177 protein-coding genes, 3 pseudogenes and 1 other annotated feature (2 of these 181 cut by a window edge) are annotated in these 230,686 nt (G+C 45.9%); of the genes and pseudogenes, 139 read left to right on the top strand and 41 right to left on the bottom strand.

Annotated features, from left to right (window positions below; all coding sequences use genetic code 11):
- On the bottom strand, nt 1–1,447 hold the 5' portion of the coding sequence (locus tag MKY42_RS13825; protein ID WP_090896880.1) for an ABC transporter substrate-binding protein. It extends 332 nt beyond the left edge of the window; the window shows 1,447 of its 1,779 coding nt (coding positions 1–1,447); its start codon is at nt 1,445–1,447; the stop codon falls past the left edge of the window.
- 133 nt (nt 1,448–1,580) lie between these two features.
- Between MKY42_RS13825 and MKY42_RS13830 the strand changes: the two genes are divergently transcribed.
- The 3 genes from MKY42_RS13830 to yidC all read left to right on the top strand — a co-directional run bounded on the left by MKY42_RS13830 (nt 1,581) and on the right by yidC (nt 4,473).
- Nucleotides 1,581–3,227 (top strand): DUF4173 domain-containing protein, encoded by a 1,647-nt coding sequence (locus MKY42_RS13830; RefSeq protein WP_179265043.1) that lies wholly within the window; start codon nt 1,581–1,583, stop codon nt 3,225–3,227.
- A 92-nt stretch (nt 3,228–3,319) separates the two neighbouring features.
- Nucleotides 3,320–3,670, top strand: coding sequence for a hypothetical protein (locus MKY42_RS13835; protein ID WP_177185688.1), 351 nt, complete (start codon nt 3,320–3,322; stop codon nt 3,668–3,670).
- Nucleotides 3,607–4,473, top strand: coding sequence for a membrane protein insertase YidC (gene yidC / locus MKY42_RS13840; protein ID WP_090896888.1), 867 nt, complete (start codon nt 3,607–3,609; stop codon nt 4,471–4,473). Before MKY42_RS13835 ends, yidC begins: the two co-directional genes overlap by 64 nt.
- A 144-nt stretch (nt 4,474–4,617) precedes the next feature.
- Here yidC and MKY42_RS13845 read toward each other — a convergent pair whose 3' ends face one another.
- Nucleotides 4,618–5,733 carry a helix-turn-helix transcriptional regulator gene (locus tag MKY42_RS13845; RefSeq protein WP_090896891.1) on the bottom strand — a complete coding sequence of 372 codons (1,116 nt, stop codon included), beginning with the start codon at nt 5,731–5,733 and terminating at the stop codon, nt 4,618–4,620.
- Nucleotides 5,734–5,864: 131 nt separating this feature from the next.
- Between MKY42_RS13845 and MKY42_RS13850 the strand changes: the two genes are divergently transcribed.
- The 11 genes from MKY42_RS13850 to MKY42_RS13900 all read left to right on the top strand — a co-directional run bounded on the left by MKY42_RS13850 (nt 5,865) and on the right by MKY42_RS13900 (nt 17,898).
- Complete coding sequence (locus MKY42_RS13850; protein WP_090896894.1) at nt 5,865–6,572, top strand: class I SAM-dependent methyltransferase; 708 nt, start codon at nt 5,865–5,867, stop codon at nt 6,570–6,572.
- The gene (locus tag MKY42_RS13855; RefSeq protein WP_339851799.1) at nt 6,556–7,653 is read left to right on the top strand and encodes a saccharopine dehydrogenase NADP-binding domain-containing protein; all 1,098 of its coding nucleotides are present in this window, start codon (nt 6,556–6,558) and stop codon (nt 7,651–7,653) included. The genes MKY42_RS13850 and MKY42_RS13855 overlap by 17 nt, the downstream gene beginning before the upstream one ends.
- An 87-nt stretch (nt 7,654–7,740) precedes the next feature.
- On the top strand, nt 7,741–8,034 hold the full coding sequence (locus MKY42_RS13860) for a hypothetical protein (protein WP_090896901.1): 294 nt from the start codon (nt 7,741–7,743) through the stop codon (nt 8,032–8,034).
- A gap of 80 nt (nt 8,035–8,114) precedes the next feature.
- Nucleotides 8,115–9,407, top strand: coding sequence for an amidohydrolase (locus MKY42_RS13865; RefSeq protein ID WP_179265042.1), 1,293 nt, complete (start codon nt 8,115–8,117; stop codon nt 9,405–9,407).
- Nucleotides 9,408–9,580: 173 nt separating this feature from the next.
- Nucleotides 9,581–11,545 carry an ABC transporter ATP-binding protein/permease gene (locus MKY42_RS13870; RefSeq protein ID WP_090896907.1) on the top strand — a complete coding sequence of 655 codons (1,965 nt, stop codon included), beginning with the start codon at nt 9,581–9,583 and terminating at the stop codon, nt 11,543–11,545.
- 45 nt (nt 11,546–11,590) lie between these two features.
- Nucleotides 11,591–12,259 carry a response regulator transcription factor gene (locus tag MKY42_RS13875; protein ID WP_090896909.1) on the top strand — a complete coding sequence of 223 codons (669 nt, stop codon included), beginning with the start codon at nt 11,591–11,593 and terminating at the stop codon, nt 12,257–12,259.
- Entirely contained in the window at nt 12,256–13,593 is a 1,338-nt protein-coding gene (locus MKY42_RS13880) for a HAMP domain-containing sensor histidine kinase (protein ID WP_090896912.1), read from the top strand. Before MKY42_RS13875 ends, MKY42_RS13880 begins: the two co-directional genes overlap by 4 nt.
- A 278-nt stretch (nt 13,594–13,871) precedes the next feature.
- A complete protein-coding gene (locus MKY42_RS13885; protein ID WP_339851804.1) occupies nt 13,872–15,707 on the top strand; it encodes a UbiD family decarboxylase in 1,836 nt (611 codons plus the stop codon).
- Nucleotides 15,708–15,984: 277 nt separating this feature from the next.
- Nucleotides 15,985–17,076, top strand: a complete 1,092-nt coding sequence (locus MKY42_RS13890) for an HD domain-containing phosphohydrolase (protein WP_090896920.1) — start codon at nt 15,985–15,987, stop codon at nt 17,074–17,076.
- Between the two features lie 174 nt (nt 17,077–17,250).
- Nucleotides 17,251–17,709 (top strand): SRPBCC family protein, encoded by a 459-nt coding sequence (locus tag MKY42_RS13895; RefSeq protein WP_339851807.1) that lies wholly within the window; start codon nt 17,251–17,253, stop codon nt 17,707–17,709.
- 30 nt (nt 17,710–17,739) lie between these two features.
- Nucleotides 17,740–17,898, top strand: coding sequence for a hypothetical protein (locus MKY42_RS13900; protein WP_175382611.1), 159 nt, complete (start codon nt 17,740–17,742; stop codon nt 17,896–17,898).
- A gap of 6 nt (nt 17,899–17,904) precedes the next feature.
- Here MKY42_RS13900 and MKY42_RS13905 read toward each other — a convergent pair whose 3' ends face one another.
- Nucleotides 17,905–19,125 (bottom strand): MFS transporter, encoded by a 1,221-nt coding sequence (locus tag MKY42_RS13905; RefSeq protein ID WP_339851812.1) that lies wholly within the window; start codon nt 19,123–19,125, stop codon nt 17,905–17,907.
- Nucleotides 19,126–19,368: 243 nt separating this feature from the next.
- Between MKY42_RS13905 and MKY42_RS13910 the strand changes: the two genes are divergently transcribed.
- The 3 genes from MKY42_RS13910 to MKY42_RS13920 all read left to right on the top strand — a co-directional run bounded on the left by MKY42_RS13910 (nt 19,369) and on the right by MKY42_RS13920 (nt 21,401).
- Nucleotides 19,369–19,953 carry a TetR/AcrR family transcriptional regulator gene (locus MKY42_RS13910; protein ID WP_179265038.1) on the top strand — a complete coding sequence of 195 codons (585 nt, stop codon included), beginning with the start codon at nt 19,369–19,371 and terminating at the stop codon, nt 19,951–19,953.
- A 33-nt stretch (nt 19,954–19,986) separates the two neighbouring features.
- Nucleotides 19,987–20,238 (top strand): hypothetical protein, encoded by a 252-nt coding sequence (locus tag MKY42_RS13915; RefSeq protein WP_179265037.1) that lies wholly within the window; start codon nt 19,987–19,989, stop codon nt 20,236–20,238.
- Nucleotides 20,239–20,426: 188 nt separating this feature from the next.
- Nucleotides 20,427–21,401 carry a D-2-hydroxyacid dehydrogenase family protein gene (locus MKY42_RS13920; protein WP_090896937.1) on the top strand — a complete coding sequence of 325 codons (975 nt, stop codon included), beginning with the start codon at nt 20,427–20,429 and terminating at the stop codon, nt 21,399–21,401.
- A gap of 149 nt (nt 21,402–21,550) precedes the next feature.
- Here MKY42_RS13920 and MKY42_RS13925 read toward each other — a convergent pair whose 3' ends face one another.
- Nucleotides 21,551–22,588, bottom strand: coding sequence for a LacI family DNA-binding transcriptional regulator (locus MKY42_RS13925; protein ID WP_090896941.1), 1,038 nt, complete (start codon nt 22,586–22,588; stop codon nt 21,551–21,553).
- A 419-nt stretch (nt 22,589–23,007) separates the two neighbouring features.
- Here MKY42_RS13925 and MKY42_RS13930 point away from each other — a divergent pair, with 419 nt between their 5' ends.
- The 13 genes from MKY42_RS13930 (at nt 23,008) to MKY42_RS13990 (ending at nt 39,019) form a co-directional block, all read left to right on the top strand.
- The gene (locus MKY42_RS13930; protein WP_090896944.1) at nt 23,008–24,057 is read left to right on the top strand and encodes a 2,3-butanediol dehydrogenase; all 1,050 of its coding nucleotides are present in this window, start codon (nt 23,008–23,010) and stop codon (nt 24,055–24,057) included.
- 284 nt (nt 24,058–24,341) lie between these two features.
- The gene (locus tag MKY42_RS13935; RefSeq protein ID WP_179265036.1) at nt 24,342–25,655 is read left to right on the top strand and encodes a hypothetical protein; all 1,314 of its coding nucleotides are present in this window, start codon (nt 24,342–24,344) and stop codon (nt 25,653–25,655) included.
- 196 nt (nt 25,656–25,851) lie between these two features.
- Nucleotides 25,852–26,955, top strand: a complete 1,104-nt coding sequence (locus MKY42_RS13940) for an NADH:flavin oxidoreductase (RefSeq protein ID WP_339851820.1) — start codon at nt 25,852–25,854, stop codon at nt 26,953–26,955.
- A 397-nt stretch (nt 26,956–27,352) separates the two neighbouring features.
- Nucleotides 27,353–28,690 (top strand): beta-N-acetylhexosaminidase, encoded by a 1,338-nt coding sequence (gene nagZ / locus MKY42_RS13945; protein ID WP_339851823.1) that lies wholly within the window; start codon nt 27,353–27,355, stop codon nt 28,688–28,690.
- A 73-nt stretch (nt 28,691–28,763) separates the two neighbouring features.
- Nucleotides 28,764–29,468 (top strand): response regulator transcription factor, encoded by a 705-nt coding sequence (locus tag MKY42_RS13950; RefSeq protein WP_053782085.1) that lies wholly within the window; start codon nt 28,764–28,766, stop codon nt 29,466–29,468.
- Nucleotides 29,465–30,451 (top strand): sensor histidine kinase, encoded by a 987-nt coding sequence (locus MKY42_RS13955; RefSeq protein ID WP_090896955.1) that lies wholly within the window; start codon nt 29,465–29,467, stop codon nt 30,449–30,451. The genes MKY42_RS13950 and MKY42_RS13955 overlap by 4 nt, the downstream gene beginning before the upstream one ends.
- 277 nt (nt 30,452–30,728) lie before the next feature.
- A complete protein-coding gene (locus MKY42_RS13960) occupies nt 30,729–31,499 on the top strand; it encodes an ABC transporter ATP-binding protein (RefSeq protein WP_090896962.1) in 771 nt (256 codons plus the stop codon).
- A complete protein-coding gene (locus MKY42_RS13965; protein ID WP_339851832.1) occupies nt 31,474–33,426 on the top strand; it encodes an ABC transporter permease in 1,953 nt (650 codons plus the stop codon). Before MKY42_RS13960 ends, MKY42_RS13965 begins: the two co-directional genes overlap by 26 nt.
- Before the next feature lie 197 nt (nt 33,427–33,623).
- Nucleotides 33,624–35,051 (top strand): 4-hydroxyphenylacetate 3-hydroxylase N-terminal domain-containing protein, encoded by a 1,428-nt coding sequence (locus MKY42_RS13970; protein WP_339852897.1) that lies wholly within the window; start codon nt 33,624–33,626, stop codon nt 35,049–35,051.
- 219 nt (nt 35,052–35,270) lie between these two features.
- On the top strand, nt 35,271–35,978 hold the full coding sequence (locus MKY42_RS13975; protein WP_090896968.1) for a response regulator transcription factor: 708 nt from the start codon (nt 35,271–35,273) through the stop codon (nt 35,976–35,978).
- On the top strand, nt 35,956–37,407 hold the full coding sequence (locus tag MKY42_RS13980) for a HAMP domain-containing sensor histidine kinase (RefSeq protein ID WP_076291047.1): 1,452 nt from the start codon (nt 35,956–35,958) through the stop codon (nt 37,405–37,407). Before MKY42_RS13975 ends, MKY42_RS13980 begins: the two co-directional genes overlap by 23 nt.
- Nucleotides 37,408–37,507: 100 nt before the next feature.
- A complete protein-coding gene (locus tag MKY42_RS13985; protein WP_090896971.1) occupies nt 37,508–38,587 on the top strand; it encodes an AI-2E family transporter in 1,080 nt (359 codons plus the stop codon).
- Between the two features lie 33 nt (nt 38,588–38,620).
- Entirely contained in the window at nt 38,621–39,019 is a 399-nt protein-coding gene (locus MKY42_RS13990; RefSeq protein WP_053782092.1) for an Asp23/Gls24 family envelope stress response protein, read from the top strand.
- 87 nt (nt 39,020–39,106) lie between these two features.
- Here MKY42_RS13990 and MKY42_RS13995 read toward each other — a convergent pair whose 3' ends face one another.
- On the bottom strand, nt 39,107–39,940 hold the full coding sequence (locus MKY42_RS13995) for an AraC family transcriptional regulator (RefSeq protein ID WP_339851842.1): 834 nt from the start codon (nt 39,938–39,940) through the stop codon (nt 39,107–39,109).
- A 215-nt stretch (nt 39,941–40,155) separates the two neighbouring features.
- On the opposite strand from MKY42_RS13995, the gene MKY42_RS14000 reads away from it, so the two are divergent.
- From MKY42_RS14000 to MKY42_RS14010, 3 genes are all read left to right on the top strand, one after another.
- A complete protein-coding gene (locus tag MKY42_RS14000) occupies nt 40,156–41,160 on the top strand; it encodes an aldo/keto reductase (RefSeq protein WP_179265032.1) in 1,005 nt (334 codons plus the stop codon).
- Between the two features lie 346 nt (nt 41,161–41,506).
- Nucleotides 41,507–43,048, top strand: a complete 1,542-nt coding sequence (locus MKY42_RS14005; protein WP_339852900.1) for an acyl--CoA ligase — start codon at nt 41,507–41,509, stop codon at nt 43,046–43,048.
- A gap of 101 nt (nt 43,049–43,149) precedes the next feature.
- On the top strand, nt 43,150–44,394 hold the full coding sequence (locus MKY42_RS14010) for an aminopeptidase (protein ID WP_090896985.1): 1,245 nt from the start codon (nt 43,150–43,152) through the stop codon (nt 44,392–44,394).
- 91 nt (nt 44,395–44,485) lie between these two features.
- Here the strand turns inward: MKY42_RS14010 and MKY42_RS14015 are convergent, their stop codons facing one another.
- Both MKY42_RS14015 and MKY42_RS14020 read right to left on the bottom strand, forming a co-directional pair.
- Complete coding sequence (locus tag MKY42_RS14015) at nt 44,486–44,950, bottom strand: GyrI-like domain-containing protein (RefSeq protein WP_090896988.1); 465 nt, start codon at nt 44,948–44,950, stop codon at nt 44,486–44,488.
- Between the two features lie 210 nt (nt 44,951–45,160).
- Nucleotides 45,161–45,793 carry a nitroreductase family protein gene (locus MKY42_RS14020; protein ID WP_179265029.1) on the bottom strand — a complete coding sequence of 211 codons (633 nt, stop codon included), beginning with the start codon at nt 45,791–45,793 and terminating at the stop codon, nt 45,161–45,163.
- A gap of 130 nt (nt 45,794–45,923) precedes the next feature.
- Here MKY42_RS14020 and MKY42_RS14025 point away from each other — a divergent pair, with 130 nt between their 5' ends.
- A complete protein-coding gene (locus tag MKY42_RS14025) occupies nt 45,924–46,199 on the top strand; it encodes a hypothetical protein (RefSeq protein ID WP_110001016.1) in 276 nt (91 codons plus the stop codon).
- A 258-nt stretch (nt 46,200–46,457) separates the two neighbouring features.
- Here MKY42_RS14025 and MKY42_RS14030 read toward each other — a convergent pair whose 3' ends face one another.
- Nucleotides 46,458–47,078, bottom strand: coding sequence for a TetR/AcrR family transcriptional regulator (locus MKY42_RS14030; protein ID WP_256222023.1), 621 nt, complete (start codon nt 47,076–47,078; stop codon nt 46,458–46,460).
- 149 nt (nt 47,079–47,227) lie between these two features.
- Between MKY42_RS14030 and MKY42_RS14035 the strand changes: the two genes are divergently transcribed.
- Nucleotides 47,228–47,998 (top strand): alpha/beta hydrolase, encoded by a 771-nt coding sequence (locus tag MKY42_RS14035; protein ID WP_257031428.1) that lies wholly within the window; start codon nt 47,228–47,230, stop codon nt 47,996–47,998.
- Nucleotides 47,999–48,209: 211 nt separating this feature from the next.
- Here MKY42_RS14035 and MKY42_RS14040 read toward each other — a convergent pair whose 3' ends face one another.
- The 3 genes from MKY42_RS14040 to MKY42_RS14050 all read right to left on the bottom strand — a co-directional run bounded on the left by MKY42_RS14040 (nt 48,210) and on the right by MKY42_RS14050 (nt 49,918).
- Nucleotides 48,210–48,986 (bottom strand): M15 family metallopeptidase, encoded by a 777-nt coding sequence (locus tag MKY42_RS14040; RefSeq protein ID WP_339851851.1) that lies wholly within the window; start codon nt 48,984–48,986, stop codon nt 48,210–48,212.
- A gap of 245 nt (nt 48,987–49,231) precedes the next feature.
- Nucleotides 49,232–49,594, bottom strand: a complete 363-nt coding sequence (locus tag MKY42_RS14045; RefSeq protein ID WP_090897004.1) for an iron-sulfur cluster biosynthesis family protein — start codon at nt 49,592–49,594, stop codon at nt 49,232–49,234.
- Nucleotides 49,595–49,735: 141 nt separating this feature from the next.
- A complete protein-coding gene (locus MKY42_RS14050) occupies nt 49,736–49,918 on the bottom strand; it encodes a hypothetical protein (RefSeq protein WP_339851854.1) in 183 nt (60 codons plus the stop codon).
- Nucleotides 49,919–50,210: 292 nt separating this feature from the next.
- Here MKY42_RS14050 and MKY42_RS14055 point away from each other — a divergent pair, with 292 nt between their 5' ends.
- The 4 genes from MKY42_RS14055 to MKY42_RS14070 all read left to right on the top strand — a co-directional run bounded on the left by MKY42_RS14055 (nt 50,211) and on the right by MKY42_RS14070 (nt 55,014).
- Nucleotides 50,211–51,254 (top strand): ABC transporter ATP-binding protein, encoded by a 1,044-nt coding sequence (locus tag MKY42_RS14055; RefSeq protein WP_179265028.1) that lies wholly within the window; start codon nt 50,211–50,213, stop codon nt 51,252–51,254.
- Nucleotides 51,247–52,761: an osmoprotectant update ABC transporter permease/substrate-binding subunit OpuFB gene (gene opuFB / locus MKY42_RS14060; RefSeq protein ID WP_090897011.1), complete on the top strand. Its 1,515-nt coding sequence runs from the start codon at nt 51,247–51,249 to the stop codon at nt 52,759–52,761. Before MKY42_RS14055 ends, opuFB begins: the two co-directional genes overlap by 8 nt.
- Before the next feature lie 39 nt (nt 52,762–52,800).
- Nucleotides 52,801–54,144 carry an NAD(P)/FAD-dependent oxidoreductase gene (locus MKY42_RS14065; RefSeq protein ID WP_090897015.1) on the top strand — a complete coding sequence of 448 codons (1,344 nt, stop codon included), beginning with the start codon at nt 52,801–52,803 and terminating at the stop codon, nt 54,142–54,144.
- Between the two features lie 261 nt (nt 54,145–54,405).
- Nucleotides 54,406–55,014, top strand: coding sequence for a DUF1349 domain-containing protein (locus MKY42_RS14070; protein WP_090897019.1), 609 nt, complete (start codon nt 54,406–54,408; stop codon nt 55,012–55,014).
- 205 nt (nt 55,015–55,219) lie between these two features.
- Here the strand turns inward: MKY42_RS14070 and MKY42_RS14075 are convergent, their stop codons facing one another.
- Entirely contained in the window at nt 55,220–55,693 is a 474-nt protein-coding gene (locus MKY42_RS14075; RefSeq protein WP_090902226.1) for an SET domain-containing protein, read from the bottom strand.
- A gap of 245 nt (nt 55,694–55,938) precedes the next feature.
- Between MKY42_RS14075 and MKY42_RS14080 the strand changes: the two genes are divergently transcribed.
- Nucleotides 55,939–57,495 carry an ABC-F family ATP-binding cassette domain-containing protein gene (locus tag MKY42_RS14080; protein ID WP_063563476.1) on the top strand — a complete coding sequence of 519 codons (1,557 nt, stop codon included), beginning with the start codon at nt 55,939–55,941 and terminating at the stop codon, nt 57,493–57,495.
- Between the two features lie 425 nt (nt 57,496–57,920).
- On the top strand, nt 57,921–63,134 hold the full coding sequence (locus MKY42_RS14085) for an S-layer homology domain-containing protein (RefSeq protein WP_179265027.1): 5,214 nt from the start codon (nt 57,921–57,923) through the stop codon (nt 63,132–63,134).
- A gap of 192 nt (nt 63,135–63,326) precedes the next feature.
- Here MKY42_RS14085 and MKY42_RS14090 read toward each other — a convergent pair whose 3' ends face one another.
- Nucleotides 63,327–63,887, bottom strand: a complete 561-nt coding sequence (locus MKY42_RS14090) for an NAD(P)H oxidoreductase (RefSeq protein ID WP_090897025.1) — start codon at nt 63,885–63,887, stop codon at nt 63,327–63,329.
- A gap of 177 nt (nt 63,888–64,064) precedes the next feature.
- On the opposite strand from MKY42_RS14090, the gene MKY42_RS14095 reads away from it, so the two are divergent.
- From MKY42_RS14095 to MKY42_RS14110, 4 genes are all read left to right on the top strand, one after another.
- Nucleotides 64,065–64,454, top strand: coding sequence for a winged helix-turn-helix transcriptional regulator (locus MKY42_RS14095; protein ID WP_256222027.1), 390 nt, complete (start codon nt 64,065–64,067; stop codon nt 64,452–64,454).
- A 211-nt stretch (nt 64,455–64,665) separates the two neighbouring features.
- Entirely contained in the window at nt 64,666–66,507 is a 1,842-nt protein-coding gene (locus MKY42_RS14100) for an assimilatory sulfite reductase (NADPH) flavoprotein subunit (RefSeq protein WP_179265909.1), read from the top strand.
- A gap of 54 nt (nt 66,508–66,561) precedes the next feature.
- The gene (gene cysI, locus MKY42_RS14105; RefSeq protein ID WP_090897035.1) at nt 66,562–68,283 is read left to right on the top strand and encodes an assimilatory sulfite reductase (NADPH) hemoprotein subunit; all 1,722 of its coding nucleotides are present in this window, start codon (nt 66,562–66,564) and stop codon (nt 68,281–68,283) included.
- 210 nt (nt 68,284–68,493) lie between these two features.
- Nucleotides 68,494–69,210, top strand: coding sequence for a YebC/PmpR family DNA-binding transcriptional regulator (locus MKY42_RS14110; protein ID WP_064640900.1), 717 nt, complete (start codon nt 68,494–68,496; stop codon nt 69,208–69,210).
- 85 nt (nt 69,211–69,295) lie between these two features.
- Here MKY42_RS14110 and MKY42_RS14115 read toward each other — a convergent pair whose 3' ends face one another.
- The 4 genes from MKY42_RS14115 to MKY42_RS14130 all read right to left on the bottom strand — a co-directional run bounded on the left by MKY42_RS14115 (nt 69,296) and on the right by MKY42_RS14130 (nt 71,925).
- Nucleotides 69,296–69,781, bottom strand: a complete 486-nt coding sequence (locus MKY42_RS14115) for a DMT family transporter (protein ID WP_076291148.1) — start codon at nt 69,779–69,781, stop codon at nt 69,296–69,298.
- An 18-nt stretch (nt 69,782–69,799) separates the two neighbouring features.
- Nucleotides 69,800–70,498, bottom strand: a complete 699-nt coding sequence (locus tag MKY42_RS14120) for a cyclic nucleotide-binding domain-containing protein (protein WP_339851864.1) — start codon at nt 70,496–70,498, stop codon at nt 69,800–69,802.
- A 35-nt stretch (nt 70,499–70,533) separates the two neighbouring features.
- Nucleotides 70,534–70,959, bottom strand: a complete 426-nt coding sequence (locus tag MKY42_RS14125; RefSeq protein WP_179265025.1) for a DMT family transporter — start codon at nt 70,957–70,959, stop codon at nt 70,534–70,536.
- Between the two features lie 168 nt (nt 70,960–71,127).
- Entirely contained in the window at nt 71,128–71,925 is a 798-nt protein-coding gene (locus tag MKY42_RS14130) for a Nif3-like dinuclear metal center hexameric protein (RefSeq protein WP_339851869.1), read from the bottom strand.
- Between the two features lie 330 nt (nt 71,926–72,255).
- Here MKY42_RS14130 and MKY42_RS14135 point away from each other — a divergent pair, with 330 nt between their 5' ends.
- The 15 genes from MKY42_RS14135 to MKY42_RS14205 all read left to right on the top strand — a co-directional run bounded on the left by MKY42_RS14135 (nt 72,256) and on the right by MKY42_RS14205 (nt 99,816).
- Complete coding sequence (locus MKY42_RS14135; RefSeq protein WP_339851872.1) at nt 72,256–72,861, top strand: biliverdin-producing heme oxygenase; 606 nt, start codon at nt 72,256–72,258, stop codon at nt 72,859–72,861.
- A 46-nt stretch (nt 72,862–72,907) separates the two neighbouring features.
- On the top strand, nt 72,908–75,448 hold the full coding sequence (locus MKY42_RS14140; protein ID WP_339851875.1) for a diguanylate cyclase: 2,541 nt from the start codon (nt 72,908–72,910) through the stop codon (nt 75,446–75,448).
- A gap of 154 nt (nt 75,449–75,602) precedes the next feature.
- On the top strand, nt 75,603–77,243 hold the full coding sequence (locus MKY42_RS14145; RefSeq protein WP_339851877.1) for a TerB N-terminal domain-containing protein: 1,641 nt from the start codon (nt 75,603–75,605) through the stop codon (nt 77,241–77,243).
- A gap of 7 nt (nt 77,244–77,250) precedes the next feature.
- Nucleotides 77,251–78,591, top strand: a complete 1,341-nt coding sequence (locus tag MKY42_RS14150) for an ATP-binding protein (RefSeq protein WP_179265020.1) — start codon at nt 77,251–77,253, stop codon at nt 78,589–78,591.
- Nucleotides 78,588–80,801 (top strand): DEAD/DEAH box helicase, encoded by a 2,214-nt coding sequence (locus tag MKY42_RS14155; protein ID WP_339851880.1) that lies wholly within the window; start codon nt 78,588–78,590, stop codon nt 80,799–80,801. The genes MKY42_RS14150 and MKY42_RS14155 overlap by 4 nt, the downstream gene beginning before the upstream one ends.
- 337 nt (nt 80,802–81,138) lie before the next feature.
- Nucleotides 81,139–82,092: a DMT family transporter gene (locus MKY42_RS14160; protein WP_090897067.1), complete on the top strand. Its 954-nt coding sequence runs from the start codon at nt 81,139–81,141 to the stop codon at nt 82,090–82,092.
- Nucleotides 82,093–82,295: 203 nt separating this feature from the next.
- Nucleotides 82,296–82,721 carry a cupredoxin domain-containing protein gene (locus MKY42_RS14165; RefSeq protein ID WP_090897070.1) on the top strand — a complete coding sequence of 142 codons (426 nt, stop codon included), beginning with the start codon at nt 82,296–82,298 and terminating at the stop codon, nt 82,719–82,721.
- Between the two features lie 96 nt (nt 82,722–82,817).
- Nucleotides 82,818–83,840, top strand: a complete 1,023-nt coding sequence (locus MKY42_RS14170; RefSeq protein WP_090897073.1) for an SDR family oxidoreductase — start codon at nt 82,818–82,820, stop codon at nt 83,838–83,840.
- Between the two features lie 9 nt (nt 83,841–83,849).
- Entirely contained in the window at nt 83,850–84,506 is a 657-nt protein-coding gene (locus MKY42_RS14175) for a prolyl oligopeptidase family serine peptidase (protein ID WP_090897077.1), read from the top strand.
- Between the two features lie 172 nt (nt 84,507–84,678).
- Complete coding sequence (locus tag MKY42_RS14180; RefSeq protein WP_179265018.1) at nt 84,679–92,238, top strand: fibronectin type III domain-containing protein; 7,560 nt, start codon at nt 84,679–84,681, stop codon at nt 92,236–92,238.
- Nucleotides 92,239–92,359: 121 nt separating this feature from the next.
- Nucleotides 92,360–93,070: a trehalose operon repressor gene (gene treR, locus MKY42_RS14185; RefSeq protein WP_090897085.1), complete on the top strand. Its 711-nt coding sequence runs from the start codon at nt 92,360–92,362 to the stop codon at nt 93,068–93,070.
- A gap of 320 nt (nt 93,071–93,390) precedes the next feature.
- The gene (locus MKY42_RS14190) at nt 93,391–94,371 is read left to right on the top strand and encodes a glycoside hydrolase family 5 protein (protein ID WP_339851892.1); all 981 of its coding nucleotides are present in this window, start codon (nt 93,391–93,393) and stop codon (nt 94,369–94,371) included.
- A 250-nt stretch (nt 94,372–94,621) separates the two neighbouring features.
- Nucleotides 94,622–96,691, top strand: a complete 2,070-nt coding sequence (locus MKY42_RS14195) for a bifunctional aldolase/short-chain dehydrogenase (protein WP_090897093.1) — start codon at nt 94,622–94,624, stop codon at nt 96,689–96,691.
- 18 nt (nt 96,692–96,709) lie between these two features.
- Complete coding sequence (gene rhaA / locus MKY42_RS14200) at nt 96,710–97,981, top strand: L-rhamnose isomerase (protein WP_090897095.1); 1,272 nt, start codon at nt 96,710–96,712, stop codon at nt 97,979–97,981.
- A gap of 161 nt (nt 97,982–98,142) precedes the next feature.
- Complete coding sequence (locus MKY42_RS14205; protein ID WP_179265016.1) at nt 98,143–99,816, top strand: ribonuclease J; 1,674 nt, start codon at nt 98,143–98,145, stop codon at nt 99,814–99,816.
- Between the two features lie 170 nt (nt 99,817–99,986).
- Here MKY42_RS14205 and MKY42_RS14210 read toward each other — a convergent pair whose 3' ends face one another.
- Nucleotides 99,987–101,069, bottom strand: a complete 1,083-nt coding sequence (locus MKY42_RS14210) for a bifunctional 3-deoxy-7-phosphoheptulonate synthase/chorismate mutase (RefSeq protein WP_090897101.1) — start codon at nt 101,067–101,069, stop codon at nt 99,987–99,989.
- A 579-nt stretch (nt 101,070–101,648) separates the two neighbouring features.
- Here MKY42_RS14210 and MKY42_RS14215 point away from each other — a divergent pair.
- From MKY42_RS14215 to MKY42_RS14225, 3 genes are all read left to right on the top strand, one after another.
- The gene (locus MKY42_RS14215; RefSeq protein ID WP_090897103.1) at nt 101,649–102,632 is read left to right on the top strand and encodes a LacI family DNA-binding transcriptional regulator; all 984 of its coding nucleotides are present in this window, start codon (nt 101,649–101,651) and stop codon (nt 102,630–102,632) included.
- A 358-nt stretch (nt 102,633–102,990) separates the two neighbouring features.
- Nucleotides 102,991–104,466 carry a sucrose-6-phosphate hydrolase gene (locus tag MKY42_RS14220; RefSeq protein ID WP_090897107.1) on the top strand — a complete coding sequence of 492 codons (1,476 nt, stop codon included), beginning with the start codon at nt 102,991–102,993 and terminating at the stop codon, nt 104,464–104,466.
- Nucleotides 104,467–104,492: 26 nt separating this feature from the next.
- Nucleotides 104,493–106,460 (top strand): sucrose-specific PTS transporter subunit IIBC, encoded by a 1,968-nt coding sequence (locus MKY42_RS14225; RefSeq protein ID WP_090897112.1) that lies wholly within the window; start codon nt 104,493–104,495, stop codon nt 106,458–106,460.
- 107 nt (nt 106,461–106,567) lie between these two features.
- On the opposite strand, the gene MKY42_RS14230 is transcribed toward MKY42_RS14225, so the two are convergent.
- Complete coding sequence (locus tag MKY42_RS14230; RefSeq protein WP_339851900.1) at nt 106,568–106,996, bottom strand: hypothetical protein; 429 nt, start codon at nt 106,994–106,996, stop codon at nt 106,568–106,570.
- A gap of 438 nt (nt 106,997–107,434) precedes the next feature.
- Between MKY42_RS14230 and MKY42_RS14235 the strand changes: the two genes are divergently transcribed.
- On the top strand, nt 107,435–107,830 hold the full coding sequence (locus tag MKY42_RS14235) for a hypothetical protein (protein WP_339851902.1): 396 nt from the start codon (nt 107,435–107,437) through the stop codon (nt 107,828–107,830).
- A 149-nt stretch (nt 107,831–107,979) separates the two neighbouring features.
- On the opposite strand, the gene MKY42_RS14240 is transcribed toward MKY42_RS14235, so the two are convergent.
- Nucleotides 107,980–109,704: a cellulase family glycosylhydrolase gene (locus MKY42_RS14240; protein ID WP_179265012.1), complete on the bottom strand. Its 1,725-nt coding sequence runs from the start codon at nt 109,702–109,704 to the stop codon at nt 107,980–107,982.
- Between the two features lie 311 nt (nt 109,705–110,015).
- Between MKY42_RS14240 and MKY42_RS14245 the strand changes: the two genes are divergently transcribed.
- The 4 genes from MKY42_RS14245 (at nt 110,016) to MKY42_RS14260 (ending at nt 115,976) form a co-directional block, all read left to right on the top strand.
- The gene (locus MKY42_RS14245) at nt 110,016–110,846 is read left to right on the top strand and encodes an amidohydrolase family protein (protein WP_339851905.1); all 831 of its coding nucleotides are present in this window, start codon (nt 110,016–110,018) and stop codon (nt 110,844–110,846) included.
- A gap of 466 nt (nt 110,847–111,312) precedes the next feature.
- Nucleotides 111,313–112,755 carry a 6-phospho-beta-glucosidase gene (locus MKY42_RS14250; protein ID WP_339851908.1) on the top strand — a complete coding sequence of 481 codons (1,443 nt, stop codon included), beginning with the start codon at nt 111,313–111,315 and terminating at the stop codon, nt 112,753–112,755.
- 286 nt (nt 112,756–113,041) lie between these two features.
- Complete coding sequence (locus tag MKY42_RS14255; RefSeq protein ID WP_090902232.1) at nt 113,042–113,872, top strand: PRD domain-containing protein; 831 nt, start codon at nt 113,042–113,044, stop codon at nt 113,870–113,872.
- Between the two features lie 214 nt (nt 113,873–114,086).
- The gene (locus MKY42_RS14260; protein ID WP_090897128.1) at nt 114,087–115,976 is read left to right on the top strand and encodes a beta-glucoside-specific PTS transporter subunit IIABC; all 1,890 of its coding nucleotides are present in this window, start codon (nt 114,087–114,089) and stop codon (nt 115,974–115,976) included.
- A 102-nt stretch (nt 115,977–116,078) separates the two neighbouring features.
- Here MKY42_RS14260 and MKY42_RS14265 read toward each other — a convergent pair whose 3' ends face one another.
- Nucleotides 116,079–116,669 (bottom strand): biotin transporter BioY, encoded by a 591-nt coding sequence (locus tag MKY42_RS14265; protein WP_090897131.1) that lies wholly within the window; start codon nt 116,667–116,669, stop codon nt 116,079–116,081.
- A 112-nt stretch (nt 116,670–116,781) separates the two neighbouring features.
- On the opposite strand from MKY42_RS14265, the gene MKY42_RS14270 reads away from it, so the two are divergent.
- From MKY42_RS14270 to MKY42_RS14305, 8 genes are all read left to right on the top strand, one after another.
- Nucleotides 116,782–117,645 carry an ATP-binding cassette domain-containing protein gene (locus tag MKY42_RS14270; protein ID WP_339851913.1) on the top strand — a complete coding sequence of 288 codons (864 nt, stop codon included), beginning with the start codon at nt 116,782–116,784 and terminating at the stop codon, nt 117,643–117,645.
- On the top strand, nt 117,630–119,384 hold the full coding sequence (locus MKY42_RS14275) for an ATP-binding cassette domain-containing protein (RefSeq protein WP_090897137.1): 1,755 nt from the start codon (nt 117,630–117,632) through the stop codon (nt 119,382–119,384). Before MKY42_RS14270 ends, MKY42_RS14275 begins: the two co-directional genes overlap by 16 nt.
- A gap of 98 nt (nt 119,385–119,482) precedes the next feature.
- Entirely contained in the window at nt 119,483–119,788 is a 306-nt protein-coding gene (locus tag MKY42_RS14280; RefSeq protein WP_064638752.1) for a hypothetical protein, read from the top strand.
- A 173-nt stretch (nt 119,789–119,961) separates the two neighbouring features.
- Nucleotides 119,962–120,537 carry a GNAT family protein gene (locus tag MKY42_RS14285; RefSeq protein WP_090897140.1) on the top strand — a complete coding sequence of 192 codons (576 nt, stop codon included), beginning with the start codon at nt 119,962–119,964 and terminating at the stop codon, nt 120,535–120,537.
- On the top strand, nt 120,534–120,884 hold the full coding sequence (locus tag MKY42_RS14290; RefSeq protein ID WP_090897142.1) for a VOC family protein: 351 nt from the start codon (nt 120,534–120,536) through the stop codon (nt 120,882–120,884). The genes MKY42_RS14285 and MKY42_RS14290 overlap by 4 nt, the downstream gene beginning before the upstream one ends.
- Nucleotides 120,885–120,949: 65 nt before the next feature.
- Nucleotides 120,950–122,416 (top strand): S8 family serine peptidase, encoded by a 1,467-nt coding sequence (locus MKY42_RS14295; RefSeq protein ID WP_339851923.1) that lies wholly within the window; start codon nt 120,950–120,952, stop codon nt 122,414–122,416.
- 40 nt (nt 122,417–122,456) lie between these two features.
- Complete coding sequence (locus MKY42_RS14300) at nt 122,457–123,032, top strand: GNAT family N-acetyltransferase (protein WP_179265006.1); 576 nt, start codon at nt 122,457–122,459, stop codon at nt 123,030–123,032.
- 42 nt (nt 123,033–123,074) lie between these two features.
- Nucleotides 123,075–123,665 carry a haloacid dehalogenase gene (locus MKY42_RS14305; RefSeq protein WP_090897153.1) on the top strand — a complete coding sequence of 197 codons (591 nt, stop codon included), beginning with the start codon at nt 123,075–123,077 and terminating at the stop codon, nt 123,663–123,665.
- A 148-nt stretch (nt 123,666–123,813) separates the two neighbouring features.
- On the opposite strand, the gene MKY42_RS14310 is transcribed toward MKY42_RS14305, so the two are convergent.
- Both MKY42_RS14310 and MKY42_RS14315 read right to left on the bottom strand, forming a co-directional pair.
- A complete protein-coding gene (locus tag MKY42_RS14310; RefSeq protein WP_090897156.1) occupies nt 123,814–125,340 on the bottom strand; it encodes a HAMP domain-containing sensor histidine kinase in 1,527 nt (508 codons plus the stop codon).
- Entirely contained in the window at nt 125,340–126,023 is a 684-nt protein-coding gene (locus tag MKY42_RS14315; RefSeq protein ID WP_090897159.1) for a response regulator transcription factor, read from the bottom strand. Before MKY42_RS14315 ends, MKY42_RS14310 begins: the two co-directional genes overlap by 1 nt.
- A gap of 203 nt (nt 126,024–126,226) precedes the next feature.
- On the opposite strand from MKY42_RS14315, the gene MKY42_RS14320 reads away from it, so the two are divergent.
- The 11 genes from MKY42_RS14320 (at nt 126,227) to MKY42_RS14370 (ending at nt 138,272) form a co-directional block, all read left to right on the top strand.
- Nucleotides 126,227–128,494, top strand: a complete 2,268-nt coding sequence (locus MKY42_RS14320; protein WP_179265004.1) for a glycosyltransferase family 39 protein — start codon at nt 126,227–126,229, stop codon at nt 128,492–128,494.
- Between the two features lie 33 nt (nt 128,495–128,527).
- On the top strand, nt 128,528–129,514 hold the full coding sequence (locus tag MKY42_RS14325; protein WP_179265003.1) for a glycosyltransferase family 2 protein: 987 nt from the start codon (nt 128,528–128,530) through the stop codon (nt 129,512–129,514).
- Entirely contained in the window at nt 129,507–129,944 is a 438-nt protein-coding gene (locus tag MKY42_RS14330; RefSeq protein ID WP_090897167.1) for a GtrA family protein, read from the top strand. Before MKY42_RS14325 ends, MKY42_RS14330 begins: the two co-directional genes overlap by 8 nt.
- Before the next feature lies 1 nt (nt 129,945).
- Nucleotides 129,946–130,818, top strand: coding sequence for a UTP--glucose-1-phosphate uridylyltransferase GalU (gene galU / locus MKY42_RS14335; RefSeq protein WP_179265002.1), 873 nt, complete (start codon nt 129,946–129,948; stop codon nt 130,816–130,818).
- A gap of 146 nt (nt 130,819–130,964) precedes the next feature.
- Nucleotides 130,965–131,810 (top strand): class I SAM-dependent methyltransferase, encoded by an 846-nt coding sequence (locus MKY42_RS14340; protein WP_179265001.1) that lies wholly within the window; start codon nt 130,965–130,967, stop codon nt 131,808–131,810.
- A 191-nt stretch (nt 131,811–132,001) separates the two neighbouring features.
- Nucleotides 132,002–132,283, top strand: a binding site (T-box leader).
- A 117-nt stretch (nt 132,284–132,400) separates the two neighbouring features.
- Complete coding sequence (gene asd, locus MKY42_RS14345; RefSeq protein ID WP_063563527.1) at nt 132,401–133,486, top strand: aspartate-semialdehyde dehydrogenase; 1,086 nt, start codon at nt 132,401–132,403, stop codon at nt 133,484–133,486.
- 186 nt (nt 133,487–133,672) lie between these two features.
- Nucleotides 133,673–134,773, top strand: a complete 1,101-nt coding sequence (locus tag MKY42_RS14350; protein WP_179265000.1) for an amidohydrolase/deacetylase family metallohydrolase — start codon at nt 133,673–133,675, stop codon at nt 134,771–134,773.
- Nucleotides 134,751–135,863 carry a DgaE family pyridoxal phosphate-dependent ammonia lyase gene (locus MKY42_RS14355; RefSeq protein WP_339851931.1) on the top strand — a complete coding sequence of 371 codons (1,113 nt, stop codon included), beginning with the start codon at nt 134,751–134,753 and terminating at the stop codon, nt 135,861–135,863. Before MKY42_RS14350 ends, MKY42_RS14355 begins: the two co-directional genes overlap by 23 nt.
- Nucleotides 135,856–136,608, top strand: a complete 753-nt coding sequence (locus tag MKY42_RS14360; protein ID WP_090897182.1) for a KDGP aldolase family protein — start codon at nt 135,856–135,858, stop codon at nt 136,606–136,608. Before MKY42_RS14355 ends, MKY42_RS14360 begins: the two co-directional genes overlap by 8 nt.
- On the top strand, nt 136,601–137,617 hold the full coding sequence (locus MKY42_RS14365) for a sugar kinase (protein WP_179264998.1): 1,017 nt from the start codon (nt 136,601–136,603) through the stop codon (nt 137,615–137,617). The genes MKY42_RS14360 and MKY42_RS14365 overlap by 8 nt, the downstream gene beginning before the upstream one ends.
- Nucleotides 137,618–138,011: 394 nt before the next feature.
- Complete coding sequence (locus tag MKY42_RS14370) at nt 138,012–138,272, top strand: hypothetical protein (protein ID WP_256222030.1); 261 nt, start codon at nt 138,012–138,014, stop codon at nt 138,270–138,272.
- Between the two features lie 89 nt (nt 138,273–138,361).
- Here MKY42_RS14370 and MKY42_RS14375 read toward each other — a convergent pair whose 3' ends face one another.
- Nucleotides 138,362–139,330 carry a bile acid:sodium symporter family protein gene (locus tag MKY42_RS14375; protein WP_090897187.1) on the bottom strand — a complete coding sequence of 323 codons (969 nt, stop codon included), beginning with the start codon at nt 139,328–139,330 and terminating at the stop codon, nt 138,362–138,364.
- 171 nt (nt 139,331–139,501) lie between these two features.
- Here MKY42_RS14375 and MKY42_RS14380 point away from each other — a divergent pair, with 171 nt between their 5' ends.
- Nucleotides 139,502–139,948, top strand: a complete 447-nt coding sequence (locus MKY42_RS14380) for a DUF6376 family protein (protein ID WP_339851936.1) — start codon at nt 139,502–139,504, stop codon at nt 139,946–139,948.
- 90 nt (nt 139,949–140,038) lie between these two features.
- On the opposite strand, the gene MKY42_RS14385 is transcribed toward MKY42_RS14380, so the two are convergent.
- Nucleotides 140,039–140,257 (bottom strand): hypothetical protein, encoded by a 219-nt coding sequence (locus MKY42_RS14385; RefSeq protein WP_339851939.1) that lies wholly within the window; start codon nt 140,255–140,257, stop codon nt 140,039–140,041.
- A gap of 279 nt (nt 140,258–140,536) precedes the next feature.
- On the opposite strand from MKY42_RS14385, the gene MKY42_RS14390 reads away from it, so the two are divergent.
- The 4 genes from MKY42_RS14390 (at nt 140,537) to MKY42_RS14405 (ending at nt 148,267) form a co-directional block, all read left to right on the top strand.
- Entirely contained in the window at nt 140,537–141,292 is a 756-nt protein-coding gene (locus MKY42_RS14390; RefSeq protein WP_111618935.1) for an SDR family NAD(P)-dependent oxidoreductase, read from the top strand.
- Nucleotides 141,293–142,024: 732 nt separating this feature from the next.
- Nucleotides 142,025–142,822, top strand: a complete 798-nt coding sequence (locus MKY42_RS14395; RefSeq protein ID WP_090897196.1) for a sulfite exporter TauE/SafE family protein — start codon at nt 142,025–142,027, stop codon at nt 142,820–142,822.
- Nucleotides 142,823–143,011: 189 nt separating this feature from the next.
- Nucleotides 143,012–145,396 carry a polyprenyl synthetase family protein gene (locus MKY42_RS14400; RefSeq protein WP_090897200.1) on the top strand — a complete coding sequence of 795 codons (2,385 nt, stop codon included), beginning with the start codon at nt 143,012–143,014 and terminating at the stop codon, nt 145,394–145,396.
- Nucleotides 145,397–145,597: 201 nt separating this feature from the next.
- A complete protein-coding gene (locus MKY42_RS14405; RefSeq protein WP_090897205.1) occupies nt 145,598–148,267 on the top strand; it encodes a PAS domain S-box protein in 2,670 nt (889 codons plus the stop codon).
- 78 nt (nt 148,268–148,345) lie between these two features.
- Here the strand turns inward: MKY42_RS14405 and MKY42_RS14410 are convergent, their stop codons facing one another.
- Nucleotides 148,346–150,112, bottom strand: coding sequence for an ABC transporter substrate-binding protein (locus MKY42_RS14410; RefSeq protein ID WP_339851946.1), 1,767 nt, complete (start codon nt 150,110–150,112; stop codon nt 148,346–148,348).
- A gap of 148 nt (nt 150,113–150,260) precedes the next feature.
- On the opposite strand from MKY42_RS14410, the gene MKY42_RS14415 reads away from it, so the two are divergent.
- The 5 genes from MKY42_RS14415 to MKY42_RS14435 all read left to right on the top strand — a co-directional run bounded on the left by MKY42_RS14415 (nt 150,261) and on the right by MKY42_RS14435 (nt 157,269).
- Nucleotides 150,261–151,496, top strand: a complete 1,236-nt coding sequence (locus MKY42_RS14415) for an MFS transporter (protein WP_090897210.1) — start codon at nt 150,261–150,263, stop codon at nt 151,494–151,496.
- Between the two features lie 121 nt (nt 151,497–151,617).
- Complete coding sequence (locus MKY42_RS14420) at nt 151,618–152,442, top strand: stalk domain-containing protein (protein WP_090897214.1); 825 nt, start codon at nt 151,618–151,620, stop codon at nt 152,440–152,442.
- Between the two features lie 447 nt (nt 152,443–152,889).
- Nucleotides 152,890–153,621 (top strand): Stf0 family sulfotransferase, encoded by a 732-nt coding sequence (locus MKY42_RS14425; RefSeq protein ID WP_090897219.1) that lies wholly within the window; start codon nt 152,890–152,892, stop codon nt 153,619–153,621.
- Nucleotides 153,622–153,757: 136 nt separating this feature from the next.
- Nucleotides 153,758–155,503, top strand: coding sequence for an ABC transporter ATP-binding protein (locus MKY42_RS14430; RefSeq protein WP_179264993.1), 1,746 nt, complete (start codon nt 153,758–153,760; stop codon nt 155,501–155,503).
- Nucleotides 155,500–157,269: an ABC transporter ATP-binding protein gene (locus MKY42_RS14435; protein ID WP_179264992.1), complete on the top strand. Its 1,770-nt coding sequence runs from the start codon at nt 155,500–155,502 to the stop codon at nt 157,267–157,269. The genes MKY42_RS14430 and MKY42_RS14435 overlap by 4 nt, the downstream gene beginning before the upstream one ends.
- A 101-nt stretch (nt 157,270–157,370) precedes the next feature.
- On the opposite strand, the gene cyoE is transcribed toward MKY42_RS14435, so the two are convergent.
- Nucleotides 157,371–158,303, bottom strand: a complete 933-nt coding sequence (cyoE, locus tag MKY42_RS14440; RefSeq protein WP_179264991.1) for a heme o synthase — start codon at nt 158,301–158,303, stop codon at nt 157,371–157,373.
- Nucleotides 158,304–158,690: 387 nt separating this feature from the next.
- Between cyoE and MKY42_RS14445 the strand changes: the two genes are divergently transcribed.
- Both MKY42_RS14445 and MKY42_RS14450 read left to right on the top strand, forming a co-directional pair.
- Nucleotides 158,691–159,620 (top strand): NAD(P)/FAD-dependent oxidoreductase, encoded by a 930-nt coding sequence (locus MKY42_RS14445; RefSeq protein WP_179264990.1) that lies wholly within the window; start codon nt 158,691–158,693, stop codon nt 159,618–159,620.
- A gap of 322 nt (nt 159,621–159,942) precedes the next feature.
- On the top strand, nt 159,943–161,160 hold the full coding sequence (locus tag MKY42_RS14450) for an MFS transporter (RefSeq protein ID WP_179264989.1): 1,218 nt from the start codon (nt 159,943–159,945) through the stop codon (nt 161,158–161,160).
- 361 nt (nt 161,161–161,521) lie between these two features.
- On the opposite strand, the pseudogene MKY42_RS14455 reads toward MKY42_RS14450, so the two are convergent.
- A pseudogene (locus MKY42_RS14455) lies at nt 161,522–162,979 on the bottom strand (collagen-like triple helix repeat-containing protein); the annotation flags it as partial.
- Nucleotides 162,980–163,609: 630 nt separating this feature from the next.
- Here MKY42_RS14455 and MKY42_RS14460 point away from each other — a divergent pair.
- From MKY42_RS14460 to MKY42_RS14470, 3 genes are all read left to right on the top strand, one after another.
- Nucleotides 163,610–164,197 carry a TetR/AcrR family transcriptional regulator gene (locus MKY42_RS14460; RefSeq protein WP_090897234.1) on the top strand — a complete coding sequence of 196 codons (588 nt, stop codon included), beginning with the start codon at nt 163,610–163,612 and terminating at the stop codon, nt 164,195–164,197.
- Between the two features lie 63 nt (nt 164,198–164,260).
- On the top strand, nt 164,261–165,742 hold the full coding sequence (locus MKY42_RS14465) for a DHA2 family efflux MFS transporter permease subunit (protein WP_090902243.1): 1,482 nt from the start codon (nt 164,261–164,263) through the stop codon (nt 165,740–165,742).
- Nucleotides 165,743–166,016: 274 nt separating this feature from the next.
- Nucleotides 166,017–166,670: a hypothetical protein gene (locus MKY42_RS14470; RefSeq protein WP_090897237.1), complete on the top strand. Its 654-nt coding sequence runs from the start codon at nt 166,017–166,019 to the stop codon at nt 166,668–166,670.
- A gap of 120 nt (nt 166,671–166,790) precedes the next feature.
- Here the strand turns inward: MKY42_RS14470 and MKY42_RS14475 are convergent, their stop codons facing one another.
- Nucleotides 166,791–167,720 carry an alpha/beta hydrolase gene (locus tag MKY42_RS14475; RefSeq protein ID WP_339851953.1) on the bottom strand — a complete coding sequence of 310 codons (930 nt, stop codon included), beginning with the start codon at nt 167,718–167,720 and terminating at the stop codon, nt 166,791–166,793.
- 337 nt (nt 167,721–168,057) lie between these two features.
- Here MKY42_RS14475 and MKY42_RS14480 point away from each other — a divergent pair, with 337 nt between their 5' ends.
- Nucleotides 168,058–169,029 carry an MBL fold metallo-hydrolase gene (locus MKY42_RS14480; protein ID WP_090897245.1) on the top strand — a complete coding sequence of 324 codons (972 nt, stop codon included), beginning with the start codon at nt 168,058–168,060 and terminating at the stop codon, nt 169,027–169,029.
- Nucleotides 169,030–169,093: 64 nt separating this feature from the next.
- On the opposite strand, the gene MKY42_RS14485 is transcribed toward MKY42_RS14480, so the two are convergent.
- The gene (locus MKY42_RS14485) at nt 169,094–169,675 is read right to left on the bottom strand and encodes a LysE family transporter (protein WP_179264987.1); all 582 of its coding nucleotides are present in this window, start codon (nt 169,673–169,675) and stop codon (nt 169,094–169,096) included.
- Between the two features lie 133 nt (nt 169,676–169,808).
- Between MKY42_RS14485 and MKY42_RS14490 the strand changes: the two genes are divergently transcribed.
- Nucleotides 169,809–170,363: an XRE family transcriptional regulator gene (locus MKY42_RS14490; RefSeq protein WP_076288336.1), complete on the top strand. Its 555-nt coding sequence runs from the start codon at nt 169,809–169,811 to the stop codon at nt 170,361–170,363.
- A gap of 98 nt (nt 170,364–170,461) precedes the next feature.
- Here the strand turns inward: MKY42_RS14490 and MKY42_RS14495 are convergent, their stop codons facing one another.
- Complete coding sequence (locus tag MKY42_RS14495; protein ID WP_339851960.1) at nt 170,462–172,876, bottom strand: family 43 glycosylhydrolase; 2,415 nt, start codon at nt 172,874–172,876, stop codon at nt 170,462–170,464.
- Nucleotides 172,877–173,263: 387 nt separating this feature from the next.
- On the opposite strand from MKY42_RS14495, the gene MKY42_RS14500 reads away from it, so the two are divergent.
- From MKY42_RS14500 to MKY42_RS14525, 6 genes are all read left to right on the top strand, one after another.
- Nucleotides 173,264–177,121, top strand: a complete 3,858-nt coding sequence (locus MKY42_RS14500) for an alpha-L-arabinofuranosidase C-terminal domain-containing protein (RefSeq protein WP_339851963.1) — start codon at nt 173,264–173,266, stop codon at nt 177,119–177,121.
- Between the two features lie 357 nt (nt 177,122–177,478).
- Complete coding sequence (locus MKY42_RS14505) at nt 177,479–178,384, top strand: ABC transporter permease subunit (protein WP_339851966.1); 906 nt, start codon at nt 177,479–177,481, stop codon at nt 178,382–178,384.
- Nucleotides 178,385–178,399: 15 nt separating this feature from the next.
- Nucleotides 178,400–179,290 (top strand): carbohydrate ABC transporter permease, encoded by an 891-nt coding sequence (locus MKY42_RS14510; protein WP_090897262.1) that lies wholly within the window; start codon nt 178,400–178,402, stop codon nt 179,288–179,290.
- Nucleotides 179,291–179,366: 76 nt separating this feature from the next.
- Entirely contained in the window at nt 179,367–181,118 is a 1,752-nt protein-coding gene (locus MKY42_RS14515) for a histidine kinase (protein WP_339851970.1), read from the top strand.
- A gap of 4 nt (nt 181,119–181,122) precedes the next feature.
- Complete coding sequence (locus MKY42_RS14520) at nt 181,123–182,793, top strand: response regulator (protein ID WP_339851973.1); 1,671 nt, start codon at nt 181,123–181,125, stop codon at nt 182,791–182,793.
- Between the two features lie 108 nt (nt 182,794–182,901).
- Nucleotides 182,902–184,545 (top strand): extracellular solute-binding protein, encoded by a 1,644-nt coding sequence (locus MKY42_RS14525; RefSeq protein WP_090897272.1) that lies wholly within the window; start codon nt 182,902–182,904, stop codon nt 184,543–184,545.
- Nucleotides 184,546–184,635: 90 nt separating this feature from the next.
- Here the strand turns inward: MKY42_RS14525 and MKY42_RS14530 are convergent, their stop codons facing one another.
- Together MKY42_RS14530 and MKY42_RS14535 are read right to left on the bottom strand one after the other, a co-directional pair.
- The gene (locus tag MKY42_RS14530; RefSeq protein WP_339851976.1) at nt 184,636–186,246 is read right to left on the bottom strand and encodes a response regulator; all 1,611 of its coding nucleotides are present in this window, start codon (nt 186,244–186,246) and stop codon (nt 184,636–184,638) included.
- A complete protein-coding gene (locus tag MKY42_RS14535) occupies nt 186,227–187,978 on the bottom strand; it encodes a histidine kinase (protein ID WP_339851979.1) in 1,752 nt (583 codons plus the stop codon). Before MKY42_RS14535 ends, MKY42_RS14530 begins: the two co-directional genes overlap by 20 nt.
- A 335-nt stretch (nt 187,979–188,313) precedes the next feature.
- Between MKY42_RS14535 and MKY42_RS14540 the strand changes: the two genes are divergently transcribed.
- From MKY42_RS14540 to MKY42_RS14550, 3 genes are read left to right on the top strand one after another with little or no spacing between them, the layout of a single operon-like run.
- Nucleotides 188,314–189,237: an ABC transporter permease subunit gene (locus tag MKY42_RS14540; RefSeq protein WP_090897279.1), complete on the top strand. Its 924-nt coding sequence runs from the start codon at nt 188,314–188,316 to the stop codon at nt 189,235–189,237.
- Nucleotides 189,238–189,277: 40 nt separating this feature from the next.
- Nucleotides 189,278–190,174 (top strand): carbohydrate ABC transporter permease, encoded by an 897-nt coding sequence (locus MKY42_RS14545; RefSeq protein WP_256222206.1) that lies wholly within the window; start codon nt 189,278–189,280, stop codon nt 190,172–190,174.
- A gap of 39 nt (nt 190,175–190,213) precedes the next feature.
- Nucleotides 190,214–191,827: an extracellular solute-binding protein gene (locus MKY42_RS14550; protein ID WP_090897285.1), complete on the top strand. Its 1,614-nt coding sequence runs from the start codon at nt 190,214–190,216 to the stop codon at nt 191,825–191,827.
- 82 nt (nt 191,828–191,909) lie between these two features.
- Here the strand turns inward: MKY42_RS14550 and MKY42_RS14555 are convergent, their stop codons facing one another.
- Nucleotides 191,910–192,173 (bottom strand): hypothetical protein, encoded by a 264-nt coding sequence (locus MKY42_RS14555; RefSeq protein ID WP_090897288.1) that lies wholly within the window; start codon nt 192,171–192,173, stop codon nt 191,910–191,912.
- 248 nt (nt 192,174–192,421) lie between these two features.
- On the opposite strand from MKY42_RS14555, the gene MKY42_RS14560 reads away from it, so the two are divergent.
- Nucleotides 192,422–194,443 (top strand): catalase, encoded by a 2,022-nt coding sequence (locus tag MKY42_RS14560; RefSeq protein ID WP_339852909.1) that lies wholly within the window; start codon nt 192,422–192,424, stop codon nt 194,441–194,443.
- Nucleotides 194,444–194,581: 138 nt separating this feature from the next.
- Here the strand turns inward: MKY42_RS14560 and MKY42_RS14565 are convergent, their stop codons facing one another.
- Nucleotides 194,582–194,710, bottom strand: coding sequence for a DUF4023 family protein (locus MKY42_RS14565; RefSeq protein WP_036664828.1), 129 nt, complete (start codon nt 194,708–194,710; stop codon nt 194,582–194,584).
- Nucleotides 194,711–194,881: 171 nt separating this feature from the next.
- On the opposite strand from MKY42_RS14565, the gene MKY42_RS14570 reads away from it, so the two are divergent.
- From MKY42_RS14570 to MKY42_RS14585, 4 genes are all read left to right on the top strand, one after another.
- Nucleotides 194,882–195,640 carry a helix-turn-helix domain-containing protein gene (locus tag MKY42_RS14570; protein WP_339851989.1) on the top strand — a complete coding sequence of 253 codons (759 nt, stop codon included), beginning with the start codon at nt 194,882–194,884 and terminating at the stop codon, nt 195,638–195,640.
- 105 nt (nt 195,641–195,745) lie between these two features.
- A complete protein-coding gene (locus tag MKY42_RS14575; protein ID WP_339851992.1) occupies nt 195,746–196,912 on the top strand; it encodes an MFS transporter in 1,167 nt (388 codons plus the stop codon).
- Between the two features lie 78 nt (nt 196,913–196,990).
- The gene (locus MKY42_RS14580) at nt 196,991–197,578 is read left to right on the top strand and encodes a sugar O-acetyltransferase (RefSeq protein WP_339851995.1); all 588 of its coding nucleotides are present in this window, start codon (nt 196,991–196,993) and stop codon (nt 197,576–197,578) included.
- 118 nt (nt 197,579–197,696) lie between these two features.
- Entirely contained in the window at nt 197,697–198,701 is a 1,005-nt protein-coding gene (locus tag MKY42_RS14585) for an ROK family protein (protein WP_339851998.1), read from the top strand.
- 124 nt (nt 198,702–198,825) lie between these two features.
- Here MKY42_RS14585 and MKY42_RS14590 read toward each other — a convergent pair whose 3' ends face one another.
- Nucleotides 198,826–200,259 (bottom strand): glycoside hydrolase family 1 protein, encoded by a 1,434-nt coding sequence (locus MKY42_RS14590; RefSeq protein WP_339852000.1) that lies wholly within the window; start codon nt 200,257–200,259, stop codon nt 198,826–198,828.
- A 166-nt stretch (nt 200,260–200,425) separates the two neighbouring features.
- Here MKY42_RS14590 and MKY42_RS14595 point away from each other — a divergent pair, with 166 nt between their 5' ends.
- From MKY42_RS14595 to MKY42_RS14605, 3 genes are all read left to right on the top strand, one after another.
- On the top strand, nt 200,426–201,394 hold the full coding sequence (locus tag MKY42_RS14595; RefSeq protein ID WP_179264975.1) for a LacI family DNA-binding transcriptional regulator: 969 nt from the start codon (nt 200,426–200,428) through the stop codon (nt 201,392–201,394).
- A gap of 84 nt (nt 201,395–201,478) precedes the next feature.
- On the top strand, nt 201,479–202,687 hold the full coding sequence (locus MKY42_RS14600) for a macrolide family glycosyltransferase (RefSeq protein ID WP_179264974.1): 1,209 nt from the start codon (nt 201,479–201,481) through the stop codon (nt 202,685–202,687).
- A gap of 176 nt (nt 202,688–202,863) precedes the next feature.
- A complete protein-coding gene (locus MKY42_RS14605) occupies nt 202,864–203,157 on the top strand; it encodes a DUF3817 domain-containing protein (protein ID WP_090897315.1) in 294 nt (97 codons plus the stop codon).
- 115 nt (nt 203,158–203,272) lie between these two features.
- Here the strand turns inward: MKY42_RS14605 and MKY42_RS14610 are convergent, their stop codons facing one another.
- Entirely contained in the window at nt 203,273–203,410 is a 138-nt protein-coding gene (locus MKY42_RS14610; protein ID WP_177185693.1) for a hypothetical protein, read from the bottom strand.
- Between the two features lie 165 nt (nt 203,411–203,575).
- Here MKY42_RS14610 and MKY42_RS14615 point away from each other — a divergent pair, with 165 nt between their 5' ends.
- From MKY42_RS14615 to MKY42_RS14640, 6 genes are all read left to right on the top strand, one after another.
- Nucleotides 203,576–203,929, top strand: coding sequence for a thioredoxin family protein (locus MKY42_RS14615; protein ID WP_090897318.1), 354 nt, complete (start codon nt 203,576–203,578; stop codon nt 203,927–203,929).
- A 187-nt stretch (nt 203,930–204,116) separates the two neighbouring features.
- A complete protein-coding gene (locus tag MKY42_RS14620; RefSeq protein ID WP_111618905.1) occupies nt 204,117–205,139 on the top strand; it encodes a LacI family DNA-binding transcriptional regulator in 1,023 nt (340 codons plus the stop codon).
- 117 nt (nt 205,140–205,256) lie between these two features.
- The gene (locus MKY42_RS14625; protein WP_179264973.1) at nt 205,257–206,249 is read left to right on the top strand and encodes an ABC transporter permease subunit; all 993 of its coding nucleotides are present in this window, start codon (nt 205,257–205,259) and stop codon (nt 206,247–206,249) included.
- A 15-nt stretch (nt 206,250–206,264) separates the two neighbouring features.
- Nucleotides 206,265–207,152: a carbohydrate ABC transporter permease gene (locus tag MKY42_RS14630; RefSeq protein WP_090897325.1), complete on the top strand. Its 888-nt coding sequence runs from the start codon at nt 206,265–206,267 to the stop codon at nt 207,150–207,152.
- 70 nt (nt 207,153–207,222) lie between these two features.
- Complete coding sequence (locus MKY42_RS14635; RefSeq protein WP_339852010.1) at nt 207,223–208,866, top strand: sugar ABC transporter substrate-binding protein; 1,644 nt, start codon at nt 207,223–207,225, stop codon at nt 208,864–208,866.
- 22 nt (nt 208,867–208,888) lie between these two features.
- Nucleotides 208,889–210,238 carry a glycoside hydrolase family 30 beta sandwich domain-containing protein gene (locus MKY42_RS14640; RefSeq protein WP_339852013.1) on the top strand — a complete coding sequence of 450 codons (1,350 nt, stop codon included), beginning with the start codon at nt 208,889–208,891 and terminating at the stop codon, nt 210,236–210,238.
- A gap of 301 nt (nt 210,239–210,539) precedes the next feature.
- On the opposite strand, the gene MKY42_RS14645 is transcribed toward MKY42_RS14640, so the two are convergent.
- Entirely contained in the window at nt 210,540–210,938 is a 399-nt protein-coding gene (locus tag MKY42_RS14645) for a hypothetical protein (protein WP_090897333.1), read from the bottom strand.
- A gap of 222 nt (nt 210,939–211,160) precedes the next feature.
- On the opposite strand from MKY42_RS14645, the gene MKY42_RS14650 reads away from it, so the two are divergent.
- Together MKY42_RS14650 and MKY42_RS14655 are read left to right on the top strand one after the other, a co-directional pair.
- The gene (locus MKY42_RS14650) at nt 211,161–212,270 is read left to right on the top strand and encodes a glycosyltransferase (RefSeq protein WP_339852017.1); all 1,110 of its coding nucleotides are present in this window, start codon (nt 211,161–211,163) and stop codon (nt 212,268–212,270) included.
- Between the two features lie 28 nt (nt 212,271–212,298).
- Nucleotides 212,299–213,369 carry a glycoside hydrolase family 99-like domain-containing protein gene (locus MKY42_RS14655; RefSeq protein ID WP_090897338.1) on the top strand — a complete coding sequence of 357 codons (1,071 nt, stop codon included), beginning with the start codon at nt 212,299–212,301 and terminating at the stop codon, nt 213,367–213,369.
- 69 nt (nt 213,370–213,438) lie between these two features.
- Here the strand turns inward: MKY42_RS14655 and MKY42_RS14660 are convergent, their stop codons facing one another.
- Entirely contained in the window at nt 213,439–214,263 is an 825-nt protein-coding gene (locus tag MKY42_RS14660; RefSeq protein WP_339852020.1) for an AraC family transcriptional regulator, read from the bottom strand.
- Nucleotides 214,264–214,384: 121 nt separating this feature from the next.
- On the opposite strand from MKY42_RS14660, the gene MKY42_RS14665 reads away from it, so the two are divergent.
- Nucleotides 214,385–215,854: an alpha-L-fucosidase gene (locus MKY42_RS14665; RefSeq protein WP_339852023.1), complete on the top strand. Its 1,470-nt coding sequence runs from the start codon at nt 214,385–214,387 to the stop codon at nt 215,852–215,854.
- A 78-nt stretch (nt 215,855–215,932) separates the two neighbouring features.
- Here MKY42_RS14665 and MKY42_RS14670 read toward each other — a convergent pair whose 3' ends face one another.
- Nucleotides 215,933–216,868, bottom strand: coding sequence for a ChbG/HpnK family deacetylase (locus tag MKY42_RS14670; protein WP_339852026.1), 936 nt, complete (start codon nt 216,866–216,868; stop codon nt 215,933–215,935).
- A 258-nt stretch (nt 216,869–217,126) separates the two neighbouring features.
- On the opposite strand from MKY42_RS14670, the gene MKY42_RS14675 reads away from it, so the two are divergent.
- From MKY42_RS14675 to MKY42_RS14695, 5 genes and pseudogenes are all read left to right on the top strand, one after another.
- Nucleotides 217,127–218,365 (top strand): RICIN domain-containing protein, encoded by a 1,239-nt coding sequence (locus tag MKY42_RS14675; protein WP_090897347.1) that lies wholly within the window; start codon nt 217,127–217,129, stop codon nt 218,363–218,365.
- Between the two features lie 129 nt (nt 218,366–218,494).
- A complete protein-coding gene (locus MKY42_RS14680) occupies nt 218,495–220,030 on the top strand; it encodes an exosporium glycoprotein BclB-related protein (RefSeq protein WP_339852030.1) in 1,536 nt (511 codons plus the stop codon).
- A 143-nt stretch (nt 220,031–220,173) separates the two neighbouring features.
- The gene (locus MKY42_RS14685; protein ID WP_090897351.1) at nt 220,174–221,004 is read left to right on the top strand and encodes an AraC family transcriptional regulator; all 831 of its coding nucleotides are present in this window, start codon (nt 220,174–220,176) and stop codon (nt 221,002–221,004) included.
- A gap of 52 nt (nt 221,005–221,056) precedes the next feature.
- Nucleotides 221,057–222,226 (top strand): annotated as a pseudogene (locus MKY42_RS14690) (multidrug efflux MFS transporter); the annotation flags it as partial.
- Nucleotides 222,198–222,791 (top strand): hydrolase, encoded by a 594-nt coding sequence (locus MKY42_RS14695; RefSeq protein WP_090897359.1) that lies wholly within the window; start codon nt 222,198–222,200, stop codon nt 222,789–222,791. The pseudogene MKY42_RS14690 and the gene MKY42_RS14695, both read left to right, overlap by 29 nt.
- 120 nt (nt 222,792–222,911) lie before the next feature.
- Here the strand turns inward: MKY42_RS14695 and MKY42_RS14700 are convergent, their stop codons facing one another.
- Nucleotides 222,912–223,061: a hypothetical protein gene (locus tag MKY42_RS14700; RefSeq protein WP_339852033.1), complete on the bottom strand. Its 150-nt coding sequence runs from the start codon at nt 223,059–223,061 to the stop codon at nt 222,912–222,914.
- 16 nt (nt 223,062–223,077) lie between these two features.
- On the opposite strand from MKY42_RS14700, the pseudogene MKY42_RS14705 reads away from it, so the two are divergent.
- The 4 genes and pseudogenes from MKY42_RS14705 to MKY42_RS14720 all read left to right on the top strand — a co-directional run.
- Nucleotides 223,078–223,248: pseudogene (locus MKY42_RS14705) on the top strand (DUF1232 domain-containing protein); the annotation flags it as partial.
- A 658-nt stretch (nt 223,249–223,906) separates the two neighbouring features.
- Entirely contained in the window at nt 223,907–229,105 is a 5,199-nt protein-coding gene (locus MKY42_RS14710; protein ID WP_339852036.1) for a S8 family serine peptidase, read from the top strand.
- A 388-nt stretch (nt 229,106–229,493) separates the two neighbouring features.
- Complete coding sequence (locus MKY42_RS14715; protein ID WP_339852039.1) at nt 229,494–229,646, top strand: YheC/YheD family protein; 153 nt, start codon at nt 229,494–229,496, stop codon at nt 229,644–229,646.
- Nucleotides 229,647–229,885: 239 nt separating this feature from the next.
- Nucleotides 229,886–230,686 carry the 5' portion of a Gfo/Idh/MocA family oxidoreductase gene (locus tag MKY42_RS14720; protein ID WP_256222034.1) on the top strand. The gene runs 204 nt beyond the window's last position, so only the first 801 of its 1,005 coding nucleotides appear in the window; it begins with the start codon at nt 229,886–229,888; its stop codon lies off the right edge, out of view.

Genomic DNA, 230,686 nt, shown 5'->3' on the forward strand with positions numbered 1-230,686 from the left:
TCCCTTTGAATTGCTCCATCGTGCCAATGCGGACAGTACATGTGAAGCCGTATATTTCCAATGACGATGCCAAACGTCTAGCATCCATCCGATACTGAGGAATGGTTGTGATGTGCAAGGGTATAGGTAGATCAAAAGTAGGGTGCTGAGACAAATAAGTCAATTCTTCTGCATTCATCAACAGTTTATCAGCATCTCCTGGATCACCTTCATTACTTTCATTTATGTCATTCACATACAATTTAGTAATACACGCCTGAACATGTGCTCTTACACCCGGATCGCTTAGCGGTCCGGTTTTTTGCGTATTACAAGTAACTAATTTGCGTACCATCACACCTGCACTAATCTGTGTCCAGTCCCTACCCTCAGACGAGGATGGATTATGAACAAGGTGGAAGAAGGGAGATTCGATATCTTGCTTTTCATCCAAATGTTCAGGGGCACTCCACGGAATTTGTAGAATATCTACCCGGTCCAGATGGGCTCTGCCTTGAAAATACATCGGAAAAACTTCAAGTCTGCACAGGTGATTATCCCAGGTTGTGACCTTGAAAGGGCCTGTTCCTACAGGCTTTGGCATGGTAATCGGTAGATCAGGTTCATTGTCTCCATCTTTATGTTGCCCGAACGTGGCTTGTGAAACAATCGCCGCACGGCTTGTCGAAAGAAAGGGCAAAAACAATTCGTGATGGGCTTTAAGCTTGAAACAAACGGTCAAGGGATCTGCTGCTTCAATCGATAGAATCTGTTTGCTCACATCGCGGTATAATGTCCGTCGTTCTGAGGATTGCAGTCGTTCAAATGTATACACCACATCTGAGGCTGTCAGCAGATGTCCATTGTGAAAAGTAATCCCTTTACGCAAATAAAAAAACCATGTCTTCCGATCTGAACTGACATCCCAGGTGTGGGACAGACAGGGAACAATCTCTCCATGTTCATTACGTTGAACCAGCCCGTCGAACACATGACTGGTGACAAAAGATTCAGCCAGCAAATTGATATAAAGCGGATCAAGGGCATGCAGCTGTTGGCGGATCGGTAACCTGAGCGTATCAATTCGCTCATTATGGCTGCCAGCTTCTGTATGGTGTCCAGAATATCCAAGCAGCCACTTGTTCAGGTGATCCTGCATTGTTGTAGAACTGGAGAAAGCACCAACCTGTTCAGCAGCTTGCTGCAACTCGCGGCGATTCATGGCCTGCATCATGTATGCAGCTGCAATTTGATCAGCCGGAACAAGCAGGGTCAGCGTAGAACGCCGTCCACGTCCGCGCTGGGACACCCACCGAATCCATTCGTGGGCAACCATTTTTTTGACGATCGTTAACGTGTTACGGTGTGTACAATCGAGCAGTTCGGCGAGGTCAGAGAGCGTTACTTCATGTTCTAACATGTGACCAAACCGGCTATGAAGCAGCAAATATTGCTGATGTAATTTCAAGGTTTTGATCCCTCCTGGAGGTTGTAGCTGACACAATATAATAAAATAAGAAGTTTTATCGTTTTTAATTTCTATTTATATTCTTATTTTATCATCTAGAATGAAGTCTAGAAAGTTAATGGAGGTTTTTCCCATGATTGATAAAATAATGGCTTCACCCAACCGCGCTTTAATTACGCTACTATCCGCATTAATGTTAGCTATCATTCATCAGTATTTGTTCTATGGCAAGGAGGTTGGCGTTTCTTATCCCATCTTTGTTATCCTTTTTTATGGCTTTATGTTCTTATTTGCCAGGGACCGCTTGCGGCCATTGTCCATCATTGATGCTTTTATGGCTGGAGTGGTGCTGATGCTGGCGCTGACGTTTCTGTTATACGACAATGAACCGCTGCGTATCCTTAATTTTCTGGTCATACCGGGCCTTATTATCTTACATATGACTTATCTGGTTGGCAGAAAACAGAGACAATGGTGGGACATTGGATTGATCGGTACCGCTATGGACCATTTGCTGCCACAATCCATCCGTCATTGGGGAACGGTCGCCAGCATTGTTATGAAAACAGGAGGACGAGGGTTAGGTAAAACGCAGAAAACGGTTGCCTTCAAAGTACTCATTGGCCTTATAGCATCCGTTCCCATTCTCATCGTGGTCGTAGCACTGCTCTCCTCAGCAGATGGGATTTTTAATCAGTATTTATCCGGTTTTCCGGTATGGTTAAATCAACTGACACTAACACCAGGTTTTCCGAGAGTGATCTGGATTCTCATCGCGGGCGTTTTATTGTTCAGTTACGTATGGGGATTCGTACAGCCGATGCAATATGAAGCGGAGAAAAGAGAAAATGCACATTGGAAAAATGGAAAAGCAATTACGGTTGCTTCAGAAATCGAAGAGCGAGAAGACGTTTCCGTGAATTCCATACATGAGAATCCTTCCTCGAACTCAATGATAGAGGGTCAGACAGCAAATAAGATCTCACCTGAGACGATCTCTACTCAAGTTCATCGTGAACCTATAAGATTGGACCCCATCATTGTGGGCACGATGCTGTTGGTTATCAACTGTTTATATGTTCTGTTTGTGCTTGTACAATTTTCTTATCTTTTTGGGGCGGGTGAGGGGCATCTTCCGTCAGACTTGTCCTACGCGGAGTATGCAAGAAGTGGATTTGTGGAGCTGATACTGGTAACAGGCATTAATTTTTTCATCCTGATCATCTCCCTTCAGTTCACGCGTTCAAGCGGCAAAATAGGTTCTGTTGTGCATCAGGTGCTGCTCTTTGTCCTGGTGAGTTGTTCCGCAATCATGCTGTACTCGGCGTTTATACGCCTCAACCTGTATGAACAGGCTTATGGTTATACCTACATTCGATTTCTCGTACATGCATTTATGATTTTTTTGGCTCTGCTTCTGCTTATTGCCGCTCTTCGAATTCGTTATACGTCTATGCCGTTGATCCGCTGCTATATCGTACTATCCCTTGCAGCCTATGTGATTGTCAACTATGTGGGTATGGATAATCGGATTGCAGAGCTTAATATTAAACGATATCATCAGACAGGCCATATTGATGCATCCTACTTGGCGAGTTTATCTGCTGATGCCGTTCCGCTACTGCGAGAGTTTGCTGAGAGAGAGTACCCGGATTTGAAAGGGGAAATGCTGGAGCGTCAAGCGAGCTTCGTCCTGGATGAAACAGACAGTTCGTGGGCTTCTTTTAATACGGCGAGACATAGAGCACAGCTAGAATTGTCCAAATTGAGAAGGGAATGAATCCATCTACCTGTTTTCCAGCAATGAATTTATGCAAAATCAATATGTAAGTGTTATACTATAAAAACTAACCTATAAAGGGGGTGAATCCCTTGTTTGAACTTCAGGAATTGATACCGTATATATTTTCACTCGGACTCATTTTCACAGTCAGTTACGCGTATATTGCCCATCTGCATTGCGGCATTACAGAGTACTGGATGGAAGGTGGCGCCGGAGGTGGTCTGGAACCTGGATTGCCAACCTTGTCTTTGGACGGACAACACAGACCTGAAGCTTTAAGTCGAATCGTCAGACGAAGAGAATCCCCGGATGAAGATGAACCAGATTGCCATTCCTCGTTGAATGTACGTTCTACAAATCAACGAGGAGGATATATATGGAACATAAGACAAGCAAGGGGTTCACTTTTACATCTGGCAAGGGACGGATCTATGGCCTGATTGCAATTCTATTTGCAGTTATGCTACTGGCTGGATGCAGTAACAACGTCTCAGAGATTAATTCATCAACACCAGGGTTCTTTAACCATTATGTTGTATTTCCACTGTCGTATCTCATTCAGCACATCGCAACGATATTTAATGGAAGTTATGGGGTAGCTATTATTGTGATCACCCTCGTTATCCGTCTTGCGTTGTTGCCATTGATGATGCGACAAGCAAAATCTCAGCAGGGTACCCGAGTGATCATGAATGCTATGAAGCCGGAGATGGATGCGCTCAAGAAAAAGTATGAGGGCAAAAACGACCCAGCTGATAAGCAGAAGCTTTCACAGGAAACGATGGAGCTGTACAAGAAGCACAAGTTCAATCCGCTGAATATCGGATGCTTACCACTGCTGATTCAATTGCCCATTCTGTCAGGTATCTACACGGCTATCCGGCTTACGCCGGAGTTGTCATCCCACTCCTTTCTGTGGTTCAAATTAGGAGCGCCGGACTATGTGCTTGCAGTCGTGGTAGCTATTATTTATCTGATTCAAGCCAAAGTTTCACAAGCCAATATGGCGCCGGAACAGCGAAAACAATTCGCAATCATGGGATATATCTCTCCATTGATGATGGCCTTTTTCTCGCTTTCCGCACCTGCAGCGATGCCGCTGTATTGGACGATCGGCGGTTCATTCCTGGTCTTGCAGACATTATTGTTCCGCAAATTGTATCCGGTAGAACATCCGCAAGAGCCCGTGGCTGTAGAGGTAAAGAACAAAAACATCAAACCTGCGAAGCCCGCTAAGTCCTAAGTTTTCACTCATGAGATTGGTGCACTAGAATCATATAAATTTAAAGTATGTGTTGATATAACGGATGTTCTTCACCATCATGCAGCGCAAAGATGCCTTGTCCCATGGGACAAGGCATCTTTTTGTATGTCCAGGTTATAACATTCAAATTGCCGGCTCATCAGACAACTGGAAACGGGATACAAAATACCAGATTAACTCACGGCGGGAGGATACGTTTGTTTTGGCAAAAATGGATTTTAAATGATCCTGTACCGTGTAGGCTGATATATGCATTGCTTCAGCAATTTCTTTGGAAGAATAGCTGCGCAGCACGTAACCTAACAACTCCCGTTCCCGAATGGACAACCCATGACTCTCGGCGAGTAAAGGCAGCAAGTCCTGTGGCATAGCCTGTTCAAGCCTGATCGCAATCTGATCTGGACCTGAAAGCTGTTGCATACGGCTGGCATGAAGCACAAGGTAACGACCATCCAGGAGTTGAATGCAGACTTTGGAAGGCGAATGAAGGATAGGTTCTTGCACAACCATCAAATCGGAATCTGTACGAATCTGACGCTGTAAATGCGAACTTACAGCACGGACTGGACGTGGCAATACATCTGGTCCCACATGCTCCAGTAAACGTAATTGCGATAGCCAATATTGAGCGGGAGCGTTCACGGATAACAGCTCGAAAGCGTCCGATGTGATCATAATACCTGGGTCCGAGGGACTTCCGCTCTTCATCTCGTCCAGAAGAGTCAGACTTGTGGATCGTAACATCAATGCAATAGAAGGTGTCCAAGCCTGAATGCTCAGTCGCTCCTCCTCCGTGAATACGGGTTCTTCCGTCCTGCGATATAAGGTTAGATACCCCCAACAGGCTCCGGCACTGACCAGTACAGCTCGAAGTTCATCACCGAAACCTGCTGGTTGAAGGATGTTATGATATCGAACGCTTGATACAGGGTTTTCGCTTATCGATGCATGAAGGATCGCTGTATAGTCGCCGCTGTGAATCAAATCAGCATACTTATGTATGTCTTCTTCCATGTATTCATTAACGAACAGCCGGTCATGAACGGCTTCAATGCCGTCTTCCGTCACGGCACCTGTTGAGAGAAGAGTCTGTGGATCAACTGTTGTGAAGCAATACGCGTCATAGGGAACGATATTCTGAATTTGTTTCAGTACAGCTTCCCGGTAGGTGCGAGAGGTCCAGGTTCCTTTTTCGAGAGAAGTAATGAGTCGCTGGTTCCGTTCCATACGTGATGTCATAAAGCTCTCTCTCCTCTCCTCATGCAGATATCCCATTGTTCTGGGATTGTACGCTCTGCGTATCCTTTTATAATGAAATTAGACGAACGAAGAGTCAAGTCTAACTTGAATTCACGAGGAGTGTAGTATCAATGGACCACAATCAACCACCTATGAGCTGGGATACGGCGGATGAAAACCGTTATGAACAATCGATAGCCCTGAAAATTCCGGGTTATTCTCATATGCATGATCTGATGGAGCGGCTGCTTGCCGCTTCTATCACGGATAACAACGAAGCTAAAATACTAATTGTCGGAGCCGGTGGAGGTAAGGAAATAGCTCTGCTTGGTTCTCGCCATAAGAGATGGACGTTTACCGGAGTAGATCCTTCTCAGCCAATGCTTCAGTTAACAGAGAGAAGAGTCCAGAAAGCGGGAGTCGATGCCAGAGTGCAACTTAAATCCATGACGCTTGAAGCGTTGCCGGAAGAGGCTGTATACGACGGGGCGACAAGCATGCTAATGCTGCATTTTATTCAGGGGATCGAGTCCAAAAGACGGTTCCTGTCCAACCTTGCGGCCAGACTTAAGCCTGGAGCGCCACTCATTATTGCGGCAGTGAATGCCGATCTTCATTCGCCTGTATATCCAACCATGATGCAAGCCTGGCAGGATCACATGTTAAGTAGTGGCATTCAGCCTGATGAATGGGAGCGGTTTGCAGCTTCCCTAGGCCGAGAGTCGGATCCCATCTCATCTGAACAAATGGTAGAGCTGATGAAAGAATGCGGATTCTCGCACATTACATGTTATTTCGGAGCATTCTGGGTGGAGGGATATTATGCGAAACGAAACTAAAATAGAGTCTGTGAAAGACCAGATTTGGGTTGTTGGCGGATATGGTCAGGTGGGGCAAATGATATGTACGCAATTGGGACGCTCGTTTCCCGGCAAGGTATGGGCGGCAGGTACACGGATGAACCGGGCTGAGGAATTCAGCCGATCTACGGGTGGTATAGCCCAGCCGCTTCAATTGGATGTACGAAAAGCCATTAATCCTGGTATGCTTCAATCAGTCAAGCTGGTGATCATGTGTGTGGACCAGACAGATACCCGATTTGTCGAGGCTTGTGCGAAAGCAGGGACAGATTATATCGATATTTCGGCCAATTATGATTTTCTGGGTCAGGTCGAACGGCTGCATTCCAAAATGCAGCGTTCCAAAGCAACAGCGATGCTCAGTGTGGGACTGTCGCCTGGTATGACCAATCTGCTTGTGCGTGAAGCAGGTACCCATATGGACCAAGTGGACGAAGCGGACATCACTGTCATGTTGGGACTGGGTGAGAAACACGGAAAAGCCGCGGTGGAGTGGACTGTGGATCAGATGAATGCTGCCTATCAGGTTATGAAAAAGGGCAAGCCAGCCGAAGTGGTAAGTTTTCACGATGGTAAATGGATTGATTTTGGCGCAGACCTGGGCCGCAGGAAAGCGTATCGGTTTAACTTTTCGGATCAACACGTCGTTGCTCGTACACTTCGTATTCCAACGGTGTCCACCAGGTTATGTCTCGATTCCCGTTGGATGACCAGATCCATGGCCATCTTCAAACGTATTGGTCTGTTCTCACTATTGCGTATTCCCTCCCTTCGTAAGGGTATGGTCAAGGCATTTGGGGTTATTCCCGGAGGGGAGCCGATGTTTGCAGTTAAGGTAGATGCAATGGGATGGAAAAAGGGCAAACCAGTCCATGTCGAGCAGCTGCTGATTGGCGAACGTGAAGCAGATGCAACAGCAGCAGTTGCGGCGGCGGTAGCGGAGCGAATGTATCGGACGGAACTGCCGCACGGTGTTTTCCACATTGAACAATGCCTGTCCTTGCAGAACATTCAGGAAGCACTTCGTTTTCCATTGAGAGTAACAACGAAGATCACGTAAATCATCTATGTGGTTGGATCATTTTTTGCTCAGGCTCTCCGATCTGATATGATGGAACCAATAATCATGCTAGAACGGAGGGAGATCATGAACTGCATTGCTGTATTGCCATATTACAAAGTACAGAGAGAAGTGACGGGTCTCGCACAGGAAATACTGCAGAGCGATCGGTCCATGATCCTGTACTCGGACAAGATTGTAACGAAATACCGTGAGTTTAATATTACGGAAGTGTTCGACATGTCCTTTCGGAGAATGGGGAATGAAGGTGGTTTTTTCTATCTACATACCAGCACCGGAGTCTATCCTTATATGGTCAACATAGATCCCAAACCTTTTATCCAAAGTTTCAGAACAATGACGACTCAAAAATTAACTTAATCTTGACCTTGCCGTTACGTGAAGGCTTATCCTCGGATTTGGAAGTAAGGCAATCCAAACCTAGAGGAGTTGTGAAACGAATGAGTATATTAATCCAGCAAGCCACAATCTTAACGATGAAAGACACCGATTCCCCCTTCAAGGGGGATATTCGCATTGTAGGCGACCGTATCGCAGAGATTGCTCCCCACATTCAGGCTCAACCGGGTGATGACATTATGGATGGTCAACATAAACTGGCAATGCCGGGCCTGATCAATGCTCACCAGCATACACCGATGAGTCTGTTACGAGCATTCTCGGATGATCTGAAGCTGATGGACTGGCTTGATCGTAAGATGCTGCCTGCAGAAGCCCGGATGACACCCGAAGATATATACTGGGGAGCACAATTATCCATCGCCGAGATGATCCGTTCAGGAACTACAGCTTACGCTGATATGTACATTCACATGAATGAAATCGCAGAAGCGGTGACGGAAACCGGCATTCGGGCATCGCTCACACGCGGAATGGTATTCGTGGAGGATGACGGAGGGCGCAGATTACAGGAAGCGGTCGATTTGGTACAACGTTGGTCGGGGAAGGCGGAGGGTCGAATTACGACGATGTATGGCCCGCATTCTCCTTATACTTGCCCAGTAGAACCTTTGCGGGAAGTCATTGCGATGGCGGAACAGGAGAATGTGCCTATCCACATTCATCTGGCTGAGACGAAAGAGGAAGTTGTGAAGATTCGTGAACGCTATGGCATGACGCCAACGGAGTATTTGGAAGAGGCAGGTATGTTCGAAAAACTACACGTACTGCTTGCCCATGGCGTACACCTGAATCGTAGAGATATTGGCAGACTGAAAGGCATGCGTGGTGGAGTAGCACACAATCCGGTCAGCAATCTGAAGCTTGGCTGCGGAATTGCCCCAATTACGGAGATGATTGCACAGGGAATTAACGTGGGTCTTGGAACCGACGGGGCAGGAAGTGCGACAAACGTCGATATGTTTGAAGAGATCAAGGCTGCGACCTGGCTGCAAAAGCTGGATTATGGTGACCCTACCCGGTTGTCGGCAAGAGAGGTACTATACATGTCTACACGGGGAAGTGCAGGTCTGTTGAACCTTCAGGATGAAGTGGGTGTGCTGGAAATTGGGCGCAAGGCCGACCTGATTCTGATTGATCTGAAGAAACCGCATTTGCAGCCGGTTCACGAGCTGGAATCATTACTTGCATACAGCGTGAACGGCGCCGATGTAGATACCACCATTGTGAATGGTCGGGTGTTGATGAGAGGCAGGCAGCTGCTAACGATAGATGAGGAAGAACTTTTCCGTCAGGTAGAGGTTCGGGCGAAGCGTATTGTTGAAGGGATTTAATTTTTGACACCTGCAGTGACTTGATATGGTTCAACTCAAGTCATTGCAGGTGTATTTTCTTTTGCCAGGCAGACACGACTTGTCCAGTTCATTATCAGTTCACACAAATTTGTTAGAATGTGAAATGTTCAATAGATAGACAGGGTGTATGACTTGGAGAGGAAGAGATCAAGATGACTATATTAGAAGTTAAACATGTGAAGAAATCATACACGCTGTATGGTAAGGAAAAGGTACCCGTGCTCCACGATGTGAATTTGAGCTTTGAGACAGGAGAGTTCGTCTCGATCCTTGGTGAATCGGGTTGCGGAAAGTCAACCCTTATGAATATTATTGGTGGAATGGACTCCGATTTTGAAGGGGAGATCCTTGTTCGTGGTAAGAACTTAAGTACCATGACGGAAAAGGAAATGGATGATTATCGCAAGAATAATATCGGCTTTGTGTTTCAAAATTTCAATCTGATCCCACATCTGTCTGTACTGGAAAATGTTACGATTGCTATGCAAATGACGGATACTAGTGAAAAGGAACGCAACAAGCGTGCTATAGATATTTTGACCGAGGTCGGACTGAAGGATCATCTGAATAAACGGCCCAACCAGCTGTCGGGTGGACAGAAGCAACGGGTTTCCATTGCTCGTGCATTATCGAACAATCCAGACATTATTTTGGCGGATGAACCAACGGGTGCTCTGGATAAGGAAAACGGGGATCAAATTCTGGCTTTGCTGGACAGTATTGCGCAAAAAGGGATGCTGGTCATTGCGGTAACTCACTCGCAGAAAGTGGCCGATTCCGGTACACGTATAGTCAAGGTTGAGGAGGGGCGGATTAAGGATGATATCCATTTAAAAGATCGTTCCTTGACTACCTATGAGGGTAGTCGTGGTGCTTCGAGAAACCTGGGCTTACTGGCTTCTTTCCAAATGGCTCTCAAAAACATGAAACTCAACGGCAAGCGAAATATACTGGTAGCATTAGGTGGGTCGATAGGAATTTTAAGCGTACTCCTGATGCTCTCCTTGGGTAATGGAATAACGACATATATGAACGACGAAATCAATTCAAGCATGGACCCGTTACTCGTGGATATAACGAAGCCCAGTGCAGATGCCAAAGATATGCAAGGCCCGGAAGCCTTGATGGCAACAGGTGAACCGTTCACAGCAGCTGATATTGAGACCATTCGCAAATTCCCTAATGTGGATCATGTAGCGACGATCACTACCATTACAGGCAAATCGACTATGGTTCATGCAAAGCAAAGTGTGGCACTCACGCAGTTAACGACGTTAACGGATGCTTTTGATCCAGCAATGATAACAAAGGGTACGCTTCCGGTAGAAAATGAGATGTTGTTACCCCTCGATACGGCGAATAAATTAAGCGGAAATGACCAAGCTGAATCGATGATCGGCAAGTCTGTGTTTCTATATATCAATGAGATGGATGGCAATAATAAACCGGTAACTTTGGGGAAAGAAATAACCATATCAGGTATATATCAAGCGTCAGATCAAAGATCACCCATGCAGCAATCACCGGGTTACATTTCATCACAGACGTTGGAGCAAATGTATACGGACAATGGAATAACGATTGGGCCAATTCAGGTTAATGCATATGCAACCGATATGAAATATGTCAATGATATTAATGCTGCTGCTGTAGATGCGGGCTTCTCAGGCTCCCAGACGGCAAAAATCATGGAAAATATCACGACATATGTGAACATGGCCACGATCGTTCTGTCTGGTATTGCAGGCATTTCGTTGATTGTATCCGGTATTATGATATTGGTTGTGCTTTATATTAGTGTCGTGGAACGAACAAAGGAAATCGGAATCCTTCGTGCGATTGGAGCAAGAAAGAAGGATATCAAGCGAATTTTCTTTTCTGAATCTGCTCTATTGGGGGTATTCAGTGGTATCATTGCGGTAGTATTTGCGATAATTATTAGTTATGTATTAAATATTCTTTTGGACAATGCGTTTGGAGCAAAACTGATTCATCTCTCGGGATATTATATCTTGTTCGGAATCGTTGTAAGTACAGTGATTAGTATCATCGCTGGTTTGATGCCTTCATCCAAAGCAGCCAAGCTCGACCCGATGGAATCCTTACGATATGAATAAAACCAAGTAGTGAATATTGAAAATTGCGGAAAGGATAATGCATAAATGAACACGATTCTTGTGGTTGATGATGATTCGCATATCCGCAAATTAATCCGAATTTATCTCGAAAAAAATCAGTTTTCAGTTGTGGAAGCGCCGGATGGCCAAGAAGCACTGAACATCTTGTCTCATACCAAAATTGATTTAGCAATTGTAGATGTGATGATGCCCCATGTAGATGGTATTGAACTGACCGAAGATATTCGATCTTATATGGATATTCCGATTCTGATGGTGACTGCCAAGGGAGAATCCAAGGATAAGGTCAGAGGATTTAATGCAGGCTCAGACGATTATTTAGTAAAGCCTTTTGATCCTGTAGAGTTAATCTTGCGTGTGAAATCCTTAATGAAGAGATACAACAAGATTTCATCAAATGTTATTCATATAGGCGGTGCAACGATTGATCTGAGCAATTTGACAGTGGATGCAGGAGCCCAAACGGTTGAATTGAAAAAGAAGGAATGTGAATTGTTGTTTGCTCTGGCGAGTTTGCCAGGGCAAATATTTACACGTACACAGCTTATAGAAGATATATGGGGAATCGATTATGAAGGTGATGAGCGTACCGTTGATGTGCATATCAAAAGGTTAAGAGAACGGCTTGAACCGATCCCCGAGCTGATCATTTCGACGATAAGAGGACTTGGATATCGTCTGGAGAGTGTATGAAAATCGTGAGGAAAAGCCTGCGTTTACGAATCGTAGTTACCTTTTTTGGCATTGTGATCGTCAGTTTAATTCTCTCCTTTATCTTAAATATGCGGTCTCAGGAAAACACACCGAATCATTCCATGATTACGATTGCCGAGGATATCGCTACGATAATAAACCTGATTGATGATCCGGAAAAAGTGAAAACAAGCTTGGATATCTTTGCACGATACGGCTTGGACATCAACTCCGTGAACGAACAAAGTGAAGTACTTGCTTCCTTTCCGGATGATAAGGTTCATGAATTATTCGATGAAAGTTCGACGAAAGCGTTTATGATGTCCAAAAAAGATGAAACGGCCATCGTCGGTGTTCCCAGGATGAATGAAGAGAAAGATGCGCTCCTGATCAAAATTAATTTTTCATCGATTTTTCATAATGTGAAACGTACATTATTTATATCGCTACTCACTGTCTTAGTCATAGGAAGCTTATTAATCATGTTCATGTCTGGGTACATTGTGAAACCGATCAAAAAGTTAACTGCTGCAGCTAAGAAAATGGCATCAGGCGATCTATCCGTCCGGTTGAAGCATAACAATCCAGATGAGTTTGGTGAGCTGATGGAGAGCTTTAATCATATGGCCCGTGAGCTGCAAAAAATAGACTCGGTGCGTGACGATTTTGTCAGCAATGTCTCTCATGAAATGCAGTCTCCACTAACATCAATCAGGGGATTCACACGAGCGCTGCAAGATGGTGTTATCCCATTGGAAGAGCAGAAAGAGCATCTGGATATCATATATGAGGAAACATTACGCCTGTCCAGGCTGAGCGATAATTTACTTCGGTTAGCCTCACTGGATTCCGAGCACCATCCGTTTAATCTCACGACCTTCCAATTAGATGAACAGTTAAGAAGAGCGATCGTATTAGCTGAACCCCAGTGGGCGCACAAAAATATCAGGATTGAATTGGATTTATTGCCTTGCGAAATTACCGTTGATAAAGATCTGTTTGAGCAGGTCTGGCAGAATTTAATCAACAATGCGATAAAATATACAGGTTCCGATGGGGTCATTCACATCGCAATCGAGATGTCCACGTCATCTGTGAAGGTATCCATTAGAGATTCAGGACAAGGAATACCCGAGGAAGACCTTCCGTATATTTTCGATCGATTTTATATGGTAGACAAAGCGCGGAGCAGTGCTCTTAGAGGCAATGGACTAGGGCTTTCCATCGTGATTAAAATTTTGAAATTACATGAGTGTGCAATTAATGTGGAGAGCAGGGTTGGAGAAGGAACGCAGTTTACAGTTACGATCCCCAGACCTTCGGCTACGTCTTAAAAAAGCCCAAAAAGCAATATTTAAGCAATCGTGGTCCGCATGATACAGGACTCCTATTGCCTGAATATTGCTTTTTGGTGAGTGCTGCGTGATCGATTTCATATATTGTTTTGTTTAGTGGCAGATGATTTGATAAGATAGAGGAGATGCGAGCATCAATCCAATAGTAGTGTGACGAGAGTGAAGTAGATTCAACGTTTTATTCTATCCGCTACCCTTACACATCTATGTGAATATATGAACATAACAATTTATTATATACAGAATGGAGCCATCCAATGAAATATCGCAATATGGAAGATTGCATTAATGATCTGGAGCAGCACGGACATTTGATTCGCGTGAAGGAAGAAGTGGACCCTCATTTGGAGATGGCAGCGATACATATGAAAGTGCATGAGGCGAAAGGCCCAGCTCTGCTTTTCGAAAATGTGAAAGGCTCGAAGTTCCAGGCAGTTTCGAACCTGTTCGGTACACTGGAACGAAGCAAATTCATGTTCCGTGGAACGCTTGAAGGTGTACAGCGTGTCATGGCTGTCCGGGATGATCCAATGAAGGCACTTAAGACGCCATTTCAGCATATCAGCACAGGTCTTGCCGCCTGGCAGGCTCTCCCTAAGCAGAAGTCCATCAGTTTGCCTGTAACCGCGCAAGAGATTCAGATCTCGGATCTGCCGTTGATCAAGCATTGGCCCATGGATGGTGGAGCATTCGTTACGCTGCCTCAGGTCTATTCGGAGGACCCGGACAAGCCAGGCATTATGAACTCCAATCTGGGCATGTACCGGGTACAGCTAAGTGGTAATGATTATGAACTGAATAAGGAAATTGGACTTCATTATCAGATCCATCGCGGCATTGGTATTCATCAGGCCAAAGCGGTCAAAAAGGGAGAACCTCTGAAAGTGAGCATCTTCATTGGGGGGCCGCCGGCACATACACTTTCTGCAGTGATGCCTTTGCCGGAAGGCCTCAGTGAGATGACTTTCGCAGGGCTACTTGCCGGCCGTCGTTTCCGCTACAGCTATAAGGACGGATATTGCATCAGCAATGACGCCGATTTTGTCATCACCGGTGATATTTACCCGGACGAGACAAAGCCTGAAGGACCGTTTGGTGATCATCTTGGATATTACAGTCTGTCCCATCCGTTCCCACTAATGAGAGTGCATAAAGTGTACGCCAAGCCAAATGCGATCTGGCCATTTACCGTGGTGGGTCGTCCTCCGCAAGAGGATACCGCATTTGGGGATCTGATTCACGAAATTACGGGTGATGCCATTAAACAGGAGATTCCGGGCGTAAAAGAAGTCCACGCAGTTGATGCAGCAGGAGTACATCCACTTCTTTTTGCGATTGGAAGTGAGCGTTATACGCCCTACCAGACGGTAAAACAGCCAACAGAGCTGCTGACCATTGCGAGTCGTATTCTGGGCACAGGCCAGCTCAGTCTGGCGAAGTACTTGTTTATCACAGCAGAAGATCAGCAACCGCTGGATACGCACCGTGAAGTGGAATTCCTGACGTACATCCTGGAACGAATGGATCTGCAGCGGGACATTCATTTCCATACCAATACAACGATCGATACGCTGGATTACTCGGGAACCGGGTTGAACAGCGGCAGCAAGGTTGTATTTGCAGCCTATGGGGAGAAGAAACGGGAGTTGTGCCTTGGAGTGCCGGAGACATTGAAGGATATTCGGGGATATAACAATCCACAGTTCGTGATGCCAGGAATTATAGCTATTCAGAGTGCGCCGTTCACCAGTTATGCGGATACAGAACAAGAAATGAAGGCATTTACGGACATGCTGAAGGAAAAGGGAGATCTGTCTTCTTGTCCAATGATTGTTTTATGTGATGATAGTTCTTTCCTGAGTGCGAATCTCAGCAACTTCTTGTGGGCGACATTTACCCGCAGTAATCCGTCTCATGATATGTACGGTGTGAACAGCAGTTACAACTATAAACATTGGGGCTGTGACCAGATCATTATCGATGCCAGAGTGAAGCCGCATCAGGCGCCACCGTTAATTCCGGACCCATCTGTTGAGAAAGGGATTGAACGCTTTTTCGTACAGGGAGCGAGTCTGAGCTCGATCAAAATATAGTTGAATTCAATAAAAGCCCAAAGATTTTTTTGGGCTTTTTGGTTATATATGTGTAAAGCAAGATGTCCGTTATCAAAATGCAAAATCAAACCGGGACTTTTTTGAAAATGGGACTGAGAATAAAGTCTTATACGTTCGTATTTCCTTTTACGATTAAGGTCGTTTGGACTATGGAGAAAAAGAATGTATTTATCGATATAAAGTAGTATAGGGATTTTTGGGACCCGATCTAACGGGTGCTGTTGACTATAAATGATTGTTCAGGGGGAATACCGATTTGAGAATCCATATTATGAACCTGCAAGATGGAGACCGTCTAACTGCGGATACATTCAGCGAAGCGGGATTACACGTTCTGGGTCAGGGTACTGTGATCAAAAGTGAAGATATCACCTTGCTGATGCAGCACCGCGTAGACTATGTGGATATTGAACCACGCGAGGAAGAGATCACGGAAGCGGAATTCTTTGCTGCTGCAGCAAAATTTGCATCTGGAGCAAGCACAAGCACCAAGGAAGAACCGCCTGAAGAAGAAATGAAATCTCAATTTATACAAACTGTACATAACTATCAATCTGCGTTTCTCGAAGCACTGACGGTGGGTAAGTTCAACGCAACCATGGTGGACGATGCGCTTCAACCGATGGTAGAGGGATTGGACGAGCAAAAGGATGTCGTACATCTCCTGATGATGCTGGAACGGGATGATGTCAATAACTACACGCATTCCATTCAGGTTGGGCTGTTATCATTTTACCTGGCCAACTGGCTTGGTTATTCCCAAAAAGAAAGTTATCAGATCAGTCGTGGTGGCTATCTTCATGATATCGGCAAATGCAAGGTATCCCATCGGATACGCAACAAGATGGAACCGTTAACCGCAGATGAACAGCTCGAATTGCAGCGTCACACGATCTATGGACATGATATTATCAAAAGTTCCATGACGGATGAAGCTACAGCGCTGGTAGCTCTTCAGCATCATGAACTGGAGGATGGTACCGGATATCCGATGCAACTGAAGAAAGGCGAAATCCATCCATACACACAGATCGTATCTGTCGCTGACATATACATCGGGATGAGATCGGGCAGTCACGGAAGCAGCAATCCGAACCTGATCAACAACTTGCGCGATATTTATGCGATGGGATTCGGCAAATTGAATGAGAAGCCGGTTCAGGCCTTGATGCAGCATCTGCTTCCTAATTTTATTGGCAAACAAGTACTGCTGAGCAACGGCGAGCGGGGTGTTATTGTCATGAACAATACTTCCGATATTTTCAAACCACTGATCAAGGTGGAATCGGAACAATATCGTGATCTGTCCAAAGAACGCACACTTGCCATTAATGAATTAATTATCTAAGTTTGAATAACGAATGAATTCATACCGAAAACGGGCCTCCTGTACGATGACAGGGGACCCGTTTTTCATTTATATGACGCACTGCGTTGTTCTTCATGGTGACCAGGAGTATACTTTTGCAAAGACCTTAATCTTCCTTTTTAGGAAACAGAAGCGGAAAAGGAGAGATCGTCCTTGATTGAAGTGGTAACCGAGATTACAATTCATGCCCCGATTGAGCGGTGTTTTGACTATGCGCGGGATATTGATATTCATACCCGGACGGTCTGGAAACATACCCGTGAGCAGGCTGTAGCGGGTGTGACAACGGGCAGAATTGGTGAAGGCGATACGGTAACTTTTGAAGCAAGCCATTTCGGGATAAGGCAGAAGCTGACTTCCCGGATCGCCGAGTACAATCGGCCATATCTTTTTGTGGATCAGATGGAGAAAGGTGCTTTCAAGAGCATGAGACATGAACACAGCTTCAGCAAGCTTGGCGAGCAGACCACTTGTATGAGAGACACACTGAGATTTGAAGCTCCCCTTGGTGTTCTGGGTTGGGTTGCAGAGCGAATGGTACTCAAGAGGTATATGCTGGCTTTCCTGGAGAGCCGTAACTTGAAGCTAAAGACGTTACTAGAGAATAGATAGAGCTGATCTGTCAGGAGGAGATGATGTTTGATGGAAAACGAATATTTTGTAGGTTGGGGTACACTTGCTCTTATTAATGCCGGACTTGCTCAGGGAAAAAACAGAAGTGGTCGTAACTGGTTTCTGATTTCCCTGTTATTTGGTCCGTTAGCCACGCTGTTTATCGTGGTATGGAATAAGCTGGATTAAGTTTATTTATTGATCCGAATTCCGATGAATATACCGGTCAATGGTCCAGAACAGAAGCGCAGCGGCACTCACGCCTGCACCCAGCCAGCAAACGCCAGTCCAACCTGCCCATGCGTACACTTGAGTAGAAGCAATGGAGCCGGTAGCACTTCCAATTGAATAAAAGATCATGTAAGCGCCTGTCAAACGGCTCTGCGCCTCAGGACGGACTTCATAGATCAGACTCTGGTTGGTGACATGTACGGCCTGCACGGCAAGGTCCAGCATAATTACTCCAGCTACAAACAGCCATACAGAGTGGTGAACATAGCCTATGGGCAGCCAGGAAAGAAGCAATATGATAAGAGCAACGCCCGTCGTCTTTTGACCCAATCCCCGATCAGCCAGTCTTCCAGCACGTGCAGCAGCCAGCGCACCAGCAGCTCCCGCAAGACCAAAGGCTCCGATAGCAGTATGTGACAGGGAAAGGGGTGGAGCGCTAAGCGGCAGCACCATGGAAGTCCACAGGATGCTGAAGGCTGTGAAGATCAACGTGGCGAGAACGCCGCGTGTTCGCAGAATAGGCAGCTCCCGGTATAGTTGCAGGACAGAAACGATTAATTGGGTATAGGTGAGTTTCTCTCGCTTGGGTTCGTGTTTGGGCAGTACAAGAAACAGGGCGATAATCCCCAGTAATGTCAGACTGGCAGAGAAGAGATAGACCGATCTCCAGCCAATCCAATCGTTTAAGGTGCCTGCTATGGTTCGCGCCAGTAATATACCGATGACGATTCCGCTTGTGACCAGACCGACGATACGCCCTCGTTCAGATGGTGCAGCCAGGGAGGCGGCAAAGGCAACGAGTGTTTGTGTAATCACGGCAAGCAACCCGATCGCAGCCATTCCAATAAATAGAACCTGGCTGGATGATGAGGTACCGACAGCAATCAGGGCGATTACCGATAAAAGCATCTGGATCATGATCAGCTTGCGCCGATTCAATAGATCACCAAGAGGGACGAGTAATAACAATCCGAGGGCGTAACAAATCTGCGTTACGGTAATAACGATGCCAATGGATGAATGCGCGATATTGAACTCGTCCGCAATGGAGTCGAGCAAAGGCTGGGCATAATAAATGTTGGCTACCGCCAGTCCGCTGCACAGGGCAAATAACAGCGCCACAAGGCGGGACATACTCGTTCGTCCTTCGCTTAAGGGATGTGCTTGATGAGATGCATTTTGCATGAATGATTCACCTTTCTGTATTCGAATGTGGGAAGTAGGGAAGCAGAAAGAACACTGTTGAATATAAATATACCGATCAGTACATTATAATTCGGAATAAACATACTTCACGCTTTCACACGATGTCAAGAGTTGAAGTGGAATGTTTAATTTTCTTTTTATAAATTGAGATGAAATTGACATGGGAATGGGATGTAGATTAAAATAGTTATATACTGATCGATACACAAAGGGGGTGAATACATGGTTAGACAACGGGAATTTGATACGGATCAGGCACTGGAAGCGGCAATGCAGATTTTTTGGGATAAGGGATTTGAAGCGACATCCCTAAGTGATTTGACAACAGTCATGGGGATTCAGCGCCCCAGTCTATATGCGGCTTTTGGTGACAAAAAGGAATTGTTTGAAACGGCACTTCGCAGATATACGACTTTGCATGCTGCTCAGGTCAGATTCAGGCTTCAACATACATCCTCTGTAAAAGAAGCCTTCCATGCTTTATTTGAACATATCGGAGCAGAAGGGGATGTGACAGATGCTCGTCACGGCTGTTTTTGCATCAATACGATGGTTGAACTGGCTCCGCATGACCCCAAATTCGCTGTTCTGACACGCGAGCACCAGATGTATCTGGCGGCGATTTTCAAGGAGACGATTGAACGGGGGCAGGAAACAGGGGAATTGTCTAACGACCTTGACGCAAATGATCTCTCAAAATCTCTGGTGGTATCGATGATTGGATTGACCGTAATGATGAAATCGGAGCCGGATCGCTCATTTGTGCAGCAGAGTATTAAGGTTACGTTATCGTTGTTAGAAGGATGAGGGAGCAATTTCATTTTTAGAAAGGGTGTTCATATGGAGCGTTATATTCATAGGATCTACCTTGTCGTTTTATACATTATAGGTGTGCTGCTAACAACGTACGGTGGGATGGGGATCATCGAGTTCAGTTTGATTGTAATTGCCGTGCTTGCTTTTATTGCTATTGTGGGTTCCCTGACAGAGAATAATCAATCGAAATTGGATACGATTTTTGCGAAAATACGGTCCTTGTTTCTAGTAGCGATGGCCATTTTGATCACGGCGTTGCTTTTCAAACTGTTTTGATGTGAAAGAGAGAAGCGGGAGCGTGTTCCTGCTCTTTTTTGTGTCTGAGGACATTGGGCAGATCGGGTCTGAGTTGATACAATACAGATAGGGTATAGATAAAATTAGGATGTATCATATGATTTACATATGCGAGAAACATGTTAAACCTTGTTCGATGATGCACATATTGAGGAGGAGATTCAACCATGCAGACGAAGTTGCGTTGTGCCATATTGGATGATTATCAGAATGTAGCCCTTTCTTCAGCAGATTGGACTCCTATCCTGGATCGGGTTGAAGTTCAGACGTTCAATAATTACATGGGATCAGAAGAGAAGGTCGTTCAGGAACTGCAGGATTTTGAGATTATTGTCTTGATGCGTGAGCGTACACCTTTTCCTGAATCTGTGATAACTCAATTACCCAATCTTAAGCTTCTTGTTACAAGCGGCATGCGCAATGCCTCCATTGACCTCCAGGCTGCGGAAGAAAGCGGTGTAATCGTGTGCGGCACGGAAGGCAGCTCGAACCCTCCGACTGAACTCACATGGGCGCTGATACTGGGTCTGTCCAGACAACTGGTAACTGAAAATAACGCACTGCGTTCCAATCGGAATTGGCAGAGTACAGTTGGCATGGATTTGTACGGAAAGACATTGGGATTGCTCGGACTAGGCAAGATTGGCAGCCGGATGGCAGAGATTGCCCATGCCTTTGGCATGGACGTGATCGCCTGGAGTGAGAATTTGACACAGGAACGAGCGGAGGAACAGGGCGTCCAATGGGCAGAGACCAAGGAACAGCTGCTGGAACAAAGCGATATTGTTTCCATCCATCTAGTGCTTAGTGATCGGACACGTAATCTGATCGGACGAGCCGAGCTGCAACGGATGAAAAATACCGCTTTATTGATCAATACGTCCCGTGCAGGCATTGTGGATCAAGAGGCGATGGTCGAAGCTTTACAGAAGGAGTGGATTGCCGGGGCGGGCCTGGACGTATATGAACAGGAGCCTCTTCCTGTGAATCATACGTTGCGTACACTGCCCAATCTGCTGGCAACACCGCACCTGGGTTATGTGACTCAAGGCAACTATGCCATTTATTTTAACCATACCGTAGAGGATATTGAGATGTTTATGAAAGGAACACCGATCAGACAATTGCATTCGAAGAAGTAATTGCTCGGAGGTGGGTTTGAGATAAAAAGGTGTGAATGAAGATAAAAAAAAGGTGTTTCTCAGGACGGAATTTATTCCTGGTGAACACCTTTTTTGTGTTTATCGATGGTTGGGACTGTCCATTACATCCGGTGTTTTCGCAATGATTCTTATGCGCGTGGTCCTTGTGAAGATGAGCGGATCATGGCTACGCTGGACTCGCGCACAATTAACCGTGGTTCAAATTGAATATGCTCGTAATCCGTGGTGCTCATCTCTCGAATCCGTTTTAACAGCAATTCCGTTGCAAGTCTGGCCACTTCTTCGCCCATGATCGAGACTGAACTGATCTGCGGAGACGTAACGGTAGTCCATTGGTTGTTATCAACACCCACAACAGCGATATCTTCAGGGACACGAACGCCGAGTTCTTTAAACCGATTTACCAGTCCGATGGCGACCATATCGTTAATCGCGTATACGGCATCTGGCATGTGAGTCAGCCCATAGAAATAATCCGCTGCATTAGCCCCCGTATTCAATGAAAAATCTTCTCCGAAGTAAACAAGCGAGATGTCTACATGTCCGAGCGCCTGCTCATAAGCCCGATAACGCTCTTCGATAATATCTTTCGGAGCACCAGCGTATGCAATGCGGGTCCGGCCAATCTTAATCAGATGTTCCATCACCAGTTTCCCTTCAGGCTGTGAAAGAGAAACAACATCTGCTTTCATGCCGGGGTCCAGCTTTTTACCGTAATTGATCATGGAAATGGGAAGAGGAGCTTTATCAATTAAGCCAGGCAACGTTTTGGGATAAGCCAGAGGCATGAAAACAAGTCCGTCCACGTGCAATTTTTTGATCGTACGAATGGTTTCCAGTTCCGTTCGTGCATTACCCGCCGTATTGATTTGAACCACATGATACCCGTGCTGCTTCGCCGTTTGTTCAACAGACCAAGAGATCTCGGGAATGATGGCATTGCGTATGTCAGGTACAACCAGTGCGATCTGATGCGTCTGGCGTATTTTCAAACTCTGGGCAGAGGTATTGGGGACAAATCCAAGCTCCTCAATGGCCTGCAAGACTTTATCCCGTGTTTTGTTGCTAATGCCTTCGGAATTGTTAATGGCTCGGGAGACGGTAGCGATACCTACACCTGCAAGTTCTGCAACGTCCTTGATCGTAACCTTCTGATCTTTACTCACGTTTAGTTAACCTCACTTCATCGGAAACGATTCCGAATTTTGAAAATATGTACGAATGGAATGTCAATCCTATACCTTGATTATAACATTTGAGCCAACAAGTATCTCGTGAATACGATTGAAAGTTCAGAGATGTCTGTTGGGTTTCCCAAAAGAACCTAAGGGGAGTTGAGATAAATAGCGTATTATTCTATATCCATTGAATTAAACATTTACACGAGAACGGAGAGGAAGCCACAGAGCAAAAACTTTAGATATATTGAAAACGCTGACATTTCACCAGAATTATCGACGTAAAATTCATAAGATAGACATATGTGTGACAAATTATGTTTGACAGCCTATTTAAAATGTGACATATTTAACTTACGGAAACGTTTCCGATTATATCAAAAATTATGATCTGGGAGATGAAACAAATGAAAGCATTGCGTTGGCATGGAGTAAAAGATTTGCGTCTCGAAAATATTGATGAACCCCGCCCTGAACAGGGGAAGGTTAAAATAAAAGTGGAGTGGTGTGGGATCTGTGGCAGTGACTTGCACGAGTATACTGCTGGCCCAATCTTCATTCCGGCTCAAGCGCCGCATCCGCTAACAGGGGAACAAGCACCTGTTGTGATGGGGCATGAATTTTCAGGACAAGTCGTTGAAGTAGGAGAAGGTGTGACACGTTTTCAGGCAGGTGACCGCGTAGTGGTCGAACCGATTTATGCATGTGGTCATTGTGAAGCCTGTAAACAGGGGAAATACAATTTGTGCGATCAGATGGGTTTCTTGGGCCTGGCTGGTGGAGGAGGAGGTTTCTCAGAGTATGTAACAGCTGAGGAATATATGGTGCACGCCATTCCTGATTCCATCTCGTACGAGCAAGGAGCGTTGGTGGAGCCTTCCGCAGTAGCTCTTCATGCGGTTCGTCAAAGCAAGCTGAAAGTCGGCGACACTGCCGCTGTTTTTGGTGCGGGTCCTATCGGGTTGCTGGTTATTGAAGCGTTGAAAGCTTCTGGCGCATCGGATATTTATGTCGTGGAATTATCCAAGGAACGTAAAGCCAAAGCGGAAGAACTTGGTGCCATTGTTATTGACCCTACACAATACAATGTGGTGGACGAAATTCATGCACGTACGCAAGGCGGCGTAAATGTAGCTTATGAAGTAACGGGTGTACCGCGCGTACTGCAACAAGCGATTGATTCAACGCGTATTGGCGGTGAATTGATGATCGTCAGCATTTTTGAACAGGAAGCACCGATTGTGCCAAACTCCATTGTCATGAAGGAGCGTACGGTCAATGGCATTATCGGTTACCGTGACGTATTCCCGGCTGTGATTAGCCTGATGGCTAAAGGTTTCTTCCCAGCTGACAAGCTGGTAACCAAACGAATCAGCCTGGACGAAGTGGTGGAGCATGGATTTGAAGCACTGCTGAAAGAGAAAAACCAGGTTAAAATTCTGGTAAAAGCAGAGTAAATTTACCAAGCCATACAACAAGACAATTTAATAGGGTGGAAGTCAACGAATGGCAACAGTCACCCAGTTGAAGTTCAACTTGAGCTGTTGCGTAAGTGGTAGGCGCCACAACGAATGAATGACAAATAGACAACGCATCTTCGGATGCGATTGTCTATTTTTTTTGCACAGAGCGGGCGGAATTTGTTGCAAGTACATTCCATTTTACATAATATAAAAAGATACAATTTGTATCATTTTGATATAAAGGTGTTATCTCATAAAAAATGAAGGAGGAAGCGGACATGCAGAGGAATACGAAGTGGGCAGCCGTGATTTTGACGATTGTTGCAGGCATGGGCTGGCTGCTTATGGGGAATTCGAAACCCAAAAACAATGTTTCAACCGATCAGCAGCCGACTGCCGAACGGGCACTTGCCAAGGTGTCTAGCACGCCTATCACATCAGCCGATGTGACGTCCAAGATCGAGTTGCTTGGAAAACCTTTTAAGAAAGCACCGTATGCCAATAATGTCTGGGACTTGCAGCTGTACAGAGGGAAAATATATATGGGTCATGGGAACAGCAGTAATTTGGGTGTTTCACCTAATGCGGGTCCTATTCCAGTCATTTATTACGATACAGCCCATCCCAAATTTATAACCCAGTCCGTCACCAGTAGTAATCCGAGCATCGTTCCTTCGACCAAATTGTACGTGGATGAGGAACAGATTGACATTTATAAAGTGCTGAACGACAAATTATATATTCCCGGAAATGATTCGGATGGTGAGCAGTGGGATATGGGAAACTTCTACCGGTTAGATGGAGATGTATGGACAAAGTATCGCAATCTGCCGCTAGGTGTACACGTATATGATTTGGCGTCCTATCAGGGCAAACTGTTCGCAGCGCTGGGCACCGAGCAGAAACCTACTGTATTAATCTCTCATGATCAAGGCGAAACATGGCAAAAATTCGCGACCATCAACACGTTTGGCTTCAGGGCATATACGTTATTTGAAATCAAGGGCAAATTATATGCATCAGGCATGATGTATCCTGCCAATAAAATTTGGGGTGATAAAACCAATATATTAGAGATTAATGAGAAGTTTGAAAAGAAAGATGTCGTCATCTATGGTAGCAAAATGCTCCCAGGCTTATCCTACCAAACCGGCACAGTGCCGTATAATAAAATAGGGAAAAACATTAATTTCAACAATAAGCTGCTTTATATTGCCGGAGGGGTATTCAATGATGGGCAGCTATTACCCAAATCCTTGAATGTCATGACCGACATTAATCAGGCAGTACGCGTCATTTTGCCAGATACTCAAGCTCTTCCTACGGATCTACTGCTTCGGGACGGGAAAGTCTATGTGCTTACCTACACACGCAAAAGTGCGAATCTCTATATAAACCGGGTGTATCAATCGACAGATCTGAACACATGGAATGAAATTCTCCGTTTTAACCAAGACACGTACGCCAGGTCTTTTGAAGAACACGAAGGTGATTTCTACTTTGGGCTGGGCACAGACCCGGATGTTCTATCCACTTCATCAGGCAAACTGCTCAGAGTTAATCGCAATGATATTCCTGTTAATTCTAATTAATTTGAAGGAAGATTATGGATTATATACTATGCTTCATCCACATTTTTGGTTACAGAGAGGGCGGTTTTGGGTTAAAAGTAGGGCAGGCTGAAATCGTAGAACTTCTTAGAAGAAGCTACATTGAACTTGCTCTATTTTTTTGTGCAAGAAAGTTTACATGTTTTCTTCCAATCTGATCGTAAAGGAGCAATACACAATGAATGTACCGTCAGCTTTGTTTAAACCATTCACCTCGGACAAGCTTAACCTGTCCAACCGGATCGTCATGGCGCCTATGACTCGTGGATTTTCACCCGAAGGAGTACCCGGACCAGAGGTCGTGGAATACTATCGTCGCAGAGCAGCCGGAGGTGTAGGGCTGATCATTACGGAAGGAACGGGCATTAACCACCCCTCATCCATTAGTGGCGCAAGCATTCCGTTGTTCCATGGCGAAGAATCACTGCAGGGTTGGGCGAATGTAGTCAAGGCTGTCCATGAGGCAGGTGGCAAAATCATGCCACAATTATGGCATGTGGGTACTGCCCGCCGTTCAGGTGATCTGCCCAATGCAGAAGCTGAGCCGGTAGGCCCATCGGGAATAAGCATGGCAGGTGAACCTGAGAGAGAACATTTGTCAGAGGACGAGATCAAGGGTATTATCCAGGCGTATGCCCAAGCTGCAGCTGATGCGCAGCGTATCGGTTTCGATGGTATTGAGCTTCACGGGGCTCATGGCTACCTGATTGATCAATTTTTCTGGGAGCAGACCAATCGTCGTACGGATAAATACGGAGGCGATCTGGCACAACGCACGCGTTTTGCAGTTGAAGTTATTGAAGCATGCCGTGCTGCAGTAGGTCCTGACTTCCCGATCGTACTTCGTTTCTCCCAATGGAAAATGGGGAACTACGATGCACGGCTGGTGGAAACGCCAGAACAACTGGAGCAATTCCTTGCACCCCTCACGGCGGCAGGTGTAGATATTTTCCACTGCTCCACCCGTCGATTCTGGCTGCCGGAATTTGATGGTTCAGAGCTGAATCTTGCAGGCTGGACACAGAAAATAAGTGGCAAGCCGGCGATCTCCGTTGGATCAGTAGGGCTTGAAGCGGAATTCGTGGACAGAGCGAACGAAAACCAGGGAACGGGTGACGCTCATCTGGATCAGTTGAACGCGAAAATGGAGAATAATGAATTTGACTTGATCGCGTTGGGGCGTGTACTGCTTAGTGATCCGGAATGGCCAAACAAAGTTCGCGAAGGACGCCAGTCCGAAATCGTTCCGTTTACAACAGAAGTGTTGAAAACACTCTATTAAAAGAGTAATCTTTAAGGCTTCGTAAAGAACAAATGCCAACAGCAACGAAAACCAACGACTACAACAACGAAAATAAAACATATTGCCGCCGAAAGGCGGCTTTTTCACCTCACTATAATAATAATTTCAACATATGAAAAATTCACAACAGTAAACCGTTTTTCGCACCGCTGATACCTTATCTCATCCCCCCCAATCACACACGCCCAAGGAATAACACCATGAGATACCACACTTTAACCCCACAAGGGGAAAATTTTTTTGCGTCATTCAGGCTGCATCTTAAGAATTTGTACTTGGGCTGTCTCCATTTTGAAAATGAACCACCTTATGATAAGGTTATGCCTGAACCACACTCAGCCTGAATGACAACAACTCTTAAGGAGGATGACTATCCTTGTATTACCATAATCGCAAGTTAAAAAACAAACACATAAACATGCTTCAAATGTTGTTCCTGCTATTCGGAATAGTCCTGCTCTTATCCGCATGTGGGCAGTCACAGAAGCCTTCCTCGTCAGAGCAAAATAACAATAATGCCGGAACGGAGACGAATGCGAATTCAAACGCAGGTGCAGAAGATCAGAATGGTCAGGATGATCAACAGAATACAGTGCCTACGCAGGAAGAGAAAGATCCGGTACAAGAGCAGCTCGACCAATTGTCTTTGGATGAGAAGATCGGACAAATGATTCTGGCGGGTGTTCAGGGAACCACTTTGGATGCTCAAGCGAAACAGATGATCACGGATCAGAAGGTGGGAGGGATTATTTTCTATGCCAATAATGTCTCAACCGTGCCAGGAACAGCAAACTTCGTACAATCCATCAAGGATGCCAATCGTTCCAATCCGGTTCCAATTTTCATGAGTGTGGATCAGGAGGGTGGCAAAGTTAGTCGTATGCCGGAAACGGTTGAGACTATACCCTCCAATGGGAAAGTGGGCAAGACGAAGGATGCTGATTTGGCTGAAACGATGGGCAAATTGTTAGCAAGACAAATTCAACTGGTAGGTTTTAACGTCGATTTTGCTCCAGTGCTGGATGTAAACAGTAATCCGAATAACCCGGTGATAGGGGATCGTTCATTTGGAAGTTCAGCCAGTCTGGTCTCCCAAATGGGTATAGCCGAAATGAAAGGGGTGCGCAGCGAAGGGATTATTCCGGTGGTGAAGCATTTTCCCGGTCACGGAGACACGTCAGTGGACTCCCACTTGGATCTGCCTGTCGTGAACAAAACGGAACAGCAACTTGCCCAGCTGGAGTGGATTCCGTTTGAGGCAGCGGTGAAGGAACAGGTGGAGGCGGTTATGGTAGCCCATATTCTGTTTCCGAAGCTGGATCCCGACCATCCGGCCTCCTTGTCGGACGTCATTATTGGTCAGCAGTTGCGTGGCAAATTCAAGTATGACGGTGTGGTCATCACTGATGATCTGAGCATGGGCGCGATCGCGAAAAATTATAAGCTGAACGATGCTGCCGTGGCGACGGTTCAGGCAGGGAGCGATATTCTGCTGGTAGCTCACAGTTATGAGAGTGCCAAGACTATTTTTGATACGCTGAAGAGTGCGGTGAAGTCAGGAAAAATTTCAGAATCTCGAATTAATGAAAGTGTATATCGAATTCTGGCTTTGAAACAGAAGTATAACTTGTCCGATGAGCAGCAGCCATCTGGAGATTTGAAGCAGCTGAACGCTGACATTGTGGATTGGCGCAAGAAGGTCGATGCCCGATAGTACCCACCTGTGTTATGATTTTGGAAAGAGAATTGCATATTCCATTATGACAGGTTAGAGGTGAGACCTTTTTATGTATACGATAATGATTATTGAAGATGATCCGAAGATTGCGGGTTTACTTCAATCCCATATCGAGAGATATGGTGACAGGGCCGTTGCGGTTGAGGATTTTGAGCAGGTCGTCCAGCAGTTTGAACAGATTAAGCCGCATGTCGTGCTGCTGGATATCAACTTGCCGAGTTACGATGGGTTCTATTGGTGTCGCCAAATTCGCTCCATCTCCACTTGTCCGATTATTTTCATCTCGGCCCGTAGTGGCAAGATGGATCAGGTCATGGCGCTGGAGAATGGTGCGGACGATTATATTACGAAGCCGTTTGAGCATGAGATTGTCATGGCCAAAATTCGAAGTCAGCTGCGCCGGGTGTATGGCGATTACGCTGCGCGTCATGAAGAGCGAAAGGTGGAGCTGGATGGATTAACTGTTTATCTGGAAAGATTGGAGATGGAGCTCGGTGACCGCAAGATACAGCTGACCAAGAAAGAAACCATTTTGCTGGAGACGTTGCTGCGTCGGAGTCCCAAACTGGTTAGCCGTGAAACCATCTTGGAAAAGCTGTGGGATGATTCCTTTGTGGATGATAATACACTTAGCGTGAATGTGACCCGAGTTCGTAAACGGTTGACTGAGCTGGGAATTACAGATGCGCTGGAGACGGTACGAGGTTCGGGTTATCGACTCAACAGTAATTGGAAGGCATCGTCACCCTCATGAAGTTGTTTATCAAAGAACATATTGTACTGACTTGTTGGGTAATCGTTATGCTGTTCACCGTGGTTGCGGTCTTCTGGTACGACGGCTATGACCACTGGTTAACGGCCGCGTATGCGGTATCTCTGGGGTTAGTCCTATATGCAGCCTATCTCATTTATCGGTATCTGTCCCATCGCATGTTTTATTCCCGGATGTCCCATCGAATGAATGATCTGAAAGAATTTGTTCCACTGAATGAGCCCGCGCCCTTGCCGCAGGCATTGTCAGAACTGCTGGACTCACAGTACGGTCATTATCATGCGCATCTGCATCGTCTGGAACAGCGTCAACAGGAATACCTGACTTTTATGAATCAATGGGTTCATCAGATGAAGACACCGTTGTCCGTCATTGAACTGACGGTTGAGGATCAGGAGGATGAGGACGCCCGTTTCATCAGCATTCGAGAGGAAGCAGACCAGATGAGACGAGGGCTGGAAACCGTGCTATACATGGCGCGGCTGGAGACATTTGAACAGGATTTCAGTGTGGAACCGATATCCCTCAAGGCCGCCGGAGAAGAAGCCATCCATGAGCTGAAACGGTTCTTCATTCGCAATCACGTATATCCCGAGATGAAAATTGATTCTGCGTTAATGGTCCAGTCGGATGCGAAGTGGATTCGGTTTGTCCTCGTACAGCTGTTATCCAATGCCATCAAGTACTCTTCCGGGGGAAAAGCGCAAAAGGTAACCATTCAGGCTTACGAATCCAGACGATCCATCATTCTTGAAGTGAAGGATCAGGGAGTGGGTATTCCCAAGTCGGATCTTAACCGAGTGTACCAGCCTTTTTTCACCGGAGAGAATGGGCGACATTTTAAAGAATCCACGGGGATGGGACTGTATATTGTGAAGGATGTCCTGACACGAATGAATCATCAGATTGACCTTACATCCGTTCAGGGAGAAGGGACAACGGTAACCATTACATTTGAAACCTAAATATAAAGCGCATAATGCGGAATGAAATGAGAAGACGTCTGGTGCCCTGATAGGGATCGGCGTCTTTCTCGTTTTCTACATATGAGAGGATGATTGTCGGATAGTGAGACTGTATAACCTTACAATAATGTCATGAAGATGAAAGGTTAATCCATAGGAGAATGGTCGAAACTTCGATAGACTGAAGTCAGAAAGTAGAGAACGACCTCGAATGGCGAAGAAGTTCAGTTCAACGTGGTTTAATTCAAATTCGAAATCTAAAAGGAGCCATTAACCTATGGAGATATGTTCAGTGAAACAGATTAGCAAAATTTATAAAGGGATCGTGTCATACGAAGCCTTGTCAGGAATTGATCTCAGTATTCAGGAGGGTGAATTCGTCGGCATCATGGGTCCATCAGGCAGCGGTAAAACAACGTTGCTAAACATGATTTCAACCATTGACCACCCGACTTCAGGGGAATTGCAGATTGCAGGAAAGAACCCGTTTGAACTGGATCACGATGAACTTGCTCTGTTCAGACGCCGAGAGCTGGGATTCGTATTTCAGTCGTTTAACCTGCTCAACACACTCACGGTAAAAGAAAATATTGTCCTGCCGCTTACGCTCGACGGAGTATCGGTTGAGGAGATGAATGAACGTGTCGATCGACTCGCAGAGAAACTTGGCATTGCCTCTCTGCTGAACAAACGCACGTATGAAATTTCCGGAGGTCAGGCCCAGCGGACAGCAATCGCACGAGCCCTGATCCATTCTCCCAAGCTGGTGCTGGCTGATGAGCCTACAGGAAATCTCGATTCGAAGGCAGCGCGTGATGTAATGGAGATGCTGGAGCGTCGCAACCAGGAAGATCGGGCCACTATGCTGCTGGTCACGCATGACGCTGTTGCGGCAAGTTATTGCAGCCGGGTTGTATTTATTAAGGATGGACGACTGTACAACGAAATTCACTATGGAGATAACCGATCAACGTTTTATCAGCGAATCATCAACGTATTATCCCTGATGGGAGGCTCAGGACATGAATTTTCGCCAGTTCGCCATTAATAATGTTGTTCGGAACAAACGAATTTATCTGGCTCATTTCCTGAGCAGTACGTTTTCCGTCATGATCTTTTTTACGTATGCGCTGCTTTTGTTTCACCCGGATCTGAAGGATGGACTGAAGGGTTCAAGTGGGACAGTGACCATGCTTGCGAATCAGGGATTTTTGATTGCTGAAATCGTTATTTTCATCTTTTCGTTTCTGTTTCTACTCTATTCCGTAGGTTCATTTCTCAAGACGCGCAAAAAAGAATTCGGCATATTTCAAATCATTGGCATGACACGTAAACAGATGAACCGACTGTTATTCATGGAGAACTTGTGCATTGGACTCGCTGCCATTGTGGCAGGCGTTGGATTAGGAATGATCTTTGCCAAGCTGATCCTGTTGATCTGCGGTTCGATGCTGGCTGTGGAGGAAAGTCTTCGATTCTATTTTCCATTAAAAGCAATCGCACTTACTGTCGGAGCATTTCTGCTGCTGTTTGTTGTGATTGCGCTGAGCTCGTCTCTGCTAATGCGAAAAGGGTCATTGATTGACCTTGTAAAATCAGAGGAAAAACCAAAACCCGAGCCAAAGGCCTCTCGTCTTTTAGCACTTCTCTCCGTCATACTCATTGGGGGTGGATATGCAGGTGTATTTGCCTTTGTATGGATCACATACTCCTTCCCTTTGCTGTTTGGCAGTGTGGTTTTGGTTATTGCAGGCACGTATCTGTTATTCACCCAACTTAGTGTGTATGCCATTCGGGCGCTTAAAGGCAATAAGCGTTTGTTTTTCCGCAAAACGAATTTGCTGTTTCTGTCCGAACTTACCTATCGAATGAAAGATAATGCCGTCATGTTTTTTATGGTAAGTGTGATCTCGGCTTCTGCCTTTACAGGCATTGGCACGATGCTGGCGATCGGCGATCCGGGATTGTCATCGATGTCAAATCCATATGCGTTTACCTACCAAAATTCATGGGATACACCTGGCGCAGAACGGCACATCAGGAAGATCGAGGAGACATTGATCGATAATGAGGTTCCGTACCAGAAAGGTAGTTATACTCCGCTGTTTGATGACGAGGGGAACTATATCATCAAACTAAGTGAATATAATCATCTTGCCAAGGCGCTCGGTTACCAAGAGCGAACTCTCGAGAATGTGAACGATTCCTTTATGACTCCAGGCAATCTTACGAGTCGCAAGACATTACGAGCAGAAGCCGGGCAGGGTTCAACTGAGAAAAATATCAGTATGTGGGAAGTTCAGGAAAAGGTCAGATTAACAACACCTGCAACCGATATCGTCATCCCTGTTGAATTCAAAAGGGAAGTTTATGTGGTATCCAATGAGCTGTACGACAAGATGAATAGGGAATTTAATATTCAAATCGAGGCTGATGAAAATTATTATCCCGATAGAAAGACGCAATTTGTTGTGACAGATTGGATGGGGACGCGGAAGTTTGCGCCGGATCTGATTGAATCCATTCAAAATGACTCAAGTAATCGGGGCTACTTCGAGATCAGCGCTCTCGTGCTGGATTGGCTTAATTCCAAACAAACCAATGGCATTATCCTTATTCTGAGTGGATTGATTGGCATCGTCTTTTTTACCTTTGCTGCAAGCTTTACCTACTTCCGGTTATATGCAGATCTGGAACGGGATGAAGAGCAGTACCGCATGATTGGTAAGATGGGACTGAGTCGGCCGGAGCTTCGCAACATCGTAACCAGACAGCTGCTGTTAATGTTTTTCTTGCCAATCGTCCTGGCCATTATCCACAGCTCCGTGGCCTTTGTTGCATTACAGCAGTTAGTAGATTTCTCCGTCATGGGTTATACTTTGCGCATTTTCCTGGTATTTGCTTCCATGCAGATTCTGTTCTTCCTGCTGGTACGCTGGCGTTATCTTCGCAATATGTATGCCAAACTGATCTAACATAATTTTAATAGAACAGGCATCGGACCTTAGGTTCGGTGTCTGTTGACTTTTTCCTCGAAAGCAAAGTACTATTTCAATAGATACAGTATGTATCATTTCGATGTAGCTTGACTCTTGAAATGAATAAAACCATCAACACTATTGAGTTTCCTAGCCTTTCTAACTGAGAAGGAGGATTACAATTGAGCTTAACGATGTCCCGTGGACAAGCTTATCTGGAGCGGTTGAACGACGAACGGAATGTATGGCTGGATGGAGAACGTATTCGAGTAACAGAGCATTCTGCCTTCCGGGGAACCTTGCAAACGATTGAAGATCTGTTCAATCTGGTGGATGATGCGGACACGAGAGAGACAGTGGCTTATTGGGATGAGCAGACGAATGGATATGTACACCAGGCTTTTCGAGTACCCCGTAGTGCTCAGGAGATCAGCAGCAGGGCGGCAGCCTTTCGATTGTGGTCTGATCGCACCTATGGTGTAATGAGCCGTCTCTCGGATTACGCCCGGTCCCGCCTGACCGGATGGTATGCCACACGGGATGCAATGGCTGTATATGACCCGGCATATGGTGGTAAAATCGCTGCCTATTATGAGGAGGCAAAACGGAAGGATGCCTTCCTGACCATAGTCCAGCGTGACCCGCAGATTAACCGCGCTCTGCCCGTTGGGGAAGATGAAGATGCAATGCTGCGAATCATTCGTACCAATACGGAGGGCGTTGTCCTTCGTGGGGCCAAGATGGTGGCGACTGCTGCTCCATATGCGGACGATATCATTGCATATCCGATTCAGCGCATTCCCGGACATCGCCCGGAATTGGCGCATATGGTTATTGTGGCAGCAGGAAGTCCAGGATTACATATGGTATGTAGAGAATCTTTTGCAACTTTAGAGTCAGATACTGCTCATCCGCTCAGTAGTCAGTATGATGAGATGGATGCTGTATTATTTTTTGACGATGTGTTTGTACCTTGGGAGCGTGTACTGCTGCACAACAATCCGGAAGCGGTATGGCAGATTCGCTGCAACGTGGCATCCTCCAGTCTGGCTTACCATCAGAGCATTATTCGGCTGCATTCAAAGCTGGAATTCATTACAGCCATCACGTCTTCCGTTGCCAAGGAGATTGGAGTGGATTCCTTCCTGAATGTACAGGAACAGCTCGGGGAGATGATCAGCCAGATGCATACGATTGAAGGACTCATCATCGCATCCGAGGCTCAGGCTGCACCGGATATTCATGGAAACTGGCTGCCATCATTCAAATATATCGAAACAGCCCGTAATCTGGGGAACCGTTATTACCCGCGTGCTGTTGAGATTTTGAAGACGATTGCCGCAGGTGGCCTTATTCAGATCCCTTCATGGAAGCAGGAGCTCGAAGGAAGTATCAGCCCCATGATGAACAAGTATCTTGGAGGCGTAACGATGCAGGCACCAGAAAAGATTCGGTTATTCCAGCTCGCCTGGGAGCTGACAGGAAGTCCGCTGGGAGCCAGACATGATCTGTATGAACGTTTCTATGCCGGTGACCCGGTGCGCAATCGGGCGAGTCAGTATGTGCAATATGATAAGGACCGATTATATGCCCGGGTTGAACCCTGGTTACGTAGCCAGTGATGAATGGTACTGAAACTTTACTTATTTTAGCTTTATATTTGAAGCTCTGGCCTGATGCCCGGGCTTTTTATTTAGGTTATCTTTAGAAATGGTTTAGATTGATTTAAGAGACGTAGTATATAGTAGTAACGTATAGACATATGAACAATAACAAATGAATGTACGGATACGAATTCGTTTGAAAACTGAATTTATTGAAATAGGAATGAGAGGATTCGCATGAGATACACACTATTAATTGCAGATGACGAACCCGAAATTGTGGAACTGCTTCAGTTGTACCTCGAGAAGGATTACAACATTGTGACAGCCGTTAATGGGGTAGAAGCGCTGGAGTGTATCCATTCAACTCAGATTGATCTGGTCATACTGGATATTATGATGCCTGTAATGGATGGACTCCAGTTGATCAAACAAATCAGGACCACACATCATATGCCTGTTCTGTTCCTGTCGGCCAAAAGCCAGGACCACGACAAAATCCTTGGACTCGGACTGGGTGCAGACGACTACATCTCCAAACCTTTTAATCCTTTGGAGATTGTCGCCAGAGTGGAAGCTTTGCTCAGAAGAGTCAATCAATTTGATGCACCTGACGTGCCTGCTGCCAAGGAGTTAAATCTTGTGCTGGGTGAACTCAGGCTTGATCGATCCCAATGTATCCTTTTTCGCTCGGGCAAACCTGTGACATTGACTTCTACAGAGTACAAAATCGTGGAGCTTCTGCTGGAGCAGCCAGGCCGTGTCTTTACCCGAAAAAAAATATACGAAGCCGTCTGGGGAGATTATTACGCTCACGAGGACAGCACGATAATGGTACATATCAGTAACATTCGGGAGAAGATCGAGCGCGACTCCAGGCAACCGGAATATTTAAAAACGATAAGGGGACTGGGATACAAAATTGAAGCGCCCATGGAAAGCTAGAGAAAAGAGACTATTGCAAACGTCCCTGACACTGGACTTTTTGCTTTTTAACTTCTTTTTGTTGTTACTGGTAGCCATCGTGTACATTATCATTAATCTGGATGTGGTCGATTTCCGCATTTCGGATCAGGTCGTGGATCCTGATCTGAATGTGGAGGCACATGTGTATGTGACCGAACTGGAGAACGAGTGGCTGTCCGGAAGTTCCGATGAGGCCAATAATACCGAGATTCAGCGTCTCAAGGACAGCGGGGGATGGATTGAAGTGCTGGATGCGGAGCGGAAGGTCATTCGTTATATCGGGGACAAGCAGGATACGTTCACTCAATACAGTGAAGCCGAGCTATATGCAGGACTCGAAAACCGAAACGAACAGCCATACTACTACTCCATTAGTCCGCTTTCAACAGAGGGAGCTGCAAAGTACGTTTTGCTGAAGATTCCGCGTGACTTGGTCAGTGTGCGAATTAATGATAATCAGCTGATTACCAATTTGAAGCATCCGTTATCGTTTTACATTATGATCGGAATCGGATTGGTCTTGCTGCTGATATTTGTTTACAGCTATTGGGTCGCCCGGCGAATCAAAAAGCCGCTGAGTATTCTCTCTCTAGGTCTTACCCAGATGATCCAGGGGAATTATAGTACGCGCATGTCCATCTCGGCAGAGAGGGAATTTGTCCAGATTGGAGAAACCTTCAATTATATGGCGGACGTCATTGAGAATACTTCTGCGGAGAAACGTTATGCCGAAGAAAGCAAACAGCGATTAATTGTGGATCTGTCGCATGATCTCAAGACCCCGATCACGAGTATTCAAGGATACGCCCAGGCTTTGGTGGAAGGGCGAGGGGAAGATAAGGACAGGCAGCAGCGATACCTGGGATATATCTACAACAAGTCCGTTCAGGTCGCGCGCATGATTCAGAATATGCTGGAATTGCTCAAAGTGGATTCACCTGACTTCCGTATGCACATTCAGCAGCGGGAAATCGGCGAATTTGTTCGTGAGATTATGGCGGATACGTATGGTGAGATTGAGCAGAACCATTTTGGCCTGCATGTGCTCGTTCCTGATGAAGAGATCTATGCGAGGTATGATCCGGAGCTCTTGTCCAGAGTAATTCAGAACCTGATTACAAATGCCTTGTCCTACAACCCGCGGGGGACGGAGCTGCGTGTGGAGTTAATCCCACTGGACAACCATGTGGTTATTGAGGTTGCTGATACCGGTGTGGGTATCCCTCAAGAGTTGTGGGCAACGATCTTTGATCCATTTGTACGCGGGGATGAGGCTCGTACGGGAACCGGGGGTACGGGGCTTGGACTGGCAATTGCGCGGCGGAACACCGAGAAAATGGGTGGACGATTGACGCTTTCCCGGCGTGGACGGGAGACGACGGTGTTCACTATACAGATTCCGAAATAAAGAACCGACATAAAGGATAAGGTTGACATAAACATGTTGTCATTCTGATCACCATTTGCAAAATGCTCATATAGAAAAGGTTAAGTGGAGGGGAAACTTTTTGTTCAAAGTAAATTCGTTTGTACGTTTCAGTATTGCACTGGCACTGATACTGATTAATATCTATCTGTTATCACGTGTCAGCTTTATTTTCCAACCGCTTGTTACCATGCTTACGGTGATTACCGTGCCGATGATGCTGTCCGTATTCTTTTATTATCTGCTGCGGCCGCTCGTCAATTACATGGAAAAAAAGAAGCTGAATCGCACACTCAGCATTTTGCTGATCTATCTGGTGTTTGGTATACTGTTCGCCCTGTTTATTATAGGACTATGGCCGTCACTACGCGAGCAGTTGATCAACCTGGTAGAAAACGCACCAAATCTGATCAATTCACTGAGTTTGCAGCTTAAAGAGCTGGAACAGAACGGTGTCATTACGGCTTTGTTCCCGGAAGGGTCGACCCCGTTTTCGCAGATTACGGATTACATTAACAAAGGCTTCACCTTTGTCACGAACTATGTGAGTGGATTCTTCTCACTCATCTCAAGCTTTGCGATTGTTCTGTTCACTTTCCCGATCATATTGTTCTACATGTTGAAGCAGGGCGAGAAATTTGGTCGTAAGCTGGTGCACATTGCACCAAAACGCTTCCAAAAAGACAGTCGTGACGTGGTGCTTGAGATCGATCAGGCGTTAAGCGGCTTTATCGTGGGACGAGTTCTCGTGAATCTGGCACTGGGTGTGCTGATGTATATCGGTTTCTTGATCATCGGTCTCCCGTATGCACTGCTGTTAACCGTAATTGCGGTTATTATGAACTTTGTTCCGTTTATCGGGGCGATCCTGTCTTCCGTTCCTATTGTCATTATGGGACTTGTGGTATCCCCTTCGGTTGCGATCTGGTCACTCATTATTATTCTGGTCGCACAGCAAATTCAGGATAATCTGGTTGCACCGTATGTATTCGGCAAAAAACTCGATATTCACCCGCTTACCACCATTATATTGGTGCTCGGTGCAGGGGACCTGGGCGGCATTATTGCCATTCTGATTATCATCCCTGTTTATATGATCGTTAAAATTATTTTGGTTCGAATCTATCAGCTATTCTTCAAGGACAAATGGCAAAATGCTTAAACATGTATAAATGATATAGAAGGAGTGGAAATCATGTCTGAAATCATCCCACAACCATACACTGAACCTGAGTATATTGAGCCGCAATCTGTTCAAATGGGCGCCATTCATATTTCCAATGATGTAGTATCCAAAATTGTTGGCATGGCTGCTCAGACTACAGAGGGAATATCCTCCATGTCTGTTGGTCTTACCGAAGGAATCGCCAAGAGCATCAGCGGAAAGAGCTTGCAAAAAGGGATTGACGTTGCGATAAAAGATGACCAGGCATCTATCCAACTGCGAATCAATGTTCAATTTGGCAAAAAGATGCATGAAGTCTGTCAGGAACTTCAACATAATGTGCAGCAAGCTGTCGAGCAATTAACAGGCATTATGGTGAATGAAATTAAAGTTCAAGTGGTAGGCGTGACCATGCAGGAGCAAGTTTAAAGCAAAACGAGCAGAACGAACGAATGGAATTCAGTCATAAACAGGTAGTGATATCCTGTGTAAAAATACAAAAACAGCACGTTCCCATTAGCTGCATAAATGGGAACGTGCTGTTTTGTGTTTGCGATAATACGTAGGGGCTTCGCCCATAACTTTTTTGAACATTTTCGAGAAAAGCAGCTGGTCGGCATATCCAACCGAACGGGAGATATCCCCAATGGTCAAAGCCGGGTCCAGCGTCAGCTCAGCCGCCCTGCGCATGCGGTAATTGACCAGATAAGACTGAATGCTGGTGCCCATCTTGTCTTTGAAGAGGGAACACAAGTAGCTGCGCTGCAACCCAACATGAGACGCAATGGACTGAACGGTTATGGAATTGGCATAATTAATCTCAATGAAATCCATTACCTGAGTGACATAGGTTTCTTTTGTATAGTCCTGGAACGGAATAGGTCTGTCCTCACTGGCCCGATCAATCAAAATGGAGAAAAACTGAAAGAGCAATCCCGTCATGCTGATCTCCCATCCCTTATGGGTGTTGCGAGAGCTAATCATGCGGTGCAGACAGGAGCGCATCTCGTCATCCTCATTGCCCATCTCAAAGATCGGATGGTGTTCGCACAAGCAAGCCTGCTGCAATAACGACGGGCAGGTGCTTCCTTGGAAAGCAACCCAGCTATACTCCCACGGGTCATTCTGATCTGCTTCATAATGAACGACCGAATGGGGGACGATCAGGAATCCCTGGCCTTTACGCAGCGTAACCTTTTTGCCTCCGACTTCGAAGGTACCTTTGCCGTCCAATATGTAATGGATTTTGTAATAATCCCGCATGGCCGGGCCGAAGTGGTGACCGGGTGCGCAAGCTTCTGTGCCGTAATGAAGGAGCTGCAGCTCCTGAAAGTGATTGTTTTTGCACATATACGTAATCAAGGCTATTCACTCCTGTTATGAGGTCGTTATACCTTGCATTTTAACATATAAAAGGTGGAAAGGAATCGTTTTATAAATATCATTTGATGAAGATACCAATCATTTTTCCATATCGTTGTAGTGAAATGCCATATCGTTTTACATGGAAAGTCTCTAAGATGAAAGGGTATTCAATAACTTTTACAGGAAAAGAGAGATTAACCATGCCTTATACAGCGAGTGAACAACGATACAGTGAAATGAAGTATGCACGCTCTGGCAGAACCGGAATCAAACTGCCGCAAATAGCCCTTGGCTTATGGCAGAACTTCGGTGGAAATCGCACCCTGGATATTCAGGAAGAGATGATCCTGCGCGCATTCGATCTGGGGATTAACCATTTCGACTTGGCCAACAACTATGGACCACCTCCAGGATCAGCCGAAGAGAATTTTGGTGTCATTTTCAAAAAACATCTGCGTCCTTACCGCGACGAACTGCTCATCTCAACCAAGGCGGGTTATCATATGTGGAACGGTCCATATGGCGAATGGGGTTCTCGCAAAAACCTCATTGCCAGTCTGGACCAAAGTCTCAGCCGGATGGGACTGGATTACGTAGATATTTTCTATCATCATCGTCCAGATCCGGAGACACCGATCGAAGAAACGATGACTGCGCTGGATCATATCGTTAGACAGGGTAAAGCTCTGTATGTAGGCTTGTCCAACTATGATGCCGAACAGACGAAAGAAGCAGTTACTATTTTGCGTCGTCTTGGGACACCTTGCCTGGTTCACCAGCCAAACTATTCGATGCTGCATCGCTGGATTGAGGATGGATTGCAGGATGTGCTGGATGAGCACGGCGTAGGAGCGATCGCATTCTGTCCGCTTGGCCGGGGACAGTTGACGAATAAATATGTGGACAAGATCAAGGAAGAGCGCGCCAATCCAACAGGCAATCTGAGAAAAGAAGCCTATACGGACGAACGGATCGCCAAGTTCGAAGCACTTCAGGCGGTTGCTGAACGTAGAGGTCAAACGATCTCCCAGTTGGCGCTGAACTGGATTTTACGTGGTAACCGAGTTACTTCTGCCTTGATCGGCGCAAGCCGTGTGTCCCAGATCGAAGAAAACGTAGCCTCACTTCAGGCACCAGACCTGACAACGGAAGAGCTGAGTGAAATCGAAAGCATCTTGAATGGCATCGGAAACTACGCTTGGTAAGATTGTAACGCAGAGATACGACTCTGGAAATTCAGAGTCATGTCTACGATGATTAAATGGATCCATTTGTTATAGATATGTTGGGATAACGAAGGTGTCTTCCTGTAGTCGGGAGGACACTTTTTTTGTCTTACATATCATTCTTTATATGTAGAGATAGACCTTTTAGAGCTTCGTCTTAATTGACCTGTGTTTATTTTTTTCTTAAACTATTTCATATCATAGCACCAGGTCCTAGGATTTAGGGTATAATATATAGATGCTATACATTTGAAATATGAAGGAGAGGCTCCATTTGAATTTTCAACAGTGGATTTCGCCTGAAACCTATAACCTGACATCCGAGATGGAGAATCACCCGTCGGATCGGGTTGCACTTAGATGGCTAAGCGATCATAAAGAATTGGAAGAGATCACTTATGGTGAGTTATTGAAGCAGGCAAATCGTCTTGCTGGAGGCTTGCGTGATCTTGGTTTGGAGAAGGGCGACCGGGTGCTGGTCATGGTACCACGCCGGATTATTGCCTATGTTATATACATTGCCTGCCTGAAACTGGGCATTGCTGTTATTCCTTCTTCCGAAATGCTGCGTGCGAAAGATCTGGAGTATCGTCTTCGGCATTCCGAGGCCCGGGCTGTCATTGTCTGGTCCGAGACGACTGCTGAAGTTGAAAAGATAAATGCAGATCTGCCAGCGTTGGCACATCGCATCGTTGCATCACCAAATGGTGATGATAGCGTACCTGGAGAAGGCTGGGTCAATGTACACCAGTTAATGCAAGGCCAGTCCGATACGATGGCTGCGGTGGAAACACATCGTGACGATATGGCTATTCTCGCTTATACCTCCGGTACGACTGGCAATCCAAAAGGCGTAGTACATAGTCATGGTTGGGGTTACGCCCATTTGCGGATCGCTTCATCGTTATGGCTGGATATTCAGCCTTCGGATACGGTCTGGGCAACGGCAGCACCTGGATGGCAAAAATGGATCTGGAGTCCGTTTCTGTCCGTACTTGGAAGAGGGGCAACCGGACTGGTTTATAATGGATCATTCCAACCCAAACGTTATCTGGAACTGTTGCAGGAGCATCAGATCAACGTCTTGTGCTGTACGCCGACGGAATATCGGTTAATGGCCAAAACAGACGATCTGGGTCACCATGATCTGTCCGCACTGCGCAGCGCGGTGTCTGCTGGTGAGCCGCTGAATCAGGAAGTAATTGAAATTTTCCAGCGTCACTTTGACCTGACGATCCGGGATGGATATGGACAAACCGAGAGCACGCTGCTGATCGGCAGCTTGAAAGATGCTCCCGTACGAATCGGTTCTATGGGGCAGTCCATTACACCAGGCCTCATTGAGATCATCAACGAAGAAGGACAACCTGTACCTGCTGGTGAAGTAGGAGATATCGCCGTGCATAAGGATATGCCAGCTTTGTTCCGTGCTTATTATCAGGATGAGGGCCGGAAGGAAGCGAATCAGCGTGGGGATTATTTTGTAACAGGTGACCGCGCACGCAAAGACGAAGAAGGCTACTTCTGGTTTGAAGGTCGCAGTGATGATATCATCATCAGCTCAGGTTACACAATTGGACCGTTCGAGGTGGAAGAAGCGCTCATGAAACATGCCAGTGTGAAGGAATGCGCAGTTGTTGCAAGTCCCGATGAGATTCGTGGTAACGTAGTGAAAGCATTTGTAGTGCTGAGAGACGAGTCTCTCGCATCACCAGAACTGGCGCGTGAACTGCAAAACCATGTGAAGGAATGGACAGCACCCTACAAATATCCACGCAAAATCGAGTTTGTAGCCGATCTGCCAAAAACAAACTCAGGTAAAATCCGCCGGATCGAGTTGCGTGAACAAGAAAAACGCAAGGCTTAAATAATTGCGTGAAAAAATATAGTTGGAAATATCAGCATAAGTAGTGAAGGGGAAGGAATCGATTCTGAATATTCAAATATGAAACAGGAGTGAACACAACCATGAGTAATTTTGAACAAACCTTTGAAAAGTCGTTGGAACAATACGCAGAGCTGGTTGTCAAAGTCGGCGTAAATATTCAGAAGGGACAGGATCTGCTCGTAACGGCACCCATCGAAACATTGGAATTCACCCGTCTGATCGTGCAAAAAGCGTATGCGGCTGGCGCCAATTATGTACAGGTTGATTTTGATGACGACGATATTACACGCAGTCGTTTTGAACATGGCTCTGATGACAGCTTCGATTATTACCCAGTCTGGAAGGGGGAAATGATGGAGAAGTTTGCCGAAGCAGGCGGAGCTACCCTTACGATCAAAGTACCTGACCCTGAATTGTACAAAGGCATCAATTCCGACAACGTGTCGCGTGCAACCAAAGCGGCGGCTCATGCACGTCGCGGATATTCGAAATATACGCGTAACCACGAAATTAGCTGGTGTCTGATCAAAGCGCCAACTAAGGCGTGGGCGAACAAAGTGTTTGCCGACATTCCAGAGGAAGATCGTATTAACGTGATGTGGGATACCATCTTCAAAATGAACCGTGTCGATGGCGGAGATGCTATTCAGAACTGGAAAAAACATCTGGACACCTTGAATGCCATGAGTGATTTGCTGAACAAGAAAAATTATAAAAGCCTGCACTACCGGGCACCCGGAACGGATTTGAAAATTGAGCTGGTGAACAACCACATCTGGGGTGGCGGCGGTAGCGAAAACAAGCAAGGTGTGTATACCGTTGCGAACATGCCGACAGAAGAAGTATTTACCATGCCGAAGCGCAGTGGAGTCAACGGGTTTGTCAGCAGCACGATGCCGCTGAACCTGAATGGACAACTTGTAGACCAGATGAGAATTACGTTTAAGGATGGACAGGTTGTTGCTTTTACGGCAGCTTCGGGTGAAGAGCATCTAAAAAACTTGTTTGCTACCGATGAAGGTGCACGTTATCTTGGCGAAGTGGCCTTGGTGCCGCATGATTCCCCAATTTCCAACTTGAATCGTATTTTCTATAATACCGGTATTGATGAGAATGCATCTTGCCATCTGGCCGTCGGAAGTGCATATCCATTCAATATGAAGGATGGTACGACGATGTCTAACGAGGAATTGCTGAAACATGAATGCAACGTCAGTCTGACCCATGTGGACTTTATGATCGGCTCCGCAGAGCTCGACATTGATGGTGAACTGCAGGATGGTACAGTGGAACCTGTATTCCGTAAAGGGAACTGGGCATTTTAATTGGTGAAATACGGAAATAGGTTATAAACAAAGGCGACTTCAACGTTGAAGTCGCTTTTGTTGTTTTTGGCATCCACAACTTTGAATGATTTTATAGCGGCTTAACGGGTATACATATTTCGCAAAAATCCAGAAGAAGCAGATCACCCGCATACCTTTCCATAATGGGTTTGTTGTCCATGATATAACCATTGCTCTGCAAATACGGGAAAATCTCGGTCCAGGCTTGTTTCACATCTTCTGCTGTATGTTTGATTTTGCAAACCAGGTATTGCCCGCCAGGAAGTTCAGCTTCTTCAAGATGGGGAGTCGACTCATCCAGGCCATAATCCTTCGATATGACAATACAAGCATCATACCTGCATTGAGAGGGGAGGGTGGTTTCCGGGTTATCCTGCGGAATGCCGAACAAGATGGTCGACCTTGTAAGTAGGCTTTCGGATCTGGCCCAAGTCTTTAACGTCTCCATCGCGTGGCTGTTAGCAGGACCATACGGACCCACTTGTCGTACATAAGCAATCCGGGAGGTTGGCAGGTTTTCGATGTAGAATTCCATTGATTTTCATTCCTTTCGTTACAGTTATGGGTTACATCTCGAATGCTATCATGGTATAAAAAAATATTCATATGTATTTTGGGAAAAGACTGGTTAGTTTGACGTGTGATTTGTTTATTCTGGGAATATAGGAAAGAGGCCGATGATATGATCATCGACCTCTCTTTTGTAATGGAATCAGTGAAAAGTTACGGATGTCACATTCCCAAGTTATTCGGCATGCATTTTGTTGAAGCTGACATATTCGTTAATCGGTTTGCGGTATCCGCGTGGACGTTGTTTGGCTTCCGACTTTTTGCCGATTGTAATTAGCATGGCAGGGACATAATGGTCGGGAATATCCAGACTGCGTTGCAACTCTTCCGCATCGAAGCCAATCATGGGGCAGGTGTCCCAACCACGACCCTGAGCGATCAGCATCAATTGCATCGCTGACAGGCTGGCATTACGAATTGCATCTTCCCGCTGGAAGAACCTTCCCCGCGTTTCGTAAAATTCGATGACACTCTGTGATTCTTGCTCGTATTGGAACGGAGTAAGCGCGCCAAGGTTCAGCAGGCCCTCATTGATTGTGCGGATGTGATGGTGTGCGTTAACATCGCCTAATACCACAATGACCGCAGAGGCGGTTTTAACTTTATATTGCTGTGAAGCTTCGTATACTTTCTCTTTCTGATCCGGGTCTGTCAGTACAAGATAGTGCGTATGTTGGAGGTTAAAGGCAGAAGGTGCAAATTTGTTCAGGGCAAACATTTCTTGCAGTTCCGACTCTGGAATCTCAATTCCTTCTTCAAAAATAACGGCAGATCTGCGGTTTTTGACCAGATTCTCCAAATCTCTCATAGTAATTTCCCTCGCTTATGTATGGTTTATAAGCTGACTATAACACACTAAGTTACTTTATGTAAGTATTATTTTAGAATAAGACAAGACCTGCCTGCCATACGATAAAATAAAACAGAAAAGGTGATTCATGAAAACATTCATCACAAGGTACAGGGCTGGTAAGTCTCGAAATGAATTTCAGGTATACGTCATCGAATCTTCCACGTTAAAACGTTTTTTGGTGGTGGAGATGGTATTGGGTACCCTCGCTTACAATGTGGCGCTTTATCTGTTTCATAATGCACTTCTTGCTGGTGTTGGTTCCTGGGCTGGAACAGAAAGTGTGAAGAGGCTGCCAGTCGTTTTCAGAAAAATAGCAGGCCGGCAGGAAGGTTCAGGGAGCATGAGCATGTTCTTTACTTAAGGAATAGGACGGCTTATGGGCCCCGGGCTTTCTTTCTCAATCGTAAGGAACACCGGACACGTTATTTGCTAAAATGCTCCAAAAAACGTTACATATGCCTAAATCCCGTTATAACGTGTCTGAGGTTCCTTTAGTTTAGCATTTTGCAGACGCTTTAACCTCTGATATCACGTCTCATCTTTATTACCCTCCATGTATTCTGCTCCAACCCCGAACGAGGAGATAGGAACACCATTTTTAAATAAGTCTGGTGGCCTGTCATCTCACCATCGTACCCCGCAAAAAAATTTCGACAATCTCCTTGCCCAAATTTAAAGTGGAATCATGTGCTCTTAATGTATCTTCCTTATTGCCGATGACCATCATTGTTGAAAAGGTTTGGGCAAGTAGCATGGAATTGTTGCTTCGAAGAAGGTTATTATCCATTGCATCTTTAAAATAATCAGCCAGCTCTATGTAAATTTTATTTTCCGCTGCTCTGATTTCCTCGATCTGTTTCTCACTCAAATATCTCTCCGCTTCTCTGAGCAGGGTCTCAATCTCCGCATGAGGATTAGCTAACCTTGCTTCTGCCACATGTAGCAGTCCTGTTTCCAGATTGTCTGCTTCTCTTAATAATCGTGACGTCGTTTGGTGCACATGTTTAAACATGGTCGTAACCGCGATCTTAAAAAGTTCCGGTTTACTGGTGAAGTGATAATAAATGGATGGTTTAGACACATTGCAAGCTTTAGCGATCTGTTGGAGAGAAACAGGTTCATACCCATGCTCCATAAACAGTTTGGCGGCCGTTTGCAGAATGATTTCTTGTACGGGTAAATCATCTTCTGATTGTTTAGGTCTTCCTGGTGAGCGTTGTGAATCTGTATTCATTTTCATCAGTACCTCCGTGAATATTTTATGACAACTTATCCATTGAATAAGATTAGACTTGTAATTTTACTTACCGGTAAATATAATTTACTAGAACTGAAGCAGCAATGCAATGATAACCTAATCCAAAATAATGTTTGAAAGAGGTTTTAACTTTGGCAAAAACAGAGAAGAAAAACAAATGGACTAAAATAATGATATGGGGAGTTTCTTTCATCGTAATTGTAATCATTGGTTTATTGGTATACCTCAATTCGATAACCTACAGTCCTTCCAATCAAGCGGAACTCGCATTTCAGAACGATGATCAGGTCAAAGTAACAGAGGTCAAAGACGGTTATAAATTTGAGCCACAAACCGGGAAAGTAATCGAACCTAATATTATTTTTTATCCTGGAGGTCTAGTCGAACCGGAAAGCTACTCACCATTTGCCAAAGAACTGGCTCAACGGGGGCATCGCGTATATATTGCGGAAATGCCACTGAATCTAGCCATTTTTGGTCAAAATAAAGCGGACTCCTTTCTTGAAGAACACCCAGACGAATCATTTGTTATTGGGGGACACTCTTTAGGAGGTTCATTTGCAGCGAGATATGCTTCAGAACACAGTGAGAAGCTTAAGGGTGTATTTTTCTTGGCTTCTTATGCGGATGAGGGCGGCTCCATAAAAAGCACAGATTTATCTGTTTTGCAAATTACAGGTACAGCAGATGGAGTTCTCAATAAAGAAGCTTGGGAAAGTGCCAAAACTAATCTACCTGATGACACTTTGTATGTCAGTGTAGAAGGAGGGAATCATGGGCAATTTGGCTCTTATGGGAAACAAAAAGGGGACAATGATCCAGCGATTGAGGAAGCGCAGCAATTAAAACAGGTCGTTGATGCTGTAGAGGAATGGAGCACAGCACTGAATAGTAAACATTAAATCTGCTATATAAATCGAACGTAACCTTTACACCAACACGGTTGAGCTGATCCTTATCTTTTCGATTTGGAGAACAATTAAAATGTTGTAGATATCATTCAACAGGACGGGGCCCGATTTCGGGCCCCGTCCTGTTCGTTGTATCTGTCATTTACATACGATAGTCATATGAGAGTGGAATGAATACCTTTGGTTATCAAATTTCTACTGTTTATTTGGCGCGCTCCAGGTACTGTTCGAGTGTAAGGTTCTGACTCGTAATTTCCCCCGCAATATACACGCCAACATAACGCACATGCCATGGCTCATAAGAGTAGCCTGTCAGTTTCTCCTGATCTTTGCCATAACGAATGATAAATCCGTATTTATGGGCATTGGCTTTCAGCCATTTGCCTTCTTTGGTGTTTCCAAAGCTTTGCTGCAAATCATATCCAGCTGATGCGCTGGAGATATCCATCGCAAGTCCGGTCTGATGTTCACTTTGTCCAGGACGAGCACTGGTTTTATTGGCAACGGCTTCGCCTTTGATACTTGCATTACGGTCAAAAATGGATTTCTGGGTGGCATAAGAGCGATAACCGGACACCGCTTTGATATCAATGCCGTCTTTTTTCGCTGCTGCGAACAAGTTCTCGCTTGCTGTGGCAGCTACTTTACGCATTTGCTTTTTCGGACTGGAGCCGGAGAAGCTGAATGGAATGTTAGGAACAACCAGATCCTGAGGTGCATAAGTTGAAGGCAGGTTTCTCTTTTTATTTACAAGCACAACCGTGCTTGATAGATTCGTTACCGTTGCCACACCGCTGCTGCTCGTTTTGATTGTGCGTCCAGGTGCATTATCGTGCAGGAATTGAGTAAAGCTGGAGCTGGCAGCAGATGCGACTGGATTCAGCTCCTTAGTGAAGGGCAGCGTGGTGAATGCTGAGCCTGCTACGACAGAACCTATAAGTATCGTGGATACGATGGATTTACGTGTGAAAGATTTCATGATGTGTGTTCCTCCTCGGGTTATATCAATCTCGTGATTTGTTATATACCGAGTATACTAGAGGATTATATCCATAGGTTCTCCAATTGTTTCCGAGTTGTAAACAAAGTTTGCGAGATTCATAGCTTTTAATTGTCTGGCGAGAAAAAGAACACAAAAAAGACTCTGCACCTTTTGTGCAAAGTCTTTGTGTATACATAGATAGGCGAATCAAATGCTCATTATATCAGCCACAAATCTTTGGATTACAGCTCGCATGAAACAGAATTGCTGGAGCTTCCAACAGCCACTGCGCGGGCATCCCGAACACGCACATTGCTGCTGAGTACACCGGAATCACTGCTTAATTTGAAAGAAGGATAGTTGGGTTCCGTATCGAGCTTCATGTGCTGCTCCAGGTTTAGCTGCTGCTTCGGATCGACATAGAATGGCACCAGATTGGTTTCAATTTGTACATCCAGAGCTTCAGGTTTATCCACGATAAGTATGGCGATAATTCCGTTACAGCCACAACCTTCCATATCATAGATCACTTTGAAATAACCGGGCTGATCATTCAGGCTTTCAGTTAATCGCGCAGCAGCCAAATCTGTAATTTGAATATGCATATCGCTACACTCCTTTATATATTGGCATGATCGTAATGGTAAATGAATGAATTCAACTTCTACTGTCATTATACCACTTTGGCAAAAATCGAAGCATTTATTTTCTTGACTGATCACCGGAAGCCGTAATGATTCCGTTCCTCAAGGAAGCGTTATGGGCGGCGTTAAACGATTCGTATTGCTTGGCAGTGCTTCCGTTGATGAAGACGGACCTATATAACCGGCGTAATCTTCCGACATTCCCGCCTGAATCATGCTGTTCCTCAATTCCGCATCTGATAAAGATTCATGCTGTATGGACTGATCCAATAAACGACTGAACATGCCAGCAACTTACAGGGTTTCCGGCCCCGTAATGATATGAGCTGTGCATATGCAATGAGGGGAATCATAGAAGAATTATTATAAAAATATTGGAAGCAAATTCTGCTGAATAATAAGAAGACGGTGCCGGAAGGCCCGTCTTTTTTGCTGATTGTTCAACCTTTGGAGGAACCCGTTCGTATTCCAATTTCTACTGAAACAACAATACCCCACTCAGCACGGTGATTATATGTGTACGCTTTTGGGGAAATAGATGAGAATGATTGTTTGATAAAAGGAGAGAAGAGAGCGGATGATTCAGTTCGAAAATGTATCCAAGCAATACCCTGATGGAACCCATGCTCTGCGTCAGGTTAATCTCAATATTAATAAGGGAGAGCTGTTCGTCATGATTGGTCCGAGCGGTTGCGGCAAAACTACAATGCTCAAAATGATCAATCGCCTGATCGAGCGTTCAGATGGGACCGTACGAATTAACGAACGACCTATCGATGAATATAACATTCATGAATTGCGCTGGAATATCGGTTATGTGCTGCAACAGATTGCACTGTTCCCACATATGACGATTGCCGAAAATATTGCGGTTGTTCCTGAACTCCGAAAGTGGAAGTCAGAGCAAATCAAGGAGCGCGTACATACTTTGCTGGACATGGTCGGACTGAAAGGTACCACATACAGTGATCGGAAGCCTGCTGAGCTATCTGGTGGACAACAACAGAGAATCGGTGTATTGCGTGCACTCGCTGCCGATCCCGAAATTGTACTGATGGATGAACCATTCAGTGCACTTGACCCGATAAGCCGCGAGAAGTTACAGGATGATATTCTGGACATTCAGCGTCAGATGAAGAAGACGATTGTGTTTGTTACTCATGATATTCAGGAAGCGATGAAGCTGGGGGATCGTATCTGCATCATGAAGGATGGGCAAGTGTTACAGGTAGGCACCCCGGAAGAACTAATCCACCAGCCAGCGAATGAATTTGTACGTGACTTTGTTGGTAGTTCAGCTCCGGAGAGGAGTTTGCAGCCTGAATCTGGTGGGGGCGCCCCAATGTATGAAATACAAAAGGTATCCGGCGAAAAAGAACGACTGTCTTCAAAATTTGATCTTGAAACGATCATGTCACCGCTCTCACCCGGGCATGTTCCGAAGTCAGCCAAAACGGCTGTTCCCGTATCGATTACGCTGCCGGATTTTGTGGAGATCATGTCTGCCCATGACCATTTACTGGTTGAGAGAGACCGCCAGATTATAGGGGAAGTCAGTCGAGCCGATCTGATCCGGTACTGGTCCGGGCAGTTGCAGGAACGAGGTGAGGGACATGAGTAGATTTACGGAAGTGTTCAGCGAGCGCAATGGACAGTTATTATCTGCCCTGCTTGAGCATATTCAAATCTCATTTATCGCGTTGTTCTTTGCCGTTCTGATCGCGATCCCGCTTGGCATCTACCTGACACGTAAGCCAAGAGTGGCTGAGCCGATTATTGGGGTTACAGCCGTATTGCAAACGATCCCTTCCCTGGCCCTTCTCGGATTGCTCATTCCGTTATTCGGCATTGGTACACTTCCTGCGATTATTGCACTTGTCGTGTATGCCCTGCTTCCCGTACTTCGCAACACGTACACAGGCATATCCGAAGTTGATCCTTCCATGGTCGAGGCAGCGAATGCAATGGGCATGAACAGTCGTCAACGTCTGACCAAAGTGGAGCTGCCACTCGCGATGCCTGTCATTATGGCAGGGATTCGTACCGCAATGGTTCTGATTGTAGGTACAGCAACACTTGCTGCCCTGATTGGTGCAGGGGGTCTGGGTGAACTCATTTTGCTTGGTATCGATCGAAATGATACTGCATTGATTATTCTGGGAGCCATCCCGGCCGCATTGCTTGCCATTTTGTTTGATGTGCTGCTCCGCCAGTTCCAACGTTTATCGTTCAAGAAAACGCTGGTTACTCTTGGAACACTCGCTCTGGTTGCCATTCTGGTAATCACGATTCCTTGGCTCTCCCGTGGAGGGCAGAAAGATCTGGTTATTGCCGGCAAGCTGGGTGCCGAACCGGAGATTCTGATTAATATGTACAAATTGCTGATTGAAAAAGATACCGATCTGAAGGTTGAATTGAAACCAGGATTGGGAAAAACCACATTTCTGTTCAATGCACTGAAATCAGGTGATATTGATATTTATCCAGAGTTTACGGGTACCGCCATCTCTGAATTTATGAAGGAAACCGCAGTTAGCACTGATCGCACAGAAGTGTATGAACAAGCAAGAGACGGGATGTTGAGCCAATTCAATATGGTTCTTCTGAACCCGATGGATTACAACAATACGTATACGTTGGCCGTGCCTCAGAAGGTTGCCGATCAGTATAATCTGAAGACGATATCCGATCTCAAGGCGGTACAGCAGCAGATCAAGGCAGGATTCACACTGGAATTCTCTGATCGGGAAGACGGATATGTTGGAATTCAGAAGAAATATGGCATCAAATTCCCGAACGTAGCCACAATGGAACCGAAACTGCGTTATTCAGCCGTTCAGCGTGGAGATATTAATTTGCTGGATGCTTACTCCACAGACAGTGAACTGAGACAGTATAAACTCGTTGTGCTGGAGGATGATCAGGAATTGTTCCCGCCATATCAGGGAGCACCGATGCTCCGCAAAGAAACGGCAGACCAATATCCGCAGCTGGTGGAGGTGCTGAATCAACTTGCAGGTCGGATCACGGATGATGAGATGCGCCAAATGAATTACGAAGTGAACGTTAATGGAGCCAGTCCAGAACAAGTGGCAACAGATTATTTGCAAAAAGCAGGGTTACTATAGCTTGATATTCACGGTTATACATGAAGAGGAGGAACTACCATGACACAACCTTATGATCTGATCGCGATTGGAACCGGGAGCGCTGCAAGCTCTGTACTATCCCGCTGCGCCGAAGCCGGATGGAACATTGCCGTGATTGATGAACGAGAGTTTGGTGGAACCTGTGCGTTGCGGGGCTGTGATCCCAAAAAAGTACTTGCAGGAGCGGCTGAACTTATCGACTGGAATGAACGAATGAAGGGCAAAGGAGTGGAAGGTAACGCCTCTATTCAGTGGTCGGATCTTATGGCGTTCAAGCGAACGTTTACGGAGAGTATTCCGAGAGCAAGCGAGGATAAGTTCAAGCAGGCCGGGATGGACACCTTTCATGGCAAGGCTTCTTTCGTCGACGAAGATCACATTCGTGTAGGGGACGAAGTGCTGCAGGGGAAACATATTCTAATCGCAACAGGGGCGCGTCCGGCGCCACTTCCTATTGATGGGGCAGAGCATCTGAGATACAGCGATGATTTTCTTGATCTGGAACAGCTGCCGGATAAATTGGTTCTGGTGGGTGGAGGTTACATTGCTTTTGAATTTGCCCATATTGCGGCCAGAGCTGGTACGGAAGTTCATATTATTCATCGAGGGGAAAAGCCGCTGGAGCAGTTTGATTCACAGCTGGTGGATCTACTGCTGCAAAAATCCGAAGAGGTAGGCATTCACGTGCACTTGAATGCGGAAGTGAAGGCGATTCGTCAGCAGGGAAATTCGTATGTGGTTAGCGGAACCCGCAATGGGGCTGATCATCAATGGCAGTGTGGACTTGTCGTTCATGGTGCAGGGCGTATTCCGAATGTAGATGGGCTTGAACTGGAGAAGGGAAATGTCAGCTATACGAAAAAAGGCATCTCCGTTAATGAGTACTTGCAAAGCGAAAGCAATCCAAGAGTCTATGCGGCGGGCGATGTTACCGCAACGGAAGGGCTTCCGTTGACTCCGCTCGCAGGCCAGGAATCACGCGCAGTATCCTTGAATCTGCTTGAAGGCAATCATAACAAACCTAATTATAAAGTAATGCCTTCGATTGTATTTACCGTGCCATCCCTGGGGTCTGTAGGTCTTACTGTGGAGCAGGCCAAAAAAGAGGGTTTCGAGGTGAAGGTAAATGACATGTCAAAATGGTATACTTATAAACGTACGAATGAAAAATTTGCCATGGCCAAAGTCGTAATCGACAAGGCAACAGGGCGTATCCTGGGTGCTCATGTATTGGGTGGCAAAACAGAAGAACTGATTAACCTCTTCGCCATGGCTATTCAGTTCGATTTGACGACCGATCAGCTAAACACCATGAATTTTGCATATCCTACAGCCGCATCGGATATGGGCTCTTTATTCTAGATGAACTCATGTGTTGTAATTTGTGTCTATATAAAGTAAAAAGAAGATTACACGAAACGGAAAGTGCTGAACCAATCTGAAGAAGCGGAGCGTTCGCCTTTATCCCCGGATTTTTCCATTTGAAAATGGATCAAAAAAATCTGGGGATAACAGCGATCGGAAGATGGTTCTGCAATTGAAGTATCAGAGTGTTATAGTCTTCAGTTCATTTTATATAGTAACGAGGTTACAAGACGTGAATGTGGAAGGAAGGGAAGAATCATGTCAGTTCATTTTCATCGGATTCATGAAGCCGAGTGGACCACCGAGCCGGTTCAGGCACGAACGGAAGGTGACCGTCTGATTGTGGAGGCACAGGAGGGCAGTGACTTCTGGGAGAAGACCTTCTATGGTTTCTGTCATCAGAATGGGCATGCCATGCTTGCTCCATGGGATGGAACCAAGGCAATCGAAGTATCGTTCGATCTGAGTTCATTCACGGAATTATATGATCAGGCAGGATTAATGCTTTGGCATGGCCAGGATCAATGGATCAAGGCGGGGGTTGAAGTAAATGACGGCGTGGCTCATGTAGGGGCGGTCGTAACGGATCGATTTTCCGATTGGTCGCTCTCACCTGTACCGGAGTGGGGTGGTCGCATCGTTACCATTCGGGCTTCGTACCACGACGAATCCGTAGTCATTCGTGCCCGCACGGACGAGCATCCTTGGCGCACAATTCGGGTTGCTCGGTTTGCTTATCCAACGAACAAACAGGCAGGACCGTTTCTCTGTTCACCGAAGCGTGCCGGGTTTGAGGTTGCGTTTACCAAATGGAAATTGACTGAACCGGATCAGGATTTGCACACTGACCCACCTATTGTCGATTAAGATGGGTTTGGTTGGGAATGTGACGTTACCACAACATACCTAAAACAAGCAAGTCTTCCTTTGTGGAGGGCTTGCTTGTTTTCGTTTGCATTAGGCAGCGCCATAGGTTAATTTATCAAGCCTACAACGGATTATGTTGGGGTTTATTTAAGTTTTTTTTCACATGATGCTGCACTGCTGCTGTAGCTTATCATCGAAGTCTTGTTTATTTGCTTGAATCCGTGTTCTTGGAGCCAGACTCGATGTCATCAGCATCCTCTTCACCATCACTTGTTTCGTTCAGCTCACGCATACGTTCCTCGTAATCATCCAGGAACCATAATGGGTCCATGTTATCTTCCTCGCCATTATAATTGATCAATACTTCTTCACCGGCTTTGATATCTTTATAGGCATAGAAGTCAAAGGTGTGGTTTTCGAAGTTGATGTCATAGGTGGCATTAGGCTCGTAAGAATGATTGATCAAACTGCCGTAGCCCAGCAGGATAGCCGTATGATTGGCTCCGTATTCGAATACGTAATCTTCGAGAATTGTTTTCTCAACATGTTCGTGGTCTTCATTGGGATAAGGGACAACCGGAGCCTGATGGATCAGCTGGCCTTTCGGAATGTCTACGGTCGCAAATACGCCGCGGTTAAATTCACCATTACCCAATTTGGATTGTTTCACTTCAATCATGATTTTCACCTGATGCTCTCCAAGAGAGCTCCATTCTTATAGTAGTAAGTCGTTTAAGGAAAAATTTTAACCCATCCATACCTATAAGGCAAATGTCATTGATATCAGTTTGAGAGGATCAGGGGTCAAAACGAAGGACATTTCATCGAAAGATGGTGGTGAATTTACAATATGGCGTTGAGTTGTGCATGATATAACGCTTATAATATACAAAGAATTAAGTCTATATAGAAAAGGTGTCATGAATGAGCATATTAAATGTGGAAAAATTAAGTCACGGTTTTGGTGACCGTGCTATCTTTAACAACGTTTCTTTCCGCCTCCTGAAAGGCGAACATATTGGTCTGATCGGGGCCAATGGTGAGGGTAAATCCACCTTCATGAACATTATTACGGGTAAACTCCAGCCCGATGAAGGTAAAGTGGAGTGGTCCAAACGCATGCGTGTCGGATATTTGGATCAGCACGCTGTGCTCAGCAAGGGACAATCCATTCGTGATGTTCTTCGTGGAGCATTCCAGTATTTGTTCGACATGGAACAGGAAATGAATGATATGTATGGCAAGATGGGCGATGTAACTCCAGAGGAATTGGAACAGCTGCTGGAGGACGTAGGTACGATTCAGGATACGCTGACTAACCAGGATTTCTATATGATCGATGCCAAAGTCGACGAGACAGCACGCGGTCTGGGTCTGACCGATATTGGTCTGGATAAGGACGTAAACGATCTTAGTGGTGGACAACGTACGAAGGTACTGCTCGCCAAGCTGCTGCTTGAAAAACCGGATATTTTGCTCCTGGATGAGCCTACGAACTATCTGGATGAATTGCATATCGAATGGCTGAAACGCTATTTGCAGGAATATGAGAATGCCTTTATTCTGATCTCGCATGATATCCCGTTCCTGAACAGTGTAATTAACTTGATCTATCACATGGAAAATCAGGATCTCACCCGCTATGTGGGCGATTATAGTCACTTCCAGGAAGTCCATGAGATGAAAAAACAGCAGCTGGAGTCGGCGTATAAGCGCCAACAACAGGAAATTGCCGATCTCAAGGACTTCGTGGCCCGGAACAAGGCAAGTGTGGCTACGCGCAACATGGCGATGTCCAGACAGAAGAAGCTGGACAAGATGGATGTTATCGAAATCGCCAAGGAAAAACCGAAACCACAGTTTAACTTCCGTGATGCCAGAACGTCCGGCAAGCTCATTTTCGAAACAAAAGGTCTTGTCATTGGATACAACGAACCGTTGTCCAGACCACTGGATCTGCGTATGGAGCGTGGACAGAAGATCGCCCTCGTTGGTGCGAACGGTATCGGTAAAACAACGCTGATGCGCAGCATTCTGGGTGAGATTCCAGCTTTGGAAGGAACCGTTCAGCGGGGTGAACATCTGGAGATTGGATATTTCCAACAAGAGATGAAGGATGCGAATTACAATACCTGTATCGAAGAGATCTGGCAGGAGTTCCCTTCCTATACCCAATTTGAAGTGCGTGCAGCACTCGCAAAATGCGGACTGACTACCAAGCATATTGAGAGCAAGGTCGCGGTACTGAGCGGTGGCGAGAAAGCCAAAGTGCGTCTCTGCAAACTGATCAATAACGAAACGAACCTGCTCGTACTCGATGAGCCGACGAACCATCTAGACGTTGATGCGAAGGAAGAGTTGAAACGTGCACTCAAAGCCTACAAAGGCAGCATTCTGCTGATCTCTCACGAACCTGAATTCTATCGTGATGTGGTTACAGAGACATGGAATTGTGAGTCGTGGACCACGAAAGTATTCTAAGATAATACAATACGAGCGAGCTTGCATAAGCTCGGAGGGTGAGAAGAGGCGCGAATTTTGCTTGCAAAACAGGCAGAACTCGCGCCTTTTTTGCGTGGTTTTAACGAAAAATGTTTGAGTTGAATTCACAGTTGACAGCTTGAATAAGGCAATAATATAATCCAAGAAAGCGATTACATTTATATATTAGAAACCTGTTTCACTGCATAGGGGCAAGAAAGACACGGTATTCCGTATGGGTATCATTGCACTTAGAAGGGAAGACAGGTCTTTTTTTGCACTTCGATGAAACCGGTTTCATTAAAATGAGGAGGTGGACCACGCTTTGTACTGACCGCTGGCTGCTGAGAAGGATAGGCTGAATAACAACACCGCGCGTTCAAGAACCATGCTTTCATCTTTCACGCCAAAGGAGAGAATGAACATTGGATAAACTCAGGAAACCAATGATATTTATGTTATCTGCAACCCTTGCGCTGTCTTCCGGACCGTTGATGCTGCCGAGTATGGCGTATGCCGATCTGAGCAGTATACCCGCCACGTTGCTTCAGGACGATTTTTCGGATGGGAATTACACGGAATCACCTGCGTGGAACGTAAGCTCAGGCAATTGGGAAGTACTCGCGGACCCGACAGATACGTCCAACACCACGCTTTTCCAGAGTGACACCAATGAAGGCATCATCTCTACTGGAGACTCCATGTCGGACATGACCGTGTCCATGCGCTTTTACTCGGGAGCCGGTCAGGGGTATCCGGGAATATTGCCGCGGTTTCAGGATAAGAACAACTTTTACTATTTTCAAATGCAGGTCCCCAATAATAAACTCGTTTTCTCCAAACGGGTGAACGGAACAGATACTACTTTGAACACGGTGGATTATGCGTTTGCCAAAAATACATGGTACACACTTAAAGTGGTGCTATCAGGTACCACCATTCGCGGGTATATCGCAGAAAACGGCTCCGATCGGTTAGTATTTGATCTGTTCGATACTACATACGGGTCAGGTACCGTAGGCATTCGGAATAAGTGGCAGTCGGTACATGCAGATGACGTGATCATCGCCGAGCAACCGCCTGGGAACGATATTCAGCTCTCTATTGCTGAGCAGACGGCGTCTTCGGTTTCACTGCAATGGTCTGAAATCGCGGGTGCATCAGCCTATCGCCTGTACCGTTCCTCTACGCCTGAAGGCGGTTATTCTCTGGTAACTAGTACCGGATCTTTGGGACACACGGATGTAGGATTAAGCGGGGATACGGTGTATTATTACAAACTCGCTTATGAATACGGAGGTCTAACCGAGTCACTGTGGACTGCTCCGCTGGAAGTTCGGACGACTGCGGCGGCACCACAGGCTCCTGGCGAATTAAAGGCCGAAGCACTCAATGCCACAAGCGTGAAGCTATCTTGGTCCGCCGTGGACAAGTCAACTGGTTATCGCGTGGTTCGGGCCGAAGCTGGCAGTGAGCAATACGAGCAGATCTATGAAGGTAAAGGGCTAACATTCACGGATAATGCACTTGAGCCGGGCACCAGCTACAGCTATCGTGTGACGGCCTTTAATGCAGCTGGTGAGTCAGCTGCCACTGTTGCAGAAGCCACGACATATTCCATTGACTCTCCAGCAGAGTTCGCTGCCACAGCTGTGACGGACACATCAATCTCTCTGGGGTGGAATGTCTTGCCTGGATCTAATGTAACATATAAGCTCTCCAGGTCTACCAGCGCTACGGGTACGTATCAGCAGGTATATAGTGGCAATGAAAGCACGTTTAACGATAGTGGTCTGACGATGGGCACAGGATATTTTTACATGATCCAGGCGACCGTGGACGGTGTGACTTCTCCAGCATCCGCACCGTTGGGTGTTGCCACAGTTCGCACAAGCATTACACCAGGGCAACTGTGGCCAGATCTGGACGGGAAGCCGATCGATGCGCATGGGGCTGGCTTTTTCTATGATGAACAGACGGAGACTTATTACTGGTATGGCGAATATCATAAGGGCGGCTGGCCAGCTGTTGGTGTGCGTGTGTATTCATCGAAGGATCTCATGAATTGGACGGACCGAGGCATGGCTCTAACAACACTTCAATCCATGGATGATTTTGATAATGACCCGTTGATCTCCGAATTGTATGCGGGGCGTGAAGACCGCGTAGATATCTGGGCAGATATCCGCAAAGGACGGATCATTGAACGACCAAAGGTGATCTATAACGACAAAACGAAGAAATACGTGATGTGGGCCCACATGGACGGCGACAAGGACCCCTATAACGATAATGCGAATTACGGTAAGGCGCGGGCTGGCTACGCAATCAGCGACTCTCCAACAGGGCCTTTTGTGTATCAGAAGAGTTACCGGATGGACAGAGCTCCGGAAGGGGAGAAAGATTACTTCCCAAGCGATAAGGGCATGGCCCGTGACATGACGTTGTTCAAGGATGATGACGGTACCGGTTATCTGATCTACTCCAGCGAAGAAAACCTGACACTCTATATCTCCAAACTGAATGAAGACTACAGTGATGTAACAGGGTGGCATAAGGAAGGACGAACGGATGACAAAGGCAATCCGGTACGTGATTCGACCTATCAGGCCGAGTATGGCGTAGATTACGTGCGTGTATTCACGGGAGGGCAACGGGAAGCGCCAGCAATGTTCAAGTATCAGGGAAAATATTATATTTTGACTTCCGGAGCTTCCGGCTGGGCCCCTAACGAAAACAAAGTGACGGTGGCGGATAACATTTTTGGCCCGTGGTCAACGCAGACCAATCCATTCGTTCGCACGTTGCCAAGTGATCCCGATCCAGGCAAGGCATTTGGCACACAGACCACATCCGTCATTCCGGTCGATCCGGAAAAAGGCAAGTTCATTTACGTGGGGGATACGTGGAATGGTGGAAATTTCTCGAATGACGCCGCAAAATACGTGTTCTTGCCCATTGAGTTTGGAATAGGCTCCGATATCGCGATCAAGTGGTATAACAGTTGGACACCGGATCTGCTGAATTCGATGGGCAAGGTGGATATCGCTGATCCATTGCCAGAAGCCGTGGCGCTTGGCAAAGTACCATCCTTGCCAACGAGATTGAACGTACGCGACGGTGGTGAACTGGTGTCAACACCAGCAGTATGGACAATTGATAACCGGTCCATGACGGCAGAAGATTTTGCTAAGCCAGGACCGCTCACGTTACAGGTAACGACACCGGAATTTAACAACAAAAAGCAGGCAGTTCGCGTAAATGTCATTCCGGAGAATACATTATATTTTGTGAATAGCGGAGGTTACGAAACGGCTGATTACAATCTCATGGGTGCTTATATGAAAGGAACACTTGCGAACCCGGGAGCGGCCGATCAGATGTACGCTCCGGCTGAGGGGCGTAATTGGGGTTATGTCAGCGCAGATGCACTGCCATCCGGTTCGAATGGCGGGGATATATTCTCGACCGTACGTTATCTGAACGGTGGTAATGTCAGTAATTCTCCTAAAGGCACGGATTTAACCTATAAATTCGATGTACCAAACGGGACGTACGATGTGTACGCTGGATTCAACGATCCGTGGACCAATACATCGCGCAGAGCGAATTTCATCATCAATGGCGCCAATACCGGGGCTGTTACGTTTACGCCTGCCAGTGTTAGAGCCCACAAAGGCATTGGTGTGTTGGACAACAAACTGGAGTTAACCGTGCGCAATACGGCATCGCAAGACCCGATGATTAGTTGGATAATGATCGTTCAGCCAGATGCTACGCCACCTGTTAATGACAGTGCTGGTCTCAATGCGGATGCGGTGGATTCAACGAGTGCAACGCTTCACTGGGATGCTCATCTTGGTGCAGCAAGCTACAAGCTCTACCGCTCAGATCGTGAGCAAGGTGAGTACAAGGTGGTCTATAACGGCAATGGACGGGAGTACACGGACAGTGAACTGAACCCCGGCACGGAATATTATTACAAAGTGGAAGCTTTGGATGCGACGGGGCAATCCTTGAGAGGTGTATCTTCCGCTTATCAGGTGCACACGGCTCAGCAGAGCGCTGCGGATGTAGCAACAGGGATTACGGCACTGGAACAGCCTTCCGCAGGTGCAAAAAAACTGAAGTTACCATCCGTGCCACAAGGTTTCACGGTGAAGATCGCTTCCAGTTCGGTACCGTCGGTCATTCAAACCGATGGAACGATTGTCCCACCATCTAAGGAAACAACAGTAACACTGGAGTTGGAAATTACTCGAACTTCTGACGACAGTAGAGCCCTGACTGTACCGTTGACGTTGAAGGTGCCGGCATCTGTTCCTTCTCCAGGAGGCCCGGACCCTGGTTCAGGCGGCAATTCCGGTGGAAATCCAGGAAATGGTTCTGGTTTAGGCAACAATGGCGGACAATCAGGAAGTGGTAACCCAAGTGCAGAGAATGCTGTACCACAACCTAAACCGGAGAAAGACCGTTCCGTTCTGGAGTTGCAGGGACAGTCTGACCAGAAGGGTGTAGTGAAGTCTAACGTAGATGTTTCAACGATTAAAGAGGCTTTTAAAGTTGCCCCTGTAACAGATGCGGGTCAGCGCTTGGTCGAACTTCGGTTGAAGCCGGTTTCGGGAGCAACGGCATATGAAGTATCTCTCCCTGCCTCTGCGTTGATAGCTCAGGGTGAGTCACATGTGTTCAACTTGGTTACAGAGCTGGGCATGTTGGAGCTTCCTGCGACACTGTTAACGAAGGATATCGTTGGTGATGGTATTGCATCCATCCGATTGGTCAGAACAGAGTTACCAAAAACAGTGGCAGATCAGCTTGGCACGCAATATGGAGTCCAGATTGGACTTCAACTCGATGGTCAACCATGGCCATCGGAAAGCGAGTTGAACCTTCGTCTGCCTTACCAATCATCACAAAATGCTCAGCAGGATCGGATTGTAGCATTTGCCATTGGTGCGAACGGTGTGGCAACCCCATTGCCGCAAAGTTACTACGATCAAAAAAGCGGGCAGCTTGTATTTTCCGTAACATCACTCACAGGAAATTATGCTGTTGTGTCTGTGGAGCAGACATTCGCAGATCTTGCAGAAGTGCAGTGGGCCAAGAAAGCAATGGAGGCTTTGGCTGTCCGAGGTGTAATTGATGCTGAGGCAAGCGGTGATTCCACCCAGTTACATCCAAAACAGGAGATGACCCGCGGCCAATACATGCAATGGTTGATGACTGCGCTGGGCTTGAATGCTTCTTCCGGGAATGCGTTCTCTGATGTAAACGAAAAGGCTTCATATTACGAAGCAGTTACAGCTGCTCGTTCGCTAGGTATCACCAGTGGTAAAGGTGACGGGCGCTTCTTGCCAGAGTCCACGATCACTCGTCAGGAGATGATGACATTGACAGTGAGGGCACTTGCGGCGGCTGGACTGGTTGACTCCGAGAAGGCTGGAACTGATAACCTTACTCGTTTCCGTGATGCTTCCGAGATTCGCTCTTATGCCCGGGATAGTGTGGCATTACTTGTGGATCTGGGCATCGCCCACGGGTACAACGATGAGGTGAAACCACTTGCCGAAGCAACCCGAGCCGAATCGGCTACGTTGTTATATGCGATGATGAGCAAACTGGTATGGAAGAAATGATGATACACCAGCATCGTAGCGTGTGAAAAAGAAGGCTTGCTTTGACCTGGAACCCAGGTTGGAGTAAGCCTTCTTAATTGTACGCCAGCCATGGGCGATAAGTAATTAACTCAACGAACGAGTAGTTTAATGTCGTTTTAAAGTTGTTATCTGTAGATTCTACGAATTATTATCTGTAATGTCTGCGATTTGTTAATTGTAATGTTTGCCGATTTGGTATGCTTGCTCCAGCAAGCTTTCGATATGTTCTTTGGATTCTGAAATGGTTTCATAGAGAAACTCGACTCGGGATTCCTGCATTCTTGCATAACCCGCGATCCCGTTATTCAGATAATTCGAAATCATATTGTAATAATCGTATTTATGGAATGAAGCTTCCGTTCCTCCAGCTAGTGCAATCCAGAGTGCCTTTTTAGAGTTTGCCTTGTTTAGCAGCCCCATGTTCCATACCTTGTCCAGATAAGCTTTGAGCATGGAAGGAACGTTGTACCACCATACCGGGAAAATAAATACAATGGCATCAGCCGCTAGAACACGATCCAGCTCTTTGCGAATCACAGGGGCATGCTGCTTCTCAGGATTTTGCCAATCTCGCTCATCTTCTACGCTATATAACGGATCGAATCCATCACGATACAGATCAAGGATATCGATTTCGTGGTCATTTTCCTTTAAACCTTCTATAAAACGATTCATCACGGCAAATGTTAGGGAGTCCTGTCTTGGGTGAGTAACAACCAGCTTGATTTTCATGTATGAGTAACCATCCTTTTTCCTTTATTTTTTGGTTTAACGTTCTGACCAATGTTATTATAAGTTTCATGACATCTTTTTGAGAAGTACGCACCTTCGAGTGCTGTAGATACCTTGAGGTTCTTCGGTTACTTTTAATAATGGATATACATATATGTGATTTAAGGGGGATTACGATTGGAACAGGAATTGAAAAAATATGAGAGCGGTGTACAGGCAATGCTGGAACTGGTCGGTGGAAAATGGAGGATTCTTATTCTGCATCAACTGATATCAGGTAAAAAACGAACAAGTGAACTTCGCAGAGCCATCCCTGGCATTACCCAGAAGGTCCTTACCCAGCAGCTGCGTGATCTTGAAAAGAATGAAATCATCCATCGGATTATTCATCCTCAGATTCCGCCCAAGGTAGAGTATGAGCTGACCGAGTATGGCTTAACACTGCAGGCAATCATCGACCGCATCTGTCTGTGGGGAGAGAATCATCTGGACAGAGTATATGGAGATAAAAATAAAGTGCTGGAGAATCATTTTAGCGAATATATTCCGCTTTCGACTTCGAACTAACTGCTCCTAAATTAAAAAAACAACAAAACCATCCTGTGTTGAGGGGGAGGGGATTTGTTGTTTTTTTGTCCTTTATCAGTGAAACTGATAAATACCATAAAATCATCGAAATTGACCCTTACCATCGGGTATGGTAGGTTCAAGAGAGTAGAAATTAATATGATCATTTTAGTAGGAATTAAAATTGACGTAATGCGCGAGGTGGCAAATGGTGGAACTTCAAGTGACAAACAGCCCTTTTAATCAGGAACAGGTTGAGCTGCTCAATCGCCTTATTCCTACATTGAACGATGGACAGAAAACGTGGCTTAGCGGATATCTGACAGCCATTCAGGGATTTGCGGCTGTAGCTGCACCTGCTGGTGTGGAACAACAGCCTGCATCTTCTGCAGGTACTACTTCTGAAGGCGCACCTGCTGTGGTGTCCAGGGAAGTTACGGTACTCTTTGGATCACAAACCGGGAACTCCAGTGGACTGTCCAAGAAACTGGCGAAAAAGCTGGAAGAGCAGGGTCTTCAGGTGACGCTGTCGTCAATGGGAGATTTCAAACCGAACGGACTGAAAAAAGTAGAAAATCTTCTCATTATTGTCAGCACACATGGAGAAGGCGAACCGCCGGATAATGCAATTCCGCTGCATGAGTTCCTGCATAGCAAACGGGCTCCGAAGCTCGAAGGATTACGTTACTCCGTATTGGCTTTGGGAGATACTTCGTATGAGTTCTTCTGTAAGACAGGAAAGGATTTTGACATTCGTTTGCAAGAGCTTGGAGGAACAGCGCTTGTACCACGTGTGGACTGTGATGTTGATTTTGATGAAGCGGCTGCACAGTGGATGAATGATGTGCTTGCTTCACTCAGCAGCACACCTGCTGCTGCGGGAGCGGTAACCAGTGAAGCGGTTGGAGCGGCAATAAGCAGCGGTGAATCCGAGTTCAACCGGACGAATCCATTCAAAGCGGAAGTGCTGGAAAATCTCAACCTGAACGGCAGAGGATCGGACCGCGAGACACGTCATATCGAATTGTCTCTGGAAGGTTCCAATCTGGACTACGAGCCGGGCGACAGCCTCGGTGTATTCCCTGAGAATCATCCACGCCTTGTTGATGAGCTGATTTCAGCCATGGAATGGAATGCGGATGAGCGCGTTACGGTGAATAAAAGTGGAGACCAGGTATCTGTACGTGAAGCATTATTGCGTTATTTCGAAATTACTGCTGTTACAAGACCCGTTGTGGAGCAACTGGCAACGCTGAGCCCGGGTAGCGGGTTGCCCGCCCTGCTTGCAGATGATTCGGAATTCCGGAAAGTCATGAACAGCTGTGATTTGCTGGATTTGGTACAGGATTATGGGCTTAAAGGTATTCCGGCTGCAGCGTTCGTAGCTGTGCTTCGCAAAATCCCGGCACGTCTATATTCGATCGCAAGCAGTTCGAAATCTTTCCCGGATGAAGTTCATCTTACCGTTCGTGCAGTACGTTATGAATCACGTGGCAGAGAGCGCTACGGTGTGTGCTCTGTTCATCTAGCTGAACGAGTCGAATTAGGGGATACATTGCCTGTATTCATTCAGCAAAATCCAAACTTCAAACTGCCGGAGAACCCGGATGCTCCAATCATCATGATTGGACCAGGTACAGGTGTAGCTCCGTTCAGATCTTTCCTTGGAGAGCGTGAAGAGACAGGTGCAGAAGGCAAGACGTGGCTGTTCTACGGTGATCAGCATTTCTCCACCGATTTCCTTTATCAGACTGAATGGCAGCGCTGGCTCAAAGACGGCGTTCTTACGAAGATGGATGTCGCTTTTTCCCGTGATGCAGAAGAGAAAGTATATGTGCAGCATCGCATGCTGGAACATAGTAAAGAGCTGTATCAGTGGTTACAGGAAGGCGCAGTTATATATATCTGTGGTGACGAGAAACGAATGGCACATGATGTTCATGCTGCACTGGCAACCATTCTTGAACAAGAGGGTGGCCTGACACCTGAACAGGCAGCGGAATATCTGACACGTTTGCAGCAGGAAAAACGGTATCAGCGGGATGTATATTAATTACAGAGCATATGCCGGATGAGGCATCCCGGAGATACGAGAGGAGAAAGCAGCATGGCTTATAATAACTTACTTAACCCGCAGCGCACGAACAGCGATGTGGAAGATATAAAGATCAAAAGTAACTACTTGCGTGGAAGTCTGACTGAAACGCTGGCGGATCGGATCAGTGGTGCGATTCCTGAGGACGATAACCGTCTGATGAAACATCACGGCAGTTATATGCAAGACGACCGCGACCTGCGTAATGAGCGGAATAAATCCAAGCTGGAGCCTGCGTACCAATTCATGTTGCGTGTGCGTGCTTCCGGAGGAATTGTTACACCCGAACAGTGGTTAATGATGGATCGTGTAGCACATAAATATGCGAATGAAACCATTCGTCTGACGACGCGCCAGTCATTTCAGCTGCATGGTGTGCTTAAATGGGACCTCAAAAATACCATTCGGGAAGTGAACGATTCGTTGCTCAGCACCCTGGCTGCATGTGGTGACGTCAATCGGAACGTCATGTGTAACCCGAATCCGGATCAATCGGATATTCATGCTGAAGTATATGAATGGGCATGCCAGGTGAGTAATCATCTTGATCCACGCACGCGTGCTTACCATGAGCTGTGGCTGGATGGAGAGAAAATTATCGATTCACAGGACACGGATGAAGAAGTAGAACCGATCTACGGCAAAGTGTATTTGCCGCGTAAGTTCAAAATCGGGATTGCCGTTCCGCCATCCAATGATGTAGATGTGTTTTCGCAGGATCTCGGCTTTATCGCTATTGTAGAGAACGGCAAGCTGCAAGGCTTTAACGTATCTGTCGGCGGTGGTATGGGGATGTCTCATGGTGATCCGAAGACGTACCCTCAGGTGTCCAAAGTCATTGGTTTCTGTACACCAGAGCAAATGATTGATGTTGCGGAGAAGACGGTTATGATTCAGCGTGATTATGGGGATCGTGCAGTGCGTAAACATGCTCGCTTCAAATATACAATCGATGACCGCGGCCTCGCCTGGTTCGTGGAAGAACTGACGAGTCGTCTCGGCTGGAAGCTGGATGCGGCGCGTGAGTTCCATTTTGAACATAATGGAGATCGTTACGGTTGGGTGAAAGGCAGCAACGGCAGATGGCACTACACCTTGTTCATTCAAAATGGACGTGTGAAGGATGTGGACGGTTATCCGCTCATGACAGGTCTTCGTGAAATTGCCAAAATCCATACCGGAGATTTCCGTCTGACAGCTAATCAGAATCTCATTATCGGAAACATAAGCAGCCAGAAGAAGAAAAAGATTGAGGCACTGATTGAGCAATACAATCTGACCGATGGTGCTCACTACTCGGCGCTTCGCAGAAGCTCTATGGCTTGTGTGGCGCTTCCGACTTGTGGTCTTGCCATGGCGGAATCCGAACGGTATCTGCCATCACTGATCGACAAGCTGGAGCCTGTACTGGACGAAGCGGGGCTGAGAGACGAAGAGATTGTCATTCGTATGACGGGTTGCCCGAACGGCTGCGCAAGACCGATGCTGGCCGAGATTTCGTTTATCGGCAAAGCTCCGGGAAAATACAATATGTACCTCGGTGGAAGTTTTACCGGTCATCGCTTGAACAAATTGTACAAAGAAAATATTGGCGAAGCCGAAATTTTGGATACATTGACTCCAATGGTGAATCAATATGCCAAAGAGCGCCATGATGGTGAGCATTTTGGAGATTTCGTCATTCGTGCCGGTTATGTGCCTGAAGTGCTGGACGGTCAGCAGTTTCATGCCTAATTAGATGAATTCGTGAAGAGAAGCATTCCCTAGGGAATTGCTTCTTTGGCGTTTTTGGATCGTTTCCCTTTGGGATTTCTGAACGTGGCAAGGTGAGATCGACTTGCCTTTTACCATTTTTTCGTGAGTCTAAACTTGTTGAAGTACGCCCAACAAGATATAATGACTAGGTAGAAAGCAGATTATATGTTGAAAGTGAGCGGAAACGATATGGGTCGTAAGTGGAATAATATTAAAGAAAAAAAAGCTTCAAAAGATGCAAATACCAGCCGGGTCTATGCTAAATTCGGCGTTGAGATTTATGTAGCTGCCAAGAAGGGCGAACCGGACCCGGAAGCGAACCGCGCACTGAAAGTCGTGCTGGAACGTGCCAAAACGTATAACGTACCCAAAGCCATTATTGACCGTGCCATGGAAAAGGCAAAAGGCAGCGGGGACGAAAATTATGAAGAGTTGCGTTATGAAGGATTCGGGCCCAATGGTGCCATGGTTATCGTGGATGCCCTCACGAATAATGTGAACCGTACTGCACCCGAAGTACGCTCTGCTTTTAACAAAAACGCGGGTAATATGGGTGTGAGCGGATCGGTTGCTTATATGTTTGATCCTACAGCGGTAATCGGGGTAGAAGGCAAAAACTCCGAGGAAGTACTGGAACTTCTGCTTGAAGCAGATGTGGATGTACGTGATATCGTGGACGAAGACGATGCTGTGATCGTATATGCAGAACCGGATCAATTCCACGCTGTACAGGAAGCATTTAAAGCTGCCGGTGTTACTGAGTTCACAGTAGCCGAGCTGACGATGCTTGCGCAAAATCATATTGAACTTCCAGAGGATGCACAAGCCCAGTTCGAGAAACTGATCGATGCGCTTGAAGACCTTGAAGATGTTCAGCAAGTGTACCACAACGTAGAGTTCGTTTAAGCGAACTAAACGATACGTGGTTTGATTGCCAAAAAGAGTGTCTAGCCAATCTACGGATTGGACAGACACTCTTTTTATTGTTCTCCTATGAATCGGATTGCAATGCACCAGGAGATTTTTTCGATTTTGCCGATTTGCTACCGCCAAACTTGAATAACACAATACCGCCAACGATGACAAGAACGCCCAGAAGCTGGTTCCACGAGAATGGGATCTGCTCCAGTCCAAGCCATCCCATGGAATCAAACAGCAAGGCGAAACTTAACTGGGATGTAAGTACGATAGAGATCGCAAATGTGGGACCAAGCAGCTTCATCCCCTGAACGAGACAGAAGACCACCCCAACACCGATGGCTCCACTAAGCCAGTACCAGGGCTGCATATGTTGGAAGCTAAACGTATTTTTGCCCTCCACCATTAGAGAAATCAGAAACGATGCAATAAACCCGGTGAACAGCACCATCGTTGTTGTGGACCACGAGCCGGTACGTTCATTTACCTTACTATTAAAGATGGTCTGCAGACTGACAAGAGAACCTGCCAGTAACGCTAGCAAAATACCTGTAATGATCATAGGATAGAGATCTCCTTATTCATAGATGTTGTGACCCGCCACTTCTGCCAGACCTGCCCGATCTTTAACCATAATAAAGCCCTGATCCCGCATGATTAATCCATCTGCACACAGCTTCTGAATCACCCGATTCAAATGCCGATAACTCGTACCGATCAGATTCGCGATATCTGTCAAATTAAAGGCGTCCAGTTCTTCGTGGACAACAGTCCCCGCTTCTTCGGTAGAGATGGAGAGCAAATAGCTGGCTAATCGAACCTCGACCGGATACATCAGGTTGAAGTTGGAGAAGTTCGAATCAATGTAAAACTTATGGGATATAATTTGGAGCAGAAATTTCAACAGGGGTGCGTAATCGCTGGCAAGTTCAGCTAACCATTGATAATGAATGCGCAGCATCTCGACAGGTGAGACCGCCTGTACCGTGTTCACGATGTTACTCTCCCGAACGTACTCGATATCACCAACCACTTCAAGCGGTGTTTTGAAGCAAAGAACGAGTGTTTTATCCTGTGGTGAGGTCGTGAAGATTTTGACTTTCCCCTCGACCAGTATATATAAATATTCGGATGTTTCGCCTTCACGGCAGATTAATTCGCACTTCTCGAAGTGGCATAACGTCATATGCGGACGCAGGGGCTCGTGAAATACCGATTCGAGTTGATATTGTTTTAAATAGTGCAATAATTGATGCTCATTCTGAAACTCTTCCATAAATGTATTTCACCCCCGACTTTATACTCGACCAGTTACAGCTTCATAATAATGACGCCCGTAACCATTAATGCTATACCCAGAAATTGCGGTAGTTTCATTTTCTGCTTCACAACACCAAACCATCCGTTACTGTCGACCAGAAAGGTCAGGAACAGCTGTGCAATCAACAGGGCGGAGATCGTAAAAGTTACCCCAATTTGCTGGATAGCCGTGACTTCGCTAAAAATAATTACTGCACCAAACGCGCCTCCTGCCAAGTACATGGGCTTGACTTGCTTCAATCCTTGCAGGTTGATGTCCCGCACGAATACAAGGATCAGAGCCGCCAGAATGAACCCGGTGAGTTGGGTAATGGTTGCGGCTTGCCAGGTTCCCATGTCCGTACTGATTCGGGTATTGGCAACCCCTTGCAGGGTAATGCATGCACCGCCTAATATTGCAAAAATAATTCCTCTCATGGTTGTACTCTCCTTGTCGCGTCATTACTTCTTCGATTTCTATTAAATGATATATCCACTCAAAAAGCCAAGGACAAATGTCCTCAGCTCAGAAGTCATAGCATTTAGAGTACAATAAACCCTCCGCAAAATCCAGTCAGAACCCAGGATGGCTCGTCATTCTGAAGATCACAATACTTGAAACACCGGTTGCTCACCAATAAAATGAACAGGCAATTCCGGGAAAGCTGTAGCCAATCTTTCTGACAAAAGCTTCATCCCGACAGCTTCACTCTCGGCATGACCGATCATAAGAACTGCCTTTTGTTTTCCTTGCTGCACAGCATCTCGTATGTACTCCGGTGTCTCCCATTCGAATCCTTCACCTGCGATAATCAGATCCAACTCTTCCTGTTGAAGTAAAGGAATGGTCAGATTGCCGTTGCCTCGAAAACCAACAAGCACTGCTGCTCGTCTGCATACCATCTTTGGATCACCAGCTAGGCGTACATATTCGATCCCAAGCGAACGTTTAATATGTTCCGCAATAAGCTGAACTGTCATTCCTTCCGGAAAGGATAGAATGTCAGCTTCCGGTTTACGCTGTACCACATAAGGGGACCATCCTAATGCCTGAACCAATCCCTCCGTAATGCCATCCGGGTGAAAGCGGTGAATTGCATCATGGCAACGATAGATCGCAATTCCACCGTTATCGATTAGCTTTCTCTTGGTTTCATAAACTGGATCATCAGCCAGCCAATCGGTATGGCTATGATGATTATAGAAGGGAGGTTCATGAGCGATAATCAGATTAGCTCCACGTTGTATGGCATGCTCAATCACATGTTGTGTAGGCATAAAAGTTACAAAGATGCCTTTGACCATTTGATTGGGAGAACCCGTAATCAGTTGATCCACGGTGGTTTCTGGAAGTTCAACTTTGGCGGTAAGGTGATCTATTATGTGTTGAATGGTTATATTCATATACTTCATACCTCCAAGAATAGGATATGCACAGTTTATCATGTTGATGGATGAACAGCATCATAGATATGGACTTTTTCCTGTTGAAAGAAAGATGGGCGGACAGCTGCGGAATTGATGATAGGTAGCTGTTTAATATAACAACGAACAATCGTATTCAAAATGTAACGATGCTGGATTCATATAGTTTTCTCCTACAAGAAAAAGTATACTTACATAGAGTCTTTATCTAGATGAAATGGGTTATCCATTCAAACCTACACTGAACATTTAGTTAAGTATAAGTCTTAATTCTGATGAAGAGATCCGACATAGAAGGGCGATGATTACATGACAACCAGTACCATAATGGAACGTCTGAAGAGTGAAACAGCTCATTATCACAGACAAGTGGAACAGAACGAGTATGCCAAGGCTATTATGAATCAAACCGTTAGCTTGGGAGAGTATAAGAAATATCTGGATAAATTTTACGGGTTCCTGAAACCATTGGAAGATCAAGCTGTACAGCAGCCTTTTTGGGAAAGCACCGGACTTGATATCGGGATTAGAGGCAAAGCAAATTTGCTTGAAAATGACCTGCGGAATCTGGGTGCCAGTGAAGAGGAAATCAGCCAGGTGCCTTTATGTAAGAATCTTCCGGATATCTCGACACCAGCAAGGTTGTTCGGTTATTTATACGTCATTGAAGGATCTACGAATGGAGGTCAGATTATGACCAAACGTTTGTCACAGTTCCTGCCGATTGATGCAGATCGGGGGCTGGAATATTTTAATGCCTATGGTACGGAAACCAGAACGAGATGGGCGGAGTTCACGGAACTACTGCGTCAATCCATCACAGCGGAAGAAGATCACGACATCATGGTGCACACGGCCTCGGAAACGTTCCGATTACTTGACCAATGGATCAATACAGATACAGATCAGTTGTAAGTTGAGAATAAGAGTTATCACATCATGAGAGGGGATTTTTCAGGCTATGCCCGAATCGAAGTCCAAGAAAGAAAATAATTTGCTTAACCGTACATTGCTCAATCAGGGTACGTACACCAATGATCCAATTGATCTAAACAATTGCGACAAAGAACCTATTCATATCCCCGGCTTCATTCAACCTCATGGTGTGCTCTTGGCTGTGAGCACCAACAATATACCGACTATTGTACAATGCAGCCAAAATACGGAGGAACATCTCGGTCTTACTACGCAAGAGGTGCTGGGCCTTCCACTCGAACATCTAATTGGCAAGGATAATACAAGGCAGGTACTGGCACGCACCTTCAGTGCATCTGTAACATCAGACCTGCAATATATGGATCTCACGGTTACCGTTTCCGGACATGCTCAGGTCTTCACTTCTGTCATTCATGAAAGTGAAGGCCTGTTAATTTTGGAAATGGAGCCTTCCTATGAGAAAGGAAATATTGAAGTTAATGATTTTGAGTGGATTTCCAGCTTCTTCAGCCGGCTTAAATGTACTGATAATCGGGTGGAAGCGAGTCAGATTGCAGCCGAACAAGTGAAAGAAATGCTAGGTTATGATCGGGTCATGATCTATGAATTTGACGAACAATGGAATGGGAAGGTCATTGCAGAAGCACGCGAGGAAGAGCTCGAACCGTTTCTCGGCCATCATTATCCTGCGTCAGATATTCCCAAACAGGCAAGGGAATTGTACCTGCGAAATTGGTTGCGCACCATCGTGAACGTGAATTATACACCTGTCGAGATCGTTCCCCTGCTTCAACCTTTAACGGGCAAACCGCTTAATCTGAGCTTGTCGGTTCTGCGGAGTGTATCTCCTTTGCACATTGAGTATTTACAGAACATGGGTGTTGGTGCGACCGTAACCATCTCACTGATCCATGACAACCAACTGTGGGGCCTGATTACATGTCATCACTATTCAGCCAGATATATACCCCATCGTATTCGTAACTTGTGTAACTTCCTGGGCTCCTTCTTCTCAAGTGAACTGTTTCAACGGCAGCAGCTGGATGAATATCAGGCTGAGATCAGGTCACGTGAAGCGGCTACCCAAATTGCTAATATTTTTATTGGGAATACAAGTCCAGCGAGGATTATTGAAGAATTGCAGGGCGAAGAGCAGACCTTACTGAGTCTTATGGATGCTTCGGGAGCTGCGATCTGTTATCAGGATAAGCTGCTGCTATATGGCGATACGCCAGCAAAAGAGCAAGTACGGGAATTGGCTGCATGGCTTGCGGGCAAGTCGGAAGATTACAGTTATCACACCTCCAAGCTGAGTTTGGAGTATGATCCTGCTAAAGCCTACAAGGAAAAAGCATCGGGTATTGTTTATGTTGCCATATCCCCTGGGCAGCATCATTATATCATCTGGTTCCGGCCTGAAGTGGTTCAGCTTGTGGATTGGGCAGGTGATCCAGCCAAAGCGGTGATCAGAACCGATGATGGCATGCGTCTCTCTCCCCGGAAATCCTTCGAAAAATGGAGAGAGGTCGTCCAGTCTACCTCTTATCCGTGGACAACGAAGGAACTGAATGTGCTGCCATTGCTCAAAACCATCGTGCGTCGTCAGACGGAAAACCAGCTCGTTCAGGCGGAAGAGCAAGCGTTGCAAAATGCACGTATTTTACGACAAAATGAGCAGCGCTATTTGCAGTTGATGGAATTTTCACCGGTAGCCTTTTTTACGTTGACGGACGGGTTCATCATTTATTGCAATAACAAGGCAGCCGAACTGCTTGGTTATGAAAATTCCAAATCTCTCATCGGCAAGGATTTCAGGGAATTTGTGCCTGATAAGACGAAAACAATTTTGCAGCAAAATCTCGAGGAACTGAAACTTAATCATATGCGTATGTTTACCAACCAGGCATATTTCACCACAGCAACGGGTACGTCCCTATTGTTTGAGATCACACTGGCTTCTGTTACACATACAGGCAAACCGTCAGTGATGGTGCTTCTGAACAGCAGGGCATCCCATCACGATCAGGATCATTATACAGAGACAACCAGTCAGCTCCAGAACTATCTCAACACAGATCCGTTAACAGACATGCCGCTTCAGGCCATATTCCAAGCCCAGCTTCAGGATGATTGGAATGAATGTTTGCAGGAGAAATGCAGCTTGGGACTGATAATTATAGATATCGACGATTTCCGTTCATATAATGCATCTTATGGACTTCAAGGTGGCGATCTGTGCCTGCAGTGGATTGGAGAAGTGCTGGCGGTGGTCAGTGAGCAGAATGATGCCATCATCTCCCGTCTTCGGGGAGGAACCTTCATGTTGAAACTGAAGAATGCAACATCAGAACGTTCAGCGGAGCTTGCCGAAGAAATCAGACAACATGTGCTTGCACTTCAAATTCAGAGAGATCTGTCCAGTCCGAGTGACGTGGTCACTGTTAGCGTTGGCGGTGCGGTAATGGTTCCTGAAGAAAAGCTGATGATTTCAAATCTGATTGAAAAAGCCAGTCAGGCCCTTGCTCAAGCCAAGAGTGACGGGAAAAATCGGGCTATCGTGGTTTGATACGAGGTTTTACTAGCCTTACTGTAAAGGGTGCAGCAAAATGGTATAGAGGGAAGGCATTTAAACTGAATATCAGTTTAAATGCCTTTCTTTTTTCTATTCAAACGGAAAGTATTATTTTCATAACCGCAGGCCCAGGACAAGTGTTATAATAATGAATATGGATACACTTGTTCGTATTCGCATGTGGAGGACGGTGAAACGGAATCAAATGAAAGAGGATTCAAGACAACTGGAGTTTATGGAAATTGATCTGAGCGAAGAGCCTATCACAGCGGCAGTCCCGGTTCCTGATCGTTCAACGATTGTCCGTGCTGATTTTGATATAAGATTACCTGGCGGCATATTGTCTTCGGAGAAAAGGTTTGTGGAGGAAGCAAGGCAACTCATGGAAGTGGAAGGGGAGCAGGCTCCCTGGGTTCCTTTTATGAGTTATTGGCCGACTTATGGTGTAATGAACGAACCCCAGCGCCATTGGTATATGTATTGGAGGACGGAAGTCCGGCAAGGACGGTTCCCTGATACGGATCTGTCTTATCTGTTTGTTCATATTTATGAGCTGATCAACGGAATTGGTTGGCAGGAACCACAGGAAGGTTACGACCAATTAAAAGAGCTATGGATCAACTATCGTGAACGGCTTCCGCAGTTGGATGTATACATGCAGGAATGGATTATTGATTATGATCTCGTACATGAGTTGAACATGTCATTATCCGAGATGATGGAGCTTTCGAGTGGCTATCTTACACCGGAGATTTTGGATAAGGAATTGCACCGGCTGTTAAGCAGCAATATATCGGATATCTCGCTGAAGCTGTTACAACGATATTATGACTACGACATTACGCTCAGCAAATTTTACAGGGACGGCGGCAAAGAAATTTTGGAACAGTACATTCCCCGAGTCATGGCTTTGGTTGATTCTTATCTGATGCGTACACGCAAGGTCGGCATATTGAATCAGTTTGAGCTAAATCATGAAAGGACGATCGAACGTACGTTGTTTCGAAAGGCCGTATATGACGACTCCATTTATGGAAAATCGGTTCGAATAACATATGTTCCGATTGGAGAGCATGCAGATTTTGTCCAGTTTGTAACCCGGGTTTTTCGATGCACGGAAAATAAATGCCGTGAACTGCTCGGTTTCCGAGGGCGACTTCGTGGAAAGACCCTTGAACCTGAGCTTGCAAATGTGATTGAACGTTACCTGGACAAAGCCTTTGCAGTCGAGCAAATGCCAGTAGTAGAGCAACCGATAGTCCGCATTGATGCGGAGAAACTTGCATCGTTGCAGCAGGAAAGTGAATATGTGCGCAGAGCACTCATGATCGAGGAAAATCGTACCTCCGAAGATGAGGATGCGAACAATGCGAGCAGCCAAGCTCCTATAACGATTCAAAATTCAACGGATGACACTGAAAGAGCTGAGGAGTCTGAAAAACCGGAGGTTGGCTTTGAGGGAGCGCTTAAAACTTACGGAGTTCATGAAAGCGGGATTAGCGAGCCATTATCATTACAATGGGAGGCGAATTTTTCTGCTGATTTGGATGAAGAGTGGTTGCAGTTCTCTGAAATGCTGTCTCCGCAGCATGTACAGGCAATTTATGCCTTGCTTGGTGTTAACCCGCATACGGACCTGATGCGGGTGGCTGAGCAATACGGAACGATGCCTGCACTCCTGTTGGATGAAATGAATGATATGGCTATGGAAACGATTGGTGATCTACTGATTGATGGTGATCGCATAGTTTTCGATTATATCAATGTGTTTGAACATGTGAAGAGGTGATTGGGCAGTGGCAGAACTTAAAATACCGAAGCGGCTGACTACCGCACTAGTGAATTCGTTGACCGCAGGCGTTGTGCCACGAATCGGACTGGAGCAGATTGCTGTTGGTCGGAAGTCTGAAGTGGACGCGATCTTGCGGGATATGGACAATATTGCAGAAGGCGGGGCAGCTTTTAAGCTGATTACAGGAAGGTATGGAAGCGGGAAAAGCTTTCTGTTGCAGATGATTCGTAACTATGCGATGGATCGCGAATTCGTTGTGGCGGACGCCGACTTGTCACCTGAGCGCAGACTGGTGGGAACCAAAGGTCAGGGGCTCGCAACATATCGTGAGCTGATGACTCGTCTGTCTACTCGTACACGACCGGATGGCGGGGCACTGGAACCGATTTTGCAGAAATGGATTGCCGGTCTTCAGCAACAAGCGATGCAGAGTCAGGGGTTGCGCCCGGATGATCCGGCTCTTCCTGCTGAAGTTGAGAAGCAGATCTATGCGGTGACAAACGAAATGCAGAATTTGGTGCATGGATTTGATTTTGCCAAAGTGCTGGCTTCGTACTGGAACGGCTATAAATTGGAGGATGATGACCGCAAACAGGCTGCGCTGCGCTGGTTGAGAGGCGAATTCGCAACCAAAACGGAAGCCAAGAAAGAGCTGGCTGTCGGCGTCATCATTGACGATGATAACTGGTATGACTACTTCAAATTATGGTCCGAATTTACGGCACGGATTGGTTATAAAGGATTGCTGTTGTTTATAGATGAAGCGGTGAATCTTTATAAAATTACAAATAGCATCTCCCGGCAAAGCAACTACGAGAAGCTACTTACCATGTTCAATGATACGATGCAGGGCAAAGCAGAACACCTGGGTATTTTTGTAGGTGGCACACCACAATTTGTGGAGGATGAAAGACGCGGACTCTTTAGTTATGAAGCGCTTCGCTCCAGACTTATTGATGGTCGCTATGCGGCAAGAGAATATGCGAATTATACCGGACCGATCCTGAAACTTACGATGTTATCCCATGAAGAGATTTTGATTCTGCTGCAGAAGCTGCGTCAGATTCATGCCCTGCATTTTGGGTATAGTGCAAGTCTGACGGATGAGGATTTAGTTGATTTTATGCAAACGGCGGTTAACCGGCTCGGTGCGGATGAGTTACTGACTACACGTGAAGTGGTGCGGGACTTCATGGATGTGCTGCACACGCTCCATCAGAATCCCGAAGTGACCTATGCTCAATTGCTTGGTGAGCGAGCAGTTAAACCGCCGGAAGCAGGAAAAGGAACGGATTCATCATCTCCGGATGATCTGGATGATTTTCTGGCGGAGTTTGAATTATGAGTGAGAACCCTTTCTATCGACTGGCCCCTTTTGTACAGGAATTTATTTATAAAAAAAGATGGGAATCACTTCGGCCTGCCCAGATTGAAGCTTGCAATATTTGCTTTCATACCCCGCATCATATGCTGATTGCGGCAGGCACAGCCTCCGGCAAGACGGAGGCGGCTTTTTTTCCAGCACTGACCGAGCTGTATGAACGGCCCTCCAAATCCGTGGGCATCTTGTACATCGGGCCGCTTAAGGCACTGATTAATGACCAATTCGAGCGACTAAAGGATCTGCTGTCCGAGGGGAATATTCCGGTATGGCACTGGCATGGAGATGTGCCTCAGGCAGAGAAAACACGTCTCATGCGAAGTCCCTCCGGTGTGCTTCAGATTACGCCTGAATCGCTTGAAGGTCTGCTGATGAATCGTCCCAATGCCATTCCGGCGTTATTTCATGATCTGCGGTATGTCATTATTGACGAGGTTCATGCATTCATGGGAGCGGATCGAGGTATTCAGGTATTGAGTGAACTGGCACGAATTGAGCGTATGGCTGGATGTAAACCGCGAAGAGTCGGATTATCCGCAACATTAAGTGATTATAATGCGGCTACAGCCTGGCTCGCTGCTGGAACTAACAAGGGGGTGGAGGTGGTTTCTTCCCCCGGTGGTCGCAAGTTGCGTCTGCGAGTGGAGCATTTTTCGTTTCCGGATGCACGGGATGAAGAACAGGCGGAACATCTGCATAACGCACGTAAAGTCTATTACGACTTCATCTATGAGAGTACACATCGCAAAAAAGCTTTAATATTCACCAATAGCCGGACGGATGCCGAAGTTACTATACTTGAGATGCGACGTGTCGCCGCACGGAGACAGGAGCGGGACGTATTCCATGTTCATCATGGGAGTATTTCCGCCATGTTGAGAGAAGAGACCGAAGCAGCCTTGCGAACCGGGTCAGGGCCAGCAGTTGCTGCGGCTACCGTAACGTTGGAACTGGGCATTGACCTGGGTGAGCTGGAGCGGGTTGTGCAGCTTGGAGCACCGTATAGCGCATCAAGCTTTGTACAGCGTCTTGGACGATCAGGCAGGCGCGAGGATATGGCTTCCGAAATGTTATTTGTATGTCCGGAAGAAGAGGATGAGGAAGCCCAATTGCCTGCTCGAATGCCATGGACACTGATGAGGGCGATTGCTGTGATTGAATTGTATGTTAAGACCAAGTGGGTTGAACCGCTTGAGGCTCGTAAGATGCCTATGGGTGTGCTCTATCATCAGACGATGAGCATGCTGAAAAGCATGGGGGAGGCTGAACCCAAAGAACTGGCTGAGGCTATCCTTTCACTCGCACCATTCGCGCAGATTCGTGCAGATCAATATCAGGTTTTTCTGAATTATTTGATTGAGACTGATCATCTGCAATGGACAGAAGATCGGACATTAATTATCGGGCTTACGGGTGAGAAAACCGTCAATAACTATCGCTTTTACGCGGTGTTCAAAGATGATGAAGAGCACAAAGTGCTGAACGGTTCCGAGGAGATCGGGTCGATTACAACCGTGCCGCCACCTGGATACTGTTTCTCCCTTGCCGGAAAGCTGTGGAAAGTGGAAGAGGTGGATCACAAGCATAAATCCGTGTATATCAAGGCGGCCAAAGGCAAAGTGGATACGTTATGGCTTGGTGCGGGTGGGGACATTCATACGACGGTCGTCCAGAAAATGCGAGAAGTACTGTCAGACACAGTGATATATCCGTATCTATCTCCGCAAGCGGTAAATCGTTTGGAGCGCGCCCGTCGACTTGCGCGTGAAAGTGGATTATTGAAGCAGGTTGTCATTCCAGCAGGAGGAGATTCCTTGTATGTATTACCTTGGGTGGGAAGCAAGTCTTTCCGCACACTCGAACGTTTAATGAAGCACAACTTGTCTGACAAGCTAGCCTTGCGATCTGTTGTACCTATGGAGCCTTATTATTTTGTCGTGTCAGGCAAAGTGGATGGTCGCACACTTTTGGCCGAGATCATGAGTGAGTGTCGAGCAGCAGAAGACGCATCTGCGTTGCTTTCAGAAGATGAAGCACCGTATCTTGGTAAATATGATGAATTTGTGTCTCCTCCATTGATCCGAGTGGCCTTTGCAGTGGATGGATTGGATTTAAATGGGCTCAAAGAAGGATTACAGCAAACGTTAACATGGGATTCTTCATCTGTGAAATGACGCAATAACGCATGTGTTTTGTCTTTAATTTGAATTAAAGAAATTTAAATTGTGAATCAGGGTTGACACCACCTCACCTCCCATGTAATATATGAAAAGTCGTCACACACGAACCGCAAACAACAAATGCATATTTCATTTCGTATAACCTCGCAGGCCGAAAGTGTACACAGGGCGAGGGTCTCTACGGGAAGCCTATACTTCCTAACTACGATGCCAGGGAATCATTGTATTCCTTGCTCGTAGTTAGGATTTTTTGCATTTGGATGGTGTCTGTGACCTTGGCATGGATCAAACATGCGGACGCATTTTTCGATCATCAGGAGGTTTACTTACAATGAAATATTATCTGTCCGTTCTCGCTGGAGCGATGAGCTATGGCATATTATCCACAATTGTGGTTCTGGCTTACGGCGAAGGGTACAAACTTGGAGAGGTCGTGGGCACACAGCTGATCACGGGCTTCATTCTGTCCTGGATGCTGGCATTATACTCGAAGTTTAGAATGAAACGAAAATCACAGGCCGATGGAAAACCATCAGCAGCCGTGGCAAAAGCGCTTCAGAAATTAACGTGGAAGCAGCGTTTGCTATTGATGGCTGCAGGGACTCCAACGGTAATTACCGGTCTTGTCTATTATCAGTCTTTGCGGTATATTCCCGCGTCATTGGCCATTATTCTTTTGTTCCAATTTACGTGGATTAGCGTATTGATTCAGGCGGTGAGCAAACGTCAGCGTCCTGACAAGGTAACATTCCTGACTTTGATTATCCTGTTCGGTGGAACATTGCTGGCAGCTGGTTTTCTGGAACAAGGACTCGGAGAGTTTAACGGCTTGGGCATAGCGCTTGGCTTAATGGCGGCTGTAAGTTACTCCCTGTTTGTACTGTTTAGTGGAAAAGCGGTTCCAACGGCACATCCGGCTTTTCGCAGTGCCTGGATGGTTACCGGGGGTCTGGTCTTGCTGTGCATCCTGTTCCCACCGACATTCCTGTTTAACGGATTAATTTGGAGCCAGCTGCTTGTTTTCGGATTGTTACTGGGCTTCTTCGGAGCTTTTATCCCACCCGTACTGTTCGCAGTAGGTGTGCCTCATATTGGTGGCGACATGGCCGGAATTCTTGGAGCGGTTGAGCTCCCAATCGCAGTCCTGCTCTCATCCATTGTGCTTCACGAGCATGTGAGCGCCTTGCAATGGATCGGGGTTATCATAGTGCTGATTGGTGTAGCGCTGCCAGAGATCTATAAGTTACGAATGAGACGAAGTCGAAATACACCTATATATTCCTGATTGGTGAATAGATAGAACGATCAAGACAATAGCTATAGCTGAAAGAGCCTGAGTGATTCAGGCTCTTTTTGGATGAATATATTTATTGGGCTAAGTAACGTACCATCGATATGGCCCATTCGAGTCATTTTCAATTTTAACTGGATGGGGTATGCTAAAGAAGAGTATTAATAGAATGGGAACATAGACAGAGGAGCGTTGAGATGAACAGCTGGATCAAAAAAATGTGGCCTTGGCTAACGCTGGGTCTTGTTGTAGTTGTGCTGCTTGGATCGTTTATGGTGTATTTTATGGGCAAGGATATGTCCCCAGGCTCAGGAAGTGCCGTAACGGCCAAAGTCGAGACGGCAGAAGACTTGAAGGGATATGAAGTTATTGATGTGAATGTAAGCAACGACGGCTTTGAACCTAATGTTATTGAAGTTAAATCCGGGGTTCCAACCAAAATTAACTTTATCCTTACCCGCAAGGTTACGCATGTTAAATCGGTAGCGGCTGACAAGCTGGGCATGGATCTTTATATGCAAAAAGGAAACAACTATTACACTGTTGACAAGGATGTCCAACCTGGTGAATATGAAATTCACTGCGGTATGTACATGATTTACGGAACAATTAAGGTCATATAATGGATAGGAGCAAAGATTCTTCAATGAATCTTTGCTCCTCTTTTGTGTGCATGATATCATGGACTAGTGATCAATTTCATCTGGAGGTGGCCAAATATGAAAGCGCTTTTTATTGGAGGAACAGGTACCATCAGTACAGCAATTACCGATCAGCTTGCGAAGCAAGGCTGCGAACTTTATTTGATCAACCGAGGAAATCAAAATGATAATTTGCCTGCGCAAATCAAAGTGCTGCAAGCCGATATTAACGATGAAGCACGGGTTGCGGAGCTGATTGCCGACCTGGAGTTCGATGTTGTCGCAGACTTTATCGCGTTTGTACCTTCACAGCTGGAGAGAGATTACCGTTTGTTCAAAGATAAAACAAAGCAGTTTATATTTATCAGTTCGGCATCTGCCTATCAGACACCACTTGCTGACTATCGGATCACGGAAGGTACGCCATTATCCAATCCGTATTGGGAATATTCGCGCAACAAAATTGCCTGTGAAGACTATTTGATGAAACAGTATCGTGAAGAAGGATTTCCGGTCACCATTGTGCGTCCAAGTCATACGTATAGTGAACGTTCTGTACCTCTCGGTGTACATGGAGCAGAGGGAAGCTGGCAGGTCCTCAAGCGCATACGTGAAAATAAACCCGTACTCATTCATGGAGATGGCACATCTCTCTGGACCATAACGCATAACCGTGATTTTGCCAAAGGATTTATTGGCCTTATGGGCAATATTCACGCGATTGGTGAATCGGTACATATTACCTCAGATGAGTCAGTAACCTGGAATCAGATCTATGAAATTATTGCAGGAGTGCTTGGTGTCAAGCTTCATGCGGTGCATGTATCTTCCGAGTTTTTGGCGGCGTGCAGTGATCAGGATCTTCGCGGCGGTCTGCTGGGAGACAAGGCGAATACGGTTGTATTTGATAACAGTAAATTAAAAAGGCTTGTTCCGGAATTTGTGGCAACCATTCGGGCTGATCAAGGAATCCGGAGTACCATAGAATATATTCTTGCACATCCTGAATTGCAGACCGAAGATCCCGAATTTGATGCATGGTGTGACAAGGTGGTTGGAGCATTGGATGAAGCGTTACTGAAAATTAGAGATGAGAAGTGAGGCGAGCATATGTCGCAAACCGGGCATCGACTGGTAAAAGAAATCACCAAAACCGTCACTTTGGATTATTTGCTGCACATTCCTGAGAAGGAGGAACCACTTGCAGAGGACCAGAAATGGCCTGTCATTTTGTTTCTTCATGGTGCCGGGGAACGCGGTAATGATCTGGAAATGCTTAAAGCAAACGGGGTTCCGCTTATTGCCGATCAGGACAAGAGTTTCCCGTTTATCGTGATTTCACCGCAATGTCCTGTGGACGAATTTTGGGGTATGCATCGCGAAGCTGTTATGGCCCTTCTGGAACATGTTTTGGAAACCGAAGCAGCTGACCCAGACCGGGTGTATCTTACAGGTCTGAGTATGGGCGGGTATGGTACATGGGATCTGCCACTCTTTTACCCCAATACATTTGCTGCATTGGCTCCTGTATGTGGGGGAGCGGACCCTTCCAAAGCGGAAGAACTGCGTAATACGCCGATATGGGCGTTTCATGGGGCAAAGGATGACGTCGTTTATGTAACGGAATCCGAGAAAATTGTTCATGCGCTTGAAGCGTTGAATGCGGATGTGAAGCTGACGATATACCCTGAAGGGGATCATGATGCTTGGACAGAAACGTATGAAAACCCGGAGTTGTACAAATGGTTTCTCAGCCATTCGTTATAATCAATCAATCGTGAATTGACAAAATTCAGCCTTCTTAAGTATTTACTTTCGTTATTTGAATCGTTATAATCAAGAAAAAATGACACTTGTTAGGGGAGGCACCCCAACAGAGGACTTTGTTCCTTTGTTGGGGTGCCTCCTTTTTTGTGTGTGCAGAAAAGGAGAGCAGACGTTGAAGAAGAAATCTGAGAAACGTATAAAAAAACAGGCCGAGCAGCTTAGCAAAGTGGTACTGGCATTTGCCTTGCTGTCACCCCAAGCCATGCTGGTCGAATGGGGTTCAACGGCCGTTATGGCTGAAGCGGTGGAAACCATCAGTATTGTATCCGATACTTCCAGCATGAAGGCTGTTCAATCCTCCAAGGTGAAAGTGGAGATGAATAGTGATGGCAAATATAGAATTGTGTTGCTTCCAAATACAAATGTATTCTACGGTGGTGATACAGGGAATGTATCCACCATTATTGATCATAACGGAACACCCGTTAATTTTAAGTCGCTGCCCCTTAATTATTATCGAATCAATAATAATGTAATCGAAATGTCCAGGCAAAAAGACAATGTAGAGTATATTTTGCGCGTATCCATTGTGAATGCCACATCTCAGGGCGGTTATATGAAGGTGGAACTGGAGGCTGTTAATCGCAGCGGCTCTACGCTCAATCTGGGAGGTACGTTCTATTGGGATACGATGGTGAATGGCAACGATGCTTCTCCGTTTGAAGTGATTGAGAACGGCTGGCGCAATTACAGTGGTGGAGTTCAGGTAACCGCTTTTTATGCTAACACGTATAACGTCGTGGACGCGGATCGCATTTTCATGGGGCAGTACAATAGCCCGGACAGTGCACAGCTGACAGGTGGTTCTTCTCCATCTTCCTTTACGCCAGGCCAGACCATTACCGCAACGGATACTGCTGCGCAGTTTTGGTGGGACGGTAAAGCAACTGCCAACCAGGCTTCACGCAAATTTTCGACGATCGTGGGAATTGGCCCCAAAAATGCACCGCCTTCTTTTGCACTATCGGCTCCGTCTTCAGGCCAGACCTACTATAAAGGAGAACAGCTCCAAATTTCCGGTACAACCCGGGATACGGATGTGGGAGATCTTCTGACTGTCAAATGGTCAATCGACGGAGGCTCCGAAAATATGTTGACACAAATGACGGCTACAGGTTCCAATCAGTTGTTTAACACGAATTACACATTGCCGGATACGCTCGCAGATGGTGCACATACGTTGCAGGTATGGGTTATGGATGACAAGGGAGGGGTCTCCTCAGCGGGCACGGTCAATTTCACGGTAAAAAGTTTCGTGGTTCCGGGAACACCAACATTTACATCGGTTAACAATAATAATCTAACGGTGAATTGGGACAAGAAGGCGAATGATGCCTCCGTGACATATGAACTGAAAAATGTAACGACGAATCAGAGCTTCGATACAGGTACATCCAATAGTCGTCAGGTGACCGGGCTTACACCGAATACCCCGTATTCTTTTGCTGTGCGCGCCAAAAATTCGGTCGGTTCCTATACGGGGTATTCAAGCCCAGCTAGCAAATTTACATTGGCCAATACACCAAGCGATGCAGCTGTGAGCCAGTCGGGTAACTCCGTTACGGCTAGTTGGAACAATAATGGCAATCCTGCGGGAACGAATTACAAAACGGAAATACGCAACTCCGTTGGACAAGTGCTTGCATCGGGTACAACTTCATCAACTCGGACTGAACTTGCGCTAACAGGACTTGCAGACGGAATATATGACGTATATGTAGCAGCTCTAAATGGAGAAGGCATACAGACTGCATTTGCCTCTGCAGGTCAGATCACAAAGGACACAACTGGTCCCACCGCTCCCTCTTTAGCAGTCAATCCTTTTTCTTGGACCAAGGAAGATGTCCTGGTTACGATTACAGCAGGTTCGGATGCCTTAAGTGGTGTGCAGAAGACACAGTACAAACTAGGGATTGGAGGAGAATGGAAGGAATACACTGCTCCCTTTACGGTTGCTTCTGAAGGAAACACGCTCATAATTGCACGAAGTATAGATGCATTTGGCAATACAGGACAGGAGGCTTCGGTTACAGCGCGAGTGGACCGTACAGCTCCGACACCTCCCGTCATTTCGTTAAATCCTCCGGAGTGGACCCATTCGGCAGTAACGGTGACGTTAACGGCAGGTACGGATGAAGCAAGCGGAGTGGGTCTTACGCAATATAGGCTTGGAGGTGAAGGGACTTGGGTCGATTATCGAGAGCCATTTACTATCCATACGGAAGGAATAACCGAGATTCAGGCGCGAAGTGTGGATCGGGCCTCTAACGTCAGTGCGTCAACTTCAGCCACTGCCCGAATTGACAAGACTGGCCCTGATGAGCCAAAGATTACACTCAGTGATGATGAATGGACAAACCAGGATGTGTCTTTTGAAATCACCAGTGGTGAAGATACAGGCAGTGGACTTGCCAAAAGCCAATATCGTCTAAACGAACAAGGCCCCTGGATCGATTACACTGGAGAAGTGAAGGTTACCAAAGAAGGAAAAACCACAGTATATGCGCGCTCGCTTGACCAGGTAGGGAACGTAAGTACTGTTGCGAAAGCAATCATTCGATTGGATAAGACCGCTCCAACAGAACCGGTTATTACATTAAGTCAGTCAGGCTGGAGCAAGGAAGCTGTACAATTTACGATTGCTGGCAGCGTAGACGAACATTCCATTTCGTATGAATATAGTTTGAATGGGGCCCCGTATATTGCAGGAAACTCAGGCACCGTGAGTTCAAACGGTCCCACCGTCATTCGAGCCAGAGCGAGAGATGCTGTCGGAAACGTTAGCAAGGAGATTAGTCGTACGGCTTATGTCGATCAGGTTGCTCCAACGGTTACATTTACACCGAATGGACAAGGCTGGAGTGACACTAATATATCTGCTACCGTTCAATATGAAGATTCTGATTCGGGTATCAATGAGAATTCGCGATTGTACAATGTGACCAACAGTGCCTTATCGCCAGACAACTGGAATGAAGCTCGCTCGAATGAGCCTGTAATTTCAATTGAATCCGAAGGCATTTGGTATATCCATGCCAAAACAATGGATGTGGCAGGGAATACATATGAGACGGTATCGGCGCCTTATCAGATCCAGCGCAAACCACAGCAACCGGGAAATGTGAGCATCACACAGATCAGTGAGACTTCGGCAGAACTTACATGGGATTTGCCGACAGGAGAATGGTATACCGACGGGTATCAGTATGAAATTATAAACCAAACGACAGGCCAGTCGTGGACACTGGATTATCCAAAACATACGCACATTGATGACTCCCTAAGTGGTGGGCAAGTCTATGATTACGAAGTGAGAGTTCGAAACCACACTGGCATAAGTGATGCAGTAGCTGTCCGTGCACTGACAATCCCGGCAGCACCGGCATCATTACAAATTCGAAAAGTCGATTCCCAGCCTGGGCTGGCAGAAGTGCATTTCGATTCGGTTCAAGGGGCTACTGCGTACCGTATCACGGCTGCAACTTCGGATGGAAGAATTGTTTATGACCAGACGATCTCCGATTCTTCCAATATTCCGTACTTGACCAATCTGGTCCCGGGGAGCATTCATACGATTTCGGTCACAGCTCTGAATGAGAGTGGTGCGGGAGAAAGCAGCAGGGCGGGATTTCTGACATTGCCTGCAGCACCCGGTGAATTTGAGGCAGTGCAGATTCGGGAGCATGAGATCTCTCTGGGATGGGAGACGGTAACTTCAGCCACGTATTACAGCCTTTCACGTAGTGGAGCAGGAATCTACGAAGGATTGGAAACGGAGTATGTGGACGCAGGTCTGGATAGTGGAACAGAGTATAGCTATGAATTGCTGGCCGCAAACGAGACAGGAGAAGGCCCGGTAACAAGCTTGCAGAAGCTGATGACATTGCCGGGGGCCATTGAAAACTTGAGTATAGATAATGCTACAACAACGAGCATGAGTCTAAGTTGGGATCCTGTAAGAGGCGCGGAGCGATACGAAGTCTTTGTGAATGGGGAGAAGCGAGAGACGCTGCTTGCTGGAACCCATGAATATCTGCTAACGGGATTGACCGCGGGAACGTTGGTTCAGGTGGACGTTCAGGCAGGCAATGGAAGTGGACAAGGTCAATCCAATCGAGTATCTGGAACGACGCTTCCCGAGAGTCCTTCAGGTCTTCACTTTGTTCAGCCGACTGAAACAGGAGCAACACTCAGATGGGATGCAGTACCCGGAGCGACGAAGTACCGGGTCGTTCTTGAGGGGCAGAGTTATGAGATATCAGATACACAGCTTGAAGTCCATCAGTTATCTGGCAGCCGCCACTACACGTATCAGGTGCAGGCCGGAAATGCAGCCGGTTACGGTGCACCCACAAGCGGTGAACTTCTTACTTTGCCAACCAGACCAGAAGGACTCACAGTAACACATACGGATGAAACGAGCATTGGTGTGGAATGGGAATCTGTAAATACAGCCGAATCCTATATTGTGAGTATCAATGGGGCCGAAGTGGGTCGAACTTCTGGACTTGCCTATACGGCTGAAGAATTGTCACCAGGCATGGAGTATTTAGTGGAAGTACAGGGCTTGAACACGTCTGGAGTCGGTCAGTCCGCCAGCTTGATTCGATTATCCAAACCAGCATCGCCTTCAGAAATCGTAGTTGAACCAGGGGTACATAAAGCCAACTTGTCATGGGCTGCGGTAGCAGGTGCCTCGGAGTATGTAATTAAACAGGGGAACAAAGAGATTTACCGTGGAACAGAGCTGACCACACTGATTTCAGGACTTGAGGATGGAACGATGCATCATTACACACTTGTTGCCATGAACAGACAAGGGACCTCATCCGAAGCGACGAATGTATCTGTACTGACATTGCCTGAGAAACCAGTGGAGATTAAGGCATTGGAAGTGTCGGAAAACAGTATTAATCTTGATTTTACCAAAACAGGAGTTAAGGGTGCAGACGAATACATCATTGAACGCAATGGGCGAGAGATTGCTCGCATGGATGCGCGTGAAACCCAATTCGTAGATGAGGATTTGTTGCCAGGCACGAAATATACGTATAAGATCCGGGCGGTTAATGCAAGTGGTTCGGGTGCTTCCCTTACCTATGGAATAACAACTCAAACCCTGCCACTATCCTCAGATGGGATTACGGTGATCAAGGGAACGCACGCGTTTGATTTGGCGTGGGAAGCAGTAAAGGGAGCTGCCGCATATGAAATACGCAATCAGACCACGGGGGAAGTACAGACTGTGTCCGAACCATCGGTCCATCTCGCCAGTTTATTGGATGGCACAACGTATGCGTTTGAACTTACTGTCATGAATGAGGATGGTCACCGTTCTTCTCCTGTTCAGGTTCTTTTGTTGACCAAGCCCATATCCCCACAAACAGCAAGTATTGCTGCCGTAACCGATCAATCGGCAAAGCTGGATCTGAGTGGCAGCGCCACACGAGGAGCAGAACAGTTGATCATATTGCGAGATGGTATTGAAATTGACCGTATTCCGGCTGACAGCATTTCTTATGAAGATAGTGACCTGACGCCGGGAGAGAGATACACCTATACGGTTAAGACTTCGAATGCTTCGGGCGATAGCGATACGGGATTTGATGTTCAATTGCGTACGCTGCCTGCAACAATTAAGGAAACGCTGCACCCAGATGTAATTGAAGAGACGGCAGCAGTGATTAAGTGGAAAAAGGTCCAAGGGGCAGAGGGTTACATTGTAATGATAGCGGATAACGAATTCACAACCATTACAGAGAATGATTTGACTGAGGTTACCCTTAATGGACTTACCAGCGCAGCTCAATATGATCAAGTACAGATCGTTCCTTATAATACGGCAGGTAAAGGAAGTCCAATGGTCGTTGCTCCATTTTTCACCCTGCCTCATGTCGATTCTGTTGAGATAAAGCTATATCCGGAGACGGAGCATGCCAGATTGGAGTGGGATTTCCCTTATCTCAACGAAACGTTTGTGGTTCTAATGGATGGTATCGAGCTGTATAGAGGTAAACAAAAAGAGTATATCGTAAATGAGCTGCAGGGCGGAACGAACTACTCCATCGAATTGTATACCGAGAACGAGCAGGGGGATATATCACATAAGCTCGAGTATACGCTGTTAACCAAACCGGAAGCTCCCAAAGAAGTGGAATATCGTTCGACACAGGAGAGCATACAACTTCAGTTCGAAAAGAGCCGTGTCAAGGGGGCTGAGCAATTCATCATTGAACGTGACGGTGCGGAGATCGGCCGAGTGTCTGTTGACGAGCCTTATTACGAGGACCGGGGGCTTGAGTCTGGTGTAGATTATGTGTACACCATCAAAACCGTTAATGCTTCCGGTAAGAGCGAGGTCGGCTTTAATCTAACAGCAGTAACACTGCCAGGCAAAATTCCTTCTCCACCCCAAGTGGAAGAACGCGCTCAGCATGGTGCAGATATTGTATGGGATATGATTCCTGGGGCAGCAGGCTATCGCATCTATCGGAAAGACGAGCTGATTGCGACAACAATGGGAACGTCGATACATGTGACTGAATTGGAAAGTGCCCAGCGCTATCCAGACTTTTCTATTGTGCCTTTTAATGAGGCGGGAGACGGAGAGACAGTTAATGTACCTGAGTTCGAGACATTGCCATCAGAAGAATTCACCGTTTCAGCCACCTCTCAGAGTACAAGCAGCATTGCGTTGAGCTGGAAGTTGGAATCTTTGAATGAAATAATCGTACTTTCTAGTAGTGGGCGGGAGATTTATCGTGGAAAGGATCGAAGCTACATCTGGACAGGATTAACGGGTGGGCAGCGCTATGATGTCATATTGTGGACTGAAAATTCAGCCGGGGAAAAAAGTGAAAGCCAGCAGGCCGTGGCTGTGACTATGCCGTATCCACCTTCAAACGGAAGTGGGGCCGGTTCACCTGTAACTTCCTCCAAACCGGAGGATGCCCAGTCCGTTGTGTCTCAACCAGAGCAAAATGACAAAGCGGAAACAACAGCCAAGAAAGAGATCAAGTTCATTGATATTGGTCAAACATTCAATAAAGATCAGATTATATGGCTGGCAGAGCAAAACATCATTCAAGGTGTGAGTGAAACCCGCTTCGAACCCCGTCGTCCCATTACAAGAGCTGAATTCACAGCACTTATTGTGCGATTAATGGGTGTGGACACATCTGCGGATTATCAAAATGCTTTTCAGGATGTGAACGATCAGGATTGGTTTGCTCCGGAGATCGAAGCAGCCGTAAGTCGTGGTATGGTACATGGTATGGGGAATGGTAAATTTGCACCTTATGCGCTGGTAACCCGGGAACAAGCATCAAAGATCATCGCGAATGTTATTCGCAAAATCAAGCCGGAACCCGCAACTTCACGTCGTGCTTTTACGGATCAGATGGATGTATCCGATTGGGCCAAAGAAGAGGTTGAAGAGCTTGCTGGAATGTATATGCTTACGGGATACCAAGATGGCAGTTTCCGTCCCTTGCAGCATCTGAGCAGATCCGAGGCGGCAGCCCTCATCTTCCGACTGAACAAGCTGATCCGTATTATTGAAGAGAACCAAACTATGGAGGAAGAGAATCCAACTATGGATGATAAAGGAACGAGTAGCGACATAGATGGTAAGGATAACGCGTCAAAATTTGACGTAAAAGACTTGGATTGAATCACATGTCAATTCATCATTTTATCATCGATAGTTGCGACATTATCCGTTATTCGACTTTTAATGTTATAATAGGTTGCTAATATGATAAAAAAAGGGTAATGGACAGTGGTGATGAATGATGAATAATAAATTTATCCGAATCTATGAAGATATCGCAGCTCGTATTCGGACTGGAGAAATTGAAGCTGGCACGCTGCTTCCCTCGGAACTGGATTTATCGGAAAGTTATCAAACGTCCAGAGAGACAATTCGCAAAGCGCTGAAAATGCTGTCTGAAGAAGGTTATATTCAGAAAATTCAAGGTAAGGGCTCCATTGTTTTGGATATACGTAAAATTGATTTTCCTATCTCAGGTCTCGTTAGCTTCAAGGAACTGGCTAAAAAAATGGGACATCGGGCCAAAACGTACGTTAAGGTTTTTGAAGAAAAAAAGGTTGATCAGGCCTTGTTCAAGAAAATCAATTTTGGCCTGAATGAAAAGGTCTGGGAGATCAGACGTGTACGGCAAGTGGATGGCGAACATGTCATCCTCGATAAGGACCATATAAGCCAGAGGCTTATTCCCGGTTTGAGCAGGGAAATATGTAATGATTCTATCTTCGAGTACATTGAGGAAGAACTCGGGCTGACCATCTCTTTTGCCAAAAAGGAAATTTTGGTGGAGGAGCCTACCGCTGAAGATAGGGAGTTGCTTGATCTCGAAGGGTTCCACAATGTAGTTGTGGTAAGGAGCCAGGTTTACCTGGAGGACGCGAGTCAATTCCAGTTCACAGAAGCAAGGCATCGCCCCGACAAGTTCAGATTTGTGGATTTTGCCCGGCGCAGATGATATCCATTGACCATCCATATGACCAAGAGAGTACCTGTTCACTTCTTTTATCGGTGAATGAGGTACTCTCTTTGCTGTGGAGCACAAAATTTCATTCCTTTTCATGGTAAAAATAACTTGACCGGTAAGCGTTTTCATTTTATTATATGTCCATAACCTTAACGATAAGGTAAATATAATTAAATCATTTATCTTATTATGAGGTTATATTTTCTTGATTATAACCTTATTTAATGATGATTTACTCTTGATTTTAGTTAACTTATTGCCTTGAGCAGGGTTAATTGAAATAAACAAAAAAATGTAGGAGGTTCTAACGAATGGTCAAGTTGCAAAAGTGTACAGTCTTTACCGTAATTGCTGCACTTATGTTGGTGATTCTGGGGAGTGCTGCACCCAAAGCGTCTGCTGCTACAGGATTTTATGTAAACGGAGGCAAATTGTACGATTCCACTGGCAAGGCATTTGTTATTAGAGGTGTCAATCATGGACATTCATGGTTTAAGAACGACCTGAACACGGCGATTCCTGCGATTGCCAAAACAGGTGCCAACACCGTACGGATTGTGCTCTCCAATGGCGTGCAGTACACCAAAGACGATCTGAACTCTGTTAAAAACATCATTAATGTTGTAAGCGCAAACAAAATGATTGCGGTGCTTGAAGTACATGATGCAACAGGTAAGGATGACTATAATTCGTTGGACGCAGCAGTGAACTACTGGATTAGCATCAAGGAAGCACTCATTGGCAAAGAAGACAGGGTTATCGTAAATATTGCGAACGAATGGTATGGAACATGGAACGGCAGTGCCTGGGCTGACGGATACAAAAAAGCAATTCCCAAGCTGAGAAATGCCGGTATTAACAATACATTGATCGTGGATGCAGCAGGCTGGGGGCAATACCCGCAATCCATCGTGGATTATGGACAAAGTGTATTTGCAGCAGATACACAGAAAAATACTGTGTTCTCGATTCACATGTATGAATATGCCGGTAAAGACGCGGCAACCGTAAAAGCCAACATGGAAAGCGTTTTAAACAAAGGTCTGGCCCTGATCATTGGTGAATTCGGTGGATACCACACGAACGGAGACGTCGATGAATATGCAATCATGAAATATGGTCAGGAAAAAGGGGTAGGCTGGCTCGCATGGTCCTGGTATGGCAACAGCTCCGATTTGAACTATTTGGACTTGGCTACAGGTCCTAACGGAAGTTTGACATCCTTTGGAAACACGGTTGTGAACGACACTTATGGAATTAAAAATACTTCAAAAAAAGCAGGGATCTACTAAGGTCTATAGGGTCTAGCATTTCTAAAAAGATTCATCTAATCAACTAGTGACCTTAAGCTTGTTCTGACCAAAAATTCTCTTCCAAACACTCTGACCAACACGTCAGGGTGTTTTTTATTGAAAGAAAAATCATCAAAACAGAAACTCTTTTGAATTTTTCCGTTTATATTTAAAATCTTTTGTTTTCAAAACAAAACAAAGATGATAAACTCTGATTAGGAATAAAACAAACATTATCGGAGGGGAACAAATGGTACAGAGTTTATGGAATTCATCACAGGCTTCGGAGAAAACAACCGGACTGGAGCAGCTGGTCTACCGATCCAATTTGATTGGGTCAGATCGTCGTGTATGTAACATTTTCGGAGGTAACACGTCTACCAAAACGACGGTGAAAGATTTTCGCGGCCGTGATATAGAAGTGATGTATGTAAAAGGTAGTGGATCTGACCTGGCTTCCATGCAGGCGAAGCATTTTACAGGCCTTGGACTCGAAGACATTCGTCCATTAATCGAACGTGAATCCATGTCGGATGAAGAGATGGTCGAATATCTGGGGCACTGCATGATCGATTCCAAACACCCGCGTGCATCCATTGAGACGCTGCTGCATGCATTCCTTCCATATAAACATGTGGACCATACCCATCCGGATGCGATTATTAGTCTGTGTTGTGCAGATAACGGAAAAGAACTGGCGAAAGAGATTTACGGGGATCGATTTGTATGGGTTCCTTATGTGCGTCCGGGATTCACACTATCCAAGATGATTGCTGAAAGCGTATTCTCGAACCCGAATGCGGAACTGGTTCTGATGGAGAAGCACGGGCTTGTGACTTGGGGAGAAACATCGGAAGAATGTTACGCGCAGACGATCAAAATTATTAATGAAGCGGAAGCTTTCATTGAAGCACGTGTGAACGAAGGAACTCTGTTTGGCGGAGAGAAGCATCCTGCGCTTGAGGCAGAAGTGCGTCGCCAGATCGTATCCAAAGTAATGCCGACCATTCGGGGAGCGGTATCGGATAGCAAAAAAATGATTTTGTCCTTTGACGATCAGGAGGATGTGCTTGCTTTTGTTGGTGGAGTGGATTCACCGAAGCTGTCACAGGTAGGCGCGGCATGCCCGGATCATTTGGTGCATACCAAAGTGGTACCTCTATTCATCGATTGGACACCGGACGCGGAGGATATTGAAGGGCTGAAATCCAAGCTGGTAGAGGGCGTGGCCGCCTACAAAAAGCAATATCAACAATATTTTGAGAGCAACAAAAATGAAGGTGACGTGATGTTCGAAGCTGCACCTCGCGTCATTCTTATCCCCGGTGTGGGCATGATCAACACAGGCAAGAGCTGGGCCCTGTCCCAGGTAAGCGGGGCATTGTATCATAGAGCCATTGCGGTGATGCGCGGTGCGACAAGTCTGGGCCAATTCGTATCCCTCAGTGCCAATGAATCCTACAATGTGGAGTACTGGCCGCTTGAGCTATACAAATTATCGCTGGCTCCAGCGGAGACTGAATTTTCCCGCAAAGTGGCGTTTATTACCGGGGGTGCTGGTGGAATTGGAAGTGAAACTGCACGCAGATTGGTATCCGAAGGGGCACATGTCGTTCTTGCGGACCTTAACCTTGAAGGAGCGCAGAAGGTAGCTCAGGAAATTAACGATCAATATGGTGCTAATCGCGCATATGCATTGAAGATGGATGTGACCGATGAGGAAGCCGTGCAATCTGCGTATGCCGAAGTTGCCGTACAATATGGCGGCGTGGATATTATCGTGAACAATGCAGGCCTGGCCACCTCCAGTCCATTTGACGAAACATCGTTGAAGGAGTGGAACTTGAATATGAACGTGCTGGGTACAGGGTACTTCCTCGTGGCGCGTGAAGCCTTCAAGTTGATGAAACAGCAGGGAATTGGCGGTAGTATGGTATTTATCGGTTCCAAAAACTCGGTATATGCGGGTAAAAGCGCTTCTGCTTACAGCTCGGCCAAAGCACTTGAGGCTCATTTGGCCCGCTGCATCGCGGCTGAAGGTGGAGAATACGGCATTCGTGTAAATACGATTCTCCCGGATGCCATTCTGCAAGGTTCAGCGATCTGGAACGGTTCATGGAGAAATGAACGTGCAGCAGCCTATGGTATCGAACCGGATCAACTGGAAGAGTACTATCGCAAACGTACAACTTTGCTCGTCAATATTTATCCGAGAGATATTGCGGAAGGCATCGCCTTCTTTGCCTCTTCCAAATCGGAAAAAACAACCGGTTGCATGATGACGATTGATGGCGGTGTGCCAGCAGCATTTACACGATAATAAGGAGGGTTCTCGCACATGGAAAATCAGGTCAAGCAAGCATATGAAGCAGCCAAATCATTATATGCTCAGCATGGAATTGATACGGATGAAGTGCTGAAGAAGCTCGCGGAGATCAAAGTGTCTGTTCACTGTTGGCAAGGGGACGATGTGAAAGGATTTCTCAATAAAGACGGGGAACTTACGGGCGGAATATCCGTTACAGGTCAATATCCGGGGGCTGCAACGACACCTGCAGAGCTTCGGGCAGACCTGGAGCAAGCTTTCTCCATGATTCCGGGCAAACATAAGGTCAATTTGCATGCCATCTACGCAGATACGGACGAACAAGTGGAGCTGGACCGGATTGAGCCGAAGCATTATGAGAATTGGGTAAAATGGGCCAAAGAACAGGGGCTTGGCCTGGATTTTAATCCAACGTGCTTTTCGCATGAAAAATCAAGTGACGGCTTCACGCTAAGTCATTCCGATCCGGCGATTCGCAAGTTCTGGATTGATCATTGCAAAGCATCCCGCCGCATTGGCGCTTACTTTGGCGAGCAGCTGGGGCAGACCTGTGTAACCAATGTGTGGGTACCGGACGGGTTCAAGGATAATCCGGTCGATCGGATGACACCGCGGAAGCGGTTGAAGGATTCCCTAGATGAGGTGTTTGCTGAGAAGCTTGATCCCAAGTATCACCTGGATGCGGTCGAGAGTAAGCTGTTTGGCCTCGGCTCCGAAGCGTATGTCGTTGGTTCTCATGAATTCTATATGGGCTATGGGCTGCAAAATGATACGTTAATCTGCCTCGATGCTGGACATTTTCATCCAACGGAAGTCATATCCAACAAACTGTCTTCACTGGCCCTGTTCACCAACGGCATTCTGCTGCATGTCAGCCGTCCAATGCGTTGGGACAGTGACCATGTTGTCATTATGGATGATGAGCTGCTGGAAATAGCCCGCGAACTGGTACGTCATGATCTGCTTCCAACGACACATATCGGACTCGACTTCTTTGATGGCAGCATCAACCGGGTTGCGGCGTGGGTAGTTGGCACACGCAACACGATTAAAGCATTGCTGCGTGCGATGCTGGAACCTGTGGATGCGCTGAAATCAGCGGAACTGGAAGGAGATTACACCCTTCGTCTTGCTTTGACAGAAGAGTTTAAGTCCTATCCTTTCGGCGCGATCTGGGATTATTATTGCGAACAACAGCAAGTACCTGTACGTGAACAGTGGATTGCTAAGATCAAAACTTATGAGCAGGAAGTTTTGCTTCAACGAGATAAATCTTTCGTATAGGATGATGCAGGCCACAGTAGAGAAGCTCTCTGCTGTGGCCTTTTTGCATGAAAAAAATGCAAAATGCATAACCGCGGTCAGAATTTCCATACTAAAAATACATAGAAAAATGCAAAGTATCGTTTGCCTATTACTGCAACGCAGAGGAGGATGAATCGGATTTGAATCTCGCCCACAACAAATTGTATATCGCAGCACTTGGCGGCTTGAATGAAATAGGCAAGAACATGTATCTTATCCAGTATAATCAGGACATCATTGTCATCGATTGTGGCTCCAAATTCCCGGATGAAACGCTGCCGGGCATTGATCTCATCATTCCGGATGTGACGTATCTGCTGGAAAATCAGGACAAGGTGAGGGCGCTTGTGGTTACTCATGGACATGAAGACCACATTGGCGGTATTCCCTATTTGTTAAAACAGATCAATATCCCGGTGTATGCATCCAGACTGACACGTGGATTAATTGAACTGAAACTCAAAGAGCATGGGCTGTTGCGCAAAGCCGATCTGCATACGATTGATTCCAAATCCAGCATTACGCTGGGTGAAATTCAGGTTTCTTTTTTTGCGACGAGTCACAGCATACCGGATTGCCTGGGTATTTTCTTTCAGACACCTGGGGGAAATGTCGTGCATACCGGGGATTTCAAGTTTGATATGTCACCTGTAAATGGGCCTTATCCCGATCTGCATCGTATGGCCGAGATTGGCAAACAAGGTGTGCATGTGCTGTTGTCCGAGAGCACCAATGCAGAGAGACCCGGGTTCACTCCTTCCGAGCGTGTCGTAGGTGACCACATATTGGACGCGTTTATTCGTGCCAAACAAAAAGTGTTTATTTCAACCTTTGCATCCAATGTAAGCAGAGTGCAGCAGATTGTAAATGCAGCATTCGAAACAGGACGCAAGCTGGCTCTGCTGGGCAGAAGCATGATTAATGTAGTGGCTGTAGCCAGTGAACTGGGTTACCTCGATGTACCTGAGGGGCTGCTCATAGAGGCTATTGATTCGGACCAGTTTCCACCTGATGAGGTCGTTGTGCTCTGTACGGGAAGTCAGGGTGAAACGATGGCAGCATTATCCCGTTTGGCGGCCTCCAAGCATCCTCATGTGAAGGTCGCACCTGGAGATACCGTCATTATAGCTGCTGGGGCGATCCCTGGAAACGAACGAAATCTTGCGCATGTCATTGATAATCTGTATGTGCTCGGAGCACGCGTCATTTACGGTTCAAGCGGAGCAGCAGGTATGCATGTATCAGGACACGGCAGTCAGGAAGAACTCAAATTGATGCTGACCCTGATGAAGCCTGATTACCTGATTCCTGTTCACGGTGAGTTCCGCATGCTGTATCAGCATAGACAACTGGCGGAGTCCGTAGGCATCGAACGGGATCACGTATTCATCGTGAACAATGGGGATATGATTCAGTACAAAGACGGCGTGGCTTCTCCTGGCCCCCAAATTGCTTCAGGCAACAGTCTGGTCGACGGTCTGATCATGGGCGATGTCGGGAATATCGTGCTGCGTGATCGCCGGCAGCTGTCATCCGATGGCATGCTGGTGATTGTGACTACGTTGAGCAAAACAGAGAAACATATGGTGAGAGCACCTGAGATGATTTCCAGAGGTTTTGTGTTTGTGAAGGATTCCGAAGAATTCATGAAAGAGCTTCATGAGCTGGTTCAGAACAAGATGGATGAGTTAACCGGAAGCGGGGCGAATCAGTGGAATGTGATCAAAAGAAAGCTGAAAGACGAGATCGGTCATTACATCTACGCCCAGACAAAACGAAGACCGATGATTCTGCCCATTATTATTGAGGTTTGAGAATAATGGAGCAGGGCCGATGTAAAGAGATTAAGGATAAGAATAAGATGTGAATTAAAAATAAGATTAAGATTATGATGATCAAAAGCCTGAGAAATGTAGGATCATACCGTTTTTCGTATGAACCGTACATTTCAGTCAGGCTTTTATTGTTATTTATTGTTAATGACCTATTGATCCTTCAGCAATCCGGATTGTCTCACAGAGGAGAGGAACTGGTGGAATTGCTCGATATTTAATTGCTGTGCGCTATCCGAGAGGGCTACAGCCGGATTGGGATGAACTTCAACCATAACACCATCCGCACCTGCTGCAAGAGCTGCCTTGGCACATGGGGCAAGGATATCTTTACGCCCGGTAGAGTGGGTGACATCCACAAGCACAGGCAAATGAGTTTCCTGTTTCAGAATCGGTACAGCTGAGATGTCTAGTGTGTTTCGTGTTGCTTTTTCATAGGTGCGAATGCCGCGTTCAATCAGCATAACCTGTTTGTTTCCCCGGGAGACAACGTACTCCGCAGCATGAACGAATTCATCAATGGTTGCCGCCAAACCACGTTTGAGCAGAATAGGAATCTGAACATCCCCGGCAGCCTTGAGCAGTTCAAAGTTTTGCATGTTACGTGCACCGATCTGGATAACATCAATATACTGGCCAGCCACTTCAATATGACTTGGATGTACTATTTCACTAATGGTCTTCAATCCGAACTCATCGGCAACTTCCTTCAGAATTTTCAATCCTTCGATTCCAAGTCCCTGGAAGTCATATGGAGAAGTACGAGGTTTAAATGCACCTCCGCGCATCACAGTAATGCCGGCTTCTTTCAGCGCTGCGGCAACTTCGCGTACCTGTTCATAACTTTCAACCGAGCACGGTCCGGCGATCAGAATCGGTTTACCAGCGCCAACCTTGACGTTTCCGATGGAGACGACAGTATCTTCCTGCTGATTTTTGCGGCTAACGAGCAGCTGTTTCTTATGTTCGTCGACCTGAAGGTTCAGGGAAGCTTGGAAAATCTGTTTGAACAGAAGTTTGATGGCATCGTCTTGGAAAGGTCCCGGATTGGCGGCAGTCAGTTCCTCCAGCATTTCTTTTTCACGAACCGGATCAAACTTGGGTACACCCTGTTTTTCCTTGATTTGACCAATTTCCTGTGTAATTTGGGCCCGTTCTGACAACAAGTGCAGGAGGTTATGATTAATCTCACTCAATCGGCCTCTTAATTGTTCCAAGTTCTTGCTTTGATCCATGCTGATCCACTCCTTCAATTTAGATTTATAAAAAAACACAAAAAGGCCCTTCATCCGTAAGGGACGAAGAAGCCGTGGTACCACCCTAATTAGAAACGGTTCTGCTGATTGAATACAGCCGATCTGTTTCTCACTTTGACCTTTTAACGCAAGGAACGGATTGTCCTAGAAGCTATATCCATGAGGAGCAGCTCTTCAGCAATCGGCTCGGGAGTGAACTTCGGCGGCGTGTTCCTTTCGGGTGCTCTCAGTCTTCGGCACCGCGTCCCTGTAATGAACGATAACTCCGCGTACTCTTTCCGTCATAGCCTGTATGAATATTGATATTCTGTTCTGTAGTTCATGATGCACGTTATGAATTGAAGTTATACTAGCATCTCATGTTACTTATCTGCAAGAAGCTGAATTAATGCCATGCATCAATAACGCTTTACCGTGGCGCATTAAGCATCCACTTCCAGTCTTCTGTGAGATTTACTAATATCTCCATGGGAATAGTATTCGCAAGGGTTTGCCATTCGAAGTATAATATAAGGTAATATAAGTGAATTCAAGTGAATGAGAATAAGAGGAGAAGTTATGAATAAAACGATTTCGGATATCGCCCAAATGGCAGGCGTGGCGAAGAGCACCGTCTCTCGTTTCCTGAATGGTGGTTCTGTTAGTGACGATACACGGCAGAAAATTGAGCGCATTATTAAACAATACAATTACGTACCCAATACGTTTGCACAGAGTCTCAAGGCCAAAAGAACCAGCATTATTGGAACGGTTGTGCCTCGTCTGGATTCCTTTGCAACCTCTCAGACATTGATAGGTATCGATGAAGAATTAAGAAATAATCAGTATCAGATGCTGATCGCGAATACGAGCCAGGATATGCAGCGCGAGATTGATGCCATATATGACTTTGCCAGACAGAAGGTATCCGGCATTATTCTGCTTGCCGCAGAAGTAACGGACGCACATCTCAAAGCCGTTGAAGACATCGGAATTCCGGTGCTATTGGTAGGGCAGCAGCATGAACATCTGCACAGTCTGGTTCATAATGATGATCAGGCGGGGTATGAGATGGGTAAGCATGTTGTGGAAAAGGGCCATCGAAAAATCGTCTATATTGGCGTTACCGAGAGAGATCAGGCGGTGGGTATCCATCGCAAACAGGGGTTCAAGCGTGCGATTGACGAATGTGGCGGATGTGATGTGACGTATTATGAGACAAGCTTCAAAATGTCCGAGGCTATCATTACCGCAGAAGCGATTTTGAAAGAAAGCAAACCGACCATTATTGTGGGCGCAACAGATAACATCGCACTGGGTGTGATGAAGATTGCTTTTTCCAATAAGATACAAATTCCTCAGGATTTATCGGTTACCGGATTTGGCGGTTATGAAATTACCGAGATGATTCATCCTACACTAACGACCGTAAAATATCATTATTTCGAGGCAGGTCAAGTGGCGGCCCAACACATTATTCGTCTGGTACAAGGCGAGCCAGTGGAGCAGTGCACGATTCTTGATGTGGAGATTATTCCACGAGAAAGCGTTGACAAGATATAAATGAATCCTTTATGATAATTCCATCGAACCGGTTCCACACTGGATGCCAATACGGATATGGGAACAAGGTGGCAGGCGAAAAGCCATATGGAATTATTTTTTTGAGTGTGTTGGAACCGGTTCCTCTATTTTTTTTGGATTTTTAAATAAATTAAATTAAGAGTTACACGATCACGGAGAGGGCAGAAAAAATCTGTAGAAACGTAGTGTTCGCCTTTATCACCGGATTTCACCCTTTAGAAAAGGGATCAAGGAAATCTGGGGATAACAGCGATCGAAAGATGGTTCTGCCATTGAAGTGACCAAGTGTAAATTTTCTTTTTCTAATTTATATTAGCTAGGATGGAGAACACTTTTTATGAAAATGACTAGAGAGCAACGCTACAGACGAATCGAGCAGGCAGAGCCTGGAGAAATAGGCAAGCTGGAAGCTTTGATTTCTGTTTGTCCATGGAGACAGCATTACCATATCCAGCCGATAACCGGACTGCTTAACGATCCTAATGGATTCTCCTATTACCAGGGATATTATCATCTGTTCTATCAGTGGTTCCCACTCGGAACCGAGCATGGATTGAAGTATTGGTACCATACCCGTTCAACGGATCTGGTGCACTGGGAAGAAGTCGGAATTGGAATCCAGCCGGGCGACACATATGACTCACACGGGGCATATTCGGGCAGTGCTATTGAAAAAGATGGCCAGCTCAATCTGCTATACACAGGCAATACAAGAGATGAGAACTGGAACAGGCATCCGTATCAGTGTCTGGCGATTATGGATGAAAGCGGTTCAATAACCAAAGTGCATCAACCTATGATCTCAGAAGTACCTTCTGGCTACACGGAACATTTCAGAGACCCCAAGGTTTGGCAGCAGGGTGACATGTATTATTGCGTGATTGGAGCCCAGCGTGTAGATGAAACGGGATGCACGGTATTATATCGCTCGTCAGATCTCAGAAACTGGACGTTTCTTGGAGAGATTCACACTGGACTACCTAACTTTGGCTACATGTGGGAGTGCCCCGATTATCTGGAGATGCAGGGTCAGGGTGTGCTGATCTTTTCGCCGCAAGGTATAGAGAGTCAGGGAGATGAGTATCACAACATTTTTCAGTCGGGTTATCTGATTGGTGAACCACTGGATCTTCAGACAAGGCACTTCGAACATGGTCCATTTCAGGAGTTGGATCGTGGGTTTGACTTTTATGCCCCGCAGACGATGCAGGCGCCGGATGGAAGACGAATTTTGGTGGGCTGGATGGGACTTCCCGATTTGGAGTATCCGACAGATAAGAGTGGATGGGCACATTGCTTGACGATTCCGCGGCAGTTGTCACTCCGGGAGGGGAAGTTAATTCAGCAGCCAGTTTCTGAAATGGTGAAGCTGCGTGGGAATTCTGAAGGAACTCATATGGAATTCACACTTGATCATGAGACTCGATCTTTCGCAGACTTTGCTGGAATGGCTTATGAATTGGAATGTGAAATCCTTGGTGTTGAGGCAGAGGTTGTAGGCATTGAATTACGGGCGAGTGCAGAAGAGAAGACCGTGGTGCAGTATGATCGGTTGAATCAGAAAGTAATTCTGGATCGCTCGCAATCAGGCGCAACGCTTGCGGAACAGAACGGGAATGTACGGCGCTGCACATTGAATGCAGACGTGCTTAAGTTCCATATCTTTGTGGATTCTTCTTCTGTTGAGATCTTTGTCAATGATGGAGAAGAGGTATTCACTAGCCGTATCTTTCCAAGCAAGGATAGCACAGAGATTCGCTTCTTTGCACATGGAGGCAAGGCAGGATTTCAGGCATCCAAATGGGATTATTAGATATAACGTGAGAGGAATGAAGGACCATGTCGGATAATCAGCAGATTGCCCAGGACGTTATTCGTGCCATCGGGGGCAAAGAAAATATCGCATCATTTGCACACTGTGCAACACGTCTTCGGATCATGGTGAATGACAAGGACAAGATCGATCAGAAGCAGGTCGAGAACATCGACAAAGTCAAAGGGGCCTTTTTCAACTCGGGCCAGTATCAGATCATTTTTGGAACAGGAACAGTGAACCGGATATTTGAAGAGGTTGAGAAGCTGGGCATCGAAGGATCTTCCAAGGAAGACGTGAAGAGTCAGGGCAAAAAGGAAGGTAATGCTTTTCAACGGGCCATTCGCACGTTCGGTGACGTATTTGTACCGATCATCCCTGTGCTTGTAGCAACGGGGCTATTCATGGGTCTGCGCGGGCTGCTCACTCAAAATGAAATTCTATCGCTGTTTGGTGCAACACCGGAGGACATTTCGCCCAATTTCCTGTTATTTACTCAAATCCTGACGGACACGGCATTTGCATTCCTGCCTGCACTCGTAGCCTGGTCTGCGTTCCGCGTGTTTGGCGGTAGTCCAGTTCTCGGTATCGTTTTGGGACTAATGCTTGTGAATCCGGCGCTGCCGAATGCATACGCTGTGGCCGATGGATCAGCACAACCGCTGCATATGTTCGGATTCATACCGGTGGTCGGGTATCAGGGTTCGGTGCTGCCTGCATTCTTCGTCGGATTGATCGGAGCGAAGTTTGAGAAGGTTCTGAGAAGACGCGTACCCGAGGCTCTAGACTTAATTCTGACTCCTTTTATTACGCTGACGGTCATGATTACATTGGGGCTCTTCGCAATTGGTCCGGTATTCCATTCTCTTGAGGAGTGGGTGCTGCATGGGACGACAGCCGTATTGGGACTGCCATTCGGTATTGCGGGCATTATTATTGGTTTCTTCCATCAAATTATTGTTGTTACCGGTGTACATCACATCTTTAACTTTCTGGAGATTCAATTACTGGAGAAAACGGGCTTTAATCCGTTTAACGCGATTATTACATGTGCTATGGCTGCGCAAGGAGCAGCTTGTCTGGCAGTGGGGTTGAAGACCAAAAATACAAAGCTGAAAGCACTCGCACTGCCTTCGTCATTCTCTGCATTTCTAGGGATTACTGAACCTGCGATCTTCGGGGTTAACTTGCGGTATATGAAACCGTTTATCATGGGTCTTGTCGGAGGCGCTGTCGGTGGATTCATCGCGTCCTTGTTCCATTTGCAAGGTACAGGTATGGCGGTGACGGTTATTCCGGGCACCCTGCTGTATCTGAACAGCCAATTGCCTTTGTACATTTTGTCCAACGTGGTAGCCATGGGAATTGCATTTGCACTTACCTGGTTCTTCGGATATAAGGATCAGCCGGTTGCGGAGGAAGTTCCGAGCAATGCAGGAGAAGAGAGCAAGACGGAAGTGCTGTCGCAAAAGTCAAACTCATCTGCCAGCCAGGCTGTTAACTATCGTGCGAGGGTAGCTATGCTGGAGATTGCATCACCCATCACAGGCACAGCGGTTGCTTTGGAGCAGGTTCCTGATCCTGCATTTTCGGAAAAGCATATGGGAGAAGGGATCGCTATTGAGCCTTCTGAGGGCAAAGTATTTGCACCTTTTGACGGCGTCATCGCTCATGTGATGAACAAGAGCAAACATGCCGTAATCCTGGAACATGAAACAGGTGTTCAGATGCTTGTGCATATTGGAATTAATACCGTTGGACTGAAGGGGGAAGGCTTTACCGCATATGTGAATAGCGGAGATACCGTAACTGCAGGACAACTGTTGATTGAATTTGACATGGAAGCGATCCAGGCCGCAGGGTTGCCATTGATTACACCTGTGCTCATCCCGAATGGGAATGATAGAATCGAGCAGGTGATGCCAGCGATGACAGGCCCTGTTCAAGCTAATGGAGAAGCACTAATCGTTGTGAAATTTACTGAACCGCAATAAGCGTAAAACCTTTGAAAAAGACAGGTTGGAAAATGCAAAGAAACCCGGTGTATATCACCAGGGTTTCTTTGCACTTTTATGTATCTTTTCTTACTTAATGGAAGGTGTCAAAAAGAATAATACGTCAGTGCGTATTGCATCAGAAAGGCACGAATGTCGTCCCGGCTTAACATCACATCAGATGTGCTGGCGTGCTCCAGGTTGAAAAGCAAATTGCTGACGGCTTCGTGCAGGAACAGCATGCGTTCATTTCCCCATAGCTCTTGATACTGCTGGATATATTGCTTGACCTGTGACAGCTCCATACCTTTTAAAGCTCTGAACACCGAAGCCCATTTTACCAGATCAGAGGGATGGGAACCTGCAGGCAATTCAAATTCGGCAAAACCATGAACATTCCCGCATGAGATTTTGAACAATCCGCAGTAGCTTGATGCATGTTCCCGCGCTATGAAAGGTAATTTTTGCATATCGTACCGAATAATCTCCATGGAACTAATCCGGGCATCAACACGAATCTCCGGTCGAATTTTCACATCACAACTTGCAATCACACGCTCCAACCTCCATAGGCAAAATCATCTTATTGTTTCTATTTTTTTTGTTATCCTGCGGATTATGTTACGACTGAACACAGTTTAAGTAAAATCAACCGGAATGGATATAAGCCTGATTTTCCGATGTTTGATTTGAAATCCACACATGTAAGCGATTAACAAGAGATATATCTGCGTTTTGGACTCCATTATCTCGATTTTTTCTTCCGCTCATGACAGACCAAGCAACATGCCGCATGACTGCGAAAAGAGGAGATTAGGCAAGAATTGCTCACCTGGATTGTCTGGAATCGATCAGAACGGTGCAGAAATCGCATGCAGTTCAATTGCAGAGATGCAGACAGAGGACTATGATTCGCACATAACGTACTCCAGATGGCATTTGCAGGATCTGATGTGAAGGCGAGGTTGGCGGCAATGGATGAAGCAATGATGGTGGTATCAACAGGACACGGTGAGGCGGGAAAGAATTTTGTGGATGTATTATTGAAAAGGGGATTTGCGGTTGTCGTGCTTGTACACAGCGAAGAGGAGGGGGAACAATTTCAGTCGCTTGGTGCAGTCACCGTGCGTTACATTCAGGAAATGGCATTCCGTAATCAGCTTTCGCCAGAATTTGTAGTGAAACACGCCTTTGTATTTGAAAATAACTTGCCGCAGTGCTGTCAGGACATTGAGCTGTGTCGCAGCTTGTGTCCGCAACAACTCTACGTTGTTTCCGGCAACAGAGCTCCTGTTGGGCTGGTTTATAAAGGTCTGGGAGCGACATATGTCATTCACAGCCGGAGTGGAGATGTCTCATTTTTATTGTGAATCACCTGATCATGGGTTCCTGTCGCCAGTCCGATGAACCGAGTATCAATGAAAAACGTTGTGTCCGGAGCCTGTTGCCCTGGACACAACGTTTCGTGAATTTTTATGTGCTGATTCCTATGTGCTATACATTGAATTGTGAAACCCTATTAGGAAGAGATTCCGACTACACTGGAACCATTCTTCGTTATTTTGTACGTAATGACGTCTCCGCTCCAGAAGTGGAACTTGAGAATAACTTCGCCATTATTCGTTTCGTTGAAGAAGTTTTGTTTCAATTCAATCACGTTGCTGCTATAATTCGGACTGAAAGTGTAGGAAAATTCTTTGAACGAAGTCCAGTTTTGCGGACCTGCGTTTCCGCCACTTGTATAAGTGGCTTCCATGGTGGCCAGCTGATTGCCATTAAAGGTTGTCGGAATCGCAAACGAGCTCGTTGTGCCCGTTACATTGCTCAGTTTAGGCGTATCATACTTGATGATATTCAGGTTCCAGTTTGCGCCTTTGTTGAATTTGACGGTCAGCTTGGCATTAACCCCAAGATTGCCGGACGTGGTCAGTCTGCTTAACAGGCTTGATTTCAATGTGAGCACATCACCACTGATCGTATAATCTGTACCTTGAACAAGAGTTGTGCTGCCATTAGCAAGAGAGCTAAATGTATTGCCATTGAGATTCAATTTTACTGTTTTATCCTGAATTGCAGCCCCTTTTTTCAGATAAACCAGATCGGATTCAGCTGTGGAGGAACGACCAGTCCAGCTTGCTTTCATCGTGTTATACAGATCCGGATCAGACCAGGTGAAGCTGGTACGGCCAAAATGCTGTCCATTATCCCATAACATGGTGGTCATCTGTTTCTGACGCAGGTACTGGCCGATAAATTCAAAGAATTTTAACTTCTCACCTTGCTCAATGACACCTGTGTGCTGATCAAAGCCGAGCAAGCCATACTCACCGACGATTACCGGAATACCTTTGGCTGTGAATGCATTGTACACTCGGTCAAATGTATCGATAATATCCTGCTGCACTTCAGCATTATATTTGGTGTACCCTGCGATATTCACGCTGAATGGCCAGAAACCATAGTAGTGAACGGTAGCGATAATGTTAGGGTCATTTAATTTCGCAATCGTCTGGGATAATGCATCCAGATCTGGTTGAGCGGAAGAGGTATGCATCGTTGGCAGGACCAATGGACGTGTTGCGTTATTTCCCCCCGATGCTCTCACGATGTTATGAAAAGATACATTTAACTCATCCAGCAAAGCGTAAGCAGTAGCGGTATTCGTTGTACCACCTTCCGTGAAGCGTGGTTCATTTACACTTTCGAACATCAGCTTCGTGGATGAGTTTTTGAATTTGTTTGCAATTTGAGTCCAGGCTGAGTTGTAACGAGCAAGAACATTGGCATGGTCATTCTCCATATAGCTGATCCACTGCCATGAATCGTGATGGATATTGATCATGACATACAGATTGGCATCAAGCGCCCAGTTTACAACCTGTTGTACACGATTCATGTAAGCGGTATCAATTGTATAGTTGGGTGCTCCTCCTATATGAGCTTGCCAGGTCACTGGAATACGAATGCTCTTGTAGCCTTGATTAGCAATATTTTGAATCAGCTGCTGAGTGATCAGCGGGTTACCCCAGGCCGTCTCATCTGTACCAACGGCGTCCAGCGAGTTTCCCAGATTCCAGCCCGGTTCCATCGCATTAACATAGGACTGAATATTCGTTGGAGCAGCGGCCGCACTTGCCTGAATAGATTCATCTGTAGCAGCAGAAGCGATGGCGGATGACAACAGGGATAGAATCATTGCCGTTACGATAGTGAGCGAGAGGAACGATCTGCGTTTTTTGTTCATTAACATATTCTCCTTTGTAATGATTATTGTTGAACTAATATAGAGCGCTTACAAAAAAATGAAGATTTAAGCTCGGCATAGAACAGGATTCTGGATAGATTTAAATGGAATCACCACCAAATTAAGTATTGAAAACGTTTTCTGAAATGCAAATATAGCATGATTCATTGAAAGTAAATACCCTCGTAATTAGTACAAAATCCATGTCATAATTAGAGATTAATGGATTATTTTATTCTAAATTCATTCAAATAAATAGCGTTGCATTACATTCGTGGTTAAAGTTAAATAATCTCAGGAGGGGAAATTAAATGAGACTGGATGCGCATCAACATTTCTGGAATTATAATATTCGTGAATATGGTTGGATCGAGGAACACATGAGCGTCATTCGACGATCGTTTCTTCCAGAAGATTTGGAGCCTCTGTTAACCCGTGCAGGGGTATCCGGTTGTATGGCGGTACAGGCTAGACAATCGTTGGAGGAAACCGAATGGCTTCTGGACTTGGCAGAACGGCATGAGTTCATCAGGGGTGTTGTGGGGTGGGTGGATCTGTGTTCTGTAGAAGCTGAGCATCAACTTGAGAAGTATGCATCAAGCCCTTGGCTGAAGGGGGTGCGTCATGTAATACAGGATGAACCGGATGTCCAGTTTGTATTGCGTGACGATTTTCAGCGCGGAATTGCTTTGCTACAGCAATATAATCTGGCCTACGATCTGCTCGTGTCCAAGGAGCAGCTCCCTTATGCTTTAGAGCTGGTTAAGATGTTTCCTGAACAGCGATTTGTACTTGACCATTTGGCGAAGCCCGATATTAAGGCAGGAACGGTTTCCCCTTGGAAGGAAGCGCTATACTCTTTGTCAGAACAACCGAATGTATACTGCAAATTATCTGGAATGATAACGGAAGCCGATTGGACAAACTGGAAACAGGAGGACTTTGCCCCTTATCTGAATATCGCCTTAGAAGCCTTTGGTCCAGATCGGGTGATGTTTGGCTCGGATTGGCCTGTATGTACGGTGGCTGGTACATATGCTCAAGTGCTTGAGATTATCACAAAGCATACTTCTTGCATGTCTGAGGTAGAGAAGCAGATGATATTCGGCGGCACCTGTGCTACCTTTTATCAGTTATCGTGATTGAATTAGACAGCAGACTCAGGCTGCACGATGTTGACAGGTCCCCTAATTCTTGTTAAAGTTTTAACCAATCCGCATAATTGTGATCTGGGAATGTTACCGATATGGGCATAACCTGAGCTGGCTTGTATACACTGCAACGTGTATTCGGGCTGGTTCGGGTTTTTTGTATTTAAGTTGAAAGAACGATTTTACATTGGACACTGCGCTGCCAGAACAATCCTCCGATCGCTGTTATCCCCAGATTTCTGGATTCCCTTTTTAAAGGGAAACCCAGGGATAAAGGCGAAGCGTATGCTTCCGAAGCAGCTTTCTTTCAGAACGCTTTTAGCGTTGCTTCTCCAGATTTTATCTGTCCTCTCCGTTTATGAAGTAAATGTGTAGTTCAACTTAAATACTTTGTCTTATTCATGTTTCATGCGATTGGAGCGGATAACAGAATTACATATTTGGAAGGAGAATACGAATGACTAATTTTAAGTTTCCCAAAGACTTTTTGTGGGGTGGAGCCATTGCTGCCAATCAGGCAGAGGGTGCTTATCTGGAAGATGGCAAAGGGCTGAGCATTGTTGACCTGCTGCCGACAGGAGAGAATCGCAGAAGCATCATGAAGGGTAATGTCCCTGCATTAACCCCGCTGGAAACCGAGTTTTATCCTTCGCATGAAGCGATTGATTTCTATCATCGTTATCCCGAAGACATCGCGCTATTTGCGGAGATGGGATTCAAAGCGCTGCGTGTATCGATTGCCTGGGCACGGATTTTCCCCACCGGAGAAGATGCACAGCCGAATGAAGCGGGTTTGCAATTTTATGATCGATTATTCGATGAACTGTTGAAGCATGGCATCGAGCCTGTAGTAACACTTGCTCACTTCGATGTACCGGTTAATCTGATTGAGAAATATGGCAGCTGGAGAAGCCGTGAGCTGGTGACTCTGTTCGAAACCTACGCGAAAACTGTATTCAGCCGTTATAAGGACAAGGTGAAATACTGGATGACGTTCAACGAAATTAACATGCTGCTGCATCTGCCATTCCTTGGTGCGGGTCTGGTCTTCAAGGATGGTGATCATGTCAAAGAGATTCAGTATCAGGCAGCACACCATCAACTGGTGGCAAGTGCACTGGCGGTTAAAGCCTGTCACGAGATCATCCCGGACGCAATGATCGGCTGTATGCTTGCGGCAGGAAGCTTTTATCCTTATACCTGTAATCCGGAAGATGTGTTCCAGGGCATGGAGAAAGACAGGGAGTCTTACTTCTTCATTGATGTTCAGTCGCGTGGAGAGTACCCAGGCTATGCCAAACGTTTCTTCAAGGATCATGGATTGAATATTGCCATGCAGCCAGGTGATGCGGAAATTCTGAAAAAACATACGGTTGATTATATCGGGTTTAGTTATTATTCAAGTCGTACAACCTCCACAGACCCGGAAGTCGTCAAAAACATGACGAGCGGCAATGTATTTGGTTCTGTAGCCAATCCCTATTTGGCCAAATCGGAGTGGGGCTGGACGATTGATCCCAAAGGCTTCCGTATTACAGCCAATCAGCTGCATGACCGGTATCAAAAACCGCTGTTTGTTGTAGAGAATGGATTTGGAGCCAATGACGTGGTTACCCCTGATGGTGAGGTTGATGATGAATACCGGATTGATTATCTGAAACGCCATGTTGCCGAGATGGGTGAAGCTCTGCAGGACGGTGTAGAGATCATCGGTTATACAAGCTGGGGCCCTATCGATATTGTCAGCGCTTCTTCAGGCGAGATGAGAAAACGCTATGGGTACATCTATGTGGACCGTGACAATGAAGGTAAGGGTGATTTGAAGCGGATCAAGAAAAAGAGCTTCTATTGGTACAAAAATGTAATTCAATCCGATGGCAGCAATTTAGAATCGGAATAAGCAGGGGAAGAGGAGGGATATTCTCCATATCATATCGGAAGGACCACGCTTCATGGAACTTCCGATTGTTCCCTCGTTGAAAGCGTTGACATATGTGTCTCTTCGCGCTATACTTGACGCAATTATATCGTTTTGGGATTGTTACTACTTGAAGTAGGCAAAACCTAAGCACCAAAAAAAGCAGACCGACATGTCTTGTTTATTTTGTGATGCTTCAGGTTTTTTTTGTATGCCCAAAAGGCGATATATGACTGCCAAGAGAGTGGATCGTGACGGGGGGATTGAAGTGAAAATAGCAAAGGTTATCAACAATAACGTCATTAGCATCTATCAAGCGGATGGAGCAGAGCTTGTAGTGATGGGGCGTGGGATTGCCTTTAAGAAAAAGCCGGGGGATAAAGTAGACGAGACCCGCATCCAGAAAGTATTTGCGCTTAAAAACAAGCAGACATCCGACAATTTCAAAATGCTGCTGCGCGAAGTGCCTATGGAACTGATCGAAATTGTGGAAGAAATTATTACCTACGCCAAAGAAAATCTGGGCCGTAACCTGAATGAAAATATTTACGTTTCCCTAACAGATCATATTAACTTTGCGATTGAACGATATCGTGAAGGAGTAGAAATCAAGAATGCACTGATGTGGGAAATCAAACAGCTGTACAAGGCGGAGTTCGGACTGGGTCTGAAAACGCTGGAGCAGATCAAGTCCAGACTTCATATCGAGCTTCCACCGGATGAAGCTGCGTATATTGCCCTGCACATTGTCAATGCGGAGATGAATGAAGAAGTCATTACAACGATGAACATCACGAAGTTTATTCAGCAGATTATTAATATAGCGAAATATCACTTCAAGATGGAATTCGATGAGGAGTCTCTCAGCTATTTTCGCTTCATTACGCATCTGAAGTTCTTCTCCCAGAGGGTATTAAGCGGCACGCATTATGACAATAATTATGACCACTTTTACGACATGATCAAAGAGAAGCACCCGGAAGCGGCGGCATGTACGGAGAAAATCGAAATGTTCGTCAACAAGGAATACAACCATCAGCTTACCAACGAAGAGAAATTGTATCTGACCGTCCACATTGAACGGGTCGTTAATCGATAACAATTAAAATGTTGACAAATTTGGTTAAATCATAATAATATGAGATTAACAGGAATTGAATACGATTTAACTGGGATTGTTACTGGTTATGCAGGCAAAACCTAAGTCATGAGAAGGCAGGACCCATGTGTCCAAACCTTACTCTAGGCTTAGGTTTTTTGCGTGCAAAAAAATCGGTATGATGCCTGTTTTAGTAAATATGGGGGTGCACATCATGAGTCAGGAAAAACTCGCAAAAGAGATCGTCGAGCTTGTCGGCGGGGAAAAAAATGTGGTATCACTGGTACATTGCGCAACACGTTTGCGGTTTGTATTGAAAGATGACGCCAAGGCAGACAAAGCCAAGCTGGAAAAGACAGAAGGAATCATCGCAGTCAAGGAAAACGGGGGACAGTTTCAGGTGGTCGTTGGCAATAAGGTGCCTGAGGTTTATAACGCCATTGGTCAGATCAGCAACATTTTGGATGACTCTTCCGAAAAGGAAAAGTCCAAGAAGTCCGCAAAAGGCTTAGGCGGCATTATCGATGTGATTTCCAGTATATTCGCACCGCTGCTAGGGGTAATGGCGGGAGCCGGTATATTGAAAGGGCTGCTGCTCATTGCAAGTAATGTCGGCTGGCTGGAAACGACAGAAACCACGTATAAGATCCTATTTGCAGCAGCAGACAGCTTGTTTTATTTCTTACCTTTGCTGTTAGCGGTTACAACCGCTCGCAAATTCCAGGGTAACATGTTTGTGGCGATGACCATTGCTGGCGCATTAATCTATCCTTCCATCGTCACGCTCAAGGCGGAGGGAACGCCAACCGATTTCTTCGGTATCCCTGTGATATTGATGAATTATTCATCTACCGTTATCCCTATTATTCTGGCAGTCATCGTCATGAGCAAATTGGAGAAATTCTTCAATAAGGTTCTTCACGAAAGTGTGAAAAATTTTGTCACTCCATTATTTTTGCTAGTCATTATGGTTCCTCTTACCCTGCTCGTATTCGGTCCATTTGGAGTATATGTAGGTAATGCCATTGCATCAGGACTGGTGGCCGCTTTTGGATTCAGTCCGTTATTGGCAGGAGCCGTTATGGGTGCAAGCTGGCAGCTGCTCGTTATTTTCGGAATTCACTGGGGGCTCATTCCCGTATTTATCAATAACGTTGCTGTATATGGACGTGATGGTGTCAAACCGGCTGCGACGGCTTCCATCTTCGCACAGACTGGTGCTGCATTCGGTGTTATGCTGAAAACCAAAAATAAAAAGCTGAAAACGCTGGCGGGTTCATCTACACTGACAGCCTTGTTCGGGATTACGGAGCCTGCCATCTATGGTGTTACTCTGCCACTCAAACGTCCATTTATCGCAGGAGTGATCGGGGGTGCCGTTGGTGGAGCCATCATTGGTCAAGCAGGTACTCAGGCATTCGCTTCAGGCGCTCCAGGACTGTTGACTTTGCCGATCTTCTATGGACCGGGTGGAGAGGGTTTCCCTGGACTGATTCTTGGGATCTGCGTGTCCTTTGTTGTTTCGGCTGCATTGACGTACATTATGGGATTCAAAGATCCGGTTGAAGAGGAAGAACAAGAAAAAAGCACGGAATCTACCACTCCATCAGTAAGAACAGCGGATTCCGTTGATCAAGAAGTTCTAAACCCGATTGAGGGGACCATTGTTGAACTGACTGAGGTGCCAGATCCGGCATTTTCATCCGGTGCGATGGGCAAAGGCATTGCGATTGAGCCGGCAGTTGGCCGAGTCGTTGCTCCTTTTGACGGTACCATTACCGTGGCTTTCAAAAAGAAACATGCCCTGGCTGTTGTATCAGATACAGGTGCGGAGATTTTGGTCCATGTCGGAGTGGATACCGTTAAGCTCGATGGTCAGCACTTTACATCACATATTCAGGAAGGTGATCGGGTTAAAGCAGGAGATTTGCTGCTGGAATTCGATATCGCTGCAATCAAGGCCGCTGGTTATCATACGGTAACCCCTATCATTGTTACGAATTCTGCGAATTATGAGGAAGTAGTTCCTTTGATTACGGGACAAGTTCGGGTACAAGAGCCGTTACTTACCCTGTATGGTGGAAAAGGACAGGAACAAGAGTAGAAATAACAAAAGCCGTGTCCAACGTGGAACAGAACGTTTTCTGTTTACGTGGACGCGGCTTTGTTCGTAATTTCAGTTCAAGCTTACGCTAACCAATTACGATTAGGATTCAACCTTTACAACCGTTGAGTTCATGTTGCCTGTCAGTCGTTGTGGAGGGAAGACCATGCGTACAGGTGCGATGATGATCGCAGCGAACAAGGCTTTGATCAGATCACCGATGATGTAGGGATAGAACCCTTGTATCATGGCTTCGGGTAACGACATTTTGTAAGCATAGGCCAGCCATGGCACGCCCGAAACATAGATCAACATTGAACCAAATACCTCAAATACAATAAAGGCCAGGAAATAACCAACGAATCCGTTCAGTTTGATTCTGCTGAGTAATAACCCAATGAGCAATGCGGAGAAGGGCCACATCATGACATATCCCCCGGTAGGCCCAAGGAGTACTGCAAGTCCGCCTGCGCCATGCAGAAGCGGGAATCCAATTGCAGTCAGAATGACGACCAGAGCGATACTTAGAAAACCATATAATGGGCCAAGCAGTCCGCCTGCCAGCATAACCGCAAGTGTTTGCAATGTAATCGGCACAGGAGAGAAACCAATGGGAATACTTATGTAACCAAAAAGAACAAGTATGGCTGCCATGAGTGCGCTGAAAACAATACCTCGCAAAGATAATTTCATGTTTGAACATTCCTTTCAATTTTGGTAATCTTATTGTTAACCGATTAAACGGATGTGGTTAACGATTTGGATCGTACCACAAAAGATTCAAAAGGGAAAGGACCAATTTGCGATGCAAGACGTTACACCTTTGATTACACTGGATCAAGTTCGTGTTCATTATGCGTCCGAGTCAGGACGTGTTCGTAAGGCGGTGGATGGAGTTTCGCTGGAATTAGCTCCGGGAGAATGGATAAGTATTGTGGGAGCCAATGGTAGCGGCAAAAGTACGCTGGCTGGACTGCTGATTGGATTCATTCCGCTATCCGGCGGAGAAAGAAAGGCTGCTCCAGAACTGGTTGTTCGTGGAGTCCTCCAGCAGCCTGATGCGCAGGTACTTGGAGATACCATTGAGGAGGAATTTCATTTTGCCTTATCTTCGCTGCTGGAATCTCCTGATGAACAATTACGTCGGAGAGAGCACGCATTACATACGGTAGGACTTGAACACCCGCCACAGGCGGCGATATCGATGCTGTCTGGAGGACAGAAGCAGTTGCTTAATATCGCGGTAGCGCTGGCGGCCAAGCCGGATGTACTCATTCTGGACGAACCTACAGCCATGCTTGATCCGGGAGCCAGAGAACGAATGGAAGCGGTAGTTCAAACCATTGTCCAACAAGGGACGGCGGTAATCTGGATTACGCATCATTTGGAAGAAGCGACCTTGTGCGATCGAATTATTGCCATGGAGCAGGGACGCTGTGTTTACGATGGAACGCCTGCGGCTTTCTTTTATGGGAAAGATAAGGAAGAGACAGCGGCTGACACTGGAAAAGAAGTAAAACAACCCTCTCCCTGCAAACAGCTTGGGCTTGCTCCACCTTTTACAGTGCAGACGGCTCTACTCCTGAAACAGAAAGGTATGCTGCAACATGCAACACCTCTGCGACCAGAGCAGTTGGTTAAGGAGGTAACGCTTTGGCAATCGAATTAGAACATGTAGGTATAGTTTCATCACAACCTGACAAAAGAGCGCTGCTTCAAGATATCACTGTCCGACTGAACCGTGGCGAAATTACTTTATTGTTAGGCTGCACAGGATCAGGCAAAACCACAATGCTGCAAACCATCGCCGGTCTAAAACCGCCAGATACGGGTAGCCTCAAGCTGGACGGACAGCCTTTCTGGCAGAACGGGAAAGTACCACAGTCCATTCTGCTGCAAATGGGGTTGGTCTTTCAATTCCCAGAGCAACAGCTGTTCGCCCGAAGCATTGGGCGTGAATTTGCTTATTCCCTGCGTCCATATCGGCTACCGGATGAACAAAAGAAAAAGCAGATTTCCGAGACACTGGAACGTTGGGATTCCCCAGCAGGTCAGGGAGAGGGAGACAGATTCCATTCGGACAGATCCCCCTTTGCACTAAGTGGGGGAGAACGGAGAAGATTAGGGCTTGCCTTGGGAACTGCGACGCAGCCTTCATGGCTATTACTCGATGAACCCAGCGCCGGATTGGAAGCGCAAAGTGTTGTCATGCTGCTGGATGCATTGGATCAGCATCGAACTGCAGGTGAGGGAGCTATTGTGGCTACACACGACCTGGACACATTTTTGCCGCATGCAGATCGGGTTCTTTTGTTGCAAGAGGGACGTCTGGTTGCTGATCTCACACCACTGGAAATTCATACAAGGCCAGATCTGCTGGAGCTTGCCGGAATTGGTCTGCCACATTCTATGCAACTGGCACAACAATTTGCGGCGGCGGGCATTCATTTTCCGTGTACTGCGTTGACTCCGGAGGAAATGGCTGAAGGTATCGTTCAGTCCGTCAATGAGCCTTTAGAGCCGAAGGTTGATGTTATTGGTAATGAGGATCAATTCAGAATAGATGAAGCAAAGCTTGCCTTAACAAGCTCCGATACTTCGGGAGGAAAAGGCACACAGGAGGCCATATACGCCCACGTTGAATCAGGATCAAGCAGAGGATTGTATGGTGCTATGGACCCGCGTCTGAAATGGATTTTATACATTTTACTCGTGACCGCTACGATGCTTCAACACCACTGGTTAGGTCTCTCCCTTACGTTGGTGCCAGTCATCTTGGCGCTCGTTGTGCTGCCACGGCAGGCACTTATGGGATGCTTGAAATTAATGAAACCGCTCGTACTGTTCTTTATCGTATCAACCGCGTTGTCAGGGACGACTCTTTCTACAGAAGGTGGCGGTCTGCATTTCGGATTTTCCCTGATACAGGCGGAGGGGACGTTACTGAATGTATATCGTTTGTTTATCGTCACGTTGGCAAGTCTTTGGTTTTCACTGACTACACCTTATGGTCGCATGGTCGAGGGACTGAATTGGGTGCTTGGTATCGGCAAAAAAATTAAACTGCCCGTGTCGTCGTTTGCACTCGCCGTGTCCTTAATCTTTCGTTTTATCCCGATGATCTGGAGTGAATGGCAGCGATTCTCGCTGATCGTCCGGGCACGCGGCAAAGCTGCATTACGACCGAATACGGTACGTGTGCGTGATCTTGGTCCAATGGTCATTCCCTTGCTCATGGCGCTGTTTCAGCGTGCAGAAGATATGACAATTGCGATGGAAATGCGGAAAGTTAGAGAGAATTCCCTGCTTGGAGCACGTTCCTCCTTATTGGTATGGTCCAAACGAGATACATGGATTTGCATCTTCGGACTTATTGTTTTTGTATTTTATATCTGGATCAGAGATTGAAGAATGGATTTTAGCCATGGTTCATGCATAAATCCTTTCATTTCCGTTCAAAATAAACATGCTTTGATCACCACGAAGCAGATATGGAGGGACGAACGATGAAGGATAAATTTTTGCAAGAAGAAAGGCAAGAATATACCGATGTGTCCACGGTGGAGTCGCAGCGAAATGATATCACACTCGAAGAGTTCCCTGAAGGTCCTTACGGCTCATCTCTAATGTCTGAATCTCTTGGCAAAAGCTCGCCATGGCGAGTGGATCAAAGGACCGCACATCGTTTCGATTATGAAAATCATGAGCTGCACGAAGGGGAAGTTCGGGATTATCCCGGTCAGGACGTTTACGATGAAACGGTTCCCGATAATGTAACCAAGCCTCAATACCCGGAAGAAGAAGAATCGTAAAGACGTATTATATAAAATAGATGATAGCCTTCGGCAGGATTTTCCTGTCCGGGGGCTATTTTTAGTTGTATCGTTGATGAAAACAATTCTCCTCAAATTCCACAATATGGGTTATCATAGGCGTAGCTCATATTAAATTGATAACAATTCATGGCCAAGCGAGGGATATCAGAATGAGAGAGATTAACTATAGCGATTATTTTTGGCAGGATGATAAGGTTCGATTACGTGCTTTGCGTGAGGAAGATTGGGAGGATCATTATTATAACCGGTTTGATTCACCCGCTCGTCGTTTACTGGAATGTGAGGTAGAACTGCCACCTACGAATGCTGAGGCGAAGAAATTTACGGAAGCCTTCTCCGATTTTTCTCTAGACAGGGGACGGATCATGTTCACGATTGAAAATATGGATGGTGAGAATGTCGGGGGCCTGAACCTGAACAGCATCGATGAGCGGAATGGTACCTTTAGCATTGGAATTCAAATTGACAGGGATCATCGCGGAAAAGGATACGGGACGAGAGCCATTCGAATTTTGCTCAAATATGCCTTTTTCGAGCGTAGGCTTAATAAATTCAATGATTCTGTTCTCGAAGGCAATGAACCTTCCGCAGCCATGATGAGAAAGCTTGGATGTGTACAGGAGGGCGTGCGTCGTCAGGTGATTTATACCGATGGAAAATACCAGGATATGATCCTGTTCGGATTAACCAAAGACGAGTTTATTGATAAGGGGGGACTGGCGTGAGCCCTATTTTAAATCAGATCAGTACGGTGTTTATTCCTGTTCGTGATATTGAAAAGGCACGTGAGTGGTATTGCGATATATTAGGATTGCCTGTTGACGGGGAGATTTTATTTGGTCATCTGTACATTATTCCGATGAATGGAACACGTATTGTGCTAGATAGCAAAATTTATTCAGAGGATCATACATTTAAAACCCCGGCATTTCATTTTGATACACTCAACATTGAGGAAGCCTATGCGTTTATGCACTCCAAAAATGTAAATATAAGAACACCAATAGAACATGAACAATGGTTTAATTTTCAAGATCCAGACGGGAATTGGTTGATGGTATGCAAATGTTAGTTAGGATACTGACAATGTGCAAGAGGTGAAATTGTTTTAATAATATCCAAATCTGAGGTGATCGTGTGGATAGAGCAATACCCGATCCAACATGGAAAAGGTTAGGTTTTTCTGAACAGCCTGATTTTCATACTTCAGGTCAGGGAGTAGGGATCGTAATTATTGATTCAATCAAGCCACATCATCTCATAAATCACTTAAATACTCGAATTAAATGTGTTACCGTACATGAAAATCTGACCGTCACCATGAAGGACATTTCAACTAATAACGGGGAGGAAGATCACCTTAAAGGTGAGCATGGTCTTATGAGTGTGCTGGCTTTGGCCCATGAGCCAATCCGATTAGAGGGAATGACACATATCGGAATTGCACCAGCGGCCACATTTATCGTTCTTGATCATGGAGCATTTACAGCAGGAGAAGGAGAACGTCTGAAAAAAGGAATCGACTGGATCCTTGAACATGGAATCGACTGGAATATAAAAATTATTCTAAGCACGGGTTGGCAGGCATTAGATAATGAAGTTCATCTTCAGAATACGAGAGAAAACTCGACAGTAAAAGCACTGGATTCAGCCGTTCAACAGGGGATTCTGGTTATTTGCTCGAATGGAAATACACGTTTAAATAACGTTATGCCGCCAATACAGTATTTAGCGGTTGGTGGCTACGTTGATCGTGGAAAGGCTGATCGTTCATCACATGTTTCTTTCCCGGATGAACCTTATGGCAGAAATGGAGACGGTCACTTCAGACCCGATATTTTGGCACCCAGACTACATCTTACAATTCCTTCTTATAAAATGGAAGAACGTGATCGCAGTGTATCTTATTATGGAGGAACATCTGGAGCTGCTGCGCTTGTCGCTGGTGTTGCCGCCCATTTGTTCTCTCAATTTCCGGAACTAAGTTCCGATATGTTGAGGCGCGCCTTGGTTGAGCATGGTGACACATTTGAGAGTTACGATAACCCTGCTCCGAGAATTAATGTTGCTAATACGATACGTTATCTGAAAACTGCTGATGGGCCAATGTACATACCAAATACTTTACTAATTACAAGTATTGAAAACCCCTTTATGGGTATTCATTCGGTGGATGAGATTGAAAGAGCGCTTGCGTTAACTATGCTAGTTCGGAGTAATGTATTATCACGAGAAGAGTTATGGGATTTCACTGAGGATTCGTCCCCTATTGTTCGTAAAATTGCGGTATCAACCCTCCGTGAACCAATGAACGAACAAGAGCGGCAGTTTTATTGGGAGTGCTTATTGCATGAAAAAGAAGGTGGCGTAAGGGGGTGGTATATGCATGGGTTATTGCAAAATGCTCCAAAGGAGGAAATACATAATTGGATGAACTGGGCGACAGATATCAATTGGTCAGTTCGATGGTGTGTCAGCGAATATATGGCTCAATACCCAGAGTATTTCCCCCAACTTGAAAAAACGCAAGATCCTGACTCCATAACAGCCAACGCATTGTCCTTATGGCAATGGTACACGGCCTTATATTGTAAAGAAAATTAGGTTCTCAATAAACCAATAAAAGCAATGAAAAGAGGCATATATGAAACAAATTATACAAAGTGATGAATTAATCATTGATTGCAAAGATATCTATTTGCGTGAGTATCGACCTGAGGATTTGCAGAAATTGCAGGAAATCACCTGGCAACCGGAGGTTTACGAATTTTTGCCGGGTTGGAATGCGACAGTTGAAGAGAGAGCCCTTTGGCTCACTCAGTACGAAATCCCTGAGAATCAGAATTTTAAACAAGCTGTTTTGGCCGGAGGAGACATCGGAAACCTCTGTTTACGGTTGGCTATTGTGCTCAAAGAAAATGATGAGTTCATCGGATGGTGCTGCTCGGGGATCAAGGATGAACTGCCAGCGCCCAATCGGGAGATTATGTACGGCATTTCGAAACACTTCCGGAACCGTGGTTTTACAACGCAGGCAGTACAAGGAATAACGCAGTATTTATTTGAAAATACAAACGTTGAAGTATTGAATGCCATCGCTTTATTAACGAATCAGGCATCCAGCAAGGTAATACAGAAATGCAAGTTTGAATATCTGAATAGGATTGAAATCGAGAATGAACCGTACAACCATTACCAACTGTTGAAGCACCCACGATAACCCTACAGTAATGAATCAAGATGACTGCACAGGAGTGATCCCATGGATTCCAAACCCCAACTTGTTTTAGATCTGGCCGGTGTTCTGATCACCAATCTTTCCTCTTCATTCTGGCAGGAGCTTGCTAGGTATGCAGGTACGCCTTTTCCTGTTTTAATCGAGCAATTGAGTGCTATACGTAAGGATTTGTGGACAGGAAGGTTGACGGAGGAGCAGTTCTGGATCTGGATGCAAACCCAATATCCCAAGATGGATAAGATGTATGCCTATGAATTGCTTGATCACACAACAGAGTTGCTACCTGCCATGCATTGTCTTGAACGATGGAGCGAGCTGGCAGAACTTCATCTCTTGAGCAATCATTGTCATGAATGGATTCAAGCTATTTTGCCGTTGATCCAGCCGTATTGCAAGAGCATAACCATTTCCAATCAGGTCGGATATTGCAAGCCCAATATAGAGATATATGAACTTGTACAATCTCATCTAGACAGGGATGTACGTATTATATATGTGGATGATCAGGCTAAAAATTTGAAGCCTGCTGCTGAGCTGGGATGGGAAACATTACTTGCTGATGAACAGCATCAATGGATTGCTGAAATTGACGAATGGCTCGCATACCCACGATAACCCTTGATACAAAGGCACTGTTCACCATTCCACCAATCCAATAACAAACAAATAACCTTTTCATTTCTCCGCAGAAATGAAAAGGTTATTTAGCATGCGATAAGTGCCGCAATAAAACCGAAAGCGTCGTCTTACAAGCCTCGTTTAGCTAGGCTTCGCTCTTGACCAAAGGCAGCAAAATCGTAAATTCCGTTCCTGCTCCTAATTGGCTGCGCACTGTTATTTTCCCGCCATACGATTCCACAATCGAACGGGTAATGGCAAGCCCTAGACCCGCGCCTCCTTGTTTTCTGGAACGGGAAGAGCTTGTGCGATAGAAGCGTTCAAAGATATGAGGGAGATGTTCCGGTTCAATCCCAGAGCCGTTATCTTTGACGGTTAACTCGGCTTTATGCTGAGCGGCATACAACGAAATACTGATGGTTCCCCGATCTGAATCGGTGTGCTGCACTGCATTGTGGAACAGATTGAGTACAACCTGTTTTAATTTGTGAGCATCGGCCATTACATGAACTTCAGCGGTCAGGTCGAGATGAACCTGTCTTTCCTGAGCCATCATGATCAACTGTGGCTGCATTTCGAGCAGCAGACTGTCAAGTTGGATGACTTCCTGCTCCTGGTGAGGCGCCTGATCCAGCTTGGTCAGCATCAGCAGATCTTCTACAAGTTTGTTAATCCGCACCGATTCACCATACATGCTGTTCAGTGCGCTATATAATTGCTCGCTGTTGGAGGCTGCGCCACGCTGGAGCACCTCAATAAATCCGTGAATGGAGGTAAGAGGGGTACGTAGTTCATGGGAAGCATCGGACAGAAAACGCTGCATCTGTTCTTTTGACTCCCGTTCTGCTTCAAACGAGTCTTCCAGCCTCTCAAGCATGCCGTTAAATGAAAGCGCCAGCTGATCCACTTCCTGTTGTCCCTGGACAGAAGGAAGACGTTCAGCCAGGCTGCCTGCATCGATTCGTTGCACCGTATCTACCATACTGGACAATGGAATTAACGTCCGGCGAAGTGCTTTGGCGTATAGAACGAGTCCGGCCATCATAGCCAGCAGGGATAACATCAAGAAGATCAGAAGCTGTTTCACAATCAGATCTTTTAGCGGTTTCGTAGCCGTGCCCATCTGCACCATGGGTAAGCCGCGATTACGCGGTCCAGGCGAAGAGAAGACGATTAGCTGCTCATTGCCTTGATTATCCGTTACAATCCGGTACGGAACATGCTGTTTATCGTTGATCCGATCTGTAATGTTCTGATATTCAACTGACGTCAAGCGAGGAGCTGTCAGACCGTCTTCACCAAAAATATCCTCGAAGCCACTTTGATTATCAAATAAAGCCAGTGAACGATCAGGAATGTATAAGAAACGATTGCCTGATCCTCTTGGATCTGATCCGGATTGCCCGCCAAAAGGATTGTTTGTCGCACCACTTCGTGAAGACGATCCGAGCCACACAGGAGGCATGGACATGAGCTGCTCTTCCATGGTTTTCGCCTGGTTGCGATACAGAAAGCTTTCCATAATCCAGAATTGAAGAATGCCAATTAACAATAGCAGAGCAGCCAGAATGAACAGGGAGCGTGCAAGTAATTGAGAGCGGAGCGAACGTGGCGATATCCATTGATGCAGCCATGTCCAAAGATGTTTATCTTTCTTTAATAGAGAGACCATCAGAGATCCACCCTGTATCCGACACCTCGAAGTGTACGAATGAGCTTATGTTCTTTATCCCCCAGTTTGTCACGCAAGGAGCGGACGTACACCTCCACAATATTCTCTTCTCCACCAAAATCATATCCCCACACGCGGTTCAGAATGGTCGCTTTACTCAGGACAATACCATGATTGAGCACGATGAATTTTAATAGTTCATATTCGGTTGGAGATAACTCCAGAATCTGATCGTGATAGGTAATCTCTTTGCGTTGATCATCAATTCGGAATGGGCCATGAGTCACAGCCCCTATTAATAAAGGAAACTGATTACGCAGCCTTGCCTGAATCCGTGCAAGCAGTTCATCGAACGCAAAAGGCTTAATCATATAATCGTCAGCACCAAGCCATAGGCCTTTTACCCGATTTTCGACTTCATCTTTGGCTGTCAGCATGATCACCCCGACGTGAGCCCCGCTCTTGCGCAGACGCTCAACAACCTCAAACCCATCCATCTCGGGCATCATGACATCCAGAATGGCCATATGTGGACGAAAGTCGAGTGCCAATTCAAGCGCAGCGGCTCCATCCGGGGCCGTACGTACGTCAAATCCTTCGTTGCTTAGTCCTAGCTCCAGAAATTGCAAAATATGTGGTTCATCATCGGCCAATAGTATTTTAATGCCAGTACTTAGCTTCATAAGCAGGCGTTCCCTCCCGTTAAATCCATCAATTACATACCCTCAATTCTAGAGGTCTATATGCTGTATTATCGCTCGCCAAACTGAAAATTAGCTGAAAAGTTTGCAAGTTATCCTCAGGCAACATTCAGCGGGCACTCATCCCAGTTTTATTTTGGCCTGTCACAATAGTAGACATGAAGAATTTGAAGGAGTGATTGAGATTGAATAACGCCAAACGAAGGATTGACCTTGTCCTTCTGCCGATTGTTTTACTGGCGGCATTTCTGAACGGGTATGGCATCTGGAACGACCAATATGCCAATTCCTATTATACGACCGCCGTCGGGAGCATGCTGAGGAATTTCCATAACTTTTTCTATGCATCGCTTGACTCGGCTGGTTCGGTAACCGTAGACAAACCACCGGTTGTCTTCTGGATTCAAACCGCTTTTGCTTACGTTTTTGGATTGCATGGATGGAGTGTTATTTTACCGCAAGCGTTAGCGGGGATCGGTTCGGTGCTGCTGATATATTTCATGGTCAAGCCTACATTTGGTCTTGCCGCAGCGCGAATCTCGGCACTTGCAATGGCGACTGTTCCTGTTGTGGCAGCAGTCAGCCGCACCAACAATATTGACAGCATGCTGGTATTCACATTGCTGCTGGGTTCATGGTTTTTGTTCAAGGGAAGCAAGCAAGGCAGTACATGGCGTATCCTGGTTGCCTTTGCACTCATTGGGCTTGCTTTTAATATGAAAATGCTGCAAGCCTATATGATTCTTCCGGCTTTCTACTTGTTCTATCTGCTTGCATTCAATGCAAAGTGGAGAAGAAAAATCATTCTGCTGATCGGAAGTACGGCGGTGCTGGCAGTCGTTTCCTTATCCTGGGCAGTCACCGTGGATTCAATACCTACAGATGAACGGCCTTATATCGGCAGCAGTGAAACCAATTCAGTGCTGGAGTTGGCTTTTGGATATAACGGCTTATCCCGTCTCACAGGGCAACAGAACAGATCAGCGAATGCTGGCATGCCAAACGCCTCCGATGAAGGCAAGGCCCGTGGCAACGCAGCTTCCCAGACCTCAGCATCTGATCATTCGGCCAGCGGCTCGGCTCCAACAGGCAATGCACCGGGAAATGGTGAAATGGGTGGCATGAATGGAATGACTTTCCCGGGTGGTCAGATGCCTAACGGTGGCGAGATGCCTAATGGAAGAAATTTCGGTGGTGGTAATGGCGGCGGTGGTGGCATGGGCGGCATGTTTGGCACCGGGGAGAAAGGTCCTTTGCGGTTATTCCAGACCGAACTGTCCGGTCAGGCCAGTTGGCTTTTGCCGATGGTATTGCTTGGCTGCATCGCCATATTTGCAGGGTTAAAACGGAGAAATATAACCGAGAAGCATAAGGAAGCTTTGTTCTGGCTGGCCTGGCTGCTTCCGGTAGCTGCTTTCTTCAGTGTGGCTGGTTTCTTCCATCAATATTATCTGATTATGCTCGCCCCTCCAGTAGCGGCATTAACCGGAGCAGGATTTGCAGCCATGTGGACGGCGTACCGTGAACGCCATGGCTGGCAAGCCTGGCTGCTTCCGATATCCGTACTGCTTACGACCATCTTCGGCTGGTATATCATGCAGGTGTATAACGAAACTATCGGGGCAGCTTGGTCTATAGCTGAATTAATTGCAGGCATTCTGATTACGGTTATCCTGATTGTGATGCTTAATCGTTCACATCCATGGAAACAGGGTTTGATTATCGCAGGCTTCATGGTCATGCTGATCGGTCCGACCTATTGGGCCTTTACCCCTATCACGTATGGAGGCAACAGCATGATTCCGGCGGCTGGACCGACAGGTTCCAATGGGATGTTCGGCGGAATGGGCATGGCGATGGGAGATAGACAAGGTGATCGCAATGGTGGCGGTATGGGTATGGCTCAGCCGAATACATCAAATGACACCAACACCGATCAGGCTTTTCCATCGTCCGATGAAGCTGACCCGAACAATGCGGGCATGGGAACACCTCCGAATTCAGGCGGAAACATGAATGGCGGAGGAGGCTTGCCGACGACAGGTGGTCGAGGTGGAGCGGGAAACCGCAACGAAGAAGTGGACATCACAACACTGAATTATCTGAGAGAGCATAACACAGGTGAAACCTATCTCTTTGCAACAACGGACTATAACCAGGCAGCCCCATATATCATCGATGAGAATGAAGCAGTCATTACGCTTGGCGGATTCTCCGGCTCAGATCCGGTGTATACCCCGGAAAAACTGGAACAACTCGTGAAGAGTGGACAGGTGAAATACTTCATGGTAGGTGGCATGGGCGGCCGAGGTGGCAGTTCGGATATCGGTGACTGGATCAAGGAGCATGGTACCGAAATTCCAACGTCAGAGTGGAAGACAGGTACGGATAGCGGTTCGGGTTCCGGTTTCGGTTTCGGTGGTCAAACCACTTTATATGAAGTGAAATTATAAGCGTGATCAAATGGTACAAGGGAGGGAACGAACATGGCTCAAAAGTGCCGTTATAGCATTATCATTCCAATGTATAACGAAGAAGCGGTGATTGAGGAAACCTATCGTCGTTTGAAAAAAGTCATGGGCAGCACGGGAGAGAGCTACGAGCTTCTCTTTGTCAACGACGGCAGCGTGGACCAAAGTGCACAGATGATCCGTGACTACGCCCGTTGGGACGAGAGTGTGAAGCTGATTGATTTTGCACGCAACTTCGGTCACCAGATCGCAATTACGGCAGGGATGGATTATGCAGCAGGCGATGCAGTCGTCATTATTGATGCGGATCTTCAGGACCCTCCCGAGCTGATATTGGACATGATCGCCATGTGGAAAGAGGGCTATGAGGTTGTCTATGCCCGTCGGACCAGACGAAGCGGGGAGACCCGCTTCAAGAAATGGTCGGCAAGCCTTTTCTATCGTGTACTGCGTGCGTCGACGGATACGGATATTCCAGTGGACACGGGGGATTTCCGTTTGATTGATCGCAAGGTATGTGATGAGATGAAACGTCTTCCTGAAAAAAATCGATTTGTCCGCGGTCTGGTCAGTTGGGTGGGATTCCGTCAGACGGCCATTGAGTATGAACGGGATGAACGCTTGGCAGGGGAGACCAAATACCCGCTAAAACGCATGCTGAAGCTGAGTCTGGACGGCATCACCTCATTCTCACACAAACCGCTCAAGCTTGCAGGTTACGTGGGAGCTGTTTTATCCATCGGAGGCTTCATCTATATGCTAAGTGTCATCGCTTCAGCGATATTTACCGATTCAACGATCAAAGGATGGCCTTCAATGGTCAGCATCATGCTGATTTTTAACGGCTTCACATTGGTCATGCTGGGCATTCTTGGCGAGTATGTTGGCCGAATCTATGATGAAACGAAGGCGCGTCCGCTCTATATCATAAGAGATGTGTATCAGGTGGAAAGTCAGTCGAGTCAGTCACGGTTAACGGGCAGAGTTGCTCATCATGACTAATCGGTTGGTCACTATATTTAAGTTCGGAATTGTGGGTGTCCTGAATACGGCAGTGGATGCGATGGTATTCACGCTGCTCGCTGCCGCAGGCGCACATGCTCTAATTGCCCAGGTGATCTCGTATAGCTGTGGGGTCGTGAACAGTTACTGGTGGAACGGCAGATGGACCTTTCAGAATGCGGGAAGACAGGGCAAAAAAAACGAAATCATACGTTTTGTAATTACCAATCTAGTTGTTCTGGCGTTATCCTCTCTGATTCTGTACATCTGCAATAGCACATTAGGTTGGAGCGTTGTCATGAGTAAAATACTGGCGACTCTCTCGGGCATGGTTATAAACTATATCGCCAGTCGGTATTGGGTGTTCCGGGCTGAGCCTGTTCAAGGATCTGACCCTTCATCTGATGCTAATGAAAGGAGTATTTCATAATATGAGAATTAAAAAAGCAGTCATTCCGGCAGCGGGGCTTGGCACCCGATTCTTGCCTGCAACCAAGGCACAACCCAAAGAAATGCTGCCGATAGTGGACAAACCGGCCATCCAATACATTGTGGAAGAAGCGGTACAATCGGGCATTGAAAATATTATCATCGTAACCGGACGCAATAAAAAATCAATCGAAGATCATTTTGACAAATCGGTTGAATTGGAGCATTCCCTGTACGCCAAAGGCAAGCAAGCGCTATTGGAAGAAGTGCAAGCGATCAGCGAAATGGCGAGTATTCATTTTATCCGTCAAAAAGAGCCGCTTGGATTAGGCCATGCGATTGGATGTGCTCGTCAGTTTGTGGGAGATGATCCATTTGCCGTACTGCTTGGTGATGATATTATGGTGTCAGATCCACCGGCGCTCGCACAGATGATTCATTTATATGAAAAGACAGGCAGCCAGATTGTTGGCGTGCGGCAGGTGCAACCTGCTGACGTGAGTAAATACGGGATTATCGATTCACAAGGGGCAGAGGAACGGGTTCACCGGATCACCAATCTGGTAGAGAAACCTTCCATTGCAGAAGCGCCCTCCCGAACAGCTGTGATGGGACGTTACATTCTGAAACCTTCCATCTTTCCTATTCTCGATCGAATTGAGAGAGGTGCTGGAGGGGAATATCAGCTAACGGATGCGTTGAAAGAAGTAAGCCAGGTGGAGGAATTACTGGCCCTTGAGCTGGAAGGACGCCGCTACGATATTGGTGATCAGTTCGGATATATTCAGGCCATCCTGGAGATTGGACTGATGCGTAAGGAACTACAGCCCATGCTGACACCATATCTTCAGAAGCTTACTACCCAATGGGCATAGGGATTGATATGTAGCAGAGGTTTAGATCTGCTGTAGGTGGGGCTCCTCCGTGCTATGGTCCTGTCATAGACTCCAGCCTTGTACAATGATGCCTGTCACGCTACAATGGCAGGAAGTTCAAGTTGCTCTTTGAGGAGTGAGGAATCATGAGTGAGACTATCATCAGGGATCTTATTCACTATATGGACGTGGAGGATAACGCCGCCATTCAATACATTCAGACCGAGCATCGGTTGAAACTGGGACTCTTTTGGGGAATCAAGGAAGGCAGCCGCGTTCTGGAAATCGGTTGTGGTCAGGGAGATACAACGGCCGTGCTTGCACATCTGGTGGGGGAGCATGGGTACGTTCATGGTGTAGATATTGCACCAGAGGATTATGGTGCACCACTGACCGTAGGGGAAGCAGCAGCCAAGCTGCTGAAATCTCCGCTGGGTGACCGAATTCGAATGGATTATGAGTTTGACATCCTAAGTGATCAGGCTCAATTTGCCGAGAATGAGTTTGATGTGATCGTACTTTCCCATTGTTCATGGTATTTGAAATCATTTGATGAACTCGCGCAGATTCTTAGCAAGGTTAGGACGTGGGGACATCAGTTATGCTTCGCTGAATGGGATGCACGAGTTACAGATGTGAGCCAGCTCTCGCATTGGTTATCCGTTCTGATTCAGTCCCAGGTCGAGTGTTACAAGGAGAACAGCTTCTCCAATGTGCGTACGCTTTTTACACCGGAGGATATCCAAGAGCTTGTCTCTGCGGCGGGCTGGACAATTAAGGAAGAGATTTCGATCCATTCTTCCGAGCTGCAGGACGGTCGTTGGGAAACCGAAATGACACTGGCAGAAGCGCCTGTGGAACTGCAAATGCTTCCGATCCCGGACAAGGTAAAAACACTCCTTCTTTCTGAACTTAAATTACTTAGGACACATCATGCGACGGGGCCTGGGAGTCCACTGGGAACGTATGCGATGGTTGCCAAAAAGCAGTAAAGAAATAGCCATTTGCAGCAATTTATAAGAAAAACGTCTATCGACGTACTTACACAGAAGACAGACCGCGTTTAGCTGCAATTTTTGTTGCGATAATTGAATTGTTCAGTTCCGCTGAAAACGCATAAATTCCATGATCTAAAAAAATGTGTTTACTTCACGATGGTAATTTTGATATTATAATCGCAATATCAAATGCGATGAAGAGATGAGTAGATAAAAGGTTTCTTTCACAGAGAGCTCCGGCAGCTGAAAAGGGGTAAAGAATTTTTTGTTGAATAAAGACTCAGAGCAGCACATCGGAACTTTCATGATCGAGGGATGGTGTGACAGGAGCTCCTGTTACAGAGCGAGAGTATATGCGGATGCGGCATGATGGAGTGCGTGCGGTTATCCTTAACTCGAAGAGGCTGGTATGGCGACATATTGGCGAATCTGGGTGGTACCACGAGTGTAACAATCTCGTCCCTGAGACTTTTGTCTTGGGGATGGGATTTTTTGGTTTTTCCGGGATGTTGGCTACACGCTTTGGAAATGCCTGAATAGTGTTTAATTAGAGGAAACTCACACCGAAAGGAAATGATGATTTTATGTCAGCAAAATTGAAAGTCGGTATCGTCGGAGGAACGGGGATGGTAGGTCAGCGTTTTGTGGATCTGCTCAATGAACACCCATGGTTTGAAGTAACGGCTATTTCAGCAAGTGCCAACTCGGCAGGCAAAACATACGAAGAATCCGTACAAGGCAGATGGAAGCTCGCTGCTGCGATTCCGGAAGCCGTGAAAAACATCGTTGTGCAGGATGCTTCCCAAGTGGAAGCTTTTGCGAGCCAGGTTGATTTTATATTCTGTGCTGTAGATATGAAAAAGAATGAAATTCAAGCGCTCGAAGAGGCTTATGCCAAAACGGGAACTCCGGTTGTTTCCAACAACTCGGCTCATCGCTGGACAGCGGATGTACCCATGGTCATTCCAGAAATTAACCCGGGACATCTGGACGTGATTGAAGCTCAACGCAAACGTCTCGGAACCAAAACCGGATTCATCGCAGTTAAACCAAACTGCTCGATTCAGAGCTATGTGCCTGCACTCCACGCGTTGCGCGAGTTCAATCCAACTCAAGTGGTGGCTTCCACATACCAAGCGATCTCTGGCGCAGGTAAAAACTTTACCGACTGGCCGGAAATGCTGGATAACGTGATTCCATACATCGGTGGCGAGGAAGAGAAAAGTGAACAGGAGCCGCTTCGCATCTGGGGAAGCATTCAAAATAATGAGATTGTAAAAGCGTCGTCCCCATTAATTACAACACAATGTATTCGTGTTCCGGTAACAGATGGTCACCTGGCGACAGTTTTTGTATCCTTTGAGAAAAAACCATCCAAAGAAGAAATTCTGGACCGTTGGCTGCAATTCAAAGGTCGTCCGCAAGAACTGGGTCTGCCAAGCGCACCGAAACAGTTCATTACGTATTTCGAAGAAGAGAACAGACCCCAAACGAAGCTGGATCGTGACATCGAGCGCGGTATGGGTGTTTCTACGGGCAGACTGCGCGAAGACTCCCTGTATGATTACAAGTTTGTAGGACTGTCTCACAACACGCTGCGCGGAGCAGCAGGCGGTGCTGTACTGATCGCTGAATTGCTCAAAGCTGAAGGATATATTCAGCCGAAATAAACAGGATTGTGGAAATAGGAATAGAAGTAATAGAATATGACTGACAGGCTACCCCTTTTAGTAGACAAGAGTATGAGCATCTGGAAAGATGAATTTATTTTTGTTGAACAGAGGGGTATTCTCATATCAATACATATGAAGCAGGAACAGGTGAATCCAATATTCCAGAACAGGAAGGGGATTGTGATGGACGGTCAGCTGGTATTGCGTCGAGTCCGTCTTACAAGCGGTGAAGAGGTGGATGTGGTTATCCATGAAGGCAGGATTGTGAAGATCGCTCCTGGCGGAACGGCAACGGGAGATCGGATGTGGGAGTCGCCTGGAGCATACGTATCCAGCGGATGGATCGACATGCATGTACATGCTTTTCCAGAGCTTGATCCTTATGGGGACGATATGGATGAAATCGGTGTAAAGCAGGGCGTTACTACAATTGTGGACGCAGGCAGCTGCGGGGCTGATCGAATTGGCGATCTGGCGATAAGCGCTCATAAGGCGGCTACCCGGCTGTTTGCCTTTTTGAACATATCTCGACTCGGCTTACTGCGTACTGACGAATTGTCGAATCTGGACTGGATTGATCGGGACAAGGTGCTAGAGGCTGCCCGGGCATATCCTGAGTTCATCGTGGGATTAAAAGCGAGAATCAGTGGAAGTGTGGTCGGCAAAAACGGCCTGCAGCCGCTGTATTTGGCAAGAGAGTTTTCACAGGAAACAGGCCTGCCGCTTATGGTTCACATTGGATCAGCCCCACCGGATATTCGTGAGGTGATGCCGATCTTACAGGATGGTGATGTAGTCACTCACTATTTGAATGGAAAAAGCAATAATTTGTTCGATGATAGCGGCGCGCCGCTGGAAGTATTGCAGGATGCCATCAAGCGTGGGGTGCATTTGGATGTAGGACATGGGACAGCGAGTTTTTCATTTCAGGTTGCAGAAGCTGCCAAGCAGCATGGGATTGACCCGGACACAATCAGTACGGATATTTACAGGGGCAATCGCCTGAACGGCCCGGTCTACAGCATGGCTAATCTGTTAAGCAAGTTTCTGGCACTTGGTTACTCGTTGAGCGAGACGATAGATCGAGTGACCGTACGGGCAGCCGAGTGGCTGCGCAGACCGCAGCTGGGGAGGATTCAGGCAGGTGATGAAGCCAATTTGACTCTTTTTCAAGTAGTGGACAAGCCTGTAACGCTTGTGGACTCCGAGGGCGTAAGCAAGATAGCCAGCCGTCAAATTGAAGTAAAAGGAGTGATTGTGGGTGAGCAATTCATTAAATGTTAAATATGGACTGAAACGTGTTATCAACGCCAGCGGCCGGATGAGTATTCTCGGCGTATCGGCACCGACGGACACAGTCATGGACGCCATGAAGCAAGGTGGGCAGACTTATGTGGAAATCGCAGACCTTGTAGACAAATCAGGGGATTATGTGTCCCGTCTAATCGGTGCCGAAGCGGCCGTTGTTGTCAATTCCGCCTCAAGCGGCATCGCGCTCTCCGTAGCTGCCATGGTAACAAAGGGTAAACGCCACGCAAGTTTGAAGCTGCATCAGGGAGTAATCACGAATAATGAAATTGTTATGCTGAAAGGCCACAATGTACAATACGGAGCTCCTGTGGAGACGATGGTTTACCTTGGTGGTGGAAAGCTGATCGAAGCCGGATATGCCAACGAAGGTCGGGCTGAGCATATCGCGGATGCGGTTTCCGACAAAACGGCTGCCATCCTGTACGTCAAATCCCATCATGCGGTACAGAAAAACATGATTTCCGTAGAGGAAGCCTGGCAGGTTGCCCAGAAGTGCGAGGTACCCCTCATAGTCGATGCGGCTGCGGAAGAGGACCTGCACAAATATGTGAAGTATTCGGATCTAGCCATTTACAGCGGATCCAAGGTCATTGAAGGCCCAACTTCCGGTATTGTGGCAGGTAAACGAACCTATATCGAATGGTTGAAGGTTCAGCTTCACGGGATCGGGCGCAGTATGAAGGTTGGTAAAGAAACTACGTTTGGCTTGCTTCAGGCTTTGGATGAATATGCAGTCAAAGCGGACCATAGTGAGCAGGAAAAGGATTCCTTGCAGGCGCTAATGTCACTCAATCAGATAGCCGGGATTCAGGTATCGATCGTTCAGGACGAAGCGGGCCGAGCGATTTACAGAGGGCGCATTCAGGTCGACGAGGCGAAGGCGGGGATCAGTGCCAAACAGCTCAATGAGGAGCTGAGGGGCGGACCTATCGCCATTTATACACGTGATTATGGCGTAAGGCAGGGGTATTTCGATATTGATCCACGCCCGTTGATGGGGGATGACATGCGTGTCATTGAAGATCGAATTCGACAGCTGACAGGAGGAGAAGGACATGTCTGAGATCGCAAAACGATTTTATAACAATCGGGTGGCTTTGAATGTGCTTGCCAAGGACATTACGAATGCAAAAGAGGTTTTTGATGCGGCTGAGGGCCATGTTCTCGTCGGTGTTCTTTCCAAGGATTACGCTACTGTGTCAGAAGCAGTCGAGGCGATGGAAGCCTATGGCCGTGAAATTGACAATGCCGTTTCAATTGGACTGGGTGCCGGAGACAATCGGCAGGCTGCTGTCGTCGCCGAAATCGTCAAACATTTTCCGGGCAGTCATATCAATCAGGTATTTCCGGCAGTCGGTGCGACACGGGCAAATCTCGGAGACCGGGACAGCTGGATTAACAGTCTCGTCTCCCCGACAGGTCAGCCGGGCTTTGTCAATATTTCGACGGGGCCAGTGAGCGCTGCCCAATCCGAGCTTGCCGTCGTGCCTGTGCACGCTGCCATCGCATTGGTGCGGGATATGGGTGGCAATGCGTTGAAGTATTTCCCGATGCAGGGTCTGAAAAGGGAAGAGGAGCTGCGAGCAGTAGCGAAAGCGTGTGCTGAAGCAGACTTTGCGCTAGAGCCTACCGGTGGCATAGATATGGATAATTTTGAAGCCATTCTCGAAATTGCACTGGAGGCGGGGGTTCCGCAGGTTATTCCACATGTGTATTCCTCCATTATTGATCAGGAGGGTCTGACCCTTGTACGTGATGTGCAGTCGTTATATGCATCAATGAAGATGCTGGCGAAGAAGTATGGTTAAACGCGTAGGGGCTTTTGGCGAAGTCATGATGCGACTTGAAGTTCCGGGACATGATCTGTTGATTCAGAGTAATCTGCTGAAATACTCCTTTTCGGGCAGCGGGGTCAATGTAGTATCGGCGATGACACGTTACGGATACTCAGGCCTGCTGGTGTCGAGGCTTCCAGTCAATCCGCTGGGTGATGCCGCCGAATCCTATTTGCGCGGACTGGGCCTGAGCACCGAGTATGTGCTTCGCGGAGGGCAGTATATCGGGATGTATTTTCTGGAGAATGGTTATGGGGCCAGACCTGGGCGGGTGACCTACTCTAACCGGATGGAGAGCAGCTTTAATATTGCCTCAGAAGGCACGTATCCCTTTGCGACAATTGCATCGGGCATGGATGCTATTCATTTCTGCGGAATCACGCTGGCGATGAATGATTCGGTGAGACTGGCGATGAAAAAATTGGCACAGGCGGTCAAAGAACAAGGCGGCACAGTTGTTTTTGATTGTAATTATCGTCCCGCTCTATGGGGGGATCAGGGTTATGTCACTGCGAAGCCACACTATGAGGAAATGTTGCATTTGTCAGATATTGTCCTGATGAATGAGCGGGATGCTCTTCATATTCTGGGGCTGAATACGGATAAAGTACAGAGGGAAGAGCAGCTGAATGAGCTCATTCCCGTGGTTGCTGAACGGTATGGCGTGCGTACCCTTGCCGGAACGCATCGTACCATATACAGCGATAACCGACACTGCCTACAGGGTTATCTGTTCAAGGAAGGGGCGTTCGCCTATTCCGAGCCGTTGACCTTTTCCGTTTATGACCGGATCGGCGCGGGCGATGCGTTTGCAAGCGGTATTATGTATGGTGAACTGGAGGCTTGGATGCCAGAGGAGACCATCTCTTTTGCTGCAACAGCCGGAATGCTGGCGCATACCGTAGCAGGTGATACACCGATGGCTTCCGCTGGAGACATCCTACAGGCGAGGAACAGCACCGTGCGTGATGTAACAAGGTAATATTTTTGTGGGAAATGCCTGGAACGTATGAGCGATAGATACTGATCTTCTTCTTTATTAACATGGTCTCGGTACGATCCTCCAGAATTGTGGGCTTTCTGAAATCGTTGTGATACCTTGTGAATTAGTGTGAGGAAAATGGAAATAGAGTGTACGGGGATCTGTAGGATAGGCACTTTACTTCAAAGTGTCACTCATTGCAGGTCCTTTGTGTATTGGAGATGGAGGATATGTAATAAAAATTTGATGTTAAAACTGATATGGTAAATATTACATTGTAAATTCATGAGATTTCCGGTATTTTTATTAACGGCAAACTTTTCTTTTATAAAGTAGAAGTAGATTGTCTTAGCAGGTAGCAATTGAAATGAAGAAGAAAGGAGGGAGAAATATTATGTCAGAAGTTGCTAGTCAAAGAGTACATAAGCCAGGACCACAGCCAGTAAGTTTCGGTAGTTGGATGCTCACATTGTTCCTTATGGCGATTCCGCTTGTAAACATTATTATGTTGTTTGTATGGGCATTTGGAGATTCTAACCCTTCCAAAGCCAATTATGCCAAAGCAGCATTGCTGTGGGCAGCGATTGGAATTGTAATATGGATACTTCTCGTTGTTCTGGGTGTTTCAGCAACGTTCTACGATTCGAATTATTAGTTTTCAAGAAGAATTAGCAAATAGTGTATAGTGATACCCCAAAAAAACGCCGACCATATGGTCGGCGTTTTTGCTTTGCTTATTTTGTACTAGGCTGCAGACGTCTTATCAGCATTGTGAAGCGTCTGCGAGCGGCGGCCAAGCAGGTATCCTGCAAGCGAGGCCAACATCTGTTGAAATACCATGCCGAGCACAACCGGGACGGCTACTGGTGGAGGGAAATACGATACGGCAAGCACCGCTCCTGAACTAATATTGCGCATGCCTCCGTTGAACACAAGCGCGACCTGATCGGCTTCATTCCAACCGAGTAATCGGGCAATGAAGTAACTCAGAGCATAGCCGAATGAGGCCAGAAAAATAATGATCGCTGCCAGACCAGCAAGCTGCCAGTTAAAGTCAGACAAATAAGGAGCAACAACAGAGCCATTAATCGCAACAACCGCTGCCATGAACAATTTGGAGAACGGATTCAGTCTGGGCCCCCAGACGGGGACAATGGCCCCTTTGGTCCATTCATTCAAAAGCATCCCAAGCAAAGAGGGAACAACGATCATCCAGAACAGACTGCTCATCATGGCTGCTATATCCAGCGATACGCTAGTGCCGATCAGCAAGGATAACACGCCAGGTACGACGAAAGGAGCAAGTATAGTGTCAATCAGGATAATCGACAGCGTCAGCGCGATATTGCCCCGATAGATGCTAACCCAGATAAAGCTGCTCACACCTGTCGGAATAAGGGCAGCCAGCACAAGCCCAGTTATCGTGTAGGCATCCGTTGGGAAAACGAGATGACCCATGCCCAGAGCAATGAGAGGCATCGCCAGATGCAAAATAAACAGACAAACAAATAGCGGAAAAGGCTTCTTCATCACGTTCACAAAATCCCGTATCCCGAGACTGATGCTTCCGGCAAACGTCATGAACGCAAAAAGCCATGGCGACAAAAAGGTATAAGAAGAAAGAAGACTCCCGCAAAGAACGCCAATAATAATACTGATTGGAGTAATCAGTGGCATGATGCGGTTCAAGCGTACATTTAAGGCCTGAAGCATATTCATGACATCCCTTTACCGTATGATTCCTTTATTATACATGTTAATAACGCTGAGTGCAGACCCATTTGCAATGTAGCATACGGAGCAGTTATCATAAATTTGGAAGAAACACTTCAAGTTGAAGAAGGGGAGATGGTCATAATCAAACGGAAAAGAAAGCACACATTGATGATGGCAGGCCTTATTGCGTCAAGTATTCTTGTGTTATCTGCCTGTTCTGTTGTAGAACAAGCGAATCAAAGTTTGAATTACGTTAGTGGGGCTACTGATTATATAGAGCAAGTATCGAACGCCGGAGCCGATCTGCAAGAACTCGCATCGGGAGCGGTGAGTAACCCGGAAATAACAACGCAGGTACAGGAGAAAATAGATCAGATTCAGGCGGAAGCCAGTGAATTCTCTCAGCTGACAGCACCAGCGATCGGGGAAAGCATTCATGAAAATCTGGTCAGTTACAACAATCAATTAACCGAAGTGGTGGGTCAATTTGAGAACACGCTTGCAGAGCAGGGCTTTACGGCAGAAAACTGGGAAAAGACAGGGATTCCCGAATTGATCACCAATATTAATGGTTTAAAAGATCCGTTAAGCGGGCTTGGAATCGAAGCCAATTAAGATTTAAACCAGGTTCATCTCATGAAAAAGGACGATATACCGGAGTGATTTCGATCACTTGCGGATATCGTCCTTCTTATTTTTCTAATATCAAGATGTTGATTTGCCACGGATTTTGGAGCTTAAATCTTCAATCTGTTCATCCAGGACATCTCCTGCTTTACTCAGAAACCCTGTAATAAGCTCCAGCTCTTCCTCTGTGTAAGTGGAAGCCAGATTAACCATAGCGGCATGAAGGGTGAGGTATGTGCTGCTGACCTCTTCCTTGTTTTCGTAAACAAGGCACAATGATGACTTTACGGCGGTCATTAGGGTCATTTTCCCGGCGTTTATTGCTCTGTTGGCTGCGTTTTTTATGAGTAAGGAAAAATTCGACCGTGCTTCCGAATCCGATGAATATTTAGCTTCACACTAGCAAGACTATATAATGGGTTTGTGTGCTGGATATGACATTTTTCTCATAGTGGAGAAATCATTTCCCATCGTTTGACAAAGCGATGAACTGTTTAATATGATTAAAGAACAGAAAAAAATATAGTTACTTACTTTAGTTTAAAAAATATGTTCTTATCAAAGGAGACCTGCGTTATGTCTGAACAAAATGGAAAAGTAATCATTATCACTGGCGGAGCGAGTGGTATTGGTAAAGAAACAGCGCTTCAGCTCTCGGATCTGGGTGCAACGATTGTTATAGCAGACTATAACGAAGAGGGTGCCAAAAAGCTTGCATCGGAGATTGAAGCAGGGGGCGGCACAGCTGGAGCATACAAAGTGGACGTATCCAAAGGAGACGAGATCAAGGCCCTGATCGACTGGACCGTAGAAAAATACGGAACATTGAGCGGTATTTTCAACAACGCGGGCATTGGACTTGTGAAGCCATTTCTGGAGATGGACCCGGAATCCTATCACAGAGTAATCGATGTTGACCAGCACAGTGTGTATTACGGCATGTATTATGGCGCCAAAAAAATGGTTGAACTGAATGTACAAGGCACCATCGTCAATACAGCATCGATCTACGGAAGTATTGCCGCTGTGGGAAGCTTTAACTACAATGCAGCCAAGGCGGCTGTCGTAATGATGTCCAAATCCGGTGCCTTGGAACTTGCTGAACATGGCATTCGTGTGGTTGGTGTAGCGCCAGGCTTCATCGAGACACCGATTCTGGGTGATGACAGAGCGATGAAGGATGCGCTTGCCACGCAACATATGCGGGGAGAGCTCATTCAACCGGAGAAAGTTGCGAGTGTTGTAACCTTCCTGTTCAGTGACGCTGCCAGTGCAGTGAATGGTACAACGATAGCGGTAGATGATGGATTCCTCAGCTTCAAAACAAAATAAGATTTGAGCTGTAAAATAGTCCAGTCCGTCTCCGAAAAATAAAAGGATAAGAGGCTATCTCAAAAGGAATTCTTCCTCGTTCCATGCGCTAACGAACCTACCGCACCTTAAAAGGCGGATCATCAACGCTGGCAAGATTTAACGAACCTCAGTAACGCTACTTCGTCATAACACTTTGCCAAAACCTGAAAAATGGACCAAATCGACGAAATAACGTCTCTGTGATTCGTTAGTTCTCAGATCTGGGCCAATGGAAGCGAATAGCGTGTCTCAGGTTCATTCAAACAAAATAACACGAACAAGGGATGCCCCCTGTCATATTCATGACTTATGGGACATCCCCTTTTTGTATTCCATATACGAAGAGTATTCATTATGAAAATAATTTTATATAGTCATCCCGGTTGTTCAGAGATCATGATACAATAAGTGGACATGCGTCTTTTATCATTTTGTGGTGTCATAGACAATACGCACACCGAGAGAGCCATAACTCTCTTCTTTGTAGTGACAGTGTGAGCATGTTTTTGTTGCGCATAACGCATCACTGTGACATTGTAATTTTTCGTTGCATAGCGGGCATTTATTTTCAAAAAGAGTCTTCAACACGTTAAACATGCTTAATCACTCATTTCGGATTAATTTACTTGGTTTTTATTATAGCTGATTATTTTAACTGCGTATACTGTTTTTTGCATCATGTTTCACACCGCAAGAAAGGAAGAAAAACCGATGGATACTCTGCTTTTTGTCATCATGTTTATACTGGGTCTGGTCGGTTCCTTCTTCTCCGGTTTGCTGGGTATTGGTGGAGCCATAATTAATTACCCGTTGTTGTTGTATGTACCTTCTCTCATGGGGCTGGAACCGTTCACCGCACATGAGGTGTCGTCGATCAGCATGTTTCAGGTGTTTTTTGCCTCACTTGCTGGTGTGATTGCCTACATTAGAAGAACAGGGAACGGGAAAAAGAGTGAAGTTCTCATTCATAAAGGTCTGGTGGCTTACATGGGCTCCAGTATTTTGGTTGGGAGTCTGATCGGCGGATTCATATCCGGTCATCTGAATGGAGAAGTCATCAATCTGATCTATGGCATTCTGGCCATTATCGCGATTGTGCTCATGCTGATCCCTGGTAAGGGAACAGAAGTCTCGGCTGGACAGCTGACATTCAACACATATGTTGCGGCAGGATCGGCTCTTGCCGTGGGGATCGTCTCGGGAATTGTCGGTGCGGGTGGTGCTTTTATATTGATTCCAATCATGCTCACCGTGCTTAAGATCCCTACCCGGACGACCATTGCTTCTTCACTTGCGATAGTGTTCATCTCCGCCATTGGTGGGGTGGTGGGCAAGATTCTGGGTGGAGACATTCCGCTGGAGCCCATCATTTATACGGTGATCGGGAGTCTGCTTGGAGCTTCTCTCGGTTCCAAAGTGAGTTCAATGATTAATGTGAGACTGCTTCGGTACGGACTGATGGTTCTTATCGCCATTACAGCAGTGAAGGTATGGTCTTCCATTTTGTAAAACCGCATAGGATAGAAGCGACCATGACGATTTCGTAACCAAACGGATGGAATGCCGTATAAAGGTTATGAACATGAGCTGGCGAATTTGTTGTTGCATGAATTCACATCAGTTTTCGTCCATGGAGCACCCTCAAACTCCTTTCATGGATACATGTTTAACATTATGAGAAGTTGAGGTAACCATCCTATGAATAACGTACTTACAGATCAGGCTGATGCAGGATATCGGCTGGCTGAGCAGAAGGCCGCTCAGTATTTTACTTCTCTTCATGAACAACTTCTGAATAACACGTATATAACTGCCCTTACGCAAGATATTCAGTTGTGGCAAAAGAAACATATTCAACCGTTTTCCTGGTTATCTTTTTTATCAACAAGTCAAAGAAAACCGGATTCCCGGGATGCTCATAGATATATCCATTGGCTGAATGTTGCAGGAAAACTGGATGATTACTTGGATCGGAGTATTTCTTACATCTATATGCGGGATCTGGGCAAAGCACTGGATTCCCCGGACACCCAAGCACGCATTCAGCGTGTTGCTCAGGATACCAAAGCGTACTTTATGCGTTCAAATACAACCCGACGCAAGGGAAAAACGGACTATATCAGTCTGGCTGCCTTGTATCGCTGGGCTCAGAAGGAGAACGTGGAAACAGCCGTTATCTGGGTCATCAGCAAATTAAAAAATGTCGCATCCAATATCCCCAAAGAACTGGATGCAGAACAGGCGCAGCGCAAGCTTCTCAAGATCATTCTTGGCGTTGTTCTGCATGTGAACGATGATATGAATGATGAGACTCCCCAGGCAGAGCGTTCCGAGAGGCTGGATGCTGCAATTCGGCTTGGTTATTCTTACGGACTGACCTATCCATTTATTGATGACCTGCTGGATTCGCAGGCGTTGACTGCGCAAGAGAAGCAGCAGTATTCTCTCTTGATTCGGAATGCGCTTCTCACCGGGATCGTACCGGATATCGGCGAATGGAAGGGAGCCAATCTCCAAGTCATTCAATATGTTCATGGCGAGCTGCGTGATGCGTTCGAGTATATCAAGAACTACCAGCGCCCTGAGACGCAGCGTACGTTCTTCGAGCAATCCTATGTATTCTTTCAGTCTCAGGAAATAGACCGTGCCAAGAAATTGTCCAACGCGAATTATTCCAATGAAGAACTTTATATCCCGATTATTATTAAATCCTCATCCTCCAGACTCATTGTTCGTTCTGTGCTTAGTGCATCGGCGGATGAAGGGTTTGATCTGCGGACGTTCTACTATGGCATATATAATCAGCTCGCAGACGATTTCGCGGATATGTTTGACGATATGGAGGAAGGAGCCGTGACTCCGTATACCTACTATCTGAAGTATCGTGACCTGCGGCCCGATTTAATTAATCCGTATGAGCTATACTGGGCGGTTATCTCTTATCTGATTCATGAGGTGTATCATTCCGATGCGAAGACTCGTGAGGTCATACTGGATCGTGCTATTAATGGACTTAAGCGTTGTAAAGAGCGGTTGGGTCAGGAACAATACAACGAAGTGATGAACATCTTTGCCTCCGGACAACCGGAATTCAATCGCCTCATTCAACAAATGGTGCGAAAAGCCGATGATGTGGATTTCCTAGATAAATTGCTGCGGGATCAGGTCATCCTCCAATTGCAGAATGACAAGCGCGAAAAACAGGATTTTCTGGATACGATTCGCACGGTTCGTGAACAGATCAATATTGAATTACAGATATCCAAGCCGGGTGGTCTTCCAGAGATGAAAGGCACGCTTATTGATGCTGCGAATTACAGTCTTCAAGGAGATGGAAAACGGCTAAGGCCGATTCTGACCTGGGTGATGGGTGTGCGTGAATATGGTCTGCATGAATCATCTATCATTCCTCTTCTGAGATCACTGGAATACATGCATACCGCTTCACTGATCTTTGATGACCTGCCGACCCAGGATAATGCTTCGACCCGGCGGGGGCGCTCTACCTTACATCAGGTGCACAACAGCGCAACAGCGGAATTGACAGGTTTATTTCTCATCCAAAAGGCCATTGGCGAGCAATCTTCCCTCAATCAGTTTGATGCCTCAACCGTGCTTACCCTGATTCAATATTCCGCTGAAAAAGCAGAGGATATGTGCATGGGACAGGCGATGGATCTGAATGCTAAAGGAAAAACGCTGTCCCTTGAACAATTGAACATGATCTGTTTCTACAAAACAGGTATTGCTTTCGAGGCTGCACTTGTGATGCCAGCCATTCTGGCTCAAGTGAAGGAAGCGGAGATTGCATCCTTAAAGAAGTTTGCGTATCATGCGGGTATCGCCTTTCAAATTAAGGATGACCTGCTGGACCTGGAAGGGGATCATCGGGTACTCGGAAAGCCGGCAGGTCAGGATGTACGGAACAATAGCTCAACCTTTGTATCCATTTTGGGTGAAGATGGCGCGAAGAAAGAGATGTGGGAGCACTATTGTCTTGCAACCGATGCGCTGAACGAAATGCCGAAGCCGATCTCTTTTCTGAGGCATCTGTTGGATTACATCATTGGACGGGAGCGGTAAATTCTTTTTTTGACTAAATCTCATTCCCATCTTCGGCTGGTTTATATGAAATAAAACAAAGGTGCCTGGATTCCATGTGAATAGAATCCAGGTCTTATTTTGCTTTAATGACACAAACGTTTAGAAAATGAGATGTTTCAACAATGAAAAATTCGGGTATTAAGCAAATATTGTGTTTATACACCAAAAGGAGAGCTTAAGATGCAGGTTCAAAAGGTCGATCATCACGAATTGTTTGAGCAGATTTATAATCAAGCACCTATTGGGATTGCACTTGTTGCTCCAACAGGACAGTGGATGAAAGTGAATCCTGCTTTTTGCAGAATGCTGGGTTATACAGCTCAAGAATTAATCCATCTTCATTACAAGGATATCACCCATCCCGATGATTTTGCACAGGATCTGATGTACGAGCGCGAACTGTGTGAAGGTAAATCGCAAGAGTACAAATTCGAAAAACGTTATATTCAGAAAAATGGAGATGTTGTATGGATATCACTACATGTCTCATTGGCTATGAACGAAGTCAGTGGAGAACCTCTGTATTTTATTTGCCATGTTGTAGATATTACGGATCATAAAACAACCGAACAAAAGCTGCTTCAAACGGAAGAAATGTTCAAACTTATTTCTGATAATGCACAAGAAATCATCTATATTGCGACCATTGACGGGATTTGTCGCTATTGTTCTCCTTCTATTTATAATCTGCTTGGTTATTCTCCAGAAGAAGTGGTTGGCAATAACAATACTGCCGTTTTTCACCCACAGGACCTGGAACGTGTCTCACAGATCGATTTGAGCACAGGTCATATGTTGAATATGCAGGCTCGCCATAAAGATGGGCACAGTCTATGGTTTGAAACCACATATAAGGTTATCGGGGAGCCTGGGCAAGAACAACAAATCCTTGCCATTGGGCGCGATATATCGGAGAGAAAGAAACATGAGGAAATTAGTGCAGAGGCTGAACGGATAGCCATGATTGGCAGTTGGGAGTGGAACATGCTGAGTGGCCATGTTTCAATGTCCGATCAAATATACGAGATGTTTGAAATTGATAACAATAAGCAGTATAAGGCCAGCGATATCTTTGCATTCATGGAACAGGCGGAGGAGCAGCGGTTGAAGGACTGTATTGAATGGGTGAAAACAGGCCAACCGCTTGATTTTGAATATCGGCATCTGGGCTCAAATGGTAAAGAAAAGTATCTTCATCTGCGAGGGTTAATTACCTTTGATGAGGATCAACGACCGATACAGCTAAACGGGACTTTGCAGGATATTACAGAGCGTAAACTCGTCGAATTCAAGCTTCAGGAGTCGGTGGAACGTTATACTTCACTCAAGAAATATAATCATGATGCCATCATTTCTTTTGATATGGACGGCAATATCATAAATGCCAACCCGGTAGCTATGAAAATGACGGGATGCCCGGTTGTGGAAATGATCGGAACCAGTATATGCAGGTTTATCGGACCGTATCATCTGGGACTGATTCTCAATAGCCAGTATGAGATGGCTGAAAAAGAAATCAATGCTATTCAGCACGTAAATGGTTCTGAGACAGAAGTTTTGGCAACGCTTGCCCCTATCATTATTAATGAGAAAAACGTAGGGTTCTACTTAATTGCGAAGGATATTACGGAACAGAAAAAGCTTCTTGTAGCCAAAGAGACTGCTGAACGAATGAATAAGGCCAAAAGTGAGTTTTTGGCGATGATGAGCCATGAGATCCGTACACCCATGAACGGAGTAATTGGGATGACGGACTTGCTTCTGGACACACCTGGACTTAGCGGAGAACAAAAGGAATATATTGAAATCATCCAAAAAAGCGGGGATTCGTTGCTTGCGATTATTAATGATATTCTGGACTTTTCCAAAATAGAGTCGGGTAAAACCGATTTGATGGATGAACCCTTCGATCTTAAGGAAATTGTGACGGAGACGGTTAAGATCGTAACGCCAATGATTCGGGAGAAGCAGTTGGATCTTCGTCTAAGCCTGGATGACGCCATTCCTGTTCCCGTGTTTGGGGATGCTTACCGTCTAAAACAGGTCCTAACCAACATCATCGGCAATGCTGTGAAGTTCACCCCGGAAGGCAGTATTGAAATCGAGGTGAAGGTTACCGGACAACAATACAATGACATTCAATTTCAGTTCAAGGTGAAGGATACAGGGATTGGAATTCCAGTGGAGAAAAGGGAGCATTTATTCGAAGCCTTCTACCAATTGGAGAATTTCATGACACGCAAGCCTCAAGGTACGGGACTTGGACTGGCCATCAGCAAGAAGCTTGTAGAGCTTATGCAGGGTGATATCTGGATTGAAGAGTCCGGCGATCCGGGGACCACATTTATGTTTACAGCGTCGTTTAAAACCAGCAACATGGAGGAATTCAACAGATACGATCTACAACAGAAAAAGAATAAAACGGATCAACTTCGAATTCTGATTGCGGAGGACAATGAGGTGAACCAGCTTGTTCTGCGCCGGATGATTGAGAAGAAAGGACATCTTGTTGATCATGTCGTGAATGGTTTAGAGGCAGTGGAAGCTGTCAAACGAAGTTCGTACGATATTGTGTTCATGGATGTGCACATGCCTCGACTGAATGGATTTGAAGCGACCAAAGCGATTAAGGAATCAATCCGGCCAGAGGCATGCCCTTATATTGTTGCGGTTACTGCAAACGCAGTTCGAGGGGATATGGACAAATGTCTGAAGGCTGGAATGGATGCGTATGTAAGCAAACCAATTAAAAGTGAATCCATTATGCAAGTGATGGAGGAGTTTTACCAAATAAAGAATCATCCCACTGCATACCATTCAATTCAACATTCCGTAAGAAGGGACTTTTGATTAGCAATGTAGCCGTTAACTTATCGATAGATATGTTAGCGGCTTTTTTTGCTATGTCCCATTCCGGGAATCACTAAATTACTGATTTTTGATCCATAGTTTGGAGATATCCATGAACCCAAACTCAGCGGTATGAAGGCCAAAGAGACTTTGATTAAGCAGGGCTTTTTTATTCATGTGGCAGCCGTACAATATCCAGCAGTTATCGCGAAGCAAATCCTCTGCTTTATTGAGCAGCAACGCCCTTTGCTCTTCATTTTGCTGAAGGAAATTCTCCATTTGTTGATAAAATACGGACTGTAAATCAGGTGATAAACAAATATGAAAATAGTTGCGTTTGTTGATGAAGAAATTAATCATGCCAAATTGCCAGTCATCTTCCAAAACTTCTTCTGCGATAATCAGGTCGGCTTCGCTTGTATCCCTCACATTGGGAAATTCAACGAAGGGTTGCAGCTCAATACATAAGCCGATGGAGGCTCCGCGTTGTTTAAGCCATTCTGCTTCTTTTTGGTCTTTAGCCACAGTATACGCAAGGATAATCTTCTCTCCCTGGTATCCACTGATGTGCAGGAGCTCACGGGCATCCTCAAGAGAAGACTCGCGCCAAGCATGCTCAGCGCTTTTCCAGGGAAGAAAGCTGTTTGCCGGTGTAATTCGATTGCTGCCCAGTTCCCTTACCAAAGCGACGGGATCGAATACAATGCGCATGGCTTGCCTAAATTCCAGTTGATGGTGAATACCGGCTTTGCGGAAATTAAACAGCATGTATCGGCATCCTGATGCTGGATAATCAACACTGTTGGTCCCTGTATCGTCTGTAGCTAATTTCAGTCGGTCTGTTCCCGGCAACTCATAATGGCGCTCATAAGGACCCAGATTGGGTACAAACCAAATATCTACTCGATCCAGATGAGGACGGATTCCATAATAGGCATCGAATGCGCTTATGACCAGTACCGTTTCATTTATTTCATTGATCCGAAAAGGTCCGGTACCAATCAATTGTTGGGTTACATCGACATCATAGGGGAGAATCGTCATTGAGACACAACTAAGCAAGTTCAGGAAGAAGCGATTAGGCCGACTTAGATAAAAACGAATGCAGTAATCCCCGACAACTTCGGTATGCTCAATATCCCGGTATAGCCAAATGAATGGACTGTCTACAGTGCGCAAGCGTTGCAATGCAGATTGGACATCTCGGGATGTCATGACCCGACCATGGTGGAATCGTACACCTTTGCGCAGATAGAAAGTCCAAACTCTTTGTTCCTCATTGTACTCCCACATATGCGCCAGATCCGGCAGGAAGGTTCCTGTTTTGGCGTCATAGGTGATTAGCGTGCTGCATACCTGTCCAAGCAGATAGGTTTCAAAAGCAGTATACACAAAAGCAGGGTCAAGGTCTGCCAATCTTCGTGATCTCACCATGCGAAGCACATCCTGACCGGAAGCTGTTTCAACATGACTTTGGAATCCCATCTGTTTATTCAATGAATTCAGCAGCCGTTCCCGGAGAGCGTCGTTCTTCTCTGTGCTGCCGATCAACTCGATCGCTTCCTTCATTTTACCTCTGCCCATGAGTTCCAGAAAGCTCTCTTCGAGTGCCTCATTCACACTGCGCAGTAATGTCATCTCCGAATGATGTCCCCGGCCTCGCCCGGGCTGCCAGTGAATAAAGCCTTGTTCCTCCAGCTTGCGCAGAATAAACTTCACGTTGCGTGGGGTGCAGCATAGGGCAGCGGAAAGGCTCTCGATCGTTACCGGAACCGATTCATGAAATTGAAGAGCAAGTTCTTTTGCTCTGGCAAGACGCAAATAATGGGTTGTTGCTGTATCCATATGAATGTGCTCCTTCATAAAGGGTGAAATGTGCTCACGTTTTCTTACACTTTTATTTCCCCCTTTTATCCATACAATTATACATAAAGGGATAGGGCATAGGTAGCCCATCTGAGACAAAAACATCTAGAACAGGAGAACCATACGCATGAAGCAGCATTTACGTCAAATTCACCCTTTAGCCTGGACCATCATTGTTGGAACGATGTTTGGACGTCTGGTGACGTCCATGAGCATCCCGTTTTTATCCATTTATCTGACTCAGGTACTGGGAGCTACACCCACACAGACTGGAATTACCGTCGCGGTTAGTTCTCTGGCGGGGGTTATGGTCAGCTTTTATGGAGGTTACATTTCCGATCGAATCGGCCGCAAAGTGGTCATGATGGTCTCCGTATTTGGCTGGGCCTGTGTTTTCTTCATCTTTTCAGCAGCTGAGCACCTGTGGGTATTTTTTGTGGCCAATACGTTAAACGGTTTATGCCGCGCCGTGTTTGAGCCCACGTCACGTGCACTTCTATCGGATATTACTCCACCACAACATAAACTGCTTGTCTTCAACCTCAGATATGCGGCCATTAATCTGGGTGTCGTGTTTGGACCTATTATCGGTCTTCAGCTTGGATCAGCGGAGTCTACATTTCCGTTCATGATCTCCGGGTTGGTATATATCGTTTACGGCCTGGTTTTGTTCCTGCAATTTCGATTGCAGCGCGCAAATCTGCCGGAACATGTTCAGGTCACTGCACCTCGTTTACGAGATGCACTCGCTACTACGGGACGCGACCGTGTATTTTTGCCAGTACTTATCGGAACTACGTTTTGCGTGCTCGGGTATGGGCACTTTAGCTCGACCCTGGCTCAGTATGTGGCCCAGAATCCTCTTTTTGAACATGGAAGTCAAGTGTTTTCCTATATGCTTTCACTCAATGCGTTGACTGTGCTTGTAATCCAATTCCCGATTGTGCGGGTGGCCAGCAAATTCCCACCGGTTGTACCTCTCATTCTTGGAAACGTGCTGGTCGCTACAAGTCTGTTCCTGTTTGGCATAGCTGAAGGCGTTATGCTGCTGATGATCAGTGTCATTCTGTTCACCATTGGGGAAGTGCTCATGTTCACCATGATGGATGTGCTGATTGACCGTATTGCCAAACCCGAATGGAAAGGGACGTACTTTGGCACAATTGGATTCAATAACTTGGGCAGCGTCATGGCACCGATTCTGGGAGGTCTGTTATTAACCCAATTTGGGACGGGGAATGGTCTGTTCGTTTTTGTACCGCTGGCCCTGACCACTGCACTTGGACTGCCTTTTCTTATCGTAGCCCATAAGCGTCTTGTAGTCAGGGAGAAGGAGACCACACCCATACAAGTGAGTGCCTAGCTTAAGCGATGCCAGTTGTATGACACATAAGCATTAGCTGTTTTAATTTTTTTTTGGGGACCATAACTTTCATTGAGAAATCAGCGTTAATTAGTTAAACATTTCCTCATGGGGGTTCCAAATGATATTAAAAAAGTTCACCTTAACATTGCTGGCGTGTGTTATGTTTGCCGCGTTTTCAACGCCGAGTTTAGCTGAGAATGACACGTTAGAGATTGGGACTGGCGTATTGTCCAATAACCGGGTGCTAATTCCTTTGAGGGTTGTGTCCAGCAACTTGGGGGCAGATGTAACGTGGTATAAGGAAGGGAAAAGCATTCGAATTAAAACGGATGAAAAAGAAATTTGGCTTGTGGTTAACTTTAAAAATGCGAGAGTGAATGAACAGATCATCAAAATGGATTCTCCTGTTGAAATAATTCGAAATACAGCATACGTTCCGCTGCGATTTGTCAGCCAAATATTAGGAGCCAAGCTAGAGTGGAATCCACAAACTAAACAGGCAATCATCCACTTGAATAAACAAAACATGATAGTGAGTATGCAAGAGGAGACCATTCAGATACCTGATTCTGTGAAAATAACCAAGGGACGAATAAATGTTTTGTCAGAGAAATTGAATGAAATTTCAGGCTTGTCTCAGATTAAGCAGGTCAGTACGTATTTCAAGCCTTATTTCACTGAAGATTTAATCAAATTTATTCTCAAAAGGCAGGATCTCGTAAGTGATTGGATGGTGTACGATGCTCCAGAGACCTCCGTCTATTACACAAGCAGTACAACAGCGACATTATCCCAATCGTTCGTAATCGGAAACACATTAACGGGTGATTCTCATTATGTAAATGATCGAAATATTGAACTTGTTTACAGTAATGGAGTATGGAAAGTGAATCAGTTAATGTTTAATCTCAGAGAAATTCCCTATTTGGGTTATGATCGTTGAAATCGTAGCATATGATGTTCAGTGGCATGAAGGAAATAACAATTGAGTTAATATTATCTTGACGGATTACAGTGGAGCGATTACAATAAACAACAAATATGTGTGACGGGTGGTTAAGATGAACATGTTCCAGACAGGGCGCATTCTGAATCGATAACTGAATACGCATGAGCAAGTGACTTAACCAATGTTTTTTTGTGTTGGCGTTTAGACAGTCATGTTTGTGCACCCCTGTCGTGGACGCTCATCATTATTGCGTGCAGAGGAGAAATCCGGAAACGCTTCTTATTTCATATGGTTCTCTTATTGTTACAAGCTGTAGATGAACATTAGTTCATCTATGGCTTTTTTGCATGCATTCCACCCAATTTGTTGCACATAGAAGGGAGGTTTTGTAGTACTTTTTGATGGGAAATCACCCCTAAGGGGAGAAAGAGAGGCAGCGATATGAAACGACCTGCTCAAAGTTATACCATTTGGTTTTCCCAACGAACCGGCAGTACTCTGCTGGGTGAAGCCTTAAGTTCTACGGGTGTCGCAGGATATCCGAGGGAGTGGTTGCATTATCAGCATAAGAGCCCAGACACATTAAAGCGTGAAGATCTGGAACGGATCTGGGATCAGGGAACAACGTCGAACGGAGTATTCGGCATCAAAATTAATTTTGAACAACGATGGATTGACGCATTCCGCAGTCTCTATAGTCTGCCAACAACGTTATCGCGGGCTGAGGTATGGAGTACGGGCTTCCCTAATTGCACCAAGCACATTTACATGACGCGTCGCAACAAAGTCAGATTGGCTGTGTCATGGTGGAGAGCCATTGTCTCGGGTGAATGGCACCGCAAGCACGGAGACAGCCCTCAGTTACAAGATATTGCAGATCAATATAATTTTGATGCGATTAAACATCTGCTTGTGGAGAGTAATATGTGCGAAGCAGCAATTGAAGACTTTCTGTCCGAGTCAGGCATTGTGCCGCTGACAATTGTTTATGAGGATTTTATACAGGATTACGAAGGGACCGTCATGCAGGTGCTAGATTTTTTGGATGTTCAGACTGACGGTGTAACCGTATCGCCCCCGTTCTTTGACCCGATCGCAGACGAGATTTCTGAACAATGGGTGCAAAGATTTCGGGAAGAATGCCAAAGAGATTGGGAGAATGTTAAATGGTAAATACACTTGGTAAGATTCATCCACGAGTTGGAAACGTTGCATTTATTGTTGTTATGTATGATTCATCTTAGTGAGGGAGCAAAATGCTTTGAATCACCAAAATGAAAAGAAATGTTATACGAAGGGGTGAGGGGCTATGCCCAAAACAGAGAAACGCTCCATGTCCTGGCTGCTGCAATATCTAAAACCAGTCAAAGGCCGATTGGCCATACTTATGGTGATGTTGCTAACGTCAACAGGGCTGCAGCTCCTGAATCCACAGATTATCAAACGATTCATTGATACAGCGGCAAGTGGGGGAATCCTTTCTAACCTGATCCAGCTTGCCGGATTGTTTCTAATTGTTGCCGTCGTAAATCAATTGATTACAGTAGCCGTAAGTTATCTGGGGAATGATGTGGCCTGGCGAGCAACGAACCGGTTACGGGGAGATCTCCTGAAGCATTGTCTGCGTCTGGATATGCGGTTTCATAATGTGAAGACGCCGGGAGAAATGATTGAACGGGTGGATGGTGATGTGACGAGTATCTCCAACTTCTTCGCGATGTTTATTGTGCAGGTGGTGGGAAGCTTTGTCTTGCTTGCCGGAATTCTCGGATTTATGTTCACCGTAAACATCCCGATTGCGATCGTCATGACGGTGTTTACATTGTTATCGATTCTGTTTATGGTGTTCATTCGGAATCTGGGAGTAAACTCTTCCAAAAATGAGCGGGAAGCGAGTGCATCCTTGTTTGGATTAATTGAAGAGCGTATTGCGGGAATTGAAGATGTTCAAGCGAACGGGCATGTCCCGTATGTGATGAATCGCTTTTATCGTACGATGCGTGTTGTATTTCAAAAAGGAAGGAAAGCCTGGCTGCTTCGGGTGATTCCATGGAATACAACGGTCATTCTGTTCGCACTCGCAGTCACGGCAGTACTTCTGCTTGGTGTTCATTACTACATGCAAGGCATCATTAGCATCGGTACCCTGTTTCTGATATATCAATACACCCAGATGCTTAATGATCCGATTGAGATGTTGGGCGATCAGGTTCAAGAGTTTCAGAAGGCCAAATCCGGCATGCTTCGGTCAAGAGAGCTGTTATCTTTGCGCAGTGAGATCGAAAACGGAAAAGAGGATCAGCTGCCAGAAGGGCCGCTTGGTCTGGAATTCAAGCAGGTGAACTTCAGTTATAACGAGGATAAACCTGTGTTACAAAATATTAACTTTGCCATTAAACCTGGCGAACGGCTTGGCATCATCGGTCGTACAGGTAGCGGCAAGTCAAGTCTCAGTCGGGTGCTTCTGCGCCTGTATAATCTGGATAGCGGAACGATTCGAGTTGGGGGCAAAGACATTTCAGAGCTTACCTTGCCTGCACTCTACCACAGGGTTGGTATGGTTACGCAGGATGTACAGCTGTTCGACGGTACGTTGCGAGACAATTTAACGCTGTTCAACCAGGACGTCTCGGATCAGATTATTAAGGAGACAACGAATCGACTTGGATTAAGTCACTGGATTGAATCACAGCCCGCAGGGTTGGACACCCATCTGAAGGCAGGCGGTTCTTCATTATCCGCAGGGGAAGCTCAATTGTTTGCCTTGACGCGAGTATTTCTGACTGAACCAAGCCTGGTTATTCTCGATGAGCCTTCCTCACGGCTGGATGCCGCTACAGAGAGCATGCTTCAGTCTGCCATTGATCAGTTGATGAAGCAATGTACGGGAATTATCATTGCACATCGCTTGGCTACTTTGGAAAAGGTCGATCAGATTATGGTACTGGGTGATGGCAAGGTACTGGAATTCGGAGCCAGAGAAGCACTCGCCAGCGATCCGTCGTCACATTATGCCAGATTGCTGATTACGGGGCGAGAGGAGGAATTGGCGTGAATGTAACAGGATTTATAGGCCGTTTATTTCGATTCAGGCCTTTTCTATTTTTGATCAACGGATTATTATGGTGTATATTTCATTCTTTGCCGCTGGCAATAGGGATCGGGATGCAGTGGTTCTTTGACCGGGCAACGACGGGTTCCAGTGATTATATGTGGCTGGCAGCTCCCCTGATCTTCATTGCTTTGATCAGGGCAGTAAGAGTAGGTACGTTTTTTGCTGCATTCTATGCATGGATTACGTACATTTACCATATTCAGGCCATTCTGCGTACCAATATGCTCGCTGGTATTATGCGCTGGCCAGGACGTAATCTGCCAGCTTCACCGGGAGAAGCGATGAGTCGCTTTCGGGATGATGTGGATGAAGTGGTTGAGTACGTAGAATCCTGGGTGGATTTCTGGGGAAGGCTTGTGTTCGCCATCGTATCCATCATCATTATGGCGAACATTAACTGGAAAATCACTTTGGTAGCTGTTTTGCCACTGGTAGTCGTAACGTTGCTGAATAACTTGTCTGGTAATCGGGCTCGTCGATATGCTCAGGTCAATCGTGAGTCGACAGGACGTATCACCAGTTTCATTGCCGAAACCTTTGGGGCTGTGCAGGCACTGAAACTTGGGCAGGCAGAAGAGCATGTCTCTACTCGTTTTAACAAACTGAATGAAGAACGTCGTCAAGCCGCACTCCGGGATAATCTGTTCAAACAGTGGATGAGATCACTTAATCAGCATGTGCTCAGTATATGTACAGGTCTCATTCTCCTGATGTGTGCGGCCGAGATGAAATCCGGCAATTTCACCGTAGGTAACTTTGCTTTGTTCACCAGTTATCTTGCCAATATTGGCTTTAGTATTTCATTGTTTGGCTATATGGTATTCCAGCATAAACGGCTCAAAGTATCTTTTGACCGCATGCGAACCTTGTTTCGTCCTGGTGAGGAAGACCGGATCATGGATTTCAGAGAGACGTATCTGAATGAAGATCCGCCTGAGCTTCCTGATGAACAGAGAGATCCCAAAGAGAAGCTAAGAGAGCTGGAGATCAGCAATCTGGCGTACCAATATCCTCATTCCGCAAATGGAATACAGGATATCAGCTTCCGTGTGAAGCGGGGACAATTTCTGGTCATCACTGGACGGATCGGTTCTGGCAAATCGACTCTGGTCCGCACACTTCTGGGACTGCTGCCCAAACAGGAGGGTTCAATTCGATGGAATGGTACAGATGTAGATCCCGCTACCTTCCTGATGCCGCCTAGAGCAGCATATACGCCGCAAGTACCCCGACTGTTCAGTGATACGCTGAAAGAGAATATTGTTCAGGGCAAACAGGGCCGTACGGAAATCGCACTTGCAAAAGCCATTCGTTTGGCTGTTATGGATAAAGATATTCAAAACCTGGATCAAGGACTCGAAACGTCCGTAGGTCCAAGAGGTGTCATGCTGTCGGGTGGTCAGATTCAACGCGCGGCTACCGGACGCATGCTGATGACGGAAGCAGACCTGTTCATCTTCGATGATCTGTCCAGTGCGCTGGATGTGGAAACCGAGCAGCAGGTCTGGGAAGGTTTGTTCCAGGAGCCAGATGTCACCTGTATTGCGGTGTCTCACCGCAGAGCAGCACTTGCGAAGGCAGATCATATCATCGTCATGAAGGATGGACGAATTGAAGCCGAGGGCAGCTTATCAGATTTGCTTGCCACTAATGAAGAGATGCAGCTGCTTTGGCAAGGTGAACAAACACCGGTTAAAGTGGGTTAGGATAAGATATACGATAAAAAAATGAAAAAAGCCGTACAGACAACTCTTTTCGAAAGAGTTAAGATCTGTACGGCTTTTATTATTGCTCATTGGGTCCACCTTTATTTGATCAGCTGTGCAATCAATGAATACGCAATGATGACCAGGAAGATGATCGTAATGTGGTTAATGGAGAAAATAAACATTTTATGTGACCATTTCTTGGTTTCTTTCTTATCGAAGGTTGCCACACTAAGAATAAGCCAGGCCAGGCTTACCAAAAACGCAACAATGGCAATAAACGGACTCATCGGCCAGAACAAGAAGCTGGAGAATAGCAACAATACCAGATAAACATTCGTCTGGATGTATGTCCGTCTGATTCCTTTTACAACAGGAAGCATGGGAACACCAGCCGCTTTGTATTCATCGAATCTCCGAATGGCAATGCCATAGAAGTGAGGCATCTGCCACAACAGCATGGTAACGACCAAAGCCCAAATTTCATAGTGACCCAGCTCAGGTGAAATGGCTGCCCAACCAATGAGTGGAGGAACAGCGCCTGAAAGACTTCCAACTTCCGTATTGTATACCGTTGTCCGCTTGGTCCACATCGTATAAGGGAACACGTACAACAGCAGTCCCAATATGCCGAATACGGCAGCCGAAGGGGAAGCGATATACAACATGATGCCCCCGATAATCGTAATGGCAATACCGAGGATCAAACCTGTTTTGGTATCTACACGACCAGTTACCGTTGGACGTGTTTTGGTGCGTTCCATGATCGCATCGATATCCCGATCATACAAATTGTTAAACACCCCGGCCGCTCCAATAATCAGGGAAGACCCGATAACAGATAGGATAATGGGTACAATATTTGCTAAAATAGATGCATCAAATACATACAAAGCCAAACTTAAACCGGCAAACATGGCGATCAGATTGGATTTGATGATTCCGATCTTGATCGTATCAAAAAATACTTTCGGAATCGAGCTAGTGTACTCCAGGCTGATTTCGGACCGTGCCCCTTTATTCAATGTTTTCAAGAACTCACTTCCTATATCTATACTTATATATCTCGTGGTTTTATTATAGCACTCAATACAGTATGTGAATTAATTAACGATTTAGTATTTAAAATAATGTCATTTGATTGTGAACAATTTAAAAACAAGGTTTTTTTTAATTGTTAAAAATGATTTTCTGTGATACAGGTCATTGAAACCGAATAGCAGGGATAACAAGAGAAGCATATTTTTCTTGCATGTTGAGCTTTATTTGTTTATTGTAGATATAAGAGATCCTTAATGGTATTAAGTGATCTCGTCTTGCATTGTTTCTATTAAAGAACAGCTGCAGGAGGCAGGATGTAATCAGTATAGGTTTTTTTTGTAACAATAAAGGACATTGAATATCTGGAAAGGGTGTTAAATATGGATCAAAAGATGGATGTATTAATTATAGGCGGAGGACCAGCGGGTCTTAATGCTGCACTTGTACTAGGACGAGCTCGCAAACATGTTGTGGTCATAGATGATGAACGTCCCCGTAATTGGGTTACGCGTGAAACACACGGTTTTCTGACAAGAGATGGTGCAAGTCCACGTGAATTTCGGAAGGTTGCGAAAGAACAGATTAGCGCTTACCCGTCCGTTCATTTTGTAGGGGACACAGCGACTTCAGTGACAGGAACAGATGGTGATTTTCAAGTTACAACGGCCCAAGGAGTCGTCTATCACACGAAGAAAATTTTGTTTGCAGTAGGGAAAAAAGACCTGCCGCTGGATATTAACGGGTTGAAAGAGGTATATGGCAAGAGTGCTTTTGTCTGCCCTTATTGCGATGGATGGGAATTAAGAGATCAACGGCTTGTCATCATTGTGAATGGAGCCAAGGCATTTCATATGGCCAAGACGATCTCGGGCTGGACAAGCCAGTTTACCATTTGCACGAATGGACCTGATGAATTGACGGATGAGCAGCGGGAGGAATTGAAGCAGCATGGTGTCCCGGTATGGGACTCTCCAATTCAATCTATTGAATCAAGCGATGGTATGGTGCAGCAAGTGGTGTTAGACGATGGTACCGAAATCTCGTGCACGGGGATTTTCTTTGGACCGAAACTAACGGCTGGATCAGAACTGCCGCAGACGATAGGCTGTGAGGTTACGGATGCGGGTACAGTCGTTGTAGATGATTTCGGCAAAACAACCGTACCGGGTCTGTTCAGCGCTGGAGATGCAGCATCGGAGTTGTACCAGGCCATTACTGCGGCGTCCCTTGGTGCATTAACCGCTGTAACGATCAACAGTGAGCTAAATATGGAAGCCTGGGATGAGCGCGGTAAACATCTAAACCCATAGAATAACGATGTACAATTTCATCTTTCAAGATATACTGCTGCCTGAAGGGCATGATTTATGAAGAAGGCAGGCCCAGTATTCGAAGACACGTTAAAAAGGAGGCGGCAATAGCCGCCTTTTTCTTATGTCGAAAAACAGCCGCTGATCTGGAGTTCTCAACTAGATCGGCGGCTGTGTTAATTTGGCAGATACGATCTATTGACAAAGAAAAATTTTTGACGCAATATAATAAAATAACTTTATAAAGTATATAAATAAAGTAGTTCACTAGCATTATTGTGTTCATTTACTTTTAATTTATATGCAGGGAAGGGATCTAATTATGGCAACTTGGTTTCTTATCATTATCTACCTTGCGTTTATCAGTTTGGGGATTCCGGACTCCTTGCTTGGTTCGGCATGGCCCGTCATGTGGTCTGAACTTGGCGCTTCGTTTGGGTCAGCAGGAATTCTGTCGATGGTCGTTGCAGGGGGAACTATCGTCTCAAGCTTGGCTAGCGGCACGGTTATTCAAAAATGGGGAACAGGCAAGGTTACGTTAATTAGCTGTTGTTTGACCGCCGGAGCACTCCTTGGATTTTCCTTCGCACCTTCATTGGTATGGCTCGTCATTCTTGCCATTCCGCTCGGTCTAGGGGCCGGTGCCGTGGATGCCGCACTGAATCATTATGTCGCAGAGCATTACAAAGCACACCATATGAACTGGCTGCACTGTTTCTGGGGTGTTGGCGCGACGACAGGGCCGATTATTATGTCGTATTACATTGCGGAACATCATTCCTGGAGAAGCGGGTATACAGCTGTAGCCGTGGTCCAGTGCTGTCTAGTCCTGATTTTGTTTGCCACGTTGCCGTTGTGGAAGCGTGTTGCTGCAAGTCGGGAGAGTGCGAGTCTGAACAACGAAACAGATCATGTGCAAGCAGACAACACGTTAGTACAGCGTGAGGATAGACCCGAACGGAATGTATTGAAGATTAAGGGAGTCAAAAACTCCCTGATCGCATTTCTGTTTTATTGTGGCGTCGAGACGACGGTCGGTTTATGGGGAGCCAGCTATCTGGTAGGAGCAAGAAATATCTCGGCAGAAACGGCTGCAGGATGGATCTCCTTATACTACGGTGGTATTACGATAGGAAGGTTGATTACAGGCTTTATCACATTAAAAATAAAAAATCGGGTATTAATTCTGGCGGGTCAAGTGACCGCCATTGTGGGTGGAGTCATTTTATTGCTTCCATTATCGATTTCGTTTGCGCTGGCTGGATTTATGCTGATTGGATTGGGGCTTGCACCCATCTATCCCGGACTTCTTCATGAAACTCCAGCTCGATTCGGCAAAGCGAATTCTGCCCGATTAATGGGATACCAGATGGCACTGGCATACACAGGAACTACATTGCTTCCTCCGCTTTTTGGCGTGCTTGCTGCGAAAACCAATATCGGCTTTTTCCCGCTGGTTGTACTTGTTTTCCTTATCCTAATGCTAGCCAACTCAGAGCAAGTGAATCGTATTTTGAAAAAGAGGATTCTAAATGGGTAGAGCTAGTAGGGGTGTAATAAGACTTAAACATCCCATTTAAAAAATGATACACAAAAAAAGCGAGGAACTACTCTCGCTTTTTTTTGTTGTGTGCAGAATCACAGAATCATTGGCATAAGATAGGATCAATCAGCTTCAATCGGAAGGGCGTTACGTACAGGATATATGGGCTGGTAAACGAGCCGTAAATTCAGCTAAAGGTCTGTACGTGAGCAACTTCTATGAAAGTGTGAGCTGATTTTAGAAGATAAAATGATTTTTGATGCAAGTCTTAAAGAACTTTTTTCGAAAATGAGAGATGGAAAATAGAGGGCATACGCCCTCCAATGAAATTTAAGTTTACTCAATTCCAAAGAGAATCTTACCGTGAATCCTGAATTGTTGCAGAGCTATTGTTGGCGCTCAAATCAGTAAGTGGGTCGAAAGGAGGTCCTGTTATTGTGCCTACAAGCAGTGCGATATCCACGGCATTTACTGGGCTGCCCCATGAATTTCCAGAGAAGACCATGATGGCCTGATCATTAACAAATCCTCTGGTGTTATAAACAACATTGCTAATAATTTCTCCGGTTGTATTCGGGTTAAAATAGGCTGGCTGACGCAAAGAATAAAAAATATTATTTCTTACAATCAATCCGGTCATGTTTCCGATCTGGGTCACGAGCCCCCGATTGACGACCCAACCTGAGGAGGGGCCTGCTTGAGGTGGGCCAAATATCGTATTATTTTTTACGGTATGATTGGTCCCGCCTAATTGAATAAACTCAACAGCATAAGGGTTATCACTCGTGATCGTTAATCCGTCTACAGTTACTCCGCTTCCAATGATGGTGAAAGGGATGACAGCAGCTTGCAAAAGGATGACTGTACTTGGATAACCTTTTAGCGTTATTCCAGCTTTATTAATGGTAATATTCGTAGTGATGGGGTATGTTCCACCAAGAATATGAACAGTACTCGTTGGAGATACCGCAGTTACACCTTGTTGAATCGTTCCAAAAGGACTGGCCTGCGTTCCATCTCCACCCACCGCGCCTTGCAAAACATACACATCAAAGGGATTGGGTTGAACTGTACCCGTAGCTCCCGTAGAGCCAGTAGCTCCAGTAGCTCCGGTACCAGTAGCTCCAGTGGCTCCTGTGGCTCCTGTAATACCCGTCGCACCAGTTGCACCTGTAGGGCCTTCTGGGCCGCCAGATGGACCTGTATCACCTGTGGGACCTGTTGCCCCCGTAGCTCCCGTAGCTCCTGTCGAGCCGGAAATACCCGTCGCTCCGGTAGGGCCCGTCGCACCAGTTGGGCCAGTTGCTCCTGTCGCTCCCGTATCTCCGGTAACGCCTGTTGTCCCTGTGTTTCCTGTTGCCCCCGTAGCTCCTGTAGCTCCTGTCGAGCCGGAAATACCCGTCGCTCCGGTAGGGCCCGTCGCACCAGTTGCGCCAGTTGCCCCTGTCGCCCCCGTATCTCCAGTAACGCCTGTTGTCCCCGTGTTTCCTGATGCCCCCGTTGCCCCTGTGTTTCCTGTCGAGCCGGAAATACCCGTCGCTCCGGTAAGGCCCATTGCCCCCGTTGCACCTGTCGTACCGGTATCTCCAGTGAGACCCGTCGCACCTGTTACTCCTGTAGAGCCTGTAATTCCTGTTGCACCCGTAACTCCTGTCGAGCCGGAAATGCCTGTAGTCCCGGTAGGACCTGATCCGCCGGTCGCTCCAGTCGTTCCTGTATCTCCAGTAAGGCCCTTCGCACCTGTAGAGCCCGTAGAGCCTGTGACCCCTGTCGCACCCATAAGTCCTGTTGCGCCAGTCGTTCCTGTCGCTCCAGTAGCTCAATAGAATTCTCGCTGCCAAATAATTCGGAATAAACGAGTCGGTGAGCAGCAACCAAAGCACCGATACTGTTTTTACCCCAAATCGAAACTAAATTGTCCTGGGGGGATGCTCCCGTAATAGTAACAACGTACTCGTAGCTGCTAATATTGGCAAAATAATCTCGAGTAGCTACTGCACCGGGTAAGATCGTAAATTGTTCACTTACATATAAAATCCTGCTGGTAGTTAATGAATATCCTTGGATGAGTATCGTTGCAGCATTCACAGTATTCTGATTTTCAATTTTAATTGAAACGGTCTGGGTAGGCCTTACCCCGTTTACAGGACTATTATCAATAGGGCCAGTAAGCAAGACTGCCAAATTTTCTCACTCCTTTTCTCACAATGGAATTAAGTGTAATTCACACTGATGTATGTTTATTCGGATATGTTGAAAAGTTCACTGTTTTCACAGATCTGAGTGCAAAAAAAGCGATAATGAGAAAAAAATAGTTATACATATAGAAACTAATATGAAAATGCTTTCATGCGAATCAGCCTAAATAATAGGGTTGACACTAGTTTTCGAAACGGTTTTAATTATATAGACCGATTGTTATAATTCATTTAAGGATGTGGCTTTATTGAGTGAAAAGTCTAATGCTAGAGAACTCATCGTCAGCACAGCAGCCAGACTGTTTTTTTCACAAGGATATCATGCGACCGGTCTAAATCAGATTATTAAGGAGAGCAGTACGCCAAAAGGCTCGTTATATCATTATTTCCCACATGGCAAGGAAGAGCTCGCTCACGAGTGCATTCAAAAAGCCAATGAAAACATTCTGCAGAAGTTTGAAGAAGTGTTTGCTGCTCATGATAATACGGGGGATGCGATTCAGCAATTTATTCATGACTTGGCGATTGAAACGGAAGCGGCAGGTTTTACAGGTTTTCTTCCATTTAGTTTCTGGGCAGCCGTGGAAACCTCATGTATCAGTCATCAATTGCGAATTGCCTGTCAGGACGTATTTGCCGGATGGCAGCGTATCATTACGAAACATCTGATTTTGGATGGCATAGGTGAAAAGAAAGCACAAGAGATGGGACTACTCGTCATTTCCTTAATGGAGGGCGCGTTGATTATCAGCTTGACCAACCAGGACAAACAGCCCTTGCTGACGGCTGCTGATTATTTGTCCGTTGTGGCGAAGAATGCAAAAGAGAAGCAATAAGCTTCGTAAAGAGAAATAGAAATCGTCAGATCGTTTGAGGAGGATGGGATCGTGGAGGCTTCCATGAAGGCTGGTTCTGTACAGGATCAACAAGAAACAAAACAATATAAAGTATTTCCGATTTTATTCGCCATGCTACTTAGCGGTTTTATTGGTCTGTTCGGTGAAACAGCACTAAATGTGGCATTGACACCGCTTATGGGCTTGCTCGAAGTGGGACCAACGACCATTCAATGGTTAACAACAGGTTATTTGCTCGTTTTGGGTATTTTGGTGCCGGTTTCCGGTATGCTGTTACAATGGTTTTCAACGAGACAGTTGTTCACAACTTCTCTGATTTTTTCGATTGCAGGAACGCTAGTTGCTGCTATTGCACCGAGCTTTGAAATTCTGTTGGTGGCGCGGGTATTGCAGGCTGTAGGTACGGCTCTGTTACTGCCACTAATGTTCAACACCATATTGGTTATCTTCCCGATTGAAAAACGTGGCGCTGCCATGGGATTGATCGGTTTGGTTATTATGTTTGCACCAGCAAGTGGTCCGAGTATTTCGGGTCTGATTCTGGCCAATCTGAGCTGGCACTGGATTTTCTGGATCTCCTTGCCGTTCTTCATTATTTCATTGGTATGCGGCTTGCTGTTCTTACCGAATATTTCGAATTTGACCAAGCCCAAAATTGATGTTCTTTCCATTGTACTTTCCACACTTGGTTTTGGTGGCATCGTGTACGGATTCAGTAGTGCAGGAGGACATGGGGATAGTGGCGGTGGCTGGACCAGTCCTATCGTTGTAGCCACATTGGTTATCGGAGTATTATCTTTGCTGCTGTTCAGCATCCGTCAATTGCGAATGAAACAGCCGATGATGGATCTGCGGGCGTTCAAATATCCAATGTTTACAATCGGCTTGATTCTGATCTTCCTTTGTATGATGATGATGTTGTCATCCATGCTGATCCTGCCGATGTACCTGCAACAAGGTATGGCGGTTACGGCACTGACTGCCGGTCTGGTACTGCTGCCAGGCAGCTTGCTGAATGGATTCTTGTCCCCGGTTATGGGACGCCTGTTTGACAAATTCGGTCCGAAGTGGCTTGTGATTATCGGTCTTGCGATCGTAACTGTTGTACTCTTCATGTACACAGGAATTACTCCAACTACGACTCTGAGCAAAATTATTACGCTGCATGTGTTTATGATGATCGGTATTTCAATGATCATGATGCCTGCACAAACCAACGGCTTGAATCAATTGCCACCTGCATTTTATCCTCACGGAACGGCGATCATGAATACATTGCAGCAGGTATCGGGAGCTATTGGTACAGCTGTTGCGGTAAGTATACTGAGCGCAGGTCAGACCCGCTTCTTGAGCGGTGTGACAGACCCTGAGAGTCCAGAAAATCAGTTGGCAGGTTTCACATCCGGTGTACAAAATGCATTTGTTTTCGCACTGGTTCTTGCTGTCATTGGACTGATCATTTCGATCTTTGTGAAACGAGTGAAGGTCGGTGCTCAGCAGGGACAACAAGGTCCTATGCATTAATTGAAAGCCATATATGAAATGAAACGATGCTCTCTCTACAACAGGAGGGCATCGTTTTTTTGTACCTTGACATGAAACGGGTTCCAACCATTAGAGTGAAAATAAACCTGCTAGGTGGATAGAAAAAATCTTGATGATGAAAGCAAATAGTTCATGTTCTGGCGAAATAGTATATGTTCATATGAAATTTTAAAGATAATATAGAGAGTAGATTAATAATAACGGATAGAAGAAAACGTTTTAGAATATATTTTATAATCAAGGAGACGTCTTTATGAGAATTGTTAAATCTGTACCTGCGAATATTGAACATCTGCTAGATCGCTATGAGAAAAATGGTCATCTGACCATGCAAGCTTCGCTAATGGGAAAACAGTCGGTAGTCTATCGTTTACAAGAATACTGCCTTAAGGTGTATACACCTCGTGGAAAAGTGGATGGAGAATTGGAGTGTGAGGCGCTCTTGTCATTGCAAAACAACCCTCATGTTCCTGAATTGTATGCGTACGCTTCTGGGAATTTTGTGCTTACAGAATGGATTGAAGGATTCAATCTGAGCGAGTATCGTGCAACGTACGGACACATACCGCACAATCTGATATATGATCTGTTTTCAACAGAACTTCAACAGATTCAGGCAGGTTATCGTGATTGGGACGTCATTCGATATGAAAATTTGTTATGGACTGCAACAGGGGAGGTCAAGCGAACTGATTTTTGGCTATGTGAACCTGTCAGTTGTATGCGGTTGCGGGAGCGATTACAACATAATATCATTCGGAAAATTGAGCGGATTTACAGCGGCGATGAAACTGATCTGGAGGAGGTCGTGCATTATTTTGATCGACACGGTCTTACGACCACGGAGGTCCAAGAGGCCTTAGCACATTTCAGATCGCATACACCGAGAATGGCCTTAGCACAATAACGATTTTAACGAAATAAAAACCCTAACGATTACCCGAATCGTTAGGGTTTTATGTTGAAAAAATGGTATTGCTTTTTTAACGTTTCCTTGTACTGCTTATTCAATGTTGGTTCAGGGAGTCTATTTCTTGACCAGTTCCAATATTTCATTGGCAACAAGATCCGGGTGATATTGATGAATATAATGCTCGGTATCCTTAACAGTTACATGTTTGGAGTGTTCCGACCAGGATGTAAATTCAGCCTGCGTTTTATCCCATTCTGGTTCACTTGCTCCGAAGTAATCTGCGGTCAGTATGGTAAGCGGAAACGGGAAGGGCTTTTTGTTATCAACGACAACTTTGGCATTGGCAGACATTTCACGTAACTCATCCACCGTGTTCGCATTCCCATAGTTGTGCAACAGCGCAGTGGTATCCAATTTCTTCAGATTATCGGGCACAAGTTTCAGCTCATTACGATTGGCATTGGAGGCTTCCACAACAGCGTCAGACTGTAAACTCAAACGAAGCAAACCGGTTTTGATCCGGAATTGGTTCATGAAGCCACCAATCACACTTGCCGTATCGCTAGTGTCATTGGCGTAATGTTCTGGACTTCCACCATCAATCATGACAATACCTTGTACTTCATCCGGATATTTTTGCGCAAACCGGAGCGTTTCCAACGAGCCGAGGGAGTGCCCCACCAGAACGTATGGCGGTTTTTGCCCAGATACCTCTAATAACTCGTGCAATTCATCGGCCACAGTATCGACATCACGTTTTTTGTCGGTCCTATCGCTATAACCGTATCCAAAGCGATCATATACAGCGAATTTTGTATTGGGAGCGAGCTTTTCATATAATGGATAATAATCCACATAGGGATTAGCAGTACCCCAGCCGGAGGCAAGTACTACAGTTACATCACCTTCTCCACCAGTGTATAAATGCATATTGTCACCATGTACCTTGTACAGCTTTCCAGGAGGGACAAGTATTTTTGCGTCCTCTCTCGCACCCACTTGTTGGTAGATGAGACCGGTACTCAGGAGCAATAGAACGATCACGAGGTCAAATATCAAAAATTTAACGAATCTCTTGCGCCACTTTTTCATGTTCTCTCACATACTCTCTGTTGTATTTTCTCTATCATATATGCCCAATCTTATTGGAGAGAAAACAGAGTCTTAATTCCACCTTAATTATTTTTTTTAATAGTTATTAGTGATATAGTCCTGTGGAGATGCTCGTCGGTGGGCTTTAAATCTTCGACGTTCAACCTCTTCAAGGCAAATTGATTATAAACGAGCAATGATTTAATATAAAGGCTAATATTACTCCTGTTTTACTCAAGATTGAATTATTGCTTGAATGACTGATTATAGAGAACAGAAGGTATGAATAATGACAAAATACGAAAATCAGGTACCGACATCGGCAAGTATGAGCTTCAGCTCCCTTGTGAGCATGTTGAAAGATTCCATGCGGAGAAGTATAGAGCGAAGACCTGCGGGTGATATTCCTGTGGAGAAATATGAACCAGCGGAATCGCTGCATGTATCCGATCATCCACAGGTGACATGGTTCGGTCATTCCGCATTTTTGCTTGAGATTGAAGGACACAGATTGCTCTTTGATCCGATGCTGGGCAACCGTCCATCTCCTGTATCCTGGGCGGGTACGAAACGATACAGCACTAACCTGCCGATTCAACCCGAGGACTTTCCAGCCTTGGATGCAATCATTATATCGCATGACCACTATGATCATCTGGACTATTCCTCCATCCGCAGATTGAAAAATAAAACACAGCGATTTATCGTCCCCCTTGGCGTGCGTCGAAGACTGATTCAACTGGGTGTGCCCTCGGAACAGATTACCGAACATAACTGGTGGGATGAGCTATCCTTCAAAGGTTTGACATTAGCCTGCACGCCGGCGCGACATTTCTCGGGCAGGGGGTTGTTGGACCGCAATTCGACACTATGGTGTTCGTGGGTTATTGCTGGACAAGAAACGAAGGTTTTCTTTAGCGGCGACAGCGGATACGGTCCTCATTTTAAGGAGATCGGCAGTAAGTATGGACCCTTTGACCTGACCCTGATGGAATGTGGACAATATGATGAGCGTTGGTCCAACATTCATATGATGCCGGAAGAAACGGTACAGGCACACTTGGATGTAAGGGGAGGGCTGCTCATTCCGATTCATTGGGCCGCATTTACGCTTGCTTATCATGCCTGGAACGAGCCGGTTGAACGGATCACCAAGGCTGCACATGCCTTGAATGTCTCCATTGCAACGCCCAAAATCGGTGAGAAGGTTGTACTGCATATGGGAGCTTACCCAAGCCAACCGTGGTGGAGATCAAACTAGGTAATTTGAAATAAATAAAATAGCGTCCAACTCATGAGAGGGGAGGACGCTTTTTCTCTTGCATTTATTTTAAAATGGATAAAGCGCTATAGATGAGCAAAACACCCATCACGATATTAAAAGGACGCTCATATTTCAATAAAAAGCTCTGAAATAACATACCGCATAACCCCCAAGTCATATTGGCACTAATGCCAATGATGGTTAGAAGCAACGAAAATGCGATCATATGAACATGAGAGTCTCCGAGAGGCATAACAAATACCGAGATGGCCGTAAGACCATACAGAATGACTTTGGGGTTGATGAATTGCAGGGTGAAGCCAAAGAGAAACGTAAAACGATTGACCTTAGGATCTTTGGCATTCACAGGTTTACTTCGCATAATTTTGATCCCCAAATAGATCATGTATACACACCCCAATATGTTCAGGACCGGTTTGATCCTAGGGATGTATTGATGCAGAATAAGGTTGAAATAACTGGACAGAAACATAATAAGCAGGCAGCCAGCTGCTACGCCGGCAATAAACGGAACAATTTTTTTGAAACCTTCGTTTCTTGCATGCGTCATGGCGATGATGTTGTTGGGACCCGGAGTGAATGAAGCCACAATTGCGTAAGTCAGTAACGGTAAGATATTCATAAGTCCTCCACATTTCATTCTTCTTGTATGTTATATTTAAATGGAATGTACGTTATAACGCACGTTCTTTATAATTGTACAATATGTACGCTATATAGCACAATATAATTTTTCAAACAGAGGTGACTTAATAATGAAAAACATTAATGTTGTTCTGGCACAGAATCTGAAGCAGCTCAGGGAACAAAGAAAGCTTAGTCTGGACAAGGTTGCCGAGATGTCGGGAATCAGCAAGACGATGCTTGGTCAGATTGAAAGGGGTGAATCCAACCCTACAATTGCGACAGTCTGGAAAATTGCAAACGGCCTGAAAATTTCTTTTACCGCCTTGATCCACGAGCCGAAGTCGGATACTACAGTTGTAACTGGCAGTGATATTCAAGCATTGATGGAGGATGAGGGGAAGATTCGCATTTATCCGCATTTTACCTTCGAAGAGGGGCGGCGTTTTGAAATGTACATGATGGAAATGGATGAAGAGTCTTCTTTGAATGCTGAACCGCATATAGAAGGGGCAGAGGAATTTATTACGGTTTTTGAAGGAGAAGTAACGATTCGGGTTGGGGAGGAGGATTATACGGTAAAACAAGGGGAGTCGATTCGTTTTCGCGCGGATAAGGCTCATGGCTATAAAAATTCGGGAGCCTCTGCGAATAAATTAAGCATGGTCATTCATTATTCAAAGTGAAATGAAATAAAACGCCAATACAACAGTCTGTGAATTCGACCGATAGATTGGCGTTTTTGTTATTTCAAATCAATTCCATGCGTAAGGCTTTGAATAAATTAAGGCTTTTCTTTTGCCAGACGCTGAATTTCTGTAGAGGTTAACGCTTTATCATATACTTTTACGTTATCCATTGAGCCTTTATAGAAGGGATCGGCTGTATAGCGGCTTTTGCCCAAATAAGCTTCCGTTACTTGCAGATTTTTCGGGTTAAACGTGATTTCCGTGCTGCTTGCTACGACTTTTCCATTCACATACAACGTGCCGGTATCTCCTTGAAGGGTAACTGCGACATGCACCCATTGGTTGGAGGGCAGCGGTTCAGCAGCAATCAGGCTCTGATCCTGTCCCTGATCATGAATGGTGAATTGTAGAGCTCCGGTATGCTGGGCAGGAGTAAGGAACATATGTCGGGTTAGGCCATTTCCATAGTCGAAAATTCGCTGCCAGGCTCCGCCGCCACTCCAGTTGACCCATGCACTAAAGGTAAAATCGTTCGTGTCGGTAATGATTCCGGGCAGCTGGATGTAGCCGTCGGTTCCATTAAAAGCAGCAGCCTGATTCTTGCTGCTAATAGCAGAAGTCACCACATTAAAGGCTTGTCCATGATATTTATTTTTGCTGAAATCCTGTGCGATTTTGGCAAGTTTCTTTTGTTCAAAAGTATATTCTCCAAGCAAAGGACTAACCGCTTGCTGTGGAATGATAACGTTAAACGTTTTGGAGCTTACCGCACTACCTTTGCGAATCGTTGCCGTTAATGCCACCTTGGCATCTCCCTTACCCGTGCGAGGACGATTCACTACTCCGATAGCTGACAGCGCAGAGGTGTTGGAAGATTTCCACGTAATCTCTGCATCACGAGTTCCTTTGGTCGGGAGGGACAGGTTGAAGAATATGTTCCCTGTGTCGCCGATGCTCAGATCTTTTTTAACCGCATTGACAATATCCTGATCCTTCAGTGCAGCCATCTGACTTCCCCAGATTGCCACGCCAGAGGAGGAGAGAGCGCTAAAGGTCAGAATCGTCTTCTGGGAATCTGGCTCCCATTCGTGCGTGAAGACACCTTTATACACAACATTATTCGATGTGATTTGCACCTGATTGTCTGCCTCAAGACTCCATGTTCCTGTCACCGCACCACTGATCTGCCCATCTGCTGAGAACTGAACAGTCTGTGAAGATTTGATCTCGGCCGTGATTTCCTTCCCGTGATTTACCCATTTGTACTGACCAGCAATCTCGTGGGTTGTCAGTTGGGCAGTGTTTTCTTCTAGTGCCGCATAGCGGTAAGGAGAAACGACAGGCCATCCTTCCGAGTTCATATGCATCTCATGTACGCGGACTTCATGCTCTTCTCCGCGTCCTGGAAAGCGGGAATGGAAGATCAGAAATTGTTTTCCCGTTTCAGCGTCAACATAAGCGGAGTTATGTCCTGGTGATACATAGCCGATACCTTGACCTGTGCCTGGGTCACCGATCTGTCTTTGAAACAGGAAGTTTCCCAGTAATTTGACGCCAAAAGGCTCGATCGAGCGGTCATCAAACAAGGGTTTGTCCTTGTCCGCCTTGACGTTAATCATATCGTTTCCTTCAGCATCGAGGAAAGGGCCGTCAGGTGTTTTGGAGCGAGCTACCCGAATATTATATCCCCCGTCAGCACCCAATCCGCCATAGGACAGATACAGATAATAATAGTCGGTTTCGGGACTATAGAGCATATAAGGTGCTTCAATTCGGCTGTGATTGCCTCCGGTCAGTTTTTTGCCATAACCCTGATTAGGAAGAGGTTTCCCCGTCGTTTCGTCCATCTCCAGGATGAAAATCCCCCCGGAATAGGAACCGTATACCATCCAGAGCTTGCCGTTTTTATCGAAAAATACATCGGGATCGACCACATTCGGATGTATGGTTGCATCATATATGGTGCCATCCTCACTGATCTCATCCCACATGCCGGATTTGAGCAGAATACCCTGATCCTTATAAGGCCCCTCAATGTTGTCTGCCACAGCAACGCCTAACGCTGAGCGGGGAGAGTCCCCTTTGCACGCATTATAGTACATATAGAATTTGCCATCCGCCAACTGGATGACATCTGCTGCCCATAACGTATCCGTCTGCGCCCATTGCAGGGCTTCAGCGAATTCCTTGGTTACATTAGGGACAACAGGGTTGTCATCCGTAACTCCGGATGCGACCGAATCCCAATTCATCAAATCCTTGGACTTTGCCACTTGAAGATGTGAACCAAAAATATAAAAGGTATCACCCACCTTAATAACGGAAGGGTCATGAACGGAAACATTCCTGAATGCTGGAACCGCATTTTCAATGGATGTGGAAACTTGCGGGCTGGAACTGATTGCCCCCGGACTGTCCGCGAATACGGAGACAGGAGCCAAAGCTGTTGTCGTAAGTAGTGCAGAGCTCAGTAAAGAAATGTGAAGTACGCTTACCCAATAACGTTTCATACGTTTCCCCTTTCCCAATACCTGAAATGAAAAATAACCCTATGCATTGCCATAAACGTTATTTGGTCGGGCAGCCCTCCTTTGGGTTCTCATCAATTATCAAGCGCTTTCATTTGATATATTATCAATCAATTTATATGTTTGTAAACCATAAATATCAGGGTTAGAGTGACTTTAAGATGGAAAGGGAGATAGGCAAAAGGTCGATGTATTCGAAATAATTCCTATCATACAAAGGATTTTTGTGATTTTGGGATTGAAATCTTTACGCGGAATAAGATACTATACGATTAGATCATGTGTTTATAAATTTATTAATCAATTTATATTTATACGAATTAAAGAAGACTTACCTACGATAATTTATGCTACATAGGAGGAATGAACATGACTACATTTCATAATCAACTAATTGCACACTACAAGTTTGAAGATGCAGCCGACATTGGCAAGGATAGTTCAGGGAACGGGCACGTTGGAGCAGCTGCAGGAGAGAAATCGCCCCACATTTCTGAAGTGAATGGCAGATGGGCGGTAACTTTTACCGGAGGATCAAACGGAACATCCTATTTGGAGCTGCCTTCGAATTTGCTGCAAAATGTAAGCGACAACACCGGAGTGACAGTTACAGCATGGGTCCATTTGGGCAAGGGATCAAACGTGTGGGAGCGGATTTTCGACTTCGGTAAAGGTGAGAAGGGTCCTTATTTATTTCTGACTCGTCAGATGCGAGGCACGTTATATGCAGGCGATGATCTGGTTGTAGACCCGGGACGCGGATTTGCCAGTGGGGAATGGATGCATATTGCTTTGTCCGTAGCTGGCAGTCAGGGCGGTACACGCAGCAGTGCGGGTCCCATTGTATATGTGAATGGTGAGAAGGTGGCTGACGGTTCCATCAGTCAGACATCCAGTGGCAATTATGCCAAGCTGCGCAGATGGTTTGATTCGTTCATAGATCCAGCGAATTATAGCCGCAATTATATTGGACGCTCTCAGTATGCGGCAGATGTGGACTTTGCAGGCTCGCTGTCCGATTTTCGGATTTATCAGGCCGCTCTGTCCATGGATGAAGTGATCGAAGTCATGTGCGAGTCCCTGACGGATGAAGAGATCGTGAAGCTGGCAGGAGATAAATATTTGTCTGCTCCAGCCCGGATTATTACCAAAGATGTGTCATTGCCTTTAGATTTACTGGGGGGCAAGGTAAATGTTCAATGGAACTCAAGTCAGCCAGAAGTTCTGTCAGCGAATGGAGCAGTTCAACCTCTAAGCTCGGCACAGGAGATTCGTTTGAACGCACTTTTAACCAAGGGTGGAATTACGCTGAAGAAAAGTTTCGATGTGTCTGTTGTTCCAGAACACCTTCCGCCTTATACCGTGACCATCCATGGGGACCAGCAGGTGACGGATATTAGTGAAGTGATGTATGGCCTGTTCTACGAGGATATCAACAATGCAGCAGATGGGGGAATCTATGCGGAGTTGGTTCAGAACCGCTCGTTCGAATCCTTTGCATTCGATACGTACTCGCATGACTCTGGCGAATGTGGTTGTTCGACAGGCCGGAACCGTGATCCTTTGTTTGCCTGGTCCGGGGATACTGAGAAAATGATCGTACAACATACCGATGGATTAAACACTCATCTTCACGTGGAAGACCCGGAAGTGAACGCTTATTATGTAACGGTTCAGACGGGTGCGACCATTCGAAATCGCGGATTCTCGGATTCCAATCAGCATTGTGCCATGTCCATCCAGAAAGGGGAGGCATATGATTTTACCGTCTGGGCCAAGGCAGTATCCGCGGGGACGATTACGATTCAATTGCAGGACGGTAACGGTGAAGCTATCAGTGATTCAGTTACGCTGCAAGTTGAGGGTGGTAACACATGGAAGAAGTACGGGATTGCCTATTCCGATACCCGCGTCCTTGTAGCCCATGCCGAGATCAGCGGTCATGCAAGTGGCAGCCATGTGTTGACTCATCCCAATTCTTCACATAGCTATAGCCCCCATTCGAAAGTGACCCTGACCGGGACGGAGACCGCGCTGGGGCAATTGGCACTTACCTTTGAAGGAGACATTTCCATCGACATGGTGTCGTTGATTCCTCAGAATGTATGGGGAGCCGATCCGAAAGAGCAGGGTGTATCCGCTTCAGCACATGCCAACTACACCGGGAATCCGAACTATCGACTCCGGAAAGATCTGGTTCAGGCCCTTGTCGATCTGCATCCGAAGTTTCTGCGTTTTCCGGGGGGCTGTATTTCCGAAGGTTCGTTCATTTGGGACAATGTGTATGACTGGAAGGATTCGGTTGGAGCGGTGGAGCTCCGCAAAGAAAACTATAACGTCTGGGGTTACATGATGACGATGGGTCTCGGCTATATGGAGTATTTCCAACTGGCAGAAGATTTGAATGCTGCTCCGGTTCCGGTCATGGCCTGCGGCGTTCTGTGCCAGGCTCGTTCAGATTACGCACATCCTGCGGGTGGCGCTTTGAGGGATTATTATATCCGAAACTTTACAGACCTGATCGATTTCGCGCTCAGCACGGATATTGAACATAACGAATGGGCTGCCATCCGAAGCAGCATGGGACATCCTGAACCATTCGATTTGCGTTATCTTGGCGTGGGCAATGAGAACTGGGGAACCGAATTTTTTGCCAACTTTGAAGTCTTCAAGACGTCAATAGATGAGTATATGAAACGTAATTATCCTGATCATGAGCTTCATATCATATCGACAGTTGGCGCCCAGGCAGACGATGATGCGTACCAACAAGGCTGGAAATTCCTGAGCGGCAATCTGACCGGATCAGCTCAGGTGGCTTTTGCAGATGGCAAAGAGGTCATCGAAGAGACGGTCACTTGGTATGAGAACCAGGACAACTATATGGATACCATTGCGGATGAGCACTACTATCGCTCCAATGACTATTTGCTGAACAACGTGGATCGGTACAACTATTATGAGCGGGCTTATCATGAAGACGGCAGTATGGATTGGACAGAGACATCCAAGGTATTTGTGGGAGAATATGCATCCACGGACAAAAATACACTGGCAGGTGCGATCGCAGAAGCGGCGGTCATGACCGGCTTTGAAAATAATGCGGATGTTGTTCGCCTGGCTGCCTATGCGCCGCTGTTCAACAAAGTACTGACGGACGGCACCTATCGCTGGACGCCAGACTGCATCTGGTTTGATGATGAAACGGTGTGGTACACACCCAATTACTATGTGCAGCAGCTTTTTGCCAAATATGTGGGTGAACAGGTGCTGGGCACTTCATTTTCAACGTACAGCAAGGGTCAACCGATAGCACTCATTCCACGTGGAGGCATCGAGATTGCGACAAGCAATGCGGACATTGTGGTGAAACGGATTACGGTCACATCGAACCAGGATGGCAGCGTGCTGTTTACAGAAGATTTCAGGCAGCAGACAGCGCTGAATGAGGTGTGGAATCAGATTCCGGGATCGGCAGGATATACGCTGGAGACGGGAAAAGGACTGATTTTAAAAGCGCAGTCAAGCGGTCTGAATGGGTTATATTTACTGAATGATGAATGGTCGAATTATAAAGTGGAAGTCGAGGCGGAGCGCATAGCGGGTGAGGATGGCTTCACCATCGGTGTTGGATTGACGGATATATCACCTGAGAAAAAGGATGTCATCGAGTACGCAATTGGATATGGCGGCAATGCAACGGGAGTCAAAGTATATAAACAAGGTGTAGAAGGATACACACTCGGTGATTATTCTTCCAGTTCCGCGGCGGGTAATCTCCGGGCAGCCAATTATGAACCGCTGGAGAACGATACGAATTATACGATTACGGTCAATTATGGTGGTGACACAGGGAAGAATCTGATCTGCTCGTATACCGATGGTCACACGACCAGTCGAATTCTGGATTACAAGCTGGAAGCGTACAACCGGGACGTATTTCACTCCGTTACGAGGGATGCGCAGCATGTGTATGTGAAGCTGGTGAACGCAGACGGGGTGGACAAAGCAACCCGAATTTGCCTTCAGAATCTGAGCGTTACCTCTGTTGCGAAATGGATAACACTTGGCGGAAATGAAGAATTGTTACATGTGCCTAATGTGAACCAGAGGAATGATGAGAAAATTGTTCCACAAGAACAAGTGATACATCTGCAGGAGGATTCGGTTGTTTTGCAGCTTCCTGCTCATTCGGTCAATGTACTGGTTATGGATGTCCAGAACTAATTATATAAGTTGAACCAGTATTTTTCACGCAAAGTCACTACGTGGTCAGAACCATCTTCCGATCGCTGTTATCCCCAGATTTTTTTGAATCCCTTATTTAAAAGGGGAAATCCGGTGATAAAGGCGAACGCTTCGCTTCTCCAGATTCCTTCTGACCTCTCCGTTATCGTGTAAATGTCTAGTACAAATTATATAGTTAATATCTCAATAATAACCTGATGCAGCCTTAGAACCGCGATACTCGCGGTTTTTTGGTGTTTCGGGAAGAGAGTCAACAAAAGATACCTAAAGTAAATAGCCTACACTATTGCCGATTCCTGACGGATTCTATAATGAATTTGAAGGAGGAGACAGCTTATGCGTTCCAACTACAAACAATTTATACGAAACGTGCCGCTTCATCTCATGATATTGCCTGGACTGATCATCATTATTGTATTCGGTTACATTCCGATGGCGGGACTCTCCATTGCCTTTCAGAATTTCTCTCCCATTGCCGGATTCAAAAATATGAACTGGGTCGGCCTGGACAATTTCAGATATCTGTTTGATCTGCCGGGGTTCGGACAGGTCGTATGGAATACCGTATTTATTTCCGTGATGAAGATTGTGTCCGGTTTGGTCATTCCGGTACTTGTGGCCCTGCTCCTGAACGAGGTGCGCAGAACAGGCTTTAAACGAACGATTCAGACGGTTATCTATATGCCGCATTTCTTCTCCTGGGTCATTTTGGCTGGAATCATTGTGGATGTATTATCCCCCAGTACCGGGATCGTCAATATGCTGCTTAAGGCGATAGGGGGTGAACCTGTTCAATTCCTGGCCAGTAACGAATGGTTTCCTTACATACTCGTCATTACGGACCAATGGAAAGAATTCGGATTTGGCACGATTATATATTTGGCCGCCCTGACAAACATTGATAAATCCCTGTACGAAGCATCTGTAATGGATGGAGCAGGAAGATGGAAGCAGACCTGGCATATTACGCTTCCTGGCATTCGTCCCATCGTGATTCTGATGGTTACACTGAGTCTGGGTAACGTGCTTAACGGTGGTTTTGACCAAGTGTTCAACCTCTACAATCCGCTCGTCTATGAATCCGGAGACATTCTGGATACGATGATTTATCGGATCGGTCTGCAGGATGCACAATATTCGGTCTCAACCGCATTAGGTCTCATTAAGTCAGTCGTTTCGTTTATCTTTATCGGGCTGGGTTATTTCCTCGCCTATCGATTAGCCAATTATCGGATTTTCTAGAAAGGAGGCAAGAACATGCATCACGCTTCGAGAGCCTATCGTTGGTTTCTGGGGATGAATTATGTCATCCTGACCCTTCTTGCCTTGCTGTGCCTGTTTCCCATTGTGAATATTCTGGCAATTTCTTTTAGCTCGAGTGATGCAGTCAAGGCGGGGAGTGTCACATTCTGGCCGGTGGACTTCACCTTGTCTTCGTATAAATACATTCTCGAAAATCAGCAGTTTCTAAATTCATTCGGTACAAGTCTTCTCCGTGTTGTACTCGGAGTTGCGACCAACCTGATTTTCACGATTCTTGTAGCCTATCCGCTTTCCAAAGAGGCAGCGAAGTTTCGTTCAAGAACGTTCTATGCGTGGATTTTTGTCTTTACCATGCTGTTCAGTGGTGGATTGATTCCGGGTTATCTAGTTGTTAAGGAAGCAGGTCTGTTGGATTCGATCTGGGCCCTGATTTTACCGGGAGCGGTTCCGATCTTTAATGTATTGCTTATGCTGAATTTCTTCCGGGGTTTGCCGAAGGAGCTGGAAGAGGCGGCTTGGATGGATGGAGCAGGCCATTTCCGCACACTATGGAGCATTTACCTTCCTATTTCATTGCCCAGTATTGCAACCATCACATTGTTTGCCATGGTGGGGCACTGGAACGCTTGGTTTGACGGCATGATCTATATGAAAAGTCCGGAAGGTTATCCACTAGCCACGTATCTGCAATCGATGCTCCAGCAAGTGACGATGATTCAGAGTGAGATGATGACCCTGGAGGATGCAACCCTGTTAAGTCAGGTGTCGGACAGAACGACCCAGGCGTCCCAAATCTTTTTGTCCGTTATACCCATTCTGCTCGTGTATCCGTTCCTGCAAAGGTATTTCGTTCATGGACTTGTTGTCGGTAGTGTAAAGGGATAAGATCGATGGAGGAAAACCAATGGGAGGAGCCGATTTCCGGCTCCTTTTTGCCGTTGAGGACAGGAGTGAAGGGGAAATGAGATTTGCAGTGCGTGGCTGGAAAAATGCATCCATCGTCGTCAAACTGATGATTGCCTTTGTGCTCGTCATTTTGCCCTTATATGGGATCAGCATTATGATCACGCATACCAGCTCCAAGCAAATGCAGACGGAAGTGGAGAAGGCGCATGAATCGAAGTTGTATTTCTACCACAATCATCTGCAATTTGAACTGGAGCGAATGAGTGGACTTGTTACCGAATTCTCGTTCGATGAAACGATGTCTACCCTAAGTACACGAGCTGCCATTATGAACAGATATGAAGTGACTTCCAGTCTCAATAATATCCACAACAAGCTGGGGCAGATCATGGTGACGAGTCCCTATATCAGCGATGTGGTATATTACGTTCCGGCTCTGCATAAACGGGTCAGCGCAGTGGACGGAATTCGCAATGTGGAGGATTCAGAATGGAAGGATCTGCTGGCAACTATGGGAAATCTGAATGGTGAGTTGTCTTATTCGGATAACAATCTTTATTTTCTCAAAAGCAATCCGTATAACATGAATCATGAGGAAGCGCCCAATTTTATATTAGGCATCCGCTTGTCTGCGGAAGAACTGAAGCACAGATTACAGCAGCTCGCGGAAACAGGAGGCAGTGATATTACACTGAGCTTCGGTGAGCAGCACCATGTGCTCATTTCTTCTTCGGATGAACCTGTATCGGCCGCACAATTGAAAAAGGTATCACCGGATTCAGCAGAATCCATGCAAGTGACGAGATTTCAATCCGATGCATATCTGTATTATTCGCTATATGATCCTGATCACTCGTTCACGCTGACAGCCAGCATCCCTAATGATGTGCTCCAAGCACCCCTGGAACAGTACAACCTATGGCTATGGACGTTGACGCTTATTTCCATTGTTATCATTATGATCTTCTCTTTTTCGATCTACAGGTCCATTCACAAGCCGTTATCTGTGCTCATTCGCGGGTTCAGAATGGCGGAGCAAGGTCAGACCAGTATTCATATTCCGCAATCCAGACGCGATGAATTCGGTTATTTATACTCTCGCTTCAACCACATGATAGAGCGCTTACATATTTTGATTGATGAAAATTATGTTGCCCGGATTCGAACCAGCGAGGCAGAACTCAAACATTTGCAGTCCCAGATTCAGCCTCATTTTCTATATAACAGTCTGTTCAGCATCAAGCAAATGGCCGAGGTCGAGAATGTTGAATTGATTCAGGAATTTACCGATTATTTGGGTCAATATTTCAGGTATATGTCCAGGGATTCTCATTCCGAGGTTTCGCTTGGTGAAGAAGTGGACCATGCCTTGGTCTATGCTTCCATTCAGAAAATCCGATTTGGCTCAAGAGTCCAACTGCAACTGGAGGAACTAAGCAGGGAGTATAGAGACATCACCATTCCCCGAGTCATTATTCAGCCGATTGTGGAGAACGTCTTCGAACATGCCCTTGCCAAACGCAGTCAGGGCGGGATTCTGAAATTATCCTATCAAGTCGAACATGACAAGTTGTCCGTTCGGATAGAAGATGATGGCGATCAATTATCGGATGAAATCCTGAGCAGCCTGCAAGCATCCTTTCAAGAATCTGCGAATCAGAGACATGGGAATGAAGAGATTACGGGACTGATGAATGTGAATCAACGTTTAAGGATCAAGTTTGGGACGGGCTATGGCCTTAGTGCGCAGCGCAGTGCGTTGGGCGGTTTATGCATGATTTTAAATATTCCATGGAGACGGGAGTAATCGTATGCAGCGGATGTTAATTGTAGATGATGAACCGGTTATTTTGGATGGTCTTTATGCTTTCTTTCAAAGAGCGGATTTTCAGGATATGGAAATCATTAAGGCATACTCTGCCTTTGAAGCAATCGAGTGGTTGAATTCCGTCAAAATTGATATCGTGCTGAGCGACATCTGTATGCCCGGTATGGATGGCATGGAGCTGATCGAGAAGATTATGGATCGCTGGCCACGATGCAAAGTGCTATTGCTGACAGGTCATAACGAATTTGATTATGCACATCAAGCGATACGCAACCCTTGTGTCGTGGATTACCTGTTAAAAACAGAGGGCATGAGTCATATTCGTGCAGCGGTAGAGCGGGCCTTAACACAACTATCGGAGGAAAATGATTTCCGTTACCAGCATGCCTGGTTTCGCAGCAAGCTGCCCAGAGCGCTGCCGCAGCTACAGAGACAGTTACTGCTGGATCTCCTAAAACGAACGGAAAGGCATGATATCGCCTCGCTTCAGGAAGAATTGGATGCGGTCCAGCTACCTTTCATGTCCAACGAGCCGGTAATCCCGGTCATCATACGGGTTGAGGAGTGGAATAACTATCAATCCCAGGCGGATCGGAGTTTAATTCGCTATGCGGTTGCCAATGTTGCGGAGGAGCTGCTTCAGGATAAGGCCAAGGTCAAAGCCATTGATCTGGATTATCAGGTGATCGCCTGCTTTGTTCAGCCCAAGACGGAGCCATCGAGCTTCCATACGGGACAGCAGGAGAAGTGGGAACAGACGCTGCGTTTCGTCTATGGAACGCTGGAGTCTGTGCAGCAATCCTGTGCGGATTGTCTGAATCTCTCCGTCTCCATTATGGTGAGTGAACAGGCGGTGGAGTGGATGGAGTTAAGTCAGGCGATTGCGCAGTTACGTCTGTCGATCCATGAGGGCCCTGGACTTGGGATGGAGAAGCTTCTTCGCGTCAAGGTGCAGCATGATTCGCCGTACACTCCCAATATTTTGAATCAGCAGAGTGTTGCGATTCTTCATCTGGATCAGATCAGGCAGCTTGTTACAGCAGGTGACAGGGAGTGGATGGAGTCGTTTCACAAATGGACAGAGGCTGCAAAAGAAGGGCTTCAGGACCCATTCTTTCGAATGAAGATCTATTCAGGCGCAGGTAATGCACTGATTGAGCTTGTTCATGAACTGGGCTTGTACGAATCAGCAATGGAGGAAATTGCGCTGTCTCGAATGCTTCATTTTGACATCCATACGCCCTGGTCTGATCTGGTGGTCTTCTATCAATCGGCATATGAATGGATCATCTCCAAAAGAAGTGTTACGCGCATCCATGATCAGTCGCAGATTCTCATTACCATTCATCATTATATCAAGCACCATCTGGAGGATGACCTATCGCTAACCCGAATTGCACAGGAGGTTTCCCTCAATCCGTCATATCTGTCCCGTTGGTACAAACGTATTACTGGCAAAGGCATATCCGACTATATTCACGACCGGCGTATTGAGCGCAGCAAGGAATTACTGCTCGGCTCCACCTGCAAAATGCATGAAATATCCGCCAAGGTCGGATTTAGTGATCAGCACTATTTTTATCGTTTCTTCAAAAAAGCCACCGGCTGCACGCCGCAGGAATATCGGGATCAAAAAAAGTTAGATCAAGTCTGAAATGGTAAATCAAAGATACCAGATGTCAACGGGGTACACTCGAAGTGATAGCGCTTTCTTTATACAATCATTATATACCTCACGGGAGGAATAAAAAGGGGGATTCGCATGAACATGTCATTAAAGAAATTCGCACTGTTAACGTTAACCATGGTTCTGGCAACCACGCTTGCAGCTTGTTCATCTGGTACGGGGAATGCTGAGAATGAAGCCCAGCCGAACACACAGCAGGATGCCGGAGGTCCGCTTACGAAATATGATCCACCCATCAAATTAACTTCAACCATGAATGAAACCGGGAAAGAATCACTTGCTGAGGGCGATACACACGCCAATAACATTTGGACCAGAGGATACAAGGACGAGCTGGGCATCGATGTCACCTATGACTGGATTGTCCCGGATGCCAATTATAACGACAAAATGAACGTTACCCTGGCGAGTGGCGATTTGCCAGATGTATTGAAAGTAAGTGCTGTGCAGTTCGAGCAGCTGCATGAAGCGGGGATGCTGGAAGATTTGACAGAAGTCTATGATAAGTATGCATCCGATCTGGTCAAGGAATTTATGTCTGCTGAGGACGGAGCAGGGTTGAAGCCAGTAACCAAAGATGGCAAGATATACGCGATGGTGAGTTTTCCAGGCTCGCTGGATTCCTCGGATATGATCTGGATTCGCCAGGATTGGTTAAAGAAGGTAGGGCTTGAAGCGCCAAAATCAATGCAGGACGTCATCAAGATTGCGGAAGCCTTCACCTTTGAAGATCCGGACGGAAATGGCAAAGAGGATACGTATGGTATTGCACTCAACAAGGATTTGCCAATTAATGCGTTCCTGCTCGGTTATCATGGTTATCTCGAAACCTGGATCAAGGATGCTTCAGGTCAGGTTGTGAATGGAACCATTCAGCCTGAGGTGAAGGAAGGGTTACGCGAGCTGCAAAATCTGTATTCGAAGGGCGTTATTGATCCTGAGTTTGGAGTGAAGGATTTTACGAAGATGATGGAAGATGTGAATGCAGGCAAATCAGGCATGTTCTTCCTGCCACAATGGGCACCATTTCAGGTTAGCAGCATGATCAAGAAGGATAAGAACGTGGACTGGCTGCCTTACCCGGTTCAATCGATCGATGATCAACCTGCCAAAACGCAGAACCACCTAAGCTTGGGCGGCATATTTGCCGTACGTAAAGGTTATGAGCACCCGGAAGCATTGATCAAGCTGCTGAATTTTCAGGCAGAGAAAATGTTCGGTGAGTCAGCCAAGGAAGAACGTGCTGCATATTTGAACGGCTTGACCGGACTTGGTTTTCATAATGCGACTGTGTCCAATCTGCCTGCCAACAAAAACGTAAAAGCACAGGATGAAGTCGAGCAGGCGCTCAAAACGGGAGATACATCCGGATTAGAGCTTGAAGCGAAGCTGTTCTACGATGATATTATGGATTACCGCAATGGCAATCTGGATAAGTGGCATATGGAACGCATTTTTGGACCGGAAAGCTCGCAGGGCGTCATTAAATATTATCGGGATAACGACCTCATTGTCATGAATGAATTTATCTACGCCCCGACCAGAACCATGAACACGAAACAGGCAACCCTGGATAAACTGCGCGCTGAGACGTTTCTGAAAATCATCTATGGCAACCTCTCCATTGACGAGTTCGATAAATTTGTTGCAAATTGGAAAAAGCTTGGTGGTGACCAGATCACTCAGGAAGTGAATGAGGTCATTAATGCAAATAAATAAGGCATAGTAAAGGTAAAGGCACATTAAAACAGCAAATGCCACTCTGCGTACGATACGCAGGGTGGCATTTTGTATTAAAAGCGAGAAAGGTCATCCGGTTTCATGAGAGCCTTCTTTCTGCTTTTTGCGATATTCATTGGGGCTGCAGCCCATTTCTTGCTTAAACAGCTTGGTAAAGTGAGAGTAGTTGGTATAACCGACATTTCCAGCAATGGTATGCACCGAATGTGCGGTGGTCTCCAGTAAGTGCCTGGCCGCCACAAGACGGGTATGAATGACATAATGGCCCAGTGATATTCCCATCTCTTTCTTGAACAGTCTTGCCAGATAATCCGGATTCAGATAGACCATCTCCCCCAGATTATTCCTCGTTAAATCTTCTCCATAATGTGTGCGTATATAATGGGTAATCTCATGTACAACCGACTTGGGCTGTTCGGCAACATTCAGATATTCCGCAGCCGTATTAACCAGGTAGGCAATATAGGATTGCATATCTTCAATAGAATGCAGAGATTGCATGAACAATTGATCATTCGTTTTGCCCATATACAGCTTGTGCACTTCGATCTCCTTACTTTTCAATTGGGCATACACAAGTTGCACCAGATCAAGACGCAGCAAACTTAGTACAGCGGTACCCACCACACCTTCACGGACCAGTTGGTGCATGTAACGACCCGTTTCATCCAGAAATGCCTGGAAGCGATTTTCATTCAACAATTGCTCCAGTAATCCCAGATCAGGTGGGGTGTAATTCAACTCGGGTCTATTATAGTTTTCCAGTAAAAAGGTTTGGTTGCGGTGTTTGATTCGTTCTTCATTCATAAGCAACAACTCGTTGATGGTATGACGAATCTGACCCAGCGGCAGAGAGAACCCGATACTACAGCAGACATCCGACTTCAGGTAGTTATTAACCTCCGGGATGAACGAACCGCACATGGATTCGATCAGCTGTGCATCCGGTGCTCCGTTCCATTTTAGAATGATCATCCAGTTATGATCCCTGATCTCGGTAATGGCTTCAATGGAGAAAAGAGTGTCCTGAAACCGTTCAACCATCACATTCAAACAAGCGTAGTCAAACAGGTTCTTGTCCGTCTTGCCCAGCGTATGTTCATACGGAAACAGGTTAACCAGAATAGGCAGAAACATATCCGTTGTTTCATAAGGCAGATGTTGTTCTGTCAAAAAGGCAGAGACGTCGGCAGGGCCGGAAGGAAAAGCTTTACCGGAGATCAGCCTGCGCCAGCTGTCCTCAATTAGTTTGCTCCTATTTTTCTGCCACAGTTCACCCTCATGAATGGCTTTCTCTATAAACTGCTGGTCTCGGGCTTTGGCAACCGCCTTTTGTATAATAAGCGTTAACTTGTCAAACTCAATAGGTTTCAGAAAGTAATCAAAGCTTTGCAGCTCAATTGCTTTCTGGGCATAGTTGAAATCGGCATAGTTGGTCAGAAATATCGTCTGTACATTATGCGACTCCTCCCGGACCCATGCGAGCAGTTCCAGACCGCTTCCCTGGGGCATCTCAATATCACATATGAGAATCTGTACGGGATGATTTTGCAAAACTTCCTTGGCCTGCGCAATATTGTAGGCTGTGAATATTGTATGAATCCCCAATGCCTTCCAATCAATTTTCTTTTCCAAAGCCATGACGACAAAGTAATCATCATCAACCAGCAATGCATTCATGGTTTGTCACCTCTCCCGGAGTATCTGAATTCAGTATCATTTTAGGCAAGGAAAGCGTGATCCGAGCGCCACTTGCGTCGTTTGCAAACGTAATATTTGCTTCATCCCGATATAACAATTCCAAACGCTGGATGGTATTCATAATGCCGATCCGGTTGCCGCCGGTTTGTTCCAGCGCTTCTCCACGCACCAGAGCGTCAAGAACATCCGGGCTGAAACCTGGACCCGTATCCGAAATCCGGATGAGCACATGATCGCCATTTTCCTGTCGTTGTTCCGTCACGGATAAAGTAATACATAGTTCCCGGTCCCGAGATACCCCATACTTGACTGCATTCTCGATGAATGTCTGTATGACGAGTGGTGGCACTGCGATGCCCGTGATCATATCTGGATGTTCAATGCGATAGGAAAAAGCATCGCGGTAACGCGACTTCTGGATATCCAGAAACGTTCTCACATGTTCAATTTCATTCTCCAGAAGAACGAAATTCTCCCCACTTTGAAAGATATATCGGAAATATCGGGACGTAGCCAGGGCCATATTCTCAATTTCCTCGTACATCTGCATCTGTGCCATACTGTACATGCTCGTCAGACAATTCAGGAAAAAGTGCGGCTTAATCTGCAATTTCATATAATCCAGTCGTATTTTTTGTTTCTCCAATTCCTGCTCGTAGCGATCGATTTTGAATCGTTTAATCTGGCCTACCAGTTCTTTAAACTGTGCATTGACCTGCTCCAGCTCCATAATCCGGCTGCTCTTGAAGTCTGTCGCTTCATCCCCTTCGTTAATACGCGCCAGATTTTTGGAGAATCGCTGAATGGGAACAAGCAAATTTCTCCTGAAAAACATGATGATTGCGCTTAACGTGGAGGTCACGATCAGAAAAAGCAGCATGATGAGCAGCTGAGCGACCATGATTTTCTCGAATGTGCCAAACTTGATGGCCATATGCACGCTGAATGCTGCATTGGAGAACTCGCTGCTGACAATATTATGAGACTGGAACAGATCGAGAAAGGAGTGTCTCTCTTCTGGTATGTGATCCCCGCCCGCAGGTCCGGAAAGTTGCAGTCCATTCTCGTCTACCAGAGAGGCGTATCCGTTGGCACCCAGATTAATTTGCTGGAGAGGGGCGATCAGTTCATCTGCGGATATTAAGGCAACAAGATAACGGTTGTAGTACGGCACAATATTGATAAGATAAGAAGTGCCGTTCACGTGAATTGGTGTCCAATGGGAATAGAACTTCTCATATACACCTTTATCCCGGGTGAGTGTAATGATCTGCTTTTTTACTTCTGAATAATCCGAATAGGAGATGCTTATTGGCGCGCAGTTGAGGAAGTATTCACTATTCTCCAAATAATAAAAGAAATTGTACGACTGCCCGTAGTTTCGCTGTAGTTCGGCGAAGAGCAAATGTAATTTCTCGTTGGCTTTCAGGAACGGAATACTGTTCACGCCATATGTATTCATGTTGTCGAGATTCTCGTCATTGGCCAGTGTCCACCCCATGAAATGATTAATGTACGCAAAATCGTGATTAATGCGGTTGATATACAGATCGGCCGCATCCTGCAAGTATTGGGTGGACTGCTGTTTGACCATGGAGATGGAAGCAATGCTGATCACGAGATCCAAGATGAGCACAACAAAAGAAATGACGAACATCATACGGATATAATGCCGGATGGGGTAGGGTTTGATCGCGTTCAGGTTTGCCATGGAACAATGCACCACTTTCTTGATTGCTTGGTTATGAATACGCATTAATATCTCAGGAATAGTATAAAACCTTTATTTGAAAAAAACATAAAGAATTGCATCTTTTGATCCAGAAGTCCGGATTACACACACGAAAGTCTGGATAACGATATGATTTTTGTTCGTAAGCGTCTTGGTTACTTGTAAAGTTCATGGATGGAACCATAGAAGTCCGAATAACGTCCTTAGCGGTCCGGTAAACCCAATGTGAAGCAGTTTATACTGAAGCTATTCCAGAGATGACAGGTCCTACGGGAGAGCAGCATCAGTATATTTACAGGAGGGAAGGAAGAACCATGAGGACCAATCCACTTTATATGGGAAGAACGTTGGAGAGAATCAGGCGAAACTGGGGCCTTTACGTTTTGCTTTTTCCAGCGGTTCTGTTGACACTTTTATTTGCCTACAAGCCGATGTACGGCGTATTAATCGCCTTTAAGGACTACAGTCCGGCGCTTGGGATCGGAGACAGCCCTTGGGCTGGATTCAAATACTTTGAGAAATTCTTTAAATCCTATCAATTTACGAATACGATTCGTAACACACTTGTGATCAGTCTGTACAGCTTGGCTACTTTTCCGATTCCAATTATGCTTGCACTACTGGTGAATCAGATGAGAGCAGGGAGGTTCAAGAGGTTTTTTCAGACAGTCTCTTATATGCCTCACTTTATTTCAACCGTAGTTATGGTCGGATTGATGCTGATTCTGTTCTCGCCAAGTACAGGACTTGTTGGCAATATGTATCAGCTGTTTGGAGCACAAGCACCGGACTTAATGGGTTCATCAGCTCTGTTCAGCAGTGTGTATGTATGGTCTGACGTGTGGCAGCATGTCGGTTGGGACAGCATTATCTACATTGCCGCGCTGTCCGCCGTAGACCCAAGCCTCTATGAAGCGGCAACGGTAGATGGAGCAAGTCGATGGCATAAGGTTCGTTATATCGATATTCCGATGCTGCTGCCGACGGCCATTACACTGCTTATTCTGCGGGTGGGCGGATTACTCGGTGTAGGCTTTGAGAAGGTGTATCTGATGCAGAATGACCTGAACATTCTCTCAAGTGAGATTCTGTCCACTTATGTATACAAAATCGGGTTGCTGAGCAGCCAATACAGCTTCTCCTCAGCAATCAACCTGTTTAATACCGTCATTAATTTCATTTTGCTTATTCTGGTCAATCAATTGTCCAAGAAATACAGTGAAAACAGTCTATGGTAGGGGGGAGACAAACAAGATGAGTGTTATGGAACCGGCAGCAATGACCAGAGCTCCCCGAACCAAACGTCGATCACGTGTTTCGATTGCAGAAGTCGTACTGTATGCCTTTGCAGTTCTTTTTCTAATAGCTATCATTTATCCAATCTATTTTATAATCATCGCCTCGTTCAGTGATCCTTCATCTGTGGCTAACGGACAGGTGTGGGTGTTTCCGAAAGGTTTTACGCTGGAAGGATATAGGGAACTGCTGCGACACGAGAACATCTGGATCGGATATCGAAATACCATTCTGTATACGGTGGTGGGAACGCTCTTCGGGCTTGTCGTCAATATTTCGGCGGCTTATGCATTATCGAGAAAAGATCTGGTCGGGCGCAAATTTTTCTCGCTGTTCTTTATCTTTACGATGTTCTTCAGCGGCGGCTTGATTCCAACCTTCCTGACGATCCGTGACTTCCATCTTTATAACACGTTCCTGGTGATGGTGCTTCCGTTCTCCGTGGTGGTTTTCGACATGATCGTCGCCCGGACATTTTTCCAGACCAGTATTCCGGGAGATTTATGGGAAGCAGCTCAGATCGATGGCTGTGGAAACCTGCGGTATTTTGTACTCATCGTATTGCCGCTGTCCAAAGCAATCATCGCAGTCCTTGGACTATGGATTGCTGTAGGGTATTGGAACTCCTATTTTAATGCCCTGATTTATCTGAAAGATCCGAATCTGTATCCGCTGCAACTAATTTTACGTAATATCCTCATCACGAATCAGATGCAGTCCGGCATGGGTACAGGAGAAGCGGCACAAGTTGCTCTGCGTCTTGCCAATTTGATGAGATATTCCGTTATTATTATCGCCACAATTCCAATCATGTGTGTGTATCCGTTCATCCAAAAGTATTTCAATCAGGGGGTGATGATCGGCGCAGTGAAGGAATAGGGCAGGTTGAAATTCAATACCAATCAAGGGGGTTCCCAAATGGGGAAAAAGATAGGCAAGAAGTTATTCACCAAAATGAGCAGCGTGCTTCTCGCGTCGGTGATGTTGGTCAGCGTGGTTGGCTGTAGTAGTGGAAATAGTAGTGAACCTGCGGAGACTACGGTATCAAGCGATTTTAATCAGGAAGGTCTGCCAATTGTCAATAAACCGGTCACACTCAAGGTACTGACGGTTCGTTGGGGGAATATGGGCGACACCTTTACTCAGAATCAATGGCTCAAGGATTTGGAGAAGGATTCCAATGTGAAAATTGAGTGGCAGGTCATGTCCTCTAATGACTGGGGTGAGCAGAAATCCATTATGCTTGCCAGTGGTACACTCCCGGACATTATCTTAGGTGATCAGGTGTTCAGCGACTCGGACATTGTAAACAACCTGAGTTATTTCCGTCCCTTGGATGAGTACATTGACTCATATATGCCCAACTTGAAGGCTGCGATGGAAGAGACGCCAGACATGAAGAAAATCAGCACGTTTCCTGATGGCAAAATCTATTCCATGCCAACAAGACTGCCTGCCCGTCCGAAGAGCCGGAACCAGCCTGTAATTAATAAGGCCTGGCTTGATAAGCTGGGGCTGAAAGCACCAACGACAACAGAAGAACTGTACCAGGTGTTGAAAGCGTTTAAGGAAAAAGATCCGAACGGAAATGGAAAACAGGACGAAATTCCGTACACGGAAACGGGTCTGAATGTGGACTTCCTGAATCCATTCGGAATCACTGACATTAATGCCAGCAGTATGATTGTACAGGACGGTAAACCGGTCTTCTTCCCAACGACCGATGCCTATAAAGAAGCTCTTATTTATACACACAAGCTGTATTCAGAAGGCCTGATTGATCAGGAACTGTTCACCCAAGACAATACAATGACATCAGCCAAATGGCAAAATGCAGATATTCCAATCGTTGGCTTCAGCAACCAGTGGACACCTGATGCTGTGTTTGGAAAGTGGAGCGACCAATATGAAGCGATTGCGCCTATTGCCGGACCTGATGGCAAACGCTATCAGCCAGGGGATCCTGGCGGCATGAATCTGGCCCGTAATGAACTGCTCATTACAAGTTCATGTACTGTTCCGGAAGTAGCCGCACGCTGGGCGGATCAGTTCTATTCCAACGAAGCCAGCATTCAGAATTTCTGGGGTGCGATCGGAACTGTAATCAAGAAAAATGATGATGGCACATATACGCTGATGGACCCGCCAGCAGGCACCAGCGCCGATGCATGGTACTGGGATCAATCCCTGCGTGATTTCGGGCCCAAATATGTAAGCCCTTCCTTTGAAGAAAAAATTAAGCTTAATCCGAAAGCAGGTGACGGACTCAAGCTGCAAATCGATCAGTTAGGCAGTGCGGATGTAACGACACCTTATCCAAAGGTTATGTACAATGCAGAAGAGTTCCAGGAGCTGCCAACACTGACAACGGATATTGACGGTTATGTAGCAACGATGCGTGCACAGTGGGTAACCAAAGGCGGTATCGAAGAGGGCTGGGATGCTTATATCAAAAAGTTGAATGATATGGGACTTGAACAGTTACTGACCATCCGTAATAATGCCTTCGAACGTTATATGAACGTCAAATAGAGTGGAGTTCAGTTACATCATTCATTGATTAAATAACAAACAGGTGCGTCTCCTTATTGAAGGAGGGCACCTGTTTGTTCGTTTAGGATCTGCGTTTTAACAATAAAACGCCACTGATGCTCGATGTTTTTTTGCTATAGACCACTTTAAAACCGATATCATTATCCAGCAAACAGTTTAAGGCATTAATCAGCAATGCACCACGCACCAGTGTGAAGGTACAAGGGGACGTGTTTCCAATCACACGTACACTTCTGATTCGGCGTGCAGAACCAGGAACGAGCGGGTTTCTGGACCAATAGATCAATACCAAATCCGGTTGTGGAACAGCCTTTACACATGCCATCTTCATCATCTCTTTTCTATTAGATTCTTTATAGTAAATGAAAAGTAGATGAAGAAGGTGCTAGACAGAAGATGCGATGTTTAATAAATGGACAATCATCAGCTATGCCTCATAGCCAAGCTCATGTTATTCATATTTGTAATTCACACACATGACTCGGACCAAAGTATGGTGTGCCGGTCAATCATAAGTCTACTTCCAAGCCCATACATATAATGCTGGAGGTGATTGGAATGAGCAAGGAACCCATGGATGAGAACAAAAAGATAGAGCAGCGAAATGCCTTTCTTCGGGATAATAACGGAAAAGAGATGTCTTCCAATGAAGGGGTTAAAATATCGGATGATAGCAACTCGCTAAAAGCGGGGGATCGCGGACCCACGCTGCTAGAAGATTTTCTGATGCGTGAGAAACTGTCGCACTTTGACCGGGAACGCATTCCGGAGAGAGTTGTGCATGCACGGGGATACGGAGCCTACGGTGAATTCGAGTTATATGAGTCACTTGAAGAGTTAACGATGGCGCATTTTCTTCAGGATCCCGGTGTGAAAACACCGCTATTTGTTCGTTTTTCCGAGGTTGCAGGCTCCAAAGGAGTGAACGAAACGAATCGGGATGTGCGTGGGTTTTCAGTAAAGTTTTATACCGAAGAGGGTAACTTTGATCTGGTCGGGAATAATATTCCGATCTTCTTCATTCAGGATGGAATCAAGTTTCCGGATCTGATACATGCGCTGAAGCCGGAACCCAATAATGAAATTCCACAGGGTTCCACTGCGCACGATACCTTCTGGGATTTTATTGCGAATAATCAGGAGTCGGCAGCCATGGTCATGTGGATTATGTCGGATCGCACGATACCGCGAAGCTTTCGAATGATGCAGGGATTCGGGGTACATACCTTCCGGCTGGTGAACAAAGAAGGCAAATCCAGATTCGTGAAATTTCATTGGCGGCCGTTACTTGGCATGCATTCGTTTGTGTGGGATGAGGCGCAGAAGCTTGGCGGGGCGGACCCGGACTTTCATCGCAGGGATCTGTGGGAGAATATCAATGCAGGCAACTTCGCGGAGTTCGAACTTGGAATACAGGTGCTGGAGGAAGCAGATGAATTCAAGTATGATTTTGATATTTTGGATGCAACGAAGTTATGGCCTGAAGAAGACATTCCGGTACGAATCATTGGCAAAATGACGATTAACCAAAATGTCGAAAATGTATTTGCGGAAACGGAACAGTCGGCATTCCATCCAGGCAACATTGTACGTGGCATTGACTTCAGCAATGATCCACTGCTTCAAGGCCGACTATTCTCGTATACGGATACACAATTGGCAAGGGTGGGCACGAATTATCAGGAATTACCTATCAATCGTCCCGTATGCCCTGTACATAACAACCAGAGAGACGGCGCTTCCCGTTACACGATTGATCGGGGGAGAGTCGCCTATCACGATAACTCTCTTGCCAATAATTCTCCCTATACTGTGCCCGGTACCAAAGGTGGATTTGTAACCTACCCTTCCACGGTGCAAGGACTCAAGGAACGGAAAACAGCACCCAGCTTCCTGGATCATTTCTCGCAGGCCCGTTTATTCTGGAACAGCATGACAGGTGTGGAGAGGAGTCATATCATTCAGGCGCTCACGTTTGAGCTTGGGAAGGTTAAGGACGTTTCGATTCGTCAACAGGTCGTTGATATGCTGGGCCATATCAGCACAGAGCTGGCAACCACTCTGGCTCGCGAACTTGGAGTCGCTGTACCTAACGTCTCCGAATCTACGGTGACAAAGTCCTCCCCTGCGCTAAGTATGGCCAATACCGTATTTTCTCCCAAGACACTGCGTGTCGGGGTGATTGTTGGTGAAGGATTTGATGGTCCAAGCACGCAATATATTTTGAATGAGCTTAAGGGAGCAGGGCTTCGTCCGGTCATTGTTCATGAAAGACAGGGTGTGGTGCACGGAACAGCAGGTGTGGAGCTCAAAGTGGACGATAGCTTCCTGACCGGGTCACCCTTGGTATACGATGGACTGTTCGTTGTTGGAGGACAGAACCAAGATGAATATTTTCAAAAATACACCCGATCCTATGCCATTGAAACGTATAATCATTTTAAGCCCATAGGAGCCACACCAACCGGTGCAGCACTGATCCAGCCAGCCGGTATTATCGGCAAACCTGGTGTCATTGTGGAGCAGCAACCTGCGGCTTTTGCAGAACAATTCATTCAAGCCATGACGCAACAACGCTTCTGGAATCGAACGTAGACAGCCGGGATGCTTTTGAAAGGTCAAATCACGAATAGCAAGAAAAGGATCTCTCTCCAGAGGTCCTTTTCTTGCTGAAAGAAAGATGAGCGATTCACTTAACTTATCCCCTTAACATGATGACATGCCATTACAAGTTTATTTATTGGTGCTGTGCTGCTTTGCTGGCAGTTTGTCTGTTGGCGTACCTTTACCATTGTTTTTGTTATGACGTGCTTTTTCGGCATTCTCATTCACTTTTTTCACAAAATCATGGGTACTCTCCATGTTTAAGCACACCTCCTTCAAAATAAAAATGCGTAGCCTGAATGTTAATATACCCATTGAGAGGTCATTATATTTGGATACGAAGGAATGGTGGGATAAACTGGACATGGGAAGTTCAGGCGTCTAAACTGTATAGAACGATACAAAACAAGAAGGAGCCCGAATCGAACCATGTTGCAGAAATTCGGTTTTACACAATATGAAAGTCAGGTATATGAGGCTATATTTGCACAGGATGCGCCGCTCGATGCCACCTCGATTGTTAATTATTCCAATGTACCTAAGGCTAAAATATACGAAGTGCTTAATCGGCTTATTGATAAGGGAACGGTCCTAACCACCATGCATGGGAAGAAAAAATTGTACATGGCGGTTGATCTTCAGTCCATTATCCTCAAAATAAGGGCCGACTTTGAGAAGGATATTGAGGAGTTAAAGACATATAAAATCAAACGTACATTCACAGATGAACATATCTGGACGTTGAAGGATGCATCATCCATTGCATCGAATATTGAACAGCTTATTGAAGAAGCGGATTCATCTATCCTTTTTCTGGCGTGGAACGAGCAAATGGAGAAGTACCGGGAGCTGCTGGAGCAAAAAGAGGCTGAAGGGGTACATGTTGAGGTTTTGGCTGTAGGCGGATTGCAAACGTCTTTAACGCATAAATATTCGTTAATACCCATGCTTGAGGACAGTAAGCTTGAGCCCTCGCAGCTAATTATTGTTGACCATGAATATCTTTTGTTTGCAGGGATCGAGCATGATTCATGGAAGGCGATCAAGACAACGTCCAAACCGATTGTTAAAGCCATGACGGATTATTTCTATCATGACGTCGCACTTACTCAAATTACCAAAAGATTCGGTGATCATCTGCTTCAGGATGAAGAAATTGCACGTTTGCTGGCACGATTAATTTATTAAACCGATGGTTCCAAAAGCTATTCTTTCTGAGAATAGCTTTTTTGTATTGAAATCTTCTCATGATTAAGTTACTATCGTAGTTGTAACTTTTGAGGAGGATTCAAAATGAATAAAAAAGTATATGTTCTGGCAATCGCGGCCTTTGTAGTGGGTACCGTTGAACTCATATTAGGCGGGATTCTGGACTTGATTGCGACAGATCTTCATTTGACCTTGGCCAAAGCCGGGTATTTAATTTCGATTTTCTCACTTGTCTATGCGTTATCTGCGCCTATCTTGTTAAATATGACGGCCAGATTCGAACGTAAAAAAGTTTATATGTGCACTTTATTCGTTTTTCTAATCAGTAATCTCATCTCTGCCTTTAGTGTCAACTTCTATATGCTTTTGGCAGGCAGAGCATTGGGGGCGGCAACGGGCTCATTGATTTTTGTTCTGTCACTAACGCTCGCTGCACGTATTGTGGAGCCTCAATATAAAGGGCGTGCCGTGGGAATTATCACGATGGGAGGAAGTGCATCACTAATTTTGGGTGTACCTCTCGGGATCTTTGTAGGTAACCTCGCCGGATGGCGTGAAGTGTTTATGTTGATTGCGATTCTAACTGCAGTAGTCATGGTTGCCATTGGCATTGCCATGGATCGTGTGCAGCCGATTCCGGCCGTATCTCTGAAGAAGCAGCTTACGGCTCTATGGAATCCGAAAATGCTGGCAATCCATGTTACAACATTGCTTGTGCTCGCAGGGCACTTGACGTTATATGCGTATTTCACACCATTTCTCCAGGAAGCGCTGGGAGCCAGTTCAACCATGGTCACCTTTATCTATATGATGTTTGGTATCGCTGCCGTAGCAGGCGGCGGCGTTGGCGGCATCTTATCAGATCGCTTGCACCCGGCTAAAGCCATTATTATCGTGCTGATCCCCTTTATTATAAGCATGGCGGTTATTCCGTTTAGTACCGGGCTGCCTTTAATTGCTTTCTTGATTTTGCTAAGTATATGGAGTGCCTTAAGTTGGACGGTTACCCCGGTACAGAATAGTCTGATTATCAAAACCTCACCGGCAACGGCTGAAACGTTAATTAGCACCAATTCAGGCATTGCACATGCCGGTATTGCTCTGGGAACCTATATCGGCGGGGTGGTTATCGATCATTCTTCCATTGTGTATACGGGATGGGTGGGATCGATTCTAATCCTGATGGGTCTGGTGTCAGCCGTTTATGCAATTAGTCGCAAGGAGCAAACGGTTATACGGTTACTTGATTAATTGAAATTAACCCCTATAATTAAAATGGTTTTATAAAGTGTTTTAATATATAGAGAAGAGCTGGAGGCACAAGAATTCATGACAGAAAAAGAGAAATCACAACTGGGACTGCTGTATAATGCGAATTACGACAAAGAATTGATTGATGAGCGTATGTACGCGAAGGGGCTTTGTTACGAGTATAATCAGCTTCATCCAGGCAAGATCGCCGAGAGAGAAGCGCTGCTCAAAAAGCTGCTTGGAAAAACGACGGATCGTTTCCTGATCGAGCAGCCGTTTGTATGTGACTACGGCTATAACATAGAAATTGGTGAGAACTTCTATAGCAATCATAATATCGTTATGCTGGATGGAGCCAAAATCCGGTTTGGTGACAATGTTTTTGTTGCTCCGAACTGTGGATTCTACACTGCGGGTCATCCTTATGATGTGGAACAACGTAACGAAGGTCTTGAAATTGTAGGTCCCATCACAGTGGGCAATAATGTATGGATCGGTGGCGGCGTGACTGTGCTTGCGGGTGTGACCATTGGAGATAATACAATCATCGGGGCAGGCAGTATAGTTACCAAAGACATGCCTTCTGATGTAATTGCTGCGGGTAATCCATGCAGAGTGATTCGCAAAATAACGGAAGCAGACAAAACGAAGTATAGCAGAAGCTAGTTACCAAGTGTATACGAAACCCTTAGAATACCCGATGTTCTCATCGGGTATTTTTAATACCTCTGGAGATATTGTATAGTTACTACATTGGAGAAGAAACTATGGAGTAGGGGTGCTTATGAAAATAGCGAACGCGTATTTGATGAAAGAAATTAATATAAACCATGTACGCCAGGTCATGAAACGGGTGGAAACAGCAACCAAGCCACAACTGGCCTCCTTGACCAAGCTCAGTGTCGTAACTGTAAATTCACTGGTAAAAGAGTTGTGTGACCTGGGTGAACTGTTTGAAGATCAGACAGTGCCTTCCAATGGGGGGAGACCGGCGTTAACCTACCGATATAATTACGATTTCAGCTTGGCTTTGGTCATGTATATCAACGAAAAGCAAGGGCAGGACCTGATTACGGCCACCGTCATTAACCTAGAGGATAACATGGTGTTCAGAGAAGAATATACGATGCCTACGTTTGATCAGAAACACTTCTATGAGATCATTGGGAACGTATTGGCTCTGCATGATTCCATTAAAGTGATCGGTATTGGTATTCCAGGGCAAACTGTGAATGGGGAAATTACGGTGAGCAGTCACCGGCAGTTAGAAGGCATCCGAATGACTGAAGATCTTGAAGCACAGTTCGGATTACCAGTCATCATGGAAAATGATGTGAATGCTGCAATTAGCGGATATTGCGCCAAACAAGAGTTGGACGAGGACCTGTGTGTCATCGGAATGTATTTTCCAACCAAATATCCTCCAGGCATGGGCATTTATCTGAACGGTAAAGTGATTAAAGGAAAACTTGGCATGGCCGGGGAAGTCAAATACCTTCCAATGGGAGTGGATTGGTATAGCCCAGTGGAAGAGGAAGTGTTTATTGAAACGGTATGCAGAATGATTCAAACGGTTAATGCAATTCTTGCTCCAGACCAGGTAGTAATCTATCAGAAGTTGGTTGACCAAGATGCAGTTATTCAAGCATGGGAAAAGTATCAAGCCAAGCTGTCGATGCCATCCGATCCTGGCCTTGTTCTGATCGATTCTTTCCAGGAAGACTTTGAAGCCGGAATGAGATGGTTAACATTGAAAGCGTTGGAGCCAGCCTTGGTCCAATTTAACTGAACGTACTATATGAAAAAAAATTCCCAGCAGAAAACAATGCATCAATACATCGGGTACCCAATGCTTGTACTTGATTTCTGCTGGGGGAGCGCAAGTTTGCACCTGCTACAGGTATATCATATGCTTAACGTTTCAGGCTCTTGCCATTGCTGCCAATCACCTCTTTATACCAGTGGAACGACTTTTTGCGATAACGTTCGAGTGTTCCTGAACCATCGTCATGGCGATCAACATAAATGTAACCATAACGCTTTTTCAATTGTGCTGACGAAGCACTGACCACATCAATACAACCCCAGGACGTATATCCCATAACTTCAACGCCATCTTCAATGGCTTCTGCGACCTGAACGAGATGATCATTTAAATACTGAATGCGATAGTCATCTTCAACGGTCTTCTCACCATCAGGTCCGGTAATAAGCTCGTCCACAGCACCCAGTCCGTTTTCCACAATAAAAAGTGGTTTCTGATAACGGTCATAGAACATGTTCAGCACATACCGCAGTCCCTGCGGATCGATCTGCCATCCCCATTCACTTGCAGGCAAGTAAGGGTTAGGTATACCGCCAAGCAGGTTACCTTCCCCTGCAACTTGTTTATCTGGATCAGCCGTTTGGCAGACACTCATATAATAGCTGAAAGAAATAAAGTCGACGGTATGGAGCAGCATGTCTTCATCGCCATCTTCCATCTGAATCTGGATTCCATTTTCACGGAAGTAACGTTTCATGTATCCAGGATAACGGCCTCGCACATGCACATCTCCGAAGAAATAATTGCTGTGTTCGAATTCCATCACTTTAATCATATCATCGGGATTCGGTGTTAGCGGATAGGTCGGCATACTGAGCATCATACAACCAATCTGCGCATTTGGGATGATCTCATGACAGAGCTTCACAGCAGAAGCGCTGGCTACAAACTCATGATGAATTGCCTGATAAAGATCTTGTTTGCTCAACTTCTCTTTTGGTGTGTAGATACCACCACTCATGAAGGGTGCTTCCAGAATCGAATTGATCTCGTTAAATGTGAGCCAGTATTTCACTTTATTTTGATAACGTTTGAATACGGCAGTCACATAACGCTCGTAGAATCCGATCATCTTCCGATTGACCCAGCCATCATATTCTTTGGAGAGATGGAGAGGTGTCTCGTAGTGTGAAAGGGTGACGAGGGGTTCGATTCCGTATTTAAGACACTCGTCAAAGAGATCATCATAGAATTGAAGACCTTCTTCATTGGGTTCCAGCTCATCGCCCTTGGGGAAGATACGGGACCAAGCAATGGAGGTGCGGAATACCTTGAATCCCATCTCGGCGAACAGCTTGACGTCCTCTTTATAACGGTGATACAGGTCAATCCCGATCAGTTTCATGTTATCTTCAGTGGGTTCTTCGGTAATGGGACCCATAATACCTTTGGGGGCCACATCCTGAGTGGACAATCCTTTGCCACCTAGATTATATGCACCTTCGGCCTGGTTGGCGGCAATCGCACCACCCCACAGAAAGTTTTTGGGGAAATTAAAGGATGGATGTTGAGATTGACTCATAAGTATCGCTCCAATCGTTAAGAATTCGTTGTGGATGTCACATACGGCAGCACTGTATAAAAAAAGCTTAAACGTTGGAACGGGTTACACGTCAAGTTTTACTTTTTATTTATTTTGAGGCAAACTGTAAATCATTATAGATAGTCAGCAAGAAAGGAGACTTCATGTGTCCAAGTTCGATGAAATTATGAAGCTGTCCGGCTACTCGAAAGCCACGGTGTCCAGAGTAATTAATCATTCGCCGCATGTGAGTGACGAGGCCCGGCAGAAAATAACGGAAATCATGAAACAGCTCAACTATATCCCGAACCGAAATGCCGTTTCGTTATCCACCGGACAGACCAAGCAAATTGGAATTGTCACATCCGCAACCAACGAGATTATCCTTACGTTCATGAATCAATTCATTGATACAGCGATGGATTATGGATTTCAGACCCTGATCTATACTTCGCGTGGAGATAAAGAGATTGAATTGCAGGCGTTCGAGGATCTGCGGAGTAAACGGGTGGATGGATTGGTGATTATGACCTGTGTTAATCATCCAGACAAACTGAAATCCTATTGCGAGTATGGTCCGATTGTATCCTGGCAGCGGATGGGGAATGACGAAATTCCGTCAGTGGCTATGGATCAGGCACAAGGCTACAGGCTGGCTCTTGAACATCTGGTGTCCAAAGGATATATACGCATTGCCAATGCCTTTGGCAGAGCAGAAAGCCTGAATACCCAAAGTCGGCGGGAAGCCTATGAATCATTTATGGCAGATAAGGGGCTGCCTGTATTGCGTGAAGCTTATCAATATTCCGTGTTCAGTTCATCTGATGGCGAAGAGGCGATGCGAAGAATGGCTAGTGGACCAGAACTTCCTCAAGCGGTGTTATGTTCGAATGATTATGCTGCAATCGGAATCTGGTCCGAAGCACGCAAACAGAATATACAAGTTCCCGAACAACTTGCCATTGTTGGTTTCGATGACATTGAACTGTCTCGTGTGCTTGGAATAACCACTATACATAATCCCATTGCAGAACAGGCTACGCAGGCCTTTCATCAATTATGGGCCGTCCTTGGCAAGCAGGAGCTGCAGCCTCGGCAATTGGAATTTCATCTGATAGAACGTGCGACTACCTAAAATTTTTTTGGGGGGAAGTACGTCATTGCTTACGAAAATTCTTACACCATTTGAAGCACGTAGTATAACAAAGGAGGGATAATTATGGCACGTGTTTTATTTATTAACGGTGGATCAGAGGGACATGTCAATCCAACGATTGGTGTGGTACAAGAACTTATTTCACGAGGGGAAGAGGTTGTGTACTTCACTATAGAAGCGTATCGGGAACGTATGGAAAAGACAGGGGCTGTAGTCCGAACCTTTGACGGTCAAAAATTTATTAAAGCTTTTATCTCAGGTGGCAGAGATTATTTGCTTGAACGAGTCAACGGTCTTTTGCTTACGGCAGATATCGTCATTCCGAGTGTCCTTGAACAGATTAAGGGTGAACAATTTGATTACATCGTCCATGATTCCATGTTTGGCTGCGGACGTTTGCTTGCGCAAATACTGAAGCTGCCTGCAATTAATTCATGCACTTCTTTTGCGCAGACCGAAGAATCATTCAATCATTTGATGCAACACTTTTTCTTGAATGTTCCTGCCGAAATCGCTCAACCTATAAACGATACATTCCATAGTCTGACGAGCAGGTTACAAGAAAAATATGATGTAGAGATTGCTTCTCCCTACGAAGTGTTTTGCAATCCCGCACCGCTTACCATCGTATATACAACAAGGGAATTCCAGCCTTATGGAGATGCATTCGACCATACCTATAAATTCGTAGGACCGTCTATTTTTTTCAGATTAACGCATGAAGACTTCGACATGGAAGCAATTAAAGGGAAAAGACCTATTTACATTTCACTGGGTACAATTTTTAACCAGGCTCTTGATTTCTATAAGCTTTGCATGGAAGCATTGGGGAATACCGAGCATACAATTGTCATGTCTGTAGGGGATAGAACACAAATTACGGCACTGGGAACAATTCCGGAAAATTTTATCGTTAAACGTTATGTTCCACAAATGGATGTATTGCAGTCCGCAAAATTATTTATCACACATGGCGGGATGAACAGTACCAATGAAGGTTTATATTACGGGGTTCCCCTCATTGTACTCCCTCAGAGCGCGGACCAGCCGATCATCGCTGAGCAGGTTGTTAGCAGGGGAGCAGGCATCAGCTTACAAATGCAAACCTTGACTGCCAATCAGCTCCATGAAACGGTAGATCATGTGTTGAAGGTTCCTTCTTTTGAGAGAGCTGCTGCGAATCTGAGGGAATCCTTTCGAAAATCAGGCGGATATCATTATGCTGTTGATGCGATTTTCGAATTTAAAACTCAACATCACCTGCACGGATAGTTCAGTCATTAATTATTCAAAATTGAAGCATTTCCGAACCAGAACCATGCGGTATACTGAACAAGACGTTTCAAATGAAGCTGCATTAGTACAGATGATGTGGCTTCAAGTTGAAACATCTTGTAACAAGTTACATAATTCACATACTATCCGCTGGAAAGGTGAGATTGAACAGGATGAAGACGGTCACAGGTCGATTCAGAATTGCAGGCATATGGGAAGGTGTATCCTTACTGCTGTTGATTTTTGTAGCCATGCCGCTAAAATATTTTGCCGATATGTCTTCCCCGGTAGCGATTATGGGTATGATTCACGGTATTCTTTTTCCACTATATCTGATCACGCTTGTACATTTGGCTGTTGTGAAGAAGTGGAAAGCTTCACGCTGGTTCATGGGCTTGGTAGCAGGTTTATTGCCTTTTGGAACTTTTGTATTCGAGTCCTATCTTCGCAAGAGAGACTGGAAGTAAGGGTTGCAGAAAAGAACAATGACAATGACAGCAGGCGACCAACTCCGGATGTTATCCGAACGGGTCGCCTGCTCGTTTCTGTGCAAATTCTTTTCTTGGAAAGAGTGTGAACGCGTTATTTTACGGTGCCTGTTTCACGATCCGATAGCAGGCTAACTCCAATATTACCAGAGGCATCAGATGCAGGTGCATACGCGGAGAAGGAGATAACAGCAATGAGGGCAGTAAGCAGAAAAAGAAATGATTTTTTCATACAATAACCTCTTTTCATATGGGATGATCTTCCAACTATATTTTAATGCAAACAGGCTGTGTTTGAAAAGAAAAGTTTAGGCGAGCGCGAGATTTGTACAGTTAGACATTCGTGATAAACTAGGGTTTAACTCTAGCTGTCAACTGACCGAAAGGGATGATCCTTATGAGAGAGCTTAATGACATAACATCCATAGAAATGATCGAAGAGATGATTCAACAATATGAATTGGTCTTTTTGTATGTATCAAGGCCAGAGTGCAGTGTATGTCATGCTTTACTTCCCAAGATTAGGGAGTTACTTGAACCTTATCCGATGGTGTATCTGGCCCACATCAATGCCAACCAAGTGGAAGAGGTGGCGTCCAGGTTTCTTATTTTCACAGTTCCCACGATGATTATGTTGGTGGAGCAGAAGGAATATATTCGAGCTGATCGTTTTGTTCGCTTGCATCGATTGGAAGAGCAGGTACAACAAATTTATCATATGTACACGCAGAATGGGGAACAAGAAGCATGATTATCGGCAGCTCACAGAGGAGCTGCTTTTTTACATATCTGTCTCTAACGACAGTGCTAAGCAGCCATGCCATGATCATAGCAAAAGAATGTGAAAAATAATTAAAAGAAAAAGTGTTGTATTGAAAACGGTTTTATGCTAATTTAAAATATATAAAAACGTTTTTATAGCAAAGGACCAAAAAATTATGGGAAAGATTACAATTAAAGATGTTGCACGGGAAGCCGGGGTATCCATTTCTACGGTTTCCAACGCCTTGAACGGCGTGGATGTCTTAAACCCAGAGACCAAATCACATGTCCTGAAGGTTGCTGAGCGTTTAAACTACGTTCCCAACCTGAACGGCAAGCTGCTAAAATCCGGGCAAACCAAGATGCTGGGCTTTTTCACCACAAGTGTGTCGGGTCCGTATTTTTATAAGCTGGTTGAATCCATGTCTCGCGAATGCGATCGTCTGGGTTACGGGCTCAATGTGTTTGTGACCAAGGATAAGCAGGTCATTATGAGTAATATTCTGGGTCGACGTGTGGATGGTGTCATCATCTACGAAGAACTGCGGATTGATGAGCAGGATATTATCGCTATGGAGAAAGACAAGATCAAGGCTGTATTTCTGGATCGGGTCTATCAGAGCGATACGATGGGAAGCGTCATTTTTGACTCCTATGTAGCGGGTTACGAAGCGACCAAATATTTAATTGGACTGGGACACAAGAAAATTGCCTACATATCCGGCGTGGACACCATGTTTGACAGTAATCAGCGTAGAGATGGTTATCTGGCCGCTTTGCGTGAGTACCAGCTTCCAATGGATGATGATTACATCTTACAGGGATATTTTGAGGAAGAGGGCACCTATAGTGCGGTAAAATCTTTTCTTCATCTGCATCCTTCCAAGCTGCCTGATGCTTTTCTTGCAGGAAACGATGTAAGCGCAATCGGCTGCATTCATGCCCTGAAGTCTCATGGCTTCGAAGTTCCTCAGGATGTAAGTGTAGTAGGCTTCGATGATATTGATATTGCCCAATATTTTTCCCCGCCATTAAGTACGGTAAGAAACCAGATTGCAAGGCAGGGTATCCTGGCGGTCAATCACCTGGTTCGCATGATCAAGAAGAAGGAACATGGGGTTTCACAGAAACTGGCGGGTGAACTGATCATACGGGGTTCAAGTCATGTGAAGATGGACCGCAGTGATTTTTCAACATAGGTGATTCAATCATTTCCGGTCTTTTTTAATTATAGATTTGAGATTAGGGGGTTTTTTTGTCGGAAAATAAAAACGTTTTTATGATGGAATGCTTAAGTTGGAGGGGAGCAAAAGAGCGTGAGTAAATTAGCCGTAGAGACGTCGTCCACCGGTAAAAAGCCTGTAGGACCGGGGGGAAGGAAGACAATTGGACAAAAAGTAAAAGAGTTTGTCATCGATTATCGAAGACAATGGGAAATTCAATCGATGATTATACCCGGCATCATTTTTATGATTATTTTTTGTTACATTCCCATATACGGATTGACGATTGCATTCAAAAATTACACCGTCATTGATACGTTGTCTAGCGCACCGTGGGTCGGTTTGGAAAATTTCAGAATCATTATGTCCGACAAATACTTCTGGGATGCTGTAGTGAATACGCTGGGGATCAGCTTTCTGAAATTAGGTATCGGGTTCGTTATTCCTATTATCCTGGCGATCATGATCTATGAACTGAACAGCGGACGCTTCAAAAAGTTCGTGCAAACGATTTCATATCTGCCTCACTTTCTGTCCTGGATTGTATTGGGCGGTATGCTGATCACCTGGTTTTCAACAACGGGATTATTTAATCAGCTGTTACTCAGCTTGGGACTGATCTCGCAACCGCAGAACATTTTGCTGGATGCAGGCAAGTATTGGTGGATTGCAGTTTTATCCGATATTTGGAAAGAGGCCGGCTGGGGAACGATTCTGTATTTGGCGATTATGTCGAAGATTGATCCTACGTATTACGAAGCAGCCAAAATCGATGGTGCAAGCCGTCTCAGACAAATCTGGAATATCACATTGCCTAACATGAAGTCGATCATCAGCCTTAATCTGATTCTTACTGTAAGCGGTTTACTTGGTTCCAATCTGGACCAGACACTCGTTCTGATGAACTCGCAAAACCGTGATAAGGCAGAAGTTATCAATTCGTATGTATACCGTATGGGGATGTCACAGGGTGACTTTTCGTATGCTACCGCGGTTGGTCTGGGCGTCTCGATCGTGTCCGTTATTCTGCTGGTCACCGCGAACAAAATTACAAGCAAATTAAACGATAATCAATCTGTGCTGTAGAAGGAGGCATCCCGTGTGAATGGAAAGGTGGCTAAAGAAGATCTCGATAGTCGGATCTTTGATACCTTAAATATTATTTTACTCGTTATTTGTACTGTCGTTATTGTGGTTCCGCTCTGGAATGTCATCATCTCTTCTTTTAGCTCGGGCAAGGCTTTGGCGGAAGGCGGGTTCATCTTCTGGTCACCGGAGTTCTCGCTGGAGAACTATAGAGCCGTGTTCAACGATTCGAGCATCTGGCAGGCGTTCTTCATCTCCGTGTCCAAAACAACAATCGGAGTTGTTACACACGTGTTCTTCTGTGCCATGGTCGGCTACGGTCTGAGCAAAAAGTACATACGTGGCCGTAAACTGTACGTTGCCATGGGGGTTATCACGATGTTCTTCTCAGGCGGAATGATCCCAACGTACTTATTGATCAAATCACTCGGCTTGCTCAACAGCTTCTGGGTGTACATTATTCCGGCATTGTTCAGCTTCTATGATGTCGTCATTCTGATGAATTTCTTCCGGAATGTACCGGATTCCCTGGAGGAGTCTGCCAAAATCGATGGTGCAGGAGACTGGCATATTTTCCTCAAAATCTTCATTCCGCTGTCCATGCCAGCGATGGCAACCATTGCATTGTTCAATGGGGTGGGGCAATGGAATGACTTTATGACAACCAAGTTGTACATTACCGATCAGTCGCTGTATCCACTTCAGATGATGCTGTACGAGATTATTGTTCAATCCCAAACACAATCCATGCAAAATGTGGGCGGCTCGGCAGTCATCGAAACAACGACGAAAGGGGTGCAGCTGGCCACGATTGTTATTACCACGCTGCCGATTGTACTGATCTATCCCGTCCTTCAAAGATACTTTATCTCGGGTATGATGCTCGGTGCAGTCAAGGAGTAAAAGAAATCCAAGCTTGTTCGAAAGTTCGCTCTATTCAATATTTCTCACCTAACCTTAAGGAGGAAACAATATGTTCAAGATGAATAAGGCAGCAGGCCAAAAAGGCGTTAAACTGTGCGCGGCATTGCTGACAGCGGTGATTATGATTACAGGCTGCAGTGGTGGTTCAGGGGGTTCAAGCGAAGGCAACTGGGTTTCCATTGAAGACCGCTATACAGTCGATCCGGAAAAACCAGCGTGGCAGCTCGATAAAAAGGAAGAAGTCACGGACCTTACCTGGTATGTTAATGCGGACTGGTGGAACACGGATTTCGGCAAAGACATTGTGACCAAAAAGATCAAGGAAGATCTGAACATCAATATCAAATTCATTACTGGTGATGACACGAAATTGAATACATTCTTTGCCGGTGGCGACATGCCTGACCTGCTGACCGTGTTTGACTCCAACTCTCCTGTAGTGCAAAAAGCTGCAACCTGGGCTCTGCCGCTGAATGATCTTGCGGAGAAATATGATCCATACTTCAACAAAGTCGCAGCTGCGGATACCCTGAACTGGTTCCAGCTGGCTGATGGCAAGACCTATGGCTATCCGAACTACTCCAATACTCAGGCCGATTATGATAGTGGCAACATCCCGGCCAAAACGGCCTTTATCATCCGTAAAGATGTGTACGAAGCTTTGGGAAGCCCTGTCATGGGAACGCCAGAGGAATTCGAAAATGTGATGAAACAGATCAAGGAAAAGTTCCCAACGCTGATTCCATTTGGTTTTAACTCAATCGGGGAAGGAACAGGTTCACTCGGAGATACGTTGCAAGACTTCATTGGTGTGCCGCTTGAAACTGAAAATGGAGAATTCTATGATCGCAATCAGGATGAAGATTATCTTACATGGCTGAAGACTTTAAATAAGGTATACAGAGACGGAAATATCAGTGATGACAGCTTTGCTGATGATGGTACGGCTTTTGAGGAAAAAGTGAAATCTGGAAAATATGCAACGATGCTGCTGGATGGCACACCTCAACAGGGTGGAAATCTGCAAATTTATCTGAGTGCCAATGAAGGCAAAGAGTATGTAGCCGTTGATGGACCGCAAAGCACTAAGGGTAATGCACCAACACTCAATCAATCCGGCATTACAGGCTGGATGATCAACTTCATCTCCAAAGACGCCAAAGATCCGGCTAAAGCCATTCAAATCTTTACGTACCTGCTGAGTGAAGAAGGTCAGCTTCTGATGAACTATGGTATTGAAGGCGAGACGTATGAAAAGAATGCAGACGGTACGGTTGAGCTGCTCCCAGCTGTGAAGGATCTGCAGCTGCACAATGCGGACAAATTCAAGAAGGAATACCGGATGGGTGAATTCATGTTCTTTGGTCATGACCGTCACAAAGCACTGAGTGCGGATGCATTCCCGGAAGCGATTAAACAAATGCAAGAGTGGGGCAAAGGCAAACTGAAACCACACTTTATTCTGGAGAATATTAGTCCGAATCAAGGAACACCTGAAGCACGTGCGTTGTCAGCGATCAACGCCAAGTGGAATTCAACACTGGTAAGCATGGTGCGTGCCAAAGATGATGCCTCTTTTGACAATGCACTCGCTGCTTACAAGTCATTTTTAGGTGAAAACCGTTGGGATGACATCGTGAAGGTCCGTAGTGAGAAAATGAAGCAAAATAAAGAGAAATTGGGTATCCAATAAGAGGAATATGGAGGGAAAGCATATGACGAAATTCAAAATGTACAAATCCACGGGAGAAGATGCATTGTTTGTATCCGTCTCCCAGGATCAATTAAAACCGCAGGACTCCGGCAAGGAGACTACAACCATCCTTCTGGATGATCAGCAAACGTATCAGGAAATGGATGGATTTGGGGCTTCTTTTACGGACTCATCTGCCTATCTGATCAACCAGATATTAAGCGAAGAGCAGAGAGCTGAAGTCATGACCCGGTTGTTCCATCCCGAGGAAGGCATTGGATTGTCGGTCATCCGCAATCCGATGGGAGCTTCCGACTATGCCAGAACCGTATACAGCTATAATGATCTGCCAGAAAATCAAACGGACCCGGGATTATCCGGGTTCAGCATTGCACACGATGAAGCGGATGTTATTCCTTTGACTCAAAAGGCTTTGGAGCTGAATCCTGAATTGAAGCTGTTCGCTTCTCCTTGGAGCGCCCCGGGCTGGATGAAAACTAGCGGCTCCATGATTACAGGTCAATTGAAACATGAGTGGTATCCGGCATATGCGGACTATTTTGTGAAATATATTCAAGCCTACGCATCCCATGGATTGCCTATCCATGCAGTAACACCACAGAATGAGGCACTTTATGAACCAGGACATTATCCCGGCATGTTGATGCCAGCTGAAGCCCAAGCAGACTTTATCAAAAATCATCTCAAGCCGGCTTTGGTCCGCAACGACATCCAAACCAAAATCCTCTGTTATGATCACAACTGGGATCGTCCGGATTATCCGCTGACAGTACTTGATGAGGCGGCAGAAGAGGTAGATGGAGTCGCGTGGCACTGGTATGGGGGCGAGGCCTCGGCACAAACTAAGGTGTATGAAGCCTTTGCTGGTAAAGAGGTCCACTTCACTGAAGGATCAGGCGGGGAATGGATTCCTCCATTCGAGCAGGCTTTCTCCAATGTGATCAGAACAGGTATTGAGATTCTTCGCAATTACAGCAAATCTTTTGTGCTCTGGAATATGGCACTGGATGAGAACAACGGTCCTACCGTTCCTGGCTTCGGGAAAAGTACATGCCGCGGCATTGTGAAGGTTAACCAGCAAACAAAAGAGCTTACCTATACACTGGACTATTATGCCCTGGCTCATTTCAGTGCATTGATTCGTCCAAAGGCTGTGCGGATTGACTCTTCCTCCAATGAGGCATCCATCCGTTCGGTTGCCTTCAAAAATACGGATGGTTCGATTGCCGTCGTTCTATTCAATGATGGAGAGCAAACCGGAAATGTGCAGGTGAACCTTCGCAATGATGAGCTTTTACACCTGCAATTGGAATCCAAAGGGGCCTTGTCCATTTTGATCAACCCTGAATAAGTCGTCTTAAGGTGCCAACGAACCTACTACACCTTAAACGGCGAATTTTCAAGGAATGCACATTTTAACGAACCTCAGTGACGTTATTCCGTTACAAAACGGGGTTATAACCTTAAAAATTGGCCCCATTAACGAAATAACGTCTCTGTAATTCGTTAGATCACAGACCTAGGCTAATAGAAGCAAATAGCGTGTACCAGATTCGTTAAAACAAAATAACGATAACAAGGGGATGTCCATCGTCATATTCATGACTTTTGGGACATCCCCTTTATACTACGGCCTATATTACGTGCGAAACCTACACGCGTTGAATCGCTAGATTTGGTGTTCCTCCGCTCTCATCAATAAACAGAACATACTTATTCCCGCTGGTGCCTGTTAATACTAGACCCGGCTGATTAAGTACACCGGGATTATAATATAATAGCTGCTGGATGAGTGGCAAGGCAACTGGATGAGTCGGCTGATTCATCGCCATGAGCTGAGTTGTTGCTTTTACACTGTCTCCTGCCTCGATAACCCCACCGACACCCAGATTATTTGTAATGGAGGAGCTGTCGTTAATCTGCAAGCTGCCAGCAACCGTCTGTTCTCCATTCACCTGCAGATCCAAGCCAATGGTTACATTACCGTTTACCTGCAAATCCTGATTAATGGTTTGATTTCCCGTGACAAGAATGCTATCGAATGTTGGCAATCATATCAACTCCTATCTGGTTTGATATATTTTATGAGGACAAGAACCGGATGGACACGGGGTTGTGGCACATTTAAAGACACGGGTGAAGCCCATCTTTGAATAGTTATACACCTAAAAATGAGGCGATAGAAACCTAGCCAAAGACAAATGCATATTGTAGGCAATGAGAGTTAATCCGCTTCGTGATTGGAGGGTATGGTCATCAAAAAAAGGAGGCGTATGCCAGCCAAGTCCCCAAAGAGTCGGCGTCCTGTCCAGCATCCCAATCAGGTATACCTCAGACAAATGAACGCAACATTGAACCGAAAACTCAAATCAATCCGGCGTCATCTGGTGTTACAGCAATCGGATCTGCAGCAGCATCTTATGAAAATGATTCAGGACGGTAAGGAACAGTCCATGGCTAGTAAAGACAATGCGAATATTTCGGATTCTCCCCGTGTTCATTATAAACAGCTGAAGGTCCTCCTGATTACTCCTTCAATAGAACGAAAAGGCTCGGCGAACTCTATTCTGATCGAACAGAGCTTGAGGCATTTGGTTCAACATGTTAATGAAATCAAAACGATTCAGTCGTTGGCAGATCATACGGCAGGGCAGGATTTGGATTTGATTCTGGTACTGGATGGAGAAGATGCTCTGTCGAATCAGAATTTGGAGGCGTTGAGGACATCATCTGCCAAAAAGGCGATTTGGTTGTCGGACCAGTCGGATGTAAAACAGATGGAATCAATCATCTCCTTTTTTGATTATGTGTTTACACAGCATTCGACCCAGATTCCCTCGGATCAGCATATGGGGAATGTCTCATGCCATACCATACCTTTTCCACCGAATCCCGCTGTGTTCTGTCCACAGGTGGTGGGAAGAGAATATGAATCCGATGTTTATATCATTGGGGATGCACACCCAGGCAGCTGCCTGTTTGCTCTTGCCACTCATGCGTGGTTATCGGATAAAAGAGTGCGAGTTGAAGGACAGGGGTGGGAGAGATTCGGTGCATTTGTGCCCGTGCAACCTCATGAAATTCCGGAAAAGTTATACAACGGCACCAAAATTGTTGTTCAGGACAACTCTTCCGTTAGACATATCATGGAAGCAGCTGCGTGCGGCACATTTCAACTTATTTCGGCTTCTTCAAGCGGCCCCTTGAACACGGATGATTTCCAACGCTATGCAACATTTGAAGAACTTGTACAGAAGCTTGGACATTATTGGGACCATGTGGATCAACGAAGATTAGCTGCCTCCCGGGCACTTTCTTATATGAAGTACAATCAATCCTATCTTCATAAAAGTTTGCAGCTTATGGATATTATTTTCCAATGAATATGTCTGTTAATTGGAGGAGTCCTGCTTGAAGCTTATTGCATTACACTTACCTCAATTTCATCGGATTGTGGAGAATGACATGTGGTGGGGGGACGGGTTTACAGAATGGACCAATGTAAAAAAAACAATCCCCCTTTATCCAGGCCATCTGCAACCCAAAAAGCCATTGCATCAGAACTACTATGATTTAACGGACCCCAAAGTACGCAAATGGCAGGCTGACACGGCCAAAAAGTACGGAATATACGGATTCTGTTATTATCACTACTGGTTTAAAGGAAAACGATTGCTTGAAAAGCCGTTTGATGAGATTTTGGAAAGTGGGGAACCGGATTTCCCTTTTTGTTTGTCATGGGCTAATGAAACGTGGACACGCAAATGGGATGGACGCGAATCGGATATTCTTATTTCTCAGGACTACGGGGAAGAGAGTGACTGGAAACAACATTTCGACTATCTAATCAGAGCGTTTAAGGACAAACGATACATTCGTGTAGAGGGAAAACCGCTATTTCTGATTTATCGGCCTGCAAGCATACCTCGATGTCAGGAAATGATTCATTATTGGCGTAGGCTTGCGATAGAACACGGGCTGGAGGGTATTCATTTTGTGCAGACGATCGGTGGATTTCCTACCTTTAATCAACCTGTCTTTGACGCAAGCATGGAATTTGAGCCCCACTATACGTTTGCACATGGTCATATGAATGGAATCTGGATTGAACTGGACATCCAGGGGCAGAAGCACATTGTGGTGAACTACGATAAAGTGTGGTCATCCATTCTCGAAAGAACACCTCACCGAAACGGGGAAGTCGTATATCCTGGTGCATTTGTGAATTGGGACAATACACCGCGCCGATCGATTGATGGACAAAGTACAGTAGGGTCAACTCCTGAAAAATTCGGCTTGTATTTATCGCGACAGATAACGAGAGCCAGGGAATTGAACAGCAGTGGCTTCCTGTTTGTCAACGCATGGAATGAGTGGGCGGAAGGGGCGTACCTTGAACCCGATGACGATTATGGGTACGCCTACTTGAGAGAGGTCAAAAGAGTGGTTGAGCAAGAAGCGGGCAAGCGCAGCAAGATATGACAATGGAGTTCCCTGTGTGGGGCTCCATTTGCTTTTGGGCAAGTGAAATGATGTCATCTTTGTCGATGTTCAGACCATGATTTGTTTGCGGTACTCCGTTGGATTAAGACCAGTATGCTTTTTAAATTGCCTGGAGAAGTAATATAAGTCACTAAACCCAAGGTGCTCTGCAATGGCAGTAATTGTTTTTGGCGTACAGGTCAGTAGTTCTTTGGCCTTTTCCATTTTTTTGCTGGCAATGTAGTGCATGGGTGGAACACCGATGTGCTGTTTGAAGAAACGGATGAAATAATTGGGATGCATGTATGCAATCTGAGCCAGATCCCGGACAGAAATATTTTCTTCAATATTGGAATCAATATAGGCCAGTATCGCAGATATTTTCTCCACAACAGGCACATTGATATAACTGATCTGTTCCTGATCCACATGCATAATGTAGTGGGACAACAACTCTATTAATTTGCTTTTTGCCATCATATGCGCATAGACTTCACCGGATCGGGCGTAATCAAGAATGCTGTTGAATATTTCCTGTGTCAGCTCGGGCCGATCCGATGAACAGAAGTGGGGGAAATTCAAAATTTGAAATAGGTTGATGCCTCCAACCTTCGCGCTGAAATGACACCAGTATTTGAGAAAAGGACGATCACTGATGGCAGAATAAGACTGCGTGACCCCTTCCGGCATCAAAAAAAGCTGTCCCGGTGCAGGATAATACTCCTGATCGCCGATCTTGAGCCAGCCCTCGCCCTCACAGATCAAATAAAATTTGCTGTAATCGGGTGTGTAATCGATGTCCCGCCAATCCGTATCGCAGCGATTGAAGTTGACCATGAACAATTCAATTTGCAGATTGGACAGGTAGTTTGTGAGCAGTGTCTGATGATTCATGATCCTCATCTCCCCTACAAGGTTAGTATTGTCCAAGCAAAAGTTAATGTTCTGCATGTTTATCTGTTCAATCAGCTACTACAATACAAGTGCAGCCGATAACGGAAGGGATGAGAACCGAATGAGAACAATGCTGGACAAAAATGAATATTTGCAGCAGATCGACAAAACGATTGCCGAAGGTAAGTATAAGGACAACTGGAATTCACTTAGCGCATTCGAGGTTCCCGAGTGGTACAAGAACGCCAAGTTCGGTATTTTCATACATTGGGGTCTGTACTCGATCCCTGCTTATGACAGTGAATGGTATTCACGAAATATGTATATCGAGGGTTCCAAAGCGTATGAGCATCACCTTGCTGTCTATGGTCATCCCAAGGCGTTTGGCTATAAGGATTTCATTCCGATGTTCCGCGCCGAGAAGTTTGACGCAGACGAGTGGGCAACACTTTTCAAGCAAGCCGGAGCCCGATATGTGATGCCTGTTGCGGAGCACCATGATGGCTTTCAAATGTACAAAAGCTCCATCTCTCACTATAACACATATGAAATGGGACCCAAACGGGATTTGCTGGGTGAGATGAAGGTCGCGTATGAGAAGCAGGGACTTACCTTGTGTGTATCGTCACACCGTGCTGAACATTGGTTTTTCATGTCCCATGGAAAAAAATTTGATTCAGATGTTAAGGAGCCGCTCAAACGCGGTGATTTCTACTGGCCTGCCATGCCAGAACCAGATCATCAGGACTTATACGGCTCACCTCCAACGGATGAATATCTGGAAGATTGGCTGATTCGTTGCTGTGAACTGGTGGATCAATACCAGCCGAGCGTTTTTTATTTTGACTGGTGGATCCAGACGGCAGCGTTCAAACCTTACTTGAAAAAGTTCAGCGCCTACTACTATAACAAAGGTGAAGAGTGGGGCATTCCGGTAGCGATTAACTATAAACATGATGCCTTTATGCTCGGCTGTGCCGTTCCCGATGTGGAGCGTGGACAATTCGCCGATCTGAAACCGTATTTCTGGCAAACGGATACGGCTGTCGCCAAAAATTCCTGGTGTTATACAGAAAACAACAACTATAAAACAGCGGATGAGATTATTAGGGATCTCGTCGATATCGTGAGTAAAAATGGCAGCCTGCTGCTGAATATCGGTCCAAAAGCAGATGGCAGCATCCCGGATGAAGACAGAGATATTTTGCTTGCCATAGGTCAATGGCTGAAAGTGAATGGCGAGGCGATCTATGACACGACGTTCTGGCGAACGTATGGGGAAGGGCCGACCGAGGTGAAGGAAGGGCAATTTACAGATGGCGAGACCAAGATCTTTACAAGTGAGGACATTCGTTTCACTGTAAAAGAAAGCTGCCTTTATGCCACGGTTATGGCCTACCCGGAGAACGGGATTGTTCATATCCGTTCGTTGAAGGAAAACTCTCATCATTTCCATGGACTGATTAGGGACATTCAGGTATTGGGCTTCGAGGAACAACCGGAATGGAGCAGAACGGAAGAGTCCTTGACGATCACGACAAGGAACGTGCATAGCGGCTCACCCGTTGTATTTAAAATAGAGCTGGATTAAGAGAAAAGATCAAAGGGCTATAACCAGCAGCGATATGTACTGGTTATAGCCCTATTCCTTGTGCGATTCAGCAATGAATTACACTCGTTTGCGGGTTGAAGAAGATCGACGGAGCATTCTTCGCTTTTTGGACAGACGACGTACCTTCGCCATACGCTGCCGCTTCAATAAGCGCTGCCGCATATGACGAGGCCGCCTTTTTTCTATTGGTTTGAGAGGGGATGTCATTTGTATTGGTGGCAGTTCGCATGGTTCTTCCGTAGTTTCCATCAACGCTCTGTAGTTTATTGGCACAATGCCCAACGCCTGTATCGTTCGGGGAACATCCTGCCTGACAAACACGGCAAGCTCATGCTCGCGAATGTCCAGCCAGTTGGAGATTTCACGCAGAGCATCATCGACATATCCCGGATGACATACAATCTCGGTTATGCCATCTGGGAGCGTAGATAAATGTTGAAGCATTCGCTGCAAACCCTCATGATCTCCATAAGTATCCAACAGAATCGTATCCGTCATCCGAGGGGCTGGCATATCAGGGCTTGCGTGCCGGACTTGTGATCTCCGAAGCGGGATGTTTTCACGGATGGCTTTCTCCGCCATGATTTTGAATATGATGGGATCGTTCTGATGCAGCAGCTGGTGGGAATCGAGATGTGTGGGTGAAAGAAACGCTTGAACCAAAACGTTCCATTGAGCATCGAGTTCTTTGGCAATATCAGCGAAGTCTCGTATTAAACCACACTGGCCATGATGAAAAGAACCGTCAGGATTCACCAAAGAAGGCACAAGGGCCGGATCGGACACGGGTCTCCCGTAAGTCAGGTTAAAATGCAAACCGATTCCGAGGTCCGGCAGTGACCTGGCTAAACTCAGTGCATGATCAAAGCCCGGCATATTCACCATCATCGAGGTACTCGTAATTCCACCCGCCTGATACGCTTGAATAATTCCCTCATTAACGCCGGGAGACAGCCCGAAATCATCCGCATTAATGATCACTTGCTTGCTCATACCTCTGATCTCCTTCCTCACGTTGAGAACGAATCATTTTCCATTTCCCTAATATATTAAAGGTCACAAGGTATGGACCGTTCATTCGCACAGGCCTGATAAAATACTTCGAATGCTTTCTTGTCCAGGATATATCATGTTCGCTGGTAGAAATAATCGAGTCGCAGGTAGAATACATTTAATGTAAACGTTGTTACGGATTGAGAAAAATAGGGGTATCCCGTTCAGAATCGGTCCGTTAATATGGGGAGGGAAAGATTGTTGAAAAAAAGAAAAATCGTAAGTACGCTGGTGTTGTTCAGTTTCCTAATCGCTTTGCTGCCTGGCACGACGACCAACGCAGCGACCAACTGGAATTTGGTATGGAGTGACGAATTCAATGGAAGTTCTCTGAATACGTCGAATTGGTCTGCAGAGATTGGTACCGGCAGCGGTGGATGGGGAAATAATGAATTGCAGTACTATACGAATCGCACCGAGAACCTGCAAGTTACAGGTGGCAATCTGGTCATCACTGCACGTAAAGAAAATTACAATGGCAGCAGCTATACCTCCGCACGAATCAAAACCCAAGGTTTGAAGGATTTTACTTACGGGAAGGTTGAGGCACGCATCAAGCTGCCGTCCGGTCAGGGGCTGTGGCCTGCTTTTTGGATGCTGGGAAGTAACATTAATTCTGTCGGCTGGCCCAAGAGCGGAGAGATTGATATTATGGAGCGTGTCAACAACAATGCTTTTGTAAACGGTACTGTGCACTGGGATGCTAACGGGCATGCCGATTATGGAAAGATATCGGAGAATCTTGATTTTTCCCAATTTCATGTGTACAGCATCGAATGGGATTCCAAATATATAAGATGGTTTGTGGATGGCAAACAATTCAATGAGTTTTACATCGAAAATGGAACAGGCAACACCGAGGAGTTCCAGCGTCCGTTTTTCCTCCTGTTGAATATGGCTGTGGGCGGGAATTGGCCTGGAAGCCCTAATAATGCAACACCTTTCCCATCACAAATGCTGGTGGATTATGTGCGGGTATATCAAGCAGCGAGTACACCGAACATTGTCAGCGGAGGCCTCTATACGATCGGTTCCAAAGCAAGCGGTAAAGTGTTGGATATCGTGGATGTATCTACGGCAAGCGGAGCCAAAGTACAACAATGGACCAACTATAGTGCGAGTAACCAAACGTTCAGGGTCGACAGCACTGGAGATGGTTTCTATAAACTCACGGCTGTTCACAGCGGAAAAGTTCTGGATGTGCCTAACTCAACAGCATCACCCGGCGTACAGCTCCAGCAATGGGATGATAACGGTTCTAACGCCCAAAGGTGGAGCATCCAGGATGCGGGTAACGGTTACTATAAAATCATTTCAAAGGTGAATGGATTGGCAGTAGATGTGTCGAGCTCTTCAACGGCGGATGGGGCTGCGATCCAGCAATGGAATGATAATGGTACAGATGCACAACGATGGTCGTTTAACAAATTGAATTAATTAAATGGCAATACGTTTAGGTGTATTCATCACAAAACTTGATGTTGGTAATATATTGATGACATCAAGCAAGTGATGTTCGCCCGCCTGCGGACATTAACAAGGCTCCCAAGGAGGAGATCATGGAAGATGAAATATAAGAAACGCAGTGTGCATGGCGGAAGCGGCTTTAGAAAAGGTGGAGGAGAATCACATCTCACAGGTATTGGGGAAGAGGCGCAGTTACTCCTCAAATTGATTGCTGAATTGAAAGCAGCTATTGTACAGTTATTTGCTAACCCAACTCAGGTTCATGTTTCTGTTTTGATTGAAATTCTGCGCAAGTTGCTGGCATTGGTTCATCATTTGAAATTAAAGAAAGGAAACAGGGCCAGCCTGGAAGCTGCCTTGGAACTTTCGATTGCTTCAGCGGAAGTCATTCCATTCTCTCCGATAAGTGTAGGCACCAACTTGCAGCAATTGCTTGATACGCTGTTGTCAGTTGTTTTACAGGAATGCATCCATTCTGCGCACAAAGACCAGTTGGTCATTGCCATCAGAGCATTAGAGGTAGCTCTTGCTAACGCAGTTAGAAACTCGGGAATTCCTGGTCCTGCGGGCCCCCCTGGCCCGGCCGGACCTCAAGGTGTTGCGGGTTCTCAAGGAACAGTAGGCCCCGCGGGATCTATTGGTCCGATCGGTCCAGCGGGTAGCCAAGGCCCTGCAGGTGCCCCCGGTCTGAACGGAGCTACGGGAGCAACAGGAGCCACGGGTGCAGCAGGTCCAGCGGGTGGTGCAACCGGAGCGACAGGGGGGACTGGAGCGACAGGAACTGCCGGAGCAGCAGGCGTTACTGGACCGACTGGCGATCCTGGTGTAACTGGAGCAACTGGTGTTCCAGGCGTAACCGGAGCGACGGGAGTAACTGGGGCTACGGGGGCCGCAGGATTGGCCGGAGCCACTGGTGTGACAGGAGCGACTGGAATAGCCGGGTTCACTGGAGTGACCGGTAATACAGGAGCGACAGGAATAGCTGGTGCCACTGGTGTGACCGGTGGTACAGGAGCGACAGGAGTAGCTGGCGTTACTGGAGCAACAGGAGCTACGGGATTGGCCGGAGTAACAGGCACCACTGGTGTTACTGGCGTAACGGGAGCTACAGGTTCGGGAGCCATCATTCCGTTTGCTTCTGGCGGACCAGCGATCCTGACAACGATTGCGGGTGGATTGGTTGGCACCACAAGCCTCATCGGTTTTGGTAGCTCGGCAACCGGAATCAGCCTGGTAGGTGGCACCATTGATTTAACAGGGACGGTAGTTGGACCACTCATCAACTTTGCATTCTCTGCTCCTCGGGATGGTGTAATCACATCCATAGCAGCATATTTTAGCACAACCGCAGCCTTATCTTTGGTCGGTTCAACGGTAACCATTACAGCACAATTATTTAGCTCACCTACGCCAGACAATGCATTTACAGCTGTTCCTGGAGCTGTAGTGACACTGGCACCTTCACTTACAGGTATTATTGCATTGGGTAGTATCTCAAATGGTATAACTACTGGCTTAGCTATACCGGTGACTGCACAGACACGTCTGTTGCTCGTGTTCTCGGCGACAGCTGCCGGACTCACACTCGTGAATACCGTTGTCGGCTATGCAAGTGGTGGCGTGAACATCACCTGATTTCGTTTGATGATCAAAAAAATAAAAAATCACGAAGCAGGCTGCAATCCATATTTTAGTGGAGGCAGCTTGTTTTTTTGTTCGTTTAGGTTTATCTTCGTCAGAAACAGGATTGAATGAAAGATATGTGCGTGGAGGGAACCATGAATATAGATCAGCTCTTTTTCCATATTTTATACTGCAACTCAAGGAAACCGAATGAACTTCGGACATTTTCAAATAAAGGGGTGAGGACGCTCCAACATCACGAACTCATTTTTATTACAGGTGGCAAAGCGGAAATTACCATTGATAGGAAAAGACATACCATTCAGGAAGGCGTCCTGATCTACCTTCAGCCGGATGTCCCTCACTTGATAGAGATTGACCTTAAGAATCCCATAAGTTTTTTTTCGGTTCACTTCAGTTATGTCCGGATCGAGCAGAATGACAATATATGGACTGTAAACGAGGACGTTGAGATGTTTCCCTTGCCCGCTGTCCAGCAATTACAGGACTATTATCAATTGGAAGAAGTATTTAAACATATGGTAGACACCTGGTATACGAAATTACCGGGTTATGAGTTTAGCACCAAGTCCTTACTACAGCAATTGATTATCGCGATCGGCCAAAATATAAAAAAACGTCATCGTAATTACGCCACATCCTTGAAAGTGGAAAAGATCATTAACTATATGAATCAACATCTGCATCGTAAAGTCACCTTGACCGAATTATCTGAGCTGGTGCAGCTATCTGCCCCGTATTTATCAAGAGCCTTCAAAGAGATTACAGGATATTCCATCATCGAATTTTTTAACAAACTGAAGATGGATAAGGCGAAAGAGATGATCCTGGAAGGAAACAACAAAGTGAAAGAGGTGGCGCAGTTACTTGGTTACACGGATGAGTTTTATTTCAGTAGGCTTTTTAAACAATTGGAAGGAATGAGTCCATCGGAATTTTACAGCAAAAATGTCCATGGAGTTTAACATAATGCATGGTGCATAGCCGTTCTGATCGCTAAGATGAGGATATGATTCTGAAGCAGGAGGAAGGCTTGTTGATATGCCGCTGTACATCAAGCAGCTTGGTGTGAATGACTCAGCAGCGATTGCCCAATTCTCCGGAATTGCCTTTGGCATCACGTTTGTGCTTTCCGCCATTTTCTCCCCCATATGGGGAGCGGCTGCCGACCGATGGGGAAGAAAACCGATGCTGCTTCGAGCCAGTTTGGGCATGGCTGTAGTGGTAGGTTGTATGGGGTTCTCAACGAATGTGTACATGCTCATTGGACTTCGGCTGCTACAGGGTGCCATCACAGGATATAGCACCGCCTGTACAACGCTGATAGCGACCCAAACCGATTCCAAACATGCGGGCTATGCTTTGGGCACACTTTCAACCGCCAACATCGCAGGTTCCTTGATCGGTCCAACAATTGGTGGGTTCATTGGGGTAAATTGGGGCCTCCAGAATTCGTTTTTTATAACGGGTGGTCTGATGATGGTCGCCTTTATTACGACCGCTCTATTTGTGAAGGAATCGTTCACGCGAGAGGACAAGGTGGTGCTTGGCCTCAGGGAAGTCTGGCGAAAAGTGCCCGAGAAAAGTCTGACGATTCACTTGTTTGTTACTTTTTTTGTACTCACTGTGGCCTTATATTCGGTGGAGCCTATCATTACCGTGTATATTACGCAGCTTTCCGGTAACACTTCGCATGTTGCTCTGTTGGCCGGAATTGTGTTCTCGGCATCAGGACTCGCCAATCTCATTGCGGCACCAAGAATGGGCAAGCTATCGGACCGAATAGGTGCGCAGAAAGTAATACTGGCTGCTCTTCTAGCTGCCGGAGTTCTCTTCATAGCGCAGGCTTTTGTAACGAGTCCGTGGCAATTGATGGGTCTGCGTTTTTTATTGGGATTGGCAGCAGCCGGACTGATTCCTTCGGTGAATACGCTGATCAAAAAAATTACACCGGCTTCCCTGACAGGTAGAATGTTTGGTTTTAATATGTCAGCAGGATATCTGGGTGTATTCGGCGGTGCCGTTTTGGGTGGACAAGTGGCCGCCTGGATGGGAATACGATATGTGTTTCTCATTACCAGTGCATTGATATGGATCAATGCTGGTTGGGTGTATTTTAAGGTATACAGAAAACTTGAAAAAAATGGGAGAGAAGATCATGGAAAACTTGAACAAAGCAGAAGCTGAACAAATTTCAGCTGAAAAAACAGCGTTGGTTGTGATTGATTTGCAAAAGGGGATTGTGAATAGCCCGCTGCAGGCTCCACGCACAGGTGAGCAGGTGGTGGAGAATGCAGCCAAGTTAGCAGAGGCTTTTACGGAAAAGGGAGCCTTTGTCGTGCTTGTAAAAGTATCGTCCGTTGATGGAAAAGACATGTTAAAGCCAAAGACGGATATGGAACGGGGAGCGATTCAGTTTAGCGCAGACTGGGATCAATTTGTGCCTGAAATGACTGCCCATACTCCTTATCATACGGTTTCCAAGCGTCAATGGGGTGCTTTCTTTGGTACGGATCTTGATCTACAGTTGCGCCGTCGGGGAATAGATACCATTGTATTATGTGGTGTTTCCACGTCAATCGGCGTGGATACTACAGCCAGAGAAGCTTATCAGCATGGTTATCAACAGATTTTCGTAGAAGATGCAATGACAGCTGCTACCAAGGAAGAGCATGACTACGTTTGTAAAACCATTTTCCCCAGATTGGGTCGGATTCGCTCCAGTGAAGAAGTGGTTACGGCACTGAAATAAGATAAGCCGGGTATATAGCCAAGGATTCTGACAAGACAATTTCCATCAACAAAATTCTAAAATGCTCAAAAAGGAGACATCTGATCAGATATCTCCTTTTTTGGAGTTTGCCATAAATGATTAGAACAAATTATTGGCTGCAATCAGTAATAAGAGAATCCCGCTGACAAGCGTTCCGAACTGTCCCAATGTGAATGAACCAATACGAATGTTAGCCGCTTTGGACCCCATCCACACACCAAACCATACGGTAACAAAACTGCCGATCACTGCGGTGAGGGAAATTCAATACTGTGATGAGATTACACCTGAGAATGATCGTTCTCTGATCGGCAGTGCATTGTTATACTTTATTTCGTCTGCCGACCTGATTCCCGACTATCTCTTTCCGATTGGTTATCTGGATGATGCGATCGTTGTGTATCTGGTGTTGGATCGTCTGAAGCAGCGCACATAACATGATTGGCTTGGGAGAACCTACAAAGAACGGCGTGAAGTTTCTCACGTCGTTCTTTTTGATGTCCAAATGAATCAGACATAGTTATAAAGAACTGTCTGGGACAATCAAAAAGCCGAGTTGTTCGCATTTGTGAAAAGCGGACGAATAAGGGAGAGTCATTAGACTTATAAAAGCATTAAAAAGGCTTATTTTCTATTATTTTCTATAAAAGTGCTTGTATATCTCTTTTTGTGACTCTATAATATACCATAAATATACAATTAGATTCTAAATTTTATATTATATGTAATTTTAAGTGTTGGTTTGTACATAGGCAAAGAAATCTCCTGATCTACTCAGATCCATAATACTCCCATGTAAAGTATGCGTTCTTGCTAACGCCGGTGATTACCCTCCTTAAATGCATGCAAATAAACTTCCGCTCACAAGATGGATTGATCTGAAATCCACCTCTTTCATATAGCTGAAATTGGCTATCTATAAACTTTCACATACGATGTAATTTCATTACCTGTCCTGTAAAGGAGGTGAGGCTTGGTGTAAATAAACGCAATAAGTCTGTCCAGTGGAGGCCGTTTCAATCATCGTTTCGTTTAAAGAAATGGATACAGTGAATCGCTGTATTACAAAAACCGGGTAAAAGGAGTGGAAAAGTTTGATAAAGATGAATCGTTTACGCAAGCCGCTTTCCATGGGCCTGTCGCTTCTCCTTGCATTATCTATCATTCATCCGGTTTCAGCTGAAAACGCCGCATCGCAGAAGATCGACATGAAATCCAGCTCGGACAATATCACCACCTCTAAAGTCAACGCCAAGCTGAGCAAGGAATTTGAGAGCAATGATTATGTTACTTATCTGGTGAAAATGAAAGAACAGGTAGATACAGCCTCTGTCTCCAAACAAGCCTTGCAAAAGGCAACAATCGAAAAGCAAACGGCTTCGGCAACGAAACTGTCCGTGCGAAGTACCGTTGTCAGCTCTCTGCGGGAAACGGCCTCGCGATCCCAGTACTCCCTGGAAAGTTTTCTTGAACAGGAACTTGACCTTGGCAAAGTCAAAGATTATAAAAGTTATTTCATCGTTAACGCACTCGCAGTAACAAGTACGAAGGAAGTCATGGAACAGATTGCACTTCTTCCCGAGGTGGATAAAATACTGCCTAACGAGCAGCGTTATATGCAGAAAACCGAGATTAGCAGCGAAAATGCAACAGCTGCTCCAGCAACGGAGTCTGCCAAGGCACCAGCCAAAGAGGCAGAGTCGAAGGAAGGTGCAGCTGCTAACGATAAGAGCCTGCAGACAGAGAACGTTGAATGGAACATCGATTCTATCAATGCGCCAGCAGTCTGGGATAGAGGAATCGACGGTACAGGAATCGTTGTTGCCAATCTGGACAGCGGGGTTGATTATACCCATCCGGCCCTCCGCAGCAAATGGAGAGGACTTGATGCTTCGGGAAATGTCGTTGATCCCGAGCTAAGCTGGTATGATCCCCATAGCCATGCCTCCCTTCCTGCGGATGGAGACGGTCATGGTACACATACGATGGGTACAATGGTAGGCTCCGAAGCGAACGGCACCAACAAGATCGGGGTTGCTCCCGGAGCAAAATGGATTGCAGTCCGGATTTTCAATCCGAGTACCACGGATGCCATTATATTGGATGGCGGGCAATGGCTGATTGCTCCAGTGGATGCTGAAGGAAACTTGCACCCTGAGCTTGCCCCGGATGTGGTTAACAATTCCTGGGGTGGTGGTGCAGGATTGGACGAGTGGTTCCGTCCAATGGTTCAGGCCTGGCGTGATGCACAGATCTTTCCGGAATTCTCAGCCGGGAATGTGACACTGACGAATCCGGGTGGTCCAGGTTCGGTTGCGAACCCTGCGAACTATCCAGAGAGCTTCGCTACGGGAGCAACGGATATCAACGGGAACTTGGCTTCTTTTTCCCTCCTTGGTCCTTCTCCTTATGAGGAGATTAAACCGGAAGTTTCGGCTCCAGGTGTTAACATCCGTTCCTCTGTTCCGGGCGGAGTATATGAGGGTGGCTGGAACGGTACATCGATGGCAGGCCCGCATACCACTGCACTGGCCGCACTCCTGCTTCAAGCCAATCATTCCCTTACGGTTGATCAGTTGGAGCAAATTATTATGGATACAGCAACACCGAGAACAGACAGCCGATATCCAACCTCGCCAAATAACGGCTACGGTCACGGCATTATCAATGCACTGGATGCTGTGGGCTCCGTCCTTGAAGGCATAGGCACGGTATCTGGCAGGGTTGTTACAGCAGGTGACGATCTGGAAGCGCCGGTCCTGGAACATACGCCTGTCAATTCTGCTTTTACAGGGCTTGATATTCCACTGTCTGCGCGTGTTACCGATAATGTCGGTGTAACCACAGTGGAGGCTTTTGCCAAAACAACGGGCACGAGCCAGTACGTATATCTGCCGATGGATCGAATAGCTGGGGATGCCAAAGATGGAACGTACACAGCGACAATTCCGGCATTTCTGATCGAGTCACAAGGCTTAGAGTACTACATCCGGGTCAATGATTATGGCAATAACGGATTCGAGAGTGAGGTTTACAAGGTTGTTGTATCCAATGGAGTCCAGCCTGGATATCTGCAGGATTTTGAGGAAGACAATCTGGGCTTTACCTCGGGTGGAGTTGGCAACACCTGGGCATGGGGAGCACCAACGAGTGGACCGGGAAGTGCTTTCTCCGGTGACAAGCTGATTGCAACCAATCTGACAGGTACTTATGCAGCCAACAGCAACGCCTATTTACTCGCGCCACCAATTGATCTTACCGAGAGCCCCGAGGGAGCATTGTTATCCTTCAAGCACTGGTATGATTTGGAGAGCAATATCGATTTTGGCAAAGTGTACATTGCAACAGAGGATAGTGACTTCGCATTTGAAGAGGCATTGAGCTTTACAGGTGCCGGTGGAGACTGGAAAACGCAATATATTGACTTGCGTGAGTACGCCGGTCAACAGGTATTTATCAAATTTAATCTGACCAGTGACAATTCCGTTCAAAAGGCTGGTTGGTATATCGATGACTTTTCAGTACAAGCTCCAGATGATATTGCTCCGGGAGCACCAAGGGGATTGTCCGCATCTGCCGACATTCTGGGGAACGTAAACTTGTCCTGGACGGGATCGGACGATGAGGATCTGAAATCCTACAACGTGTATCGTTCAACAAATTCAGGCTCAGGTTATGAATTGCTCGGAAATACATCTGCAACGACATTTACGGATACGGCTACAGTAACAGATTCGACTTATTTTTATACGGTAGCCGCTCTTGATTATAGTGGTAATGAGAGTGACAAGTCGAATGAGGTATCCGTAACGGTGGAGGTCCCTCAAGATATCTTCATCGATCACTTTGATGATAACAGTGACAATGGGTGGACTCATTCGGGAACCAAGGACGAGTGGGAACGCGGAGTACCCGTCGTTGGACCTGCCAGTGCGGTTTCTCCGCCGAATGTGTGGGCAACCGATCTGGACAGCACCTATGAGAACGGCTCTAACTATTCTCTGGTATCACCAGTCGTGGATCTAACCCAGGTGGATCAAGCTACGCTGACGTTCAATCATTGGTATGAAATCGAAAGTGGATATGATTACGGTTATGTTGAAGCCACGAAAGACGGTGGCAACACATGGTCTGAGCTTGGCAAGTTCTCTCATTCTTCAAATGGAAAACAATGGACTCCGGTATTCTACGATCTGGCTGCCTTGAAGGGAAATGAAGTTCAATTCCGGTTCAGATTGACTTCGGACAGCAGTGTTGTCAAGCAAGGCTGGTACATTGATGACTTCCGCATTCTGGGTATCGCCGCTGAGACGGTTACGAAAGATACCGCGGTTGTTCTGAACAGTGACAAGCCTAAGCCGGAATATGATACTCCTTGGTACAAAGTTTCAAGCACGGACAAGGCTGAGTTCAATAAAACCAAGCAGGAGCAGCCAGAAGTGCAGAAACCTGGCACAGGTTCTGTGACACCGCAAAGCTTGCCTGCAAGTGCAACGGTTACCGTTCTGGAAACAGGGCGTTCAGTGAAGACGGACCCGACAACAGGCAAATACAGTTTCACTCACGTGGCGGGTGATTACACGCTGAAGGCTGAGGCCTATGGATATTATCCTCAGACGAAGACGGTAACGATCACGGACGGTAGTGGAGCAACAGCCAACTTCAATCTGGAAACCATCCCCCAAGGTAAGATTGAAGGTATTGTGAGCGATGAACGGACAGGAAAACCTATAGCTGGAGCATCCGTTCTCGTGTTGGAAGATGCTCAAGTGGGCGCTGTTCGCACAGGAGCAGACGGCAAATTCGTTCTGGATGTTCTGGAAGGAAGCTATACCTTGTCGGTCATCGCGACGGATTACTATAGCAAAACTGTAAACGTAACGGTACCTGGAAACGGTACAGTCGAAGCGAAAGTTGCCTTAAAACCATTTATCGGATTTCCTGGTGAAATCGCTTATGACGATGGAACTGCTGAAAATGCAAGAGCCTTTGTGGCCGCGGATAACGCATGGGCTGTACGTATGACGCCAGAATTGGAGACAGCACAGCTTACAGGTGCATCACTTCGATTCTGGAATACACAATGGCCAGTACCAGGTGGAACGGCATTTAAATATGCCGTCTATGATGCCTCTGGATCGGGTGGAGCGCCAGGCCGATTGCTGGCAGGACCATTCGATGGTACCGCATTGCGCAATGATCAGTGGACAACCGTTGAGTTTCCTGAACCTGTAGTGGTACAAGGTGATTTCTATATCGTCTATGTACAGACTGCTGTCGGAACGAGCGCACCGGGACTGGCAACTGATGAAAATGGTGTGAATGCAGGTCGGAGCTGGCAGCGTGTAGGCGGTGTATGGAGTACTGCACCAGCAGAAGAGGGTAACTATATGATTCGTGCAGTAGTGAAATATCCGGTCAATGCACCAGTACTCACCCAACCGACGAACACCTATACCAACCAGCCGACATTTGATGTATCGGGAACTTCCCCAGCTTCTGGGGCTCAAATCAAGATATATAACGGGAAAGAACTAGCCGGAACAACGACAGTGGAGAATGGAAAATTCAAGCTGAATGTTAAACTTCGTGCAGGGGTTAATGCCATAACTGCCGAGGCAGTAGTTAACGGTAAAACGACAGACCGCTCCCTTCCAGTTGTCATCATCTTGGATCAGACAGCACCTGTGTTAACGGTTCTTACACCTGAGGAAGGAAGCCGAACCAACACAGAAGTCGTTCATGTGACGGGTGATGCACAGGACCAATTCCTCGATAAAGTGACCATTAACGGACAGAAGGTGAAATTGGAGCAAGACAGAAGCTTTAATCACCGCGTACTTGTGAATGAGGGCAAGAACACAATCACAATCATTGCGACAGATATTGCAGGCAATAAAACAACCGTGACACGGACGGTTTATGTGGAAACGTCTTTGCCTGAACTGACCAATATCTCTCCGGCGGAGGATGTACGGATTGTGGCAGGAGAAACCGTAACGGTTTCGTTCGATAGTGTCCCTAAATTGCAGGCTTCCTTCCGAATTGAACTGCCATCCAATCTGAGCACACAGGCTGGCGCAGAGATCCCGTTAGTGGAAACGGAACCTGGTCATTATACAGGCACCTATACCACGGCATCTTCGCTGGTGCTTGAGGGTGGAGTAATCGTAATCCGTGCGCAGGATGAAGCAGGAAACAAAGTCGAAGTGGAAGCGCCAGGACGGTTGTTCGTTTCAGCAGCACAAGCTCCGGAGACGAATGTACCAGCTGACGAAAATCTGCTGCCTTAATTGAAGCATCATGGAGATGCGTACAATCCAGCTTCAAATGGAAACGGAACCGATGATTTGAAATTGTTAAGTTGAAAAGCCGACAAGCCGACAAGCCCAAAGATAGGGGCTTGTCGCTTTTTGTGTGTAAATTCAAGAAGTGTTGCCTAAGATTCTTCAATGATATTGCATATAATGCATCAGCTTAATGTAACAGCGAGATGTGTTGGATATGAAGACGGGAGGAACGAGCTGCGGATATTGAGAAATCACAACCGTTAAGAAGCAAATGGCTAAAAACAAAGCAGCTTATCAATAATGATTCAATAAAACCGTTCATACCTGATACACAAAAGTTTAACAAGGTGAATCTAAAATCTATGATAACCAGATATGGGATGTTAGAGAATTGGCGTTTGATATTGGACTGGACCAAAGTCTGAGAACCTGGATTATTGAAGTGAATGCCAAGCCCGATCATTATATATTTAATCAATTAAATGATAAGACGATGTATCACAAGGTAATCCGGTACTTCAACCATACAGATCATTGGCTATAAAAGTCTTCCGCGTTACTTTGAACATCCTTGATTTCGAACGGTTACATGAAGAGAAAGCTTCCTATCCTCACCACTTGGTGAACAGGAAGCTTTTTTTGCTTGTTATTCTCAGAAGGTAATTCTAATTCGTGTCGTAATTTTATATAGTTATTGTCGTAAGTTCCTATTAAAATTAGATCAGGTCTGTGTTAATTTATAGTTAGATGTCAGAATATCATATAGTATGGAGGTTAATCATAGTGACCATTCGAATAGGTAAAATAAGCTTATGGCACGTACATGCCTGGGATTACATTAAACAGGCTCAGGAGCACGAAGATACGGTGATGGCTGCTGTATGGGATGAAGATGCCGAGCGTGGACAGGAAGCTGCTGAACGTCTGAACGTACCCTTCTATGCTTCGCTCGAAGATATGCTGGCACAGGACAACATCGATGCCGTCATTGTGGATGCACCGACACGTCTTCACGAAGATGTGATCACTGCTGCCGCGAAAGCGGGCAAACACATTTTTACAGAGAAAGTGATCGCTTCAACCATTAAAGAAGTAAATACGATCATTTCGGATGTACAGGATAACGGAGTGAAAATGACGGTTTCTTTACCGCGTTTGAACGATGGATATACATTAACGATTCAAGATGTTCTGAACCAAGGACTACTTGGTAAGGTGACTTATGTTCGTGTGCGTCTCTCGCATAACGGTGCGATTGCCAATTGGCTGCCTGAGCATTTTTACGATCTGAAAGATTGCCAGGGCGGAGCATTAATTGACCTCGGTTGTCATCCGATGTATCTGACGAATCTGTTCCTGGGTCAAGAGGTGACAGGGGTTAATGCTAATTTTGGATATGTTACTGGAAAAGAAGTGGAAGATAACGCGGTAGCCACCTTATTTACGGATTCCGGAGCGATCGGTGTAGTTGAGGCTGGATTTGTGAACAGTCATTCGCCGTTTGCGATAGAGGTTCATGGTACAGAGGGCACATTGTTATACGGAACACCGGAGAATAAGCTATTAATTCGTACGAATGTGGGT

The sequence above is a fragment of the Paenibacillus sp. FSL W7-1088 genome, assembly GCF_037969855.1.
Taxonomy (GTDB): Bacteria; Bacillota; Bacilli; order Paenibacillales; family Paenibacillaceae; genus Paenibacillus.

Coding starts and splice junctions, on each gene's coding strand:
- MKY42_RS14195 (WP_090897093.1), top strand. CDS start 94,622: ATGGTACAGAGTTTATGGAATTCATCACAGGCTTCGGAGAAAACAACC.
- MKY42_RS13930 (WP_090896944.1), top strand. CDS start 23,008: ATGAAAGCATTGCGTTGGCATGGAGTAAAAGATTTGCGTCTCGAAAAT.
- MKY42_RS14075 (WP_090902226.1), bottom strand. CDS start 55,693: ATGATTGAAGTGAAACAATCCAAATTGGGTAATGGTGAATTTAACCGC.
- MKY42_RS14450 (WP_179264989.1), top strand. CDS start 159,943: ATGGCAACTTGGTTTCTTATCATTATCTACCTTGCGTTTATCAGTTTG.
- MKY42_RS14300 (WP_179265006.1), top strand. CDS start 122,457: ATGAAACAAATTATACAAAGTGATGAATTAATCATTGATTGCAAAGAT.
- MKY42_RS13965 (WP_339851832.1), top strand. CDS start 31,474: ATGAATTTTCGCCAGTTCGCCATTAATAATGTTGTTCGGAACAAACGA.
- MKY42_RS14535 (WP_339851979.1), bottom strand. CDS start 187,978: ATGGCAAACCTGAACGCGATCAAACCCTACCCCATCCGGCATTATATC.
- MKY42_RS14545 (WP_256222206.1), top strand. CDS start 189,278: ATGACCAGAGCTCCCCGAACCAAACGTCGATCACGTGTTTCGATTGCA.
- MKY42_RS14135 (WP_339851872.1), top strand. CDS start 72,256: ATGACAACCAGTACCATAATGGAACGTCTGAAGAGTGAAACAGCTCAT.
- MKY42_RS14310 (WP_090897156.1), bottom strand. CDS start 125,340: ATGGTCTCTCTATTAAAGAAAGATAAACATCTTTGGACATGGCTGCAT.
- MKY42_RS14225 (WP_090897112.1), top strand. CDS start 104,493: ATGTCGGATAATCAGCAGATTGCCCAGGACGTTATTCGTGCCATCGGG.
- MKY42_RS14480 (WP_090897245.1), top strand. CDS start 168,058: ATGACAAAATACGAAAATCAGGTACCGACATCGGCAAGTATGAGCTTC.
- MKY42_RS14430 (WP_179264993.1), top strand. CDS start 153,758: ATGCCCAAAACAGAGAAACGCTCCATGTCCTGGCTGCTGCAATATCTA.
- MKY42_RS14160 (WP_090897067.1), top strand. CDS start 81,139: ATGAAATATTATCTGTCCGTTCTCGCTGGAGCGATGAGCTATGGCATA.
- MKY42_RS14210 (WP_090897101.1), bottom strand. CDS start 101,069: ATGGATCAAAGCAAGAACTTGGAACAATTAAGAGGCCGATTGAGTGAG.
- MKY42_RS14380 (WP_339851936.1), top strand. CDS start 139,502: ATGATGGCAGGCCTTATTGCGTCAAGTATTCTTGTGTTATCTGCCTGT.
- MKY42_RS14605 (WP_090897315.1), top strand. CDS start 202,864: ATGAAGACGGTCACAGGTCGATTCAGAATTGCAGGCATATGGGAAGGT.
- MKY42_RS14520 (WP_339851973.1), top strand. CDS start 181,123: ATGCAGCGGATGTTAATTGTAGATGATGAACCGGTTATTTTGGATGGT.
- MKY42_RS14685 (WP_090897351.1), top strand. CDS start 220,174: ATGAATATAGATCAGCTCTTTTTCCATATTTTATACTGCAACTCAAGG.
- MKY42_RS14140 (WP_339851875.1), top strand. CDS start 72,908: ATGCCCGAATCGAAGTCCAAGAAAGAAAATAATTTGCTTAACCGTACA.
- MKY42_RS13960 (WP_090896962.1), top strand. CDS start 30,729: ATGGAGATATGTTCAGTGAAACAGATTAGCAAAATTTATAAAGGGATC.
- MKY42_RS14030 (WP_256222023.1), bottom strand. CDS start 47,078: ATGAAAATGAATACAGATTCACAACGCTCACCAGGAAGACCTAAACAA.
- MKY42_RS14250 (WP_339851908.1), top strand. CDS start 111,313: ATGACTAATTTTAAGTTTCCCAAAGACTTTTTGTGGGGTGGAGCCATT.
- MKY42_RS13995 (WP_339851842.1), bottom strand. CDS start 39,940: ATGTGCAAAAACAATCACTTTCAGGAGCTGCAGCTCCTTCATTACGGC.
- MKY42_RS14410 (WP_339851946.1), bottom strand. CDS start 150,112: ATGGATACAGCAACAACCCATTATTTGCGTCTTGCCAGAGCAAAAGAA.
- MKY42_RS14610 (WP_177185693.1), bottom strand. CDS start 203,410: ATGAAAAAATCATTTCTTTTTCTGCTTACTGCCCTCATTGCTGTTATC.
- MKY42_RS14395 (WP_090897196.1), top strand. CDS start 142,025: ATGGATACTCTGCTTTTTGTCATCATGTTTATACTGGGTCTGGTCGGT.
- MKY42_RS14485 (WP_179264987.1), bottom strand. CDS start 169,675: ATGAATATCTTACCGTTACTGACTTACGCAATTGTGGCTTCATTCACT.
- MKY42_RS14280 (WP_064638752.1), top strand. CDS start 119,483: ATGAAGGATAAATTTTTGCAAGAAGAAAGGCAAGAATATACCGATGTG.
- MKY42_RS14615 (WP_090897318.1), top strand. CDS start 203,576: ATGAGAGAGCTTAATGACATAACATCCATAGAAATGATCGAAGAGATG.
- MKY42_RS13850 (WP_090896894.1), top strand. CDS start 5,865: ATGGACCACAATCAACCACCTATGAGCTGGGATACGGCGGATGAAAAC.
- MKY42_RS14385 (WP_339851939.1), bottom strand. CDS start 140,257: ATGACCGCCGTAAAGTCATCATTGTGCCTTGTTTACGAAAACAAGGAA.
- MKY42_RS14415 (WP_090897210.1), top strand. CDS start 150,261: ATGAAGCAGCATTTACGTCAAATTCACCCTTTAGCCTGGACCATCATT.
- MKY42_RS14505 (WP_339851966.1), top strand. CDS start 177,479: ATGCGTTCCAACTACAAACAATTTATACGAAACGTGCCGCTTCATCTC.
- MKY42_RS14175 (WP_090897077.1), top strand. CDS start 83,850: ATGTCGCAAACCGGGCATCGACTGGTAAAAGAAATCACCAAAACCGTC.
- MKY42_RS14555 (WP_090897288.1), bottom strand. CDS start 192,173: ATGGCATGTGTAAAGGCTGTTCCACAACCGGATTTGGTATTGATCTAT.
- MKY42_RS14565 (WP_036664828.1), bottom strand. CDS start 194,710: ATGGAGAGTACCCATGATTTTGTGAAAAAAGTGAATGAGAATGCCGAA.
- MKY42_RS14170 (WP_090897073.1), top strand. CDS start 82,818: ATGAAAGCGCTTTTTATTGGAGGAACAGGTACCATCAGTACAGCAATT.
- MKY42_RS14370 (WP_256222030.1), top strand. CDS start 138,012: ATGTCAGAAGTTGCTAGTCAAAGAGTACATAAGCCAGGACCACAGCCA.
- MKY42_RS14500 (WP_339851963.1), top strand. CDS start 173,264: ATGACTACATTTCATAATCAACTAATTGCACACTACAAGTTTGAAGAT.
- cysI (WP_090897035.1), top strand. CDS start 66,562: ATGGCTTATAATAACTTACTTAACCCGCAGCGCACGAACAGCGATGTG.
- MKY42_RS14070 (WP_090897019.1), top strand. CDS start 54,406: ATGTCAGTTCATTTTCATCGGATTCATGAAGCCGAGTGGACCACCGAG.
- MKY42_RS14635 (WP_339852010.1), top strand. CDS start 207,223: ATGTTCAAGATGAATAAGGCAGCAGGCCAAAAAGGCGTTAAACTGTGC.
- MKY42_RS14515 (WP_339851970.1), top strand. CDS start 179,367: ATGAGATTTGCAGTGCGTGGCTGGAAAAATGCATCCATCGTCGTCAAA.
- MKY42_RS14235 (WP_339851902.1), top strand. CDS start 107,435: ATGGATGAAGCAATGATGGTGGTATCAACAGGACACGGTGAGGCGGGA.
- MKY42_RS13885 (WP_339851804.1), top strand. CDS start 13,872: ATGAAATATCGCAATATGGAAGATTGCATTAATGATCTGGAGCAGCAC.
- MKY42_RS14050 (WP_339851854.1), bottom strand. CDS start 49,918: ATGTTCAGTCGTTTATTGGATCAGTCCATACAGCATGAATCTTTATCA.
- rhaA (WP_090897095.1), top strand. CDS start 96,710: ATGGAAAATCAGGTCAAGCAAGCATATGAAGCAGCCAAATCATTATAT.
- MKY42_RS14130 (WP_339851869.1), bottom strand. CDS start 71,925: ATGAATATAACCATTCAACACATAATAGATCACCTTACCGCCAAAGTT.
- MKY42_RS14530 (WP_339851976.1), bottom strand. CDS start 186,246: ATGAATGCATTGCTGGTTGATGATGATTACTTTGTCGTCATGGCTTTG.
- MKY42_RS14215 (WP_090897103.1), top strand. CDS start 101,649: ATGAATAAAACGATTTCGGATATCGCCCAAATGGCAGGCGTGGCGAAG.
- MKY42_RS14190 (WP_339851892.1), top strand. CDS start 93,391: ATGGTCAAGTTGCAAAAGTGTACAGTCTTTACCGTAATTGCTGCACTT.
- MKY42_RS14055 (WP_179265028.1), top strand. CDS start 50,211: ATGATTCAGTTCGAAAATGTATCCAAGCAATACCCTGATGGAACCCAT.
- MKY42_RS14600 (WP_179264974.1), top strand. CDS start 201,479: ATGGCACGTGTTTTATTTATTAACGGTGGATCAGAGGGACATGTCAAT.
- MKY42_RS13855 (WP_339851799.1), top strand. CDS start 6,556: ATGCGAAACGAAACTAAAATAGAGTCTGTGAAAGACCAGATTTGGGTT.
- MKY42_RS14040 (WP_339851851.1), bottom strand. CDS start 48,986: ATGAAATCTTTCACACGTAAATCCATCGTATCCACGATACTTATAGGT.
- MKY42_RS14360 (WP_090897182.1), top strand. CDS start 135,856: ATGTCTGAGATCGCAAAACGATTTTATAACAATCGGGTGGCTTTGAAT.
- MKY42_RS14375 (WP_090897187.1), bottom strand. CDS start 139,330: ATGCTTCAGGCCTTAAATGTACGCTTGAACCGCATCATGCCACTGATT.
- MKY42_RS14540 (WP_090897279.1), top strand. CDS start 188,314: ATGAGGACCAATCCACTTTATATGGGAAGAACGTTGGAGAGAATCAGG.
- MKY42_RS13860 (WP_090896901.1), top strand. CDS start 7,741: ATGAACTGCATTGCTGTATTGCCATATTACAAAGTACAGAGAGAAGTG.
- MKY42_RS14325 (WP_179265003.1), top strand. CDS start 128,528: ATGGCTCAAAAGTGCCGTTATAGCATTATCATTCCAATGTATAACGAA.
- MKY42_RS14590 (WP_339852000.1), bottom strand. CDS start 200,259: ATGAGTCAATCTCAACATCCATCCTTTAATTTCCCCAAAAACTTTCTG.
- MKY42_RS14620 (WP_111618905.1), top strand. CDS start 204,117: ATGGGAAAGATTACAATTAAAGATGTTGCACGGGAAGCCGGGGTATCC.
- MKY42_RS14445 (WP_179264990.1), top strand. CDS start 158,691: ATGGATCAAAAGATGGATGTATTAATTATAGGCGGAGGACCAGCGGGT.
- MKY42_RS14015 (WP_090896988.1), bottom strand. CDS start 44,950: ATGGAATTCTACATCGAAAACCTGCCAACCTCCCGGATTGCTTATGTA.
- MKY42_RS14080 (WP_063563476.1), top strand. CDS start 55,939: ATGAGCATATTAAATGTGGAAAAATTAAGTCACGGTTTTGGTGACCGT.
- treR (WP_090897085.1), top strand. CDS start 92,360: ATGAATAATAAATTTATCCGAATCTATGAAGATATCGCAGCTCGTATT.
- MKY42_RS14490 (WP_076288336.1), top strand. CDS start 169,809: ATGAAAAACATTAATGTTGTTCTGGCACAGAATCTGAAGCAGCTCAGG.
- MKY42_RS14260 (WP_090897128.1), top strand. CDS start 114,087: ATGAGTCAGGAAAAACTCGCAAAAGAGATCGTCGAGCTTGTCGGCGGG.
- MKY42_RS14665 (WP_339852023.1), top strand. CDS start 214,385: ATGAGAACAATGCTGGACAAAAATGAATATTTGCAGCAGATCGACAAA.
- MKY42_RS13975 (WP_090896968.1), top strand. CDS start 35,271: ATGAGATACACACTATTAATTGCAGATGACGAACCCGAAATTGTGGAA.
- MKY42_RS13940 (WP_339851820.1), top strand. CDS start 25,852: ATGAATGTACCGTCAGCTTTGTTTAAACCATTCACCTCGGACAAGCTT.
- MKY42_RS14165 (WP_090897070.1), top strand. CDS start 82,296: ATGAACAGCTGGATCAAAAAAATGTGGCCTTGGCTAACGCTGGGTCTT.
- MKY42_RS14090 (WP_090897025.1), bottom strand. CDS start 63,887: ATGAAAATCAAGCTGGTTGTTACTCACCCAAGACAGGACTCCCTAACA.
- MKY42_RS14640 (WP_339852013.1), top strand. CDS start 208,889: ATGACGAAATTCAAAATGTACAAATCCACGGGAGAAGATGCATTGTTT.
- MKY42_RS14220 (WP_090897107.1), top strand. CDS start 102,991: ATGAAAATGACTAGAGAGCAACGCTACAGACGAATCGAGCAGGCAGAG.
- MKY42_RS14020 (WP_179265029.1), bottom strand. CDS start 45,793: ATGAGAGATTTGGAGAATCTGGTCAAAAACCGCAGATCTGCCGTTATT.
- MKY42_RS13910 (WP_179265038.1), top strand. CDS start 19,369: ATGGTTAGACAACGGGAATTTGATACGGATCAGGCACTGGAAGCGGCA.
- yidC (WP_090896888.1), top strand. CDS start 3,607: ATGGAACATAAGACAAGCAAGGGGTTCACTTTTACATCTGGCAAGGGA.
- MKY42_RS13990 (WP_053782092.1), top strand. CDS start 38,621: ATGTCTGAAATCATCCCACAACCATACACTGAACCTGAGTATATTGAG.
- MKY42_RS13970 (WP_339852897.1), top strand. CDS start 33,624: ATGTCCCGTGGACAAGCTTATCTGGAGCGGTTGAACGACGAACGGAAT.
- MKY42_RS13920 (WP_090896937.1), top strand. CDS start 20,427: ATGCAGACGAAGTTGCGTTGTGCCATATTGGATGATTATCAGAATGTA.
- MKY42_RS13875 (WP_090896909.1), top strand. CDS start 11,591: ATGAACACGATTCTTGTGGTTGATGATGATTCGCATATCCGCAAATTA.
- MKY42_RS14680 (WP_339852030.1), top strand. CDS start 218,495: ATGAAATATAAGAAACGCAGTGTGCATGGCGGAAGCGGCTTTAGAAAA.
- MKY42_RS13870 (WP_090896907.1), top strand. CDS start 9,581: ATGACTATATTAGAAGTTAAACATGTGAAGAAATCATACACGCTGTAT.
- MKY42_RS14465 (WP_090902243.1), top strand. CDS start 164,261: ATGAAGGCTGGTTCTGTACAGGATCAACAAGAAACAAAACAATATAAA.
- MKY42_RS14350 (WP_179265000.1), top strand. CDS start 133,673: ATGGACGGTCAGCTGGTATTGCGTCGAGTCCGTCTTACAAGCGGTGAA.
- MKY42_RS14025 (WP_110001016.1), top strand. CDS start 45,924: ATGAAAACATTCATCACAAGGTACAGGGCTGGTAAGTCTCGAAATGAA.
- MKY42_RS13915 (WP_179265037.1), top strand. CDS start 19,987: ATGGAGCGTTATATTCATAGGATCTACCTTGTCGTTTTATACATTATA.
- MKY42_RS14400 (WP_090897200.1), top strand. CDS start 143,012: ATGAATAACGTACTTACAGATCAGGCTGATGCAGGATATCGGCTGGCT.
- MKY42_RS14405 (WP_090897205.1), top strand. CDS start 145,598: ATGCAGGTTCAAAAGGTCGATCATCACGAATTGTTTGAGCAGATTTAT.
- MKY42_RS14000 (WP_179265032.1), top strand. CDS start 40,156: ATGCCTTATACAGCGAGTGAACAACGATACAGTGAAATGAAGTATGCA.
- MKY42_RS14420 (WP_090897214.1), top strand. CDS start 151,618: ATGATATTAAAAAAGTTCACCTTAACATTGCTGGCGTGTGTTATGTTT.
- MKY42_RS13865 (WP_179265042.1), top strand. CDS start 8,115: ATGAGTATATTAATCCAGCAAGCCACAATCTTAACGATGAAAGACACC.
- MKY42_RS13935 (WP_179265036.1), top strand. CDS start 24,342: ATGCAGAGGAATACGAAGTGGGCAGCCGTGATTTTGACGATTGTTGCA.
- MKY42_RS14495 (WP_339851960.1), bottom strand. CDS start 172,876: ATGAAACGTTATTGGGTAAGCGTACTTCACATTTCTTTACTGAGCTCT.
- MKY42_RS14120 (WP_339851864.1), bottom strand. CDS start 70,498: ATGGAAGAGTTTCAGAATGAGCATCAATTATTGCACTATTTAAAACAA.
- MKY42_RS14315 (WP_090897159.1), bottom strand. CDS start 126,023: ATGAAGCTAAGTACTGGCATTAAAATACTATTGGCCGATGATGAACCA.
- MKY42_RS14510 (WP_090897262.1), top strand. CDS start 178,400: ATGCATCACGCTTCGAGAGCCTATCGTTGGTTTCTGGGGATGAATTAT.
- MKY42_RS13950 (WP_053782085.1), top strand. CDS start 28,764: ATGTATACGATAATGATTATTGAAGATGATCCGAAGATTGCGGGTTTA.
- MKY42_RS13900 (WP_175382611.1), top strand. CDS start 17,740: ATGGAAAACGAATATTTTGTAGGTTGGGGTACACTTGCTCTTATTAAT.
- MKY42_RS14525 (WP_090897272.1), top strand. CDS start 182,902: ATGAACATGTCATTAAAGAAATTCGCACTGTTAACGTTAACCATGGTT.
- MKY42_RS14365 (WP_179264998.1), top strand. CDS start 136,601: ATGGTTAAACGCGTAGGGGCTTTTGGCGAAGTCATGATGCGACTTGAA.
- MKY42_RS14125 (WP_179265025.1), bottom strand. CDS start 70,959: ATGAGAGGAATTATTTTTGCAATATTAGGCGGTGCATGCATTACCCTG.
- MKY42_RS14580 (WP_339851995.1), top strand. CDS start 196,991: ATGACAGAAAAAGAGAAATCACAACTGGGACTGCTGTATAATGCGAAT.
- galU (WP_179265002.1), top strand. CDS start 129,946: ATGAGAATTAAAAAAGCAGTCATTCCGGCAGCGGGGCTTGGCACCCGA.
- MKY42_RS14550 (WP_090897285.1), top strand. CDS start 190,214: ATGGGGAAAAAGATAGGCAAGAAGTTATTCACCAAAATGAGCAGCGTG.
- MKY42_RS14265 (WP_090897131.1), bottom strand. CDS start 116,669: ATGAAATTATCTTTGCGAGGTATTGTTTTCAGCGCACTCATGGCAGCC.
- MKY42_RS14240 (WP_179265012.1), bottom strand. CDS start 109,704: ATGAACAAAAAACGCAGATCGTTCCTCTCGCTCACTATCGTAACGGCA.
- MKY42_RS13830 (WP_179265043.1), top strand. CDS start 1,581: ATGATTGATAAAATAATGGCTTCACCCAACCGCGCTTTAATTACGCTA.
- MKY42_RS14695 (WP_090897359.1), top strand. CDS start 222,198: ATGGAAAACTTGAACAAAGCAGAAGCTGAACAAATTTCAGCTGAAAAA.
- MKY42_RS14670 (WP_339852026.1), bottom strand. CDS start 216,868: ATGAGCAAGCAAGTGATCATTAATGCGGATGATTTCGGGCTGTCTCCC.
- asd (WP_063563527.1), top strand. CDS start 132,401: ATGTCAGCAAAATTGAAAGTCGGTATCGTCGGAGGAACGGGGATGGTA.
- MKY42_RS14145 (WP_339851877.1), top strand. CDS start 75,603: ATGAATATGGATACACTTGTTCGTATTCGCATGTGGAGGACGGTGAAA.
- MKY42_RS14470 (WP_090897237.1), top strand. CDS start 166,017: ATGAGAATTGTTAAATCTGTACCTGCGAATATTGAACATCTGCTAGAT.
- MKY42_RS13845 (WP_090896891.1), bottom strand. CDS start 5,733: ATGACATCACGTATGGAACGGAACCAGCGACTCATTACTTCTCTCGAA.
- MKY42_RS14330 (WP_090897167.1), top strand. CDS start 129,507: ATGACTAATCGGTTGGTCACTATATTTAAGTTCGGAATTGTGGGTGTC.
- MKY42_RS14270 (WP_339851913.1), top strand. CDS start 116,782: ATGCAAGACGTTACACCTTTGATTACACTGGATCAAGTTCGTGTTCAT.
- MKY42_RS14390 (WP_111618935.1), top strand. CDS start 140,537: ATGTCTGAACAAAATGGAAAAGTAATCATTATCACTGGCGGAGCGAGT.
- MKY42_RS14110 (WP_064640900.1), top strand. CDS start 68,494: ATGGGTCGTAAGTGGAATAATATTAAAGAAAAAAAAGCTTCAAAAGAT.
- MKY42_RS13880 (WP_090896912.1), top strand. CDS start 12,256: ATGAAAATCGTGAGGAAAAGCCTGCGTTTACGAATCGTAGTTACCTTT.
- opuFB (WP_090897011.1), top strand. CDS start 51,247: ATGAGTAGATTTACGGAAGTGTTCAGCGAGCGCAATGGACAGTTATTA.
- MKY42_RS14285 (WP_090897140.1), top strand. CDS start 119,962: ATGAGAGAGATTAACTATAGCGATTATTTTTGGCAGGATGATAAGGTT.
- MKY42_RS14245 (WP_339851905.1), top strand. CDS start 110,016: ATGAGACTGGATGCGCATCAACATTTCTGGAATTATAATATTCGTGAA.
- MKY42_RS14650 (WP_339852017.1), top strand. CDS start 211,161: ATGCCAGCCAAGTCCCCAAAGAGTCGGCGTCCTGTCCAGCATCCCAAT.
- MKY42_RS14575 (WP_339851992.1), top strand. CDS start 195,746: ATGAATAAAAAAGTATATGTTCTGGCAATCGCGGCCTTTGTAGTGGGT.
- MKY42_RS14155 (WP_339851880.1), top strand. CDS start 78,588: ATGAGTGAGAACCCTTTCTATCGACTGGCCCCTTTTGTACAGGAATTT.
- MKY42_RS14005 (WP_339852900.1), top strand. CDS start 41,507: ATGGAGAATCACCCGTCGGATCGGGTTGCACTTAGATGGCTAAGCGAT.
- MKY42_RS14305 (WP_090897153.1), top strand. CDS start 123,075: ATGGATTCCAAACCCCAACTTGTTTTAGATCTGGCCGGTGTTCTGATC.
- MKY42_RS14660 (WP_339852020.1), bottom strand. CDS start 214,263: ATGAATCATCAGACACTGCTCACAAACTACCTGTCCAATCTGCAAATT.
- MKY42_RS14065 (WP_090897015.1), top strand. CDS start 52,801: ATGACACAACCTTATGATCTGATCGCGATTGGAACCGGGAGCGCTGCA.
- MKY42_RS14570 (WP_339851989.1), top strand. CDS start 194,882: ATGTTGCAGAAATTCGGTTTTACACAATATGAAAGTCAGGTATATGAG.
- MKY42_RS14425 (WP_090897219.1), top strand. CDS start 152,890: ATGAAACGACCTGCTCAAAGTTATACCATTTGGTTTTCCCAACGAACC.
- MKY42_RS14010 (WP_090896985.1), top strand. CDS start 43,150: ATGAGTAATTTTGAACAAACCTTTGAAAAGTCGTTGGAACAATACGCA.
- MKY42_RS14585 (WP_339851998.1), top strand. CDS start 197,697: ATGAAAATAGCGAACGCGTATTTGATGAAAGAAATTAATATAAACCAT.
- MKY42_RS13955 (WP_090896955.1), top strand. CDS start 29,465: ATGAAGTTGTTTATCAAAGAACATATTGTACTGACTTGTTGGGTAATC.
- MKY42_RS14560 (WP_339852909.1), top strand. CDS start 192,422: ATGGATGAGAACAAAAAGATAGAGCAGCGAAATGCCTTTCTTCGGGAT.
- MKY42_RS13905 (WP_339851812.1), bottom strand. CDS start 19,125: ATGCAAAATGCATCTCATCAAGCACATCCCTTAAGCGAAGGACGAACG.
- MKY42_RS14045 (WP_090897004.1), bottom strand. CDS start 49,594: ATGCATATTCAAATTACAGATTTGGCTGCTGCGCGATTAACTGAAAGC.
- MKY42_RS14340 (WP_179265001.1), top strand. CDS start 130,965: ATGAGTGAGACTATCATCAGGGATCTTATTCACTATATGGACGTGGAG.